The following is a 227,955-nucleotide window of genomic DNA, read 5'->3' as shown; positions in this document are numbered from 1 at the left end:
CCGACGCCGTGGTCCGCGCGCTGACGGCCTGAGGACGCAGATCGGACCCGCCCTCCGGTTCGTCACGCGCCTGGCGTGCTCCCGAGATAGAATTGGCACTCAGCACTCACGAGTGCCAGTGCGGACGATCGGACGGAGGACAGGCATGGTCTCGGAACGCGGACTCCAGGTCTTGCGGGCCATCGTGCAGGACTACGTCGACACGCACGAGCCCGTGGGCAGCAAGTCGATCGTCGATCGCCACCAGTTCGGCGTCTCTGCCGCGACCATCCGCAACGACATGGCGCTCCTCGAGGACGAGGATCTCATCGTCGCCCCGCACACGTCCTCGGGTCGCGTGCCCACCGACAAGGGCTACCGCGTGTTCGTCGACCACCTCGCGGAGCTGCGTCCCCTCACGGCGGCCCAGCGGACGGCTATCGCGTCGTTCCTCGACGGACCCGGCGACCTCGACGACCTCCTCGTGCGCACCGTCCGTTCCCTCACCCAACTCACGGGACAGGTCGCGATCGTCCAGTACCCGTCGTTCGCGCGCGCGAACGTGTCGCACGTCGAGTTCGTCCACCTCGGCGCCCGCCGTGTGGTCGTCATCGTGGTCACCGACACCGGCCGCGTATCGCAGCGGCTCGCCTTCCTCCGGGAAGAGCTCGATGAAGCCGAGGTCGCCCGAGTCAAGCGCGGGGTCGGCGATCTCGTGACGGGCAAGAGCGTCCGCGACGGCGCCCAGGCGCTCGCCGAGTTCCTCGCCACTGCGGCCACCGACGAACGCATCGATCAGGCGCTGCGGACCGTCGCACACATCGTGGCCGAAGAGCTCGAGGAGTTCCGGCAGGACAAGCTCGTCATGGCGGGGAGCGCGACCCTCGCCCGTCGCGAGGCGGACTTCCGCGGCAGCATCTACCCTCTGCTCGAGGCGATCGAGGAGCAGGTGACTCTTCTGCGACTCATGGGCGAGATGGTGGCCGACGAGCAGGGGCTCGCGGCGAGCATCGGCCGGGAGAACGAGCCGTTCGGCCTTCCGGAGGCGTCGGTCATCGCGGGCGACTACGACGCCACGGGTACGCGCGCGCGGGTGGGCCTGCTCGGCCCCACCCGGATGGACTATCCCACGAATCTCGCGGCGGTCCGCGCCGTCGCGCACTATCTGAGCCGACTGCTCGACGAAGACGAGAAGTCTCGCTGACGCGATCGGCATGACCGCGCCCGGCAGCGGGCGGAAAGGCGAATGTGGCTGACCACTACGAGGTTCTCGGAGTGTCGCGCGAGGCGACTCCCGACGAGATCAAGAAGGCGTACCGGCGCCTGGCACGCGAACTCCACCCCGACGTCAACCCGGGGGAGGACGCGTCGGAGCGGTTCAAGCTGGTGACTCACGCCTACGACGTGTTGAGCGATCCCGAGCAGCGTCAGCGCTACGACATGGGTGGCGACAGCAGCCCGTTCGGGGGCGCCGGAGGCGGGTTCGGCGGGTTCGGCGACGTCTTCGAGGCCTTCTTCGGAGGCGCGGCCGGAGGGCGATCCGGACGACCCCGGTCACGCCGCGAGCGTGGCCAGGATGCTCTCGTGCGCGTCACGCTCGACCTCGGCGATGTGGTCTTCGGCGCGCACCGCGACGTGGAGGTCGACACGGCGGTGCTCTGCGACACGTGCGAAGGCTCCTGCTGCCAGCCGGGCACCCAACCGGTGACGTGCGACATCTGCCACGGTGCCGGACACGTGCAGCGCACCGTGCGCAGCCTCCTCGGCAACGTCGTGACCTCGCAACCGTGCACGACCTGCCAGGGCTATGGCACGACCATCCCCTACCCGTGCGGCACGTGCGCCGGTCAGGGCCGAGTGCGCGCACGTCGGACCGTGTCGGTCGACATTCCCGCCGGCGTCGAGACGGGCCTGCGCCTGCAGCTTCCGGGGTCCGGTGAGGTCGGCCCTGCCGGCGGCCCGAACGGCGACCTCTACCTGGAGGTCACCGTGACGCCGCACGAGGTGTTCAGCCGCGACGGCGACGACCTCCTCGCCACCCTCGAGGTCTCGATGCCCGACGCCGTGCTCGGCACGGAGACGACGATCGAGTCGCTCGACGGTCCCGTCGACCTCGAGATCCGCCCCGGCATCCAGGCCGGCGACGTCCTCACCATCAAGGGGCGCGGCATCACGCCGCTGCGCGGAGGACAGCGCGGCGACCTCCGCGTCGGCGTACATGTGGTCACCCCGACGCGACTGGATGCCAAGCAGCGGGCGCTCATCGAGGACTTCGCCAAGAAGACGAAGGCCCCCGCCCCTCACCTGGCCGAGTTCCACCAGGGGTTGTTCGCGAAGCTCCGCGACCGGTTCCGAAACGGCTGATCCGACGTGGCGCTGCACTTCCTCCTCGACGACGGCGGGCTGCCCGACGGGGTCGGTGACATCGCGGCCCTCACGGGTGCGGAGGCCCATCACGCGGCGGTCGTCCGCCGGGTGAGGGTCGGGGAAGCGGTGACGCTCGGCGACGGGCGCGGCGCGTGGCTCACCGGTGTGGTCGAATCCGTCGCCCCGAAGGACGTGCGGGTGCGCATCGAGTCGCGCCTCGGCATCCCTCGCCCCGCGAAAGAACTCGTACTCGTGCAGGCGCTCGCGAAGGGCGACCGCGACGAGCTCGCCGTGCAGGCGGCGACGGAACTGGGCGTGGACGAGATCGTGCCGTGGCAGTCGGCGCGGAGCGTCTCCCGGTGGGATGCCGCGAAGAGCGCCAAGGGTGTCGCGCGATGGAGCGCCATCGTGCGGGAGGCGGCGAAGCAGGCCCACCGGGCATGGGTGCCCGATGTGCACGAACCCGTGGCGACGTCACGAATCGCGGATCTCGCCGACCTCGTGCTGGTGCTGGAGCCGACGGCATCCACGGCGCTCACCGACATTGATGTCGCGGACGCCGCGCGTATCGCCCTCGTCGTCGGTCCGGAGGGCGGGATCACCCCCGAAGAGATCTCCACCCTCGCTGCCGCCGGCGCACGCGCGGTCCGTCTCGGGGACACCGTGCTGCGCACGTCGACGGCCGGCCCCGCGGCAATCGCCGTCGCCAGCGCGCTCCTCGGGCGATGGTGAGCCCCCGCCCGCGCCGCATCGCCCTCGATAGACTCGGATCATGAGCGAACCCTCGATCTTCACGCGCATCCTGCAGGGCGAGATCCCGTCCGAGATCGTGGCGGAGACCGAGAACGCGTTCGCGATCCGCGACATCGCCCCGCAAGCGCCCGTGCATCTCCTCGTCATCCCGAAGACGCAGGAGTATCGCAACGTCGTGGAGCTCGCGGCAGGCGACCCCGCCCTCCTGACCGAACTGGTGGGCCTCGCGAACACGCTCGCCGCCGAGCATGCCGACGGCGACTTCCGGCTCGTCTTCAACACCGGCCCCGCCGCGGGGCAGACCGTCTTCCATGTGCACGCGCACGTTCTCGCCGGCGGTCTCGAGGAAGGAGCCCTCGGTGGCTGACACCCCCGAACCCACCGTTGCGCACCTCCACGCCGATGGCGTCGCGATGGTCCAGCTGCTCGGGCCCCAGGACCGGCTGCTGCGTGTCGTCGAACGCGAACACCCCGATGTGGAAGTGCACGTCCGCGGCAACGAGATCCGCCTGACGGGGGATGCCGCGTCCGTCGCGGGCGCACAGGCGCTCATCGAGGAGCTCATGGCGATGGCGCGCGCGGGCCAGGGCCTCGACCCTGCCGACGTCACGGCATCCAGCCGCATCATCCGCGCCGACACGGGGATGCGACCGTCCGAGGTGCTCGGGGAGGCGATCCTCACATCGCGCGGCCGGGTCATCCGACCGAAGACCCTCGGCCAGAAGGCGTACGTCGACGCGATCGAGGAGAACACGATCGTATTCGGGATCGGCCCCGCCGGCACGGGGAAGACCTACCTGGCGATGGCGAAGGCCGTGCAGGCGCTGCAGCGCAAGGAAGTCAGCCGCATCATCCTCAGCCGGCCCGCCATCGAGGCGGGCGAACGACTCGGTTTCCTTCCCGGCAGTCTGACCGACAAGATCGACCCCTACCTGCGTCCGCTCTACGATGCGCTCAACGAGATGCTCGACCCCGAACTGGTGCCGAAGCTCATGGCCTCGGGAACGATCGAGGTCGCGCCGCTGGCGTACATGCGCGGCCGCACGCTGAACGACTCGTTCGTCGTGCTCGACGAAGCGCAGAACACGACGCCCGAGCAGATGAAGATGTTCCTCACGCGCCTCGGGTTCGGCACCCGGATGGTCGTGACGGGCGACATCACGCAGGTCGATCTGCCGCAGGGAGCGTCGGGACTCCGGCTCGTGACCCGCGTCCTGAAGGACATCGACGACATCCATTTCTCCTACCTCACCAGTGACGACGTCGTGCGGCACACGCTCGTGGGCCGCATCGTCGACGCGTACACCGAGTACGACGAACAGCGCATGGCCGCGCGCCGCGAGCGGGACGAGGCGACCGAGTTCGCCAACCGGGCAGAGCGGCGACGCGCGCAGGACCCGCGGCGCGGTCAGACCCGTGCACCGGGACCTCACGACCATCTCCCCAAGCGAGGACGATCATGACCATCGAGATCACCAACGAGTCCGGCGTCCCGATCGACGAGACGGTGCTCCTGCGTCTCACCGAGCAGAACCTCGCCGAACTGCACGTCAGTGCGGATGCCGATGTCGCGATCCTCCTCGTCGACGAGGGCGCGATGGAGTCCCTGCACGTCCAGTGGATGGACGAGCCGGGACCGACCGACGTGCTGAGCTTCCCAATGGACGAGCTGCGACCGGGGACCGAGGACCAGCCGGCGCCGGCGGGTCTCTTGGGCGACATCGTGCTGTGCCCGCAAGTCGCCGAGACGCAGGCGCAGGCGGCCGGGCACGCGACGATCGACGAGCTGATCCTCCTGACGACGCACGGCCTCCTCCACCTCCTCGGCTTCGATCACGCCGAGCCCGACGAGGAGCGAGAGATGTTCGGGCTGCAGCGCGAGCTCATCGCCGCCTTCCAGGCGACCGAGCGCCGACGACGCGCATGACCGAGACTCTCCTCCTGATCGCCGCCGTGGCGCTCGTCGCGCTCGGCGGTCTCATGGCGGCGCTGGATGCCGCGCTCGGCGTGACGTCGCGCGCGGATGTGGCCGAGCTCTCCCAGACGGGCCGCAACCGGACCTCCCTCGGGAGGATCGCCGCCGACCCGGAGGCCCACGGCAACGCCGTCGTCTTCATCCGCATCCTGGCCGAGACGACGGCCGCCGTGCTCGTCATGGGCGCGTTCACGCTGCTGTTCGACAGCATCTGGTGGGCCATGCTCGCGGCGGCGCTCCTCATGACGGCGGTGTCGTTCGTCCTCGTCGGGGCGAGCCCTCGCAGCTACGGACGCCAGCACGCGAAGGGACTGCTCCGCGGCGGCGCCCCGATCATCCGCGGTGCACGCATCGTGCTCGGCCCTCTCGCCCATCTGCTCGTCATCCTCGGCAACCGGGTCACGCCGGGCGTCTCCCGCGGCGCGTCTTTCGCGTCCGAGGAGCAGCTGCTCAGCATGGTCGACGAGGCGGCATCCCAGGATCTCATCGAGGAAGACGACCGCGAGCTGATCCACTCGGTGTTCGACTTCACCGACACCTTCGTCCGGGCCGTCATGGTGCCGCGGACGGACATGGTGACGATGAGCGGCACCGTCACGACGGAAGACGCGATGCGCCTCTTCCTCGACAAGGGCGTCTCACGCATCCCCATCGCCGACGACGACGCGGACGACATCACCGGTGTCGTGTACCTGAAAGACCTCGTGCAGTTCGCCTACCGCGACGAGCGCTCCTGGCGCGACGCTCCCGTCAGCAGGATCGCGCGGCCCGCGGTGTTCGTCCCCGAATCGATGAAGGCCGAGACTCTGCTCCAGCAGATGAAACGGGATGCCGTGCACGTGTGCCTCGTCGTCGACGAGTACGGCGGGGTCGCCGGGCTCGTCACCCTCGAAGACCTCATCGAAGAACTCGTGGGAGAGATCGCCGACGAGTACGACCCCCGGTCCAGCGAGGTCGTCGACCTCGGCGACGGTCGCTATCGCGTGAGCGCACGGCTCGGCCTCGACGAGGTCGGCGAGCTCTTCGGCCTCGAACTGGAAGATGACGACGTCGACTCGGTCGGCGGCCTGCTCGGCAAGCTCCTCGGTCGGGTCCCGCTTCCCGGCGCGACCGCCGAGCACGGCGGACTCGTCTTCACCGGTGGCACCTCGCGCGGCCGCGGCCGAGGGCTGGCCACCGTCTTCGTCGAACGCAGCGCCGCGCTCGACGACGTCGACGGCGCATTCGTCGGCACCATCCCGCCGCCCAGCGGCCCCATCCCGACCATCAAGGGGGAGTCGTGAGCAACGAACCGCAGCAGAGCGCGCAGCCACCAGCGGATGCCGGACGGTCCGGTTTCGTGACGTTCGTCGGTCGTCCGAACGTCGGCAAGTCGACGTTGACCAATGCACTCGTCGGTGAGAAGGTCGCCATCACGTCCGACAAGCCGCAGACGACGCGGCGAGCGATCCGCGGCATCGTCAATCGACCGGCCGGTCAGCTCGTCATCGTGGACACCCCCGGCATCCACAAGCCCCGCACTCTCCTCGGTCAGCGCCTGAACGACCTCGTCGAGCAGGTTCTCGGCGACGTCGACGTGATCGGCTTCCTTGTGCCGGCGAACGAGAAGGTCGGCCCGGGCGACCGGCGCATCGCTGCCTCGCTCGACGGATACGGGCGTGCCAAGAAGGTGGCGATCGTCACGAAGACCGACATCGCCGCGCGCGACGAGATCACCGAGCGCCTCCTGGAGGTCGACGCGCTCCGGGAGGACTGGGCAGCCGTGATCCCGCTCTCCTCGGTGACGGCCGATCAGCTCGATGTGCTCGCCGATGAGCTTCTCGGGCTCATGCCGGTCGGCCCGGCTCTCTACCCGGAGGGCGTCGTCACGGATGAGTCGCTCGAGGACCGCATCGCCGAGATCATCCGCGAATCGGCCCTGTCGGGTGTCCGTGACGAGCTTCCGCACTCGATCGCCGTGACGATCGAGGAGATCGCCCTGCGCGACGGGGGCGGCATGACCGACGTCTACGCGAACGTCGTCGTCGAGCGCGACAGTCAGAAGGCGATCATCATCGGTCACCGCGGATCGCGCTTGCGCGACGTCGGCTCACGCGCGCGGGAACAGATCGAGCCGCTCGTGGGAACCAGGGTCTTCCTTAAGCTGCACGTCCGTGTGGCTAAGGAGTGGCAGCGCGATCCCAAGCACCTCGGCCGGCTCGGCTTCTGACGCCGCTCAGCCGACCTCGCGCAGCGTCGACCGGATGATCACCGTGTCGGATCCGTACTCACCGTTCGCGGCGTCCTGCCAGGTGCCGTCGTCCCACAGGACGTCCACGAAGAGCCAACCGTCCTGGGGGTAGGAGGCGAAGTAGGCATCCCCCAGACGATCGGGGAGCTCCTCCTGAATGCGCAGGAGATCCGCTTCCGTACCCGCCCCGGGCTCGCCGCCGGTGGGATCTTCCAGCGGCATCGGGTCGTAGAGCGCGAGCATGATCGGAGGCTGCGTCACCGTGAGCGTCTTCCCGTCGTACGTGCCCTGCACGACGAAGCTGCCCCAGCGCACGCCTCCCGTCTCTTCCACCCCTTCGACGCCGTCCCAGGTCCAGTCGACGAGGGGGATGCCGCTGCACTGCGGTGGGGCGGACTCGGCGACGGGGCCGAGACACAGTTCGGCACCGTCCTCCACCTCGAGCACCGTTCCCTGACCCATCACCGGCCCGTCGGGGAGGCCGGGGGAGACCTCACCCAGACGCGGGGTCTCGTCCGGCGACGACGCGGCCGGTGACGGGGAGGCGCACCCCGACAGGGCGAGGCCTGCGGCCAGGAGCAGGGCGGCGGGAGCGGCGACGATGCGGCGATTCATACCCCTGGAGTGTCGCCGCACGCGCGACCGTCTCATCCGTGATCGATGCCGTCGCCCCTGCCATGCCCGGCGCCCGAGACGCGGAGCGGCGCGAGCGGGTGTATCGTGTCACCATGCGCTTCGGTGGGCTCCTTCTTCTTAGCCGCCGCGACGAGACCTCGTAGCAGGGCCTCCCTCGTCGCGGAGATCGTCGTCGGCCCGTTTCCATCCCGCGAAGAGAAGCGATCTCCATCATGAAGAACCATCAGAAGCCGTCCGGCATGCCGACCGCGAAGTATCGTCCGTTCCACGAGCAGATCCGCGTGGATCTGCCGGACCGCACCTGGCCGTCCCGTCGAATCGAGAAGGCGCCGAGGTGGTGCGCCGTCGATCTGCGAGACGGCAATCAGGCCCTCATCGATCCGATGAGCCCCGAGCGCAAGCGGATCATGTTCGATCTGCTCGTGCAGATGGGCTACAAGGAGATCGAGGTGGGGTTCCCGAGTGCGAGCCAGACCGACTTCGACTTCGTGCGCCAGCTCATCGAGGACGACCTGATCCCCGACGACGTGACCATCCAGGTCCTCACTCAGGCGCGCGCCCACCTCATCGAGCGCACCTACGAGGCCATCGCGGGCGCCAAGCAGGCGATCGTGCACCTCTACAACTCCACGAGCATCCTTCAGCGTGAGGTCGTGTTCCGTACCGACCGTCAGGGTGTCATCGACATCGCGCTCGAGGGCGCGCGGCTGTGCCGGGAGTTCGAGTCACGCATCCCCGAGACGGCGGTCTACTACGAGTACTCGCCGGAGTCGTACACGGGCACCGAGTTGGAGTTCGCGCTAGACATCTGCAACCAGGTGCTGGAGGTCTTCGAGCCGACGCCCGATCGCAAGGTGATCATCAATCTTCCCGCGACGGTCGAGATGGCGACCCCGAACGTCTACGCCGACTCCATCGAGTGGATGAGTCGTCACCTGAACCACCGCGAGAACGTCATCCTCTCCCTCCACCCCCACAACGATCGTGGTACGGCGATCGCCGCGGCGGAGCTCGGCTACCTCGCCGGCGCAGATCGCATCGAGGGATGCCTGTTCGGCAACGGAGAGCGCACCGGCAATGTCGACCTCGTCGCGCTGGGCATCAACATGCTGACGCAGGGGATCGATCCCGAGATCGACTTCAGCGACATCGACCACGTCAAGCGCACCGCGGAGTACTGCAACCAGCTGCCGGTGCACGAGCGCAGTCCGTGGGCGGGCGACCTCGTCTTCACCGCGTTCAGCGGCTCCCACCAGGACGCCATCAAGAAGGGCTTCGAGGCGATGGCCGCGCGGGCCACGGCATCCGGTGTTTCGGTCGACGAGATCGACTGGGCCGTGCCCTACCTCCCGATCGACCCGAAGGACCTCGGCCGCTCCTACGAGGCGGTCATCCGGGTGAACTCGCAGTCCGGCAAGGGCGGTGTCGCCTATCTGCTGAAGACCGACCACTCCCTGGACCTGCCGCGGAAGCTGCAGATCGAGTTCTCCGGTGTCGTGCAAGCCAAGACGGATGCCGAGGGCGGCGAGGTCTCGAGCGACCAGATCTGGGCGATCTTCACCGACGAGTACCTGCCGGCAGCCGTGAGCGACGACAAGTGGGGCCGCTTCGAGCTGCTGTCCACCCGCACGCAGAGCGACATGTCCGGCGAGGTCAGCCTCGACGTGTCGCTGCGTGACGGCGACGAGCAGATCAGCACGACGGGCGTGGGCAACGGACCCGTGTCCGCCTTCCTCGAGGTCGTGCGCGCGCAGGGCTTCGACATCACGCTGTACGACTACGTCGAGCACACCCTGAGCGCGGGCGGCGACGCGCAGGCCGCAGCCTACGTCGAGCTCCAGGTCGACGGCGAGCGTCTCTGGGGTGTCGGCATCGACGGCGACATCTCCACGGCCAGCCTCAAGGCGATCGTGTCGGGCGTGAACCGCGCCATCCGCACCCGCGAGCGCTCCGGGGAGCTTGCCGCCGTCTGACCCGACGTCGCGGAAGCGCCGTGACGACGGCTCGGAGCGCCCGCTCAGGGCTTGATGATCGGGATCGCGCTGGTTTCCAGCGCCACCTTCCGGCGGTGCAGCGCGCGCTGCTCCGGGAGGGAGATGTCGAAGATCACCGCCAGCACACGGATCACCGTGGTCACCGCCACCGAGACGATGGCCGCCGCCACCAGCGGCGCGCCGAGCGCGTGCGTGGCCGCCAGGACGGCACAACCGACACCGGCGGCCACCGCGTACAGCGACCCGACGTGCATGATCGCCACCGGCAGCCCCATGATGACGTCGCGCAGGATGCCGCCGCCGGCGGCGGCGCACACTCCCACGAAGACCGCGGGGACGGGAGGAAGCCCGAGCGCGAGCGCCTTCGTCGTGCCGAACGCTCCGAACAACCCGATGACGACGGCATCCAGAGCCACGATCACGCCGTTGAGTCGTTGGAAGAGGTTGGCCAGCAGCATGCCGGCGAGCGAGGCCGCCGTCGCGGTGATGAGATACCAGTTGCTCTGAAGCGTGGTGAGCTCCACGTTCAGGAGCAGGTCGCGGATGATGCCGCCGCCCATGCCCATCACGATGCCGATGATCGCGACGCCCAGGAGATCGAGTCGGCGCTGGCCCACGAATCCGGAGGCGAAGAGGGCTCCCTGCACGCCGCCGAGCCCGACGGCGAGGAGATCGGCCCACAGCGGGATCACGAACAGCGGCTCTGTCACGCCTCCATTGTCCCCGGTGGCGGGGATAATCGAGAAGTGACGGAACCACGACGGCGACAGGGGGAGCGACGTGCCCACCTATCGCGATGAGGTCGTGGTGCTGCGCACCCACAAACTGGGCGAGGCCGATCGCATCGTGACGCTGCTGAGCCGCCGTCACGGCAAGGTGCGCGCTGTCGCGAAGGGCGTGCGCCGCACCTCCTCGCGGTTCGGGGCCCGTTTGGAGCCCTTCATGGTGGCCGACGTGCAGCTCTACCAGGGGCGCACGCTCGACATCGTGCAGCAGGCCTCATCGATCGGCGCGTACGGAGCACCGATCGCGGCGCATTACGACCGGTACACCGCTGCGCACGCGATGGTCGAAACGGCCGACCGACTGAACGAAGCCGAAGCGACGGCACAGCAGTACCTGTTGCTCGTGGGCGGCCTGCGTGCGCTCGCGCGCGGCGAGCACGCGGCACGCTCGGTGCTCGACTCCTATCTTCTCCGCGCGATGGCTCTCTCCGGCTGGGCGCCCTCGCTCAGTGAGTGCGCCCGCTGTGGCACGGTCGGGCCGCAGGACTGGTTCGTCGCCCAACTCGGCGGCACGGTCTGCGGATCCTGCGCGCCAGCCGGCTCCGCGCGCCTGCGTCCCGAGACGGGGGATCTGCTGCGAGCCCTCATGTCGGGGGAGTGGGACGAGGTCGATGACGCCTCCGACGCCGCCACCGCCGCGGCATCCGGTCTCATTGCCGCATACGCACAGTGGCATCTCGAGCGCGGCATCCGATCGCTCTCCCACCTGGAGGCCCCCCGGTGACGCCGAAGCCGTACACCCACCGTGACGCGGTGCCCTACCGCCCCCTCGACTGGACGGGCATTAACCCGCCCGCGTTCCCGCGCGGCGGCGTTCCGAATCACGTCGCGATCGTCATGGACGGCAACGGCCGCTGGGCCAATCGTCGCGGTCTCACCCGGATCGAAGGGCACCGGGCCGGCGAGGAGGTGCTGCTCGACGTCGTTGCCGGAGCGGTGCAGGCGGGCGTGAAGCATCTCAGCGTGTACGCGTTCTCCACCGAGAACTGGAGCCGTTCCCCCGACGAGGTGCGGTTCCTCATGGGGTACAACCGCGACGTCCTGCACCGACGGCGAGATCAGCTCAACGAGTGGGGCGTGCGCGTGCGGTGGGCCGGCCGGAAGCCGCGCCTGTGGGGTTCGGTCATCAAGGAACTGCAGTTCGCCGAACAGCTCACGCAAGCCAACGACACGCTCACCCTGACGATGTGCGTCAACTACGGCGGCCGCGTCGAACTTGTCGATGCGATGCGCGCCATCGCCGACGACGTCGCAGCCGGACGCCTCCGACCGGGAGCCATCACCGAGAAGACGATCCGCCGCCGCCTGTATGTGCCCGACATGCCCGACGTCGACCTGTTCATCCGGTCCTCCGGCGAGCAGCGCACGTCGAACTTCCTCCTCTGGGAGTCCGCCTACGCCGAGATGGTCTTCCTCGACAGATTGTGGCCGGACTTCTCGCGGACAGACCTGTGGGATGCCATCGGCCTCTACCTTTCTCGCGATCGCAGGTTCGGTGGGGCCGTCGACGCCCCGACCGGCGACGAGTCGGCTTCGGAATAGATCCCGCGTCGCTGCGCGTTGTGTCGGATGTGACGGACGCAATCAAGATCGACGTGTGGAGCGACATCGCCTGCCCGTGGTGCTACATCGGCAAGCGCAATCTGGAGACGGGACTGGCTGCGGCCAGCGCCGACCCGGACGCGCCTGATGTCGAGGTCGTCTACCACTCGTTCGAACTTTCCCCTGACACGCCCGTCGACTTCGACGGCGGCATCGCCGACTTCCTGTCCGAGCACAAGGGCATCTCGCGCGAGCAGGCAGCGCAGATGCACGAGCACGTGACGGGGATCGCCGCGAACTCGGGTCTGACGTACCGTTTCGACCTGCTCCAGCACACGAACACCGTGAAGGCCCACGAGCTGCTCCACTTCGCCAAGGCCGAGGGCCGGCAGCACGAGGTGGCCGAGCGCCTGATGTCCGCCTACTTCACGGAGGGCCGTCACGTCGGCCGCATCGACGATCTGGTGATGTTGGCGGCGGAGGCCGGCCTCGACGCGGACGCCGCACGCGAGGCGCTCGAGTCGGACCGGTATCTGCCCGACGTGCGCGCCGATCAGGCGCAGGCGCAGGCCTACGGCATCCAGGGTGTTCCGTTCTTCGTCATCGACGGGAAGTACGGCGTGTCGGGCGCTCAGCCCGCGGAGGCTTTCACGCAGATCCTCCGTCAGGTCTGGTCGGAGCGCACGCCGACCGCATAAGGCCTGTGCGCGCCACCCTCCCGCAGGGCGCACTCGCCGTCGTCTCCGTCTCCACCGCTGGGGCCTGACGACACGTTCTCCACGAGGTCCGCACGCGTGCCGCCGACGAGGCGCGCGCGTCTGGGAGAATGGACAGGATGTCTTCGACTCTCGCCCCCGCACCGGCCCTGCGCATCGGCCCCATCGCGCTGGACGCGCCGGTCGTCCTCGCGCCGATGGCGGGCATCACCAACACCGCCTTCCGACGGCTCTGCCGGGAGTACGGTGCCGGCCTGTACGTCAGCGAGATGATCACGACGCGCGCGCTCGTGGAGCGCAACGCGACGACCATGCGACTCATCACGCACCACGAGTCGGAAACGCCCCGTTCCATCCAGCTCTACGGCGTCGACCCGGCGACCACCGAGGCCGCCGTCCGGCTCCTCGTGGAGGAGGATCGCGCCGACCACATCGACCTCAACTTCGGCTGCCCCGTCCCCAAGGTCACCCGCAAGGGCGGGGGAGCAGCCCTCCCGTGGAAGATCGGTCTCTTCCGCGACATCGTCACGCGCGCCGCGCGCGCCGCCGGAGACATCCCCCTCACGGTGAAGATGCGCAAGGGCATCGACGGCGACCACCTCACTTTCCTCGACGCGGGGCGGATCGCTGAAGACGCCGGCGTCGCCGCCGTCGCCCTCCACGCACGCACTGCCGCAGAGTTCTACTCGGGCGCCGCCGACTGGGAAGCGATCGCGCAGCTCAAGCAGGCGGTGACCAGCATCCCGGTGCTCGGCAACGGCGACATCTGGTCGGGCGCGGACGCCGCTCGGATGATGGCCGAGACCGACTGCGACGGCGTCGTGGTCGGTCGCGGATGCCTCGGGCGGCCGTGGCTCTTCGGCGACCTCGCCCGGGAGTTGGGCGGCCCCACCGCCGCGGCCGGCGCCCCGGTCGATGCGACCCTGGGCTTCGTGGCGCGCGCCTTCCGCCGCCATGCGGAGCTGCTCGTCGAGTTCTTCGAGGACGAGGGCCGCGGATGCCGCGACATCCGCAAGCACGTCGCCTGGTACTTCAAGGGCTATCCCGTGGGCGGAGAGACGCGTGCGCTCCTCGCCACCGCATCGAGCCTGGCCGAGATCGACGACATCCTCGCGACGCTGGACCTGGAGGCACCGTACCCGGGCGCCGCCGCGGAGGGACAGCGTGGGCGGGCGGGTACCCCGAAGCGGCCGGCGTTGCCGGATCGGTGGCTGGAGTCACGAGACCTCGATGCGGCGGAGACGTCCGCCATCGCCGACGCGGAGCTCGACCACAGTGGCGGCTGACGCGTCGACGAGCACGGGGGTCGGAACGAGCGTCTCGGTCGCACCCGGCCGCCCGTCGGGGTACACCGATCACGACGCCGAGCGATTCCACCCCGAGAAGCACCGCTCTCAGCGCGACAGCTTCGCCCGCGACCGCGCGCGCGTGCTCCACTCCGCCGCGCTGCGGCGCCTGGCATCCAAGACCCAGGTGCTGAGCCCTGCGAGTCCTGCCGACTTCGCCCGCAATCGACTGACGCACTCGCTCGAGGTCGCTCAGGTCGGACGCGAGCTCGCCATCGCCCTGGAGCTCTCCCCGGACGTGGTCGACACGGCCTGTCTCAGCCACGACATCGGGCATCCGCCGTTCGGACACAACGGGGAACGCGCGCTCAACGAGTGGGCCTCCGACATCGGCGGCTTCGAGGGGAACGCCCAGACACTGCGGATCCTCAGCCGCCTCGAGCCGAAGGTGATCGACGAGAACGGCGCGAGCTTCGGGTTGAACCTCACCCGCGCGAGCCTCGACGCGGCGTGCAAGTATCCGTGGACGTCCGAGCACGGGGTTCCCGACCCCGGGGGCCGTCAGAAGTTCGGCGTGTACCCGGAGGACGAGGAGGTGTTCCACTGGATGCGACAGGGAGCGCCGGGACGCGCGCGGTGCATCGAAGCCGAGGTGATGGACCTGTCCGACGACATCGCGTACTCCGTGCACGATCTCGAAGACGCGATCCTCAACGGCTACCTCGATCCGCGTCGACTCGCCGACGCGCGGGAGCGGGAGGCGCTCCTGACGGCGATCCAGTCGTGGGTCGGTTACGGGTACTCGCGCGACGAGCTGGCCGATGCGCTCTACCGTCTCACGCAGCTCCCGGAGTGGCTGAACGGCTTCGACGGCTCGCGTTCTGCCCTCGCCGGGCTCAAGAATCTCACCTCCGACCTGATCGGTCGCTTCGCCCGCGCAGCGACCGCCGCCACGCGGGAGCACTTCGACAAGCCGATCCTCACCCGCTACGAGGGCCGCGTGATCGTGCCCCGCGTCATCGAGGTCGAGATGGCGGTGCTGAAGGGCGTGCTCGGAGCTTTCGTGGTGTCGATCGACGGGCGGAAGGGCCTCTACAAGGAGCAGCGCCGCGTGCTGAAGCGGCTGGCGACGGCGCTGTGGGAGCATCCCGATCACCTCGACCGGGTGCATGCGGAAGAGTTCCTCCTCGCCGATTCCGACGCCGCCCGCCGCCGCGTCGTGGTCGATCAGGTTGCGACACTCACCGACAGGTTCGCGATCGACTGGCACGCCCGGCTGATCGGCCCCGTCGACCTCCGCGAGCTCGGCCTGGTGTCCTCCGACGGGCGGGCCACCGTCGCGCACGGCTTCGCCCTCCCCGAACCCCTCGAGGGGCTCTGATGGCGCGCATCCGACAGGCCGACGTCGACGAGGTGAAGGCGCGTACCAACATCGCCGACATCGTCGGAGAGCGTGTCGCGCTCAAGTCGGCCGGCGTGGGCTCTCTAAAGGGGCTGTGTCCCTTCCACGACGAGAAGAGCCCGAGCTTCAACGTACGACCGCAGGTCGGTTACTACCACTGCTTCGGCTGTGGCGAGTCCGGCGACGTGTACTCGTTCCTGCGCGCGCTCGACCACCTCACCTTCACCGAGGCGGTCGAGAAGCTCGCCGCCCGCATCGGCTTCACGCTGCACTACGAGGACGGCGGCGCCGCCCCGGAGACGAGCGGACGCACGCGGCTCTACGCCGCCAACACTGCCGCCGCCGAGTGGTTCCGGGCCCAACTCGCCACCCCCGAGGCCGAAGCCGCGCGCCGCTTTCTGGGGGAGCGCGGTTTCGACGCGGGAGCAGCGGCGCACTTCGGCATCGGCTATGCCCCGAAGGGCTGGAACGCGCTGCGCGACGCACTGCGGGCGCAGAAGTTCTCCGATGAGGAGCTGTCCGCGGCCGGACTCGTCTCCCAGGGCCAACGCGGCGTCTACGACCGTTTCCGCGGGCGCGTCATCTGGCCGATCCGCGACATCACCGGACAGACCATCGGATTCGGCGCCCGGCGCCTGTACGACGATGACCAGGGTCCCAAATACCTCAACACGCCCGAGACGGCGATCTACAAGAAGTCGCAGGTGCTCTACGGGCTCGACCTCGCGAAGAAGTCGATCAGTCGCGACCATAGAGTCGTCGTCGTCGAGGGGTACACCGATGTCATGGCGTGCCACCTCGCGGGCATCACGACCGCGATCGCGACATGTGGAACGGCCTTCGGGTCCGACCATATGGGCGTTGTCGGGCGCGTCGTCGGGAGCGACGCCGCGGGTGAGATCGTCTTCACGTTCGACCCCGATGCGGCAGGGCAGAAGGCGGCGGTACGCGCATTCGCGGAGGCGCGAGGCTCTTCGCTGCGCAGCTACGTCGCCGTCGGTCCCGAAGGACTCGACCCGTGCGACCTGCGTCTCGAGCGCGGCGATGCCGCCGTCCGCGGCATGGTCGAGCTGAAGTCGCCCCTGTTCGAGTTCGTCATCGATCGCCGCATCGCCGAACACGACCTGGGCTCGGTGGAGGGGCGCCTTGCGGCGTTGCGCTCGACCGCTCCCATCGTCGCGGACATCAAGGACGGGGGTATCCGCACGCGCTACGAACACCTCCTGTCGAAGCGTCTCGGCGAGGAGCTCTCCGAGGTCCGCCGCGCCGTGGCTCGCGCCGCGGCGCGGGATCGTGACACGCCGACGTCGCCACCGGCTGAGCACGCGGGTGACGCTGCGCCGACACCGAGCACGGCGAGGGTGACGATCGCGTCGCTGCCGCGCACCGCAGACGTCGCCATCGAGCGCGACGCGCTCATGGGCATCCTTCAGTACGGTCATGTTCTCGCGCCGGAAGAAGTGGATGCCGCCCTGATCCTGCCGATGCAGCATCCCGCGCTCGACGCGGTGCGACAGACCATCGCCGCGCAACCCGATCGCACACGGATCGGCTGGGCGTCGACGGCGGCCGAGTCGGTCCGCGAGCCCTTCCGGTCGCTCGCCGTCGAGCTGCTCACGGCCCCCTTCCCGGCCCTGACCGAGGCGGAGGCCGCGGCATCCGCTTTGTCGCTCTGCCGGCGCCTGCGCGTCCGCGCGATCGATCAGCAGAAGCGGGAGCTGCTCGGTGCGATCCAGCGCGTCGCTCCCGATTCGGAAGAGGGCCGGGCCGTGCGCGTGTCGATGCGGGAGCTCGACGCGCGTCGCCGGGAGCTCGCCGAGCTCGGCTGAACCAACCGCCGGTACCGCGACGGCGCACCGTGAGGCAGGATGAGACGCATGTCCCCCCGCGCCGACGCCGCCGTCGCCCTCGACGTCAGCGACCTGTCCATCGCCCGCGGCAGTGATGTCGGCCGTGTGGTGGACGGTGTCTCCTTCACCGTCGATCCCGGTGGCGCCCTCGCCGTCATGGGCCCCACCGGCTCGGGGAAGTCGAGCCTCGCTGCCGTCTTGGCCGGTGTCGAAGATCCCTCAGTGAGCGTGGACGGGGGAGAGGCGCGTGTTCACGGCCTCTCCGTGCGCAAGCGTGGACGCACACTCCGGATGCGCCGCTATCTCACGGGATTTCTTCCCCAGGGTGCCGGGGCGGCCCTGCCTGCTCGACTCACGGTGTCCGAACTCATCGCCGCGCCGATCACGTCGCGCGACCGGCGCGTGAACCAACGCGCTCTCGCCGTGCGCGTCGCAGCTCTGCTCGACGAGCTCGAGCTTCCCCTGGGCGCCGCAGCGAAGTACCCCTACGAACTGAGCGCCGGCATGCGTCAGCGCGTGGCCTTCGCCCAGGCCCTCGTGCTCGACCCGAAGGTGTTCGTCGGTGACGAGCCGTATGCGAACCTCGACCTCGAAGTACGTCGAGCCGCCCGCGATGCGCTGCAGCGACGGCGCGCAGACCGCGGGATGGCCCTCTTGGTCGTCACGAACGATCCTGTCGCGGTAGAAGAACTGGATGCCGACGTGCTCGTGCTGCGCGGCGGGCACACCGTCGCATACGGTCACGGGTCGGACGGGTTGCTCTGGACGCCGGACGGCGGAGCCCGGATCGTGACGTGATTCGACGAGCGATCGTGTGCACGACCACCCTCTCGGCTTTGCTACGATAGTCAGGTTGCCCGCCGCGAGGGGGGCTGATCCTCGGTAGCTCAATTGGCAGAGCAATCGGCTGTTAACCGATAGGTTCTTGGTTCGAGTCCAAGCCGGGGAGCGCAACGGCTCCGGGCTCCACCCCGGAGCCGTTCTTCTTTGTGTCCGCGCCTCCGAATGGCCATGCCGAGGCGAAGGCGCCTGCGGCGGCGTTCCTCCCTCGTTCAGGCGTCGAGGTCGTCGATCCCGGGAGTCCAGGACTGACCAGGCCTGCCCCAGCCTCGCTTCCGGGCGATCTTCTGCACCGTCTTCCAGTCGGAGTCATCCAGACGGTCGATGTAGAGGATGCCGTCGAGGTGGTCGAACTCGTGCTGCATGATGCGTGCGCGCCAGCCGTCGACCTCGAGCTGCACGGGCGCGCCATCGAGGTCGATGCCCGTCACCCGTACGCGCTCGGACCGCCGCAGCGCGAAACGCTCGCCGGGGAAGGACAGACATCCCTCCGATTCCTCGTCGGGGTCGGGCGCACCGGGTTCGAGGGGTCGCATCCAGAGATCGGGATTGATGATCACCCCGCGCCAGGGCTGACCCTCGTCGTCCTCGTACGTGTACGTGTAGATCCGGAGTCCCACGCCGACCTGCGGCGCGGCCAGACCGACGCCGGGGGCGGCATCCATCGTCTCGAACATGTCGGCCACGAGCTGGCGGACCTCCTCCGTCACCTCCTCCACGGCGGCGGCGGGAGCGTGCAGAACGGGGTCGCCCATGATGCGGATCGGAAGAACAGCCACGTCCTGAGCCTATCGATCGACCGGTGCCGTTAGGGTCGAGGGGTGATCATGGCGGAACTGGCGATCGACGAGCTGGCCGACGAACTCGTCGGGGTGTTCCGCGACCCCGCCATCCTCATCGGCATTCCTCTTGCGCTCCTCGGCGCCGTGTTCATGTCGTTCGGTGCGCAATACCAGCATCGCGGGGTGCAGAAGGTCGAGCGGATGACGCAGACCTCGGGGGGAGCGGGGCTCACGGGCGGCCAGCTGCTCAACCTGCTCCGTCGGCCGTCTTGGGTCGTCGGCACGCTCATGCTGGGCCTGGCGATCGTGTGTCAGCTCTCGGCGCTCTCGTTCGCACCACTCATCCTGGTGCAGCCGGTCGGGGCGATCTCGCTCGTCATCACGACCCTGCTCAACGCACGCATCTCGGGGCACCGGCCCACGCGCCGCTCGCTAGCCGCCATCACCATGTGTGTGGGCGGAATCTTCATCTTCGTCACGATCGCCGCACTGTATGCGACCGAGACGGCCGTCTCCGATCAGCAGCTGATCACCATCCTCCTCATCCTTGCCGGCGTGATGATCGTGCTCGCGGGACTGTGGATCTGGCTGCGCGACCGCATGCGCGCACTGTTCTACATCGTCGCGGCCGGCATCGTCTACGGCTTCGTCGCGACCCTGGCGAAGGTCGTCATCAACCGCATCCAGAACGGCGACTTCGAGTGGCTCACCGTCGTGTGCGTCGTCGCTCTCCTGGCCGGCACCGGCATCGGCGCCTACTTCGTGCAGACCGCGTACGCGTCGGGCCCTCCCGACCTCGTGATCGCCGGGCTCACCGTGATCGACCCGATGGTCGCGATCGTCATCGGCCTGACGGTGCTGGCCGAGGCCGCCAATGCACCGGTGGGCGCCTACATCGGCTTCGCCGTCGCCGGGGCACTCGCCGTCGCCGGCGTCTTCCAGCTTGCGCGCTACCACCCCGAGGTGATCAGCAACAGCCAAGAGCTGCCCATCCCGCGAGGCAGCACCGGCAGTGAGAACACGGATGCCGTCGACCCGCACGCGCCCAAGACACGGTCGGTGCGCCTGACCGAAACGGTCTCGAAGGTCTGGCCCGACCCTCCCGTGGACGACGACAGAGATCTCGGTAAGCGCCGGTAGGCTCGTCGTAGCCGATCGAGATCGGTGGGGGGCGGTGGCCAAGCTGGTCAAGGCAGCGGGCTCATAACCCGACGATCGTGGGTTCAAGTCCCACCCGCCCTACTGAAGTGGACGAAGTCGACCGTCACACCACATCGACGGCGAATCACACGGTTGTCATTCGAGGCCGACGTCCGCAATAATGGGCATACAACCGCATACTCGCCGCACATCGGCTCACACCGTTCAGGTCGTAGGGGAAGACGTACCTGACGAAACGGAGAGAACGATGGCGACACCTCAAGCGCGTGGAGTGATCTTCATTCACTCCGCGCCACGCGCGTTGTGCCCCCACCTCGAGTGGGCGGTAGGGCGTGCCCTCGGGCATGCCGTCAACTTCGACTGGGCCGACCAGCCGGTGCTCAACGGCAGCCGCCGGGCCGAGTTCTACTGGGAGGGCTCAGCGGGCACCGGAGCGGCGCTTGCGACGGCCATCCGCGGCTGGGAGCACCTGCGCTTCGAGGTGACCGAAGACCCCACCCCGCGCAGCGACGGCGGTCGCTGGCTCCACACTCCCGGCCTCGGCATCCACTTCGCCCAGACCGACACGGCCGGAAACGTCGTCATCGGCGAGGACCGCATCCGCTACGCGATGGAGATCGCCGCCGGCGATGTCTTCGAACTCCAGCGCGAGCTCGACATCGCGCTCGGCGCGGCCTGGGACGAGGAGCTCGAGCCGTTCCGGCACGCGAGTGACGACGCACCCGTCGTCTGGCTGCACAAAGTCGGTTGAGACGATCGCGCACCGCGCGACACTCTCCGAACGACACACAATTGCACAGACCTGGCGGCGCAGGCGCGTCCGTACCGGCCTCGGACGGCTTCCCGGGGAACGGGAACACGTGCCGGCCGCCATACCGAAGAAAGGACGCCCTCCGCTTGGCTTCGCGGAGGGCGTCCTTTCGTGTCGTATCAGACGGATGCGATGGCAACCACGGCGTTGTGTCCGCCGAACCCGAACGAGTTGCTGATCGCCAGCTGGTCGCCCGCGCCCAGCGGCGTGGGAGCTCCGGACAGCCGGAACGGAACGGCCGGGTCCTGCTCGGTCAGGTTGATCGTCGGCGGGGCCACGCGATCGCGCAGCGCCAACACGGTGAAGATCGCCTCGAGCGCACCGGTTCCACCCAGCAGGTGGCCGGTCGACGCCTTCGTGGCGGAGACGGGGATCTCGTCGATCCGATCGCCGAACACGCTCTTGAGCGCGACGTACTCGTTCGGATCGCCGACCGGCGTGGAGGTGGCGTGCGCATTGATGTGCGTCACCTCATCGACGGAACGTCCCGCCGACTCGAGGGCCATATGGACGGCGCGCGATGCGCCGGCACCCTCGGGGTCGTTCGCGGTGATGTGGTACGAGTCCGCCGTGACGCCCCCGCCCGCGATCTCCGCGTAGATCTTGGCGCCGCGGGCCTTGGCGTGCTCTTCGGTCTCCAGGATGAGGACGCCGGCGCCCTCTCCCATGACGAAACCGTCGCGGTCGATGCTGGCCGGGCGCGAGGCGGTCTCGGGGGAGTCGTTGCGCCGCGAGAGCGCCTGCATCGACGCGAACGAGGAGATCGTGATCGGGTGGATGACCGACTCCGTGCCACCGGCGATGACGACGTCAGCCAGACCGTCGCGCAAGTGCTCGACGGCGTTCACGAGCGACTCGGTGCTCGACGCGCACGCGCTCGCGACCGTTCGCGCATAGGCGCGCGCGCCGAAGTGGAGGGACAGGTTCCCCGCTGCGGCGTTGGGCATCAGCATGGGCACCGTCATGGGCAGGACCCGTCGCGGGCCTTTCTCGCGGAGCGTGTCCCAGGCGTCGAGGAGCGTCCAGAGTCCGCCGATCCCCGTGGCGAAGTCGACGCCGAGTCGCTCGGGCGCGACCTCGGGTGCCCCGGCATCCGCCCACGCCTCCATCGCGGCGACGAGCGCGAACTGCGACGACGGGTCGAGGCGCTTGGCGATGGGACGTTCCAGCACGGTGTCGGGACGCACCTTCGCCTGCGCGGCGAAGGTCACGGGCAGCTGGTACTTCTCTACCCAGTCGTACTCCAGGGTGCGGGTGCCGGACGCACCTGCGAGCAGGGCGTCCCAGCTCTCGGGGGCGGTGGCACCGATGGGGCTGGATGCCCCGATGCCGGTGACGACGATGCGCGGGTTGCTCATGTGTTCCTCGTGATGCTGCGGTGGGGGTTCAGTGCGGCTGAGCGGCTCTGGCCCCCACCGCGTGCGGTGCAGGTCAGGCCTGGTTCGACGTGATGAACGTCACGGCGTCGCCGACGGTCTTGAGGTTCTTGACCTCTTCGTCGGGGATGGTCACGCCGAACTTCTCCTCGGCGTTGACGACGATCGTCATCATCGAGATGGAGTCGATGTCGAGGTCGTCGGTGAACGACTTCTCGAGCGCGACCTCGTCGGCCGAGATGCCGGTCTCGTCGGTGATGAGCTCGGCAAGCCCGGCGAGGACCTCGTCGTTGCTGAATGCCATGTGTTTCTCCTTGTTTTCCGTTGGGATCGGGCCCGGCGGGGCCGGTAGTCAGTCTAGGTGCGGGGCGTGCGCCGTCACGGAAGCACGACGACCTGCGCGCCGAACACGAGACCGGCTCCGAAGCCGATCTGCAGAGCGAGGCCCCCGGACAGTTCCGGGTGCTCCTCGAGCAGACGGTGGGTGGCGAGCGGGATGGATGCCGCGGACGTGTTGCCCGTCGTCTCGATGTCGCGCCCGATCGCCACGGTGTCGGGGAGGCCGAGCTGCTTGGCGAACTCGTCGATGATGCGCATGTTCGCCTGGTGCGGCACGAAGGCAGCGAGATCGGCGGCCGTGATGCCCGCCTCCTCCAGCGCGCGCTTCGCGACCTTGACCATCTCCCAAACGGCCCAGCGGAACACGGTGGGCCCTTCCTGGCGAAGAGTCGGCCACGGTGCGACGCCCGCCCGGAACTCGTTGAGGGTGTGGTTCATGCCGACCGCGTCGGACTTCGAGCCGTCGGAGCCCCAGATCGTCGGGCCGATTCCGGGGAAGTCGCTCGGGCCGACGATGGCTGCACCTGCCCCGTCGCCGAGGAGGAACGAGATCGAACGATCGGTGGGATCGACGATGTCGCTGAGCTTCTCGGCGCCGACGACGGCGACGTAGGTCGCCGCTCCTGCGCGGATCAGGGCGTCGGCCTGAGTCACGCCGTAGGCGAAGCCCGCGCACGCGGCGTTGACGTCGTACGCGGCGGCGGGGTTCGCCCCGACGCGGTCGGCGACGATCGCCGACACCGACGGCGTCTGCTTGGGGTTCGAGATCGTGGAGACGATCACGGCATCCACCTGCTGCGGATCGATCCCCGCGCGACGGATGGCTTCGGCCACCGCGTCGCTCGCCAGGTCGATCGCGGTGGTCTCCGCGACGGCGCGCGCACGTGTGACGATGCCCGTGCGCTGACGGATCCACTCGTCGCTGGAGTCGATCGGTCCGACGAGATCGTCGTTCGGCACCAGGTTCTCGCCGCGCGCTGCTCCGTAGGAGTAGATGCGCGTGTGCGCGGGACCGGTGGGCTGTCTGAGCGTGGCGGTCACGCGTGGTCTCCTGTCAGCAGGGCGGCCGCAGCCGCAAGGTCGTCGGGCGTCTTCACCGCGACGGTGGGCGTGCCTCGCAGCGCGCGCTTGGCGAGTCCGGTGAGCGTTCCGGCGGGGGAGAGCTCGATGATGCCCGTGACGCCGCGCTCGGCGAACGACGCCATGCACAGATCCCAGCGCACCGGGGAGGCCACCTGGTCCACGAGATATCCCACGGCGGTGCTGCCCGACGTGACCGTCGATCCGTCACGGTTCGTCCACAGCATGAGCGTCGGGTCGGCGACCTCGACCTCACCGGCGGCATCGCGCAGCGTGTCGACGGCGGATGCCATGAAGCGGGTGTGGAAGGCGCCGGCCACCTGGAGCGGGATGACCCGCGTCGATGCCGGCGGTTCGGCCGCGAGAGTCTGCAGGGCCCCGAGGGCTCCGGCGGCGACGATCTGCCCGCCGCCGTTGTAGTTGGCCGGCGTCAGGTCGAGTTCCGCGAGGCGTGCCACGACGGCATCCTGATCGCCGCCGAGGACGGCGCTCATCCCGGTCTGCTCCGCCGCGGCCGCTCCTGCCATGGCGCGGCCACGGATGCCGACCAGGCGCATGCCGTCGTCGTCGGAGATGGCACCGGAGGCGACGAGGGCGGCGATCTCGCCGACGGAGTGTCCGGCGACGCCGGCGGGTGCGATCGCGGTGGCCGCGTCGAGCGCGTGCCACGAGAGCAGACTCGCGGCGACGATCAGCGGTTGGGCCACCTGCGTGTCACGGATGCGATCGGCGTCCCACTCGGTGCCCGCGGCGACGAGGTCAACTTCCGCCAGCTCGGAGTAGCGTTCCAGACGCTCCCTCGCTCCCTCGAGTTCGAGCCAGGGTGTGAGGAAGCCGGGCGTCTGGGAGCCCTGACCGGGGAAAACGGCAATGATCACCTGTCTATCCTCCCAAGAAGCGGGCGCCGGTGACTGGCGATGCAGTCACAAGAAACCCGAGATGCTTTGTGCGTGCCGTACAGCGATCCTGTCACGGTCGTCGAGGGACTGCAGCCCGACGGCGCGTGACATCCGTACCGATGGAACCGATGATCAGCGCCGTCTGGAGGATCAGCGCCTCCCGAGGGCCCGTGGCATCCCACCCGATGACATCCGAGACGCGCTTGAGTCGGTAGCGCACGGTATTGGGGTGCACGAACAGTTCGCGCGCCGTCGCCTCCAGCGATCGTCCGTTGTCGAGGTAGCTCCACAGCGTCGTCACCAGGTCGGCCGAGTGGGCCTGCAGGGGACGGAAGATGCGCTCCACCAGCGTCGCCTTCGCGAGGGGATCGCCCGCGAGGGCGCGCTCGGGAAGGAGATCGTCGGCCTCGACCGGACGCGGCGCGTGACGCCACGCCTTCGCGACCGCGAACCCCGCGAGTGCGGCGCGCGCGCTCTGTCCGGCGTCGACGAGGGCGGGCACGGACGGCCCGAGGACGAGGTGACCGGCGCCGAAGCCGGGTTCCAGGCGCTTCGCGATCTCGAGGAACGGCAAGCGATCGTCCGGCTCGTCTTCGCCGGGAGCGTCGGCCCGGCCGATGACGAGCACGAGACGCGATCCCTGGACGCCGATCAGGACGTCCACCCCGAGCTTGCGCGCCAGACGACGAAGATGGTCGACGTCGAACTGCGGGGGAGCCGTGCCCACGAGCACGGAGACCTCGCCGTGCCCATGCCACCCGAGGGCCGCGATCCGGCTCGGGAGCTCTTCGTCGGCCTCACCCGTGAGGATCGAGTCGACGACGAGCGCTTCGAGCCGAGCGTCCCAGAGCCCTCGCGCCTCAGCTGCGCGTGCGTACACGTCTGCTGCGGCGAAGGCAACCTCTCGGGAGTACAGCAGCATGCTCTCGCGCAGATCGTCTCCACGCCCGGCGACACGCTCCTCGGTCACCTCCACCGTCACCCGGATGAGCTGCAGCGTCTGGGTGAGACTCACACTGCGCAGCAGCTCTCTGGGGGCGGCGGCGAAGATGTCCGCGGCGATCCAGGGCTGTGCGCCCGGGTCGTCGTACCACTGGATGAACGCAGAGATGCCGGCCTGGGCGACCAGGCCCACCGCCGATCGTCGAGCCGGCGGCATCTCGGCGTACCACGGCAGGGAATCCTCGAGCCGCTTGATCGTCGCCGTCGCGAGATCGCCGGAGATGCGTCGCAACCAGGCGAGCGTCTCCGCCTTCTCCTGCGCCGTGGGTCGGATCGGCATCCCGTGGATCAGCTCTCGCCGCCGGCGTTGCCGCTCGTTCCCGCCGTCACGTCGTGGAGCCGGTACTTCTCGATGGCCTGCGCCGACAGCGAGCGGTCGACCTTGCCCTCCTGAGCGAGCGCCTGCAGCGTGCGCACGACGAGCGACGGGCCGTCGATCTTGAAGAACCGACGGGCCGCAGCGCGCGTGTCGGAGAACCCGAAGCCGTCGGCACCGAGCGTCGCGAACGTACGCGGCACCCACGGACGGATCTGATCCTGCACGGCATGCATGTAGTCGCTCACCGCGATGACAGGTCCGTCGGTGTCGCGCAGCTTCTCGGTGAGATACGCCGTGCGCGGCTCATCGAGAGGGTGGAGGAAGTTGTGCTCGTCGGCGGCGAGGCCGTCGCGGCGCAGCTCCGTCCAGCTCGTGACCGACCAGACGTCGGCCACGACGCCCCAGTCGTCCTTCAACAACTGCTGGGCCTCGATCGCCCACGGCACGCCGACGCCGGATGCGAGCAGCTGCACGCGGTGGCCGTCGCCCTCACCGGTCGAGATGCGGTGGATGCCGCGCACGATGCCCTCGACGTCGACCCCCTCCGGCTCGGCGGGCTGCACGAGCGGCTCGTTGTAGAGCGTGATGTAGTACATGACGTTGGGGTCGGGGTGGTTCCCGCCGTACATGCGGTCGATGCCCGCACGCACGATGTGCGCGATCTCGTATCCGTAGGCCGGGTCGTACGAGACCGTCGCCGGGTTCGTGGATGCCAGCAGGTGCGAGTGGCCGTCGGCGTGCTGGAGACCTTCACCGGTCAGGGTCGTCCGGCCCGCGGTGGCCCCCATGATGAAGCCGCGCGCCATCTGGTCGCCGGCAGCCCACTGCGCGTCGCCGGTGCGCTGGAAGCCGAACATCGAGTAGAAGATGTAGACCGGGATGAGCGGTTCACCGTGCGTCGAGTACGAGGTGCCGACGTTGGTGAAGGCGGCGAGAGCACCGGCCTCGTTGATGCCGACGTGCAGGATCTGGCCCTGCGGGCTCTCCTTGTAGGCCAGCAGGAGCTCACGGTCGACCGAGGTGTAGTTCTGCCCGTTGGGGTTGTAGATCTTCGCCGTCGGGAAGAACGCGTCGAGACCGAAGGTGCGCGCTTCATCCGGGATGATCGGCACGATGCGGTGGCCGAAGTCCTTCACCCGGAGCAGGTCCTTCAGCAGGCGCACGAACGCCATCGTGGTCGCGACCTCTTGCGTGCCCGAGCCCTTCTTGGGCAGCGCGTACGCCGCGTCGTCGGGAAGCGCGATGGGCACGTGGTGGGTGCGACGCTCGGGCAGGAAGCCGCCCAGGGCACGACGCTTCTCCACCATGTACTGGATGGTCTCGTCCTCCATGCCCGGGTGGAAGTACGGGGGCGCGTAGGGGTTCTCCTCGAGCTGCGCGTCCGTGATCGGAATGCGCATGGAGTCGCGGAAGTGCTTGAGGTCGTCCAGCGTCATCTTCTTCATCTGATGGGTCGCGTTGCGACCCTCGAAGTGGTGACCGAGACCGTAGCCCTTGATCGTCTTGGCGAGGATGACGGTCGGCTGACCCTTGTGCTCGGTCGCCGTCTTGTAGGCCGCGTAGACCTTCTGGTAGTCCAGACCGCCGCGACGCAGCTTGCCCCAGATGTCGTCGTCCGACCAGTCCTTGACCATGTCGAGGGTGCGCTCATCGCGGGCGAAGAAGTGGTCGCGGATGAACTTGCCGTCTTCGGCGCGGTAGGTCTGGAAGTCGCCGTCGGGGGTGCTGTTCATCAGGCCGACGAGCGCTCCGTCGCGGTCCTGCTGCAGCAGCTCGTCCCACCCACGTCCCCAGACGACCTTGATGACATTCCAGCCGGCGCCGCGGAAGAAGCTCTCCAGTTCCTGGATGATCTTGCCGTTGCCGCGCACGGGTCCGTCGAGTCGCTGCAGGTTGCAGTTGACGACGAAGGTCAGGTTGTCGAGGCCCTCGTTCGCGGCGACCTGCAGCTGGCCGCGGCTCTCCACCTCGTCCATCTCCCCGTCACCGAGGAACGCCCACACCCGCGAGTTCGACAGGTCCTTGATGCCGCGGTTGGTGAGGTACTTGTTGGTCATCGCCTGATAGATGGCGTTGATCGGGCCGAGACCCATCGAGACCGTGGGGAACTGCCAGTAATCCGGCATCAGACGCGGGTGCGGGTAGGACGGGATGCCGACCGGCGCCTTCGACTTCTCCTGGCGGAATCCGTCGAGCTGCTCGGAGGACAGCCGGCCCTCGAGGAACGAACGCGCGTAGATGCCAGGGGAGGCGTGGCCCTGGACGAACACCTGGTCGCCGCCGGAGGGATCGTCGAGTCCCCGGAAGAAGTGGTTGAAGCCCACTTCGTAGAGCGAGGCCGAAGACGCGTAGGTCGAGATGTGGCCTCCCACGCCGATGCCCGGTCGCTGCGCCCGATGCACGGTCAGCGCGGCGTTCCAGCGGATCCATCGGCGGTAACGACGCTCGAGCTCCTCGTCGCCGGGGAACTCGGGCTCGTTCTCGGGTGCGATCGTGTTGATGTAGTCCGTCGTCGGCACCTGGGGGACGTTCAGCTGCAGCTCGTGGGAGGCGTGCAGGAGGCTCAGCATGATCTCTCGACCGCGTCCGGCACCCTTGGCCTCGACGAGCTGGTGCAGCGATTCCTGCCACTCGTGGGTCTCTTCGGGATCGCTGTCCTGCGGGCCCTGCGAGTACGGATCCTGATCGTTGACAGTCACGGGCGACCTTTCTTCATCTGGCAGATCGTGCCAGGACGGGGCTACGGATGCGGTCGGCTTTTGTTCAGCACGGACAACACACCGCCCATCAGCCTAGTCACTTCCCGAGGGTGCAGAGCCTCGTAGACTGAACCCGAAGGGCCTTTAGCTCAGCTGGTAGAGCGCCACGTTTACACCGTGGATGTCGTCGGTTCGAACCCGGCAGGGCCCACCATCCGTCCGCGACCCGTTCAACCGTCGCGACCGACGATCTTCGGCTCAGCCGGATTGAGATAGAGCCCCTCGTCCTTGCCCAGGCGCGAGTGCCTCCTCGAGTACGTGAAGTAGACGACGAATCCGATCGCGAGCCACACGAGGAACCGCAACCACGTCTCCACCGTGAGGTTCAGCATCAAATAGGTGCAGACGGCGGCCGAGACGGCGGGGAGGACGGGGCTCCAGGGGACCCGGAATCCGCGCGGCAGATCGGGCCGGGTCCGGCGCAGCACGATGACGCCGATCGAGACGAGCACGAACGCCGACAGCGTGCCGATGTTGACCATCTCCTCGAGCACTCCTACCGGTGTCACTCCGGCGACGACGGCGACGACCACGGTCACCATGATCGAGATGATCCAGGGCGTGCGGCGGGTCGGGTGCACCTTCGCGAGGCGCACCGGCAGAAGGCCGTCGCGCGACATGGCGAAGATGATCCGGGTCGCGCCGATGAGGAGGGTCAGCACGACCGTCGTGAGGCCGGCCACCGCGCCTGCAGAGATCACGGTCGCCATCCAGGCCTGTCCGTGGTGGACGAAGGCGTTCGCCAGAGCGGCAGCGGGATCGAGATCCTGGTACGGCACCATGCCCGTGACGACGAGGGCGACGATGCAGTAGAGAGCCGTGCAGATGACCAGCGAGGCGATGATCCCGATCGGGAGATCCCGCTGCGGACGCTTGGTCTCCTCGGCCGTCGTGGCGACGACGTCGAAGCCGATGTAGGCGAAGAAGACGAGGGCGGCGCCGGCGAAGATCCCGCCCAGCCCGAACGCGGTGGGTTCGATGCCCGAAAGGAACTGCAGCAGCGGCTGAGTGAGTCCGGTCGTGGCTTCTCGGGGCGCCGGATCGGGGACGAACGGCGAGTAGTTCGCCGGGTTGACGAAGAGGATGCCGGCGACGATCACGAACAGCACGATGAAGAGCTTGACGGCGACGAGGACCAGATTGACCCGCATCGACTCGCGGATGCCGTAGGTCATGAGCGCGCCCAGCACGAGCACGAGCAGGATCGCCATCACGTCTACGGTTCCGCCGTAGCCGATCTCGGCGGGTATCGGCATCCCGAGCTGTTCCAGCAGGACTCCGAGGTACGCGCTCCACCCCTGCGCGACGACCCCCGCGCCGAGGAACATCTCGAGGATGAGGTCCCAACCGATGATCCATGCGAGGAGCTCACCGAGCGACGCGTAGGAGAAGGTGTAGGCCGAGCCGGACACGGGAACGGTCGAGGCGAACTCCGCGTAGCACATCGCCGCGAGTCCGCACGCGATCGCGGCCACGACGAAGCTGATCACGATCGCCGGCCCCGCCACTTCGTGGGCGACACGTCCCGTGAGGGTGAAGATGCCGGCGCCGATGACCACACCCACGCCGAAGACCGTGAGGTCGAAGGCGGACAGGGACTTCTTGAGCCGGAACTCCGGCTCCTCGGTGTCGGCGATGGACCGCTCGACCGACTTCGTGCGCATCACGCTCATCGGAATGCTCCTCTGTTCGTCAGGGACCACATGCTAGTGGGCACGTTCTGCCGCGCGGCTACGCGCCACCGCGCTGGGAGGGTGTGTCCGGTGCGGTGTCCGTGCGGCGCGGTAGGTTGGGAGGCGTGAAAGCGCGCCCCGAAGACCAGCTCCGCCTCGTCGACCTCGCCGCCCTCGATGCGACGGCGCGGGCTGCCGATCACGCCCGGCGCAACCCGGAGCAGGCAGCTCGGGTGCAGGAACTCCTCGCGCAGCGCCAGACCCAGTCGACCGAGCTCACGCGACTCCTCGGGGTCCGCGACGACATCGCGGCCGAACTCTCGCGCGTAGAGTCCGACGTCGCCGTGGTCGACGCGCGCGCCGCTCGAGACGCGGAACGTCTGAGCGCGGTCACCAACCCGAAAGACGCTCAGGGACTCGAGCACGAGATCGCATCGCTCGCGAAGCGCAAGAGCGACCTCGAGGACGCCGAGTTGGAACTGATGGAGCGGCTCGACCTCGCGGCGAGCGAGGTCACGGCCCAGGAGACGCTCATCGCCACGACGAACGACGAAGGCGCGCGTCTGAGTGCCGCGGCCAAGGCCGATGTCGCCGCCGCGACGGCACGGCTGGAGGCCGCCGGCCGCGACCGATCGGCGCTGGCATCCTCCTTGCCCGGCGACCTGCTCGCCCTGTACGAGAAGCTCGCGGTCCGAGGCACGGGCGCGGCCCTCCTGCGCCAACGCACATGCGAAGGATGTCGCATGGTTCTCGCCGGCACCGATCTCCACTCCCTTCGCCAGGCCGCCGATGATGACGTCGTGACGTGTCCCGAGTGCGGATGCATCCTCGTGCGCACCGACGAGTCCGGCCTGTGAGCACCACGCCGCGCATGCCATGACGACCGGCGGACCGGCGTGGACCCTCGTCGCCGGCAAGGACGCCTCCGACCTCACCCTCATCGAGGTGACCGCGACCGGCGAAGAGATCTCGCGCCGGGACGTGCCGCGTCGCGAGCTCCCCGGGGTGATCGCCTCGCACTCGACGGCCCACCGTTGGGTATGGTCGGACACCGCGCGATGGTATCCGCCCCTGCTCGCGCAAGGCGTGTCCGTCGCGCGCTGTCATGACCTCCGCCTGAGCCACGCCATCCTGAGGGGGAGCGCCCTCGTCACGGACACCGCCGACCTCCGTGCCGCCGTGGCGTGGTCGCACGCGGCCGCCGCGGAAGACACCGCGCACGACACCCTGTTCGGACTGGAGGAGAATAGCGACGCCCTGGAGGACTCCGACGAGGTGCTCCTCGAGTTCCGCCGCCAGCAGCGCGCCGTCGCGTCGTCCACGAATCCCGACCGGCTCCGGCTCCTCGTCGCCGCCGAGTCGGCCGGTGCGCTGATCGCCGCTGAACTCCACGCAGCCGGCGTTCCCTGGGATGCTGCGACGCACGAACGCATCCTCACCGAGATGCTCGGGGCGCGACCTGCCGGGGGAGGACTCCCCACCCGCGTGCAGGCATGCGCCGACGCCGTGCGCGCCGCGCTGGGCGACCCGCACGCGAGCCTCGACTCCCAGCCGAAGCTGCTCCGCGCGCTCCACCGCGCGGGGGTTGCCGCGCGTTCGACGAGCAAGTGGGAACTTGCGGAGTTCGACCACCCGGTGATCGAGCCGCTGCTGGCCTACAAGCGGATGACACGCCTCCTGAGCGCGAATGGCTGGGCGTGGCTGGCGGAGTGGGCACCCGCCGGGAGGTTCCGTCCTGTGTACGTGCCGGGCGGTGTCGTCACGGGCCGGTGGGCATCGTCCGGCGGGGGAGCGCTGCAGTTACCGCGCCAGTTGCGGGCCGCCGTCCGCGCCGATCCCGGCTGGACGCTGGTCGTCGCCGACGTGGCACAACTCGAGCCCCGCGTACTGGCAGCCATGTCGCGCGACACTGCACTGGCCGACGCTGCACGCGGCGTCGATCTCTACGAGGGAATCGTCGCCGGCGGCGTCGTGTCCACCCGACAGGAGGCGAAGATCGCCGTGCTGGGCGCGATGTACGGCGCGACCACGGGCGACAGCGGCCGCCTCGTCCCCGCCCTGCGCCGCGCCTACCCGAGAGCGATGGCGCTGGTCGACGACGCCGCACGCCAGGGGGAGGACGGCGGGATCGTCACGACCTGGCTCGGACGCTCGAGCCCTCCTCCGTCCGAGGGATGGCGCGCTCTGCAGGCGCGGGCGACGGATGCCGAAGCGCAGGCAGGCGATGACGTGGCGGCGCGACGGTCAGGACGCGACCGCGGCCGCTTCACCCGCAACTTCGTCGTGCAGGGGACGGCCGCCGAATGGGCACTGGCGTGGTTGGCGGACCTGCGCACGCGCCTGGCGGACCTGCCTTCGGTGGATACGGCGTCGGCGGCCACGGCATCCGGCCCGCTGTTCTCCCGTCGAGCTCATCTGGCGTTCTTCCTCCACGACGAGATCATCGTGCACGCCCCTGCCGAGCAGGCCGACCTCGTCGCCGCGGCGGTGCGCGCGAGCGCTGAACGAGCTACAGAGCTGCTCTTCGGAGGCTTCCCGATCGACTTTCCGCTCGACCTGCGGATAGCCCCCGACGCCGCCAAGGACTGACGCGCCGCGTCACCCGCACGCGAGCTCGCGCACGGGCAGTTCGTCAGGAGGGAACAGCAGGGGCGTGTGCAGGAGCCGAGGCGAAACCTCGCCCAGCTCGGGGGCGACGAAGCGTACTTCGATGAGCGCGGACTCTCCCGGAGCGAGCTCCACCTCTGTCGCGCTCGTCGGGAAGCCACCGTCCTCCACGTCGACCGACACGACCCGCTCTGCGTCGACGGTCGTTCCGCCGGGGAACCATCCCGCCGGCGCAGCGACGGCGATCGCCGTCGCGATGTGACCCGCGGTGACTCCCCACCGGCCGCTGCCGGTCATGCTGAACGGCCACTTCTCGCCCGCGTCGGCGGGGGCATCGTTGGTGAGTCGAACCTGCACGGCGACCTCGGTGCGTTCGTCGGCGCGGCACGATCCTGCGACCGCGCCGAGTTCCACGCGGAGGCTGCTGTCCATCTTGGCGCCGGTCGCATCGTTGAGATACACCATGAAGGCATCGTCACCCGCCTGGCGGTGCCGCTCGAGTGCTCCGGCGAAGGGGGAGCGGGCGATGACTTCCGCCTCTCGCTCATCGTCGCTCCAGACGGAGATCCGGCCCTGGTCGATGGGCGCGCGCAGCGCCGTGATCCATGCCGACGGCGGGGCGGAACTCGACAGCACGCTGCGGAAGAAGCGGTCCGTGAGGTCCTGGAAGAAGACGGTCTGCTCCTTCGGCTCGCGATGCAGGTACGGCGCGATGAGCACGCGGGAGATGAAGCCGTCGCGCTCGAGCACCTTCCCGTCCTCGAGCGTGATGGGACCGGTGACCGCCAAGAGAGCGCGCAGCACGAGGGGATCGATCGACACCACAACGTCCGGTCGGTGGCCGGTCAGCCCTTCCCACCACGTGGATGCCAGTCGGGCGGACAGGTCGAAATCGGGTGTCGTGGTGGTGTTCTGCACGTATCGCCCGACGATGTCGCCGTAGAGGGCGGTCGTGGACGCCGGAACCGGCAGGATCTCCGTCTTGGTGCGGCGGAACTCGCTGGAGTCGGCCTGCCGCGTGAGCTCGATCTTCCCCCCGTCGGCGACGAGTTCGGCGAACGACCCCGTGATTCCACCCCCGGAGCGCAACTCGGCGTTGTTCTGCAGCATCACGAGGATGCGGCGCGGTTCATCCGATCCCAGCATGCCCGGCAGGACATCGCTGAGGTCGGCAAGACCGCTCACGGCGGACCCGACAGAGCTCAACATGCTGCTGACGTCGTCGACCCCGCTCGCCACCTCACCGAGGAGACCGTCCCGTGGGATGCCGTCCACCACCGACTGCACGTCTCGCAGCGTGGTCCGAGCCTCGTCGAGCGGTGCAGCGGCCGACGACACCAGCGCCACGTCGATCGCGCCGTCGGAGAGAAGCTCCCCGGCGGTGAGCTGTTCGGTGAGCGCCAGGACCGGATCGGCCACGTCGAGGGCGATGCGGTGCAGTTGCGTCGTGACGACGCGCGCGGCGTGAAGGTTCTGTCCCAGACCGGGCACCGTCTCGGCCGCGCGCCAGAAGGGATCGGAGGCAGCCGCCTGAGCGGCATCCACCCGACGATCGAACTCGGAGACCACATCGCCCAGCGTGGCGACGTCGCCGTCCTCGAGGGCCCTCTCCGCGCGCTGCTGAAGCTGGGCAACTCCCGCGAGCTCGTCGCGAACGACGAGCACGCGCGACGTCACCCACACGCCGACGCCGACGAGGATGACGAGGAGACCGGCAACGGTCCACCCGACGATCCTGCGTCGGCGGCGACGAGTCGGATCAGGCGATGCCTGACCCATGGATCAGTTGGTGCGACGACGCCGGCCGGCGACCAGCAGTCCTGCGCCGACGAGGAGCACCGCTCCGCCGCCGACCACGAAGGGCAGCGCGTCGAAGTCGGAGCCCGTCACCGCGAGAACCTCGCTGTCGACACCGGCGGGCTCACCCGTGATGTCGGGGCGGGCGCTGCAGTACGGGCTGCTCGGCGGGTAGCTGAGCGCCACCGCGATCTCCGGGTTGACGACGACCTTCGCCGAGATGTCCCCACGGGTCCACGCGAAGTTGTCGTTGGTCTCGACCCAGGAGCCGTCGACGAATGCCCAGCCCGGCCACCCGGTGGGCGTGCCGTCCGCGGCGATCGAGGCTCCGGGCCACAGGATGCGACCGTCGAGGTGACCGTCGGCATCCAGCGCGCCGAGCTGGATCGTCGTCGACTGCGAACCGTTCGAGAGCACGAGGCTCGCGGTGTGGTTCGTCGCCTTGTTGTTCGTGTCGGTGAGGACCACCGAGTACTCGATCCACGGCACATCGTTGTCGCAGACGCCCGCGACCTCCGAACCGGCGAGCGTGAAGCTGCCGTCGACGCCCGGCGTATAACCGTCGTCCTCGGTTGCGGCGTGCGCTGCGGTCGGCAACGACAACAGCAGGATCCCCGCGAAAAGCGCGCGTGCGAACACAGATTTCTTCATGACAAGCCCCCCAGCCTGCTCATCGGGCCCTCCCCAATCGGGCCCATACACCGCGATGGTACACCACGTTCGGGCTCCGCGCGGTAAACTCGCCGAGCGAATGGGTCGGCTGGACGGTCGCGTGGCGGGAGACCGCCCCGAGGAACGTCCGGGCTCCACAGGGCAGGGCGGTGGGTAACACCCACCCGGAGTGATCCGCGAGACAGTGCCACAGAGAGCAGACCGCCCGCCGTCACGGCGGGTAAGGGTGAAAGGGTGGTGTAAGAGACCACCGGGGTCGTGGTGACACGACTCGCACGGCAAACCTCGCCCGGAGCAAGGCCAGACAGGGGATGACGACGCGGCTCGCCGAGTCCCCGGGTAGGCCGCTGGAGCGGCGCGGCGACGCGTCGCCGAGAGAGATGACCGTCCACGGGGCTCACGCCCCCGGACAGAACCCGGCGTACAGGCCGGCCCATTCGCCCCATCTGTCGCCCGAAAGTCCCGGGCTGCCGACGAGAGTCAGGCGACCGCGAGCGCAGCGGCTCCGATGATTCCGGCGTTGTTGCGGTGTACAGCGGGCACGATCGGCGTGCTCAGGTCGAGCAGCGGCAAGAACTGGTCGGCGTGCTTGGAAACGCCACCCCCGACGATGAACAAGTCGGGGCTCAGCAGGAATTCCAGATGGCGGTAGTACCACTGCAGGCGCTCAGCCCACTTCTCCCAGCTCAGTTCGTCGCGCTCCATGGCGGAGTACGCCGCCCAGGCCTCGGCATCCTTCTTGTGTCCGGCGCGCTGCAAATGACCGAGCTCCGAGTTCGGGATGAGCACGCCGTCATGGATCATGGCGGTGCCGATGCCGGTTCCGAGCGTCGTCAGGATCGAGAGACCGGCCTGTTCGCGCGCCGCGCCGTAACGCAGCTCCGCGACGCCCGCCACATCGGCGTCATTGGCGAAGTGGATCTCGCGACCGAGTCCGTCCTCGAAGAAGTGCTCGGCTTCGAACCCGATCCACGCATCGGACACATTCGCGGCCGACAGCGTGCGACCCCGCTTCACGATCGCGGGGAACGCGACTCCGAGCGGGATGTTCTCCTCCCGCACCTCGAGACGGTCGAGCACGACCCGGACGGCGTCGAGCACGTCGTCCGGCTCCGCTCCGGCGGGCGTAGCCACCTTGATCCGATCGGTGAGCAGCGTACCTGCGGCGAGGTCGACGATCGCTCCCTTGATCCCGGTGCCGCCGATGTCTACCCCGACAGCGCGGGTCGTTTTGATCGCCATGCCGCCAGCCTACCCAGCCGACGCGGGCCCTCGTAGGATCGGAGGCACCGCCGGAGATCACCGGCACAGAGGGGAGCCGCCATGACCGGAGACGACCAGAAGTTCTGGTACAACCTGCGCACCGGCGAGGTGGAGCGCGGATTCGAGTCGCCCTCCGTCGATCGCGCGGGGCCGTTCGAGACCGCCGAAGAAGCCGCTCGCGCTCCCCAGGTGATGGCCGAGCGCTCGCGTGCCTGGGCAGACGAAGAGGCGCGCGAGGACGACTGGAGCGCTCCGCGATCCGGGTCCGTGTCGACGGACGGCGAGGGCGATCAGGGCCGATAGTCTGGCTTCAATCGTCATCGGAGAGGACGCGATGGACAAGCAGCGGGACTTCGTACTGCGCACGATCGAGGAGCGCGGAGTCAAGTTCGTGCGCCTCTGGTTCACGGATGTGATCGGAACCCTCAAGTCGGTCGCGATCGCGCCCGCCGAAGTCGAGGGCGCCTTCACCGAGGGACTCGGCTTCGACGGCTCGGCGATCGAGGGTCTCACGCGGTCGTACGAGTCCGACCTGCTCGCGCATCCGGACCCGACGACGTTCCAGACCCTGCCGTGGCGCGGTGAGATCGACCCCACCGCACGCATGTTCTGCGACATCACGACGCCCGACGGGCAGCCTGCGGTGGCTGACCCTCGGCACGTCCTCAAGCGCACCCTGGCGAAGGCCGCCGACGCTGGCTTCACCTTCTACACGCATCCCGAGATCGAGTTCTACCTGCTGAAGTCGTCGACGTACGGGCCCGAGGGCCCGGAGCCCGTCGACTCCGCCGGATATTTCGACAACGTTCCCGGTGGCACGGCACACGACTTCCGCCGCCGTTCGGTGCGCATGCTCGAAGACCTCGGGATCTCGGTGGAGTACAGCCACCACGAAGGCGGCCCCGGGCAGAACGAGATCGATCTCCGCTACGCCGATGCGCTGGCCACCGCAGACAACATCATGACCTTCCGCACCGTCGTTAAGGAGGTCGCGATCGAACAAGGCGTCTACGCCACGTTCATGCCGAAGCCGCTGAGCGGTCACCCCGGCAGTGGCATGCACACGCACATGTCCCTGTTCGAGGGCGACGTGAATGCGTTCTACGAGGAGGGCGCGCAGTACCAGCTCTCCCTCACGGGGCGTCGCTTCATCGCCGGACTCCTGCGGCACGCGAACGAGATCGCCGCCGTCACGAACCAGTTCGTCAACTCCTACAAGCGCCTCTGGGGCGGCGACGAAGCGCCCAGCTTCATCTGCTGGGGTCACAACAACCGCTCCGCCCTCGTGCGCGTGCCCATGTACAAGCCGAAGAAGGGGCAGTCGACCCGTGTGGAGTACCGCGCCCTCGACTCCGCCGCCAACCCCTACCTGGCGTATGCGCTCATGCTCGCCGCCGGCCTCAAGGGCATCGAGGAGGAGTACGAGCTGCCGCCCGAGGCCGAAGACAACGTCTGGTCGTTGACGGATGCCGAACGCCGCGCACTGGGCTACGAAGCGCTCCCCGCGAGCCTCGATCACGCGCTCGAGTACATGGAGGAGTCGGAGCTGGTGGCCGAGACGCTCGGCGAACAGGTCTTCAACTACGTGCTGCTCAACAAGCGCCGCGAGTGGCAGGAGTACCGCGCGCAGGTCACGCCTTTCGAGTTGAAGAGCAACCTGGAGATGCTCTAGTCCCCATGTCCGCGAGTTCGCGTTCCGGCGCCCTCACCGGCCTCGCTCGCGCGGGCTTCGGCGACCTCGCCGAGACGGACCGGCTCCTCGACGAACTCTCCGCGCTGGTCGGCATCGATCGCGACGCGCTCACCGCCCACGCAGACCGGGCAGCCGACCCGGACGCGGCTTTGGGCGCGCTGGCACGCGTCGCGCGCCGCGACCCCGCCGCCGTCACCACAGCACTGCAAGCCGTTCCCGGCATCCTGTGGTCGCTCCTGGGCGCCTCTACGGGATTCGCGGACTTCTACCTGCGCCACCCCGAAGAGCTCGCCCACATCGCCGATCCCGCAGCAGGGCTGCCGACGGCTGCCGAACTCCGAGAGGAGCTCGCGGAGGCCGTGGGCACGGATGCCGAGGGATTCGCGGCGCACGGCGACGAATCCGCCTGGGTCGCGCTCCGGGTGCGCTACCGGCGTCTCCTGGCGCGCATCGCTGCCTACGACCTCGCCGCCTCCGACGCCACGATGGTGCTGGCCCCCGTCGCTGCTGCCCTCGCCGACGCGGCGGGAGCAGCACTGGAGGCCTCGTTGAGCGTCGCGCGCACACGGGTCGTCGCGGGCGGTGCCGGCACCGGACTGTTCCCCCGGGAGCAGGTCGCGGCGACCCGCCTCGCCATCATCGGCATGGGCAAGACCGGCGCGCGCGAGTTGAACTACGTCAGCGATGTCGACGTCATCTTCGTGGGCGGCGGAACCGCCGAGGGCGTGAACGAGTACGGGGAGAGCCGCCTCATCGACATCGCGACGCGGCTGGCCGTCCAGACGATGCGCGGCATCTCCGGCGTCGAGATCGAGCCGCCCCTCTGGGAGGTCGACGCCAACCTCCGGCCCGAGGGCAAACAAGGCGCTCTCGTCCGCTCGCTCGGTTCCCACCTTTCGTATTACGACCGCTGGGCGAAGAGCTGGGAGTTCCAGGCGCTTCTCAAGGCGCGCCCTCTTGCCGGCGACGCCGCACTCGGCGCGGAGTACGTCGCAGCCGTTCAGCCCAAGGTGTGGACCTCCGCCGCACGCGAGAACTTCGTCGACAGTGTCCAGCGGATGCGGGAGCGGGTCACCGAGCACATACCCGCCGCCGACGTTCCGTATCAACTGAAACTCGGTCCGGGCGGCATCCGCGACATCGAGTTCACCGTGCAACTCCTGCAGCTCGTCCACGGCCTCCAGGACGACCGCATCCGCCAATCCGGCACGCTGCCCGCGCTCGGCGCGCTCGTGGCGGAGGGGTACATCGGGCGGGACGACGCAGCGAGCTTCTCGCAGCACTACCGCACCCTCCGCGTCCTCGAGCACCGCGTTCAGCTCGCCGGTCTCCGACGCACCCACCTGATGCCTTCGGACCCCGAGAGCCTGCGTGTGCTGGCACGCGCGTCCGGCCTGGCCGAGTCGGGGCCTGCCGTCTGGGCGCTGTGGGAGTCCGTCAAGCGCCAGGTCCGCGAGATTCACGTACGGCTGTTCTACCGGCCCCTCCTGTCAGCGGTCGCAGCCCTCCCCGCCGATGAGCAGACCCTGTCGCCGCAGCAGGCGCACGATCGGCTCGCAGCCATCGGGTTCCGCGATCCGGCGGGTGCGTTGCGGCACATCGGGGCGCTCACGAGCGGCCTCAGCCGCAAGGCGACGATCCAGCGTCACCTGATCCCGGTCATGCTCCGCTGGTTCGCCGATGGCGTCGACCCTGACTATGGGCTCCTCGCCTTCCGACGGATCAGCGAACGACTGGGGGACACCCCCTGGTTCCTTCGCATGCTGCGCGACTCGTCGGGTGCCGCCGAGCGGCTGACCCGGGCGCTGTCCGGCTCCCGCTACATCGGCGAGCTCATGGAGTGGATCCCGGAGTCGGTCGCCTGGCTGGACTCCGAGGAACCCCTGCGCCCGCGCCGCGGAGTCGCCCTCCAGGAGGAGGCGCGTGCGATCCAGACCCGTCACCGATCGATCGACGATGCGATGAGCGCGGTCCGGGCGCTCCGGCGACGCGAACTCCTGCGGCTCGCGCTGGCGGCGGTCGTCGGCACGGTGACGATCGAGGATCTCGCGCAAGGACTCACGACCGTGAGCGAAGTGACCATCCAGGCGACGCTGCGGGCCGTACGCCGCGAAGTCGTTCCCCCTGAGGACGACGGCCTCGACTTCGCTGTCATCGCCATGGGTCGGTTCGGCGGGGCGGAACTCGGCTTCGGTTCGGACGCCGACGTCATGTACGTCTACGACGCGAACGGGATCGATCCGCAACGCGCCCACGACCTGGCCGTCCGCCTCGCGACGGGTCTCCGCACGTATTCGGAGGATCATCGCCTTCCCTTCGAACTCGACGCGGACTTGCGCCCCGAAGGCAGGAACGGTCCGCTCGCCCGCTCCTACGATGCGTACGCCGAGTACTACCGTCGCTGGTCGCTCTCTTGGGAGGCGCAAGCGCTTCTCCGTGCCCGCGGCGTCGCCGGAAGCACCAAGCTCATCACGCGGTTCATGGCGCTGGCCGATGACGTGCGCTACCCGGCATCCGTCGAGATGCAAGCGGTGAGGGAGATCAAGCGCATCAAGGCGAGGGTCGAGAGTGAGCGCCTGCCGCAGGGAGTGGATCGCACCCGTCACCTCAAGCTGGGACCTGGCGGGCTCAGCGACGTCGAATGGCTCGTGCAGGTCTTGCAGCTCTCCCACGCGCACCGCGTGCCGGGCCTGCGGACGACGTCCACCATCGCCGCCCTCGAGGCTGCACGAGAAGCGGGGCTGGTCCCGGACACCGCGGCCGAACGGCTCAGCGAGAGCTGGCGCCTGGCGAGCCGACTGCGCTCGGCGAACACTCTCCTGTCGGGTCAGACGAGTGATGTCCTCCCCACCGATCGCGGGAAACTCGACGGCATCGGGCGCGTCCTGGAGTATCCGGCCCGCTCGGCCACGCTCGTCGAGGAGGATTGGCTGCGCACCGCGCGTCGATCGCGCCGCGTGTTCGAGAAGCTCTTCTACGGCTGAGAGCATCTCAGCCGTAGAACGCCGAAGCGCCCCGGACAACTCCTGTCCGGGGCGCTTCGAACCGAGTGCGTCAGACGCCGAAGTACAGCTCGTACTCGAACGGGTGCGGACGCGCCGCGAGCGGCTTGATCTCGTTCTCGATCTTGTACTCGATCCAGGTCTCGATCAGCTCGGGCGTGAACACACCGCCGGCGAGCAGGAACTCGTGGTCGGCACGGAGAGCCTCCAGCGAGTCCAGCAGCGAGTTGGGCACCTGCGGGATGTTCTTGGCCTCCTCGGGCGGCAGCTCGTAGAGGTCCTTGTCGACCGGCTCGTGCGGCTCGATGCGGTTCTTGATGCCGTCCAGACCCGCCATCATCTGCGCGGCGAAGGCCAGGTAGGGGTTGCCGGAGGCGTCGGGCGCGCGGAACTCGATGCGCTTGGCCTTCGGGTTGGAGCCCGTGATCGGGATGCGGATGGCCGCGGAGCGGTTTCCGGCGGAGTACACGAGGTTGACGGGGGCTTCGTAGCCCTTCACGAGGCGCTTGTAGGAGTTGAGCGTCGGGTTGGTGAACGCCAGCACCGCGGGAGCGTGTGCCAGCAGACCGCCGATGTACCAGCGCGCCGTGTCGGACAGTCCGCCGTAGCCCTTCTCGTCATAGAAGAGAGGCTCGCCGTTCAGCCACAGCGACTGGTGGGTGTGCATCCCCGAGCCGTTGTCGCCGAAGAGCGGCTTCGGCATGAAGGTCGCGACCTTGCCCCACTGCTCGGCGGTGTTCTTGACGATGTACTTGAACTTGAGGATGTCGTCCGCCGAGTGGACCATCGTGTCGAAACGATAGTTGATCTCCTGCTGACCGCCGGTGCCCACCTCGTGGTGCGCGCGCTCCAGCACGAGACCCGACTCGATGAGCTTCAGCGAGATGTCGTCGCGCAGGTCGGCCGTCTTGTCGACGGGGGAGACGGGGAAGTAGCCGCCCTTGTACGGGGTCTTGTTGGCGAGGTTCCCGCCCTCTTCCTCACGGCCGGTGTTCCAGGCGCCCTCTTCGGAGTCGACGCTGTAGAAGCTGGCGTTCTGCGTCACCGAGTAGCGCACGTCGTCGAAGATGTAGAACTCGGCCTCCGGCGCGAAGAACGCGGTGTCGGCGATCCCCGTCGAGGCGAGGTACTTCTCGGCCTTCTTGGCAACCTGACGCGGGTCCTTGGCGTAGATCTCGCCGTTGCGCGGGTTGTAGATGTCGAAGACCATGATGAGAGTCTTCGCCTCGCGGAACGGGTCGAGGTAGGCGGTGGAGACATCCGGGATGAGCTGCATGTCGGACTCGTGGATGTTCGCGAAGCCGCGGATCGAGGAGCCGTCGAACAGCTGACCGACGGTGAAGAACTCCTCGTCGACGGTCGATGCAGGGATGTTGAAGTGCTGCTGCACACCCGGGAGATCCGTGAAACGGATATCGAGGAACTTGACGTCCTCGTCCTTGATGTACTTGAGCACCTCGGATGAATCTTTGAACATGGAGTCTCCAAGATCGGGTGAGAACCGCCACTACCGGCAGGTTGTCTCGAAGCTATCGAAACGGGGTTGCCCGGCAGTATCTCGCATGTTTCCGACATGTTACAGAGCCATCGTTACGCTGGAGCGGTGACGGATCGCGACAGCACGTACCCTGGCGAGCGACTCGGGATGCCGGAGGCGGGAAGCGGAAGCATCGCGCGTCCCGGCCGCCGGATCGCCGCACTCGCCATCGACTGGGCGTGCGCGGTCATCGTGTCGATCGCGTTCTTCTCGTACGACTCGTTCGCGACGCTGATCGTCTTCGCCGTCGTCCAGCTGCTGTTCCTCCCCACGCTGGGAGGGAGCCCGGGCCATCGCCTCGCGGGTCTGCGCCTACAGCTGCTCGGCGGCGGGTGGGTGGGGCTGTGGCGTCCCATCATTCGCACGCTGCTGCTCCTCGTGGTCATCCCCGCGGTGATCTGGGATCCGGATCAGCGAGGACTGCACGACAAGGCGGCCGGCACGGTTCTCGTGCGCGCCTGACACCTCAGCGCGGGCGGGGCGCCCGCGCCTTGGTCGGGTCGATCCCCTTGGGGATCGGCAGGGAGGTGACCGACTGCGAAACGGAGTCGACGCGCTTGACGACGGCCGCCATCGTGCCGCGGTCCACCTTCTTCGGGAGCGCCTTGATCGTCGCGGCCAGCTTCGAGATCGGGATGTCGCCCTCACCGTGACCGACGTGGAAGACGTGAACAGGCACGCCCGATGCCACACGCTGCACCTTGACACGCTCGTCGTTGATGAGCCTCGTGAGACGCCCGGCAGCACCCTCGCCGACGATCACGACACCGCCGCGGCCGATGACGCGGTAAACGGCATCCTGCGTTCGGGGGTTGACGCCGACGGGAGTGTCGGACGCGACCCATCGCCGCCCCAGCGACGTCGACAGCACGTGACCCGCGGCACCCGGCATACCGTCGATCTTCTTGTACATCGCCTTGGTGGACAGGCGAGTGAGCGTCATCATCGCAGCCAGGATCCCGAACATCACGCCCGTCACGGCCCACAGGATGATGCTCCAGACAGCGACCGGCGGCACGAAGAACCCGACGAGGACGCCGATCCCCGCAGCCGCGACCACGATGGCCAAGAGTACCCAAGGCGCCCACGAGTAGACGTCGCGGGTGAAGCTGACGAGCGAGCGGATCTGGCGGAAGAAGCCGGGCCGCTTTTCGGGGGCGGAACTGCGCGATGACATGGCTCTAAGCCTACCTTCGCCCACACGCCTTCTTCACAGTCCTCGCGGCCTCGACCCTGTCCACGGCGTTCCGGCTGCGAGTATGGCAGCGGCACACCGAGCCTCACACTCGGAGCATGACCAGGCCCTATCTCGCCACACCTCTCCGCCATCTCTCCGCGGAGGACGCTCCGATACCCGGCGCCCTCCTTCCTGCGGTCGGCGGGCAAGAACCACTGGTACGGACACCTCTCGACGCCTGGCGGGAGAGTCCGGCATGGCGCGCCGACCCCGATGGTCATCTGCTCGCGCCACAGGACGTGGAGAACGCTCCCGACCGCCAGGGTGTTCTGGTCCTCCACTGCCCCTTGCGGCTGAGCAGTTGGCTCGACGGACGTGCCACGGTAACGGATGCCGAGGCCGTCACCCTCTGCGTGAGCATTCTGCGGGGCGCGCTCGAAGCCGACAGACTCGGGATCGCCGAGGGCACCTGGTGGGTGACCTCGACCGGCCGTCCTGTGCTGGCGGCGGGAGGCTCGACGCCGTGGCGTTCCGAAACCGATGCGATTCTCGCCGAACTGTGCCTCGGGACCGCGGAACGTGCGACCTCCATCGGCGCCGCGCGGCGTGCGATCGCCGACGCGCGGCTTCTCATTCGAGACCACGAGGCGGTCGAGAACGGCCTGTTCTCGCTCGCCGATCCGAGCCCCATCTCGGCGGAATCGGCTCGCCCGGCCCGATCCGTCGCCGAAAGCGCCCGCGGCGACGTGGAGCGGCTTGCCCGAAGGCGGGAGCCGGCCGCACTCTCCGTCGTGCGCGATCACATGGATGGCGAGTGGGCCGATCGCGTGCGCGATGCCTGGGACGGAGTGAGAGCGTCATGGCGCTCTCGCGCGGCAGGAGAAGAGCGCGGTCGCGCCGTCGGTACGCGACGACGCGTCGTGTTGACCGGTCTGACCGTATGCACGCTCGTGCTCGTGGGCGGGCTCCTTCTGCCGCACGACGAGGGCGATCCCGCGGCGGCCGAACGCCGCGGCATCCACGTCGATGCGAATCGCCCCACGATTTCGTCATCCGTCAGCGGGAGCCCGTCCTCTCCTCCCACGCCGTCGGCGGAGTCGGGATCCCCGGAGGGAGGCACTGGTCGGGGTGATGCGCCTGAGGCGGTGGTCGCGCTCGTGGAACGTCTGAGCGCCTGTGTCCCTGAGGGATGCTCGTCGGAGGTCGTCGAGAACACGCAGGATGTGTTTCCCGCCGGCGCCGCTACGACCGTCGTGAACAATCGGGAGGTAGCGCTCATCGACGACTACGGCGGTGTCGCCGCCTACCGTGTCACCGCTGGCGAGCATCGCGGCGCGCAGATCGTCGTCGTCGTGGCCTCCGACGAAGAATGGCTGGTCCGCGACGTGTACGACGTCACGGACCAGCCATGAACCCTTCGATGAGCCGGAAGGCCCGATCAGATGCCGAGCTGCGACTCGAACTCCGCCGCTTCCAGCCGCGCCTTCACCGCGCCGAGGAATCGGGCCGCGTCGGCGCCGTCGATCGTCCGGTGGTCGTAGGACAGCGCCAGGTACACGTACGAACGGACCGAGATCGCTTCCTTCCCGTCGACCGTGACGACGCCGGGACGCTTCACAACCACGCCGGTGCCGAGGATGGCCGACTGAGGCAGGAACACGACGGGCGTGTCGAACAGCGCACCGCGGGAACCCGTGTTGGTGAGCGTGAACGTTCCGCCGGCGAGCTCGTCGGGCTTCAGCTTGTTGTCTCGCGTACGAGCGGCGAGGTCCGCGATCTCGTGAGCGATCTGAGCCAGGTTCTTCGAGCCGGCGTCGCGCAGCACGGGCGTGAGCAGACCGCGCTCGGTGTCGACGGCGATCGAGAGGTTCTCCGTCGGCGGGTAGACGATGTCGGTGCCGTCGACCGTGGAGTTGATGATCGGGTAAGCCTGGAGCCCCTCGGCCGCGGCGAGCGCGAAGAAGGGAAGGAACGACAGCTTGTCGCCCGTCTTCTCTTGGAAGGTGCCCTTCACCTTGTCGCGGAAGTTGGACAGCTTGGTGACGTCGACCTCGATGACCGTCGTCAGCTGCGCCGTCTGCTGCATCGAGGCGACCGCACGCTCGGCGAGAACCTTGCGCAGGCGCGACATCGGCTGCGTCGTGCCGCGCAGGGGCGAGACCTCGACGACCGGCGCCGCCGCCGGTGCACTTGCCTCGGATGCCGTCGGGGCAGCCGAGGCTGCCTCTGCCGCCTTGAGGACGTCCTCCTTGCGGATACGACCGCCGACGCCGGTTCCGGTGACGGACGCCAGGTCGACACCCTGCTGCTGGGCGAGTCGGCGGACGAGCGGGGTCACGTACGTGGGTCCGTCGTCGTCGACCGACGCTGCGCTGGAAGCGGGCACCGGGGACGGAGCTGCGGGCGTCGGCGCTGCGGGGGTGGGAGCGGGAGCTGCAGCCGCCGGAGCCGCTGCAGCCGCCGGAGCCGCGGGAGCGGGAGCTGCAGCCGCCGGAGCGGGCGCAGCGGCAGCCGTGGGCTCGGCCGCAGCCGGCGCAGGTGCAGACTCGACGGGTGCTGCCGCGGCGGGGGCACCCGAACCGATGCGCGCGAGCACGGCGCCGACGGCGACCGTCTCGTCTTCCGCGACGACGATCTCCTGGAGGGTTCCGGCGAACGGAGCGGGAATCTCGGTGTCGACCTTGTCGGTCGAGATCTCCAGCAGCGGCTCGTCGGCCGCGACGTCGTCGCCGACCTGCTTGAGCCAGCGGGTGACGGTGCCCTCCGTGACGCTCTCGCCGAGCTCGGGGAGCACGACATCCTTCGCGTCGCCAGCAGGTGCCGCAGCCGGAGCCTCAGCAGCAGGTGCCTCAGCAGCAGGAGCCTCAGCAGCAGGTGCCTCAGGGGCGGGAGCCTCAGCAGCGGGAGCCTCCGCAGCAGGAGCCTCAACAGCGGGAGCGTCGGCATCACTGCCGGCTCCGGAACCGTCGCCGATCTTCGCGAGCACCGCGCCGACCTCGACCGTCTCGTCCTCCTGAACCAGGATCTCCTCGATGACACCGCTCACGGGCGACGGGATCTCGGTGTCGACCTTGTCGGTCGAGATCTCCAGCAGGCCCTCATCGGCCTGAACGGTGTCACCTACCTGCTTGAGCCAGCGGGTCACCGTACCCTCGGTGACGCTCTCTCCGAGCGCGGGGAGGACCACGGATGTGCTCATGGGTATGTCTCCTTCAGACGTGTCGATGTCATCTTTAGCTTACTGACCCGCGGGACTGCGTCGTCAGAGTGCGTGCAGGGGCTTGCCGGCGAGCGCGAGGAACGCCTCGCCCAGAGCTTCGCTCTGCGTGGGGTGGGCGTGGATCAACGGCGCAAGGTCCTCGGGATGGGCTTCCCATCCCACCGCGAGCTGGCCCTCCGTGATCAGCTCGCCCACGCGGTCGCCCACGAGATGCACGCCGACGACGGGCCCGTCGGCCAGACGCACGACCTTGACGAGCCCGGCGGTCCCGATGATCTCGCTCTTGCCGTTGCCTGCCAGGTTGTACTCGTATGCCACGACACGGTCACCGTGCTCGGCACGTGCATGGGCCTCCGTGACGCCCACCGATGCCACTTCAGGGCTCGAATAGGTGACGCGCGGAATCGTGGTCTCGGAAACTGCCACGGGGGCAAGGCCCGCGATCTCCTCAGCCACGAAGATTCCCTGCTGGAACCCGCGGTGGGCGAGCTGCAGGCCGGGCACGATGTCTCCGACGGCCCACACATGGGGAACGTTCGTACGCAGCCGCTCATCGACCGGCACGAATCCTCGGTCGAGCGCGACACCGGCATCCTCGAATCCGAGACCACCGGTCGCAGGGCCCCGACCGATAGCGACGAGGAGGTAGTCGGCGACGAGTTCGTCACCGCCCTCCAGGCGCACGGTGACGCTGTCGTCCGACTGCTCGGCCGACGCGAATCGCTGACCCAGCTTCGCCACGATGCCGCGCTTGCGGAATGCTCGCTCGAGCCCCTTGCTCAGCGCGATGTCCTCATTGGGCACGAGATGGTCGAGCGCTTCGACGATGGTGACCTCGACGCCGAAGGAGCGCCAGACGCTGGCGAACTCCACCCCGATGACGCCTCCGCCGAGAATGACGACCCGGCTCGGAACCTCCTGCAGGGCGAGGGCCTGCTCGCTCGTGAGAATGCGTCCGCCCGCCTCGAGGCCGGGGATCATCTTGGTGAAAGAGCCGGTGGCCAGCACGACGTCGGTACCGCGATAGACGTCCTCGCCCACCGCGACGCCGCGGTCGGCGAGCAAGCGCCCCTCGCCGGCGACGACGGTGATCCCGCGGGTCTTCACGAGTCCCTCGAGTCCCTTGAACTTCTTCGCGACGATGCCTTCGCGGTACGCCGTGACGCCGGGCATGTCGATCCCGTCGAACGTGGCCGTCACTCCCACCGACGCCGCCTCGCGAACGTGCTCGGCAACCTCCGCCGAGTGGAGGAGCGCTTTGGTCGGGATGCAACCGCGGTGCAGGCACGTACCCCCGAGCTTGTCCTTCTCGATGAGCACGACGGACTTGCCGAGCTCCGCGGCCCGCAGTGCGGCGGCGTAGCCTCCGCTCCCGCCTCCGAGGATGACGATGTCGGCTGCGTGCTCGGTCATGATGCGTCTCCTGTGACGAACTCGATGAGTGAACGGACGGTCGCTGCTGTCGGGCCCTTGTCCGTCGACCCGAACGGGGCCTTTGTGGTTCCGGAACCCGCGATGTCGAGGTGCACCCACGGGATGCGCGGCGCGTCAGGCTCCTCGGAGACCCGGCCGACGAATCGCCGGAGGAAGAGGCCCGCGAAGAGCGATCCGCCGGCGGGATCGCCGATCTTCGCGTTCTGGAGATCGGCGATGGGGGAGTCCAGCTCCTCCTCCATATGCTCGGGCAGCGGGAGCGGCCAGGCCGGTTCACCGGCGCGTTCCGCGGCGGCGAGGTATTCGCCGACGGCGACGTTATCGCCCATGACGCCCGTGTGCCGGTTTCCCAGCGCGACGGAGATGGCGCCGGTGAGAGTCGCCACATCGATGAGGACATCGGGCAGCTCGCGGCTGGCGGCAACGAGACCGTCGGCGAGCACGAGCCGGCCTTCGGCATCCGTGTTGAGAACCTCCACCGTGGTGCCGTCGGCGATGCGCACCACGTCGCCCGGGCGCGTCGCGCGCCCCGACGGCATGTTGTCCGCGATGCAGAGCCAGCCCGTGACGCGTACCGGCGCCTCCATCCTGGCGGCGGCGGTGACGACGGCGAGCACGGTGGCGGCACCGCACATGTCGTACTTCATCCCCACCATGCCCGCGGGGGGCTTCAACGAGAGGCCTCCGGTGTCGAAGGTGATCCCCTTGCCGACCAGAGCGATGTGACGTGTCGCTCCCTCGGGGGCGTACTCCACTCGCACGAGACGGGGCGGTCGATCCGAGCCCTGCCCGACCCCGAGGATGCCGCCGTAACCCTCTTCGGCGAGCCGCTGCTCGTCGAAGACGTCGACCGACACAGGCAGACCCGCCGCGGCCTCGACGGCGCGGTCGGCGAGATCCTGCGGGCCGAGCCACTCCGCGGGGGTGTGCACGAGATCCTTCACGAGCGCGACGGCCTGCCCGACAGCGGCAACGACGCGCTGGTCGGACTCCGCAGGCACCTCCGGCGCGGCGATCACGACGCGAGAGGCGCGGGTCTTGCCGGCATCGCGCTTGTACCCCTGGAACCGGTAGCCGCCGAGCACGACGCCTTCGGCGACGGCTCGGACCAGTGCGGGGGCAGTGGGCGCCGACACGGCGAGCGTGTCGAATCCCGTCGTCGTGCGGACGGCCGCGCCGATGGCGTCGCGCACGGAGGTCGCGTCGGGGTTCGCACCGATGCCGACGACGAAGAGCGGCAGGGCGGTGACGGACGGCGCGAATACGCGGATGACGCTTCCCGCCGCACCGGAGAAGCCGACTCCCTCCAGCACGTCCCCGAGCCCGGGGAGTGATGCCAGCGCGTCGCCGGCGGCTCCGATCGGGGGGAGGGCCAGCACGAGGGCATCCGCCTCGATGTCGGCCAGGGCGGACGTGGTGAACGACAGCTCCGGGAACGGCATGGGCTCCATCCTAGTTTTGGTTTGGCGGCGTCGCGCCGCACTGGCCGGTCGCGTGTTCGCTGTCAGCGCGACCGATGCGGAGCCCGCCCGCGCGACGGCTCGTACAGTGGAGTCATGCCCCTGTCCGGTCCTCTGTATGAGCGTGTCGCGACCGCCCCGCCCATCCCCAGCGGTCTGCCGCTGGTGATCGTGTTGACGGGTTTCACGGATGCCGGGAGCGCGGCGTCGCGGATGGTCGACTTCTTTCGCGACGATCTCGACCCGACCCCGGTACTCTCGTTCTCCTCCGACGTCCTGCTGGACTACCGCGCTCGACGCCCGCTCATCACCTTCGAGGCGGATCACCTGACGGGGTATCGACCGCCACGTCTGGAGCTGGCGCTCGCGCACGACTCCCTCGGTCAGCCGTTCGTGCTTCTGTCCGGCTACGAACCGGACTTCGCCTGGGAGGCCTTCACGGAGACCGTCGTCGGACTCGCCGAGGGTCTCCAGACGTCGACGGTCACCTGGGTGCACGCGATCCCGATGCCGGTTCCCCACACCCGCCCCATCGGCACGACCGTCAGCGGCACGCGAGCCGATCTCACCAAGGCTCACTCCGTGTGGCAGCCGCACACGCAGGTGCCCGCCACGGTGGGTCACCTGCTGGAGTATCGGTTCGCACAAGCCGGCGCCGACGTCGCGGGCTTCGTGCTGCTGATCCCGCATTACCTCGGTGACACCGACTATCCCGCGGCCGCGATTGCCGGGCTCGATAGCGTCTCCGTCGCGACCGGGCTGGTATTCGACCTGGACGACCTTCGCGAAGAGAACCGGGAGTACCTCGAGAAGGTGACAGAACAGGTGTCGGGGAGCGACGAGCTCACCGCGATGCTGCACAATCTCGAGGAGCGCTACGACTCCTACATGGCAGGTGCCACGCGCGCCCAGCCGATCATCCACACCGGCGATCTGCCCAGTGCAGACGAACTCGCGGCCGAGCTCGAGCGCTACCTCGCCACCCGTCCTCCGGGTGACGAGGACAAGAGGGGCCGTCTCTGACCCCTCCACGGTCCGCCGACAAGTCGTGCCCCGGGAGACTGCTCCCCGTCGGCAGCCGCATCGAGACCCACTCGTCTCGCGTCCCGCGACGACACGGCCTCTTCCGCGCGAGAACTGTGAGAGAATAGATGATCTGACCCGTTGTCACCCTCTGTCGTCTGCTCGCGCAGACCGCTGAGGACTTGACAAGGGTCTTACTAGTGTCCGAAAACCCGACGGCATCCGTCGGTGAAAGGCGAGACGTGACGTCAGGCACGAAGAGCACCCGCACCCGCAAGGCTGAGGACACCGACGAGGCGACCACGGCCGAGCAGACGGCCCCCGCGAAGAAGCCTGCGGCCAAGACGCCGGCGAAGGCGAAGGCCACGCCCGCCAAGAGCCGGGCAGGCAAGGCAAAGGCCGCGGCCGACGACGAGGACGCCGATCTCGAGGACGAGGTCGACATCGAAGAGGCCGACCTGTCGGATGACGCCGACGAGTCCGAGGACAGCGACGACGCCGACGCTGAGAAGAAGGCGAAGAAGAGCGACTCGGACGACGAGGACGACGAGGAAGATGCAGCCAAGCCGGCATTCTCCGAGCCGCTTCCGACCGGCGCCATCGTCATCACGTCGAGCGACGAGGACGATGTCCCCGTCTACTCCACCCAGATCACGGGTGCGACCGCCGACCCGGTCAAGGACTACCTGAAGCAGATCGGTAAAGTTCCGCTGCTGAACGCGGCCGAAGAGGTCGAACTGGCCATGCGCATCGAGGCCGGCCTGTTCGCCGAGGAGAAGCTGTCGCACATGACGGCGAGCGAGAAGTCGGCGCAGCTCGGACTGGACCTGCAGTGGGTCGCTCGCGATGGTCAGCGCGCCAAGAGCCACCTGCTCGGTGCGAACCTCCGCCTGGTCGTCTCGCTGGCGAAGCGCTACACCGGCCGTGGCATGCAGTTCCTGGATCTGATCCAGGAGGGCAACCTCGGACTCATCCGCGCGGTCGAGAAGTTCGACTACACCAAGGGCTTCAAGTTCTCCACGTACGCCACGTGGTGGATCCGCCAGGCGATCACCCGTGCGATGGCCGACCAGGCCCGCACCATCCGCATTCCGGTGCACATGGTCGAGGTCATCAACAAGCTCGCGCGTGTGCAGCGTCAGATGCTGCAGGATCTCGGTCGCGAACCCACGCCAGAAGAGCTCAGCCGTGAGCTCGACATGACCCCCGAGAAGGTCATCGAAGTGCAGAAGTACGGCCGTGAGCCCATCTCTCTGCACACGCCCCTCGGCGAAGACGGTGACAGCGAGTTCGGCGATCTGATCGAAGACACCGAAGCCGTCGTGCCGGCGGACGCAGTGGGCTTCACGATGCTGCAACGACAGCTCGAAGCACTGCTCGACTCGCTGTCCGAGCGCGAGGCGGGCGTGATCCGCATGCGCTTCGGCCTCGGCGACGGGCAGCCGAAGACGCTCGATCAGATCGGCGACACGTTCGGTGTCACGCGCGAGCGCATCCGGCAGATCGAGTCGAAGACGATGGCCAAGCTCCGGCACCCGTCGCGGTCGCAGTCGCTGCGGGACTACCTCGAATGAGCGCACAGGCGAACGACGGGAAGTCGCTCGAGATCGCGATCGACGGAGCGTCGTACGCGCGTATTCCGTTGCGCACCCGCGTCGTGATGCCCGGTGACGACCTCGACGAGTTCATCACCGAGTACGCCTCCGGCCACCTGGTCGACGGTGACATCCTGTTCGTCACCGAGAAGATCGTGGCGATCACTCAGGGGCGTTCGTACCTCGTCGAGGACATCGCTCCCCGGCCGCTGGCGCGATTCCTGTCGCGCTACGTCGTCAAGACGTCGTACGGAATCGGTCTCGGGATGCCGGAGACGATGGAGATGGCCCTACGAGAGTGCGGCACGCCGCGCATCCTGTTCGCCGCGGCCGTGAGTGCGGTGGGCAAGCTCGTCGGTCGTCGCGGGGACTTCTACCGCATCGCCGGCGACAAGGCGCGCTCCATCGACGGACCGACGCGGCACACCATCCCGCCGTACAACAAGGCGGTCGTGCTCGGTCCCCTCGAGCCGGAGAAGGTCGCGGCGCATCTCAAAGCTCTCCTCGGCGGCACGAACGAGGTCGCCGTCGTCGACATCAACGACATCGGCGGCAACATCCTCGGATCGACGCTGGATCGCGCGGGCGAGCGGCATCTCGTATGCATCCTCGGCGACAACCCGCTGGGCCAGGGTCACCAGTCGACCCCGCTGGGCATCATCCGCCGCACCGCCGGGGTCTGACGTGCGAGCGCTGAACCGGCTGTACCGTCGCGCGCGCTTCTTCGTCAAGCGCGTCATGTCTTTCGACCGCGAGCGGGTGCTGCAGTTCGCCCGGCAATCGGCGACGCTCTCGAAGGCACCGCTGTGGTGGGTCGTCATCGACATGGCGTGGTGCGCCGTGCGTTATGAGACGACGTTCGAGAACTACTCGGAGTGGGATTTCCGCCTGCTGCGTGCCCGCGAACGCAAGACCTACATGACCGATCCCAAGTCGTTCCACCTCTCCCGCAAGCTCAACGACAATACGCAGCGCTCGATCTTCGACGACAAGCTGCGCTTCGCCGAGCACTTCGGCGACGAGCTCGGCCGCGCGTGGCTCGACGTCTCCGTGACCGGCGTGGAGGAGCTCGGCGAGTTCGTTCGGCGGTTCGATCGCATCATCACCAAGAATCCCGGCGGCGTGGGCGGCAACGGCATCGCGCTGCGCGACACCGCCGACATCGACGACATCGACGCCCTCCGCGGCGACCTACTCGCTTCTGGGCAGACGCTCGTCGAGGAGGTTCTCGTGCAGCACCCGGAGATGGCGCGCCTCTACCCCGGGAGCGTCAACTCGTTGCGCGTCGTGACGTACCTCGACCCGGACGACGAGGTCCACGTGCTGGCCGCAGTCCTCAAGGTCGGCAACGGTGGCGTGATCGACAACTTCAGCAACGGTGGGATGTATACCATGCTCGACGACGGCGGCCGCGCGCTCCACGCCGCCAGTGACGAGGAAGGACACCCGTTCGAGGTGCACCCGATCACGGGCGTCGCGATCACGGGATACCAGGTGCCGCTCTACGACGAGGTGCTCGCGCTCGTGGACACGCTCGCGCGCCGCGTACCCGCATTGCCCTACATCGGGTGGGACATCGCGATCACGCCCGACCGTCCGGTCGTCATCGAGGGCAACCACAACACCGGTGTGTTCCAATCGAAGCCGTCGGTCTCCGGCATCCGTCGCGGCCTCCTGCCGCGCTACCGCGCCGCCATGCGCTTCTGAGAGCACCGAGGGAAGGGAATCACCGATGGGGAAAGCCACCGTGCGTCTTCGCTACTTGGCGCGCCGTGCCCGCAAGCTCCGCCCGGGCAACCTCATCGAGTTCGCCCGCCAAGCGCAGAAGGTCTCGCGTGCGCCCCTGCCGGTGCTGATAGCCGACATGCTGTGGTGCTCCCTCAAGTACGACATGGGATTCCGCGACTACGCCGTGTGGGATATCCGTCTCCTCTCCGCGAAGGAACGCGCCACGTGGATGACGCACCCCAAGTCGTTCCGCATCACCCGGATGCACAACACACCGGAGGGCCGCGCAAGACTCGAGGACAAGCGACGGTTCGCCCGTGAGTACGCCGACCTGCTCGGGCGCGAGACGATCGATCTTCGCGACGTGGACGACGCCGAACTGGGCTCATTCCTCGCGCGCCACCCGAAGGTGCTCGCGAAGCCGTTCGAGGGTCAGGGCGGTGGCGGCATCACGTTGTACGAGAACGTGACGGATGCCGCGGCGTTCCGCGCCGAGATCACGGCAGCAGGACAGTCGATCGTCGACGAGTTCATCGTCCAACACCCGCAGATGAGCGCACTGTACCCGGACAGCGTCAACACCGTGCGGATGATCACGTTCCTCGACACGCGCGGGGGAGAGCCCGGGCGTGTTCACCTGCTGGCGGCGGTGCTGCGCATCGGCAACGGCGACGTCATCGACAACTTCGCGTCGGGCGGCATGTTCACGATGCTCGATGAGCAGGGTATCGCCCTGTACCCCGGCGTGGACAAGAAGAGCAACGTCTACGCGGAGCACCCGGTAACGGGCACTCCCATCGTCGGCTTCGCGGTCCCGATGTACGACGAGATCGTCGCGCTCACCGAGAAGCTCGCACGCCGCACCCCCGAAGCCCCCTATGTGGGGTGGGACCTCGCGATCACGCCCGAGGGTCCGGTCGTGATCGAGGGGAACCACAACTCCAGCGTGTTCCAGCCGAAGCCGTCGGCGTCGGGAGTGCGTACCGGACTCCTGCCGGTCTACCAGGCTGCCGTCGGCTTCTGACGCACGCGCCACGGACGGCGCGCAGGCACCGCAAGGCGCCGGGACACGACCTCTGTCAGGGGAGGAGTCGCGCGGTCTCGTCGTGCCACGACGTGGCGACGGCGCGCAGCTTCTCTTCGTACTTACGTCCGTGGTGCGCGCAGAAGAGCAGTTCGCTGCCGTTGACCTCTGCCGCGATGTAGGCCTGCGCTCCGCACGAGTCGCAACGATCCGCCGCCGTGAGGCGGTGCTCGAGGACGGCGGGCTCTGCTGTGGTCGAGATGCTCATTCTGGGTGCCTCCTCGGTGCTTCTACTCCGGTGCGGGTTCATTAAATACAACCACGCGATACCGAGGACGATGCCCGCGGGAGGTCACATTTCGCTGTACGCGTACGGCGTGTTGGCTGACCGGGTGTGCGTGCGCGGCCCCCACGTGTGTCGAGAGCCGCAGGAGACGGAGGCGCGGATACGCTGGGAGATTGTGACAGCCGAGTATTCCGCCCATCATCTCCAGGTGCTCGAGGGGCTCGAGGCGGTGCGCAAGCGGCCGGGCATGTACATCGGCTCGACGGACTCTCGCGGCCTCATGCACTGCGTGTGGGAGATCATCGACAACTCTGTCGACGAAGCCCTCGCCGGGTACGGCACTCGCATAGACATCGTGCTGCACGCCGACGGCAGCGTGGAGGTCCGCGACCGGGCCCGCGGCATCCCGGTCGACGTCGAACCGCGTACCGGGCTGACGGGCGTCGAAGTCGTGTTCACCAAGCTTCACGCGGGCGGAAAGTTCGGCGGCGGGTCGTATGCGGCCTCCGGCGGCCTCCACGGCGTCGGCGCCTCCGTCGTGAACGCGTTGTCCGAGCGGCTCGACGTCGAGGTGGATCGCGGTGGCAAGACCTACGCGATGTCGTTCCACCGCGGTGAGCCCGGCGTCTTCTCCGGGCCCGGACTCGACGCCACCTTCACACCGTTCGACGCATCATCCGAACTACGGGTCATCGGCAAGGCCGCGAAGGGGGTCACCGGCACACGCATCCGCTATTGGGCTGACCGTCAGATCTTCACGAAGGATGCCGCGTTCGGTCTCTCCGAGCTCGAGCAGCGCGCCCGTCAGACGGCGTTCCTGGTACCCGGACTGGAGATCGTCATCGTCGATCACCGGCCTGTCGACGACCCCGAGGTCACGGTGCCCCGCGAGACGAGCTTCCGCTACGACGGCGGGATCTCGGAGTTCGCCGAGTTCCTCGCCCCTGACGCTGCCGTCACCGACACCTGGCGACTCACCGGCCAGGGAACGTTTACCGAGACCGTCCCCGTGCTGCAGCCTTCGGGGGCCATGGTTCCGACCGAGGTGCTGCGCACGTGCGAGGTCGACATCGCCCTGCGCTGGGGCACTGGGTACGACACGGTGACCCGCTCGTTCGTCAACATCATCTCGACTCCCAAGGGCGGCACGCACCAGGCCGGCTTCGAGCAGGGGCTCATGAAGCTCGTGCGCGATCAGGTGCAGCAGAACGCGCGACGCCTGAAAGTGGGCGCGAACGAGAAGATCGAGAAGGACGACATCCTCGCCGGACTCACCGCCGTGCTCACGGTGAGCTTCCCCGAGCCGCAGTTCGAGGGTCAGACCAAGGAGGTGCTCGGCACGCCAGCGATTCGCGCGATCGTGTCGAACGTCGTCGCGAAGCAGCTGGGGGAGCGCTTCTCGTCGACCAAGCGCGACGACAAGACCCAGACGGCTCTCCTGCTCGAGAAGGTCGTCTCGGAGATGAAGGCGCGCATCTCGGCGCGCACGCACAAGGAGACGCAGCGGCGCAAGAACGCGCTCGAGTCCTCATCGCTGCCCGCCAAGCTCGCGGACTGTCGCACCAACGACGTCGCCGAATCCGAGCTCTTCATCGTCGAGGGTGACTCCGCACTCGGCACCGCGAAGCACGCGCGCAACAGCGAGTACCAGGCACTCCTCCCGATCCGCGGCAAGATCCTCAACGTCCAGAAGGCATCGATCAGCGACATGCTCTCCAACGCGGAGTGCGCCGCGATCATCCAGACGATCGGCGCCGGCTCCGGCCGCTCCTTCGACATCGAGTCGGCTCGCTACGGCAAGATCATCCTCATGAGCGACGCCGACGTCGACGGCGCGCACATCCGCACGCTGCTGTTGACGCTGTTCTTCCGCTACATGCGCCCCCTCATCGAGCAGGGTCGCGTGTACGCGGCGGTGCCGCCACTACACCGTGTGATCGTCGTCAACCCGGGGTCCAAGCCCAACGAGACGATCTACACCTACTCGGAGCAGGAACTGCACGCCCTGCTCACGAAACTGCAGAAGTCGGGGCGCCGCTGGCAGGAGCCCGTGCAGCGCTACAAGGGTCTCGGCGAGATGGATGCCGATCAGCTCGCGACCACGACGATGGATCGCAACGGGCGCACCCTCCGCCGCGTGCGGGTGGAGCATGCTGAGGCTGCCACCGGGATCTTCGAACTGCTGATGGGGTCGGAGGTCGCCCCTCGCCGCGACTTCATCGTTTCCTCGGCGGACCGGCTCGATCGCGAGGCCATCGACGCCTGACCGGTGGGCCTCACGGCACGGACGAGAGTCTCAGCCGACGGGGCGCCGACGGTCTCAGCCGACGGGGGCGCCGATGGTGCCGACAACGGCATCCAGCGGCTGTCCCGATGCGTCGCGCTTCGCGCCGGGCGCCGGCAGTTGACGCACCGTGCCGTCAGCGCCCACGGCGCGCGGCTCTTCACCCACCCAGGCGAGCGCGAGGGTGTCCTCGCCCTTCAGGAAGCGCTGTGCGCGGACACCACCCGTACCGCGACCCTTCGGCGGGAACTCGGAGAACGGCGAGACCTTCCCCGAACCGGCGTCGGTTCCAGGGAGGGATTGCGTCGAGCCGGCGATCGTCGCGACGACGGTGTCGGCGGTGGGCGTCAGGGCCGTGAAGGCGATCACACGCTCGCCGGGCGTGACGCGGATGCCGGCCATGCCTCCGGCCGCACGGCCCTGAGGTCTGACCGTGTCGGCGGCGAACCGCAGCAGTTGGGCGTCGGAGGTCACGAAGACGAGTTCGGCGTCATCGGACGCTGCGGCTGCGCCGACCACGCTGTCGCCGGGCTTCAGGGCGATGATGTCGATGTCGGGCTTCTGCGCGATCTCGGCTGCCGATACGCGCTTGACGACGCCCTGCGCCGTGCCGATCGCGAGCGGCGGCACGTCCGCCAGAGCGACGATCGCGACGACGTGCTCACCCGCGGGCAATCCGACGTATTGATCGGCTCGCGTACCGGCAGCCAGCTGCACGGCATTCGCCGGGACGGACGGCAGGTCGACGGGGGAGAAGCGGACGAGGCGTCCCCGGCTCGTGACCGCGCCCAGGTCACCGCGCGTCGTCGTGTCGGCGGCGGAGCGAATCGCGTCGTGCTTCGAACGGCGCGCAGGAGGAACGATGGCGGCGTCGGCCGTCTCCGCTCGCACCATGCGTCCGGTGGCGGACAGGAACACGCGGCACGGCGTGTCCGCGATCTGCAGATCGACCGCCGCCGACGCGCGCGACCGCGACGCGACCGGGCCGCCGTTGAGCAGCAGCGTGCGGCGCGGTGTGCCATACGCTTCGGCGGCCGCGTCCAGCTCCCGGGCCACCTGTGCGCGCAGGAGCACCTCGCTGGCGAGCAGCTCCTCCAGCTGTGCGATCTCCGCCTTCAGCTCGTCGCGTTCGGTCTCCAGTTCGACGCGGGAGAACTTCGTGAGCCGCCGCAGGCGCAGCTCGAGGATGTACTCGGCCTGCGGTTGCGAGAGGTCGAACACGTCCATGAGGCGGGTGCGCGCCTGTTCCCCGTCATCGGAGGTGCGGATGACCTGGATGACCTCGTCGATGTCGAGGATCGCGATGAGGAGGCCCTCCACCAGGTGCAACCGATCCTGGCGGCGCGCCAGCCGGTAGCGGCTGCGTCGCGTGACGACCTGGATCCGGTGGTCGAGGTAGACCCGCAGGAGCTCTTTCAAGCCGAGCGTCTGCGGCTGGCCCTCGACGAGCGCGACGTTGTTGATGCCGAAGGAGTCTTCGAGGGGTGTCAGTCGGTACAGCTGCTCGAGGACGGCGTTCGGGTCGAACCCCGTCTTGATCCCGATGACGAGACGGAGACCGTGGTTGCGGTCGGTGAGGTCGGTGACGTCGGCGATGCCCGTGAGCTTCTTCGCCGTCACGGCATCCTTGATCTTCTCGATCACGCGCTCGGGACCGACCATGTACGGCAGCTCCGTCACGACGAGGCCCGTTCGCCGGGGGCCCAGCGACTCGACGGAGACCTTCGCCCGCGTGCGGAACGTGCCGCGTCCGGTCGCGTAGGCGTCCTTCAGGCCGTCGAGACCGACGATGACCCCGCCGCCCGGCAGATCGGGCCCGGGCACGAACTCCATGAGCTCGTCCAACGTCGCGTCGGGATTCTCGAGGAGATGGCCGGCGGCGGCCACGACCTCGATGAGGTTGTGCGGCGCCATGTTGGTGGCCATGCCGACCGCGATGCCGGTGGTGCCGTTCACCAGGAGGTTCGGGAAGGCCGCGGGGAGCACATCGGGCTGCAGGAACTGCCCGTCGTAGTTGGGCACGAAGTCGACGACGTCCTCGTCGAGGTTCTCCGTCAGTGCCAGCGCCGACGGCGCCAGTCGGGCTTCGGTGTAGCGCGCGGCCGCGGGGCCGTCGTCGAGCGATCCGAAGTTGCCGTGTCCGTCGACGAGCGGAACCCGGAGGGCGAAGTCCTGCGCCAGGCGCACCAGCGCGTCGTAGATGGCGGAATCGCCGTGCGGGTGGAGCTTGCCCATGACCTCGCCGACGACGCGAGCGCTCTTGACGTGGCCTCGATCCGGGCGAAGACCCATGTCGGCCATCTGGAACAGGATTCGGCGCTGTACCGGCTTGAGTCCGTCGCGCGCGTCGGGCAGCGCGCGGGAGTAGATGACCGAGTAGGCGTACTCGAGGAAGGACCCCTGCATCTCCGCCGAGACGTCGACGTCTTCGATGCGTTCGCCGCCGGCGGCGGACGCGGGGTCAGTGCGCGAAGCAGCCATGGGGAAGTGCGGTCCTCCGGAGACGGGAACGAAAGAGCGGAAACAGGGTGCCGCCGGGTGTGTGCGAGACTGACCCCGATGCCACTCAGCCTACCCGCGGACCCGCCCTCAGCCCGGAGCCTCACCGGTGTCGTGCCGCAGACGATCGCCGCTCTCCACGGGCGTTCGGACTGGTTCGGATCGGCGCGCGGGGCGGTCGTGCTGCTCCTGGACGGCCTCGGCCGGGCGAACCTCACTGCGCGGTCAGGACATGCGCGTTTCCTGGTTTCGAAGATGACCAAGCGCGACGCGCTCCGCACGACATTCCCCTCGACGACGGCGACCGCCGTCACGGGTCTTCTCACCGGCCGCGACGCGGGAGAGCACGGCATCATCGGCTACCGCGCGCGAGTGCCGGGCACCCTCAACGCCCCGAATCAGCTCAAGGGCTGGGAGACCGACGGACTCGATCCGCTCGTCTGGCAGCGCTCGTCGCCCCTTCTCGAGACCGAGTCGCGCGCCGGTCGCCCGTGCGTCGTCATCACCAAGTCCATGTATGCGGACACGGGCTTCACCCGCGCCACCCAGCGCGGTGCGGAGTTCATGGCAGCCGAGAGCCTCGAGGAGCGCCTCGCCCGCGCCGCCGACGTCACCGCGGCACGAGACGGCGCGCTCGTGTACGTCTACGCGCCCGAACTCGACACGATCGGGCACGCGCACGGCTGGGAGAGCGACCGCTGGACTCACGGGCTCGAGCGCGTCGACGCTGCCGTCGCGGACTTCGACCGGTCTCTGCCGCGCGGCGTCGGCGCCGTCGTCACCGCCGATCACGGAATGGTCGACGTTCCCGCCCACCGTCACGTCCTCCTCTCGGAGGGGGACCCGCTCCTCACCGACGTCGAGCTCGTCGCGGGGGAGCCGCGGCTCCTTCAGCTCTATACGGCATCCGGCGCGTCCGAAGCGGTGCTCCAGCGATGGCGGGATGCCGAAAGCCACCGCTCCTGGGTGATGAGCCGCGACGAGGCGATCGCTGCGGGGCTGTTCGGCGTCCGCGTGGACCCCGAGGTGGCGCCGCGCATCGGCGACGTGCTCGTGGGCGCGCGTTCGAGCGTCGCGTACTACGACGACCGCCTCGCGGATAAGAGGCCGCAGCGAATGATCGGGCAGCACGGTTCGCTGACGGATGCCGAGAGGGTCGTCCCGCTCATCCGGCTCGGTGCGTTCGCCGGCTGACTCAGCCGGTCGGTGAATCAGCCGTCTTCCGTGCGCGCGCCGAAGACGATCTCGTCCCAGGAGGGCATCGACGTGCGTCCCTTGCGACGCGAGGTGTCGGCGGAGGGCTCTTCGACCGGAGCCTCCGGACGGCGCTCCTCAACGGGAGCTTCGTCGTAACCGGGCTCGAGCGCGTCGAACAGCGCGACGGGACTCGACGCGGCGCGCGGGCTCTCGGACTCGGAGGCCTCACCGGGCATGGCTTCACGCTGTCCGCGGCGGCGGCGCAGTGCTTCCAGCAGATCGGCGGTGTCGGTCGACGTGATCGCCTGTTCCGGTGCGCGCTTGATGGCTGCCTGTTGCACGGCGGGGGACGCGGGTTCGCGGACCTCGGGTGCGTCCAGGTCGGCATCGGGGAGACGACGCGGACCGAAGGCGCCGCTGTCGAAGCGCGTGGCATCCTTGACGCCCGACGCGTCGAGCGCGCGCAACCGGGGGATGAGTCCTTCGGGAAGCGAGCCCTGGCGAGACAACTGGGTGGCATCGGCGTTCTGGGGCGCGAGCGTTGCACGACGGGGATCGAACGACCACCGTGCGTCATGATCGACATCGCCCGCCGTGAACTCGAGCTTCACGATCCAGCCGCTCTGCTCGCGCCAGCTCGTCCACCGCTCGCCGACGGCGCCCGCTTCTGCGAGCTTCGCGCGCACCGCGGTGCCGAACGTCGGCTGAGCATCGGGGTCGAGCTCACCACCGAGAAGGACGGGCACCGCCAGCGCCTGACCGACGATGTGCTCGCGCTCGGCGAGCACGGGGCCTTCGAAGCGGGCGACGTCCTCGACGCGCACACCGAGCAACGTGGCGACCTCCTGCGCGGAGAGTCCGGCACGGATGTGCGACTGGATATCGCGCGGGCTCGGCCTCGCGGCGCGGGGTTCGGCGTCTCGCGTCGTGCGACGCAACTGCGTGCGCAGCGTCTCGTCGACGGGCAGAGCGAACCGATCGCCGGACTCCGTGGCGAGCACGAGTACGCCGTCTTCGATCCCGATGACTTTGAGCTGCTCCATGCGAAACACCCCTCCCGTTCCTGCGTGTGCGCCCATCGTGTCACGCGGCCTGGGGGATGACGGGAATATCCCGCGCGCGCCGCGAGTTTGACGCGACGAACCGGCGGGATCGTCGGCGGCAGACGACGGCATTTGCGAAATGCAGTGCGGTCGTGCAAACTATGGCCGCCCGACTCGGGCCCGCGAATACGAAACACTGGAAGTAGAGACGTTCGAGCAATGGCTACGGATTACGACGCCCCCCGCAAGACCGACGACGACAGCGAGTCGATCGAGGCCCTGAAGGAGCGCGTCCCCGACAAGCTGTCGGGATCGGTCGACTCCGAGGACGCGGACAACCCCTCGGGCTTCGAGCTGCCCGGGGCGGACCTGTCCGACCTCGAGCTCGATGTCGTCGTGCTGCCCCCGCAGGAGGATGAGTTCACCTGCATCGAGTGCTTCCTCGTCAAGCACCGCACCCAGATCGACCACGAGTCGGCGGCCGGCGCCGTGTGCATGGAATGCGCCGCCTGACCACCACCGCCTGACGACCGCAGGGCCGTCCGTGCGCCCGCTCCTCAGGACGCGCGGGCGCGGCGGAGGGCCGCTGCGACCCGATCGGGCGTTCGCGTCGAGAAGACCCACTCCGTGACCGAGTCGTCGGGATCGGTGAGCGGTACGCGAACGAGGCCGTCGATCCCCGGGCGCAGAAGGTGCCACGCCGTCCTCGAGAGCCCCGGGCCACGCAGGAGACGCGCCTCCTCGCCGGATGCCGTTTCCGGCTCACCGAGCAGTTCGACGGGCACGTGAGCACGACCGACCTTCAACTCGCCGCCTTCGACGGCGATGACCGGCGACGCCGCGACGAGCCCGATCACCAGCGCAAGCGCGACCCCGACTCCCGCGGCGAGGGCGACCGTGGGGTCGAGCGGGACGAAGACGAGTGTCACCATCGGTGCGCTCACGGCGGCCGCAGCCAGCACCCAGAGCGAGGGGCTCAGCCGTTCGCGGTAGGAGACCGCGTGCGGTCTCAGGTCGCTCGTCATGTTGTGCATTACCCTCATGGAGTGATCCAAAGCGTGGACATTCCCATCATCGCATCGCACGTGCCCGTCTACGCCCATCCCGGCGACGCGGGAGCCGACCTCGTCTCGACGGAGGCGGTGCGTCTGGAGCCCGGACAACGTGCGCTCGTCGGCACCGGCGTGCGTATCGCCCTTCCCGAGGGCTACGTCGCCTTCGTGGTTCCGCGCAGCGGGCTCGCCGCCAAGCACGGCATCACCATCGTCAACGCTCCGGGAACGGTCGACGCGGGCTACCGCGGCGAGATCAAGGTCTCCCTCCTCAATACCGATGCCACGCAGGCGTACGACATCGCCGCGGGTGATCGGATCGCCCAGATCGTGATCATGCCCGTGCCGCAGGCCCGATTCATCCCCGTGGACGAACTGCCCGACAGCACGCGCGGCGAGGGCGGCTTCGGTTCCACCGGCTACCAGACAGGAAGACACGCATGACCGACGGAGAAATCCGCAAGGCGTCACCGGCCGATCGCTCGGCGACGGGACCCTTCGACGAGGCCGAAGCGAACCCGGTTCGTCCGTACATCGACCTCGGCGGCATCAAGATCCTCCCGCGCGAAGGACTCAACCTCCGCCTCGAAGTGGAGGAGCAGACCAAGCGCATCGTCGCGGTCGGACTCGACTACGCGGACTCCACGCTGCAGGTTCAGCCCTTCGCCGCCCCGAGGTCGACCGGCCTGTGGGACGAGACGCGCGAGCAGATCCGCCAGCAGATCCGCCAGCAGGGTGGACGGGTGGAAGAGCGTGAGGGGCCGCTCGGGCACGAGTTGCTCGCGGAGGTCCCGGTGTCGGGCGCCGACGGGTCGAGCGGAAAGCGGATCGCCCGCTTCGTGGGCGTAGACGGTCCGCGGTGGTTCCTGCGTGGCGTCATCGGCGGCGCTGCTGCCGCTGACGTCGAGGCCGCGGCACGGGTGGAAGACCTCTTCCGGTCGATCGTCGTCGTGCGCGGAGGGACGCCCATGCCGCCGCGCGACCTCATCCCGCTGAAGATGCCCGCAGCACCCGGGTCGGCGTGAGCGACCTCTCTCGACCCGACGCTTCGGACGGCGCCAGCGAGACCGCCGCCCGACCGGACCTCACCCCGCCGGAGGCGTCGGCATCCGACATCCTCGGTCAGGCGTTGGGCAGTGCCGCTCGTCGCGCCGGTCTCGATCCCGCGAAGGACGCCTCGACGGGGCACGTCGTCTGGCACGCGATGGGCGGATGGCGAGGCGTGCTCGAGGCGGTGCTCCCGGGGCTGGCGTTCGTCGTGCTGTTCACGACGACGCGCGATCTCGTGCTCTCTCTCGTCGCGTCGGTGGCATTGGCCGCCGTGTTCACGGTTGTCCGGCTCATCCAGAGATCGACCCTGAGCGCAGCCCTCGGCGGACTGATCGCCACGGCTGCCGCCGCGGGACTGGCTCTGTGGACGGGTCGCGGCGAGGACAACTTCGTTCCAGGCCTGATCACGAATGCGGTCTACGGAACGGCCTTCCTCGTGTCGGCGCTCGTCGGCTGGTCGCTGATCGGCTTGGCGGCCGGGTTCCTGATGAACGAGGGGACGGCGTGGCGCGCCGACGCTCGCAAGCGCCGGACGTTCTTCTGGCTCGCCCTCGCATGGTCGGCGCTCTTCTTCACGCGGCTGGGAGTGCAGCTTCCTCTGTACTTCGCCGGGGATGTCGCCACCCTCGGAACACTCAAGCTCGTCATGGGGCTGCCGCTGTTCGCTCCGCTCGTCGCCGTCACCTGGCTGGCCGTCCGCGCGGTGTACCCGCGAGCCGAAGCGTCCGACGCGGCGTGATAGATTTATCTTGATATCGAGATAAATCTTCACGACGGGCGGTTAGGGGAACCTCACTAGCCTGGGCCTCCGGGCCGCGCGAAGATGGAAGCGACGTGGTGCGCGCCCGTCCCCGCCGACGAAGGCGCCCGCGGCCCAAGATAAGGAGACCAGACGTGTCCACAGTTGACAGCTTCGGAGCCAAGAGCACCCTGACAGTCGGCGGCACCGACTACGAGATCTTCCGCATCGACACCGTCGCCGGATACGAGAAGCTCCCGTTCAGCCTCAAGGTCCTGCTGGAGAACCTCCTGCGCACCGAGGACGGTGCGAACGTCACCAAGGCGCAGATCGAAGCCCTCGGCGGATGGGATGCCGCCGCAGAGCCCGACACGGAGATCCAGTTCACTCCGGCACGCGTCGTCATGCAGGACTTCACCGGCGTTCCGTGCATCGTCGACCTCGCCACCATGCGCGAGGCGGTCACCGCACTCGGCGGCGACCCCAACAAGATCAACCCGCTCTCTCCGGCCGAGATGGTCATCGACCACTCGGTCATCGCCGACCTCTTCGGACGCGAAGACGCCCTCGAGCGCAACGTCGAGATCGAGTACGAGCGCAACGGCGAGCGGTACCAGTTCCTCCGTTGGGGGCAGACCGCGTTCGACGACTTCAAGGTCGTGCCGCCCGGGACGGGCATCGTGCACCAGGTCAACATCGAACACCTCGCGAAGGTCATCTACGACCGCAACGTCGAGGGCACGCTGCGCGCCTACCCCGACACGTGCGTGGGCACCGACTCGCACACGACGATGGTCAACGGCCTCGGCGTGCTCGGCTGGGGCGTCGGCGGCATCGAGGCGGAGGCCGCCATGCTCGGCCAGCCCGTCTCCATGCTCATCCCTCGCGTGGTCGGCTTCAAGCTGACGGGGGAGATCCCCGCCGGCGTCACGGCGACCGACGTGGTGCTGACGATCACCGACATGCTGCGCAAGCACGGCGTCGTCGGAAAGTTCGTCGAGTTCTACGGCGAGGGCGTCGCACAGGTGCCGCTCGCCAACCGCGCCACCATCGGCAACATGAGCCCCGAGTTCGGTTCCACCGCCGCGATGTTCCCGATCGACGACGTGACTCTCGACTACCTGCGTCTGACGGGCCGTGACGACCAGGCCGTCGCCCTCGTCGAGGCCTACGCCAAGGAGCAGTCGCTCTGGCACGACCCGGCGCGTGAGCTCGTCTTCAGCGAGTACATGGAGCTCGACCTCTCAACCGTCGTCCCGTCGATCGCCGGCCCGAAGCGCCCCCAGGACCGCATCCTCCTGTCCGAGGCGAAGACGCAGTTCCAGAAGGACATCCTCAACTACGCGGATGCCACGGAAGAGGACTCGGTCGAGCTCGAGGGCACGTTCCCCGCATCCGACCCCGGCGTCATCCCCGGCCAGGACCACGAGCACGTGTCCGCCGGCGGTGTCTCGCACCAGCACGAGGACGCGCACGCCGAGGCGCTGCTCTCCAGCGGTGCGGCGCACGCGGCATCCAAGCCCGTCCGTGTCACCACTCCCGACGGCGAGGCCTACCTGCTCGACAACGGCGCGGTGACGCTGGCCGCCATCACGTCGTGCACCAACACCTCGAACCCGTCGGTCATGATCGCCGCGGGGCTCCTCGCGAAGAAGGCCGTCGACAAGGGGCTGAAGCGCAAGCCGTGGGTGAAGACCACGCTCGGCCCCGGTTCCAAGGTCGTCACGGACTACTACGAGAAGTCCGGTCTCGACAAGGCACTCGAGGGTCTCGACTTCTACACGGTCGGTTACGGCTGCACGATCTGCATCGGCAATTCGGGACCCCTGATCGAGGAAGTCTCGGCGGCCATCAACGAGAACGACCTCGCCGTGACGGCCGTCCTCTCGGGCAACCGCAACTTCGAGGGGCGCATCAGCCCCGACGTGAAGATGAACTACCTGGCCTCGCCGCCGCTCGTCGTGGCGTACGCCCTCGCCGGGTCGATGAACTTCGACTTCGAGACCGACCCGCTCGGCAAGGACGCGCAGGGGGAGGACGTTTTCCTCAAGGACATCTGGCCGTCGCCGGAAGAGGTCCAGGACGTCATCGACCACTCGATCTCCCGCGAGCAGTTCATCACGCAGTACGCGACGGTGTTCGAGGGCGATGAGCGGTGGAAGAACCTGCCCACCCCGACCGGGCCGGTCTTCGAGTGGGACGAGAACTCGACGTACGTGCGGAAGGCGCCCTACTTCGACGGGATGCAGCACGAACCGCAGCCGGTCACCGACATCTCCGGCGCCCGCGTCATGGCGACGCTCGGCGACTCGGTGACCACGGATCACATCAGCCCTGCCGGCAACATCAAGGCGGGCACCCCCGCCGCGCAGTACCTCACCGAGCACGGCGTCGCACAGAAGGACTTCAACTCCTACGGCTCGCGCCGCGGGAACCACGAGGTCATGATCCGTGGCACGTTCGCGAACATCCGGCTGAAGAACGAGATGGTCGCCGCCGTCAACGACGGGCAGGTCGTCGAGGGCGGCTTCACGCGCGACTTCACCCTCGAGGGTGGACCGCAGGCGTACATCTACGACGCGAGCACGAACTACCAGGCGCAGGGAACCCCGCTCGTGGTCTTCGGCGGCAAGGAGTACGGCTCCGGCTCGTCGCGCGACTGGGCGGCCAAGGGCACGAGCCTGCTGGGCGTGAAGGCCGTCATCACCGAGAGCTTCGAGCGCATCCACCGGTCCAACCTCATCGGGATGGGCGTCGTTCCGCTCCAGTTCCCCGAGGGCGAGAGCTGGAAGTCGCTCGGACTCGACGGCACCGAGATCGTCTCGATCGAAGGGCTCGAGCAGCTCAACGAGGGCGTCACGCCCAAGACGGTCACCGTGACGGCCGCACCCAGCGAGTTCTCGCCCGCCGGCAAGGAGACCGTGGTCTTCGAGGCCAAGGTGCGCATCGACACCCCCGGAGAAGCGGACTACTACCGCAACGGCGGCATCCTGCAGTACGTTCTGCGCTCGCTGGTCTGAGCATCCGGAGAAGGCCCCGGTCCTGCCGCGTCGCGCGGCGGATCCGGGGCTTTCTCGTATCGGCATGCATACAATCGAGAGATGAGTCTGCTCGCGTCGATCACCGGTCCTCGGGACCTCGATGCGCTCAGCGCCGACGACCTTCGAGCGCTGGCGCAAGAGATTCGCGAGTTCCTCATCGCCAATGTGTCGCGGACAGGCGGCCACCTCGGCCCGAACCTGGGCGTGGTGGAGTTGACCCTCGCGATCCACCGGGTCTTCGACTCGCCGAACGACCCGATCGTCTTCGACACGGGCCACCAGTCCTACGTTCACAAGCTCCTCACCGGCCGTCAGGACTTCGACGGCCTGCGGGCGCGCGGCGGCCTCGCCGGGTACCCGCAGCGATCCGAGAGCCCGCATGACGTCGTGGAGTCCTCGCACGCGTCGAGCTCGCTCAGTTGGGCGGACGGCATCTCGCGCGCACTGACGCGGACGGGCCGCGACGATCGTCACGTTGTCGCCGTCGTCGGCGACGGCTCACTCACGGGCGGGATGACGTGGGAGGCTCTCAACAACATCTCCGACGACAACGACCGGAACCTCGTCATCGTCGTCAACGACAATGGACGTTCCTATGCACCCACGATCGGCGGAATGGCGCGCTATCTGAACCGCGTGCGCACCACCGACGGCTACGAGCACCTGCGGCGTCGGTCCGACTCGCTGTTCCGCAAGCTGGGGCCCGCCGGACGAGCGCTGTACCGCGGCGTCCGCGGCGGGACGCACGGATTCCTGTCGCGGTTCACGAACAATGCCGCGCTCTACTCGAACCTCGACATCAAGTACCTCGGACCCATCGACGGTCACGACGTCGACGCGCTCTTGGAGACGCTGCAGCTCGCCAAGGAGTATCGCGCGCCGGTCATCGTCCACGCGATCACCGAAAAGGGCCGCGGCTACGAGCCCGCGCGCAACGACGAGGCCGACCAGTTCCACGCCGTGGGCAAGATCGACCCCGTCACCGGTGAGCCCCTCGGCGGATCGGACGCCCTCGCCTGGACCGATGTGTTCGCGGAGTCGCTGGTCGCCGCGGGAGAGCGACGAGACGACGTCATCGCGATCACCGCGGCCATGCTGCGTCCGACGGGGCTGCAGCCGTTCGCGCAGCGTTTCCCCGACCGCACCTACGACGTGGGCATCGCCGAGCAGCACGCCGTGGCATCCGCTGCCGGTCTGGCCTACGGGGGTCTTCACCCCGTCGTCGCCATCTACGCGACGTTCATGAACCGCGCCTTCGATCAGGTCATGATGGACGTCGCGCTGCATCGCGCGGGCGTCACCTTCGTGCTGGACCGGTCCGGCGTGACGGGACCGGACGGACCGAGTCACCACGGCATCTGGGATCTCGCCATGCTGCAGCTCGTTCCCGGCATCCGCATCGCTGCTCCTCGCGACGCTGCGCGCCTGCGCGAGGAGTTCGACGAGGCTCTCGAAGTCAGCGACGCGCCCACCGTCATCCGATTCCCGAAGGGCTCCGTCGCCGACGATCTGCCGGCCGTCGAACGGCGTGCCGACGGCGTGGACGTCCTGTACCGCGCGGGCGGCGAAGACGTGCTCATCATCGGTATCGGCTCGATGGCGCAGCTGTCGGTCGAGGTCGCCGAGCGCTTGCGCGCGCAGGGCATCGGCGCAACCGTGATCGACCCGCGGTGGGTGGTTCCCGTCGCGGCGTCCGTCGTGGAGCTCGCCGCACGCCACCGACTCGTGATCACCATCGAGGACGGCATCCGCGTGGGCGGGATCGGCACGCGGGTACGCCAGGTGCTCCGCGAGTCGGGCGTCGACACGGCGGTCGACGAGCTCGGACTTCCCGACGCGTTCATCGACCACGCGTCGCGCGAGCAGATCCTCGCCGATGCGGGGCTGACCCCGGCGAAGATCGCGCAGGACGTCGTCGCGCAGGTGCTCGGCACCCGCATTCCCGTCGCCCGTCCGACGTCCGACACGGGCACGCTGTGGCTCGCCGACGATTCCGGATCGCGAGCGCGCTGACGACGACGTGACAGCATGGAGATGTGTCTCCGTCCTCTTCCGTCACTCCTCCCGCGACCGCGAATCTGACCCGCGAGGAGACGTCTGCGCGTTCGTCCGCCCTGCGGCTGGACACGATCGACGTCGACCTCGATCTGCGGCACGCCGCGGACCTCGCGACCGAGACGTTCGAGACGTCCGCGACCTTCGTCTTCTCCGCGACGACGAGCGAGACGTGGATCGACTTCGTCGGCGCGGAGGTGGATGAGCTCATCGTGAACGGCGAAGTACGGGCCGTCGAATGGGACGGGGCTCGGCTCCGCGTCGACGATCTGGCAGCGCACAACGTGGTGACCGTCCGCGCACGCGGGGTCTTCAGCCGGTCGGGCGAAGGGTTGCACCGGTTCACCGATCCCGTCGACGACGAGGTCTACCTGTACACGCAGTATGAACCTGCGGATGCGCGGCGCGTCTACCCCGTGTTCGAGCAGCCGGACCTGAAGGCGCGTTGGCGCTTCCGGGTGAGCGCACCCGCGGGATGGGTGGTGCTGTCCAACGGCGCGGCCACGCACCGCGCCGACGTCGACGTCGACGGGGGAGTGCGGCACTCGTTCGCGGAGACCCTGCCGCTCTCCAGCTACATCACGGCTGTCGCCGCCGGGCCGTACCACCGCGTGGACGGTGTCTGGACGGCGGCCGAACGGCGCATCGACCTGTCGGTCCTCTGCCGAGCCTCGATGGCACCCCATCTGGATGCCGAGGAGATCCTCGACATCACGCGACGAGGTCTCACCTTCTTCGAGGAGGCGTTCGCCTTCGCCTACCCGTGGGGGAAGTACGACCAGATCTTCGTCCCCGAGTACAACCTGGGCGCCATGGAGAATCCGGGTCTCGTGACCTTCACGGAGGCCTATCTCTTCCGCGGTGCGGCCACCGCCGCCCAGCACGAGGCTCGCGCCAACACGATCCTGCACGAGATGGCGCACATGTGGTTCGGCGACCTGGCGACGATGCGCTGGTGGGACGACCTGTGGTTGAAGGAGTCGTTCGCCGACTTCATGGGCTCGCACGTCTCGGTGGCGGCCGGGATTCATCCCGAGGCGTGGGTGAGCTTCGCGAGCAGGCGAAAGGCCTGGGCGTACGAACAGGATCAGCTTCCGACGACGCATCCGATCGTCGCCGACATCACCGACCTCGAGGCGGCGAAGCTTAACTTCGACGGCATCACCTACGCGAAGGGCGCGTCCGTACTCAAGCAGCTCGTCGGCTTCGTCGGTGAGGACGCGTTCTTCCGCGGCGCGCAACGCTACTTCGCCGACCACGCGTACGGGAACACCACTCTCACCGATCTCCTGCGGGCGCTCGAAGCGGCGTCGGGCCGTGACCTCGCCGCGTGGAGTACGCACTGGCTGCAGACCACGGGGATGCCGGAAATCCGGCTGACCCGCACGGACAGCGGTCTCGTGGTGCACCAGACGCCGGCACGCCCGCACCGCATCCTCATCGGCGCCTACGACTGGGAAGACCGGCGTCTCGTCCGCCGCGCGGGTATCTCGGTGGACCTCTCCGCCGAGCAGACGACGATCACAGCGCCGGTGCTGCCCGATGCCGCGCTCCTCGTGCCGAACGACGACGACGTGACGTACGCGAAAGTGCGCCTCGACGAACGCTCGACCGCCGCCGTCGCCGAGGGCCTCAGCACGCTCGCCGATCCGCTCACGCGATCGGTCATCTGGGCTGCGCTGTGGAACGCCGTGCGCGACGGCCTGCTGCCGGTGGCCGCGTACGTCGACATCGTCACCGCTCACGCGTCCGAAGAGACGTCGGTGTCGCTGCTGTCCGACGTCATCGCCCGTACGACGTACGCCCTGGACCACTATGCGCCCCGGGGCGACCGCGCGCGCCTCTCCGCCACGTGGCTGGCGACCACCTGGGACGCGCTGCACCGAGCCGAGGCGGGCAGCGACGCCCAGCTCGCCTGGGCACGCGGCCTCGCCTCGGCGGCGCGCGGCGACGATAGCCACGCCGCCGGCATCCGTGATCTTCTCCGCGGCGTGGTCACGCCCCCGGCCGGCCTCGCGCTGGACCCCGACCTGCGCTGGGCGTGGCTGATCGCACTCGCGACCACCGGGCATGCTGACGCCCGCGACGCCGACAGCGAACTCGCCGCAGATTCGTCCGCCGCCGGCCGACGCGCCCACCGCACCGTTCTCGGCGCGCGGCCCGACCGCGCCGTGCGCCGCGCCGGATGGCACGCAGCCTGGAACGACACCACCCTCAGCAACGACGAGCTGGACGCGACAATCGCCGGGGTCCGCGCCGGACGTCATCGCGAGTTCGTGTCAGACCTCGACGACGAGTACTTCGAACGCATCCGGACGGTGTGGGCGACGCGCAGCATCGAAATCGCGCGCCGCCTGGTGCGCGGGCTGTTCCCCGCCGCCGACGATCTCGATCGCGTCGACCAGTGGCTCGCCGACAACGAGGACGCGCCCGCGGCACTGCGGCGGCTGATCATCGAGCAGCGAGACGGCCTCGCCCGAGACCTGCGCGTTCGCGCTCTTCAGCCCACGGGTTGAAGAGCGCGTCCGCGTCAGACCCTTACACCCCGGATCGGCGGCTCGTGGAAGGTGGCTCCGAACGTGCGCTCGGATGCGCCCTCGCGGTCGAGGTACGGTGAGGCTCCGCCATCGATGAACGGCCAGCCCGCACCGAGGATGAGGCAGAGGTCGATGTCCTCGACCTCCGGCACGACGCCCTCATCGAGCATGGTCCGAATCTCTTGCGCCAGCCCGTCCTGCACCCGGCGCAGGATCGTCTCCGCCGAAGCCGGATGGGAGCCGACGTGCCCCTTGAGGACCTTCTCCGCCGCCTTGGTGAATCCGGTGACCCTGCCGCCCTTGTCCTTCTCCACGACCTCGGTGAGCTCGGCGAGGGCGTGGAAGTTCTCGTTCGCGTAGAAGCGATCGGGGAACGCGCGCACCATCGTGTCCTGCACGTGCGCGGCCACCTTCCACCCGACCAGATCGATCAGCTGGAACGGTCCCATCGGCAAGCCGAGCGGCCCGAATGCCTGCTCCACGTCTGCGACGGGCGTGCCGTCGTAGACGGCGCGGGCGGCTTCTCCCATCACCTTGGCCAACAGCCGGTTCACGACGAATCCCGGGGCATCGGCGGTGAGCACGGCGTTCTTGCCGAGACCGCGGGCGACCACGAAGGCCGTGGAGAGCGCCTCCTCGGAGGTGTGCGGCGTCTTCACGATCTCGATGAGCGGCATGACGGCGACGGGATTGAAGAAGTGGAATCCGACCAGGCGCTCGGGGTGCGCGAGCTTCGCGCCGATCTCCTCGACCGACAGCGACGATGTGTTCGTCGCGAGGACCGCATCCTCCGCGACGACCGCCTCGATCTCTGCGAATACCGCCTGCTTGACGCCCACCTCTTCGAAGACCGCTTCGATCACGAAGTCGCAGTCCGCGTAAAGGCTCTTGTCGGTCGTGCCGGTGACGAGGGAGCGGAGCTTGTTCGCCGCGTCGCCGTCGAGACGCCCCTTGGCCTCCAGCTTGCCGATCTCGTCGTGGATGTAGGCGACACCCTTGTCGACGCGCGCCTGATCCAGGTCGGTGATGAGCACCGGCACCTGGAGCTTGCGCACGAAGAGCAGGGCGAACTGGCTGGCCATGAGACCCGCGCCGATGATGCCGACTTTCGTGACCTTCTTGGCCAGAGCCTTGTCGGGAGCGCCCACGGGTCGCTTAGCGCGCTTCTGCACGAGATCGAAGGCGTACATGGACGCGGCGAACTGATCGCCCGTGACCAGCTCGGCCAGTGCCTCGTCCTCGCGGGCGAACCCGTCGGCCTTCGAGCCGCTCTTCGCCTTGTCGAGAAGATCGAGTGCGACGTAGGGAGAGCGGGGAACCGTGCCGATCTTCGATTCCAGCATGCCGCGGGCGACCTTGATCGCGATGGGCCACTTCGTCAGGCGCTCGATCTTTCCGGGCTCGTTCTTCCGCTCGACCTTCCGGCTGCCGGTCAGCACCTCATCGGCCCAGCGCAGCGAGTCTTCCAGGTAGGTGGCGGCCGGGAACTGCGCATCGACGATGCCGTAGTCGAGGGCCTGCTGCGGTTTGAGCATCCGGTTCTGCTTGAGCGGATTGCTGATGACGACCTCGAGGGCGTTCTCGATGCCGATCAGGTTGGGCAGCAGGTACGCGCCACCCCACCCGGGGATGATGCCGAGGAAGACCTCGGGGAGCGCGATCGCCGCCGTCGACGCATCGACCGTGCGGTAGGTGGAGTTCAGCGCGATCTCCAGACCGCCGCCGAGGGCGAGTCCGTTGATGAACGCGAAGGACGGAACGCCGAGGTCGCCCAGCTTTCCGAGCACGTGATGACCGAGCTGCGCGATCAGTCGAGCGTCATCGCGCGAGCGGACGAGACTGATGTCGGAGAGATCGGCACCGGCGGCGAGGATGTACTGCTTCCCCGTGATGCCGACCGCATGGATCTCTCCGGCCGCCGCTCGAGCCGCCAACCCGTCCAGACGCGAGCCCAGCTCCGTCAGGGTCTGCGGACCGAGCGTATTGGGCCGCGTGTGATCGCGCCCGTTGTCCAGCGTGATGAGGGCGAGCACCTTCCCCGAGGCGAGACGCACGTCACGTACGGGGGAGTGCGTGACGACCTCGTCGGCGGTCAGGCCCATCAGCGGCGAGAAGTCGATGTCTGCGTAGTTCGTCATAGTTTCAGCGCTTCTTTCCGTCGAAGTGGGGGTTCTCCCAGATGACCGAGCCGCCCTGGCCGAGGCCGACGCACATCGCCGTCAGCCCGTACCGGACGTCCGGACGCTCGGCGAACTGTGCGGCGAGCTGGATCATCAGACGGACCCCGGATGCCGCGAGCGGATGCCCGAGTGCGATCGCACCTCCCCATGCGTTCACGCGGGGGTCGTCGTCGGCGATGCCGAAGTGATCGAGCAAGGAGATGACCTGGATCGCGAAGGCCTCGTTGAGTTCGAAGAGGCCGATGTCGTCGATCGTCAAGCCCGCCTTCGCCAGAGCCTTCTCCGTCGACGGGATCGGGCCGATGCCCATGATCTCGGGCTGCACGCCGGCGAACGCGAACGACACCATCCGCATCTTGGGGCGGAGGCCGAGCTCCTTCACGGCGTGACCTCCCGCGAGGAGCGACATGGTCGCGCCGTCGGTGAGCGGCGAAGAGGTACCGGCGGTGACACGCCCGTGGGGGCGGAACGGCGTCTTGAGCGCGGCGAGATCGGCCATCGTGGTCTGCGGCCGACGCCCCTCGTCCTCGGTGGCGAGCCCCCAGGCGCCGTCGGCATCCTTCACAGCCACGGGAACGAGGTCGGGCTGGATCTTCCCGGCGTCGTAGGCCGCCTGCACCTTGTGCTGGCTGAGCATGCCGAAGCGGTCGGAGCGCTCCTTCGTCAGGTGCGGGAACCGGTCGAAGATGCGCTCGGCCGTGACGCCCATGTTGAGGGCGCCCGGATCGACCATCCGCTCGGCGACGAACCGGGGATTGGGATCGGCGTTGCCACCGATCGGGTGGTGGCCCATGTGCTCCACGCCGCCCGCGAGGGCGAGGTCGTACATGCCCACGCCGATCGATGCGCCCATCGTCGTGACGCTCGTCATGGCGCCCGCGCACATGCGCTCCACCGCCAGGCCGGGAACGGTCTGGGGGAGTCCGGCGAGGATCGCCACCGACCGTCCGAGGGTGAGCCCCTGGTCACCGGTCTGGCTCGTCGCCGCGATCGCGACATCATCGATCCGGTCGGCGGGTACCGAAGGATTGCGCTCCATCAGGCCGATCGTGGCCTTGACCGCGAGGTCGTCGGCGCGGGTGTTCCAGTACATGCCCTTCTCACCCGCACGACCGAACGGGGTGCGCATACCGTCGACGAAATAGACGTCCGAGAGCTCGGCCACACTGCCTCCAAGAGATTGAGATCCAGTCCAGCCTAAAGTGACACCGGGTGCCGTGAAATCGGTTGGGTCGAACCTACGAACCGGATTCGGATGCCTCGGCGGCATCCTGCACGGATTCCACAAAGGCTTCCGCGATGACCTGTGCTGTTCGCTCAATCTGCCAGGGTCGCGCACCGTGCGCTGCGAGCGCCGCCGCGACCCCGTCCACGTCCAGCGGCGAGGGAGGCGTCCAGGCGAGCCGCCGCAGCGTGTCCGGGGTCAGGAGGTTCTCGGTCGGCATCCGCAGATCCGCCGCCAGCTGCTCGATACGGGGACGGGCAGCCTTGAGCCGGGCATCCGCGGCGGGATTTCGGTCGACCCATGCGCGGGGCGGCGGAAGCCCGTCTCCTGCCATGCGCTCCGACGGCAGGCTCTGGTCGGCGCGGCCCGCCTCGATCGCAGCCCACCAGCGGTCCAGCTGCGTGCGGCTTGCGCGACCCGTGAACTCCTTGAGGCGCGCGAGGTCCTGTTTGGTCGCCGGGTCTGCGATAACCGCGGCGACGAGGGAGCGATCCGGGACGAGGCGACCCGGCGACACGTCCTCGTCCTGGGCGAACTGCTCGCGGGCGGTCCACAGCGCGCGTGCGACGGCGAGCGCACGGCGACCGCGCACCGTGTGCAGCCCGCTCAATCGGCGCCACGGCTCTTCGCGAGGAGGCTTGGCCGGACGCGTCAGGACCGCGTCGAACTCCTCCGCCGCGATCCGTGTCTTGTCCTGCTCTTCGAGTTCGGCGACCAGGACGTCACGAACGTCCACGAGGTGCAGGACATCGAGCGCGGCGTACTCCAGCCACGACTGGGGGAGCGGTCGGGTCGACCAGTCGGCGGCGGAGTGCGCCTTCGCGAGGGTGATGCCGAGCGTGTCCTCGACGACCGCGCCGAGTCCGACCTTCTCGTGACCCAGCAGACGCGCGGCGAGCTCGGTGTCGAACATCGAGGCCGGTTCCAGCCCGTCCTCGCGCAACGACGGGAGGTCCTGGCTGGCCGCGTGCAGAACCCACTCGACATCCCCGATGGCCTCTTGCAGCGCGCCCATGTCGCCGATCTCGGGCGGGTCGAACAGGAACACCCCGGCGTCCCGCCGAAAGACCTGGATCAGATAGGCGCGCTGCGAGTAGCGGAAGCCAGAGGCGCGTTCGACGTCGACGGCAGCAGGCCCCGTGCCCGCAGCGAGAGCCGCGCACGCGTCCAGGAAGCCTTCGCGATCGGCGATGACGACGTACTCAGTCACGCGAGCTCCTCTGTGCACCGAAGACCGCGATGCCCTCTGACCCGGGAGGAAGCCCGGCCAGCATGCACACCAGCTCCGCCCAGGCGCCCACGTGGGCGGCGAGATCGCCGGAGGGCGTCCACGATGCACGCAGCTCGATCTGCGCGCCGTCCCCCTCGACGCCGAGACTGCCGAATCCCTTGGAGAGGGTCTTCGTGGCCGTGCCGGATGCCGAATGGAACTCCGCGCGGCGAGACTGCAGGGCATCGACGAGCCACGACCACGCGACATCGGCCAGCAGGGGATCGGTGCCGATCTCCGGCTCGAGCGGCGCCTGCGCGAAGCACACGATCCGCCACGCACCGCCCCACTGGTCGGGTTCGGTCGCATCGTGCAGCAGGACGAAGCGCCCCGTGCCGTACTCGGAGTCGCCACCGTCCGCGGACGGGCGCACGTCGCCGGCGAAGGCGACGGCATCCGGAGCGAGCGAGGCCGGCGCCGCGATCTCGCGAACGATGAAGTCGTCGCGGAACGTCAAGGCGCGCAAGGCATCGGCCACTGCGGCGAACCCGGACGCGGAAGAAGGACGGGAGTCATCCACATCCACAGACTAAAGTGAGGCCACGATGAAGGCATCCAGGCGCGCCGTCGGCGCAACCCCGACCGACGCCCTGCGCGCGGTCCTCTTCCTCCTCACGGGAGCACTGGCGGTCATGACGGCGCTGCTGGCGTTCGTCGCCGCTCGGATGGCCCGTCGCGTCGTCACTCCCGCCGGACGACGCACCGACACCCGCATCCTCGATGTCGACGTGGCCGCACAGACGATCACCCTCACTCGAAGCCCCGACACCGCCCTTCCCGGGAGGTACGGTCTGTTCACGGCAGGGACCGAGGGGTACCTCAAGCTGGGCTCGGTGCTCTCGGGCGATGAAGACTCCGTCACGCGGAAGCTGCTCACTCACATCGGCTCGGACGCCCACCTGGCTGCGGATGCCGCATTCAGCGGTTGGTACTTCGACCGTCCGGAGCAGTTGCACCTTCCTTTCGAGTCCGAGCTCGTCGGTTCCGCAGTGGGGCCGTGCCCCGCGTGGATCTTCCCGGCGGCAGAACCGACGGACACCTGGGTCATCCAGGTGCACGGTCGGGGCACCAACCGAGCCGAGTGCCTGCGCGCCGTCCCTCTCTTCCATGGTCTCGGGATCACGTCGCTGCTCGTCTCGTACCGCAACGACGGCTCGGCGCCGCGAAGTCGCGCCGGTACGTACGGGCTCGGTGCGACGGAGTGGCGTGACGTGGATGCCGCGATCGGACTCGCCCGTCGTCGCGGCGCACGGCGCATCCTCATCATGGGCTGGTCGATGGGCGGCGCGATCGCCCTGCAGGTGGCCCTCAGCTCCGCGCACCGCGACCTCATCGTCGGCGTGATCCTCGAGTCTCCCGTCGTGGACTGGCGCCGCGTGCTGACCTACCAGGCACACCTCATGGGACTTCCCACGGCTGTCGCCGGGCTGGCGATCGGAGCGCTCAGCACGGAGTGGGCGACACCCCTCGTGGGCACGGAGGCGCGGATTCCGTTCGAGCGACTGGACGTCGTCGCGCGGGCGAGCGAGTTGCGGCATCCCATCCTCATCCTCCACAGCGACGACGACGGCTTCGTCCCGTCCGATGCATCGCACGATCTCGTGGTGGCCCGACCCGACCTGGTCGAACTCCAGGTGTTCGATACGGCACGCCACACGAAGCTGTGGAACTACGACCAGGACAGGTGGAGCGCCACGATCACCGACTGGCTCGAACGGCACGACTTCACCCCGCAGCACGCGTGAGCACGCGGCTTCCGGCAGCGGTCTCGGCATCTAGGGTTGAGGGGTGAACAGCGTCCCGGCCGGCATCGTGCACCTCACCGATCGCACTCCGCAGGTGTCGGGCGCCGAGATGGTGGCCGCGCTCGTTCCGCCGCCCCAGTTCGACGACGCGACGTTCGAGACGTACCGCGTCGACCCGCAGTACCCGTCTCAGCAGGAGGCCAAGGACCTGCTGGTGACCTTCAGCGGCGGTCAGCGCGCCGCGGCGCGCGCCGGCGGGCTCTTCCGTCGGCGCGAGAAGGCACCGGAACTCAAGCCCGGGGTCTACCTGGACGGCGGGTTCGGCGTGGGGAAGACGCACCTCCTCGCCGCCGTCTACCACGCCATGCCCGCGCGCCGGAAGTACTTCGGGTCCTTCATCGAGTACACGGCGCTCGTGGGTGCGCTGGGCTATCAGCAGACCGTCGCGCTGTTCCGCGGTGCGGACCTGCTGTGCATCGATGAGTTCGAGCTCGACGACCCCGGCGACACCATGGTGATGACGCGTCTGCTCGGGGAGCTCGTCCCGACGGGTACCCGGTTGGCGGCGACCTCGAACACGCCGCCGAACGCGCTCGGCGAAGGACGCTTCGCCGCGCAGGACTTCCTCCGCGAGATCCACGCGATGTCCGCGAGCTTCCAGACCCTGCGCATCGACGGCACCGACTACCGCCAGCGCGCCATCGACGGACACGGCAAGACCCTCACGGATGCCGAATACGCCGACGCGCTCGCGGCAGCCGACGGTACGGCATCCGACGACGCGTTCGCCGACCTCATCCGCCACCTGGCGACCGTGCACCCGTCCCGCTACCTGCGTCTCATCGACGGCGTCTCGGCGATCGGGCTGCGCGAGGTGACCCAATTGGACGATCAGTCGGCCGCCCTGCGCTTCGTCGCGTTCGTCGATCGCGCGTACGACGCGCAGATCCCCGTGCGCGCCACGGGCCGCCCGCTCGACGAGGTCTTCTCGGAGGAGATGCTCGCGGGCGGATATCGCAAGAAGTACCTCCGCGCCATCTCACGGCTCGTCGCACTCACCCACGCCTGAGCGAACTGCCAGCGCACGGTCGGGGCGCGGAAACGTGGAATTTACGTAACGGGCATCCGTGTAATCAAGGCGAAACACGGGCCGTACCCCCGAGGAAACCCCGTGTCGGAACACTGGGGGCACCCGACGCTACACCTGCGTCCCTGCAGAGAGGTTTCTTCCGAGATGGATCAAGGCAACACCGCATTCATTCTCATCGCCGCAGCGCTGGTCCTGTTGATGACGCCCGGTCTGGCGTTCTTCTACGGCGGCCTCGTCAAGGCGAAGAGCGTCATCAGCATGATGATGATGAGCTTCGGGGCTATGGGCCTCATCGGCGTCCTCTGGGTGCTCTACGGATACGCGATCGCGTTCCCGGGCGCCGAGGGAACGATCTTCCCCTGGGCCATCGACACGTCCGCACTGGGCCTGTCGAGCCTGCTCGAGACTCCTGAGGGCGCGGCGTACCCGCCGCTGGCCTTCGTCGCGTTCCAGGCGACGTTCGCGATCATCACGGTCGCGCTGGTCTCCGGTGCGATCGCAGACCGCGCCAAGTTCGGCGCCTGGATGGTCTTCGCGGGCATCTGGGCCACGGTCGTCTACTTCCCGGTGGCCAGCTGGGTGTTCAACTTCGGCCTCGCCGAGGACGGCAGCTTCGCGTACGGCGGTTGGATCACGCACGGTCTGCAGACCGCGTTCGGCGTCGGCGCGATCGACTTCGCCGGTGGTACCGCGGTGCACATCAACGCCGGTGCGGCAGCTCTCGCCCTCGCGCTGGTCCTCGGCAAGCGCGTCGGGTTCCAGAAGGGCGTCCACGTGCCCCACAACCCGCCGTTCGTCCTCCTGGGCGCCGGTCTGCTGTGGTTCGGATGGTTCGGCTTCAACGCCGGTTCGGAGCTCGCCGCCGACGGCACCGCCGCGCTGGCGTTCGTCAACACCATCGCCGCTCCCGCGGCCGCGCTGCTCGCCTGGCTCCTGGTGGAGAAGATCAAGGACGGCAAGCCGACCTCCGTCGGAGCCGCTTCCGGTGCCGTCGCAGGTCTGGTGGCGATCACTCCCGCCTGCGCCTCGCTGCAGCCCATCTGGGCGATTCTCCTGGGCCTGATCGCCGGCGCGGTGTGCGCCCTGGCCATCGAGCTCAAGTTCAAGTGGGGCTTCGACGACTCGCTCGACGTCGTGGGCATCCACCTCGTCGGCGGCCTCATCGGCACGCTCTACCTCGGCTTCTTCGCCAACGGCACGGGCCTGCTCGTCGGTGGCGACGCCACCCAGCTGCTGGTTCAGGCCATCGCAGCCTTCGCCGTCCTCATCTACTCGTTCGTCATCGCCTACGTCATCGGCTTCGCGATCGAGAAGACCATGGGCTTCCGAGTGAAGAACGAGGACGAGATCGCCGGCATCGACACCGTGGTGCACGGCGAAGAGGGATACGTCCTCGCCGACACCAAGGCCTGATCGCTCCGCTACACAGCACCCGGAAGGGCGCTGGGCTTCGGCCCGGCGCCCTTTCGCGTTGCTAGCCTGACGGCATGGGTGGATCTCGCAGCGGGTCGTTCGTCCGCGACCTCTTCCGCACCGTCACGGACGCGCTGCGGGGCGCGCAGACGTCAGAGCACGCTCCACCCGCAGACGCGACATCGCCGGCGGGGCGAGCCGGGCAGACCGTGGAGATGGACCCGCGCGACGCACACGATCTTCTCCTCACCTATGCACCCGATCCCGACGGCGATCCCGATGCGGGGGAGATCGTCTGGACGTGGGTCCCCTACGCCGAGGACGACGGCCGGGGAAAGGACCGACCGGTGCTCATCATCGGCAGGCAGGATGCCGCGCACGTGTACGCCGTGAAGCTGACGAGCAAATCGCACGATGGTGACCGCGACTTCCTGCCACTCGGAACGGGGGACTGGGACCCTGCCGGACGCGCATCGTGGGTCGATGTCGACCAGTTGTACAGCGTGCCGGTCGACGGGGTCAGGCGCGAGGCGTCAGCGCTCGACATCGATCGGTTCACGACGGTCGCCCGCGCGCTGCAGGTGCGCTACGGCTGGGACGCGGGTTCCTGATGTTCGCCTGGCTGCGGCGACTGTTCGGCGGACGCCGTGAACGGTCGGCGAAACCCACGACGGCTCGGCGCGAGGCGGCTTTCGACCGCGTCACTCTCACGTGGGAGGTACCCGAGCCGAAGAGCAGGCCGGTGCACATCGTCTACGCGCCTCGGCGCGACAGCCTCCCGGATGCCGGTGAAGTGGTGTGGGCGTGGGTGCCTTTCCAGGAGAACCCCGCAGACGGCAAGGATCGCCCGCTTCTCGTCATCGCTCGTCACGACGTGCAGCGGGTGTACGCGCTGAAGCTGACGTCGCGTCCGCCGCAAGGACGCCGCGACCACGTGTCGATCGGGGTGGGCCCGTGGGACAGGCAGGGGCGCGAGTCATGGGTCGACCTCGACAAGCTCTACAGCGTGCACCACGGCGGCGTGCGGCGGGTGGGTGCGGCACTGGAGCGGCGCACGTTCGCGGCCGTCGGTCGCGCGCTTTCCGCCCACCACGGATGGCGATTCGACGGCTGATCGGTCGTCGTCCCGGAGACGACGAAACCCCCGCCGTGGCGGGGGTTGTGCGGTGGGCGATACCAGACTCGAACTGATGACCTCTTCCGTGTGAAGGAAGCGCGCTACCAACTGCGCCAATCGCCCGTAGCTCCTGAGGAGCCGACACCCGATGCTACCCGATGCGGGCACGCACGCCGAATCGACGGAGAGACACGCGCGGGGCGCGCTCGGTTTTGCACTTCGTCGCGGGTGGGCTAAAGTCGATCAAGCGCCCGGGGCAACCAGGGAGCACGCGGATGTAGCGCAGTTGGTAGCGCATCACCTTGCCAAGGTGAGGGTCGCGAGTTCGAGTCTCGTCATCCGCTCGAGTGCGGGGATTCCCTTTCGGGGGAGTCACGACACGTGGGTCGAACCACACACGGTGGCGTGGCCGAGCGGCTAGGCACCGGCCTGCAAAGCCGTTTACACGGGTTCGAATCCCGTCGCCACCTCGCTCATAACTGAACAGCCTTTACAGGCGCGATTGGCGCAGCGGTAGCGCGCTTCCCTGACACGGAAGAGGTCACTGGTTCGATCCCAGTATCGCGCACCACCGAAACCCCCGGAAAGCCGGGGGTTTCTTCATATGCATCCCAGGCCGTGGACCTAACTTGTGCTGAGTCACCTGACTCACCCGGCCACGACGTCGTGGCGGTTCCGACGACCCGAACTGCCACAGCTGACAGGTCGCGCCGAGTGGCGCGCGTCGTCGGCTGAACCTGTGAGGCGCACATGTTCGGGGCGTACCGTCGGGTCATGGAAACACAGACACGAACGGGCGGCACGGATGCCGTGGCGCTGGGCCTCGGATCGGTGCTGGTGGGTTCGTTGCCTGCTGCTCTGATGACGGATCATGCTCCGGATCGCTACACGGTGGAGGCGGTGTTCACGCGACGCCCTGAAAGGGACGAGATCAAGGAGATTTTGGGGAGCGAGACGAAAGCTCGCCTAGCCGGTGCGGGTTACCCGACCGTCGAGGTGACGGTATCGGATCGTCGACTCGAGATTGCAAACACGAACCTCGAGGAGTTGCGCGACGGTCTCGGAAGCGTGCTCGCCGACCGACTCGCGCAGATCAGCGCGGCCGTGCGGGCCAGGCAGGACGAGGCTGCGATCCACTTCCGGGATGCCGCCAGCGGCGAGCAGGCGAGGGCGGCTTCGGTAGCGGCCCTCGCGGAGTCGGTGACGTTCCACGCGTCCGGCGACGCAGGGCCGGCCCCCCGATCAGAAGCCCAACGACAGGACGGTCGCGGTCACTCAGAACGATGACCGCACCACCTGATGCGACCGCCGCGAGTCGCAAACTCGCCGCGGTCGTCTACAACCCGGCGAAGACCCCTCTCGATCGCCTTCGCCGAGCAGTACTCCAGCACGAGGAAGCGCATGGGTGGGAGCAGTCACTCTGGTTTGAAACCGACAGCGCTGACTCAGGGCGGGCGGCCGGCCAGCGTGCCCTCGCAGCGTCGCCAGGCGTGGTCATCGTCGCTGGTGGCGACGGCACGGTTCGCGCCATCGCCGAAGTGACGCAGGGTGGCGGAGTCCCGATCGCCCTGGTGCCCGTGGGCACTGGGAACCTTCTTGCTCGCGATGTGGGCGTTCCGCTCAACGATCTTTCAGCCTGTGTGTCTGCGGCGTTCTCAGGCGAGGATCGTGCGGTCGATGTAGGCGTGGCTGAGCTACAGGACGAGGACGGGAACCGACGAGAGCTGACGTTCGTGGTCATGGCGGGCATCGGTCTGGATGCGGCGATGGCCGACAGCACGAGCTCGATCGCCAAGAAGCACCTCGGCTGGTTCGCGTACGTCGCACCGATAGCCCGCTCGGTGATCTTGAACAGGCTGTTCCATCTCGACTACCGGATAGACGGCGGTCGTGTGAGATCGACGCGAGCGCACACAGTGATCGTCGGCAACTGCGGAACGCTCACCGGCAACATGCTCCTGATCCCCGCTGCGACCGTCGACGACGGTCTCCTGGACGTCGTAATGATGCGCCCGGCGGGTCGCATCGGGTGGGCGCGGATCGGCACTCGCCTCACCCTGCAGGGCCTCGCCCGCCGGTCAAGTCTCACTCGTAGCCTTCTCCAACAGGCCCCCGAACTGCACTCGCTCGCCTACGTCCAGGGCCGACGGTTCGACGCACACTTCAACATCCCCCACCTCATCGAACTCGACGGCGATAGCTTCGGGCATATCACCCGTCTCCGCGTGACTGTCTGCGCAGGCGTGCTACGGGTGCGGACGCCGAGCGGATCCACAGCGGTGTGAGGCGGGACGACGAAGCACAGACGCCTCACCGCGGCAGATCATGCCTTGGTTCGCCGGGCGCGTTGCCGGAGAATCCCGAAGATGATCGTGCCGACGAAGAGCACGATGCCGATGATGGCCAACCAGAGCAGGCCCTCGAACACGAATCCCACGATCGACAACACCACCCATGCCACAAGCAAGATGAGAAGTACTGTCCACATGTTGCTCACCTTACGCACGATCTCTCTCGGAAGGCAGCGGCCTCGACTCGTGCCCCTGGTTCGATCCCGGCCTCGCACAACCTCAAACCCCCGGCCCGTCCGGGGGTTTCGTGTCTCCGGGCGAGGACGCTCCCGCCGGACTAGGCTCGGCGCATGGCCCATCTCGTGCTCTCCGTGGTCGGCGACGACCGCACCGGTCTGGTCAGCGCACTCGCAGACGCCGTGGCGGCACACGGCGGCAACTGGGAACGCAGCGAGCTCGCCGAGCTCGCGGGCGCGTTCGCCGGCATCGTGCTCGTCTCCGTTCCCGACGCCCGTGCGGCAGAGCTCACCGAGGCGCTGCGCGGTCTCGACGGGCTCCTGCGGGTCACGACGCACACCGGCACCCCCGCCGCGGCGCCTCCGGGCAGGTCTCTGACGTTCACCGTGCTGGGCAACGACCGTCCCGGGATCGTGCGCGACGTCACGACCGCCGTCAGCGCGCACGCGCTCAGCATCGACGGTTTCACGAGTCGCACCCTCGAGGCGCCCATGGCCGGCGGCACCCTGTTCGAGGCCACCGTCACGGTCCGCATGTCCGAGCACGCCGATGCTACGCCTGTCATCGCGGCCCTGGAGCGGCTCGCTGACGAGATCCAGGTCGACCTGAGCGTCGGATGACGGTCACCGCGCTCCCCGAGCGGATACGCGTCGAGCTTCGCGCGGCAGCGGACGCCTCGCGCGCTCGGAGCCAGCAGGCGTACATGAAGTCGGATATGCCCTTTCTGGGGGTTCGAGTTCCCGACGCGCGACGCATTGCGCGAGCCGCCGCCCGCGGTGTCGAGAGCCCCGACCACCTCCGTGCCGCAGCTCGGGAGATGTGGGATGCCGCGACCCACCGCGAAGAGCGCTACGCCGCCGAGGCGCTGCTGACGCTGCCTCCTGTCCGCGGCGACCTGGCATCCGTTCCCCTCATCGAGCACATGGTGCGGTCGGGCCGCTGGTGGGACTTCACCGACGAGCTCAGCGGGCGCATCGCCGAGATGCACGACCGGCACCGCGCGGAGACGGCGGCACTCGTGCGCACCTGGAGCTTCGACGACGATCTCTGGGTGCGCCGACTCGCGATCCTGTCGCAGCTCGGCCGGCGCGAAAGAGTCGATCGCGACCTGCTCTCCGAGGTCATCGCGCCGAGCATCCCGAGCGACGAGTTCTTCCTCCGCAAGGCCATCGGCTGGGCGCTACGCGACTACGCGCGCTTCGCGCCGGACTGGGTCGCGCAGTTCGCGGCAGAGCACCCGCTCAGCGCGCTCAGCCGGCGCGAGGCGCTCAAGCACATCTCGCGCTGACGAGGCACACCGTTCAGGCGCGAAGAGCGAGCGGGAGGACCGCGGCCGCGACCGTGAGTGGCGCTGCGAGGAGTCCCCACAGTACGTAGCGCCGCCAGGGCACCTCGACGCCGACAGCGTGCAGCCGCTGATGCCAGAGGAGGGTGGCCAGCGAGGCCCAGGGCGTTATGAGCGGCCCCGCGTTGACACCGACGAGGAGCGCCGCGAGACGTTCGGGGCTGTCGGCGGCCGACTCGAGCGCAAGGTACGCGGGCAGGTTGTTGCCGACATTGGCGGCCACAAGACCGACGCCCGACAACCACCAGAGATCGCCGGCCCCGGAACCATGACCGGCGACGGCCTCGATGAACTGCCGGGAACCCGCGGCCTCCAGCGCACCGACGACGAGGAACAGTCCCGAGGCGAACACGACGAGCTGCCAGGGGAGGAGGGAGAGCGTCAGTGCTCTCGGCGACCGCCAGACGAAGAACGCGCCGAGCACGACGGCCGCCCCCGATGCGGGGATCCACGGTTCGAGCCCGCTCACCAACAGAGGCATCATCACGCACACGACAACGGCGGCGAAACGCAGTTGCAACCGGTCCGCGATGACCGGGGGCGCAGCGACCGTGAAACGGCCCGCGAGTTCACGGCGGTGAAGGACCAGAAGCAGGCCCACCGTGACGATGACCGCCACGACCGCAGACGGACCGAGCAAGAGCAGGAACGTGCCGGCGTGGGCGCCGTCGAGCTGATGCATCGCCAACAGGTTCGTGAGGTTCGAGACGGGGAGGAAGAGCGACGCGGTGTTCGCGAGCCACACCGTCGCGAAGGCGAACGGCATCGGGCTGAGCCCGTTCGCCCGAGCGACGGCCACGACGACCGGCGTCAGCAGGACTGCCGTCGTATCGAGCGAGAGGAAGGCGGTCGCGAGCACCGCGAGCGCCACGACGGCAAGCCACAGCCGCACCGTGCGGCCTCCCGCGAGCCTGGCCACGCGCGAGGCCACCACGTCGAACACCCCCGCGGCGGCGGCCAGTTCGGCCACGACCGTGACCGCCACGACGAACAGCAGCACCGGCCACACCCGCTCACCGATGCCGAGCGCCTCCGCCGGACTCAGCACCCCCACCGCGACGGCGACGCCGCCCGCGAGGAGCAGGACGACACCGATGAGAGCGAGCTTCACGGCATCCATCATGGCCCGCACCCACGCGCACGGACGCAGCGCCACGGCACGGGTGCGCGGCGACGATAGACTCGGTGCATGGAACACCGCCGGAGCCTCGCCGCGGCCTTCGTCGCGCGCACCGGCACGCGAACGCCTCACGCCTGAGCGGGCAGGACGCTGACGCGTCCGAAGCTGAGCAGATCATTCCACCCAGCTGGACAACAGCGATTCTCTGGAGAAGCTCCTTTGACTGACGTCACCACCCCGTCGGACGTGTCCTATCCCGCCGACGGCTTCGCCCTCTTCCCCGACCGCTCCGTCATCGCGCTGCGCGTCAACGGCGAACTGAAAGACCTCGCGACCGTCGTCACGGCAACGGATGCCGTCGAGCCCGTCGCGATCGACAGCCCCGACGGGCTCGCCATCCTGCGCCACTCGACTGCGCATGTCCTCGCCCAGGCCGTGCAGCGCATCCGTCCGCAGGCGAACCTCGGCATCGGCCCGCCCGTCGTCGACGGCTTCTACTACGACTTCGGAGTCGACGAGCCGTTCACCCCCGAGGATCTGAAGGCCATCAAGAAGGAGATGGAGCGGATCGTCCGCGAGGGGCAGCGCTTCGTGCGCCGTGTCGTCACCGACGACGAGGCCCGCGCGGAGCTCGCCGACGAGCCGTTCAAGCTCGAGCTGATCGGCCTGAAGGGCGGCACGAAGGAAGTCGCGGAGGGCGCGTCGGTCGAGGTCGGCGCCGGCGAGCTCACGATCTACGACAACGTCACCCGCGACGGCGAGACCGCCTGGAAGGACCTGTGCCGCGGACCCCACGTTCCGTCGACCCGCATCGTCGGCAACGGGTGGGACCTCACGCGCATCGCGGGCGCCTATTGGCGCGGCAGCGAGAAGAACCCTCAGCTGCAGCGCATCTACGGGACGGCGTGGGCCACCAAGGACGAACTGCGCGCCTACCAGCAGCGTCTCGAGGAAGCCGCCAAGCGCGACCATCGGAAGCTCGGCAAGGAACTCGATCTCTTCTCGTTCCCCGACGAGATCGGCTCGGGCCTCAGCGTCTGGCACCCGCGCGGCGGCATCGTGCGCGGCGAAATGGAACAGCACGCACGTCGGCGGCACATCGAGGGCGGCTACACCTACGTGTACACGCCCCACATCTCGAAGGAGGATCTGTTCCTGACCTCCAACCACCTCGTCACCTACAAGGACGGCATGTTCCCGCCGATCCGGATGGACGAGGAGACCGACGCCGAAGGCAACGTCACCAAGGCCGGGCAGGACTACTACCTGAAGCCGATGAACTGCCCGATGCACATCCTCATCTACAAGGAGCGTGCGCGCAGTTACCGCGACCTGCCGCTGCGTCTGGCCGAGAACGGCACCGTGTACCGCAACGAGCTGTCGGGGGCCCTGCATGGACTCACCCGGGTGCGCGGCTTCACTCAGGACGACTCCCACCTGTTCGTCACGCCCGAGCAGCTCGAGGCGGAGGCGACCCGCGTGCTCGAGTTCGTCATCTCGATGCTGCGCGACTTCGGCCTCGACGACTTCGAGCTCGAACTCTCGATGCGCGACGACGAGAAGGCGAAGTGGATCGGCAGTGACGAGTTCTGGGAGTACTCCACGAACGCGCTCCGCAATGTCGCCGTGGCGAGCGGCCTGAAGCTCACCGAGGTTCCCGGAGAGGCCGCCTTCTACGGTCCGAAGATCGACCTGAAGACGAAGGATGCCATCGGCCGCACCTGGCAGCTCTCCACGGTGCAGGTCGACCCGAACCTGCCGGAGCGCTTCGGCCTGGAGTACACCGGCTCCGACGGTGAGAAGCACCGACCGATCATGATCCACCGGGCGCTGTTCGGCTCGATCGAGCGCTTCTTCGCGATTCTGCTGGAGCACTACGCCGGCGCCTTCCCGGTGTGGCTCGCGCCCGTCCAGGTCGTCGGCATCCCTGTCGCGGAGGACTTCGCGCCCTACCTCGACGGCATCATCGACCGCCTCCGGTCGGCCGGCGTGCGCGCCGAGGTGGACCACTCCGACGATCGCATGCAGAAGAAGATCCGCACGCACACGACGCAGAAGGTTCCCCTCCAGCTCATCGCCGGCGCGCAGGACAGCGCGGCGGGAACGGTCTCGTTCCGCTTCCGCGACGGCACGCAGACCAACGGCATCCCCGTCGACGAGGCGATCGAGCGGATCGTCCGCGCGATCGCGGAGCACACGCTCGTCAACACGGCGGAGGACCTCGCGTGACGGACGGCCTGGAAGACGCCGCACGACTCGGCGGGGTGCCCGACGAGTTCCAGCGGCTGTGGACGCCGCACCGCATGGCGTACATCCAGGCCGGCCCGGAGGCCATGCAGGAGGAGTGCCCCTTCTGCGCGGCGCCCGCGCGATCCGACGCGGACGGCCTGATCGTCGCGCGCGGTGAGACCGCCTACGTGCTGCTGAACCTCTTCCCCTACAACTCGGGACACGTCCTCGTGTGCCCGTACCGGCACATCGCGACGTACGACGAGGCGACGCCGGAAGAAGTGGCCGAGATCGGGGCGCTCACGCAAACGGCCATGCGCGTGCTGCGGGAGGTCTCACGCTGCGATGGATTCAACATCGGCATGAACCAGGGACGGGTCGCCGGGGCGGGTGTCGCCGAACACCTCCATCAGCATGTCGTCCCGCGGTGGGCCACCGACGCCAACTTCTTCCCGATCATCGCCAAGACGAAGGCGCTGCCGCAGCTGCTCGGCGAGGTCCGCGAGGCGGTCGCGTCGGCATGGCCGCCCGCGTGAATCGACCCCGCGGTCTCAGCGCACCTGCGAGACGGCGAACTGCAGGCGAGGGTGCGCGTAGTACTCCTGCGCTTCGATGAGCTGAAGCTCGCGCGCGCCCGACTCGTGGGTCGTGGTGAGCAGGTCGAAGACGCTCGACACCGTCTTCGCCAGCGCATCGGCGGCGTCGCCCGTCGCCCGGTAATGCGCCGTGAAGAGCGCGGCGGTCACGTCGCCCGAACCGTTCGCCTTCATCGGGATACGAGGAGTCTGGACGATCCAGGCGCCCTCGTCGGTCACGGCGAGCATCTCGATCGTGTCGGCGGGACGGTCGGGACGTTCGACGCTCGTGACGAGCACGGTGGACGGCCCCATCGCGCGTGCAGCGTCCGCAGAGGCGAGCGTGGAGGCGAGGTCGCCCGGCTCCGTGTCGGTGAGGAAGCCCAGTTCGAACTGGTTGGGAGTGATGATGTCGGCTGCGGGGACGACACGCTCGCGCAGGAGCACGGGAATGGCGGGGGCCACGAAGCACCCGCTCTTGGCGTTTCCCATCACGGGATCGCACGCGTAGACCGCCGACGGGTTGGCCGCCTTCACGCGCGCGACGGCATCGAGGATGACGTCGGCGATGCCCTCGCCGCCCTGGTAGCCCGACAGCACGACATCGATGTCCGCGAAGGCACCGCGCTCCTCGATCCCCGTGATCACGTCTCGCACGTCGTCGGGGCTGATGAGAGGACCTCGCCATGCACCGTACCCCGTGTGGTTGGAGAAGTTCACGGTGTAGACCGGCAAGACCTCGACGCCGATGCGCTGGAGAGGGAAGACGGCGGCGGAGTTCCCTACGTGACCGTAGGCGACGGCGGATTGAATCGACAGGATCTTCACGGGGAGATCATCCCACCCTTCGGGATTCGGTCGCCGACGCGACGGCGGCGGCGAGGTCGGTGGCCAGGCGCTCGGCGTCGGCATCGGAGAGGTCGTGGACGGTGAGACGTAGGCGCCGGGTCGCGGCGGCATCGGCGAGGACGAACTCGTCTCCCGTGCGCGCGAGCCAGCCTCGACGCATGAGCTGCTCCGCAGCGGCGCGTGCGGGGACGGGGAGTTCGACCCACAGGTTGAGGCCGTCGGCAGTCTTCGCCGGCAATCCGTGAGCGTTCAGACGCTCGGCGAAGGCGCTGTTACGACGCGCGTAATGCGCGGACGCCGCACGGATGCCGTCGCGCACCGTCTCGTCGGTGAGGAGAGCGAGCACCAGACGCTGCAGGAGGTGACTCACCCACGTGGTGCCGGGGCTCAACCGCATCGCCAGCCGCTCCGCGGTGTCGGGGTCGGAGGCGGTGACGGCGAGGCACATGTCGGGCCCCAGGAACTTCGACACCGACCGCACGAGCGCCCACCGTCGGTGGTCCGGTCCGATGAGTGAGACGTACGGAGACGTGGAGAGGAGCGAGAAGTGGTCGTCCTCGATGACGAGCACGTAGGGATGGTCTGCGAGCACGTCCCGCAGCGCGGCGGCACGACGGGCGGTGAGGCTCGCGCCGGTGGGGTTCTGCGCCCGCGGCGTGCAGACGACCGCACGCGCTCCGGCATCCAGCGCGGCGCGCAGGCCCTCGACGGTCATCCCCTCGCCGTCGACCGGCACCGGTACGGGTCGGTACCCGCCGAGGCGCACCGTGTTCATGCTCGACAGGAAGCACGGATCCTCCAGGGCGACGGCATCGTCGCGCGTGAGCGTCTGCGCGAGCAGACGCTCGATCGCGTCGGAGGCTCCGCTGGTGATCGTGAGACGAAGGGAGAGAGCGGGATCGATCGACTCGCGCATCCAGGCATCCGCCCACTGCTCCAGCTCGCGGTCGATGACCGGCTCGCCGTAGAGCACGGGCCGCCCGGCGACCTGCGCCAGCGCTCGCGAGAGGTCAGGGATCAGGTCGGGGTCGGGGTTGCCCGTGCCGATGTCGCGGAGCACCGAGTCGGCGGCGAATCCCTCCTGTGCGACGCGGGCCGGGTCGGCGATGGCGGTACCGCCGCGGCCGCGCGTGACGACCACGCCCGCCTGGGTGAGCTGCCGATACGCCGCGACGACGGTGTTGCGGTTCACACCGAGCCGATCGGCGAGACTGCGGACCGGGGGGAGGGGGTCGCCCGGCCGGAGGACACCGCGCTCCTGGAGCGTGCGAACGCTGTCAGCGATGTCCGCAGCCGAACCGCCGGTGATCTCTTCTGTCAGCGTCACCCTCCCGATCCTAAGTGGCACGCGCGCCTGTCCGGACATGCTAGTTTTTGGCCTAGGTCAAACCCGAATGGAAAGGGACACATCGTGTCGGTCACCGGATCCTCCCGCGTCAAGCGCGGCCTCGCCGAGATGCTCAAGGGCGGCGTCATCATGGATGTCGTCACTCCAGACCAGGCGAAGATCGCCGAAGATGCCGGCGCCGTCGCGGTCATGGCGCTCGAGCGGGTTCCCGCAGACATCCGCGCCGAGGGCGGCGTGTCGCGCATGAGCGACCCCGACATGATCGACGGCATCATCGACGCCGTCTCCATTCCGGTGATGGCCAAAGCGCGCATCGGCCACTTCGTCGAAGCGCAGGTGCTGCAGGAGCTCGGCGTCGACTACATCGACGAGTCGGAGGTGCTCTCTCCCGCCGACTACGTCAACCACATCGACAAGTGGGGCTTCACGGTGCCCTTCGTGTGCGGTGCGACGAACCTCGGGGAAGCCCTGCGGCGCATCAACGAGGGCGCCGCCATGATCCGCTCCAAGGGCGAGGCGGGCACCGGCGACGTCTCGGAGGCGACCAAGCACATCCGCAAGATCCGCAGCGAGATCAACGCGCTGCGCTCGATGAGCAAGGACGAGCTGTTCGTCGCGGCGAAGGAGCTGCAGGCACCTTACGACCTCGTCGCCGAGGTCGCGGAGACCGGCACCCTCCCCGTCGTGCTGTTCGTCGCCGGCGGTGTCGCCACCCCCGCCGACGCGGCGATGATGATGCAGATGGGCGCTGACGGCGTGTTCGTCGGCTCCGGGATCTTCAAGAGCGGCAACCCCGCCCAGCGTGCCGCCGCGATCGTGAAGGCGACGACGTTCTTCGACGACGCGAAGGTCATCGCCGATGTCTCGCGCGGTCTCGGCGAGGCGATGGTCGGAATCAACGTGTCCGACCTTCCCGCTCCGCATCGCCTCGCCGAGCGTGGCTGGTAGCCCGCGCGTCGGCGTTCTCGCCCTCCAGGGCGACGTGCGCGAGCACCTGCGCGTGCTCACGTCGCTCGGAGCGGACGCCGTACCCGTGCGTCGGCCGGAGGAACTGGCATCCGTGTCGGGACTCGTGATCCCGGGAGGGGAGTCCAGCGTCATCGACAAGCTCGCTCGCTCCTTCGGCATGCAGGCGCCCGTGCGCGCGGCGATCGCCGAGGGGATGCCGATGTACGGAACCTGCGCCGGGCTGATCCTGCTGGCTGACCGACTCACCGACGCCATCGCCGGTCAGGAGACGTTCGGCGGGCTCGACGTCACCGTGCAGCGCAATGCCTTCGGCACGCAGGCGGATTCGTTCGAGGTGGACCTCGACGTGCCGACGGTGTCTCCGACACCCGTGCATGCGGCGTTCATCCGCGCGCCCCTGGTCATCGACACGGGGGAGGGCGTGGAGGTGCTCGCCCGGCTGGCCGACGGGCGCATCGTCGCCGTCCGGCAGGGCACCCTCTTCGGCACCGCGTTCCACCCGGAGGTGACGGGGGAGAGCGGGTTCCACGCGCTGTTCCTCGACGCCGTGCGCGCAGGCTGACCTCCTGACCCCTCAGCCGCCCGGATGCGCGACGGGTCGCCGCGGCGCGGGCCACCACGGCATCCCCATAGACTGGACGCCATGTCCGGCCACTCCAAGTGGGCGACGACCAAGCACAAGAAGGCCGTCATCGACGCGCGTCGTGCCAAGTCGTTCGCCAAACTCATCAAGAACATCGAAGTCGCCGCCAAGCTCGGCGGTGCCGACCTCGCAGGCAACCCCACGCTGTACGACGCCGTACAGAAGGCGAAGAAGACCTCGGTCCCGAACGACAACATCGACCGCGCCATCAAGCGCGGTGCGGGAATCGGCGGCGAGTCGGTCGAGTACACGACGATCATCTACGAGGCGTACGGCCCGAACGGCGTCGCGCTCATGATCGAATGTCTTACCGACAACAAGAACCGTGCCGCCGCCGAGGTGCGCACGGCCCTGTCGCGCAACGGCGGCACGCTCGCCGACCCCGGCTCCGTGGCCTACAACTTCCACCGCAAGGGCGTGCTGGTCGTCTCCGGCGAAGGCGTGAGCGAGGACGATGTCATGCTCGCGGCCCTGGAGGCCGGCGCGGAGGAGATCGAACCTCACGCGCAGGGCTTCGAGGTCATCACCGACCCGTCCGACCTGGTCTCGGTGCGCAGCGCGATCCAGGAGGCCGGGCTGGACTACGAGTCGGCCGACGTGGAGTTCGTGCCCTCGTTGAAGGTAGAGATCGACGCGGAGACGGCGCGGAAGATCTTCCGCCTCATCGACGCGCTCGAAGACAGCGACGACGTGCAGAACGTCTTCAGCAACTTCGATCTGCCCGCAGACGTTCAGGCGGAGCTCGAGAACGACGAGTGAGCTCGCCGGGCATCGTGTCACCGCGTGCCTGACGACTGAGCGCGGACGGGCCGCGTAGCGTGAGGGGATGGCATCCGTCCTGCGCGTCCTCGGCATCGACCCCGGACTCACGAGGTGCGGCGTCGGCGTCGTCGACGTGAGAGCGGACCGCTCCGCCTCGCTCGTACATGTCGGCGTCGTGCGCAGCGAACCCGACGCGCCCATTCACGAGCGCCTCGCCGTCATCGCCGCAGGGCTTCGTGCCGTCGTCGACGATCACGCTCCGCATGTCATCGCGGTCGAGCGTGTCTTCGCCCAGCAGAACCGCCAGACCGTCATGGGCACCGCTCAGGCCAGCGGCATCGCGCTGCTGATCGCGGGGGAGCGAGGGCTTCCGGCGGCCACGCACACCCCGTCCGAGGTGAAGGCGGCGATCACCGGCTACGGGTCGGCAGACAAGCGGCAGGTGCAGACCATGGTCGCTCGGGTGCTGCGCCTCGACGCTCTCCCACAGCCTGCCGACGCCGCCGACGCGCTCGCCATCGCCCTGTGCCACGCCTGGCGGCGCGGCACGCCCGGTGCGGATCGCGGAGCAGACGCGCTGACTCCTGCGCAACGCGCGTGGGCGGATGCCGAGCGCCTCGCGCGTCGCTGAGCACCGCCGCCGCGTGTCGCTCGAACAAATGTCCGAACCGCACCGTAGGCTCGCCGCATGATCTCATCGCTGCGTGGCCGCGTGCTGCACCTCGACGCCGAGAGCGTTGTGATCGACGTGGGCGGAGTGGGTTTCGCCGTCGCCGTCACTCCGCAACTCGCCCGCGAGTTCCACGTGGGCGATGAGATCGTGATCCACACGACGCTGATCGTCCGAGAAGACGCGCTCTCGCTCTACGGATTCCGGGAGCGAGAAGAGCTCGTGGTCTTCGGCCAGCTCCTCGGAGTCTCGGGTGTCGGTCCCAAATCGGCACTCGGAGTGCTCTCCTCGCTCACGGTCGCTCAGATCGCGTCGGCAGTCGCCGCCGAAGACGACGCGCCCTTCCGCCGCGTGTCGGGCATCGGGCCGAAGACGGCGAAGCTCATCGTGGTCCAACTGGCGGGGAAGCTGCACGCCGTTGCGGCAGCCGCCACGGGTGTCGCCGGCACGTCCGCACCCGCCCTCAGCAGCCAGGTGGTCGCGGCGCTCGTCGCCCTCGGGTGGAACGAGCGCGTGTCCACGGAGGCGGTCTCGACCGTCCTCGCGGAGTCGGACGAGACGGCATCGGTCCCGGCGCTGCTCAAGCTCGCCCTCGCACACCTCGGCCCCGCACGTGCGGAGCAGCCACGTGGCTGAACAGCGCGACCCGGCGTTCGCCGAAGATGAGAGCGAACTGGCGGTAGAGGGCGCGCTTCGCCCGACGTCGCTGGCCGAGTTCGTCGGACAGCAGAAGGTTCGCGGGCAGCTTCAACTCCTCCTCGACGCCGCCCGCATCCAGCAGCGGCCTCCCGACCACATCCTCCTGTCCGGGCCTCCCGGTCTCGGCAAGACGACGCTGGCCATGATCGTCGCCCACGAGAGCGAGCGACCCCTGCGCATGTCGAGCGGACCGGCGATTCAGCACGCCGGTGACCTCGCGGCGCTGCTCTCGAGCCTCGTCCCGGGAGAGGTCCTCTTCATCGACGAAGTCCACCGCATGGCCCGGTCCGCCGAGGAGATGCTGTACCTCGCGATGGAGGACTTCCGGATCGACATCATGGTCGGGAAGGGGGCGGGGGCCACCAGCATCCCCCTCGATCTCGCACCGTTCACACTTGTGGGGGCAACGACACGTTCGGGCCTCCTTCCCAACCCTCTGCGCGACCGCTTCGGATTCACGGCGCACCTGGAGTACTACGAGCCCGCGGAACTCGAGCTCGTGATCGCTCGCTCCGCGGGGATGCTCGGAGTCGACGTGCCCGCGGCGGCTCGCGCCGAAATCGCCCGGCGTTCGCGCGGAACGCCTCGCATCGCCAACCGCCTGCTCCGACGCGTGCGCGACTACGTCATCGTTCATGGCGGCCCGGGGCGCAACGCCGCGACGGAGGCCGACGTGGCCGCAGCCCTCGAGCTCTACGACGTCGACGCCATCGGCCTCGATCGCCTCGACCGAGCTGTGCTCGACGCCGTGATCCGGCGCTTCCGCGGCGGACCGGTGGGGCTCAACACCCTCGCGGTCACGGTGGGTGAGGAGTCCGAGACCATCGAATCGGTCGTGGAGCCCTACCTCGTTCGCATCGGGTTCCTCGGTCGCACCCCTCGCGGGCGTGTCGCCACTCCGGAGGCTTACGCGCACCTGCGCGTTCCCCGCGCCGACGAGGCGCTGAGATTCGATGACCTATAATCACTGAAGGCTCTCGCCAGATCCCTTGTTGGCCGCTTCGCGCGGCATGCCCGTCGTGAAAGGCGCCCTTACTCCATGATCTTCGCAACGTCGCAGGACGCGCCCCAGATGGACCCGGTCTCCTCGTTCTTCGCCCAGTACGGAATGCTCCTCCTCCTGCTGGCACTGATCGTGTTCATGTTCTGGAGCTCGCGTCGCCGCTCCGCGCGGATGAAGGCAGAGCAGGAGAGCAAGCAGCGGGCCATGGTCCCGGGCGTCAAGGTGCTCCTGCAGGGCGGCCTCTACGGCACGCTCGTGTCGTTCGACGCCGACGACCTCTCACGTCCCGCCATCATCGCGCTCGCCCCGGGCGTCGAGATCGAAGTGCACAGCCAGGCCATCATCCGCGTCGTCGAGGACGAGGAGCCCGTCACCGAAGACGAGTACGTCGCGGCCGAGACGGATGCCGTCGAGGCCGACCCTGTGGCGACTGCCGACTCGGACGTCACCCCCGACGCCGACGACAAGCCCCGGGCCTGACACCGCTTCCGTCGTTCTCGAGAAGGACTCTCCGTGGCCGCTCCCACCCCTGTTCGCCATGCCTGGCGCGCCCTGACCGGACTGCTGGTGCTCACGGCGCTCCTTTTCGGCATCAACGCTCTCGGCGTCTACGTCTTCACGGACTCCGAGGGCAACCCCGGCAGCTCGTGGGCCCCTGAGCTCGCGCTCGACCTCCAGGGCGGCACCCAGATCATCCTTCAGGCCACCACTCCCGACGGGAATCCGCCGTCGACGGAGCAGATGGAGCAGGCCGCGTCGATCATCCGTCAGCGCGTCGACGCGTCGGGAGTCGGAGAAGCCGACATCACGACGCAGGCCGGAAACCAGATCGTCGTGCAGGTTCCCGGTCAGGCCGACGAGGAGACGCGCAACCGGATCGAGGCATCCGCACAGCTCCAGCTGCGAGCGGTGCTCTATACGGGCACACCGGCGACGTCCTACGTCGGCGACGACGGCAACGAGACGCCGTACCCGAGCCCCGACCCGACCCTCAACGCGACCCCCACGGCCGAGCCCAGCAACGGCAGCGACCCGAGTTGGATCACCGACGCTCTCTACGCCGAATTCCTCGCGTACGACTGCACGAACCCCGACAACTCGCCGGCAACCGAGCCGGCAGATCAGCCGCTCATCACCTGTCAGGACGACGGCTCCGCGAAGTACATCCTCGGACCCGTGGAACTGGATGGCTCGTCGATCTCGGACGCATCGAACGGCCTGAACACGCAGAACAACCAGTGGGCCGTCAACATCGTCTTCGACGGGGAGGGCACGGAGACCTTCGGCAAGATCAGCCAGCGGCTCTACGGAGCCACGGCTCCGCTGAACCAGTTCGCCTTCGTCCTCGACGGGTCGGTGCTCTCCGCACCGTCGATGAACGCCGTCATCCTCGACGGCAAGCCGCAGATCACCGGTAACTTCACGCAGGAGACCTCGAAGGTTCTCGCCGACCAGTTGAAGTACGGAGCGCTCCCGCTCAGCTTCGAGGTGCAGAGCTCCAACTCGATCTCGGCGACACTCGGCTCGCAGCAGCTGCAGATCGGCCTCGTCGCCGGACTCATCGGGCTTCTCCTGGTCGCGATCTACTCGCTCGTGGTCTACCGCGCGCTGGGCTTCGTCATCATCGCTTCGCTCGTCGTCATGGGTGTTCTCACCTACATCACGCTGTGCATCCTGGCCTGGCGCATGGGCTTCCGTCTGTCGCTGGCCGGTGTCGCGGGATTGATCGTGACGATCGGCTTCACCGCCGACTCCTTCATCGTGTACTTCGAACGCATCAGAGACGAACTCCGCGACGGGAAGTCGATCACGAGCGCCGTCGAAGACGGTTGGGGGCGCGCGAAGCGCACGATCTACATCTCCAAGTCGATCAACATCCTCGCCGCCGTCGTGCTGTACATCCTGGCCGACGCCACCGTGAAGGGCTTCGCGTTCACGCTCGGGCTCACGACGCTGATCGACATCGGCATCTTCATCCTCTTCACGCATCCGGTGCTCCAGCTCCTCGCGCGCACCCGGTTCTTCGGGGGAGGCCACCCGCTCTCCGGTCTCGACCCCGAGGCGCTCGGCGCCGTCTACCGCGGCCGTGCGCAGTTCCGGGCTCCCGTCGATGCCGGCGGTCGCAGCGCCGCGCAGCGCCGGGCGTCCAAATCGCGCGGCGAGGCTGAGCGCCGGCAGACCATCGCGGAACGAAAGCTGGCCGAGCAGGGCAGCAATACCCGCTCCACGACGGAGGGAGACGACTGATGCGCTCCATGAACGAGCTCGGTAACGACCTCTACACCGGCAAGACGTCCTTCCCGTTCGTCGGGCGGCGTCGCCTCTGGTTCATCATCGCCGCGGTGCTCGTGATCGGCGCGGCGCTCGTGCCCGTGTTCCGTCCCGTGCAGTTCTCGATCGAGTTCACCGGCGGTTCGCAGTTCACGGTCAACGACGTCGCCTCGCCCGACCAGACGCTCGCGACGGAAGCCGTGCAGTCGGTCGTCCCGGGTGCCGCGACGAAGGTGACGACGATCGGCGACGACGCGGTGCGCGTTCAGACCGACCAGATGACCGACGCCGACACACGTGCCGTCACCGCAGCCCTCGCGGAGGTCTACGGCGTCGATCAGGACAGCGTGAGCTCGTCGTTCATCGGACCCAGCTGGGGCCAGGACGTCACCCGGCAGTCCCTGTGGGGTCTGGCGATCTTCCTCGCGCTGACCTTCATGATCCTCGCGATCTACTTCCGCACGTGGAAGATGTCGGTCGCCGCCATCATCGGTCTCGTCGACGTGCTCGTCATCACCGTCGGTATCTACGCGGTCTTCGGGTTCGAGATCTCTCCCGCGGCCGTCATCGGCTTCCTCACGATCCTGTCGTACTCGCTCTACGACACGACCGTCGTCTTCGACAAGATCCGTGAGAACACCCATGAAGACGGTGAGAAGTCCGGCCGCACGTTCGGAGAGTCCGTCAACCTCGCGGTGAACCAGACCCTGATCCGCTCGATCAACACGACGGTGGTCGCGGCGCTCCCGACCGGTGCGATCCTCTTCATCGGCGCCCTCTGGCTCGGTGCTCAGACCCTCACCGACATCTCGCTGTCGATCTTCGTCGGAACGATCGTGGCGGCGTACTCGACGCTGTTCGTGGCCGCCCCGCTCTTCTCGCTGTTGCGGGAGAACGAGGCGGACATCCAGGCTCGCGATGCGCGCATCCTCGCCGCTCGCGAGAAGGCTCTGACGACGGCCTGAGCGGGAGAGCAGCGGGCGTAGGATTGACGGGTTCTGACACGGTGGAGGTGACCTGATGACCGAAACCGTGCCGTCCGCGGCCCAGAACCCGCCGCCGAGCTCACTGCGCCGCCTCGTTCCGCGGCTGTTCTCGCGCGCTCCGTCACGCAACGGTGTCGAGCAGCTCATTCGGACGGTGCGCACGCACCATCCCAAGGGTGATGTCGCCATCATCGAGCGCGCCTACGGCGTGGCGGCTCGGGCGCACGCCGCGCAGAAACGTCAGAGCGGTGAGCCCTACATCACGCATCCGCTCGCCGTCGCGCAGATCCTCGCGGATCTGGGGTTGGGGCCGCGGGCGATCGCGGCTGCCCTCCTGCACGACACCGTCGAGGACACCGAGTACGGACTCGATCAGCTGCGCACCGAGTTCGGCGACGAGGTCGCGATGCTCGTCGACGGTGTCACCAAGCTGGACAAGGTCAAGTACGGCGACGCCGCCCAATCCGAGACCGTCCGCAAGATGATCGTCGCGATGTCCAAGGACATCCGCGTACTCCTCATCAAACTCGCCGACCGCCTCCACAACGCACGCACCTGGGGATTCGTGCCGCCCGAGAAGGCCGCGAAGAAGGCGACCGAGACGCTCGAGATCTATGCGCCGCTCGCGCACCGACTCGGCATCCAGGCGATCAAGAGCGAGCTCGAAGACCTCTCGTTCGCCGTACTCCACCCGAAGCTGTACGTCGAGATCGACAGCCTGGTGAAACAGCGCACGCCGCAGCGGGAGCAGTACGTCCAGAACGTGATCGAGGCGGTGGAAGCAGACCTGCGCGATCTCCGCATCCGCGGGCGGATCATGGGGCGCCCCAAGCAGTTGTACTCGGTCTACCAGAAGATGGTCGTGAGGGGCCGCGAGTTCGACGACATCTACGATCTCATCGGCATCCGCGTGCTCGTCAACACCGTCCGCGACTGCTACGCGGTGCTGGGCGCGATCCACGCGCGCTGGACGCCACTGCCCGGTCGCTTCAAGGACTACATCGCAACGCCCAAGTTCAACCTCTACCAGTCTCTCCACACGACGGTGATCGGTCCCGGCGGACGGACGGTCGAGATCCAGATCCGCACCAACGAGATGCACCAGCAGGCCGAGTACGGCGTGGCGGCCCACTGGAAGTACAAGGAGAGGATGAGCGGAGGCAAGACCGACGAGAAGTCGGTCGACACCGACATGGCGTGGCTCGCGCACATCTCGGACTGGCAGGCCGAGACCGCCGACCCCGGTGAGTTCCTCGACTCGCTGAGGTTCGAGATCGGCGCGAAAGAGGTGTACGTCTTCACGCCCAAGGGTCGCGTCATCGGCCTTCCCGCGGGAGGCACTCCGGTCGACTTCGCATACGCCGTGCACACCGAAGTCGGGCACCGCACGATGGGCGCCAAGGTCAACGGTCGCCTCGTGCCGCTGGAGTCCGAGCTGCATTCCGGCGACGTCGTCGAGGTCTTCACGTCGAAGAATCCCGACGCCGGCCCGAGCCAGGATTGGCTGGGCTTCGTCAAGTCCACTCGCGCCCGCAGCAAGATCCGCGGCTGGTTCACCAAGGAACGCCGCGAAGAGGCCGTCGATCAGGGCAAGGATGCCATCGCGCGCGCCATGCGCCGACAGAACCTGCCGTTGCAGCGCTTGATGAATCAGGACTCCTTCACCGAGGTGGCCCATCAGCTGCGCTACGAGGACGTCACAGCGCTGTACGCCGCCGTGGGTGAAGGCCACGTCTCCACGCAGTCCGTGATCGAGAAGGTCACATCACTCGTCAGCGCGCAGGAGGACACCAGCACCGGACCGATCGACCTCCCGGTGGTCGGACGGTCCAAGGCACCCCGCGGCGGCGACTCCGGCGTGCTCGTCCGCGGCGCGCCGGACATCCTCGTCAAGCTCGCCAAGTGCTGTACGCCAGTGCCTGGCGACGACATCGTCGGCTTCGTCACCCGCGGGAGCGGGGTGTCGGTCCACCGGAGCGACTGCACGAACGTGAAGTCGCTCAAGGATGACCCCGATCGCATGATCGACGTCTCCTGGGCGCCGACGACGAAGAGCGTCTTCCTCGTTCACATCCAGGTCGAAGCCCTCGATCGTTCGGGTCTTCTCAGCGACATCACCCGGGTGCTCAGCGAGCATCACGTCAACATCCTCTCGGCATCCGTGCAGACCAACAACGACCGGCTGGCGCTCAGCCGGTACGTCTTCGAGATGGGCGACATCGTCCACCTCGACCGCGTGCTGAACGCCGTGCGACGAATCGACGCCGTCTACGACGTCTACCGCGTCACGTCCTCCTGACGGCGGCGCGCAGGTACTCCTGCGCGGCGCGCTTGTGGTGCACGGGGCCCGCCTGCTCGAGCCACCGGAGTCCGTCGTCGGCAAGGCCGGGTCGCCACTCGAGCATGATGCGCACAGCGCGGTCGGAGTCACCCTGGTCGAGCACCCGGTCGCGCAGCAGGTCGACGAAAGTGCGCACGACGGTGGACACCGCAACGCCGCCGACCCACTGCACGTCGCTCTCGGGGATCCTGACATCGCGATAGCGCAGGCGCCCATCGAGGACGTTCTGCGATCGGGTGGCGACACACCGCTGCACGCAGTGGAGAGCGGGCGGGTCTGGAAACGCCCCGTGCACCCAGCCCGCCGACTCGTGCGTCAGCGCCCACCTCGCGCCGACGACGCGTCCGAGCGAACCGGCCCGGAGCTCCGCCGTCTCGACGGCATCGGCCGGCATGAAGGCCTCTCCGACCTCGACGAGGTCGCCGTCAAGACGAGCGGCACCCAGCTCTGCGGACGAGAGCGGGCCGTCGGGGAAGTAGAGGAAAGGCCATGGCATCCCCGCACTCTGCCCGAGTTGCGCGCAGCGTGCGACGACAGACGCCTATCTGTGGACAGTCCGCCGCGGCAGCGGCAGGGGAGGAGTACTCAGCCGCCGAGAGCGGAGAGCCACGCCTTTCGCGCAGCCAGCGCTTCCTCTGCCTTCGCGATTTTGGCCTTGTCCTTCGTCTTCTTGGCGGCGTCGACCTCGTCCTCGAGCTTCGCGATGGCGTCGTGAAGCTGCTGCGTCATGTCGTTCTGACGCGCCTTCGTCTCGGGGTTGTTGCTCTTCCAATCGGCGTCTTCTCGCGCCTTCAGACCCTGCTCGATCTTGCGAAGGTCGTCGTCGAGTCCGCGCTCGGCCTCGCGGGGGAACACGCGTCCGATGTCGTCCCAGCGACGCTGGATGCCGGTGAGGAGTGCACGCGCCTTCGCGGTGTCCTTCTCCTTCGGCACGGCGGCAGCTTCCACTAGGAGCGCCCGCTTCGCCTCGATCTTCTCCTTGGATGCCTCGGCGTCGGCGTGCTCGCGCTCGGCGCGCGCCCCGTACAGCGCGTCGCCCGCCGCCTTGAACCGCGCCCACAGGGCGTCATCGGCCTTCTTGCCGGCGCGTCCCGCCGACTTCCACTGGTCGAGGAGCCCACGGTAGGCGGCGATGCCGTCTTCTCCGCGGGATGCCAGCGCCTCCGCGCGCTCGACGAGTGCAGCCTTTGCATCGCGGGCCGACTTGTGTGTCTCGTCGAGGCTCGCGTAGAACTCGCGGCGGTGACGATCGAACACGGCGCGAGCGTCACGGAATCGCTTCCACAACTGCTGCCCGACGTTCTTGGGGAGCCGAGGACCGGTGGCCTGATGAGCCTGCCACTTCTCGAACAGTTCGGTCACTTCGGCGGACGTCTGCTTCCACTGGATCGAACGAGGGTCGCGCGCCGCGATGACCTCGATCTGCTCCACGAGAGCCGTTCGCTCGGCGATGGCGGCATCGACGGCCTCACGCTGGGCAGCGGCCTCCTCTGCCGACGCTTCGCTCAGCGCCGAGTCGAGCACAGAGAGCCGCGCCTCGAGCGACGCGAGGTCACCGACGGCCGCCGCCCCCGTGACGCGCTCGCGAACGGTCTTGAGGGTGCTGCGCAGGTCGGATGCCGACGCACCGCCACGACGGTGCCGCGCTTCGATCAAGGCGACCTCGCTGGCGAGATCGGTGAACTTCCGCTCGAAGTACGCGAGCGCCTCGGCAGGCGTGCCGTCGGGGTACTGACCCACGACGCGCCACTGATCTCCCTCGCGGACGGACACCGTGCCATCGTCTTCGACACGACCCCAGTCACCGCTCGGTGCGGTGTCGGCGAGTGCGGGAGCGAGCGGCGCCGACGCCGTCGGCGCGGGTCGCGGAGCGCGCGGCAGCGGAACACCCGGGCGGGGACGGGGGATGGGGGCCGGAGAGGCGGCGGGCTGCGCGGCCGCCTCCGTGGCCGACTCCTCCGTGACCGACGTGTCAGCCGGCTCCTCGGCGGCCGGCTCCTCGGCGGCCGGCTCCTCGGCGGCGTCCGCGGTCGAGGTCTCCGGCTCGGGCGCCGGCTGCTCTGCCACCGACTCGTCGGTTGCGGGCGCTTGCGCCGACGGGTCCACAGGGGACTCCTCGGCCGTGGGGTCGGTCGTTGCGGATTCTTCGGGAACGGAAGTCACGGGTAGCACCTCGTCGCGGCGGGGCCTGTCGGCAAAGACAGGCCGCCTAGGGGTTCGGTCGGCTGCAAGCCTATACGGCGGCGGTCAGGGCGTGGGAGAGGGCGACGTCGACGACGAGGGCGTCGGATCCGGCGTCGGGGAAGGACTCGGTGTGCCCACGGTCGGGCTCGGACTCGGGCTCGAGCTCGGTGCCGGGACGGGCTGCCCGGGACCGACGGTGTAGTAGGCGACCTGGCCTCCGACGACGGCGAGGATGAGCGCGCCGCCCGCCACGCCCGCGATCACGTTGTCACGGCGGCGGCGGCGCTGCAGGCTGTCCTGGAACTCCTGGCGGGCCTGGTAGAGCCGCGCCCGATCTCGCGCGGCACGCGCGCTCTTCTTGTCTGCGCCGGATCTGCTCGCACCGGTAGCCACGGGACCTCCTCGATTCCCGGACGCCCGGGCCTCCCCGAGCCTACGGGCACGCGCGCGGGTGCGACAAACGCGGCCCACGTCGGTGGGCGCGGCTAGCCTGGACGGGTGACCACCCCCGCCGCGCTCTTCTCCGGGCAGACACCTCTCGCCGTGCGTATGCGGCCGGTGTCTCTCGACGAAGTCGCGGGCCAGGGGCACCTCCTGCGCCCGGGTTCACCGCTGGTCGCCCTCGCCGACGGCGGGTCGCCGACGCGGTCAGCCGTGTCGGTCATCCTCTGGGGTCCGCCGGGCACCGGTAAGACGACACTCGCGCAGGCCATCGCGCGGACCTCGGGCCGCCGCTTCGTGGAACTGTCGGCGGTCACGGCCGGCGTCCGCGATGTGCGCGAGGTCATGCAGGAGGCGATGAACCAGCGCGACCTGTACGGCGTGTCCACGATCCTGTTCCTCGACGAAATCCACCGCTTCACGAAGGCGCAGCAGGACGCGCTGCTTCCCGGCGTCGAGAACGGCTGGGTCATCCTCATCGCCGCGACGACGGAGAATCCGTCGTTCTCGGTCATCTCCCCGCTGCTGTCGCGGTCGCTCCTGCTCACGCTGCAGCCGCTGACCGACGACGATCTCGGTCACCTCATCGACCGTGCCGTCTCCGACGCGCGAGGACTCGCCGGGGCTGTCGAGCTCACGCCGGAGGCTCGCGCTGCGCTCGTCCAGCTCGCTTCCGGAGACGCCCGCCGAGCTCTCACCTCGCTCGAGGCCGCGGCATCCATGGTGTCCGGCGACGCGGGCACCGAAGGCGACCCTGAGAGCGGCGCCGACGAGAAGGTGCCGGTCATCAGCGCAGAGCAGGTCGCACAGGCGGTCGACCGTGCCCTCCTGCGGTATGACAAACAGGGTGACGAGCACTACGACGTCATCAGCGCGTTCATCAAGTCCATCCGCGGCTCCGACGTCGACGCCGCGATGCACTACCTCGCGCGCATGATCGAGGCGGGGGAGGACCCTCGCTTCATCGCACGACGCCTCGTCATCTCCGCCTCGGAAGACATCGGCCTGGCCGACCCGCAGGCGCTCGTGATCGCCGTGGCCGCCGCCGACGCCGTCGCCTTCATCGGCATGCCCGAGGGGCGCATTCCCCTCGCCGAGGCGACGGCGTACCTGGCCACGACCGCGAAGTCGAACGCGGCCTACGTCGCGATCGATGCTGCGATCGCGGACGTGCGTCGGGGTGGCTTCGGTCGCGTACCGCTGCATTTGCGCGACGCCCACTACCCGGGCGCGAAGCGGCTCGGCCACGGCAAGGGCTACGTCTACCCGCACGACCTCGAGGTCGGCGTCGCGACCCAGCAGTACCTGCCCGACGAACTGGTGGGTCGTCGGTACTACGAACCGACGGGCCGCGGACTGGAGCGCGACATCGCCGCGCGAGTGGAGAAGATCCGGAAGATCCTGGGCGAATGAGTGCTTCGCAGGAGAGCGAGAGCCGCGGCGATCCGGACTCGGTCTGGACCAAGATCGGCTCCGAGTCGATGTACACCGGATACATCGGCGTCCGACGCGATCAGTACCGGCTCCCTGACGGCTCGGAGAGCGGCTGGGACGTGCTGCTCATCGGCGACACCGTGTCCGTTGTCGCCTTCACGGAGGACGACCGCGTCGTCCTGTTCGATCAATACCGCGTAGGCCCCGAATCGGTGCTCGGCGAGCTCCCCGGCGGCCTCATCGACCCGGGCGAGGACGTGGTCACGGCCGGCGCGCGTGAACTCCGGGAGGAGACGGGCTACGAAGCCGGCGTGCTCCACCACGCGGGCGCGGAGTGGGCGGCCGCGAACTCTCGACGCCGCAAGAACATCCTCATCGCCGGAGGATGCCGACGGGTCGGCGACCCATCGTGGGGCTCGGAGGAAACCGGTCGGGTGCGCACGATCGCAGCGAGCGACCTCATGGACCATCTGCTCTCGGGAGAGCTCAGCGATGCGGGCGCCGCGCTGCGAGGGCTCCACTCCTTCTCCCGAGCTGCCGTGCATTCCGCTCTGCAGCCGCTGCAGGAGCGCGTGAAGGAGTTGCTGACCCCATGACGGACGCCGCCTCCGCACGCGATCTGTTCGACAACGCCTCGCAGCGTGACGCCGCCGGCGACGAGCATGGCGCCATCCCGCTCTATCGGGCCGCCCTCGATCGCGGGCTGGAGGAACCAGAGCGCACGCGGGCGATCATCCAACTCGCGAGCTCGCTGCGCGTGGTGGGCGATCCGTCGGGGGCCATCGCGCTCCTGAGAGATGTGCGGGGGGAGGACCCGTTGTCGCGCGCCGCGCAGGCGTTCCTCTCGTTGGCGCTCTTCGACGACGGCAAACCGGCGGCGGCGCTCCGCACGGCGGTCGACGCACTCCTACCGACGCTGTCGGACTATCGCACCTCGCTGTCCGCGTACAAGGAGCAGCTCGATGCTCCGCCGCGCGTACGTGCCATCGTCGTGGGGCTCGTCGTGGTCGACGGGTGGCTGCTGGCGGAGGAGTACGCCGCGAACGGGCGTCACGACGGGTTCCTTCGCGCGCCGGGAGGCGGGATCGAGTTCGGAGAGTCGGTGCACGCGGCGCTCCGCCGCGAATTCGCGGAGGAACTCGACGCCGACGTGCGCGAAGCGCGGCTGCTCGGGGTGACGGAGAACGTCTTCGACGCGCACGGCGCGCGCGGGCACGAGATCGTCCACGTCTTCAGCGTCGACTCCGAGCGTCTGGCGGCACTGCCGCGAGACGCCCACGAGCCCGTCCGCGACAGCGACACCACCGTGGGCTGGTACCGGCTCGAAGCCGTCCGCGAAGGGAAGCACACCTTCTACCCGCCGGGCGCGCTCGATCTGCTGACCACATGACGCTCACGTCGCGGCCCGTTCGACGGCGCGAACGGAGCTCCGGAGCGCTCTGATAGACTTGACCTGCTCGAAACCGAGTTTTCGGGCATCTCCCTCTTCCGACCAAGACCTTCTGGCGTGCCCCGGCGTGCAGTCCAGGACGGGCGAAGAGCGGGGGATACGTCCGTGAGTCGTGAAATGCACGGCCACGTCAGGAAGGAACACTTCGTGGCTACGAAGTCCCAGGACCGCCGCAAGGTCCGCCTGTCGCGCGCGCTCGGCGTCGCGCTGACCCCGAAGGCCGCCCGCTACCTCGAGAAGCGTCCCTACGCTCCTGGTGAGCACGGTCGCACCAAGCGCAAGGCCGACAGCGACTACGCGGTCCGTCTCCGCGAGAAGCAGCGTCTGCGCGAGCAGTACGGCATCCGCGAGAAGCAGATGCGCAACACGTTCAACGAGGCTCGTCGCCAGGACGGCCTGACCGGTGAGAACCTCGTCGAGCTGCTCGAGATGCGCCTCGACGCGCTCGTCGTGCGCTCGGGCTTCGCCCGCACCACGGCGCAGGCCCGTCAGCTCGTCGTGCACCGCCACATCCTCGTCGACGGCCAGCTCGTCGACCGCCCGTCGTTCCGCGTGAAGCCGGGCCAGCTCATCCACGTCAAGGCCAAGAGCGAGGGCCTCGAGCCCTTCCAGGTCGCGGCTGCCGGCGGTCACGCCGAGGTCCTGCCGCCCGTTCCGGCCTACCTCGAGGTCGAGCTCGACAAGCTCCAGGCGCGCCTCGTGCGTCGCCCGAAGCGCGCCGAGGTGCCCGTGACCGGTGACGTCCAGCTCGTCGTCGAGTACTACGCCGCTCGCTGAGCGACGCGTCGCACCAACACACGAACGCCGAGGGGCGTCGGGGTCATCACCCCGACGCCCCTCGGCCGTTTGCACCTAACATGGAACCCATGAAGAACGCGCTGTGGTTCGTGCTGGGCATCGCCGGCGGCTTCGTCGCGGCCCACCTCGTCAACAAGGACCCGCGCGGTCACGAGGTTCTGGCCGAAGTCGACGCCCGCATCTCGGAGTTCACCGATCGCATCGGCGACGCGTACCGCGCACAGGAGGCCAAGATCGAGGGGCTCGTCGCCGACGCCAAGACCGCGGCATCCGGCGCCCTCGACTCCGCACGGGATGCCGTCTCCGACGCGGCCCACGCCGTCGCCGACGCCGCCGAAGACGGCGCCGCCCGCGTCTCCGACTGACCGAACGACCGATCGACGAACCCGGTTGCCACCGGGTGCGCGCCCCTGCATTCCCGAGGACACCCCATGAAGACCGCTGAGATCGCCCAGCGCTACCTCGATTACTTCGAGAAGAACGGCCACACGATCGTTCCGTCCGCCTCTCTCGTGACGGACGACCCCGCGCTGCTGTTCACGATCGCCGGCATGGTCCCGTTCATCCCGTACCTGAGCGGCGATGTCCCGGCACCGTACCCGCGCGCCGCGGACAACCAGAAGTGCATCCGCACCAACGACATCGAAGAGGTCGGCAAGACCCCGCGCCACGGCACGTTCTTCCAGATGCTCGGCAACTGGTCGTTCGGCGACTACTTCAAGGAAGGCGCGATCCGCTACGCCTGGGAGCTCCTGACGACGCCCGAGGCGGAAGGGGGCCTCGGCTTCGACGCGAAGGACCTCTGGGTGACGGTCTACGAGGAGGACGACGAGGCGCACGACCTCTGGCTCCGACTCACCGACCTCCCCGAGGAGCGCATCCAGCGCCTGGGCAAGGACACCAACTACTGGACCACGGGCCTCCCCGGACCCGCTGGACCCTGCTCGGAGATCTTCTTCGATCGCGGGCCCGCCTACGGCATCGACGGCGGACCGGCGACCGACGACGACCGCTACGTGGAGATCTGGAACCTCGTCTTCATGCAGTACGAGATCGCCGATGTGCGCTCCAAGTACGACTTCACGATCGTCGGGGAGCTCCCCGCGAAGAACGTGGACACCGGGATGGGTCTCGAGCGGATCGCCTTCCTCAAGCAGGGCGTCGACAACATGTACGAGACCGACCAGGTCCGCCCCGTGCTCGACCGGGCCGTCGCGCTCTCCGGCAAGACCTACGGCGCGAATCACGACGACGACGTGCGATTCCGCGTGATCGCCGACCACGTGCGATCGTCCCTCATGCTGCTGTCCGACGGCGTCACGCCCTCCAACGAGGGACGCGGCTACATCCTCCGACGCCTGATGCGTCGCGCCATTCGTGCGATGCGGCTGCTCGGTGTCGACGGACCGACGTTCGCCGAACTGTTCGCCGCCTCCCGCGACGCGATGAAGGAGGCGTACCCGGTCGTCGAGGCCGACTACGAGCGGCTCTCTCAGTACGCGCTCGCGGAGGAGGCGACCTTCCTGCGCACCCTGGCAGCCGGCTCGGAGCTGCTGGACGAATCCGTCGCGCGAACGCGCCGCGACGGCGGCGCTCAGCTGAGCGGCAGCGAGGCGTTCCTGCTGCACGACACCTACGGCTTCCCGATCGACCTCACGATGGAGATCGTCGAGGAAGCGGGTCTCACCGTCGACCGCGGCGCGTTCGACACGCTCATGCAGGAACAGCGCGCGCGGGCCAAGGCGGACGCCCGCTCGCGTAAGCGCGCCCTTGCGGACACGAGCGTGTACCGCGACCTGCGGGCGCAAGGGGAGACGGTGTTCACCGGGTACTCCGACCTGGAGACCGAATCCACGGTGCTCGGCCTCCTCATCGACGGGCTGCCCGCCTCCCGTGCGTCGCAGGGCCAGATCGCCGAGGTGATCCTCGCCGAGACCGCGCTGTACGCCGAGTCGGGCGGTCAGGTCGCCGACAAGGGCGTCATCGTCGGCCCCGGGTTCGAGCTCGAAGTGCTCGACGTCCAGAAGCCGGTTGCCGGCCTGGTGAGTCACACGGTCGAGGTGACGTCGGGCGAGGTCGGGGTCGGCCAGCCCGCGACGTCGGTGGTCGACGCCGTGAACCGCCGCGCCGCCCAGCAGGCCCACTCTGCGACGCACCTCGTGCACGCTGCCCTCCGGGACACCCTGGGCAAGACGGCAACGCAGGCAGGCTCCCTCAACCGCGCGGGGTACATGCGCTTCGACTTCACGTGGGGACAAGCACTGTCGGACGCGACGAAGAGCGAGATCGAAGAGATCGCCAACAACGCAGTGCGCGACAACCTCGAAGTGACGACGCGCGTGCTGCCGTTGGATGAGGCGAAGTCGCTCGGAGCGATGGCGCTGTTCGGCGAGAAGTACGGCGACACCGTACGGATGGTCGACATCGGAGGGCCGTGGTCGCGCGAGCTCTGTGCCGGAACGCACGTCGGACGCAGCGCCGAAGTCGGCCTCATCAGCCTCGTCGGCGAGTCGTCGGTCGGCGCCTCGAACCGGCGCGTGGAGGCGCTCGTGGGCCTCGACGCGTTCCGCGAGCTGGCCGCAGAGCGTGCGCTCGTCTCCCAGCTCACCGCGCATCTGAAGGCACCGCGCGACCAGCTGCCCGCACGGATCGCGGAGCTCCAGGCCAACCTCAAGGCGGCCGAGAAGAAGATCGCGCAGTTCGAGGCGAAGGCGCTGGGGGAGCGGATCCCGGCACTGGTCGAATCTGCTCAGCGCTCCGGTGCCCAGCGTGTCGTCGCGCAGTCGCTCGGCACTGTGGCATCCGCGGACGACGTGCGCACCCTTGCACTGCAGGTGCGCGATCGCCTCGGTGCGGATGCCGCCGTGGTGGCGCTCGGGGCGACGGTCGGCGACCGGCCGATCGTCATCGTGGCGACCAACGACGCGGCGCGGCAGGCCGGAGCGAAAGCCGGCGTCCTCGCCAAGGGTGCGGCGAGCATCCTGGGCGGCGGCGGCGGCGGTCGCGACGACGTCGCACAGGGCGGTGGGACGGATGCCACGGCACTTCCGGCCGCACTCGGCGACATCGTCGCCCGACTGGAGAATACGGGCGCGTGACGGGCTTCCGACGCGGCGTCCGGCTCGGCATCGATGTCGGGAAGGCGCGCGTCGGTGTGGCACGGTGCGATCGTGACGGTCTGCTCGCCGTTCCGGTCGAGACCGTGGCCCGCGACGACGGCACCACGCGCCGGATCGTCGAGCTCGCCCGCGAGTACGAGGCGTTCGAGCTCCTGGTGGGTCTTCCCCTCAGTTTGAGCGGGGGCGACACGGCCTCGACGGCCGATGCGAGACTCGTCGCGGGGCAGCTCGCCGCGGCATCCGGTCTCCCCGTCCGCCTCGTCGACGAGCGCCTGAGCACGGTGTCCGCGCACGCGGCGCTGCGCGATTCCGGGAGATCCCAGCGTTCGTCTCGTAAGCTTGTCGACCAAGTAGCGGCGGTCGTCCTCCTCCAGCAGGCGATCGACGTCGAGAAGAGCACCGGCATCCCGGCCGGCGCTCTCCATGATCCCCCGGAGCCCGTCTGATGCCCGACACCCCGTCGTCCGACGATCAGTTCGCCGACCTGTTCGGCAGGTTGCCGTCGCCCCCGAACCGTGCCACCTCGTCTTCGCCCGCCGATGCCGGCGCTTCGACGCCCGCACCGACGAGTCGTCGCGCCGCGAGGGAGGCGGCCACGGCATCCGGCGAGACGCGGGTCACTCCTCCCGTCGAGACGAGCCCGGTCAGCGCCCCCCGCACGGCCGTTACGCACGAGCCCGAGCCTGCCGCACCTCTGACCGCCGCGGCCTCGTCGGACTCTCTCCCGCCCGGCCCGCGGCGCACCCCGGGCTCGATCGACGCGTTGTTCGGTGCGGAGGCCGTCCACGAGGCCGACGACCCGAAGAAGCGACACGACCGCGATCGGCGGAAGAGCAGGATCGCCGGCTGGGTGGTCCTGGGCGTCGTGGTGGCGATCATCGGCGGCCTCGTCGTCGGCGGCACCTTCGTCTGGACGACCTACGAGGACAAGATCCGCGCGTTCCTCGGTTGGGAAGAGCCCAAGGACTTCGAGGCGGGCATGGCCAACGGCGAGGTCGTCGTGACGATCGTCGAGGGCGACACCGGCTCGTCGATCTCGACGACGTTGTACGACGCGGGGGTCACGAAGACCTCGGATGCCTTCTACGACTACCTCATCTCGAGTGCGTCCGCCGCGACCTTCCACCCGGGCGCGTACCGGCTGCAGTACGAGATGACCTCCGAGGCGGCGCTGGCCGCCCTGGAGGACCCGGCCAACAAGCTGGAGAACACGGCGCAGTTGCGCGAGGGTCTCACCGTAGAGCAGTCTCTCCCGATCCTCGCCGACGGAACGGGCATCGCCCTCGAGGACTTCCAATCGGCCGTCGCCGACCCCTCGAAGTACGGCGTGGCGGCCGACAGCCTCGAAGGCTGGCTCTTCCCGGCGACCTACACGTTCGATCCCGGGGCCACGGCGACAGACGTCGTCCAGACGCTCGTGGACCGGACGATCACGTCGCTGGACGACGCCGGCGTGCCGGAGGACCGCCGGGAGGAGATCCTGACGATCGCCTCCATCATCGAACGCGAAGCGCGCTACGAGGACGACTTCTACAAGGTCTCCCGCGTCATCCAGAACCGCCTCGATCCGTCCAACGACGAGACGTTCGGCAAGCTCCAGATGGATTCGACGGCGCAGTACGGCTACGGCGAGATGCACGACGGCACGGTGAGCTCGACCGCCGAAGCCCTCGAGGACGACAATCCCTGGAACACCTACGTCCACGAAGGACTGCCGATCGGCCCGATCGCCAATCCCGGCGACACCGCGATCAAGGCCGCGATAGAGCCCGCCGACGGACCGTGGCTCTACTTCGTGACGGTCAACCTCGAGACCGGCGAGACGGTGTTCACCGAGACCTACAGCGAGCACCTCAAGGCCGTCGACCAGTGGCGTCAGTGGTGCGCGGACAATCCTGACGGCGGCTGCTGAGGCATGACGGGTCAGCCGACCGCCCTGGAGGTGTGGGGCAATCCCATCGCGCACAGCTTGTCTCCGCGGCTGCACGCAGCCGCGTATGCGCAGCTGGGCTACGACTGGACCTACGGTCGTCGACGCGTCGACGAAGCGGGCTTCGACCGTGAACTGGCGGGGCTGGGGGCCGAGTTCCGCGGCCTGTCCTGCACGATGCCGCTCAAGGCGGCCGCCTACGCCGCGGCCGACGAGCGCGACCACCGCGCAGTACTGACTGGCGCGGCGAACACCTTGCTGCTGACGGGCGGCCGTCGGCGCGCGTTCAACACCGACGTCGGCGGCATCGTCCGCGCTCTCGCCGACCTCGGGGTGACGCGCGTGTCCTCTCCTCGGATCGTGGGTGCCGGTTCCACGGCGACATCGGCTCTCGTCGCACTGTCCGAACTGGGAGCCGACCGCGTCACCGTCGCGGCGCGTCGTCCCGGGGCCGTGGCACCGCTGATCGAGCTCGGGACACGTCTCGGCATCCGAGTGACTGCCGCCTCGCTCGACCAGGACGGGACCGACACGCACGACCTCACCGTGTCGACCCTCCCCGGGGCCGCCGCGATCGCCTCCGACACGGCGCGTCGGCTGGCCGCCGCCGGAGGAGTGCTGTTCGACGTGGTCTACGGGCACGGGCCGACCGCGCTCGCGACGGCCTGGGAGCAAGCGGGACAGGTCGCCGTCAACGGCGAGGGGATGTTGCTGCACCAGGCCGTGCTGCAGATCCGGCTCTTCGCCTCCGGCGACGTGTCCGCCGCGTTGCCGGACGAGCAGGCCGTCGTGGCCGTCATGCGCAGCGCGCTCGTGGGAGGATAGTCGAATGCTCCGCGTGCTCACGGCCGGCGAATCGCACGGCCCCGAACTCGTCGCCCTCATGGAGGGACTGCCCGCCGGCGTCCCCGTTTCCCGCGCCGCCATCCAGGCCGATCTTGCGCGCCGCAAGCTGGGCTACGGCCGCGGCTCGCGGATGAAGTTCGAGGAAGACGAACTCACGATCTCGGCCGGCGTCCGCCACGGCTACAGCTTGGGCAGCCCGATCGCTCTGCGCGTCGGCAACACCGAGTGGCCCAAGTGGATCGAGGTCATGAACCCCGAGCCCGTCGAGCTGACCGAGAAGTCGCGCGGCCGCTCCGCCGCCCTCACGCGCCCGCGCCCCGGTCACGCCGACCTCGTCGGCATGCAGAAGTACGGCTTCGACGAGGCCCGGCCGATCCTGGAGCGCGCGAGCGCACGCGAGACCGCCGCACGAGTGGCACTCGGTGCGGTGGCGCGCGGGTTCCTCGCCGAGCTCGGCATCCGCCTGGTCAGCCACACCCTCTCCATCGGTCCCGTGCGGGTGCCCGACGGCTCGGCGCTGCCGATGCCCGACGACGTAGACGCGCTGGATGCCGATCCGCTCCGCTGCTTCGACCCCGCCACGAGCGCCGCGATGGTGGCCGAGGTGGATGCCGCCCGCAAGGACGGCGACACCCTGGGCGGCATCGTGGAGGTGCTCGCGTACGGCCTTCCGCCGGGGCTCGGCTCGCACGTGCAATGGGATCGGCGCCTCGACGCGAAGCTCGCCCACGCGCTCATGAGCATCCAGGCGATCAAGGGCGTCGAGGTCGGTGACGGTTTCGAGACGACGCGACGCCGCGGATCGGCGGCTCACGACGAGCTCTTCGCCACCGACGGAGGCATCACGCGCTCGAGCGACAAGGCCGGCGGCACCGAAGGCGGCATGTCGACGGGAACGGTGCTGCGCGTGCGTGCGGGCATGAAGCCGATCGCGACCGTGCCGCGGGCCCTCCGGACGATCGATGTGGCCACCGGCGACACCGCGACCGCGCACCACCAGCGCTCGGACGTGTGCGCGGTTCCCGCGGCCGGCGTGGTCGCCGAGGCGATGGTCGCCCTCACCCTCGCCGATGTCGTGCTGGAGAAGTTCGGCGGCGACAGCGTGGCGGAGACGAAGCGCAATCTCGATGCGTACCTCGCTGCCATACCCGCATCGCTGGCCACAACGGCCGACAGCGACGACTCCCTGGGATGAGTGCGCGCGCGGTCGTCCTCATCGGCCCGATGGGAGCGGGAAAGACGAGTATCGGCAAGCGCGTCGCACGTGCTCTCGGCGAGACGTTCTACGACAGCGATGCGGCCGTCGTGCGCGAGCACGGCCCGATAGACGCGATCTTCCGCGATCACGGCGAGGATCGCTTCCGCGAGTGGGAGCGGGTCGCGGTGCGCGACGGAATCGACAGGGGCGGCATCGTGGCCCTCGGCGGCGGAGCAGTGCTCCACCCCGACACGCAGGCCGATCTCGCAGCGCATCACGTGATCCTGCTGACCGTGGGCCCTCAGACGATCGAGTCCCGCATCCGGGGCACGAAGCGCCCCCTGTTGCAGGGCGAGGATGCCGTGGCCCGCTGGTCGGCGCTCTACGCGGCACGCCGACCGCTGTACGAGCAGCTCGCCGACGTCACGTTCGACACGTCCTCCGGACCACTGCAGGAGGTCGTCGACGCCCTCGTCCAGTGGATTCGCACCGCACCGACGCCCGCGCCCGCGGACGTCCCCACCGAGCCTGGAGATCCGTCGTGAGCGAGAGCACCGTCATCACCGTCGCGGGGGAGCAGCCGTACGACATCACGGTGGGCCGCGGCATCCTGTCCGGGCTCGCCGATGCGTTGCCGCCGTCGGCGCGGAAGGTCCTCATCGTGCATCCGCCGACCCTGGCCGACCAGGCCGCGCGGCTGCGCGAGACGCTCGCCGGCGAGCGGCAGGTGCTGCTGGCGGAGATCCCCGATGCGGAGCAGGGCAAGCGCGTCGAGGTCGCCGCCTTCTGCTGGCAGGTCATGGGGCAGGCGGACTTCACCCGCACCGACGCGGTGGTCGGATTCGGCGGCGGAGCCGTCACCGACCTCGCCGGGTTCGTCGCGGCGACCTGGCTGCGCGGTGTCGCGGTGGTGCAGGTGCCCACGACGGTGCTCGGCATGGTCGACGCCGCCGTGGGCGGCAAGACCGGCATCAACACGGCGGAGGGCAAGAACCTCGTCGGCGCGTTCTGGCCTCCCCGCGCCGTGCTGTGCGACCTCGACCTGCTCGACACACTGTCCGACAACGAGCGTGTGGCGGGTTTCGCCGAGGTCGTCAAGGCCGGATTCATCTGGTACCCGGAGATCCTCGAGCTCATCGAGGCCGATCCGAAGGCCGCCGTCGACCCGCACAGCGAGGCCTTCCGACGCTGCATCGAGCTCGCCATCGACATGAAGGCCCGCGTCGTGGGAGAGGATCTGCGCGAGGCGGGACTGCGCGAGGTGCTCAACTACGGCCACACCCTCGGGCACGCGATCGAACACGCCGAGCGGTACCGCTGGCGCCATGGCGCAGCCATCTCGGTCGGCATGCTGTTCGCCGCGGAGCTGTCGCGGCTCGCCGGACGCCTCTCCGACGACGCGGCGCAGCGGCACCGAGACATCCTCCAGCTCCTGGGCCTGCCGACGAGCTACCGAGCCGGCGCCTGGAATCAGCTGCTCGCGACGATGCAGCGCGACAAGAAGACGCGCGGCGCCATGCTGCGCTTCATCGTGCTCGACGACATCGGCAAGCCGACCGTGCTCCAAGCGCCCGACGAGTCGCTGCTCTTCGCCGCCTACCAGGAGATCGGCGACTGACGAGGCGTCACTCGGCGACGACCTCCACCTTGAAGCCGTCGGCGTTCTCGATCCACCCCGCATAGTGGTCGGGACCGCCGGCGTGGGGGTATCGGTCCTGGTAGAGCGCGCTCCAGCCGTGCGCCGCCGACTCCTCGAGGATCGCGTCCACCTCCGCCGGAGACCCCCCGCGGAACGCGAGGTGATTGAGACCCGAACGCCGGCGATCGTGCGCGCCGGCGAGCGCAGGAGCGGTCGTGAAGGTGAGGTAGACGCCCTCGGCTTCCCAAGACACCCCATCGCTCCACTGCGCGGTGCGCACGAATCCCAGCCGCGGCAGCAGCCATCCCCAGTCGGCATCCACCGCCCCGGGGTCGGCGATCCAGATCTCGACGTGATGCAGTCCCGGCATGGATGCCATCCTGCCACCGCGCGCGCACCCCGCCGCCGCCGTCGGATCACTGCCGGTAGGGTGCTGACGTGCCCTCCACGCCTCGACGCCTCCTCCTCGTCAACGGACCCAACCTGAACCTCCTGGGCGTGCGCGAGCCCGACATCTACGGCCGGGAGACGCTCGCCGACGTCGAGGCGCTCGTGACGCGCACGGCGGGGGAGTCCGGCTTCGACGTCCGCGCCGTCCAGAGCAACCACGAGGGCGTGCTCCTGGACGCGATCCACGCTGCGCGCGAGGACTGCGGCGGGATCGTGATCAACCCAGGAGGCCTCACGCACACCTCGGTGGTGCTGCGCGACGCCCTCTCGGGAGTGTCGCTGCCGGTGGCCGAGGTGCACATCTCCGACATCTCGGCGCGCGAAGAGTTCCGTCGTCATTCGTTCGTCCGCGACGTGGCCGTCGTCCATGTGAGCGGGGAAGGGGTGGCCGGCTACGCCCGCGCGGTGCAACTGCTCATCGACGTCATCACCGGCCGCGCCGACGGCTGAGCGGACGATCCCGTAGAATCGACTGTCGGCCCGCGCCGGATCCTCCGGGCGCCGCGGCCCCGAACTCCCACACGAAACGGAACTCCACACTCATGGCATCCACGGCAGACATCAAGAACGGCGTCGTCCTCAGCATCGACGGCCAGCTCTGGAACGTCATCGAGTTCCAGCACGTCAAGCCGGGCAAGGGCGGGGCGTTCGTCCGCACGAAGCTCAAGAACGTGGTTTCCGGCAAGGTCGTCGACCGCACCTACAACGCGGGCGCGAAGATCGACATCGAGAACGTCGACCGCCGCGACTTCACCTACCTCTACAACGACGGCGAGGGGTTCGTGTTCATGGACGTCGCCGACTACGACCAGCTCACGGTGGGTGCCGCGACCGTCGGTGACGCGGCGAACTTCCTGCTGGAGAACCAGCAGGTGCAGATCGCCCTCAACAACGGCAACCCGCTGTACGTCGAGCTCCCCGCCTCCGTGGTGCTGGAGATCACCTACACCGAGCCCGGCCTGCAGGGCGACCGCTCGTCGGCCGGCACCAAGTCCGCGACGGTCGAGACCGGCTACGAGATCCAGGTCCCGCTGTTCGTGGAGACCGGTACGAAGGTCAAGGTCGACACCCGCACGGGTGCCTACCTCGGCCGCATCAACTGATTCCGGCCGCCTGACATATGAGCGCCCGCAGTAAGGCGCGCAAGCGCGCCCTCGACATCCTGTACCAGAGCGACGTCCGCGGCGACGACCTGGCGACGACCCTCGCGGCGGAGGCCAAGCGCGCCGCGAGTGAGCCCGCGCGCGAAGCGTCGTGGTTGTATGCCCGCGAGATCGTCGACGGCGTCGTGGACAACCGTGACGAGATCGACGAGCAGATCATCACCCACGCGCGGGACTGGAAGATCGAGAGGATGCCGGCGGTCGACCGCGCGGTGCTCCGTATCGGCGTGTGGGAGATCCTGTTCAACACCGAGGTTCCCACGGCGGTCGCGATCGACGAGGCCGTCGAACTGGCCAAGGAGTTCTCCACCGACGACTCCGGTTCGTTCGTTCACGGCGTCCTCGCCCGCATCGCCCGCGCGAGCTGACGTCCGGACGTCGGCGCCCCCTGCGAGGATCGCACGCATGACCTCGTCGACCCGTCCGCCCGCCTGGCGCGCGATGGTGTCCGACGAGGGGTACGAGGCAGACGTGGCGCTCGGCCTTCAGCTGCGTCAGCGCGAAGGCGATGAGGCGCACTGGGGCCCGCGTCGGGTGCGCACGGCAACGGCGCGCACCGTCGCGACGACGGCCGGTCAGCTGCGGATCGCCGCTCGACCCCTCGTGCGCAGCGCGACGTCGGACGAGTGGGTTCAGGGCGACGCGTCGTGGGAGGCGCTGCGCCGCGGACCGTCGGCACACGCGTTCCGGCTCGACACGCGTCGGTGGCGCTGGTTCACGACCCTGTACGGCCTGGCTCACGATGTCCGCGTGTTCGGCGGCTTCGGCGACTCGGAGTGGTTGACGCTCGACGGGGTCGACAGCGACCTCCTCTGGCCGCACCTCGACGCGGCGGCGGGTCTCGGCATCCCGCTGGTCTCGAGCGTGCGCACACAGCAGTTCACGATCGGCGCCTCCGCCGAGGTCGCGGTGCGGGCCGAGCGGGCGGGCGACGGCCTTCTCCTGCACGCCGACGTGCGCGTCGACGGCGCCGCGCCCGCGACCCACGCCCGCCCGATCGGTCACGTCGGGGTCTACACCGTCGAAGGAGAGGGCGACTCGCTGCGCGTGCGCTTGGCGCCGGTCGCCCTCGGCGGGGCGACACGGGCCCTGCTGTCGGCGGGCGCGCCCGTGCCGGTGCCTGCTGACGACCGCACCGACTTCCTCCGCGACGCCTACCCGCGGCTGGCACGTGAGAGCACCGTCGTGGCGGGCCGCGGGGTCACGCTCCCGGCGCCGGAACCCACCGCCCTGGTGCTCACCGTGCAGCAGCAGCCGCGCGACGTCGTGGATTACGCCTTTCGGTGGCACCCTCCCGCGGCACCTCGCGCGGACTGGGACGAACCGACCGACGTGCCCGGCCTCACGTCGTCGGAGAGCCGTGAGCGGCGGCGCACGGTGAAGGCCGCATGGCAGGGGGCGACCGACGTCCCCTTCGCCGGCGCGGGTCAGCTCGTCGGCGCCGACGCCGCGGAGTTCGTCGCGCGCGTCCTCCCCGCGCTCGAAGCGGTGAGCGGTCTCCGCGTCGAGGTGTCGGGACTGCAGCGCGCCTATCGCGAGCTGTCCGGAGACCCGCGCATCACCGTGCGCACGGTCGAGACGACGGATGCCGACTGGTTCGACCTGGGTGTCCACGTTCACGTCGACGGTCGGCGCATCCCTTTCGCGGCACTGTTCACCGCTCTCGCGCAGCGACGCAAGAAGATGCTGCTGTCGGACGGCGCCTACTTCTCGCTCGCCCATCCGGCGCTGGACCGGCTGCGCGATCTCATCGACGAGTCGCGAGACCTCGTCGAGTGGGAGGCCGGCCCGCGCGTGAGCCGCTACCACGTCGAGGTGTGGGAGGAGTTCGAAGACCTCGCGGATCAGTCGGAGCCCGCGGTCACCTGGCGCGAGACGGTGCGGCAGGCGGCGTCGGCGTCCTCGCTCGAGCGTGCACCCGATGCCCCCGACGCGCTGGCGACACCGCTGCGCCCTTATCAGCTCGACGGCTTCCGCTGGCTGACCGCCCTGTGGGAAGCGGGGCTCGGCGGCATCCTGGCCGATGACATGGGCCTCGGGAAGACGCTGCAGGTGCTTGCGCTGCTCGTGCATGTGAAGGCGAAGACGGATGCCGCGCCCGCGCTCGTCGTGGCACCCACCTCCGTCGTGCACGCGTGGCGCGAGCAGGCCGCCCGGCACGCTCCCGGGCTGCGGGTGCATACGGTCGAGGGCACCGGCATCCGCCTGGCCGACATCGAGGCCGATGTCGTCGTGACGTCGTACGCGCTGCTGCGCCTGGACGAGCGCGCCTACACCGATGTGGACTGGTCGGTCGTGGTCCTCGACGAGGCGGGGGCTGTCAAGAATCCGCGCACACGGGTGCATCGCGCCGCGCGCGAACTGCGTGCGCGCGCTCGATTCGCGCTCACGGGCACGCCGCTGGAGAACAGCCTCACCGACCTGTGGGCGATCCTCGCCCTCACCTCTCCCGGGCTCTTCCCGTCGGCGCGGCAGTTTCGCACCGAGTACGTGACGCCGATCGAGCACGGTCGCGTGGCCGAGAACGCCGAAGACGGTGCGGCCCGCGCCCGACGCCTCGCGCGGTTGCGGCGCCGTCTGCGCCCCTACCTGCTGCGTCGCACGAAAGACGTGGTCGCCGCCGACCTGCCTCCCAGGCAGGAGCAGGACCTCCGTATCGAGCTGACGAGCGGCCACCGCGCCGTGTACGAGCGCGTGCTGCAGCGCGAACGCCGCAAAGTGCTCGGACTGCTCGACGATCTCGACAGCCATCGCTTCATCGTGTTCCGCTCGCTGACGCTCCTGCGCATGCTCGCACTGGCTCCCTCGCTCGTGGATGCCGGAGGCCCCGGTCTGGAGTCCAGCAAGCTCGACGCGCTGCGGGAGCGCCTCCGTGAACTGGCCGCCGAGGGCCACCGCGCGCTCGTCTTCAGCCAATTCACGTCGTACCTGGACATCATCGAGGCCGATCTACGGGTCCACGGCATCGACTTCGTGCGCCTCGATGGCTCCACGACGCGGCGCGGCGACGTCGTCGAGGCGTTCCGGACGGGCGAGCAGCCGGTGTTCCTCATCAGCCTCAAGGCGGGCGGCGTCGGGCTCACACTGACCGAGGCGGACTACGTCTTCCTGCTCGACCCGTGGTGGAACCCGGCGGCCGAGCGCCAGGCGATCGACCGCACGCATCGGATCGGACAGACGCGCCCCGTGACCGTCTACCGGATGATCGCCGCGGGCACGATCGAGGAGAAAGTCGTGGCGTTGCAGGAGCGCAAGTCGCGCCTGTTCGATGCCGTCCTCGACTCGGACGGCGCATTCTCCACCGCTCTGACGGCGGAGGACATCCGCGACCTCCTCGCCTGACGCGTGCAGACACGGCCGGCATCCCCGGTCGCGCAGGTTCTCCTCGCGTAGACTCGACGGGCTCGACGGGAGGGAAATCATGCGGATCACGGGCCTGGGCCACGCGGGGATGTTCATCGAGACCGCGGGCGGAAGCATCCTGTGCGACCCCGTCATCGGACCGAGCTTCTTCGGCTCCTGGTTCCCGTTCCCCGACAACCGCGCACTCGACTGGGAGCGGTTCGGCAAAGCCGACTTCCTCTACATCTCCCACCGGCACCGCGACCACTTCGACCCCGCACTGCTGCGCCGGTATGTCCGCACCGACATCCGAGTGCTGCTGCCGGAGTATCCGACCGACGATCTGGAGCGCGACCTGCGCGCCCTCGGCTACGAGAACCTCGTCTACACCCAGGCCGGGGTGCCGCTGGAGTTCGGGCCGCTGAAGCTGATGGTCACGCCGCTACGCGCTCCGAGCGACGGTCCGATCGGCGATTCGTCGCTGAGCGTCGACGACGGCACGGCGAGCGTCCTGAATCAGAACGACTCGCATCCGCTCGATCTGGAGCGGCTGTTGTCGTTCAGCAAGCCGGACGCCTACTTCACGCAGGTGTCGGGCGCCATCTGGTGGCCCATGGTCTACGACCTCCCACAGGACTCCAAGCAGACCTTCGCGCAGCTCAAGCGCGACGCGCAGAACAAGCGCGCGATGTATTACATCGAGAAGGTCGACGCTGAGCACGTCTTCCCCATGGCCGGCCCGCCGATGTTCCTCCGTGAGGAGCTCTTCCGCTACAACGGCTGGGGGGAGGAAGACGATTCGATCTTCACCGATCAGCGCCAGTTCCTGACCCACATGCGACAGTTGCGCCCCGACCAGAAGGGCTACGAGTTCGTGCCCGGCACGCAGGTCGACCTCGTGGACGGAGCCGTGACGGTCACGCAGACCCTGTACACGGAGGCCGAGATCGATCGCGTCTTCGACGACAAGTGGGCCTACCTCGCGGAGCAGCGCGACAGCCGTCAGGCCGAAGTGCGCGCTGAAGAGGCCACGCGAGCCGCCGTCCTGCCGCCCGATGAGATGCTGCAGGCCATCAAGGAGTGGTGGGAGCCGCTCCTTCGCCGCGCGCGGACGATCCGCACGGGCGTCGGCGGCAACGTCCGGTTCCGGATCGGCGAGCTGGACATGGTCGTCGACTTCCCCAAGGCGAAGGTGCGCGAGTACGCGGGGGAGGAGTGCATCTACTGGTACACGATCCCCGCCGACCTCGTCTCGACGAACATCGCCGACGGCGAGATCGACTGGTCGAACTCCATCTTCCTGTCGATGCAGTTCGAGGTGGGACGCAGCGGCAAGTTCAACGAGTTCCTGACGACGTTTCTGAAATGCCTGTCGCGCGACCGCATCGAGTACGTCGAGAACTGGTACGCCGAGCAGACCGACCACACCGAGGATGCCGAGATCGGCGAATGGACGGTCCAGCGCCGGTGCCCGCATCTGCGCGCCGATCTGACGAAGACCGGCAAGGTGGAGGACGGCGTCCTGACGTGCGCTCTGCACGATTGGAAATGGGATCTGGCGACGGGCACCTGCCTCACCACGCCGGGTCATCCCATCCGGGCCAGCCGCTCGGTCGACGGCGGGCTCACCGAGTCGGCCACCCAACCCGCGGCCTGACGCGACAGGAACCGGGGGACATCGTGCGCGCCACCCGTCCGCGGCTCATCCAGCCGATCGATGTCGTGGACGTCTTCGTCTACGTCGTGGTGCTCGCTCTGACCGTCCAGTTCCTCCCCGAGGTCCTCTCGGAGAGCTTCGTGCTCACCCTGCTCACCGCCGTGCTGCTGAAGATCATCCTCGAAGTGGTCCTCGTCGTGAAGAAGGCCGTCGCGGGGCGCATCCGGTCTGCAGACCGCGTCCTGCCGCGCATCGTGGCGATCGCGACCCTCGTCCTGGTTCTTCCGGGAAGCAAACTGCTCGTCCTGTGGGCGGTCGACACGGTCTTCGGTGATGCCGTGAGCCTCGGCGGCTTCTTCGCCGTGACGGGCCTCATCATCGTGCTCATGCTCTCCCGCGCGGGAGTCCGCGCGGTGCTCACGCCGAAGACGGAGGCCACCACGGTCCGCTAGAGTGGTCCCGAACCACAGCAACCTTTAACACCGTCCTGTGAGGCGGAGAAGGGAGCGGCGGATGAGCACGCGAACCGTGCTGCACGGCGCCGACATCGCCCGGGCACTGACTCGGATCTCCCACGAGATCCTCGAGTCCAACAAGGGGCCCGAAGGCCTGGTGCTCCTCGGCATCCCGACACGAGGCGTCACCCTCGCCGAACGCATCTCCGCTCTCATCGCGGAGTTCTCCGGGCACGCCGTTCCCGTGGGCGCCCTCGACGTCACGATGTACCGCGACGATCTTCACCGCAATCCGACCAGGACACCGCACCCCACGCAGATTCCGCCGGGCGGAGTCGACGGGCGCACGGTCGTCCTCGTGGACGACGTGCTCTTCTCCGGGCGGTCGATCCGCGCCGCACTCGACGCCCTGAGCGACATCGGACGACCCGCGGCGGTGCGCCTGGCGATCCTCGTGGACCGCGGACACCGCGAGCTGCCGATCCGTCCGGATTTCGTGGGCAAGAACCTGCCGAGCGGGCGGGACGAGCGCGTCAACGTCCGCGTCGCCGACGTCGACGGCGTCGAGGAGGTGACGATCGAGTCATGAGGCACCTGCTCGACACGAAGACCCTCACGCGCGACGATGCCCTCCGCATCCTGGATGTCGCCGAAGACATGCGCGACACGCAGTCGCGCGAGATCCGCAAGCTCCCGACGCTGCGCGGCAAGACGGTCGTCAACCTCTTCTTCGAGGACTCCACGCGCACCCGCATCTCCTTCGAGGCGGCCGCCAAGCGGCTCTCCGCCGATGTCATCAACTTCTCCGCGAAGGGCTCGTCGGTTTCGAAGGGGGAGTCGCTGCAGGACACCGCTCAGACCCTGCAGGCGATGGGCGCGGATGCCGTCGTCATCCGCCACGGCGCATCAGGCGCGCCGCATACCCTGGCGACGAGCGGCTGGATCTCGGCGGGCGTCGTGAATGCGGGAGACGGCACGCACGAGCACCCGACGCAGGCCCTGCTGGACGCCTTCACGATCCGCAAGCGCACCTTCGGCGACGACAGCCGCGGTCGCGACCTCGCCGGCATCCACGTCACGATCGTGGGCGACGTGCTGCACTCGCGGGTCGCCCGGTCCAACGTGTGGCTCCTCACGAGTCTGGGTGCGCGCGTGACGCTGGTGGCGCCGCCCACCCTCGTTCCCCAGGACGTCTCGGCGTGGCCCGTGACGATCCGGTACGACCTCGACGACGCCCTTGCCGATTCGCCCGACGCCGTCATGATGCTCCGCATCCAGCTCGAGCGGATGAACGCGGCCTATTTCCCCACTGAACGGGAGTATTCGCGTCGCTGGGGTCTCGATGCCCGGCGCCTCGCGTCGCTGCCGGAAGGTAGCATTGTCATGCACCCCGGACCCATGAACAGAGGTCTGGAGATCTCCGCCGACGCCGCCGATTCGCCGCGATCGACCGTGCTCGAGCAGGTCGCCAACGGCGTCTCGGTGCGCATGGCGGCGCTGTACCTGCTGCTGTCCGGCGAACGCACCGAACCCACCGCCGAGGAGGATGCCCGATGACCCGTCGAGACGCCGAGGGCACCGTCCTCATCCGCGGTGCGCGCATCCTGGGCGGCGCCGCGACCGACATCCTGATCGCCGACGGACGCATCACTGAGATCGGCGACGGCCTGCAGCGAGGCGATGCCACCGTCGTCGACGCCGACGGCCTGATCGCCCTGCCGGGCCTCGTCGATCTGCACACGCACCTCCGCGAGCCGGGGTACGAAGCGTCGGAGACGATCCTCACGGGCTCGCGCGCGGCCGCCGCGGGCGGGTACACGACGGTGTTCGCGATGCCGAACACCTCGCCCGTCGCCGACACCGCGGGAGTCGTCGAGCAGGAGCTGGCCCTCGGCGAAGCCGCGGGGTACGTCCACGTGCAGCCGATCGGCGCCGTCACGGTCGGGCAGAAGGGGGAGCGCCTCGCCGAGATCGGCGCCATGGCATCCTCTCGGGCAGCCGTGCGCGTCTTCAGCGACGACGGCTTCTGCGTCTTCGACCCGCTGATCATGCGGCGCGCGCTCGAGTACGTGAAGGCGTTCGACGGTGTCGTCGCCCAGCACGCGCAGGACCCGCGCCTTACCGAAGGCGCGCAGATGAACGAGGGCACCGTCTCCGCCGAGCTCGGCCTCGCGGGCTGGCCCGCGGTCGCGGAGGAATCGATCATCGCGCGCGACGTGCTGCTCGCCGAGCATGTCGGCTCGCGGTTGCACGTCTGCCACCTGTCCACGGCCGGTTCCGTCGACATCATCCGGTGGGCCAAGAAGCGCGGCGTGAACGTCACGGCCGAGGTCACGCCTCATCACCTGCTCCTCACGGAGGAGCTGGTGCGCGGCTACGACGCGCGCTTCAAGGTGAACCCGCCGCTGCGCCGCGACGAGGACGTCCAGGCTGTACGCGAAGGACTGGCCGACGGCACCATCGACATTGTCGCGACCGACCACGCGCCGCATCCCGCGGAATCCAAGAGCTGCGAGTGGCAGGCCGCCGCCAACGGCATGGTCGGACTCGAATCCGCGCTGCGCGTCGTGCACCTGGCGATGGTCGAGACGGGGCTGCTCACGTGGGACGACGTGGCGCGAGTCATGTCGGCCGCTCCGGCCCGGATCGGCCGCCTCGATCACGCCGGCACCGACATCGCCGTCGGCGCGCCGGCCTCCCTCGTGCTGTACGACCCGGCTGCACGGCAGCCCTTCGGTCGCGACGACCTCCGTGGCCGCAGCGCCAACTCGCCCTACCTCGGACGCGAGCTTCCCGGTTCCGTACGCTGGACCTTCTTCCGCGGCACGCCCACCGTCGCCGACGGTGCCGTCGTCGATCTCGCGGAGGTGCCCGCATGACCCGCGAACTCGCGCTCGTGATCATCGCCACCTTCGCCCTGCTGCTGGTCGCGGCCGGAGTGTGGGCGTGGCGACGACGCGCGCGCCGCGACAGCGGTATCGCGGCGCCGACGGGGGAGATCCCCGCGGATGCCGACGTGCTCGCCGTCTTCTCCGGTTTCTACGTCGCGACGACGGCGCACGAGCAGCCGCTGGAGCGTCTCGCCATCCGCGGACTCGGCTTCCGTTCGCGCGTCGACGTGACGGTGACCGACGCCGGCCTCGCGCTCGATCTCACCGGCCAGCCCCGCTTGTTCCTCACCCGAGAGGCGCTGGTGTCGGTCGGACGCGCGACGGTCGCGATCGACCGCGTCGTCGAACGCGACGGACTCGTCCGCGTCAGCTGGCGCACGAACGACGACACGGTCGCCGACACGTACCTCAGACCTCAGGACGCCTCCGCCGGCGCCCTCACCGAAGCCGTTTCCGGCATCCTCTCCGCCCCGACCTCGACCACTCCGACGGGACCCGACGCATGACTCGCTCCACCTTCTCCCCGGCCCTCGACCCCGCTGTGCTCGTGCTCGAAGACGGCTCTCGCCATCCCGGACGCGCCTACGGCGCGCGCGGCACGACGCTGGGGGAAGTCGTCTTCGCGACCGGAATGACCGGCTACCAGGAGACCCTCACCGACCCGTCGTACGCGGGTCAGATCGTGCTGCAGACCGCTCCGCACATCGGCAACACCGGGATGAACACCGAAGACGTCGAGTCTCGGCGCATCTGGGTCTCGGGGTACATCGTCCGCGACCCCTCGCGCGTCGTGTCGAACTGGCGCTCCGAGGAGTCGCTCGACGACGCCCTGGAGCGCGACGGGATCGTCGGCATCAGCGGCATCGACACGCGCGCCGTCACGCGCGTCCTCCGGTCGGCGGGCAGCATGCGCGGCGCCATCTTCTCGGGCGACGCCGCGGCGATCGATGCGGAGGAGCAGCTGCGGATCGTCCGCGAGGCGCCGCAGATGTCGGGACGCAACCTGTCGGCGGAGGTCTCGGTCGCCGCCGCAGAGGTGACGCCGGCAGCCGACGGCGTGCCACGTCTCGGAAACCTCGCCGTCCTCGACCTGGGGGTCAAGCAGGCCACGGTGCTCAACCTCGCCGCTCGCGGCTTCGAGGTGCACGTGCTCCCGCAGAACGTCACGATCGACGACATCCGCGCGATCGACCCGGTCGCGGTGTTCTACTCCAACGGCCCCGGCGACCCCGCCGCCTCCGACGACCACGTGTCGCTCCTGCGAGCGGTGCTCGATGACCGCCTGCCGTTCTTCGGCATCTGCTTCGGCAACCAGCTCCTCGGGCGCGCGCTCGGGTTCGGCACCTACAAGCTGCCCTTCGGTCACCGGGGCATCAACCAGCCCGTGCTCGACAAGCAGACGGGTCGGGTGGAGATCACGGCCCACAACCACGGCTTCGCCGTCGACGCGCCCCTCGAGGGCACGGTCGACAGCCCGAACGGCTACGGCCGCGTGGAAGTGAGCCACGTGGGGCTCAACGACAACGTCGTCGAGGGTCTTCGCGCCCTCGATCTGCCGGCGTTCTCGGTGCAGTACCACCCCGAAGCCGCCGCCGGCCCCCACGACGCCAACTACCTCTTCGACCGCTTCGCGGAGCTGGTCGTGTCGAACCAGAAGGACAACAACTGATGCCCAAGCGCGACGACATCACCAGCGTCCTCGTCATCGGCTCCGGCCCGATCGTGATCGGTCAGGCCTGCGAGTTCGACTACTCCGGAACCCAGGCCTGCCGGGTGCTCCGGGAGGAGGGCGTGCGCGTCATCCTCGTCAACTCCAACCCGGCGACGATCATGACCGACCCGGACTTCGCCGACGCCACCTACATCGAGCCGATCACCCCCGAAGTGATCGAGACGATCATCGCGAAGGAGAAGCCGGATGCCATCCTGCCGACCCTCGGCGGACAGACGGCGCTGAACGCGGCGATGGCCCTCCACGACCGCGGCATCCTCGAGAAGTACGACGTCGAGCTCATCGGCGCGAAGGTCGACGCGATCCGCAAGGGCGAGGACCGCCAGATCTTCAAGCAGCTCGTACTCGACGCCGGCGCCGACGTCGCACGCAGCGTCATCGCGCACACGATGGACGACCTCCTCGCGGGTGCCGCGGAGCTCGGTTACCCGCTCGTCGTCCGCCCGTCCTTCACGATGGGCGGGCTCGGCTCCGGGTTCGCGTACGACGAGAACGATCTGCGCCGTATCGGCGGAGCGGGACTGCGCGACTCCCCGACGACGGAGGTGCTGCTGGAGGAGTCGATCCTCGGGTGGAAGGAGTACGAGCTCGAGCTCATGCGCGACACCTCCGACAACACGGTGGTCGTCTGCTCGATCGAGAACGTCGACCCCGTCGGAGTCCACACGGGCGACTCGATCACGGTGGCGCCGGCGCTGACCCTCACCGATCGCGAGTACCAGAAGCTGCGCGACATCGGCATCGACATCATCCGCGCCGTCGGCGTCGACACCGGCGGCTGCAACATCCAGTTCGCCGTCGACCCCGTCACGGGCCGCATCATCGTCATCGAGATGAACCCTCGTGTGTCGCGGTCCTCGGCGCTGGCCTCGAAGGCCACGGGGTTCCCGATCGCGAAGCTTGCCGCGAAGCTCGCGATCGGCTACCGACTCGACGAGGTTCCCAACGACATCACGCAGGCGACCCCGGCGAGCTTCGAGCCGACGCTGGACTACGTCGTCGTCAAGGTTCCGCGCTTCAACTTCGAGAAGTTCCCCAACGCCGACACCACCCTCACGACGACCATGAAGTCGGTGGGCGAGGCGATGGCCATCGGCCGCAACTACACGACGGCGCTGCAGAAGGCGCTGCGCTCGCTCGAGAAGCGCGGGTCGAGCTTCCACTGGGGCGCCGAAGAGCGCTCCGTGGAGGAGCTGCTGGAGATCGCTCAGCGCCCCACCGACGGACGGATCGTCGTGCTGCAGCAGGCGCTGCGGAAGGGCGCGACGGCCGAGCAGGCCTTCGAGTCGACGAAGATCGACCCCTGGTTCATCGATCAGATGGTGCTCATCAACGAGGTCGCCGAGTACATCCGCCAGGCCGCCGATCTCGACGCCGACACCCTCCGTGTCGCCAAGGAGCACGGATTCAGCGACGCGCAGATCGCTCAGCTGCGCGGGCTCACCGAGGTCGAGGTGCGCGGCATCCGCTGGGGTCTCGACGTGCGACCCGTGTACAAGACGGTCGACACGTGTGCGGGCGAGTTCCCCGCCCTCACCCCGTACCACTACTCCTCGTACGACACCGAGACCGAGGTCACCCCGTCCGATCGGCGCAAGGTCGTCATCATCGGCTCCGGCCCGAACCGCATCGGTCAGGGCGTGGAGTTCGACTACTCGTGCGTGCACGCGTCGTTCGCCCTGTCGGATGCCGGTTTCGAGACCATCATGGTCAACTGCAACCCCGAGACCGTATCGACGGACTACGACACGAGCGACCGCCTGTACTTCGAGCCGCTCACCCTGGAGGACGTGCTCGAGGTGCTGCACGCGGAGTCGCAGTCGGGCACGATCCACGGCGTGGTCTGCCAGTTGGGCGGCCAGACGCCGCTGGGGCTCGCGAAGGGCATCGAGGATGCCGGGTACACGATCCTCGGCACGAGCCCTGCCGCGATCGACATCGCGGAGGAGCGCGAACTGTTCTCCCAGCTCCTCGACCGCGCCGGGCTCGTGGCGCCGCGGCACGACACGGCGGTCGACGAGGCGGGAGCCGTCGCCATCGCCGAGGAGATCGGGTACCCCGTGCTCGTGCGGCCGAGCTTCGTGCTCGGCGGACGCGGCATGGAGATCGTCTACGACACCGAGAGCCTGCGCGACTACTTCGTCCGCACCGCCGGCGAGGTGGTCATCGAGGAGGGCAAGCCGCTCCTCGTCGACCGGTTCCTCGACGATGCGATCGAGCTCGACGTCGACGCGCTTTACGACGGGCACGAGCTCTACATCGGCGGCGTCATGGAGCACCTCGAGGAGGCCGGCATCCACTCCGGCGACTCGTCGTGCACCCTTCCTCCCGTGTCGCTCGGCCGCACCGAGATCGATCGGGTGCGCACCGCGACGCTCGCGATCGCGGAGGGCGTGGGCGTGCGAGGCCTCCTGAACGTGCAGTTCGCCGTGTCGGCCGGCGTGCTCTACGTCATCGAGGCCAACCCCCGCGCGTCGCGGACGGTGCCGTTCGTCTCCAAGGCGCTCGGCATCCCGCTCGCGAAGGCGGCCAGCCGCATCATGGCCGGCTCGACCATCGCCGAGCTCAAGGCCGAGGGCCTGCTGCCGCAGGACGACGGCTCGCGCGTCCCCCTCGACGCCCCGGTCGCCGTCAAGGAGGCCGTGCTGCCGTTCAAGCGGTTCCGCACCGCCGACGGCCACACCGTCGACTCCGTGCTCGGGCCGGAGATGCGCTCCACGGGCGAGGTCATGGGAATCGATCGCGACTTCCCGACGGCCTTCGCCAAGAGTCAGGCGGCGGCGTACGGCGGGATGCCGACGGAGGGGACCGTGTTCCTCTCGGTCGCCGACGACGACAAGCGCGCCGTCATCCTGCCCGCCCACCGGCTGCAGGAGCTCGGGTTCCGACTGACCGCCACGGAGGGCACCGCGGAGATCCTCGCGCGCAACGGCATCCGCGTCGACGTCGTGAACAAGTACTCGGCAACGCAGCAGACGGGGGAGCGCAACGTCGTCGACCTCATCAACGCGGGTGAGATCGACATCGTCGTGAACACCCCCTCGGGCGGCATCGCCCGCGCCGACGGCTACGAGATCCGGGCCGCCGCGGTCGCCGCCGACAAGGCGCTGTTCACGACGATGGCCGTGCTCGGCGCCGCCGTCAGCGCCCTGCCCGTGCTGCGCGAAGGCTTCGCCGTGAAGAGTCTGCAGGAGTATGCGGCCGAACGAGAGGCCACGGCGTGACGAGCTTCGGGGAACGACTGCGCGCGACGGTCGCGATGCACGGACCGCTGTGTGTCGGTATCGACCCGCACGCGTCGTTGCTGCAGGACTGGGGGCTCGAGATCTCGGCGGCCGGAGCCCGCGAGCTGGGTCTGCGGGTCGTGTCGGCCGCCGCAGGCCGCGTCGGCGTCGTCAAGCCGCAGGTGTCGTTCTTCGAGCGTTACGGCTCGGCCGGGTATGCGGCGCTGGAAGACGTGCTGCGCGCCGCGCGCGAGGCGGGACTGCTCGTCATCGCGGATGCCAAACGCGGCGACATCGGCACGACCATGGATGCCTACGCCGCGGCCTGGCTGGCATCCGGCTCGCCCCTCGAGGCCGACGCCGTGACGGTCAGCCCGTACCTCGGCGTCGGTGACGACGGCCTCGTCGAAGGACCGCTCGCCTCGACGTTCGCCCTCGCCGCCCGGGAGCGCAAGGGCGTGTTCGTCCTCGCCGCGACGAGCAACCCCGGTGCGGCCGCCCTCCAGGGCGCCCATGTGGTGGGCCGAGGAACGGTCGCCTCGTACGTCGCCGAAGAAGTCGCTCGTGCCGAGCTGGACCGAGACCCCGACGCGTGGGCGAGCGTCGGGCTCGTCGTGGGCGCGACCGTCGACATCGCCGCCGCCGGCATCGCCGAGACGACCGCCGCCCGGCTGCCGATCCTCGCCCCCGGGTTCGGCGCGCAGGGCGCTCAGCCCGGCAACCTCGCAGGGATCTTCGGATCGCTCGCCCCGTTCGTGCTCGCCAGCGAGAGCCGCAGCGTGCTGTCGGCCGGGCCCGCCGATCTCGCGGCACGCATCGAGGAGCGCGTGGGCCTGTACCGTGAGAGTGCCCATGTCTGATTCCCGTCGCCCACCCGAAGTCGATCGCGTCGCCGCGTCACGGCGCGCCGTCGCCGCCCGACGTGAGCGCGCCTCTCTCAAGCGCGACGTCGCGACCCGTGTGATCTCACCGCAGGAGCTCCTGCGCCGCGCCCTCGCCGACCCGCAGTCGCCGGCCGGCGCGATGCGCGTGACGGAGTTCCTCACGGCACTGCCGGCGATCGGCGAAGGCAAGCGCGATCGCATCCTCGCCGATCTGGAGATCTCTCCGGTGAAGCGCCTGGGCGGACTGGGCGCACGGCAGCGCCTCGCCCTGGCGGAATTCCTCGACGGGCGGTGGCCCGAGCCCCGCCCGCGCGACGGCCGCAGTCGTCTCGTGGTCCTCGCGGGTCCCACCGCCGTCGGCAAGGGCACCGTCGCGGCGCACATCAAGGACCACCACCCGGAGATCCTGCTGTCCGTCTCCGCTACGACCCGCGCTCCGCGACCCGGTGAGGTCGAGGGGGAGCACTACTTCTTCGTCGACGACGCCGAGTTCGACCGCCTCGTCGCAGACGGCGCCCTTCTGGAGCACGCGACCGTGCACAACCGTCACCGGTACGGCACGCCGAAGGCGCCGATCGAGGCCGCCCTCGCCGAGGGGCGCACGGTGCTGCTGGAGATCGATCTGCAGGGCGCCCGCCAGGTGCGCGCCGCCGCGCCGGATGCGAACCTCGTGTTCCTGCTCCCGCCGAGCTGGGACGAACTCGTGCAGCGGCTCGTGGGTCGCGGCACGGAAGACGCCGAGGAGCGGGCCCGTCGGCTCAAGACGGCACGCGTGGAGCTCGCCTCGCAGGGCGAGTTCGACCACCACGTGGTCAACGACGACATCGCCCGCGCCGCTGCAGAGGTCGCCGCCCTCGCACGCTGAACGGCATCCGGGCTGTAGAATGGTCGGATGCCACTGCGTCGTCCGACGGGACGACATGCGAGGCTCACAGATTTCCCACCGCCATCCGATTCAGGAGGTCCCACATGGCCACTCGTGACCAGGGCATCATCGACCCGCCCATCGACGCGCTGCTCGAGAAGGTCGACTCGAAGTACCAGCTCGTGATCTACGCATCCAAGCGGGCGCGTCAGATCAACGACTACTACTCCGACCTCCACGAGGGGAACCTCTTCGACAACGTGGGGCCGCTCGTCGACTCGACCGTCGAGGACAAGCCCCTCACGATCGCACTGCATGAGATCCACGAGGACAAGCTGCGCCTGCGCTCGCTCGACTGATCCATGACGCCGTGTGGCGTCTCCGTGCCCGCGTCGCCCGCTGTGTCGGGAGACGCGGGCATGATGGTTAACACCCCCGATCCTGTCCGTCGTCTGGAGCATCGATGACTCAGCTGCGCCTGTTCACCTCCGAATCCGTCACCGAGGGCCACCCCGACAAGATCTGCGACCAGATCTCCGACAGCGTTCTCGACGCACTCCTGGCCGTGGACCCGAGCAGCCGCGTCGCCGTCGAGACGCTCGTGACGACGGGACTCGTCCACGTGGCCGGCGAAGTGCGCACCGACGGCTACGTCGACATCCCCGGGATCGTCCGCAGCGTCGTCAACCGCATCGGGTACACCTCCAGCGAGACCGGCTTCGACGGCGACTCGTGCGGCGTGACCGTCTCGATCGGGGAGCAGTCGGGCGACATCGCGGCCGGCGTCGACAACGCCATCGAGCACCGCGAAGAGGGCTCGGTCGACCCCGTCGACGCGCTCGGCGCCGGCGATCAGGGCATCATGTTCGGCTACGCCACCAACGAGACGCCCCAGCTCATGCCGATGGCGATCTGGACGGCCCACCGCATCGCGGAGCGCCTGACCGACGCCCGACGCAGCGGCGCGCTGCCGTTCCTGCGGCCCGACGGCAAGACCCAGGTCACTCTCGGCTACGACGGGCACGTTCCGCGCACCGTCGAGACGGTCGTCGTGTCCACGCAGCACAACCCCGACATCTCGCTCGCGGCGCTCCGCGCTGCGGTGCGCGCCGAGGTCATCGACCCCGTCATCGCCCAGACCGGCCTCGAGATCGGCGACGTCGAGTACGTCATCAACCCCGCCGGCCCCTTCGTCATCGGCGGCCCCAAGGGAGACGCCGGCCTCACGGGACGCAAGATCATCATCGACACGTACGGCGGCGCGTCGCGGCACGGAGGCGGTGCCTTCAGCGGCAAGGACCCCTCCAAGGTCGACCGCTCCGCGGCGTACGCCATGCGCTGGGTGGCCAAGAACGCCGTCGCGGCGGGACTCGCCGACCGCCTCGAGGTGCAGGTCGCGTATGCGATCGGCCGGGCCGCTCCGGTCGGTCTCTACGTCGAGACATTCGGCACCGGCCACGTCTCCGACGAGGTGATCAGCGACGCGATCCGCGACGTCTTCGACCTGCGCCCGCAGGCGATCATCGATCGCCTCGACCTGCTGCGCCCCATCTACGCGCAGACGGCCGCCTACGGTCACTTCGGCCGCGAGCTGCCCGACTTCACCTGGGAGCGCACCGACCGCGTCGAGGAACTCCGCGCCGCCGCAGGCCTCTGACGCCCGCCGTGGTCACCGTCGCCCGCGTTCTGGTCGACTCGCCGCTGCCTCAGCTCGATCGGCCGTTCGACTACGCCGTGCCCGCGCCTCTGCAGGACGACGTCGTGCAAGGCATCCGGGTGAAGGTACCGCTGCGCACCGCGGGGCGTCTCGTGGAGGCGTACGTGCTGGAGGTGGTCACGACCGCGACTCCAGAGCGACCGCTGTCAGAGGTCGACAGCGTCGTCTCGCCCGTCGTCGTCCTGCCCGACGCGCTCTTCGCGCTCGCACGACGCGTCGCTGACCGCGCAGCCGGCTCGGCGGTCGACATCCTGCGCCTCGTCATCCCCAAACGCATGGTGCGCGCCGAGAAGACGTGGCTCGCCGCCGACCCTCCGCCGGCTCCCGACGTGGCACCCGAGCATCTCGTGTGGGCGCACGGCATCCTCGACGCCTATCCGGGACTGCGTGAGGCGCTGTCCGCGGGGGAGCGGCTGGCGCTCGACGCGCCGCCGAGTCCCTCGCCCGACCGCCCGTGGGGGCGATGGGCGGAGGTGCTCGCGGCGATGGCCGTGGAGCGGCTCGCCGCCGGGCGCAGCGCGGTTCTCGTCGTGCCCGATCATCGCGACCAGTCCCAGGTGCTGGCCGCCCTGGCGGAGCGTGTGCCGGACGCTGCCGTCGTCCGCGACGACGCTCGCCGCTCCGGGCCCGAAAGGTACGCGACCTACCTGCGGCTGCTGCACCCGGTGCCGTGCATCGTCGTCGGCAACCGTTCGACCGTCTATGCTCCCGCGCACGACGTCGGTCTCGTGGCGCTGTGGGATGACGGCGATCCCCTCCTCGCGGAGCCGTTGAGCCCGGGCGTCCACGCCCGGGACGCGGCCCTCGTGCGACAGGAGGATGAAGCATCCGCGCTCGTATTCGCCGGCCACTCCCGTACGACGGATGTGGAGCGACTCGTCCATCTCGGGTGGGTGCGCGCGATCGGCACGGCGCGACGGGAGAGTCCGCGTGTCGTCCTGTCGGGCACCCAGGAGGGTGCCGTGCGAGGGCAGCGCGTACCGTCGGCGGCGTTCGCGGCGGCACGCGAAGCACTCACCCACGGTCCGGTGCTCGTTCAGGTCTCCCGTCCCGGCTACGCCCCGGTGCTCGTGTGCGCGGACTGTCGCACGCCCGCCCGATGCCCGCACTGTGCGGGGCCGCTGCACGCCCGACACGCGGGCGCCGCCCCCGAGTGCGGCTGGTGCGGTCGCTCGCATCCGCACTGGAAGTGCGCGAACTGCTCGTCGGAGCGGCTGCGCATGGCGTCGTCGGGATCGGAGCGGACCGCCGACGAACTGGGGCGCGCGTTCCCGAACACTCGCGTCATCGTCTCCGACGGTGCTCATCCCGTGGCCGAGCTGGACAACCGGCCCGCTCTCGTGATCGCCACGCGCGGCGCCGAGCCGATCGTACCGGGCGGCTACAGCGCCGTCCTCCTCCTCGACGGCGACAAGATGCTCCTCGCCGAGCAGTTGCGCATCGGGGAGGCGTGCCTGCGGTGGTGGTCCAATGCCGCCGCCCTCGCCGCGCCCGGCGCCCCCGTGCATCTTGTCGGCGTCACGGGGCCGGTGTCCCGTGCCCTGGCCACCTGGACCCAACCGGCGTACGCACGCGCGGAGCTCGCCGATCGCACGCCCCTTCACATGCCCCCCGTCGTGCGGGTGGCGACGGTCGAGGGAACGACGGCGGCGGTCACGGCCGCCCTCGCCCGGGTGCGCGCCGAGGTGCCCGCGCTCGCCTCCACCGCGGTGCTCGGCCCGGTTCCCGTCGCCGAGGGCGCCGTCCGGGCGCTCGTGCGCTTCGAGTACGCTCACGGCCGTGCGGTCGCGGAAGCGCTGCGCGCCGAGGTGATCGCCGACGCCCTCCGTGGCCGACGCGCGGCGCGGGGAGCCGGCCGGCCGCCTCGCGGAGGCACGCCGACTACACTCAGGGTGCGACTGGACGTCCCCGAGCTCGATCTCTAGCCCGTCCCTCCCTTCTGCTCTCGACCCACCCAGGAACCCGCATGCGCATCGTCTTCGCCGGGACACCCCAGCCGGCGGTGCCCTCCCTCCACGCCATGGCCGAATCGGCGCACGACCTCGTCGGCGTCGTCACGCGAACCGACGCTCCGCAGGGCCGTAAGCGCGTCCTCACGCCGTCCGCCGTCGCCGCCGCCGCGAACGCCTACGACGTCCCCGTGATCAAGACCGACCGGCTGGATGCCGAGGCCACCGCGGCCGTCGACGCGCTGCGACCGGATCTCGGCGTGATCGTCGCCTACGGCGGGCTCGTGCGGGAACCGCTCCTGTCGCTTCCGACGCACGGGTGGATCAATCTCCACTTCTCCCTCCTGCCGCGCTGGCGGGGTGCCGCGCCTGTACAGCACGCGCTGATCGCGGGCGACCGCACGACCGGCGCCGCCGTGTTCCAGCTCGTGCCGGCCCTCGACGCCGGCGACGTGTTCGGCGATCTGCGCTACGACGTGCCGACGGATGCCACGGCCGGCGACGTGCTCGATGCCCTCGCCGACCGCGGCTCGCATCTCCTCCGCGAGGTCGTCGACGCGATCGGCGCGGGAACCGCTGTGGCGACGCCGCAGGCGGGCGAGCCGACGCTGGCTCCCAAGCTCACGCTGGCCGACGGCAGGCTCGACTTCTCGGCGTCGGCGACGGCCGTCCTCGACCGCTATCGCGGGACGACGCCGGAGCCGGGAGCGCACACGCTCGTCGGCGGCGTCCGGCTCAAGGTCCTGGCGGCGCGGCGCGGCGCCGACGACCGGTCGTTGGCCCCGGGGCGCATCGCCCTGCGTGACGGCCTGCCGACCGCCGGCACGGCCGACGGCACTGTGTCGCTCCTCTCGGTTCAGCCCGCGGGGAAGGCCGCCATGCGTGCCGCCGACTGGTGGCGAGGGCTGCGTGTCGACGAACTCGCGACCGACCCGACCGACATCGCAGCCGACGAGGGGAGCGCGTCATGACTAGCCCGCGATGGGTGGCGTACGACACGCTCCGCGCCGTCCACGAGTCCGACGCCTACGCCAACCTCCTGCTCCCGCGCGAGATCGCCCGCGCGGGACTGTCCGGCACCGACGCTGCGCTGGCGACCGAGCTGGCGTACGGCACGCTCCGGCGCGAGGGAACGTACGACGCGATCATCGCCGATGCGGCGGGGCGCGGCGTGGAGCGGATCGATCCTCCCGTGCTCGACGCGCTGCGCCTCGGCGTGCATCAGCTGCTGTCGATGCGCACGCCCGCCCACGCCGCCGTCAACGAGACGGTGCGACAGGTGCGCGCGGCCTCGGGCCCGTCTGCGGCGAAATTCGCGAACGCCGTCCTGCGGCGCGTGTCGGAGCGTTCGGTGGAGGAATGGCACGCCCGGCTCGACGACCTCGCTCGCTCAGACGACGAGCGGCTCGCCGCGCGCTACTCCCACCCGGTCTGGATCATCCGCGCGTTCCGCCGTGCGCTCGCCGCGGAAGGTCGTGCCGACGAGCTCGTCGCGCTGCTGGATGCCGACAACGCCTCACCCGGTGTGACGATGACCGCGCTTCCGGGTCTCGCGGAGGTACCGGCCGACCGCACGCGGACGGCGCTGTCTCCGATCGGCTTCCATCTGGGCGGGGGAGACCCGGGGGCGCTCGTGGCGGCATCCCACGGTCGGGTGCGCGTGCAGGACGAGGGTTCGCAGTTGGCGGCGCTCGCGCTCACGCGGGCGGTCGAGGTCCGCCCCGGCGAGCGGTGGTTGGATCTGTGTGCCGCGCCGGGAGGCAAGACCGCCGTGCTGGCGGCCGAGGCCCTCGCCCACGGCGCGTCGCTCGAGGCCAACGAGATCTCACCCGCACGCGCCGGACTCGTCCGCGACTCGGTGGCCGGGGTGCCGCTCACCGTGCCCGTTTCCGAGGAAGACGGTCGCACGCGGGCCGGTCACGGCCGCTACGACCGCATCCTCGTCGACGCGCCGTGCACCGGGCTCGGTGCCCTTCGTCGTCGCCCGGAGGCGCGGTGGCGGAAGTCTCCCGCAGACGTCCCCGAGCTGGCGGCGCTGCAGGGCGAGCTGCTGCGCGCGGCGGTCGGGGCGCTCGCACCGGGCGGCATCGTCGCCTACGTCACGTGCTCGCCGCACCTGGCCGAGACGGCGGCCGTCGTCGCCGACGTCCGGCGCGACCTGGGCGACGACCTCGAGGAGCTCGACACGCGCGAGGTCGTGGCATCCCTCGCCTCGACCGATGTCGACCTCCCGGCGCCCGCGGACGGCTCGGGACGCGCGCAGCTGTGGCCGCATCGTCACGGCACGGACGCGATGTCCATCTCGTTGCTGCGCCGCCGGTGAGTCGACGATCGGGCGAGGCGGCCCCACCGGAGCGCTCGACTAGGGTGGTGCCGTGACCGGCGCCGACCTTCGCATCAACCCCAGCATCCTCGCCGCAGACTTCGTGAACATGCAGGCGGAGCTCGCACGAATCGCCACCGCCGACTTCGTGCACGTCGACGTGATGGACAACCACTTCGTGCCGAACCTCACCTTCGGACCGCAGATGGTCGAACGCATCCAGGCGACGAGCCCGATCCCTCTCGACGTGCACCTCATGATCTCGGATGCCGATCGCTGGGCCCCGGGGTACGCAGAGCTCGGAGCGGCCTCGGTGACGTTCCACCTCGAAGCCGCCGCAGACCCTGTCGCCCTCGCCCGGCGGCTGCGCGCGATCGGCTCTCGCGCGGGTGTCGCCGTGAAGCCTGCGACGCCCGTCGAGGGCCTGTTCGACGTGCTCGACGAGTTCGACCAGATCCTCGTGATGACGGTGGAGCCGGGGTTCGGCGGGCAGTCCTTCCTGGCCGACCAGATGCCCAAGCTCGCCCTCCTCCGTGACGAGGCCCGTCGCCGCGGTGCACAGGTGTGGCTGCAGGTGGACGGCGGGATCGGCGAGGCGACGATCGGCCAGGCCGCGGAGGCCGGTGCGGACACCTTCGTCGCGGGGTCCGCCGTCTTCGGCGCGGCCGACCCCGAGCAGGCGATCGCGCGGCTTCGCGCCGAGGCGGGTGCGCACCGGCACTGACGGCGGCGGGGTCACGGCCCGCGACGGCGCACTCCGACGCCGGTCACACGCGCACCGGGCGCCCACGGGGACCGGTAGCCTGGGAGGGTGAAGACCTTCGACGCGCTGTACGCCGAGCTCACCGAGATCGCCGCGACGCGTCCCGAGGGCTCGGGCACGGTCGCGCAGCTGGATGCCGGCGTCCACGCGATCGGCAAGAAGATCGTCGAGGAGGCCGCCGAGGTCTGGATGGCGGCCGAGTACCAGTCCGACGCCGAGACGGCGGAGGAGATCTCCCAGCTCCTGTATCACCTGCAGGTGCTGATGCTCGCGAAGGGTCTCACGCCCGAGGACGTGTACCGACATCTCTGAGCGCTGCTCCCAACGCCGACCGCTCTGACACCGAAAGCTCTGCACCATGCTGCGAATCGCCGTGCCGAACAAGGGATCGCTGGCCGAGACCGCGACCGACATGCTCGCGGAGGCCGGGTACACCGGCCGCCGCGACCCGAAAGACCTCCACGTGATCGACCCGGTCAACGAGGTCGAGTTCTTCTACCTCCGCCCCAAGGACATCGCGACCTACGTCGGCTCCGGTGCCCTCGATGTCGGCATCACGGGCCGCGACCTGCTCCTGGACGCGCGGATGCCGGGCGCCCGCGAGATCGAGAAGCTCGGCTTCGGGGCCTCGACCTTCCGCTTCGCCGGCCCGCCCGGACGCTTCCACGAGCTGCGCGACCTCGAGGGCGTGCGGGTCGCAACCGCGTATCCGGGTCTCGTCGACGCGTATCTCGACGAGCACGGCGTCGCCGTCGACCTCGTCCCGCTCGACGGCGCCGTGGAGTCGGCGGTCGAGCTGGGGGTTGCCGATGCCGTCGCCGACGTCGTGTCGACCGGCACGACCCTTAAGCAGGCGGGGCTCGAGATCTTCGGCCCGGTACTCCTCGAATCCGAGGCCGTCCTGATCGGCGCGCCGACGGAGGCGGACGGCACGGAGATCCTGTTGCGTCGCCTGCGCGGCGTCATGGTGGCCCGGCAGTACGTGCTCATCGACTACGACCTCCCCGCAGAGCTCGTGGATGCCGCCGTCGCGATCGCGCCCGGCATCGAGTCGCCCACGATCTCGCCGCTGCGCGACCCCGCGTGGGTGGCCGTGCGAGTCATGAGCCCGCGCAAGACGGTCAACCAGGTCATGGACGCGCTCTACGCGATCGGTGCCCGCGCCATCCTCGTGACGGCGATCCACAATGCGAGGCTCTGACATGCGGGGACAGCGATCATGACTCTCGCCTGCCGCGTCATCCCGTGTCTGGACGTGAAGGACGGCAAGGTCGTCAAGGGCGTCAACTTCGAGAACCTCCGCGAGATGGGCGACCCGGTGGAGCTCGCCCGGCGGTACTTCGCGCAGGGCGCCGACGAGCTCACCTTCCTCGATGTCACCGCCACCGTCGATGACCGCTCGACCACGTACGAAGTCGTCCGACGCACGGCCGAGGAAGTGTTCATCCCGCTGACCGTCGGCGGGGGAGTGCGCTCGACCGACGACGTCGCCCGGCTTCTGGGTGTGGGCGCCGACAAGGTGGGCGTCAACTCCGCCGCCATCGCACGCCCCCAGCTGATCGACGAGATCGCCGATCGATTCGGGGCACAGGTGCTCGTCCTGTCCCTCGACGTCAAGCGCGCACCCGGCACGGACTCCGGATTCGTCGTGACGACTCACGGCGGACGCAGCCTGACGACGATCGACGCCCTCGACTGGGCCCGGGAAGCCATCGACCGCGGCGCCGGAGAGCTCCTCGTCAACTCCATCGACGCAGACGGCACGAAGGACGGGTTCGACCTCGAACTGGTCGGCCTCATGCGCGAACTGTCGTCGGTTCCCGTGATCGCCTCCGGTGGCGCCGGGGCCGCCGAGCACTTCGCCCCCGCCCTCGAGGCCGGCGCCGACGCGGTGCTCGCGGCATCCGTGTTCCACTCCGGTCAGCTCACGATCGGCGACGTCAAGGCGGCACTGGTCGCCGAGGGGATCGAGGTGCGCGCATGAGCGAGGGCAGCATCGACGCGGTGCACGAACCCGAACGCGCCATCGAACGAGTCACGTTCACCCCCGACGGCCTCGTGCCGGCGATCATCCAGCAGCACGACTCTCTCGAGGTGTTGATGCTGGGGTGGATGGATGCCGAAGCCCTCCGCCGCACGCTCACGACCGGCCGGGTGACGTTCTGGTCGCGCTCACGACAGGAGTACTGGCGGAAGGGCGATACGTCCGGTCACATCCAACTCGTCAAGGGCGCACGGCTGGACTGCGACGGCGACACGCTCCTGATCTCGGTGGACCAGATCGGGGCCGCGTGTCACACCGGCGACCGCACCTGCTTCGACGCCGACGACCTGCATCCCGTCACGGAACCCGCATGACGCGCCGGCTACGCTCCCTGAGCGTGCTGACGATCCTCGTGGCGGGGGCGGTGGCGCTCATCGCCTCGACGCAGACCTGGCTCGACGTCACCCTCCGCGGCACCACGAATGCGCCGCTCGCCGTCGCCGGTGCAGCCGCCGTGCCGTTGCTCGCGCCCCTGAGCCTCGCCGCGCTCGCCCTGGCCCTGGCGCTGTCCATCGTCGGGCGCATCCTGCGGTACGTCTTCGGCGGGCTCGCGATCGCGATCGGGGCGTCGCTCGCCGTCGCCGCCGTGCGGATTCTCGTCGAACAGCCCGTGGATGCCGTCGCCGGCGCCGTCACGGAGGCGACCGGCCTCGCCGGGGCGGAGACCGTACGCGCCCTCGTCGCCGAGATCACCTCCACACCGTGGCCGCTCATCACGGTCGTGGCCGCGATCGCTCTGGCCGCCGGCGGAGTCGCGACCGTCGTGACCGCTCACCGCTGGCCAGGAGCGGGACGCCGCTACCGCACGGAGACGTCGGACGTCGCTGCCGGCTCTCGCCCGCACGACGCCATCGATTCCTGGGACGACCTCTCCCGCGGCGACGATCCCACCGCGTGACAGAGCCCGCGATGCCGGTCAGCACGGGCGGGACCGCCCGCTAGACTGGCGGGAGCGAACCGCCACGCGAAGGAGAACCATGAGCAACCCCATCGACGACCCCGGCCACGGACACTCCCCGGCTGCCTGGACGGCCGTCGTGATCATGCTCGTGGCGATCTCTCTCGGCACGCTCTTCTTCTTCCTCGAGATGCCGATCCTCGTGTGGATCTCGGTGGGTCTGCTCGTGGTCGGCGCACTGTCGGGCTGGGTGCTCGCTCGTGCCGGCTACGGCGTGAACGGCGCCAAGTACAGCCCGAAGCAGCACTGACGTGCTCGCCGACCTCACCGCCGGCGCGGTGGAGGATGCCGAGACGCGCGCCGTCGACCGGCCGCTGGCCGACGTCGAGCGTGCCGCGCTCGCGCAGGCCCCCGCGCGAGACGCCCTGCAGGCGCTCGCTCCCGCCGACCGGGTGAAGATCATCGCCGAGGTGAAGCGGGCGAGCCCGTCCCGCGGGCACCTCGCGGAGATCCCCGACCCGGCCCACCAGGCCGCTCTCTACGAGCAGGGCGGGGCCTCGGCCATCTCCGTGCTCACGGAGGGTCGCCGCTTCCGCGGGAGCCTCGCCGATCTGGAGGCCGTGCGGTCCCGCGTGACGCTGCCGGTGTTGCGCAAGGACTTCATCGCCACCCCCTATCAGGTGCTCGAGGCTCGCGCTTCCGGCGCCGACCTCGTCCTGCTCATCGTCGCGGCGCTGGAACAGCCGCTGCTGGCGGAACTGCACGAGCTCGTCCTCGAACTCGGAATGACGCCCCTGGTCGAAACGCACTCCCGCGACGAGGTGCTGCGCTCGGCCGACATCGGCGCCCGCCTGGTCGGCGTCAACGCCCGCGATCTGTCGACCTTCGAACTCGACCGCGACCTCTTCGGTCGCCTCCACGACGATCTCCCGGCCGACGCGGTGAAGATCGCCGAGTCGGCGGTGCTCTCACCGGCCGATGTCTCCCACTACCGCGCGGCGGGCGCCGACGTGGTGCTCATCGGCGAGGCGCTGGTCACCGGCGACCCCGTCGCCACCCTGCACGCTTTCCTGGAGGCCGGCGTATGAGTCTGCGCGATGCCCACGGTCCGTTCTTCGGCGACTTCGGGGGCAGGTTCATGCCCGAGTCGCTCATCGCGGCCATCGACGAGCTGACGGCGGAGTACGAGTCCGCGAAGGCCGACCCCGCGTTCGACGCGGAGTTCCGCCGCCTTCTCCAGTCGTACGCGGGTCGTCCGTCTCCACTCACCGAGGTTCCGCGCTTCGCGGAGCACGCCGGCGGCGCGCGGATCTTCCTCAAGCGCGAAGATCTCAACCACACCGGCTCCCACAAGATCAACAACGTCCTCGGTCAGGCGCTTCTCACGCAGCGACTGGGCAAGACACGCGTGATCGCCGAGACGGGCGCGGGGCAGCACGGTGTCGCCACCGCCACCGCCGCGGCCCTCTTCGGCTTCGAGTGCACCATCTACATGGGCGAGGTCGACACCCAGCGCCAGGCGCTCAACGTCGCTCGGATGCGTCTCCTGGGCGCGGAGGTCGTGCCTGTCACGACAGGCTCGCGCACCCTGAAGGACGCCATCAACGACGCCTACCGCGACTGGGTCGCCTCCGTGGAGACCACCAACTACATCTTCGGCACGGCGGCCGGTCCGCACCCGTTCCCGGCGATGGTCCGCGACTTCCAGAAGGTCATCAGCGAGGAGGCGCGTCAGCAGCTCCTCGACGAGACGGGGGGACTCCCGGACGCCGTCATCGCCTGTGTCGGGGGCGGCTCCAACGCGATCGGCATGTTCGATGCCTTCCTCGATGACGACGGCGTGAAGCTCTTCGGTGTGGAGGCGGCCGGTGACGGCGTCGACACTCCGCGCCACGCGGCATCCATCGGGCGTGGTCGTCCGGGAGTGCTGCACGGCGCGAAGACGTACGTGCTGCAGGACGAGGACGGCCAGACGATCGAGTCCCACTCCATCTCCGCCGGACTCGACTACCCGGGCGTGGGTCCCGAGCACGCGTGGCTGGCCGACATCGGCCGCGCTGAGTACATCCCGGCCACCGACACCGAGGCGATGGACGCGCTGCGTCTCCTGTCGCGCACCGAGGGCATCATCCCCGCGATCGAGTCGGCGCATGCGCTGGCCGGCGCGCTGCGCCTGGGACGCGAACTCGGCCCCGACGCCGTCATCGCCGTTAATCTGTCGGGACGCGGCGACAAGGACATGGACACGGCCGCGAAGTGGTTCGGTCTGTACGACGAGGGTGCAGACCCCGTCGAGGCAGGACCTCAGGTGCCCGAGGCCAAGGGCGAGGGGACCGAGCTGTGAGCCGCGTCGCCCAGGCGCTCGATGCCGCCCGCGCCGAAGGTCGTGGGGCGTTCGTCGGCTATCTCCCGTTGGGCTATCCCGACCTGCAGACCAGCATCGAAGCGGCGGTCGCCCTCGCTGAGAACGGCGCTGACGTTCTCGAACTCGGTCCGCCGTACTCCGACCCGGTCATGGACGGCACCGTCATCCAAGAGGCCACCCAGGTGGCCCTGGCCGGCGGTTTCCGCCTCCGCGACACGTTCACGGCGCTGCGCGAGATCACGTCGCGCGTCGACGTGCCGGTGCTCGTCATGACCTACTGGAACCCCGTGCTCCAGTTCGGCGTCGACCGCTACGCCGACGAACTCCTCGCCGCCGGGGGAGCGGGCCTCATCACGCCCGACATCACACCCGATGCGGCCGGCGAGTGGATCGCGGCCTCCGAGCGCACGGGGCTCGACCGCGTCTTCCTGGCCGCCCCCACCTCGACCGACGAGCGGCTCGAGCTCATCGTGCGACACTCCACGGGATTCGTCTACACCGTCTCGACCATGGGAATCACAGGGGAGCGGGCAGAGCTGGATGCCGCGGCCCGCGGTCTCGTCGCGCGCCTGCGCGACCACGGCGCCGAGCACGCGTGCGTCGGCATCGGGATCTCGACGCCCGACCAGGTGCGGAGCGTGCTCGACTACGCCGACGGCGCCATCGTGGGCACCGCCCTCGTGCGTGCGCTGCGCGACGGCGGCGTCGAGGGTCTCGCCGCCGAAGCGCGGCAGCTGGCCGCCGGCGCGGCGCGCTGAGCGGGCGAAGTAGACTGCCCATCGTGTTCTCACCCGCCTCGGTTCTCACCAGCATCCCCAGCCCCGACGTCAGCTCGTTCGACATCGGACCTCTGACGATCCACTTCTACGCGCTGTGCATCCTCGCGGGGATCGTCGTGGCCACCCTGCTGACCAACTACCGGCTGACCAAGCGCGGTGCCGAGCCGTGGGTTGTCGTCGACATCGCCCTGCTGGCCGTGCCGATCGCGATCATCGCGGCGCGGATCTTCCACGTCGTCACCCACCCGGGCTTCTATTTCGGCGACGGCAAGGACATCTGGGCGATCTTCCGCATCTGGGAGGGCGGCATCGCGATCTACGGCGCCCTCATCGGCGGCGCCGTCGGTGCGTGGCTGGGTTGCCGGTGGACCGGCATCCGTTTCTGGAGCTTCGCCGATGCTCTGGCCCCCGGTCTGCTGCTGGCGCAGGCGCTCGGGCGATTCGGCAACTGGTTCAACCAGGAGCTGTTCGGACTTCCGACCGACCTGCCGTGGGGCCTGGAGATCGACTACCCGAACGCGGCGTGGCCGGCAGGCCTTCCCGAGGGAACGCTGTTCCACCCCACGTTCCTCTATGAAGTCGTGTGGAACACCCTCGGCGTCCTCGTGCTCCTGTGGGCCGGTCACAAGTTCCGGCTGCAGTGGGGCCGCTTGTTCGCGCTCTACCTCGTCTGGTACTCGGCTGGCCGCATCGTGTGGGAGTCGATTCGCATCGATCCGAGCGAGATCTACCTCGGTCTCCGCACGAACGTGTGGGCGGCGATCTTCGGTGTGCTCGTCGGTCTCGTCATCTTCGTCGTGCAGACGCGGCGCCACCCGGGCTTCGAGCACTCGCCCTACGTGGCGGGGCGCGAGTGGACCGGCAATGGGGCTGTACAATCACAGGACACCGATGACTTCGTGGACGTGAGCGCACCCCCCACGTCCGAAGCTCTCGAGGGCGCAGCCACAAGCACCGACTCCCCGAAATAGCACCCGAGCGTTGACACGCCGAGCGCACCCGTAATCCCGCGCACCGTCTCTCGGAGCGCGAGTAACCACAGGGCCGACGTCGTCCCAGTTGAGCATCAAGTGAGGACGGTCAGGTATGCCATCGAGCCCCCGTCAGGTAATGGCCGCGAGCCGCACCAGCGGATTCCCGGCGAAGCAGGGCATGTACAACCCCGCGTTCGAGAAGGACGCGTGCGGTCTGGCCATGGTCGCGACGCTGCGCGGCGAAGCCGGTCACGACATCGTTCAGCTCGCCCTCACGGCGCTGCGCAACCTCGAGCACCGCGGCGCGATCGGCTCCGACGCGGGAACGGGCGACGGCGCCGGCATCCTCACCCAGATGCCCGACGACTTCTTCCGTGCGGTCGTCGACTTCGACCTCCCGCCGGTCGGCGAGTACGCCGCAGGCCTCGCTTTCCTGCCGCTGGAGGAGTCCGCCCGTGAGGCTCTGAAGGCTGACATCGACCGCGCCGCCGCCTCCGAAGGTCTCACCGTGCTCGGCTGGCGCACCGTGCCGACCGCCGACGACAACCTCGGCAAACTGGCCTTCGAGGCGCGACCGTCGTTCGAGCAGATCTTCCTCTCCCGACCCGCCGTCGGCGATGCGCCGGCGCTGTCGGGCATCGCGCTCGACCGGCGCACGTATCGTCTGCGCAAGCGTGCGCAGCACGAACTGGGTGCCTACTTCGTCTCGCTCTCCAGCCGCACGATCGGCTACAAGGGCATGGTCACGACCCTCCAGCTCGAGCCGTTCTACCCCGACCTGCAGGACGAGCGCTTCACGAGCGAGCTGGCGGTCGTGCACTCGCGCTACTCGACCAACACGTTCCCCTCCTGGCCCCTCGCGCAGCCGCTGCGCATGCTCGCCCACAACGGCGAGATCAACACCGTGGGCGCCAACCGCAACTGGATGCGCGCACGCCAGTCGCAGCTCGAGTCCGAGTTGCTCGGCGACATCCGTCCGCTTCTGCCGATCTGCACCGATGGCGCGAGCGACTCGGCGTCGTTCGACGAGGTGCTGGAGCTCCTCACGCTCACAGGCCGCAGCCTGCCGCACGCGATCATGATGATGGTGCCCGAGGCCTACGAGAAGCAGGCGGACATCGACCCGGACCTGCGGGCGTTCTACGAGTACCACTCGATGCAGATGGAGCCGTGGGACGGGCCGGCCGCGCTCATCTTCACCGACGGCACGCTCGTCGGCGCCACCCTCGACCGCAACGGCCTGCGTCCGGGACGCTGGACCGAGACGACCGACGGTCTCGTGGTCATCGGCAGCGAGACCGGCGTGCTGGACTTCGAGCCCGAGCGCATCCGTCGCCGCGGCCGCCTGCGTCCCGGCCGCATGTTCGTCGTCGACACCGCTCAGCGGCGCATCATCGAAGACCAGGAGGTCAAGGCGCAGCTTGCCGCGCTCGAACCGTGGCAGGAGTGGCTGGATGCCGGTCGCGTGCGCCTGAAGGACCTTCCCGAGCGCGAGCACATCGTGCACCCCATCGCCTCCATCACGCGGCGCCAGCGCACCTTCGGCTACACGGAGGAGGAGATCAAGATCCTCCTGACGCCCATGGGGCAGACCGGCGCCGAGCCACTGGGCGCCATGGGCTCCGACGCGCCGATCGCGGTGCTGAGCAAGCGCCCGCGCCTGCTCTTCGACTACTTCACACAGCAGTTCGCGCAGGTCACCAACCCGCCGCTGGACTCCATCCGCGAAGAGGTCGTCACCTCGCTCTCGCTGGGCCTCGGTCCCGAGCGCAACCTGCTCGAATGGGGACCTGAGCACACGCGCACCGTGACGCTGGACTTCCCCGTCATCGACAACGACGAACTCGCGAAGCTCCAGAACATCGACAAGGCTCTGCCCGGTCGCCGTTCCGTGACGATCCGGGGGCTGTATCACGTCGAACAAGGCCCCGACGCGCTCGAATCGAGGCTGGCGGCGATGTGCGACGAGGTCGACGCGGCGATCGCCGATGGCGCCGAGTTCATCATCCTGAGCGACCGCGACTCGAACAAGGACCTCGTCCCCATCCCGTCGCTCCTCGCACTGTCCGCCGTGCACCACCACCTCATCCGCCGCGAGAACCGGATGAAGGTCGGTCTCGTCGTCGAGGCAGGCGACGTTCGCGAGGTGCACCACGTCGCGACGCTGATCGGCTACGGCGCCTCGGCGGTGAACCCCTACCTGGCGATGGAGACGGCCGAGTACCTCGTCCGCGCCGGCTACATCACCGGCGTCACCCCCGAGAAGGCGGTGAAGAACCTCATCTACGCGCTCGGCAAGGGCGTGCTGAAGATCATGTCCAAGATGGGCATCTCCACGGTGTCGTCCTACGCCGGGGCTCAGGTGTTCGAGGCGGTCGGTCTCTCGCAGGAGTTCGTGGACCGCTACTTCACGGGCACGGAGACCAAGCTCGGTGGCATCGGCATCGCCGAGATCGCCGTCGAGAACCAGGCGCGTCACGATTTCGCCTACCCGGAGGACGGCGCCGCGCGCGCGCACGAGCGCCTCTGGACGGGCGGCGAGTACCAGTGGCGCCGTGACGGGGCTCCGCACCTCTTCAACCCCGACACGGTCTTCCGGCTCCAGCACTCGACACGGACGCGGCGCTACGACGTCTTCCGGGAGTACACCAAGCTCGTCGACGACCAGGCCGCCGAACTGAAGACGCTGCGCGGCATGTTCCGGCTGAAGTCGGGGCAGCGGCCGCCGGTGCCGATCGACGAGGTCGAGCCCGTTTCTTCGATCGTGAAGCGGTTCTCGACAGGCGCCATGAGTTACGGCTCCATCTCCAAGGAGGCGCACGAGACCCTCGCGATCGCCATGAACCGGCTGGGCGCGAAGTCCAACACCGGCGAAGGCGGCGAGGACGTCGATCGTCTCCTCGACCCCGAGCGGCGCAGCGCGATCAAGCAGGTCGCATCGGGTCGGTTCGGTGTCACGAGCATGTATCTCACCCACGCCGAGGACATCCAGATCAAGCTCGCGCAGGGCGCCAAGCCCGGCGAGGGTGGTCAGCTCCCGCCCGGCAAGGTGTACCCGTGGATCGCCCGCACCCGCGGTGGCACCCCCGGCGTCGGGCTCATCTCGCCCCCGCCTCACCACGACATCTACTCCATCGAAGACCTCAAGCAGCTGATCTTCGACCTGAAGCGGGCCAACCCGGCCGCGCGAGTGCACGTCAAGCTCGTCAGCCAGTCGGGCATCGGCGCGGTCGCGGCGGGCACCGCCAAGGCTCTGGCCGACGTCATCCTCGTGTCCGGACACGACGGCGGCACCGGCGCGAGCCCTCTGAACTCGCTCAAGCACGCGGGCACGCCGTGGGAACTGGGCCTCGCCGAGACGCAGCAGACGCTCATGCTCAACGACATGCGCGACCGCGTGGTGGTCCAGGCCGACGGCCAGCTGAAGACCGGACGCGACGTCATCATCGCGGCGCTGCTGGGTGCCGAGGAGTTCGGCTTCGCGACGACGGCACTCGTGGTCGAAGGCTGCATCATGATGCGCGTCTGCCACCTCGACACGTGCCCCGTCGGCGTCGCGACGCAGAACCCGGTGCTGCGCAGTCGGTTCAGCGGAAAGCCCGAGTTCGTCGTCAACTTCATGGAGTTCATCGCGGAGGAAGTCCGCGAGTATCTCGCCGAGCTCGGCTTCCGCAGCCTCGACGAGGCGATCGGTCGGAACGACCTCCTCGACGTGAACGGCGCGGTGGATCACTGGAAGGCGAACGGCCTCGACCTGACGCCGATCCTGCACGGCCCCGCATTCGCCCCCGAAGCGCCGCGTCGCGCGATGCGCACGCAGAACCACGAACTCGAGCAGCACTTCGACGTCGGCCTGATCGAGCGCGCGCAGGATGTCATCGCCCACGGCGGTCACATCTCGATCGACCTGCCGATCCGCAACACCGAGCGCGCCGTCGGCACCATGCTGGGCAACCGCGTGACCCTCGCGCACGGCGCGAACGGGTTGCCGTCCGGGTCCATCGAGGTGAACCTCACGGGTTCTGCCGGTCAGTCCTTCGGCGCGTTCCTTCCCGCAGGAATCACCCTGCGACTCGAGGGCGACTCCAACGACTACGTCGGCAAGGGACTGTCGGGGGGTCAGGTCGTCGTTCGTCCGCCGAAGTCGGCGACCTTCGACGCGTCGGAGAACGTCATCGCCGGCAACGTCATCGGCTACGGCGCAACGCAGGGCACCATGTTCCTGCGCGGCGTCGTGGGGGAGCGCTTCCTCGTGCGCAACTCCGGCGCGACCGCCGTCGTCGAAGGCGTCGGCGACCACGCGTTGGAGTACATGACCGGAGGGCTTGCGGTGATCCTCGGCACGACGGGCCGCAACCTCGGCGCCGGCATGTCGGGCGGCTCCGCCTACGTCTACAAGCTCGATCGCAGCCTCGTCAACCGTGAGGCGATCGCGAACGGCGAGCTCGAGCTCCTCGAGCTCGGTTCGGGGGATGCCGAGATGCTCCGCGATCTGCTCGAGCAGCACGTCGCCGAAACCGGATCGACGCTCGCGGCGCGCATGTTGGACGACTTCGACGCCGAGATCGCGAACTTCGTCCGTGTCCTGCCGCGCGACTACGCCGCGGTGCTGCAGACCCGCCAGGAGGCGGCCGCCGAGGGGCTGGACCCCGACGGCGACGTCGTCTGGAACCGCATTCTGGAGGTGACCGGTGGCTGACCCGAAGGGCTTCCTCAAGACCACCGAGCGCGAGCTCCCGCCGCGCCGGCCCGTTCCCGTCCGCATCATGGACTGGAAAGAGGTATACGAGCCGGGCGACTCGGCCGTGCTCCGACGCCAGGCCGGACGCTGCATGGACTGCGGGGTGCCGTTCTGTCATCAGGGCTGCCCGCTGGGCAACCTCATTCCGGAGTGGAACGACCTGACGTGGCGCGGCGAGGGCCGCGCGGCGATCGAGCGGCTCCACGCGACGAACAACTTCCCGGAGTTCACCGGGAGGCTGTGCCCCGCGCCCTGCGAGAGTTCGTGCGTGCTCGGGATCAACCAGCCCGCCGTCACGATCAAGCAGATCGAGGTCAGCACGATCGACGAGGCCTTCGCGAACGGCTGGGTCGAGGCTGAGCCGCCGGGCCGCCTCACCGGCAAGACCGTCGCGGTCGTCGGTTCCGGTCCCGCCGGGCTCGCCGCCGCGCAGCAGCTCACCCGCGCCGGCCACACGGTCGCCGTCTACGAGCGCGACGACCGCATCGGCGGTCTGCTGCGCTACGGCATCCCCGACTTCAAGATGGAGAAGCGCCACCTCGAGTCGCGCCTCCGTCAGATGCAGGACGAGGGCACTCGCTTCCGGGCGGGCGTCGAGATCGGTCGCGACATCTCGTGGGACGACCTGCGGGCGCGCTATGACGCGGTCGTGGTCGCCACGGGCTCCACGCTCCCTCGCGACCTCTCCATCCCGGGGCGCGACCTCGACGGCGTCCACTTCGCCATGGAGTACCTCGTCGAGTCCAACAAGGCCGTCGCAGGCGACCAGGTTCCGCACCAGATCCACGCCGAGGGCAAGCACGTCATCGTGATCGGCGGCGGCGACACGGGAGCCGACTGCATCGGCACGGCGCACCGTCAGGGAGCGCTCAGCGTCACGAACCTCGCGATCGGAAAGCAGCCGCCCTCCCAGCGTCCCGACCACCAGCCGTGGCCGATGATGCCGACGGTGTTCGAGATGCAGTCCGCGCACGAAGAAGGCGGCGAGCGGACGTTCCTCGCCTCGACGGTCGAGTTCCTCGCGAACGATGCGGGCGAGGTCCGTGCCCTGCGGATCGCGGAGACCGAGTACACCTCGGACGGCCGCCGCGTCCCCAAGAGCGGCACGGAGCGCGAGATCCCGGCCGACCTGGTGCTCATCGCGATGGGTTTCACCGGCCCGGAGCGCAGCGCCCTCGAGGACCAACTCGGTACCGTTTTCACGGGCCGCGGCAACGTCGAGCGCGGCGACGACTACCAGTCGACCACCCCGGGCGTCTTCGTCGCGGGCGACGCGGGCCGCGGTCAGTCGCTCATCGTGTGGGCGATCGCCGAGGGCCGTGCCGCCGCCGCGTCGGTGGACGAGTACCTCATGGGCCGGACGACCTTGCCGTCGCCCGTGCGCCCGACCGACATCGCTATCGGCCTCCAGCCCGCGTAGGCTGGAAATCCTTCCCGAACAACCAAACACAGACCGGAGAGTCAGTCAGTGAGACGCGCGAAGATCGTCGCAACCCTGGGTCCCGCCACCGAGTCGTATGAGATGATCCGCGCGATCATCGACGCCGGTGTCGACGTGACCCGTATGAACCTCAGCCACGGATCGTATGCGGAGCACGAGGTCCGCTTCGCCAACGTCCGCAAGGCCGCCGACGACTCCGGTCGCGCCGTCGCCATCCTCGTCGACCTGCAGGGGCCGAAGATCCGGCTCGGCAAGTTCACCGACGGCCCGCACGAGCTCGCTGTCGGCGACATCTTCAAGATCACCGCGGAAGACGTCCCCGGCACGAAGGAGCTCGTCTCCACGACCTTCAAGGGGCTTCCCGGAGACGTCAAGCCCGGCGACTTCCTGCTCATCGACGACGGCAAGGTGCGCGTCCAGGTCGAGAGCGTCGACGGCCCCGTGGTGACGACGAAGGTCATCGTCGCCGGTCCCGTCTCCAACAACAAGGGCATCAACCTGCCCGGCGTCGCAGTGAGCGTGCCCGCGCTGTCCGAGAAGGACGAGGCCGACCTGCGCTGGGGCCTCCAGGCCGGTGCGGACATCATCGCGCTGTCGTTCGTGCGCAACGCCGCCGACGTCACGCGCGTGCACGAGATCATGGCGGAGGAGGGCCGCAAGGTCCCCGTCATCGCCAAGATCGAGAAGCCGCAGGCCGTCGACAACCTCGAAGAGATCATCGACGCGTTCGACGGCATCATGGTCGCCCGCGGCGATCTGGGTGTCGAGCTTCCGCTGGAAGCCGTGCCGATCGTGCAGAAGCGTGCGGTCGAACTCTGCCGCCGCATGGCAAAGCCCGTCATCGTCGCCACGCAGATGCTCGAGACGATGATCGAGAACCCGGTTCCCACGCGCGCCGAGACGAGCGACGTCGCCAACGCCGTCCTCGACGGCGCGGATGCCGTCATGCTCTCGGGTGAGACGAGTGTCGGCAAGTACCCCGTCGTCGTCGTCGAGACGATGGCGCGCATCGTGGAGTCCACCGAGGAGCACGGCCTCGAGCGCATTCGTCCGTTCACGGCGAAGCCGCGCACGCAGGGCGGCATCATCACGCTCGCCGCTCACGATGTGGCCGAGTTCGTCGAGGCGAAGTACATCGCGATCTTCACCGAGTCCGGTGACACCGCGCGCCGGATGTCGCGTCTGCGCTCCGGCATCCCGATGATGGCCTTCGCCGTCGATCCCGCGATCCGACGCCGGATGGCGCTGACGTGGGGCGTGCAGTCGACCCTCGTCGAGCACGTCGAGCACACCGACCTGATGTTCGTGCAGGTGGACGAGTTCTTCCTGAACAACAAGCTCGCCGAGGAGGGTGACAAGGTCGTCGTGATCTCCGGCTCGCCTCCCGGGATCATCGGCTCGACCAACGACATCCGGGTGCACCGGATCGGCGACGCCGTTCACGGCAAGGCGCCGATCTACCAGGCTGCCAAGTAGGTCGAAAGACGAAGAGCGGATGCCGGCCGGCATCCGCTCTTCGTCGTTTCCGAGTGTTGTCGTGCCGGTGGTGGGAGTCGAACCCACACGCCCTCGCGGGCAACCGAGTTTGAGTCGGTCGCGTCTGCCATTCCGCCACACCGGCGCACGTCGAATCGACGATACCGCAGAAGCAGGCACGGTCCTGGCTCTAGGATGGACAGGTGACAGAGCAGGAACTGAGCGCAGCCGCCACGGCACCCGCCCCCCGACGCGTCGTCGTCGCCGAGGACGAGTCGCTGATCCGCCTCGACATCGTCGAGATTCTCCGCGACAGCGGGTTCGACGTCGTGGGTGAGGCGGGCGACGGCGAGACTGCCGTGCAGCTGGCCACCGAGCTGCGGCCCGACCTGGTGATCATGGACGTGAAGATGCCCGTCCTCGACGGCATCAGCGCGGCCGAGAAGCTCAGCAAGGCGCACATCGCCCCCGTCGTCCTGCTCACCGCCTTCAGCCAGAAGGAGCTCGTGGAGCGCGCGAGCGAGGCGGGCGCCCTCGCCTACGTCGTGAAGCCGTTCACCCCGAACGACCTGCTGCCGGCGATCGAGATCGCGCTGGCCCGCTACGAGCAGATCATCACGCTCGAGGCCGAGGTCGCCGACATGGTGGAGCGGTTCGAGACCCGCAAGCTCGTCGACCGCGCCAAGGGCCTCCTGAACGAGAAGATGGGCCTCAGCGAGCCGGAGGCCTTCCGATGGATTCAGAAGGCGTCGATGGACCGCCGACTGACCATGCAGGACGTCGCGAAGGCGATCATCGAGCAGCTGTCACCGAAGAAGGGCTGAGCCCCACAAGGCTGAGGGGCCGCCGAGCGGCGCGCGTCAGCGCTGCGCGAGGTCGCGGATCATGTTCGTGATCCGGATCGTCGAACACCGGCGCCCCTGATCGTCGGTGACGACGATCTCGTGCACCGTGATGCTGCGACCGAGATGCACCGGCGTGCACACGCCGGTCACGGTGCCCGAGGTGGCCGAGCGGGTGTGGGTCGCGTTGATGTCGACGCCGACCGCGAGCCGATCGGGGCCGGCGTGCAGGTTCGCCGCCATCGAGCCGAGAGACTCACCGAGCACGACGTATGCCCCGCCGTGCATCAGGCCCACGGGCTGCGTGTTGCCTTCGACGGGGAGCGTGGCGACGCACCGATCGACCGAGAACTCGAGGAACTGCATGCCCATCTTCTCGGCAAGCGCACCCATCCCTCGTCGGGCGGCCCACTCCAGGCCGGTGGACGCGTCGGATGAGTCGGGTCGATCGGATGCGGCGGGGGCGGAATCGGGCGTCATCGCTCACCTTCGAAGGGGGCCGTTCGGGGTGTCCGCCCTCGCGTCTAGGCTTGCAGGGTGACGGACTCCGGAAAGCCTACCCTTCTCGTCGTCGACGGCCATTCGCTGGCCTATCGCGCATTCTTCGCCCTCCCGGTCGACAACTTCTCGACGAAGGACGGGCAGCACACCAACGGCATCTACGGGTTCCTGTCGATGTTCGTGAACCTCGTGAAGGCCGAGAAGCCGACGCACCTCGCGGTGGCCTTCGACACCTCGCGCCACTCGTTCCGTACCGAGCAGTACGCCGAGTACAAGGCGAACCGCTCCGAATCGCCCGCCGAGTTCAAGGGGCAGATCCCGCTCCTGCAGGACTGTCTCGCCGCCATGAACGTGACCGTGCTCACGCGCGAGGGCGTCGAGGCCGACGACATCCTGGCCACCCTCGCCACCGAGGGTGCCGCGCAGGGCTACGACGTGCTGGTGTGCTCGGGCGACCGCGACACGATCCAGCTCGTCACCGACGACGTCACCCTGCTCTACCCGAGCGTGCAGGGCGTGTCGCAGCTCAAGCGGTACACGCCCGATGCCGTCGTCGAGAAGTACGGGCTTCCCCCCGCCAACTATCCCGACATCGCGGCGCTGGTCGGCGAGACGAGCGACAACCTCCCCGGCGTGCCGAAGGTGGGCGAGAAGACCGCCGTCAAGTGGCTCACGCAGTTCGGTTCGCTCGAGTCGCTGCTCGAGCGCGCCGATGAGATCAAGGGCGTCGTGGGGGGCAACCTCCGCGACCATCTCGACACCGTGCGCCGCAACCGCACGCTCAATGCGCTCCTGCGCGATGTCGACCTCGACGTCACGCCCGCCGACCTCGCGGTGCGCCCGATCGACGCCGAGCAGGTCCGCGACATCTTCGCGCGCCTGGAGTTCCGCACCCTGCTCCCGCGCGTATTCGAGGCGATGGGGGAGTCGGGCGATACCGCGCACGAAGCACCCGTCGCCGACGCCCCCGTGCCCGCCGAACCGGATGCCGCGGGCCTCGCCGCCTGGGTCGCCGCGGCCGACGGGGCGACGGTCGGACTGACGCTCACGCTTTCCGGCGGGCTGCCGCAGCGCATCGGCCTCGCGACGATGCAGGGCGCCGTCGAAGCGACGTGGTCGGCCGAGGTCGAGGCGGCCCTCCGTCCCTGGCTCGAGGGTGACGCGCCGAAGGCCGTATCCGACGCGAAACCGCAGGTGAAGGCGCTGCGACGTGCCGGCATCCGTCTGGGCGGTCTCACGTTCGACCCGCTGCTGGCCGGGTGGCTCCTCCGGCCGAGCTTCCCCGACAAGGGCCTGGGCGACCTCGTGGGGCGCTACCTCGATGAGAAGCTGCCGGAGGCAGACCCGACCCAGCTCGTTCCCGAGACCGAGGGTGCGACACCGGGGCAGCTGTCGTGGTACGTCCTCCGGGTGACCGAGGCCATCCGGGCGGAACTGCCCGACAGCGTCTCGCGCGTCCTGACCGAGATCGAGCTGCCGACGCTCGATGCCCTCGCCGACATGGAGCTCGCGGGCGTCGCGGTCTCGCACGAGCAGTTGTCGTCGTTCTCGGCAGATCTGGGGGCGCGCGCCGACGCCGTGGCGCAGCTCGCCTATGCCGAGATCGATCGGGAGGTGAACCTGGGGTCGCCCAAGCAGCTCCAGGAGGTGCTGTTCGAGCAGCTGCAGCTTCCCAAGACGCGCAAGACGAAGACCGGCTACTCGACGGATGCCGCGGTCCTCGCCGATCTGCAGGAGTCGCACCCGCATCCCTTCCTGGATCTGCTACTGCAGCACCGTGAGGCCACGAAGCTCCGGCAGATCATCGAGTCGCTCGACGCCGCGATCGCGGCGGACGGACGCATCCACACGACCTACGTGCAGACGGGCAGTCAGACGGGACGCCTGTCCAGCACCGATCCCAACCTGCAGAACATCCCCATCCGCACCGAGGAGTCCCGACGCATCCGTGCGGCGTTCCAGGTGGGTGCCGAATACGAGACGCTCCTCACCGCGGACTACTCCCAGATCGAGATGCGCATCATGGCGCACCTGTCGGCAGACCCCGGGCTCATCGAGGCGTTCAACTCGGGCGAAGACCTCCACCGGTTCGTGGGCGCCCGGGTGTTCGGCGTCGATCCGAGCGACGTCACACCGGCGATGCGCACCAAGGTGAAGGCCATGTCGTACGGCCTCGTCTACGGTTTGAGCGCGTTCGGGCTCTCCAAGCAGCTGCGCATCGAACAGGCCGAGGCCAAGCAGCTCATGACCGAGTACTTCGCCCGGTTCGGGGCCGTGCGGGACTACCTCCGCTCGTCGGTCGGGCAGGCGAGGATCGACGGCTACACCGAGACCATCTTCGGTCGGCGCCGCCCGTTCCCCGATCTGGCCAGTCCCAACCGTGTGCTGCGGGAGAACGCCGAGCGCGCCGCGCTCAACGCCCCCATCCAGGGGAGCGCCGCCGACATCATGAAGATCGCGCTGTTCCGCATCCACGACGAGTTCGTGACGCAGGGACTCGCGTCGCGCGTACTCCTCCAGATCCACGACGAACTGGTCGTCGAAGTCGCCGAGGGGGAGTGGGGTGCCGTCGAGGGCATCGTGCGCGCCCGCATGGGCGATGCGGCCGATCTGTCCGTACCGCTCGATGTGCAGATCGGTCGCGGCGGCGATTGGGACACCGCGGGCCACTGACGGCCGGCGGGATCGCATCGTCCCGGACGCACGCTCGGGCTCCGATGGCCTCCCTGAGATTCGCGCGCCCCGGGGATAGGCTCGGAGGATGACTGATGCACAGCGCGCTTCAGAAGAGCGCACCCCCACGCCGATCGATGCCATCGCCGACGCCTGGGTCGACACGGCTGCCGAACTCTCGCCGGGCTTGGCCACGTACATCGGACGTTTCGAGTACAACGACCGGCTCGACGACCTCTCGCCGGAGGGCGCGCAGCGCGGCTACGACGCCGCGAAGGCGACGCTGGCGGCCCTGGAGGCCGCGGAGCCGGTGGATCAGGTCGACGTCGTGACGCAGGCCGACCTCGCGGGCGATCTTCGTCTTCACCTCGAGCTCCACGAGGCCTCCGCCCACCTTCGCGACGTGAACGTGATCGCCTCGCCGGCGCAGGAGATCCGCAGCACGTTCGACCTCATGCCCACCGACTCGGTCGACGACTGGTCCGTCATCTCCGCGCGCCTCGGCGCTGTTCCCGGCGCCATCGCCGGCTACATCGAGACCCTTCGCGCCGGCGTGGCCGAGGGAGTCGTTCCCGCGCGCCGGCAGGTGACCGAAGTGGTCACGCAGATCGGTCGCTACACCTCCGACAACGGCTTCTTCGCCACTTTCGCCGGTGACGCGGCGCCCGCCGAAGGCAACCTGCCGGCCTCGCTGGCGCGCGACCTCACCGACCACGCCAACGCCGCGCGCGTGTCGTACGACGAGCTCGCCACCTTCCTCGCCACCGAACTGGCTCCCGAGGCCGCGGAGGAGGATGCCGTCGGGCGTGACCTGTACGCGCTCCACTCGCGTCGCTTCCTCGGTGCCGTCATCGACCTCGACGAGACGTACGAGTGGGGGCTCGAGGAGCTGGCCCGCATGGTCGCCGAGCAGGAGTCGATCGCGCGGGAGATCAAGGCGGGCGCGACGGTCGAGGAGGCCGTCGCCTTCCTGGAGGGCGACGAGAGCAGGAAGCTCCACGGCACCGACGCACTGCAGAAGTGGATGCAGGAGACGAGCGACCGCGCCGTGGCCGAACTGGGCAAGACGCACTTCGACATCCCCGAGCCGATCACCCACCTACAGTGCATGATCGCCCCGACGAATGAGGGCGGTATCTACTACACGGGGCCGACCGACGACTTCTCGCGGCCGGGCCGCATGTGGTGGTCGGTGCCCGAGGGCGTCGATTCGTTCGACACGTGGCGTGAGCTGACCACGGTGTACCACGAGGGTGTGCCGGGGCACCACCTGCAGATCGCGCAGGCCGTGTACAACCGCTCCGAGCTGAACTCGTGGCGCCGCCTGCTGGCCGGCTCCAGCGGACATGCAGAGGGCTGGGCGCTGTACGCCGAGCGCCTCATGGAGCAGCTCGGGTATCTCGACGACCCGGCGGACCGGCTGGGCATGCTCGACGGGCAGCGCATGCGCGCCGCGCGCGTGGTCCTCGACATCGGCGTGCACCTGAAGAAGCCGCGCCCGGACGGTCAGGGCGTCTGGGACGCGGACTTCGCGCTGGAGTTCATGCGCCGCAACGTCAACATGTCCGACGAGTTCATCCAGTTCGAGGTCAACCGCTACCTCGGCTGGCCGGGACAGGCGCCGTCGTACAAGGTCGGACAGCGCATCTGGGAACAGATCCGCGACGACGTGGCGGAGCGCGAAGGCGCCGCGTTCGACATCAAGCGATTCCACATGCGTGCGCTCCGCCTCGGCGGCGTCGGTCTCGACACGCTCCGGATGGCGCTCGCACAGGGCTGATTCCGACGCGGCATTCCCGCCTGTGTCCACGCGGGCGGGAATGCCGCGTCTTCCTTCCCTGTTCCATTCACCGGAATAGAACATCGGCAGAGGAGACCCCCATGGACGCGGTGCATCAGGTGCAGCTCGGACTCGACACGTTCGGCGACGTCACCGTCGACGACGACGGCGCGCGCGTCACCGACGCGCAGGCCATTCGCGACACGGTCGACCAGGCCGTCCTCGCCGACCAGGTGGGTCTCCACTTCTTCGGCGTGGGGGAGCACCACCGTCACGAGTTCGCCGTCTCGAGCCCGGAGATCGTCTTGGCCGCAGCGGCGGCCCGCACCCGCGACATCCGCCTCGGAACGGCCGTGACGGTGCTCTCCAGCGACGACCCCGTGCGCGTGTACGAGCGCTTCGCGACCCTGGATGCCGTGTCCGGTGGCCGCGCCGAGGTGATCCTGGGGCGCGGGTCGTTCATCGAGTCCTTCCCGCTGTTCGGCTACGACCTGTCGGACTACGAGGTGCTCTTCGAGGAGAAGCTCGAGTTGTTCGCGAGGCTCCGCGAAGAGAAGCCGGTGACGTGGCAGGGCACGACGCGCGCCGCACTGCGCGACGCCGACGTGTACCCGAAGACCGAGAACGGGTTCACGGCGTGGGTCGGTGTCGGCGGCTCGCCCGAGTCGGTCGTGCGCACCGCCCGCTACGGCTACGGCTTGATGCTCGCCATCATCGGCGGCGCGCCGGCGCGCTTCCGTCCGTACGTCGACCTGTTCCACCGGTCGCTCGACTCGTTCGGCCGTGACCGTCTGCCCATCGGCATCCACTCGCCGGGCCACATCGCCGACACCGACGAGCAGGCCTGGGAGGAGCTGTACCCGGCGATGGAAGCCAACCGCAACGCGATCGGCGCGGAGCGCGGGTGGCCTCCCTACAGCCGGCTCCAGTTCCAGCACGATGTGGGGCCGGAAGGCTCCGTGTACGCCGGCTCGCCCGAGCGGGTCGCGCGGAAGATCGCCGACACCGTGCGGACGCTCGGGGCGGACCGCTTCGACCTCAAATACTCCAACGGCACGCTCTCGCACACGCGCATGATGCGCTCGATCGAGCTCTACGGCAGCGTCGTGATGCCGCGGGTGGCCGAGCTCCTCCACGACGACGCGGAGGCTCCGCGTCCGTAGCCCTGCGGTCGCGGGGGGGGCGCTCCCGACACGCGCCGAGGCGCGGTCGCCGGACCATAGAGTGGATGCCATGGCATCCGTCCGTTTCGTCGCGATCGGCGACTCGTTCACTGAGGGCGTCGGAGACGAACGGGCCGACGGCAACGTCCGGGGCTGGGCAGATCTCGTCGCGCGGGGATGGGCGGACTCGCGCGGGGAGAGCGTGCATTACGCCAACCTCGCGATCCGCGGCAAGCTGGTGTGGCCGATCGTCCGCGAGCAACTCGAGCGCGCGCTCGCCCTGGAGCCCACACACCTGTCGTTCAACGGCGGCGGCAACGACATGCTGCGTCCCCGCACGTCGGTCTCGCACATCGCCGACGCCTTCAGCCACGTCCTCCGTCGGTGCGATGAACAGGGCGTCCGCCTCATCCTGCTGTCGGGAGCGAACCCGTCCGGTCAGCTTCCCCTCGGTCGCGTCGTCCAGCGGCGCGGCGACCTCATGTCCGCCGCGGTGGTCCGGCGCGTGGCGGATCGACCCGACGTCGTCCGCGCGCTCAACTGGCCGGACCGCGAGCTCTCCGACCCTTCCTACTGGTCGGAAGATCGCCTGCACATGAACAGCCGCGGTCATCACCGAGTCGCTGCACGGGTGCTGGACGCTCTCGGCGAGCGCGTTCCCGAGGGATGGTGGTCGCTGCCGCCCCTTCCCGACGCGGTGCGCCTGGCGCGTGGCGACTACATGCGGGATCACCTCGGGCCGTGGGTGCGCCGCCGTCTCACGGGAACATCGTCCGGCGACGGAAGAGAGGCGAAATACGGCACCTGGACGGAGATCTCGCCGTCCTGAGCCGGGGCCGCCTACCCACGTCGCAGGGTGCCGTGTCAAGGGGTTCCTTCCGCGCCCGCTGCAGAGGACCATGGCATCACCACCAGCTGATCGGAGTGTGCACATGAGTATCGGAGCAGGCATCGCTCTCTTCGTCATCGGCGCGATCCTCGCGTTCGCCGTGAACGTCGATGTCGAGTACGTCGACCTCGACCTCATCGGTTACATCCTCATGGGTGCCGGTGCCGTCGTCTTCGTGATCGGACTGGTCCTCGTCGCGCGGCGGCGCTCGACCGAGTCGGTCACCCGGACGGTCGACCCCGTCGCCGGAGAGCGCGTGACCCACACGGAGTCCCGCACGTCGGGCGACCAGACCATCTGAGTCGCACGCCGCGCCGCCGCATCCTCACCGGGTGCGGCGGCGCGGCTCTTCCATGCCGAGGTGGATGCGCGTCCGGCGCCGCTCGACGATGATGAACGCCGAGCCCAGCAGCCACAGCGGGACCTGGGTGAGGAACGCGAGGCGGAACGCGTCGAGCGTGTAGGTCGCGGGCGTTCCGGCCCCCTGCAGGTCCAGCGCGAGGCCGATCATGAGGATGGCGAGAAGCGCCGCGAGGAAGCCGCCCGCGTTGGTCACGCCTGTGGCGGTGCTCAGCCGGTGGGCGGGGTTGTGGGTGCGTGCGTGGTCGAAGGCGATCATCGAGGCGGGACCACCCATCGCCAGCGCGACGGCGAGCGCGATGAGCAACCAGATCGGCGCGGGGCCGGGCCAGACGATCACGGCGACCCAGGCCACGAGCTGTACGCCGATCGAGGGGAGCACCAGCACCCGCGAGCGCAGGTGGGGGATGCGTCGCGACAGATCGCCCATGACGGGACCGACGACCATACCCACCACGACGTAGGTCGAGATGATCGCGGATGCCGTCGCCTTGCTGAGTCCTTCGCCAGCGGTCAGGAACGGCATGCCCCACAGCAGAATGAAGGCCGTTCCTGCGAACGGTGAGGTGAAGTGCGACCAGAAGGCGAGGCGGGTGCCGGGGTGCGACCAGGCCGCGCGAATGCCGACGCCGGTGTCGACCGCGGAGGTGACGACGCGGATGGCGCCCGTGTCGGTGTCGACGGCCACGTCCGAGGCGAGTTCGGGCGGCCGGTTGCGGATGAGAAGCACCACGAGGAGCGTGAAGAGCGCGCCGAGTCCTGCGATGCTCCCGAAGGCGATCGTCCACGACGTGGCGTGCAGCAGGGCGGCGAGGGGGATGAGCGCCACGAGCTGACCCGACTGACCGACGATGCCCGTCAGCTGGACCATGAGCGGCGCCCGCTGCGCGGGGAACCAGAGCGCGATCAGTCGGAGCACGCCGGGGAAGATCGCGGCGTCGCCGGCGCCGAGGAGCACTCGCGCCAGGATGGCGACGCCGACGCTGGGGGAGAGGGCCATCGTCAACTGCCCGATCGCCATGAGGATCATCCCCACCGTCATGACGGGCCTCGCGCCGTAGCGATCGAGGAGCACGCCGATGGGGATCTGCATGCCCCCGTACATCGCGAGCTGCACGACAGCGAAGAGGGAGAGGGTCGCGGCGTCCGCCTGGAAGCGCTCCGCGGCATCCACTCCCACGGCAGCGAGCGAGGTGCGGTTGGTGATCGCGAGCACGTAGGCCGCGACGCCGACCGTCCAGATGATCCACGCCCGGGCACTCGGCGCGCTGGCGGCGGAGACTGTCATGACAGCGTCCACGTTACCGAGCGCTAGAGTGCGTCGGTGACCGACATCGAGATGAGGGCGATCGCCGGCGGGCGGGTCGAACTGCACGACGCGCGTCGGAAGATGCGACGTGCGGTCGACCTGGAGCCCTTCGAGATCGGTGTGTTCCCGCTCACCGAAGAGGTCCATGCAGAACTCCTCGGCGAGACCGCACGGCATCCGCGGCGCCCCGCAGCGGACATCTCCTGGTTGCGTGCCGTGCGGCTGTGCAACGCGGCATCCGAGTGGGAGGGCCTGGACCCGGCGTACACGTTCGACGGGGAGGATGTCACGTGGCACGTCGACAGCGACGGGTTCCGCCTGCCGACGGAGGCGGAGTGGGAGTTCGCGTGCCGGGCAGGCTCGACGGGACCGCACTACGGGCCGCTCGCCGACGTCGCGTGGACCGCGGCAGACGGCGTGACGAGCCCTCAGGACGTCGGCGGCAAGCACCCCAACCTCCACGGGCTCTTCGACACGCTCGGCAACGTGTGGGAATGGTGCTGGGACCTGCTCGACCCCGCCCGGTACGGCGACTATCGCGTCTTCCGCGGCGGGGGCTTCGCCGACGACGCCTGGAGTGTGCGCGCGTCCACCCGGCGCGGGGGAGCGCCCCGCATGCATCACGAAGACGTCGGCGTGCGGTTGGCGCGCGGCGGCTTCGACTCCCCGGCCGCGGCCCAGGGTTGGTCGACCGCCGCGGACCGAGAGCGGGCGGATGCCGACGGGCCGTTGCCATCGGGGTGGACGCCGCTGCGCTGACCTGCGCTGACCTGCGCTGACCTAGGGTGGGCTCGATGTCGCCTCGCCGAAAAATCTCGGCCGACGTGTCGATTTCGTCGATTCTCGTTCGACGTCATAGTGAGAGGGTGCCGCGGGCACCCGGATGAAGGAGACGAACAGATGAAGCACATGCTGATCATGCGGACCACGGCCGAAGCGCTGGAGGCATCGAAGGAACTCGACTTCGAGGCGGTCATCAACGCGATGGGCGCCTACAACGAGTCGCTCATCAAGGCGGGAGTGCTCGCCGGCGGAGACGGGCTCGCCCCCGAGGCCGGCTACCTGGTGACGTTCTCGGCGGATGAGCCGCCGCTCGTGTCGGACGGCCCGTACGGTGAAGTGCACGAGCTCTTCAACGGCTTCTGGATCCTCGACACGGCGACGGCGGAGGAGGCGATCGAGTGGGCGAAGCGGTGCCCCCTGGGCCCCGGGAACACGCTGGAGGTCCGGCGGATCACCGACGAGTCCGATTTCGCCGACTTCGCTGACAACGAGTTCGTTCAGAAGGAGGCCGGCTGGCGCGAGCAGCTCGGCACCGTCTGATGCCGCTCGACGTCACGCGGACCGTCGAGGCGGTCTGGCGGATCGAGGGTCCCCGCATCGTCGCGACACTCGCGAAGATGACGGGCGACCTCGGCCAGGCGGAGGACGTCGCCCAGGAAGCGCTCGCGGAGGCTCTGACGTCCTGGCCGGAGTCCGGGATACCCGCGAACGCGGGCGCCTGGCTCACGGCGACGGCCAAACGCCGCGCCATCGACGCGTGGCGTCGGCGCGAGCGCCGCGACGATCGCTACCGGCTCATCGCGCACGAGCTGTCGGAGTCGGCGGAAGACACGTGGGAGCCGATCGACGACGACCTGCTGAGGCTCGTCTTCACGGCGTGCCATCCGGCGCTGTCACGGGAGTCGCAGGTCGCGCTCACCCTCCGCGTCGTCGGCGGTCTCACCACGACCGAGATCGCCCGGATGCTGCTTGTCCCCGTCGCGACCGTGCAGGCACGGATCACGCGAGCGAAGAAGACCCTGTCGGCGGCCGGTGTCGCCTTCGAGACACCGGAACCGTCGGAATGGCGAGCGCGGCTCGACGGCGTGCTCGGCGTCGTGTACCTGATCTTCACCGAGGGCTACGCAGCGACGGCGGGGGAGCGGTGGATGCGCCCGGAGCTCGCCGACGAGTCCCTGCGGCTCGGACGGGTGCTGTGCGGGCTCGTCCCGCGAGAGCCGGAGCCCGCGGCGCTGGTAGCTCTCATGGAATTCCAGCGCGCCCGGTTCGCCTCCCGCGAGGACGCCGCCGGCCGCCCGGTGCTGCTCGCCGATCAGGACCGAACGATGTGGGACCGCCGCCAGATCACGCGCGGACGAGAAGCGCTGCGGCGAGCGGACCTCCTCGCATCCGGTCGGGGGCGGGGGACGTACGCGCTGCAGGCCGCCATCGCCGAGTGTCACAGTGCGGCATCGCACGTCGACGACACCGACTGGGAGACGATCGTCGTGCTCTACGAGGCGCTCGGACGGATCGCGCCGAGCCCGATCGTCGAACTCAACCGCGCCGTCGCCGTGTCGATGGCGACCGGTCCCGCCACCGCGCTACGGATCGTCGACGATCTGGCTCGGCGCGGAGAGCTCCGGGGCTCACCGCTGCTGCCGAGCGTGCGCGGCGAGCTCCTGGCACGGCTCGGGCGCGCCACGGAGGCGCGGGAGGAGTTCTCGCACGCCATCGCCCTGACCGCCAACGACGCGCAACGCCGAGTGCTCGAAGAGAAGGCGGCAGCACTGGGCTAGCTCGCGTCGTGCTCGACCCTCACATACTCCGAGCCCGATCGCGTGCGTTCGACGAGTCCGTGGTCGACCAGATACCGCCGCAGCACGGCGACATCGCCCGCGGGGGCGTACGGCTCCAGCCGCGCGTTCACCGCGGCCTCATCGAGCACCACACCGTGCGGCAGGGCCCGCGCCGCGACCCACGTCAGAAGAGCCTGCCGGTCAGCGCTGCGCAGCGGGTAGCGGTCGATCCGTCCGTCGCGGTCGAGGAAGCGGGCGATATCGTCGGCGGCGGCCCGGGCGCGCGGGGCGGGGCGGCTCCACCGACGGCCGGAACCGCCGGCATCCCCGGGCGTGAACCCCAGCCGGCGCGCGAGGGCCGCAGTAGCCTCGTCGCCCGCGTCCACCTCGGCGACGTAGCGCACGTCGTGGCCCCACGGCGCGGAGCCGAGCAGGCGGCCGACCGCGGCGCGCGCGATCCCGCGGCGCCGGGCAGACTCGTCCACCTCGACGAACAGCTCCACGTCGCCGCCTCGCACCGTCCCGCGCAGCACGCCGACATCGATGCCGTCGACGCGAAGCGTCCACGTCGTCGTGTCGACGTGGGGGATCAGTTCGAGATGGATCCGGGCAGACGGCATCCCGTCATTCTGCCCTTCCGAGCACCCTGCTTGGCAATATCACTGTCGCCTGATATAAATGCATCGTGAACTCATTCGACCTCTTCGGCGATCCGGTGCGGCGGCGCATCGTCGAGATCCTCGCCGTCGCCGACCGCACCTCGGGCGAGATCAGTCGGGCCATCGGCTCGGAGTTCGGCATCTCACAGCCCGCCGTCTCGAACCAGTTGCGTGTGCTGCGCGACGGGGGAGTCGCCGAGGCGCGCCCCGACGGCGCCCGGCGCCTGTACGCGCTGCGCCCCGAAGCCCTCGACGAGGCCGCGGCCTGGGTCGCGCAGCAGCAGGCCCGATGGACGCACCGGCTCGACGCCCTCGACACCGAGCTGCGACGCGGAGTCGCACACTCCGAGAGCGAGGCGCAGGATGACCATGCGTGACCTGGTGCTTCGGAGCCTGACAGGCTCGTCGCACGAGCCGATCGTGACGATCGTGCGGCGCTACGCCGCGACTCCCGACGATGTGTGGTCGGCACTCACCGACAGCTCCCGCCTCGCCCGCTGGCTCGGCGACGTGGAACGGGATGCCGATGACCCCACCCTCGTGCGCATCCGCTTCGCAGATGACCCCGATACGCGCGCTGCGCTGCGCATCGAGCACTGTGCTCCCGTCGATTCCCTCGCCGTGTCCTGGACTTGGGCGAACGAGGCCCCGAGTCGCGTGCGGGTCGACCTCCGGCGTGACGGCGACGGCACGATTCTCACCCTCGAACACCGCCTCGGCGAGGCCGATCACATCGCGGACTACGGCGACGGATGGGAGTCGCACCTGCGCGCATTGGCCGAGCTCCACGGGGGAGCGGGCGATGGTGAGGACGTTGCCGCACCGTGGGCCCAGCTCGCGCAGCGTCCGCTCCACCTGGAGATCGCGCTGTCGTCGCCGGTCACGGAGGTATGGGCCTCTCTCACGCAGCCCGAGCGGCTGCGCACCTGGTGGTGGAACCACTGGGACGACGTCGAGATCACGGCCGACGCCCGCCCGGGTGGCGCCTACCGGTTCGCGGCGGGAGCGGCAGGCATCGCCGTGGCGGGGCACTATCTTGCCGTCGAGGCCCCGCACCGCCTGTCGTTCACCTGGCGGTGGACCGACGCCGACGGCGAGAGCCGCGACGAGGCATGCGACATCGAGCTCCGCGAAATCGCCGCCGGGTGCGTCCTGACCCTGCGGCACACGGGCCCGTGGACGGACGACGGCCCTGTCGAGTCGTATCGACAGGGGTGGGAGTTCGTCTTCGCGGCACTGCGCGTGAGCCTTGGAGAGAGCGGCGCGCGATGAGGTTCGATCACGCGAACGGCGAACGCTACGAGGATGCCGGGGGAGGCCGCGTCATCCACTCGGCTCCAGGGTTCCCGGGTTTCCCGCCTCGCCTTGCCGTTGAACTCTTCGAGCGGGCGCGTCTCCTGACCGGTCGCGAGCGCGTCGGCCTGTGGGATCCGATGTGCGGCGCGGGCGGCATCCCCACCGCCGTCGCGTTGCTGCGACCCGAGAGACTGCAGCGGGTGCTGGCGAGCGACGTCGATCCCGCCGCCGTCACACTCGCCGCGAAGAACCTCGCGCTGGTGACGCCCACCGGGCTCGCGGAACGGCGACGCGAGCTGGCCGACCGCGGCGCCGACGACGATCGCCTGGCCGCGATCGATCGACTGCTCGATGTTCCCGGGCGCTCCTCCGCACCCCGCACCGACGCGGTGGAGGCCGATGTCACGGATGCCGGTTCACTGGCACGGCTCGACCTCGACGGCATCCATGTGGCGCTCTGCGACCTGCCCTACGGCACGCAGACCGCGTGGTCGACGTCGACGCCCGGCCGGGCTCCGGCGGCGGTCGCTCTCGATGCTCTCGAGCGCGTGCTGCCTCCGGGCGCCGTCGTCGTGCTCGTCACGACGGAACGCGACGATCTGCGGCCGCTGCAGAACGCGACGCGGTCGTTCAAGCACGGCCACCGGCACATTCGGATGTATCGCCTCGGTGACGCCGCACGGGATGCGGACTGAGCAGGGGAGAGGTTTCGCCGTGACGTTCTCACGAGCCCTGCGAAGGCCTCGCGCCATCCGGCCACGCCGCGAGGCACACCTTGTTGCCCGCGCGATCGGCGAGGATCCACGCACTCGGCGCCTCACTGTCGTCGACGATCCGTCCGCCGGCGGCGACAGCGGCCTCCAGCCGCGCCGCGATGTGCTCACGGGGGAGTGACACGTCGAGGTGCATGGCATGACGCAACGGCTTGCCGGGGTCGAGTTCCTGCATCCACACCGTCGACCCCTGGCCCAGCGGATCGAGGCCGTTGTCGTCGTGCAGGGCCGCGTAGCCGAGCACAGCCCGCCAGAACGGCAGATCGATCGCGTCGGGCTGAGCAGCGATGGCGACCTGGACCTCCTGCACCGACGACGGGTCGGCGACCGCCCCGTGTGCGCGTGCCACGTCGGAGATCGCGTGAGCGACGGCGATGTGCTCCGGCTTGGTGCCCCACATCTCGCGGGTGAGTTTTACCGTGAGGTGGTCGGACGTCGCCGAAAGCAGCGTGCGGTCGCCGAGTCCCGGCACCTCGGCGATCGCTGCGGCGAGCCGCGCAGCTTCGGCCAGTGAGCCGACGCGGAACACCGCGGACGGGCCGCCATGGAGAATGACCCAGTCCTTCGGGTCGTCGTCGAGAAACGCGCGCCAGCCGTCTTCGCTCATGCGCGACACCCTACGCCCGTGCCGCGCTCGCACGCAGCGAGGGGAGACCGGAGGGGGGCCGCTTCCACCGGCTCCACTCGGCGAGTTGACATAATGTGCATTATCGGAGAATGAACGATGGAGATGGCACCGGCGGAGTTCCCGGCGGCTCTAGGCTCGAAGGATGCTGGAGGCGCTCACGGGTTTCGTCGTTATCGGCGTCGCCATCTTCGTGGGATGGCTCCTCGGGCGCATCGATCTGCTCGGGCCTCACGCGCGTCACGTACTCGGACGGCTCGTGTTCTTCGTCCTCTCGCCGTTCCTGCTCTTCGTCGTGCTCTCGCAGGCCGACGTCCACACGCTCTTCTCCGCCATGCTGCCGGTCTCGGCGATCGCCGCCGTCGCGATCTTCGTCGTCTTCGGTCTGGTGGCTCGGCTGTGGTGGCGCCGAAGCATCGGTGAGAGCCTCATCGGCGCACTGTCGGCGGGACAGGTCAACTCCAACAACATCGGCATCCCGCTGTCGCTGTATCTCCTCGGCAGCGCGGCGTATCCGGCGCCGGTAATCCTGCTGCAGCTCGTGGTGTTCACGCCGATCGCGATGGCGGTGTTCGAAGCCGTCTCCACGGGTCAGCGCCGCGTGATCCCGATCGTCCGGCGCACCGTGAGCAACCCGCTCGTCGTCGGTTCGGTGCTCGGAATGCTCGTTTCGCTTTCGGGCTGGTCGCCGCCCCCGATGATCATCGAACCCGCCACGCTCATCGCCAACGCGTGCGTGCCGGTGATGCTGATCTCCTACGGCATCTCCCTGCACGGCCGGCGTGTGCTCGGAACTCGCGGCCGGCGCCGCGACGTCCTGGTCGCCTCCGCGCTCAAGCTGCTCGTGATGCCCGTGATCGCCTGGGCAGTAGCGGCTTACGTCTTCCGCCTCTCCCCCGCTGACGTTCTCGTCGTCACCGTGTTGGCCGCTCTCCCCACGGCTCAGAATGTCTTCAACTACGCCCAGCGGTTCGACATCGGCGAGCCGATTGCTCGTGACACGGTGTTCCTCACCACGATCGGCTGCGTTCCCGTACTGCTGCTGATCACGGTTCTCCTCGGAACGTGACGCTTCGTTTGCGGGATGTGTAACCGGTTCCGCGCGCATACCCGCGCGACGGCCCTGATGGGGCTATCCTGGCGCTGATCCCACTCAGGGAACTCCCAGAAAGGGGTACTCACTCATGTCAACTGACGTTCCGCTTGCGAAGTCCGAGGTCAACAGCATCCGCACGACACTCGGTCTCGCCGGACTCCTCACGCTCGTCGCCGGCATCCTGATCCTCGTCTGGCCCGGCCAGACCGCCGTCGTCGTGACGTGGATCCTCGCCATCTACATCATCGCCGCCGGCCTCGTCTACGCCGGCTTGGGCATCTTCAGCAAGACGAAGGGCGGATGGGCTCGTGTCGGCCATATCGCCCTCGGCCTGCTCTTCATCATCACCGGAATCATCACGTTCTCGAACCTCACCGCCACGACGGTCTGGCTCGCGGTCTTCGTCTCCGTCTTCATCGGGATCAGCTGGATCGTCGAGGGCATCGTCTCGCTCTCCACGCTCGGCGACTCGAAGTCGAAGGCCTGGACCGTCTTCTTCGCGATCGTGAGCGTCATCGCCGGCCTCTATCTGCTGTTCTCCCCGCTGTGGGGAGCCGTCGTCCTGTGGTGGCTGCTGGGCATCATGCTCATCGCCATGGGCGTCCTGAACCTCGTCCGTGCGTTCACGTTCGGCAAGTAGTGAGCTGACGCCGACCGACTCTGACGTCGACACGAAGAGGGCCCCGGGATGCGATCCCGGGGCCCTCTTCGTGTCCCATGCCTGAAACTCAGACGGTGGGCAGGTAGCGCTGCCACCAGTCGAGGACCGCGGCGAACCGCTCTCGGCGATGGCGCGGCTGGCCCGATCGCGTCAGCTCGTGATCCTCCCCCGGGAAGATCAGCATCTCGGCATCCGTTCCCTGCCGTTTCAGCGCCGCGTAGTAGCGGGTGGCCTGCTCGAGCGGGCAGCGGAAATCGAGCTCCGAGTGCAGCACGAGCGTCGGAGTCGTCACCTGAGCGACAACGGCCATGGGGCTCTGCGCGGCCATCGCCTCCGGATCGACGCCCACGTACTCGTCGCCGAAGAACGATCCGATGTCGCTCGTGCCCTGGAAGGACGCCGGGTCGAGGAAACCGCGCTCGACGATCGCGCCGGCGAAGCGGTGGTCGTGCGCGATAACCCAGGCCGTGAGGTAGCCGCCGTAGGAACCTCCCATGATGCCGACGCGCGCGGCATCCAAACGGGGGTCGGCTTCGAGTGCGGCATCGAGGAAGTCGATGACGTCGTGGAAGTCGACGGTACCCATGCGCTGGCGGATGCTGCGGCCGTGCTCGCGTCCGTATCCCGCACTGCCCCGCGGATTCGAATAGACGACGGCATACCCAGCGTCCACGAGAACCTGCGTCTCGTCGAACGCATGGATGCCGTAAGAGGCATACGGTCCGCCGTGGATCTGCAGAATGACGGGGAACGGCCCGTCGCCCTCCGGGACGGCTACCCAACCATGCACCGGGTATCCGTCACGACCAGGGATTTCCTTCTCCACTGGCATGACGATCCCGGCGTCTTGCAGAACCTTACCGAAGTGCGTGAGCGGCCCGGCATCCGCGAGGAACAGCTCTCCGGCGGACTCCGGCGTGGCCACGGATGCCACGATCCGCTCGCCCGTACCGCTGGCGGCATGACCGGACACCTCGACGTCACCGCCGATGACCACCGACATCTCTCCCTGACGCGTCACCCTAAGCAGTTCGACGCGACCCCGCGTACGGTTCTGCACGAGGAAGTCGGTACCGGCGGCGCCGATGTGGGACCCGACCTCTCCCAGGTCGATCGTCTCGGGGTCGGTGAGTCGACGCGGTCCGTCGTCCTCGACCAGCCACAGGGCATCACCGGGAGCAATGAAGTCGACTCCGCTCTCCCCCATGTCGGCGGCGGTCATGGCGATGACGCCATCGGGCGCGACGAAGACATCGTCGATCGCCAGGCCGCGGTCGGCTGCCACGACCTCTCGCTGGCCGCTCCCATCCGTCCGAACCGCCACGAGGCGCGAGCGCAGGTCGCGCCGATCGTGCTCGATCTCGTCGGGCACCGTGAGCACCTCGGAACCGTCGCCCGTGAAGACGACACCCGAGTAGGAGGCATCCCCCGCGGTGAGCTGACGCGCCCCGGCGACGACGACGCGCTTCGTGGGCGCCTCGGCACCTTCCGGCAGCACGGCCGGTGCGGGCTCATAGAACGGTTCGGCGTCGGTGGCGGGCACCGCGACCACGAAGACGTGCGCGGGGCGATCAGCCAGGTAGCCGAGCCCGTTGGCGTGCCAGCGGATGCCGGTGATCCGCCGCGGGGATTCCGCCGCCGAATCGAGGCCCTCCACGCTGCCGTACCGACCGGCTTCGACGACGCGCGAGGTATAGGCGAAAGCGTCGCCGTTGGGCGACCACGCGAAGCTCCCCACGCCGCCGGGGGCATCCGTCGCCTGGACGGCTTCCCCGCCCTGCGAGGCGATGACGTGGATCTGAGCCTTCCCGCGCGCGTCGGCGCGGAGGAACGCAACCGCCTGCCCGTCGGGCGAGATCTGCGGAGCCGAGTCGGCCACGCCGCGGGTCAATCGTCGCGGTGCCCCCTCGGGCAGGTCGATTCGCCAGAGCTGACCGACGTTGCGGTTGGCGGGAGTGTCGGGTCGCGATGTGGCGAACACAGCGAACGCGCCGTCGGTGGAGATGGACGGCCGGCCGACGCTGATGAGTGCATCGATGTGGTCGGCGCGCATCTCACTCCCCGCCGAACGACGCCACGTCGCCGATGAGGCGCGTGTTGTCCGCCGGGATCGGCTCGACCGCTGCCAGGGCGACCTCGGCGGCGAATTCCGAGACGTTGTAAAGCTTGCCGGCCGACTCGCGGCGGGACTCGATCGCTCCCGGGTTGGCACGCTCCAACAACGTCGCCGTGATCGTTCCTTCGATCATGTCGCCCGACACGACCACGAATCCGATGCCGTGCTCCGTGAGCGCCGGGATGCGCTCACGAAGCGCATCCTCCCCCGCCCGCTTCGACAGCGCGACCACCTCGTACTCGGGCATCGTCGGCGTCGTACGAATGAAGTGCGCCTGGTGGCTCGTCACGAACACGACGCGGGAGCCGTCCTGCAGCACGGGCAGCGCGGCTTCCAGCACGCCCACCTGTGCGTCACGGTTGAGGGTCATGGCGTAGTCCTCCGCCATTCCCCCCTCCATGCCGCCCGAGGCGTTGAGCACGAGGATGTCGAGCGATCCGAAGCGCTCCTTCACGGCCGCGAACATCTCGCGCACCGAGTCCGCGTCGGTGAGATCGGCACCCACGACGAGCACCTCCACGCCGAGTTCGCGCAGCTCAGCGGCGAGCTTCTCGGCACGCGGCGCCTTGTTGCGGAAGTTGATGACGACGTTCGCGCCCGCCTGTGCGAAGTAGCGCACGGTGTCGGCGCCGATGCCCCGCGAAGAGCCGGTCACGAGGGCGGTGCGGCCGGCCAGAGTGCCGGCGGGAATGGGGTGAGACATGCTGCCGAGCCTATCAATCGACCCCCCTTCTCGACGGGGTGTTAGGGTTCGAGGACGCACCCGGAAGGAGCCTGGCCGTGCTGCCCGATCTCACGCAGTACCTCTGGATCGCCTGGCTGGTCCTCGCACTGGTGTTCGTCATCATCGAGCTGCTGACGCTCGAGTTCACCTTCCTCATGCTGGCCGCCGGCACGCTCATCGGCGGGCTCGGAGTCAATCTCCTCGGCGGCCCCTGGTGGGCCCAGGTGCTCGCCGCCGCCGCGATCGCTGCGCTCCTCCTCTTCACGATCCGTCCGCTGCTCCTGCGCGCTCTGCACCGCAGCAGCACGCTGCACCCGACGAACGTCGACGCCCTCTACGGGCTCGGCGCCCGCGTCCTTCGTCCGTTCGTCGACGGTGACGGGTCGGTCAAGCTCGACAACGGCGAGACGTGGACCGCTCGGCTCGTGGGCCCGGATCCCGGTCTGGATGCCGGTTCCCGCGTCACCGTCACCGCTGTCCGGGGGGCGACCGTCGAGGTCTCCCCCATCATCGAGGCCGCCCCGGGTGAGCCCACTTCGGAGAGGAGCATCTGATGGACGTCAATGTCGGCGCTTTCATCGGTCAGATCTTCATCATCGTCCTGCTGGTCGTCGTCGCGATCTTCGTGATCGTGGTGCTGTTCCGGTCGATCCGCATCATCCCGCAGGCCTACGCGGGTGTCGTGGAACGGCTCGGGCGCTACCAGCGCACCCTCTCCCCCGGACTGAATCTCCTCGTGCCGTTCATCGACCGGCTCCGCCCGCTCGTCGACATGCGCGAGCAGGTCGTGTCGTTCCCGCCGCAGCCCGTCATCACGGAGGACAACCTCGTCGTGTCTATCGACACGGTCGTGTACTTCCAGGTGACCGATGCCCGCGCCGCGACGTACGAGATCGCCAACTACCTGGGCGCCGTCGAGCAGCTGACGACCACGACGCTGCGAAACGTCGTGGGCGGCCTCAACCTCGAGGAGGCGCTCACGAGCCGTGACGAGATCAACGGCCAGCTCCGCGTCGTCCTCGACGAGGCCACGGGCAAGTGGGGCATCCGCGTGTCGCGAGTCGAGCTGAAGGCCATCGATCCGCCCCACTCGATCCAGGACTCCATGGAGAAGCAGATGCGAGCTGAGCGCGACCGCCGCGCGGCGATCCTCACGGCGGAAGGCTCCAAGCAGTCGCAGATCCTCGAAGCGGAGGGTCGCCGACAGGCGGCGATCCTCGGCGCAGAGGGAGACAAGCAGGCGGCCGTCCTCCGAGCACAGGGCGAGTCGGAGGCCATTCAGATGGTCTTCAACGCCATCCACCGCGGGCAGCCCGACGAGAAGCTGCTGGCGTACCAATACCTGCAGACCCTGCCGAAGATCGCTCAGAGCCCGTCGAGCAAGTTGTGGGTCATCCCCAGCGAGCTGACCGAAGCACTCAAGGGCATCGGCGACGCGTTCGCCGGTCGCGCCACGGCACCCTCGCCCCGGCCGTCCGACGATGTTCCCGGGCACGGGAGCGGTTCTGCGGCCGCAGAGGCCGCCGCCGCGGCGCGTGCCGCAGCTTCCGCCGCCGACGAGATCGCGAGCGAGGCGCAGGCCACGACTCCGCCGGCCCTCGACGACGGCGCCTCGTCGACGCCGACCTCCTGAGCACCGTCGTACACATGCATCCGTGGTTCGCGGCATCCGCGGCTCCGCGCGTGCTCGCTCACCGAGGTTTCGTCCCGCCCGGGGCGGAGGGCGTGGTCGAGAACACCGCGGCGGCGTTCGCCGCGGCACACGCCGCCGGAGCCGCCTACGTCGAGTCCGACTGCCACCTGACAGCCGACGGAGAGGTCGTCCTTTTCCACGACGACGATCTCTCGCGGGTCACCGGCGACCCGCGCCCCGTGTCGGCCGTCACGTTCGCCGAGCTGGAGAGGATCATGGCGGACCGCGGCGGCCTCCTCGGACTCCGCCAGGCGCTCGATGCGTTCCCGACGCTGCGACTCAACCTCGATGTGAAGGCGGCCGCCGCAGCCGACGCCGTCGGACGTGACGTCGCCCGCGAGTCTTCGCGTGTGCTGCTCACGAGCTTCTCCGACGACCGGCGGCGCCGCGCCCTCGCCGCCGCCCGCGCATCCGGTGGTGACCCGGCGACCTCCGGAGGCCGCGCGGTGATCACGACGCTGCTGGCCGCCGTGACGTCTCGATCTCCTCGGCTCGTGCGGCGCGCGCTCGCGGGTGTGGATGCCGTGCAGGTGCCCGAGCGGTACGGACGCGTGCGTATCGTCACCCGGCGATTCGTGGATGCTGTCCACGGCGCGGGTGCCGAAGTGCACGTGTGGACGGTGAACGACCGGCACGACATGCTCCGCCTGCTCGACCTCGGCGTAGACGGACTCGTGAGCGACCGCGCCGACCTCGCGGTGGAGGCTGTCGCCTCCGAACGCTGAGGTGGGCAATCCCCCATAACCCGCGCCACCCCGGTCAGTCTCGGAAGACGCTGGGCATCGACTGTGAAAAACCGCCTGCGTCTGCCCGTTCGGATGATGCGCACAGGTGAGGGCGTTATACCTGACGGAGACGAGAGGACCACACAATGGCAGATCGCAGCCTGCGCGGCATGCGGATCGGCGCATCCAGCCTACAGAGCGAGGATGGCGTCGTTTTCCACGAGCGCGCGAACTTCACGTACGTGTGCACGCAGTGCTCACGAGAGACCGTCATGACCTTCGCGGCCGACGCGGAGGCCCCCGAGGCGTGGGAGTGCCGCACCTGCGGTGGAGAGGCCGTGCTCCGCACGGGCGACACCGTGGCGGAGGTCGATCACTCCGGTGACAAGACCCCCCGCACCCACTGGGACATGCTGATGGAGCGTCGCACCATCCCGGAGCTGGAGGAACTGCTCGAAGAGCGCCTCGCTCTCGTGCGCGCGCGGCGTGGCGACGGCGACGGGACCACCCGGCTGACCGCCTGATGCACGTGCGTCAGCTTCGCTGACCATCGACGACGCCGGCCTCCACCACGGGGGCCGGCGTCGTGGTGCGCCGCCGCACCCGCTGCAGGATGCCGAGCGCGAGCAGTGCCACGAGGCTCCCCACCCCGATCAGCGTCTGGATCGCACCGCCGAACAGCACCGACGGCGTGAGTCCCGTGCGCAGCGGCACGTCGGTCACGAGCGCGCCCGCTCCGCCGGCCGGAAGGGAGTCGACGGTCGTACCGTCGGGAGCGATGACCTGACTCGTGCCGACCGTCGACAGGTTGACGACGGCACGCCCCGTCTCGATCGCACGCATGCGTGCGAATGCCAGCTGCTGCAGATTCTCGTCGGTGTCGCGGAAGTCGGCGTTGTTCGTCTGGAACATGTACACCTCCGCACCCTCCCGCGCACCGCTCCAGATCACGTCGTCGTAGATCACGTCGAAGCAGATCGCGAGCCCGACACCGACACCGTCGACGTCCATGAAGGGCGCGTTGGTACCGGGGGTGTATTCGCGTTGGATGAGGCCGACCAGGTCGGGGGCGAGCTTCTCGAAGAACCAGCGGTCGGGGACATACTCCCCCATCGGCACCGGGTGGCTCTTGTCGTGGAAGGCCACCGGATTGTCGGCGCCCGCCTGCCACAACATCGACGTGTTGAACGTGTCGCTTCCGCGCTGCGTCGCCGCATTGACGATGAGGGGCGCATCCAACGAGGCGGAGAGCCGATCGAGCACACGCGCCACCGAGTCGTTGCGGGTGGGATCGGCATCGATACCCCCCTCCGGCCAGAGCACGACATCGACGTCCTGACCGAACAGGGGCGCCGAGGCATCCAGTTGGGATTGAAGCACGGCGTACGGCTCGCGCTCGTCGAAGTAGCCCGCCGGACCGTTGCCCTGCACCGCCCCGACCCGCATGGTGCCGGCATCCGTCGTGGGGAAGGCGGGAGTCAGCACGAGGAGCACGAGAGCCGCGGCAACCGGCAGCAGGGATGTCGGGGAGAACGACGCGGATCGCTCCGGCGCGCCGCTGGCGCGCCGCATCCGCCCGCGAGCGACCTCCAGCGCCACCTCGATGGCGGCCGCACAGAGGAAGACCATCAGGAACGTGAGACCGCTGACGCCGACCCACGATGCGACGTGCGCGAGAGGGCTCTCCGCCTGACTCATGCCGATGCGGCCCCACGGGAACCCGGTGTACGGCCACCCGCCGAGCCACAGCTCGCGGGCCGTCCACAATCCCGCGACGAGCGTAGGAAGAGCGAGGCGGCGCGCGCAGCGCCCCGGTGCGACCCGCGGAAGCCACCGGTAGGCGAACGCGATCGCGATCGCCCCCACGGCGCTGAGGATCGTCTCCACACCCGCGAGCGCGAACCACGGCACCGGACCGAGGTACCGCGTGATCCAGACGATGTGGACGAGGTAGAAGCTGGCCGCGAAGGCGGCTCCCACGGCCAATGCCCCCGGCGCGGAGCGTCCGACCAGAGTCACGAGGGATGCCGTCACCCCGACGAACGCGAGCGGCCACCAGCCGATGTCGGGGAAAGCCAGATCGAGGATGACGCCCCCGGCGACGGCGACGAGGACGGCAGACCACAGCGGCAGGAGCGGTCGATCGGGTGAGCCCAGCCGTCCACGCGCGGAGTCGGATGCAGGGAGAGCCACGGGGGAAGCCACGGAAAAAGCCTAGGCGAGCTCAGACGGCCGAGTACGCCACGATGCCGCGGCGTACGGCGTCGAGCGCCTGCCGCGCCGTGGTCGCGACGGGCGGGTCGGCGACGATCGACAGCTGATCGAGCAGGTCGATCGTCTGCTTCGTCCACCGCACGAAGTCGCCGGCAGCGAGGTCGGCTTCGGCGAGCACTCGATCGAGCGCCGCACCACGCGCCCACGAGTGCATCGCCTGGGCGAGGCCGGCCGCGACCGGCTCGGAGCCGGGCAGGCGGTGATCCCGCTCGAGATCGTCGAGCACTGCCCAGAGCTGCTGCGTGTCGCTCAGCGCCGTACGGAACGCACCGCGAGGCAGGGCGCGATCGCCGCCTTCGTCGCGCCGAGGCTCGTAGACGAGGCAGCAGGCGAGAGCGGCGAGCGACGGCGCGTCGAGCGACGTCCAGATACCGGTGCGCAGCGACTCCGCGACGAGAAGGTCTCTCTCGCCGTAGATGCGCTTCATGATCGCGCCGGCCGGGGTGAGGCGCAGCCCGCCGTCGATGTCGGGGGTGACGTACTCGAGCGCGGCGAGCACCTCGACGACACGGTCGAAGACGCGCGCCACGGTGCCGGTGCGGGTGTCGATCTGCTGGCGCAACTTGTCGGCCTGGCGACGCAGCTTTCCGTAGCGCTCCCCCCACCGCGCGTGACTCTCGCGGTCGGGGCAGGTGTGACACGGATGCCGCTGCAGCGCGCGACGGAGGCTCTGGATCTGATTCTGACGCTGCTGGCGGATCTTCGCCGGCGCCGTCCGGTCGGCGCGATTCAGCTTCTCGACATCGCTCAGCTCGCGCCGCAGTGCGGCGTACTCGGCGAAGTCGCCTCGGTCGCACGCCATCGCCTTCTCGTAGCCGGCGAGCGACTCCTCGGCATCCTTCACCTGCCGCGCCAGGCCGACGACCGCGCGATCCGCCTGGAACTGCGCGAAAGACGACTCGAGGATCTCGCGCGCGCGGGGGCGACCGAACTGGTCGATGAGATTGACGGCCATGTTGTAGGTCGGACGGAAGCTCGAGTTCAGCGGATACGTGCGGCGGGAGGCGAGCGCGGCCACGGCCTGCGGGTCGAGACCCTCGGTCCACTGGATGACCGCGTGACCCTCGACGTCGATGCCGCGACGGCCGGCGCGTCCGGTGAGCTGGGTGTACTCCCCCGCGGTGATCGCCACCCGCGCCTCGCCGTTGAACTTCTCGAGCTTCTCCAGCACGACGGTGCGGGCCGGCATGTTGATGCCGAGCGCGAGCGTCTCCGTCGCGAAGACGACCTTCACGAGCTTGCGCTGGAAGAGCTCCTCGACGATCTCCTTGAATGCGGGCAGAAGACCCGCATGGTGGGCCGCGACCCCTCGTTCGAGGTTGTCGCGCCATTCCCAGAAGCCGAGGACGGCGAGATCCTCGTCGGGGATCGTGCGAGTGCGCTCGTCCACGATCTGACGCACCTCGTCGCGTTCCTCACGGCTCGTCAGCCGCACACCGGCTCGACGCACCTGCTGCACCGCACCGTCGCACCCGGCCCGACTGAAGATGAAGAAGATCGCCGGAAGGAGGTTCGCGCGCCCCAGCAGCTCCACGACCTGCGGGCGGTCGATGCGTTCGATCCGCTGCACGTTGGCGGAGCGCACCGGCCGGCGTCCGCCCTTGTTCGGCCGCCGCCGCTGCGCCTCGTATCCCCCCGACGAACGGAACTCCTGCACCCGTCGGTTGTTGTCGAAGTTCGCGCCCTTCACCGAGCGGATGCGCATGAGCTCCTGATTGACCTGCGCGGTCGCGATCCCGGCGCGGTCGTCGAAGAGCGGCAGCAGGTCGCCGCGCACCAGGACGTGCTGTTCGAGGGGAACGGGGCGCGTCTCCGACACGATGACCTCGGTGTCGCCGCGCACGGTGTCGAGCCAATCGCCGAACTCCTCCGCGTTGGACACGGTCGCCGAGAGCGACACGAGCCGGACGGCGGGCGGGAGGTGGATGATCACCTCTTCCCAGACGGCTCCGCGGAAACGGTCTGCCAGGTAGTGCACTTCGTCCATCACGACGTAGCGGAGTCCCCGCAGCGCCGGGGAGTCGGCGTAGAGCATGTTGCGCAGGACTTCCGTCGTCATCACGACGATCCGCGCGCCGCCGTTGATGTTCGTGTCGCCGGTGAGCAGTCCCACCTCGCTCTCGCCGTAGACGTCCTGCAGCTCGCGGAACTTCTGGTTCGACAGCGCCTTCATCGGCGTCGTGTAGAACGCCTTCTCACCGGGCTCCTGCATCGCCAGGTGGATCGCGAACTCTCCGACGATGGTCTTGCCCGCGCCCGTCGGGGCCGCCACCAGAACACTGCGTCCCGCTTCGAGCGCGTGGCACCCCGCGATCTGGAACGGGTCGAGGTCGAAGCGCTGCGCCGCAGCGAACGCGGTCGTCAGAGGATGCGTGCGGGCCGCCTCCGCGCGGGCGAACCTCGACGCGGGATCGTTGGCTGCGCTCACACGAGCCCGTCTCTTGCCGCCTGCTTGGCGCGCCGGCGATCGAAGAGCATCGACACCCCGGCGGCGGCGAAGAACAGCACCACGAGGATGCCGGCGAGCAGCAGCATGCTGACGACATCGGCCGCCGGTGTCGCAAGGCCCGCGAAGACGACCGCGATGATGACCGCGACCCGCCAGCCCTTGATGATGGCCCGACCGCTCATGACCCCGGCGAGGTTCAGCGCGACGAGGAAGACGGGGACGACGAACGAGACCCCGACGACGAGGAGGAGTTTGAAGACGAAGTCGTAGTAGTACTTGCTGTCGAACCAGTTCGCGGCACCGTCGGGTGTGAAGGTGGCCATGATCTCGACGATGTGCGGCATCACCCACCAGCCGACGTAGACGCCCGCGAAGAAGAGCGGGACGGCCGCGGCGACGAAGCCCACCGTGTAGCGGATCTCCTTGCGGGTGAGGCCGGGCATGAGGAAGGCCCAGATCTGCCAGATCCAGATCGGGGCGGACAGCAGGAAGCCCACCGCGAACGCGATGCGCAGCCGCATGTCGAACGGCCCCGTGACCGTCTGGTACATGAGGCCGACCTTGTCCTCCATGCCGCGCTGTTCGGCGACCATGCGGATCGGCTCCGTCATCGCCCAGATGATGAAGTCGGTGAGGAAGAAGGCGAGGATGCCGGACACGACGAGCGCGATGAGGGCGATGATGAATCGCCGGCGCAGTTCCTTGAGGTGCTCGGCGAGCGACATGCGCCGGTCACGGCGCGGCGAGTCTTCGGCGGTGTCCGCTCGCTGGACTGTGGCCACGCGAGGCTACGGCTTGGGTGTGTCGACGCCGCCCGTGCCCGCGGTCGGATCGGCCGGAGCCGGAGCCGTCGGCTCGGCGACGGGGGTGTCGGCGGCCGCGGAGGCGACCGTCGCGTCGTCGGTCTTCATCGCCTTCATCTCACCGCGGAAGATCCGGGCGGACTGACCCATGCTCTTGGCCAGCGCGGGGAGCTTGGCGGCGCCGAACAGCAGCAGGATGACGATGAGCAGGATCCACAGGTGAGGACCGGCAAACAGGTTGGACATGGCATCCCCTCGTCAGAGCTTGTCCGCAAGTCTAACCCGCCGCGTGACGCGGAACGCTCTCCCGCTCCGCGTCAGCGGTACTGGGCCAGGCCCGCGTCCGCCCAGGCCGCGACGGCGTGGCGCGCCTCCCGCGGCGCGCGCACCTCGACGTCGCCGCTGTGACGGGCGGCCACGCGCTTCAGACTGCGTTCGTCTGCCACCCTCACCTGCGCGGTGCGGAACTCGCCCTCGCCGGCGACGGTCGACAGATCGAGGAAGTCGGACAGGAGCGGGACGACCGCGGCGCGCACCCGGAGGTCGACGACGGCATCCGAATCGCTCGGCGCGAACAGCCCCGGCACGGGGTCACCGCCGTGGGTGATCGGGATGTCGGTGAGGCGGACGTCGGATACGCGGTCGAGGTGGAACGTTCGCACCGCCTGCCGGAGATGACACCAGCCCTGCAGGTACCACTGGCCCGAGGCGATGTGGACCTTCACCGGATCGACCGTCCGCGTCGTGATCGGCGCGTCGGGGGCCTGGTAGGTGAAGGAGACCGCCACGCCCTCCCGCAGCGCCTCGGCCACGGCCACGCGCACGTCGTCGACGGCTTCCGGCGCGACGATCACCTCGGCGGGAACGGCGGACGCCCCGCGTGCGAGCTTGGCCAGCAGCCCCTGCACGAGACCGCTGTCGCCGACTCCCGGAAGCGTCGCAGCCAGCTGCAGGCCCGCCAGCAGCGCGGCCGCCTCGCGCGCCGTGAGGCGCGGCGTGCGCTCCAGTCCGACCGTGTTCGTGATCGAGACGACGCCGTGCTCGTCCAGCAGATCCCAGTCGATGTCGAAGAGGTCGTTCGCCATCTGCCAGAACCCACCGTCGCCCGGCAGACCGATCACCGTGAGCTTCTCGACCATCGAGCGCATCTGTGCCTCGGTCACGTCGAACTCGTCGGCTGCCTCGGCCAGCGACACCTCGCCCTTGCCGATGAGATACGGCACGAGTTGCAGGATGAGCGCCGCCCGATCGGTCGCCAGCAAGGGGCCCGCGGTCATGAACCGTCTCCGTCTCGATGGGTTGCCACCGTGCGCTCCAGCCGCACGACGACCTGTTCACGCAGCTCCGCAGGTTCCACGACCCGAACTTCCGGACCGTAGGAGGCCAGTTCGTCGGCGAACACGTGCACGTCGACGTAAGGCACGAGGATGCCCTGGCGGGGGGCGTCCTCGGAGCCGGCGACCGCTCGGCGCTCGAGCCGCAGCGCAGCCTCCGTGCCGGGTGCGACCTCCACGAGCGCCCGTTGCCGAGCCGCCACTTCCTGGAGTCCCCGAAGCGCCTGCTCCCCCGCGCCCTCGCGCAACGCGGGATCGAAACCGCGTTTGGTGACCTGGACGGCCGACGAGATGCGCGACAGGAGGAAGGTGCGCACGGCATCCTGGACGCGATCGAAGCCGTACACGTGCCAGCGGCCCTCGTACTCCAGAAGCGCCAGCGGGCGCACGCGACGACGCATCGCGGCGCCTCCGCCCGGTTTCAGGTAGTCGAACTCCGCCTCGCGCGCCTGCTCGATGGCGCGCTGCAGCGGGGCGAACGCCGGCTCGTGCAGGCTGATGCGCGGTGAGTATCCGATGATGGGCGCGTCGACGTCGTTACCGAGAGCGCGGATCTTGCGCAGGCCGCTGCGCGCCTGGGCCGACATGGAGCTCTCGCTCCAGACACCTCCGGCGAGATTCAGCACCGCCAGCTCGGCAGAGGTGAAGTCGATGTCCACGGGCAGCTCGTACTCGCTCGTCGGGATGCGATACCGCGCCTCGCGGAGGTCGTCCGGATCGGCGAAGTCGCCGATCGTCTCGATCGGGACGCCGAGGCCGCGGAGGTTCTCCTTGTCGCGCTCGAACATCTTCTCGAGCGCGTCTTTGCCCGCTCCGGCCTCGCTCTGCTCCCGGTAGCCCGAGACGGAGGTGAGGATCGTGTCCTTCGTCAGCCCCTGCTCGGTCGCCAAGAGGGCGACGACGAGGTTGACCAGCCGCTCCTCGGGTGCGATGCGCGTCGATTCGGTGGCCACGCGACTCATCCTAGGACGGTCACCGGCACCTCCGGCGCGACTACTCCGTGGGCGCGGCGGCGGGCTCGTCGATGCCGAGGACGTCGATCACGAAGACGAGAGTGGCGTTGCCGGGGATCGACCCGGTGCCCTCCTCGCCGTATCCGAGGTCGGGAGGGATCACGACCAGCAGCTGCGAGCCCACCGTCGCACCTTCGAGCGCCTGGGCGAATCCCGGCACGACGCCGTCGAGGGTCACGGCCGCCGAGGCGCCCTTGTCCCACGTCGAGTCGAACACGGTACGCTCGGCCCAGGTGACGCCCGTGTAGTGGATGCGGATGCTGTCGTCGGCCGTGACCGCGGGGCCTTCGCCGCGCTTGAGCACCTCGACGGCCAGCTCGGACGGCGGAGCGGCATCGGGCACGATGATGCCGGGAGCGCCACTGGGGGCGAGCACGACCGACGGCATGCCCGGTCGGTCGTTGTACTGCGGGATGCCGTTCGCGGCGGGCAGATAGACCTTCTGGAGGTCGAGCACGACGGCGAGCGACTGGCCCTCGGTGAGCCCCATGCTGGAGGCCGCCTCAGTCGAGACGGCGTCGAACGGGAGGGCTCCGACGATGCGCGACCCCTCGGTGGCGCACTGCATCATGTCCGCCAGGCCCGCATAGTGCTCGGCCCAGCCGGACACCGGACGCACATCGGTGCCCGAGGAGATGAGCGTCTCACCCGACGCGCCGTTGGCGATCGCGACGGAGAAGACGACGTCCTGCGCGTCGGAGGTGACGGCCGGACCGTCGCCGACGGTGACGTCCTCGAACGACGTCTCGTCGACGTATACCGGGTCGGCGAGCGTCACCGCGGGCGAGCCCTCAGCGCCGGAGGCATCGATCAGCCCCAGGGCGGACGAACCGGCATCGGGGCGTTCGCACGCCGCGGGAGCCGACGACGAGCAGCCCACGAGGGCGAGGGCGGACAGGCCGATGACGGCGAGAGCAGCAGGGATCCGACGCAGCACCGGATCAGTCTACGGCGTCGGCACCACCGGACTCGGACGCGCGGCGCGCTCCGTCTACCGCGCGCTGCGCCTCCCGCACGCGCTTGCGCAGGTTCTTGTCCGTGATCTGCCGGTCGCCGACGGCCCCCGGGGTCCAGATCTCGACGTCCTCGTCGGCGTACGACGGCTTCTTGAGAGCCCGCTTGCGGACGTCGGGCGGCACGGCCCCCGGGGCCAGTCGTCGAGCGGTGAGGAGGAATCCGGTGTGCGCGACCATCCGGTGGTCCGGCCGCACGGCGAGTCCCTCGACGTGCCAGCCCCGCACCATGGTCTCCGTCGCCTCCGGATCGGTGAACAGGCCCGTCGCGCGCAGGTACTCCGCAACCCGGCTCAGCTGGGTCGCGGTGGCGACGTAGCAGAGCACGACCCCACCGGGGGTGAGGGCGTCGGCGACGACGTCGATGCACTCCCAGGGCGCGAGCATGTCGAGCACGACGCGATCGACGGATGCCGGGGCCACCGCCTGCGGCAGCTCTTCGACGAGGTCGCCGACGACGACCTGCCACGTGTCCGGGTAGTGGCCCAGGAACGTCTCCACGTTGGCCTCGGCGACCTGGGAGAACTCCTCCCGTCGCTCGAACGACACCAGACGTCCCGCCGGACCGATCGCCCGCAGCAGCCACAGCGACAGCGCGCCGGAGCCCACCCCGGCCTCGACCACGGTCGCCCCGGGGAAGATGTCCGCGGCAGCGAGGATCTGGGCGGCATCCTTCGGGTAGACGATCGCCGCGCCGCGCGGCATGGACATGACGAAGTCGCGCAGCAGGGGGCGCAGAGCGAGGTACTCGTGGCCGCCGCTGTTGGTGACGACCGAGCCGTCGGGCTGGTCGACGATGCTCGCGTGCTTCAGGACCCCGTGGTGGGTGTGGAGCTCCCCGCCGTCACGGAGCGTGATCGTGTGCAGGCGACCTTTGGGTCCCGTCAGCTGGACGCGGTCGCCGTAGCGGAAGGGGCCGCTCGGTCGCAGATCGGTGTTCACGCGGGGGTCTCCTGGCGGTGAGCGGCATGGAAGGCGGCAAGATCGGCGACGGTTCGTCCGTCGAGCGTGGGCCACAGCTCGTGGGCTCCCACTCCGACCAGCGAGACCACGTTCGGTACTCCGATCGAGGCGATCCCGGCCGCGAGCGACGAGCGCAGTCCGTTCGGCGAGTCCTCGATCGCCACGACGTCCTCGGGTCGCACTCCGAGCGCCTCGCACGCCTGCAGGTAGGGGTCGGGGAAGGGCTTGGGCCGTGCCACGTCGTCGCCGCCGACGACCAGATCGAACGCCTCGAACTCGATGAGATCGACGATCTCGGTGGCCATCCGCCGCATCGACATCGTGACGAGCGCCGTCGGGATGCCGGCATCCCGCAGGCCGAGGAGCAGCTCTTTGGCCCCGGGGCGGAAAGGGACTCCCTCGGTGCGGAGCTGACGCATCACTTCCGATGTGAGGAGATCGATGATCTCGTGGACGGGCATGCGCACGCCGGCATCCTGCAGGATGCGCGCAGCGTCCTCGAGGCCCATGCCGACCATCTGCAGCGCCTGCTCGTGCGTCCACGTGCCCCCGAAGCGTTCGACGAGAGGCGCCTCCGCAGCGATCCAGTAGGGCTCGGTGTCGACGAGGGTGCCGTCCATGTCCCAGAGGACCGCGGCGGGAAGGGCGGGAGTCACGTCTCCATCGTAACGAGCGCAGGGCGGCATCCCCGCGGGCCGACGCCCCGGGCAGGGCGGGCGGGCGTATCGTGGGGGAACGCCGCACGGACGGAAGGAGCGGGGTGGACGGTCTGGGTCAACGCGTACTCGTCATCGCCTTCGACGGGTGGAACGACGCCGGAGAAGCCGCCTCGGCGGCCGCCGCTCACCTGCGCACGACGCGCGACTACGAGCAGGTGTACACCGTCGATCCCGAGCTGTACTTCGACTATCAGTACACGCGCCCGCACGTCCGTCTCACGGCCGAGGGCGCACGCGAGCTGGTCTGGCCGGACGCGACGCTCTGGCGGCCGCCCTATCTGCCCGGGAGCGATGCCGAAGCCCCGCGGCTCTGGCTGCTGACCGGCGTCGAGCCGGCGCGCGCGTGGCAGGCGTTCGCGGCGGAGCTCGTCGACGCGGCGCTCAGCGAGGACATCACCGGGATCGTCGCACTGGGATCGATGATGTCGGATGTGCCGCACACCCGCCCGATCTCCATCTTCGCCGGCAGCGACAACGACGCCCTGCGCACGACGCTGTCGCTCGAGCGCCCCACGTACGAGGGCCCCGTCGGCATCCTGAGCGTGCTGGGAGCGGTCGCCGAGGAGGCGGGCATCCCCACCGTGGCCCTGTGGGCGAGCGTTCCCCACTACGTCGCGGGGCACACGCCGTCGCCCAAGGCGACGCTGGCCCTCCTCGATCGCCTGTCCGACATGACGGGCGCCGACGTGGAGCGCGGGCAGCTTCCGGCGGAAGCGCTCGCGTGGGAGGCCTCTATCGACGCGGCCGCCGCGGACGACGAGGAGATGACGGAGTACATCCATCAGCTCGAGGCCACACGCGACACGTGGGACTCCCCCGAGGCCTCCGGCGACGCGATCGCGCAGGAGTTCGAGAAGTACCTCCGCCGCGGTGGCGAGGGCCCGCAGAAGCCCGGCCGCGACGACCCTCGCCGCTGAGCGCTCAGTAGGCCTGCATCACGCCCGTCGCGAGCAGGATGAGTAGCACGGTGCCCAGTGCGAGTCGGTACAGCACGAACGGGAGGAAGCTCCCCCGGCTGAGGTAGCGCATGAGGAAGGCGATCACGGCGAGGCCGACGCCGAAGGCGATGACGGTCGCGACGGCGGTCTCGACCATCGTGAAGACCTGCGCTCCGGGCTCGCGGATCGCGTGGTACAGCTCGTAGAGCCCGCTGCCGAACACCGCCGGGACGGCGAGGAGGAAGGCAACCTCGGCGGCGGCAGGTCGCGTGTACCCGAGGGCGAGACCCATCGTCGTGGTCGCGCCCGAGCGCGAGACACCGGGAACCAGCGCCAGCGCCTGCGCGACACCGAGGGCCAGACCGTGAGGATAGGTGAGATCCTTCTCGGTGCGCACGCGCTTGCCGAGCGCGTCGGCCGCGCCCAGCAGCAGACCGAACACGATGAGCACGATGGCGACGAGCCACAGATTGCGGAACGTGTCGCGGATGACGTCCTGGAAGAGGAACCCCAGGATGCCGATCGGCAACGTCCCGAGGATGACGATCCACCCCATCCGCGCATCGGGGTCGTTGCGCGGCACACGCCCCGTGAGCGAGCGGAACCACTGCGCGATGATCCGGACGATGCGGTGCCAGAAGTAGACGAGCACCGCCAGCTCGGTGCCGATCTGCGTGATCGCCGTGAAGGTGGCACCCGGATCCTGGGCTGCGGGCAGGATCTCGCCGACGATGCGCAGGTGAGCGCTCGAGGAGATCGGCAGGAACTCGGTGAGCCCCTGCACGATGCCGAGGATGATCGCGTCGAAGAACGAACCCATGAGGGCCTCTCAGTAGCTGCGGAGAAGGTCGGTGAGCACTCGCTGACCGAAGGTGAGCGCATCGAGCGGCACGCGCTCGTCCACCCCGTGGAACATACCGGTGAAGTCGAGTTCGCGCGGCAGGCGCAACGGGGCGAAGCCGTACCCAGCGATGCCGAGCTCCGCGAGCGCCTTGTTGTCGGTGCCGCCGCCCATGAGGTACGGGATCACCGGCACACCCGGATCGTGGCGGTCCAGGGCGCCGACCATCGCCTCGACCAGGGGGCCCGAGAACGGCACCTCCAGCCCGATGTCGCGGTGGGAGATCTCCACGACGATGTCGTCGCCGACGATGCGCTGGATCTCCGCGAGCACCTCGTCCTCGCGTCCGGGGAGCGTGCGGACGTCGATCGTGGCGACCGCGGCATCGGGGATGACGTTGTGCTTGTAGCCGGCGGTGAGGCCGGTCGGATTGGTCGTCGTGCGGAGCGTCGACCGAAGGAACCCGGACGCGGGACCGGTGCGGTCGGCGACGGCATCCGGATCGCTCGGGTCGCCTCCGCAGAGATCGGCCAGGCCTGCCACCGTCTGACGGGTCGTGTCGGTGAGCGCAAGGGGCCAGGCGGTGCGACCGAGAGCGGCGACGGCCTCGGCGAGTCGGGTGACCGCGTTGTCGGTGTGGAACCGACTGCCGTGGCCGGCGACGCCGCGGGCGCGCAGGCGCAGCCACACGAGGGCCTTCTCGCCCACCTGGAGCAGATACGCCTGCCGATCGCCGACGGGGATCGAGTAGCCGCCGACCTCGCTGATCGCCTCGGTCGCTCCGGCGAACCACTCCGGTCGCTCGCGGACGACGAGCTGGGAGCCCTCCACACCGCCGTTCTCCTCGTCGGCGAAGAACGTCACGACGAGGTCCCGTTCCGGCTGCTCACCGGCCCGGAGGATGGTGCCGAGGGATGCCAGGATCATGGCATCCATGTCCTTCATGTCGACGGCGCCGCGACCCCACAGCATGCCGTCGCGGATCTCGCCGCCGAACGGGTCGACGCTCCAGTCCTCCGCGACCGCGGGCACGACATCGAGGTGGCCGTGCAGCACGAGGGCGGGCTTGGTGCGATCGCGTCCGGGGACGCGCACCGACAGGTTCGTGCGGCGCGGCACCGGTTCGAAGTATTCCGGCTGGAGGCCGAGTCCTTCGAGGTAGGCGCCGACGTACTCGGCGGCCTCGCGCTCCCCTGCAGACCGACCCTCTCCCCAGTTGGTGGTGTCGATCCGGATGAGGTCTCGCGCGATGCGAACGACCTCGGGCAGTTCCACGGGCTCGGGCATGCGCTCCACGCTACCGGAGACGGCGGCGCCCACCCGTCGGACGTAACGCCACCCGGGAATGCGAAAAGGGCCCCTGTCGGGACCCTTTTCGTTCTGTGCGCGAGGGGGGACTTGAACCCCCACGCCCTATACGGGCACTAGCACCTCAAGCTAGCGCGTCTACCTATTCCGCCACCCGCGCATGGGTGTGTGGTTGTCGCCAACCGAGGATCGAGCCTAGCACGTTCCGGAGACCCCGACGAACCGGAGTCAGCCGACCGAGACCCCGAAGACGAGCCCGAGGACGTAGGTGATCGCGGCGGCGCCGAACCCGATCGCCAGCTGGCGCAGCCCCCGGCGCAGGGGCGGTGCGCCCGACAGCAGCCCGACGGTCGCGCCGGTCGCGAGGAGCGCGATGCCGACGAGGGCGAGCGCCAGCACGATCGCGGCGACGCCCGAGAGACCGAAGAGCCACGGCAGCACCGGGATGATGGCGCCCGACGCGAAGAAGAGGAAGCTCGACCCGGCGGCGCCCAGCGCGCTGCCGACGACCTCGTGGTCGGTGCTGCGCTCGTGCGTCCGCACGACCGCCGCCTCCTCCCCCTGGGCACGCCCCACGATCTCTCGGGCGTGCGCGAGCGCCTCGTCCTCGGTCATGCCCCGCGTGCGGTACACGAGTGCGAGCTCGTTCGCGTCGATGTCGAGCTCCGCGAGCACGTCGTCGGCGTGGTCGTTCGGCTCGGTGGCCTCGAGCAGCTCGCGCTGCGACCGCACCGAGACGTACTCCCCCGCCCCCATCGAGAGGGCGCCCGCGAGCAGGCCGGCGATCCCGCTGAAGAGCACGAACTGCGCGCCCACCCCCGTTGCGCCGATGCCCATCACGAGGGCGAGGTTGGAGACGAGGCCGTCGTTGGCGCCGAAGACGGCCGCACGGAACGTGCCCGACAGGCGTCGCCGGCCGCGCGCCGCGAGCCCGCGGACGACTTCGCCGTGGATCTTCTCGTCCGCGGCCATCCGCGAGGTCGCGAAGGGCTCGGAGTCGTACGGCGAGCGCGACTCGGCGTTCTGGGCGAGGGCCAGCACGAAGATCGAGCCGAATCGCCGCGCCATCCACCCCAGCAGGCGCGAGCCGACACTCGGCGCCGGCAGTTTCCCCGGCTCTCCGCCGAGCAGTTCGAGCCAGTGCGCCTCGTGGCGGCCCTCGGCATCCGCGAGCGCCAGCAGGATCTCCCGCTCCTCGCCCTCGCGCCGGTCGGCGAGCTCGCGGTAGACGCGCGCCTCGCTCCGTTCATCGACGAGGTACTGCGCCCAGCGGCGGCGGTCGCGGGAGGTGGCGGGCGCGGGGGAACCGGGGGAACTCACCCCCTCACGCTAGAGCTACGTCCGTTCCGAGCCGTCCTCGAGCGCGACATTGCCAGCATTTCGGGGTTCCGAAGCAGTTCATCGCCGGCAGCGGCCAAGGGCGGTTCAGGCCCGCACGCGGGCGCGGAGGAGCTCGATGCGCGCCTGCAGCTGGGCGACGGTCGCACGCGAGACCTCCGGCCCGCCGCAGACCCGACGCAGCTCCGCGTGCACCGACCCGTGCGGCTCACCGCTCTGACGGGCGTACAGGCCGACGAGGCTGTTGAGGAGCTGACGCTGCTCGCGCAGGGTGCGGTGGAGCGGCGCCGGGAGTCCGTCACCGGCATCCGGGGCACTCCCCGCCTCGGACGTCGACGACTCGCGCAGCCGACGGTGGCGGGACTGGCGCGCTTGCCGCTGCATCAGGAGCTCGTGGACGTGCTCGGGCTCCAGCAGGCCGGGAAGGCCGAGGAACTCCTCCTCCTCGGGAGTCCCGGGCACCGCGAGCTGTCCGAACTCCTTGCCGTCGAAGAGCACGCGGTCGAAGTGCGCGACCGAGCCGAGCGCCTGATAGCTGAACTCCTCGGTGAGCGCGTCGGATGCCGAGTCCTCGCGCTCGGCGGACTCCAAGAGATCGTCGTCGAGCCCGTCGCCGTCGCCGTCGGTCTCGCGATCGAGCGCGTGATCGCGTTCGCGTTCGAGCTCCCCCGCCAGGTTCAGCAGCTGCGGAACGTTCGGGAGGAAGACGGATGCCGTCTCGCCGCGACGCCGGGCGCGGACGAACCGGCCGATCGCCTGCGCGAAGAACAGGGGTGTCGAAGCGCTCGTGGCGTACACGCCGACCGCCAGCCGAGGGACGTCGACCCCCTCGGACACCATGCGCACCGCCACCATCCACCGCGATGTCGACTGGGCGAAGGTCTCGATGCGCCCCGACGCGGCCTTGTCGTCGGAGAGGACGACGGTCGGCTGCTCGCCGGTGATGTCGCGGAGGATCGCCGCGTAGGCGCGTGCGGCCGTCTGGTCGGTCGCGATCACGAGGCCGCCGGCATCCGGCACGTCCTGTCGCACCTCGCTCAAGCGCCGGTCGGCGGATTGGAGGACCGCCGGTATCCAATCCCCCTCCGGGTCGAGGGCGGTGCGCCACGCCTGCGCCGTGATGTCCTTCGTGTTGTCCTGCCCGAGGTGGGCTTCCAGCTCGTCGCCCGCCCTGGTGCGCCACCGCATCTTGCCCGCGTAGACGAGAAAGAGCACCGGACGCACGACGCCGTCGGCGAGCGCCCGCCCGTAGCCGTAGTTGTAATCGGTGCGGGAGAGACGGATGCCCTTCGCGTTCGGGTGGTACTCGACGAACGGGATGGGGGCGGTGTCGCTGCGGAACGGCGTTCCCGACAGGAGGAGGCGGCGGGTGGCCCGGCCGTAGGCCTCGCGCAGGGCCTCTCCCCAGCTGAGCGCGTCGCCGCCGTGGTGCACCTCGTCGAGGATGACGAGTGTGCGGGCGTCCATCACGAGTCGCTGATGCACCGATGCCTTCACCGCGACCTGCGCATAGGTCACCGCCACCCCGTGGTAGTGACGGGCGGGTGCGTGGTGGCGATTGCTGAAGCGCGGGTCGAGGCGGATGGAGACGCGGGCGGCGGCGTCGGCCCACTGCGTCTTCAGATGCTCGGTGGGAGCGACGACGACGATGCGATCGACCACGCCGCGGCGCAGGAGCTCGGAGGCGAGCCGCAGGGCGAACGTGGTCTTGCCGGCGCCGGGTGTCGCCGCGGCCAGGAAGTCGCGCGGGCCGTTGCCGACCCCGTCGGGACCGTCAGCCGCGAAGTACGCCTCGAGGGCCTCAGCCTGCCAGGCGCGGAGATTCTGGGCGGTCCCCCACGGCGCGCGCTGGGGGAAGGCGGGCGACAGATGCTCGGCGGCGAAGCTGCCGAAATGCGTCTGCTCGTCCCCTGTCACGAGTGACCACCCTAGACGCTCGTGGGCGGGAGTAGCCTCGAAACGACCCCCCTGACCCCTGACCGGGGCCCGTCTGTGTCGAGGAAGAAGCATGCGCCGAAACGAACCACCGAACGACGATCACCGCGCACCGTACGTGCCCAACGAGGTCGCCCATCCGTGGCGGCGCATGGTGGCGATCGGAGACTCCTTCACGGAGGGCATCGGCGACCCCATCCCCGGCTCCCCCGGTGAGCACCGCGGCTGGGCCGACCGCGTCGCCGAGGTGCTGGGGGCGCAGGTGGACGACTTCGCGTACGCGAACCTCGCCGTCCGCGGCAAGCTGATAGGGCAGATCGTGGCCGATCAGGTGGAACCGGCGCTGGCTCTCAATCCCGACCTGGTGACCTTCTCCGCCGGCGGGAACGACGTGATCCGTCCGGGCGGCGACCCCGACGCCGTGGCGGCACAGTTCGAGGATGCCGTCGTGCGCCTGTCGTCTCGAGGCGCAACGGTCGTCGTCTTCACCGGGATCGACACCGACTTCACCCCCGTGTTCCGCGGTATCCGAGGGCGCGTCGCGATCTACAACGAGAACATCCGCGCGATCGCCGATCGTCACGACTGCATCGTGGCCGATCAGTGGGCGCTCAAGGAGGTGCAGGACATGCGCTTCTTCGACGACGATCGCCTGCACTACAACTCCCTGGGCCATCACGAGGTGGCTCGGATGGTCCTGCGGGCGCTCAACGTTCCCAACGACCTGCGCCCCATGCAGCCCGACCCCCTCCCGTCCTTGACGTGGCGCGAGGCGCGCGGGAACGACATCGTCTGGGCGCGTCAGTACCTCGTGCCGTGGGTGCTGCGGCGCCTCCGCCACCAGTCCTCGGGCGACGAGATCGTCGCCAAGCGCCCCGACGCCCTGCCGATCGTCACCCTCGCCCCGGGCGCCGACTTCGACGCTCCGCGCGGTCACTCGGTCTAGCGGAGGGCCCACAATGCGACGGCCGCCGCCGCCGCGACGTTGAGCGAGTCCACCCCGCCGGCCATCGGGATGGTCACGACGGTGTCGGCCGCCGCGAGCGCGCGCCGCGACAGACCGTCGCCCTCCGCACCGAGCAGCAGCGCCACCCGCTCTGGTCGCGCGGCCGCGAACGCGTCCAACGGCACGGCTCCGTCGGCGAGGGCGAGCGCCGCCACGTGGAGGCCTGCGTCGCGCAGCACGGCTCCGGCATCCGGCCACTCCGGCAGCCGCGTCCACGGCACTTGGAAGACGGTGCCCATGCTGACGCGCACGCTGCGGCGGTAGAGCGGGTCGGCGCAGCGGGGGCTCACGAGCACCGCATCGGCACCGAGGCCCGCCGCCGCGCGGAAGGCCGCTCCGACGTTGGTGTGATCGACGATGTCTTCGAGCACGAGCACGGTGCGCGCAGCGGCGATCACGTCGGCCACCGACGGAAGAGCGGGTCGGTGCATCGCCGCCAGCGCGCCCCGGTGCACGGCGTAACCGGTCACGGCCTCCGCCACGTCGGCGGGGACGACGAGGATCGGCACGTCGACGGCATCCGCCTCGCCGAGGAGCGCGGCCACCTCGGCGAGCCACTTCTCCTGCACCAGCACGGAACGCGGCCGGTGGCCCGCGCTCAGCGCCCGTCGCAACACCTTCGCGGATTCGGCGATGTACAGACCGCCTTCCGGCTCCCGCACGCGCCGCAGCGCGACATCGGTGAGGTCACGGTAGTCGGCGAGCCGACGGTCGTCGGCGGAGTCGACCCGGGAGATGTCCATGGCATCCACTGTGGCACGGGCCGCCGCCGTAACATCCCCGAAAACGGGCAGGCGTAGTGTCGGACGCACGCGAACGCGAAGGGGGTGGGACGATGACGAGCGTGCTGGACCTCGATCACGCAGCGACCGCCGCCGTCGGCCGCGCCGTCGATGTGCTCGCCGGCCGCCGCGTGGCCGTGCTCACCGGCGCCGGCGTCTCGACCGACTCCGGCATCCCCGACTATCGAGGCAAGGGCGCGCCCGTCCGCACGCCCATGACGGCGCAGGAGTTCCTCTCCAGCGAAGCGGCCCGGCGACGCTACTGGGTCGGCAGTCACCTCGGATGGAACGCGTTCGCGGCATCCGCGCCCAACGGAGGCCACGAAGCCCTCGCCGCGCTCGAGCACGCCGGGATCGCGACGGGCATCATCACCCAGAACGTCGACGGACTCCACGTGCGTGCAGGCAGTCGCCGCGTGGTGGAACTCCACGGCACGATGCGGCGCGTGTTCTGCACCCACTGCGGCCAGGTGTTCGACCGCCGCGACCTAGCGGTGCGCGTGGAAGCCGACAACCCCTGGATCACGGTGCCCGAGAACGTGCGCCTCGGTCCCGACGGAGACGTGCTGCCCGAGTCCAGCGACGGCTTCGTCGTCCCGGCGTGCAGTGTGTGCCAGGGCATGTTGAAGCCCGACGTCGTCTTCTTCGGCGAGTTCGTCCCCGTCGAGAAGTTCCAAGAGGCCGAGCAACTCGTGCGTTCGAGCGATGCGCTCCTGGTGGCGGGTTCCTCCCTCGTGGTGAACTCCGGGGTGCGACTGGTCGAGCGCGCTCGCCGCCGCAAGCTGCCGGTGGTGATCGTCAACCGCGGCGAGACCCGCGCGGATGCCAAGGCGACCGTCAAGATCGATGCGGGAACGACCGAAGTGCTCCGTGCGCTGACCTCGGCCCTCTCGGCGCTGCGCTGACACCCGACACGGTCGGGAGGCCGGCCGCGCCCGGTTAGGCTCGAAGGGTGACGACCCTGACGCTCGTCCGCCACGGCGAGACGGACTGGAACCTGCAGCGACGAATCCAGGGATCCACCGACATCCCGCTCAACGACACCGGGCGGCGGCAGGCTCGCGACGCGGCGGAGGTGCTGCGGGCCCGGCTGGCCGGAGACGGACCGCTCGTGGTCGCCGCGAGCGACCTCTCCCGAGCGCGCGAGACGGCCGGCATCATCGCCGCCGCCCTGGGTGCGGCGGAACCGCGGACCTACCCGGAGCTGCGTGAGCGGAACTACGGGGATGCCGAGGGCGTCGACATCGCCGAGTTCCGCGAGCGCTGGGGCGACTGGGATCACGCCGTCGTCCCCCGCGCGGAGGCGTGGGCGGACGTTCGAGTGCGGGCGCTGTCGGGGCTCCGCGCCGCGATCCGCGATGCCCGCCGCACATCGTTCCCCATCGCACCGTCGCTCGTCGTCGTCTCGCACGGCGCGCTCATCCGCGAGGTCATCCGCCACGCGTCCGGCGGCGACTTCCCGCTGGCGGGCGAGCGGCTGGCCAACGGCTCGGCGCACACGTTCCTGATGGAACGCGACCGGTTGAGCCTCCTGGACTACTCCGGCATCTCCGTCTGAGTCGCGCGCGCCACGATGGTGCGGGCATGGCGGAGCACGGGTTCGTCGACCATTCGCCCCTCGAAGCGGAACACGCCCGGCTGGTCGGCCGCCGCCGTGAGCAGGCGGCGGGCACGGGCGAGGTCGTCGGCATGCGGCCGGTACGCGGCGCGCACGACCGCGACCTGCGACGGGTGGATGCAGGCGGTCCCCGTGAAGCCGCTCGCTGCGGCATCCTCCGCTTCGCGTCGCTGACCGCGCTCGTCGGCGATGTCGAGGTGCACGGCGTCGTAGGCCGCCTTTCCCCGCGCCCCGGCGGCCAGGAGCACCCGAGAGCGCGCGTAGCGGGCGATGTCGCGGTAGCCGCCCTTCTTCTTGCGGCTCGAGGTTCCGCCCAGGGAGGCGATGAGGTCTTCCGCGCCCCACATCAGTCCGACGACGGCGTCGAGCGCCGCTATCGCCTCGGCCTCCGCCACCCCCGCGGCCGTCTCGCACAACGCGATCAGCCGGAAGCGGGGATCGATCTCGCCGAAGTGCCGGGCCGACTCCGCCTTGGCGACCATGATCGTCCGGTAGTCGGTCTGGGAGAGGGTGGCGAGGTCGGCGACGAAATCGGCGGTGTCCGTCGGGTTGACGCGCACGATCACCCGGTCGGGGTCGATCGGCACATCGATGAGGTGCCCGCGTGCCGCCGCCTTCGCGCCGGGCCCGACGGCATCCTCCAGGTCGAGGATCACGGCGTCGGCGCGCGCGAGTGCCTTCTCGAAGCGTTCGGGCCGGTCGGCGGGGCAGAACAGCAGAGCCGGACCGAGCGGGGCCGGGGATGCCACGGGGTGCGTCACGATGTCACGCTACCGGTCACGCGATGCCGAGAGCGCGGGCGATCACCAGCAGCTGCACCTCGCTCGTCCCCTCCCCGATCTCGAGGATCTTCGAGTCGCGGTAGTGACGGGCGACCGGGTACTCGTTCATGAACCCGTTGCCCCCGAAGATCTGGGTCGCATCGCGTGCGTTGTCCATCGCGGCGTCGCTCGCCGTGAGCTTCGCGATGGCCGCTTCGGTCTTGAAGGGCCGTCCGGCATCCCGCAAGCGGGCCGCGTGCTGCCAAGCCAGCCGTGCGATGTGCAACCGCTGCTGCATGCGGGCGATCGTGAACTGGACGCTCTGTCGCGTCGAGAGCGCTTCACCGAAGACGGTGCGCTGGCGGGCGTAGTCGACGGCTGCCTCGAGGCATCCCTCCGCCGCACCCGTCGACAGCGCGGCGATCGCGATGCGGCCCTCGTCGAGGATGTGCAGGAAGTTGGCGAAACCGCGCCCCTCCTCGCCCAGCAGGTTCGCGGCCGGCACGCGCGCACCCGCGAACGAGAGCGGGTGCGTGTCGGAGGCGTGCCACCCGACCTTGTCGTAGGCGGGTCCGACCTCGAAGCCCGGCGTCCCCGAGGGCACGATGATCGTCGAGATGCGTTTGCGCCCCTCGTGCTCTCCCGTCACGGCGGTGACGGTGACGAAGCGGGTGATCTCGGTTCCCGAGTTGGTGATGAACTGCTTGGCCCCGTCGAGGACCCACTCGTCGCCGTCGCGACGCGCGGTCGTGCGGGTCGCGCCCGCGTCGGAGCCCGCCTCCGGTTCGGTCAGGCCGAATCCCGCGAGCGCCTCGCCCGCCAGGAGGGACGGCAGCAGCTCGCGCTTCTGCTCCTCGGTGCCGAAGCGGAAGACGGGCATCGCCCCGAGGCTCACGGCGGCTTCGAGGGTGATCGCGATCGACTGGTCGACACGAGCCAGGGCTTCGATCGCGAGACAGAGCGCCATGTAGTCGCCGCCCTGCCCGCCGTACTCCTCGGGGAACGGGAGCCCGAACAGACCCATCTCCCCCATTGCGGCGACCACGTCCAGCGGCAGCGTCTTCGTGCGATCGGCTTCGTAGGATCGCGGCGCGACGACCTCGTCGGCGAACTGCCGGACGAGGTGCGCGAGTTCGCGCTCCTCTTCGGTGAGTGTCATGTCATCTCCATCGACGTCACGATCCCGTCACAGCCGTTGTCGCTCGAAGACCCGACCGGTTAGGTTTCACTAACTGATTCTCTGTAGGTTAGCGAGGATTAACTGAGATGGCAACGGGGACCACGGAGCGCCACCGCGCCAAGGTGGAGCGACACCACTCACTTCTGCGCGCCGCGGCGCGCCTCTTCGCGGAGCGCGGCTTCAGCGGCGTGAGCCTGGAGGAGCTGGGGGCGGCGGTCGGCGTCAGCGGCCCCGCCGTATACCGGCATTTCGCCAACAAGCAGGCGCTGTTGGCCGAGATCCTCGTCGGCGTCAGCCGGCGCCTGCTCGACGGCGGACGCGAGGTCGTCACCGGCACCACCGACACCGCAGGGCAGTTGACGGCCCTCGTCGACTTCCACGTCGACTTCGCCCTCGCGGATGCCGACGTGATCCGCGTGCAGGACCGCGACCTCGCCAGCCTCACCGCCGACGACCGCGCCACGGTGCGCGAACTGCAGCGCTCCTACGTCGATGTGTGGATCGACGCACTACGGGGCCTGCACCCGACGCGGAGCACCGATGAGCTCCGGATTCGGGTCCACGCCGCGTTCGGCCTCATCAACTCGACACCGCACACGGTGCGCACCGCGCGCGGCACGACCGACACCGAGGGACTCCACGGCATCCTGCGCGACATGGCGCTGGCCGCCCTCCGCGCCTGATCGCGTTCTCGAGCGACCAGGCGCCCGGGTCGCTCAGCGCAGGAGCATCGCGCGGCCGGGCTCCCTCAGCACGTCGGCGACATCGCGCAGGAAGCGCGAACCCTGCTCGCCGTCGACCAGCCGGTGGTCGAAAGAGAGGCTCAGTGTCATGACGTCGCGAAGGGCGACACCGCCCTCGAACTCCCACGGCTGTCGGCGCACCGCGCCGAGACCGAGGATGCCGGCTTCCCCGGGATTGAGGATCGGCGTACCGGCGTCGACGCCGAAGACGCCGAAGTTGGTCAGCGAGAACGTCCCACCCGTCAGCCGGTCCAGTCCCGCCCGACCGCTGCGGGCGACCGAGGTCAGCTCCGCGAGCGCATCAGCGAGGGCGACGAGATCGAGCGCCTCGGCATCCTTGACGTTCGGAACCACCAATCCGCGCTCGGTTGCGGCCGCGATGCCGAGATTCACGTAGCCGTACTGGACGATCTCGCCGGCCTCCTCGTCCCATCGGGCGTTCAGCTCCGGATGCCGGCCGAGGGCGAGACAGACCGCTTTGGCAACCACGGCGAGCACGCCGACCCGGTGTCCGTCCAGCCGCCGATCCTCGCGCAGAGCGTCCAGCAGCCGCATCGTCGCGGTGACGTCCACCGTGAGGAAGGTGGTGACGTGCGGCGCGGTGAAGGCGCTGCGCACCATGGCGGCGGCGGTCGCTTTCCGCACCCCGCGAATCGGGATCCGGGTCTCCCGCGCACCGCCACCGTCGCCGATCGGAGCGGCAGCGGTGTCGATGGCGTGCGCCTCGTCCGACGAACCCGCCGGCGCGGACGCCGGAGCGAGCCGCAGGGCGAACGCCTCGACGTCGGCGCGGGTGATGACCCCCGTGACGCCGGAGGCCTCGACCAGCGCGAGATCGACACCGAGGTCCTTCGCGAGCTTGCGCACCGGCGGCGTCGATCGCGGCCGCTCGTGGCGCGGCTCCTCCGAAGCGGCAGGCGCGAGGAGGTCGTGCGGCGCGTCGAGCACCGCGGTGTCGCCGGTCACGGCTCGCGAGCCCGCCCGCGCACGACGCTGCGGCCGTCCGGCGGCCCGAGGCGGCGCGCCGTATCCGACGAGGTTCGGCGTCCGAACCTCGTCGGGCGAGGTCGCCGCGGTTCCCGAGTCGCTCACCGGAGCGGCATCCGCAGGCGCCTCCTCCTCGATGTCGAACGTGATGAGCAGCTCCCCCACCGAGACGACATCCCCCGCGGCGTGCGAGAGCTCGCTGACCACACCGGCAAAGGGCGACGGCAGTTCCACGATGGCTTTGGCGGTCTCGACCTCCGCGATCGTCTGGTTCAGGGTCACGCTGTCCCCGGGAGCCACGTGCCACTGCACGATCTCGGCCTCGGGCAGCCCTTCGCCGAGATCCGGGAGACGGAACTGCGCGATCACTGCGCGACCTCCGAAAGGCTGTGGGGCCGATCCAGCACGCGATCGACAGCGTCGAGGATGCGGTCGAGGTCGGGAAGGTGATGCCGCTCGAGCTTCGCGGGCGGATACGGGATGTCATGGCCGGTCACCCGGACCGGAGCGGACTCCAGATAGTGGAAGCACTTCTCCGTCACGCTGGCGATGAGTTCCGCACCCACACCCGCCTCCCGGGCCGCCTCGTGCGTCACAACCACGCGACCGGTCTTGCGCACCGAGGCCGTCACGGTGCGATAGTCCACGGGCGAGAGGGAACGGATGTCGATCACCTCGATCGAGATGCCGTCATCTTCGGCAGCGGTCGCGGCATCCATCGCCGTGGTCACCTGTGCCCCATACGTCAGAAGCGTGACGTCGGTCCCCTCTCGGACGACGCGGGCGAGCCCGAGCGGCGCCGCGTCGGCGACGTGACCGGCGAGATCGACCTCACCCTTCGAGTGGTAGAGCCGCTTGGGTTCGAAGAAGATCACCGGGTCGTCGCTCGCGATCGCCTGGCGGAGCATGGTGTACGCGTCCTGGGGGTTCGACACCGCGACCACCCGCAGTCCGGCCGTGTGGACGAAGTAGGCCTCGGGCGACTCGGAATGGTGCTCGGCCGCGCCCACGCCGCCGGCCCAGGGGATGCGGATGGTGATAGGCAGCCGCACTTTGCCACCGGTCCGATAGTGGAGCTTCGCGACCTGGCACACGATCTGGTCGAAGGCCGGGTACACGAAGCCGTCGAACTGGATCTCCACCACCGGGCGGAACCCCCGAAGAGCCAGGCCGACGGCCGTGCCGACGATGCCCGACTCCGCGAGCGGAGTGTCGATGACGCGAGCCGCACCGAACTCGTCCAGCAGGCCGTCCGTGATGCGGAACACCCCGCCGAGACGGCCGACGTCCTCCCCCATGATCAGCACGCGGTCGTCATCGGCCATCGCCTGGCGCAGCCCTGCGCCGAGCGCCTTCCCCATCGTCATCTCGGGCATCAGCGCGTCTCCTCGTCCGCGAATCCGGCGAGGTAGGCGGCGAAGTGCTCGCGCTCCTCGTCGATGCCGCTGTGAGGCTCCGCATAGACGGAGTCCAGCAGCGCGAGCGGTGGGCGCGTGGTCGCACCGACCGCAGCCGCGCGCATCTGCGTCGTGTACGAGAGCGCATCTGCGTCGACATCCGCGCGGAACGCATCGTCGAACGCGTCGATCTCGCGGAGGTGCGCCTCCAGGCGCAGCAACGGGTCCCGTGCGCGCCACTTCTCGAGTTCGGCCGCGTCGCGGTAGCGCGTCGGGTCGTCCGACGTCGTGTGCGGACCCATCCGATACGTCACCGCCTCGAGGAACGCCGGTCCCTCGCCGCGCCGTGCGTGATCGAGCGCCCAGCGCATCGCCGCCGTGCAGGCCAGCACGTCGTTGCCGTCCACGCGCAGACTCGGGATGCCGAAGCCCGGCGCACGTCCGGCGATCGGGAACTTCGACTGCACCGTGACGGGTTCGGAGATCGCCCACTGGTTGTTGGAGCAGACGAACACGACCGGCGCGCCGAACGACGACCCGAACACCATCGCCTCGTTCACGTCGCCCTGACTCGTCGCCCCGTCGCCGAAGTACGCGACGGCGACCTGGTCGCCTCCGTCGCGCTGCACGCCCATCGCGTAGCCCACCGCATGGAGAGCCTGCGCGCCGATGATGATCTGCGGCGGGGCGGCGTGGAGCTCGTGCGGGTCGTAGGTCGAGAGCACCTCACCGCGCCACGACAGCACGAGGTCGGCCGGTGCCGCCCCCCGAACCAGGAGAACGCCGAGTTCGCGGTAGCTGGGGAAGAGGAAGTCGTCGGGCCGGCAGGCGCGTGCGCTGGCGATCTGAATGGCCTCCTGGCCCTGCGCGGGAGCCCACAGGCCGAGCTGCCCCTGACGTTGGAGCGCCACCCCCTCCGCGTCCACGCGGCGCGCGATGGCCATGTCGCGGTACAGCCCCTGCAGCGCCTCGGCGTCGAGGTCGGCGATCCACGGTTCCAGTCGCGCATCGTGGCGACGCTCGCCCTCGGGGGTCAGCAGCTGCAGCGGTGCATCGAGATCGGTGTGCTGCGCGGTGTCGGTCGTCGGGGTGTACGTCATCGTCGTCCCTTCTGCGAGAAGCCGCGCCATCTTGTGGACGACACGGTCGTTTCCCTTCGCCGGCCTCGTCGCCGGTGACCCGAGGCTACGTCGCTCGCGCACCTAGCTCAAGCATTGCCGTTCGTATTGAGCATGTTGCGCAGACATGATTCGATCGCGATGCTATGGTTTCGCACTATGGGATCTCTTGACCACGTCGATCTCGAGCTGCTGAACGCCCTGGCCGACGACCACCGCGCGACCGTCGTGGCGCTCGCCGAGCGTCTCGGGTTGTCGCGCAACACCGTCCAGGCACGGATGGCGAAGCTCGAGCGTTCCGGAGTGTTCGGGTCCTTCGAGCGCGCGATGGCGCCCGTGGCGCTGGGCTACCCGATCGAGGCGATGGTGAGCATCGTCGTCCGTCAGGCCGACCTCCCGCGCATCACGGAAGAGCTCGCCCGCATCCCCGAAGTACTGCAGGCCCACGGCCTCAGCGGACAGGTCGACCTCCTGGCGCGCGTCGCCGCACGCGACACGCAGCACCTCTTCGGCATCGACGCCCGCATTCTCGCCATCGACGGCGTCGAACGCACCGAGACATCGCTCGTGATGGGCGAGGTCATCGGCTATCGGGTGCGCCCTCTGCTGGAAGCGGCTCGGCGAGAGTCGTGACGGCGGGCGTGGCCTCCGCGTCCATGCGGACGAGGACGACGCCGACGAGGATGAGCGCTCCCCCGAGGAACTGGATCGGCGCGGGGGTCTCGGCCAGGAGCAGCCACGCGAACATGAGGGCGAAGAGCACCTCCGACAGTCCGATGAACGACGCGAGGCGCGACCCGGTGCGCGGTACCGCCATCACGCCCAGCGCGTAGCCCACGGAGGTCGCGACCCCGCCGACCCACAGGAGCGGCACCCAGCCGGCGACCTCGATCCCGCGGAAGGCGACCGTCACGTCGGGGGCGGCGAAGGGCAGGATGCCGACGAGCGCCAGGAGCCCCGTGAACAGCGCGCCCACCACGAGCCCGCCCGATGCGAGGGCGAGCGGGGGCAGGTCGTCACCGGTGCGCTCCGACATGACGAAGTACACGCAGACGCACAGGGCCGCTCCGAGGGCGAGCAGCGTGCCCAGCAGATCGAAGCGCGCGCCGGAGATGTCGACGACGAGCACGAGTCCGGCCATCGCGACCGCCGAGCCCACGAGAACGAGACGCGACGGAGCCCGGCGCGTGCGCAGCCAGACGAAACCGACGAGGAACACCGGCGCGAGGTACTGGATGAGCAGTGCGACGGCCACCGGCATCCGCTGCATCGCCGAGAAGAACAGCAGCTGACATCCGGCGACGGGGATGAGCCCGAAGGCGAGCAGCGCGAGCCCGTGGCGTCGGACGAACGCGCGCTCCCGCCGAACGGCACGGACCAGCGCGGGCGACAGCACGAGTGCCGCGAGTCCCATCCGCACGATGAGGGCTGCCGACAGCGACCAGCCGGCCTCCAGAAGCGGCTTGACGAGCGGTCCGCTCGACGAGAACGCCAGTGCCGACGCCACCGCCATGAGCACGCCGACGCCGCGTCCGTGCGACGATCGACCCGCCTCGCCGACGATGGGGCGGATCACGGGGAGCGGCGCGGTCTGGGTCACGGAAACCTCGGCTGTCAGGAGTGATCGTTGTTTACACTGGTGACAGTACTGCCCCCTTCAGTCAGGAGTCAACATGGTCTTCATTCGTGACACCGAGCTCGCACTGCGCGCCGGAGTCGCCCTCGTGAACACCCTGCCCGACACCGACACCGAGGGCGTGGATCGCCTCGAGACGCCGGCCGACCTGGCCGCGTTCCTCGTCGACTATCCCTACACGGGAACCATGACGCGCGACGAGGCCGAACTCTCCGCCGTACGCGGCATCCGGGGCCCGCTCCGCGCCCTGTGGGATGTCGATCGAGACGGCGCCGTGCCCATCGTCAACGCCATGCTGCGCGACGGGCGAGCACTCCCCCAGCTCGTCATCCACGACCAGTTCGATTGGCACATCCACGCCACCGACGACTCCGCACCGCTCGCGACGCGCATCCTCGTCGAGGTCGCGATGGCGTTCGTCGAGGTGATCCGCGCCGACCAGTGGGACCGCGTGCGCCTCTGCGACGCGGACGACTGCCGATCGGTCTACGTCGACTACTCGAAGAACGGGTCGAAGCGGTATTGCGACACCGGCAACTGCGGCAATCGCATGAACGTCAACGCGTACCGGCGTCGGAGGGCGAGAGAAAGCGCGTGACCGCCGCAGCGGCCTGATCGGGCGTCTCGTAGTGGATGAGGTGCCCGACGCCCTGGATCTCGACCAGCGTCGCGTCGGCGAAGAGCGTCTGCAGGTGGCGCTCGGCCTCGATCGGCGTGATGTCATCGCGGTCGGCGGCGACCAGCAGCGTCGGCTGCGCGATGCGGGGCGCGAAGGCCCGTACGTCGTGCGACACCGAGGCGACGAACGCGTCGCGCAGCACATCACGATCGGCGAAGTCCGAGAAGTACGTGTCGTGCTGATCGTGGATGAAGGCGCGCAACCCGCGATCGCGCGTCTTCGCCATCGAGACGCTCATCACGCGCACCACGAGGCGATTGCGCAGCAGGGCCTCCCCGAGGCGCCGCGGCAAGCGCGCTCCCGCCGCGTAATAGAAGACCGCGAGGCGGGTGAGGATGCCGCGGGGCCCCTCGAGCGCGGGGGCGCCGATGGGATTGACGAGCACGAGGCGATCGGTAGGGAGGCCGCCCGCCACCGCCGCGGAAGCGACGATCGACCCGAACGAGTGTCCGAGCACGATCGCTCCCGGTGCTGCGGCCGCCGCGAACTCGGTCAGCCACCGCGCGTAGGTCTGCAGCGTGTGCGTCAACCCCGGAAGGGGCGGAGTCTCGCCGAACCCCGGAAGGTCGGGTGAGACCACTCGGATGCCGTCCAGGTGCGCCACGACGGGTTCGAGACCGTGATGGTCGCCGCGGAAGCCGTGCACCGCGAGGAGGGTGACGGGCGCATCGGCCGGGCCGTACACCCAGTACACGGTGCGGCCTCCCAGGACCTCGACCTCGCGACGCTCGACCGGGATACGCGCGAGGCGCTCGGCGTAGGGGTTGGTGACCACCCGTCGAGTCTACGAGGCGCCGCGCGCGCCGCGTCGCGGATGTCGGAGCGCCCCCGTAGCGTCGGAACATGGTCGAATGGCGCTCCGTACCGCTCCCGTTGTGGGACGACGACGAGATCGCCGAAGCGTCGATCCGCACCGCCCCGCCCCTCGCCTCCGCGCTTCCGGAGTGGGCCCAGCGCGTCGGTGTGTTCGACCTGGAGACCACGGGGGTCGACGTCACACGCGACCGCATCGTCACGGCGCACGTCGGCGTCCTCGACCACACCGGGCAGGTCGTCTCCGCCCGCTCCTGGATCGCCGACCCCGGGATCGACATCCCCGCCGGAGCCACCGCCGTCCACGGCATCACGACGGAGCATGCCCGAGCACACGGTCGCCCCGCGCGCGAGGTCGTCGCCGACGTGGTCGACGATCTCCAGCGGCTGTTCGACCTCGGCATCCCCGTCGTCGCCTACAACGCCCCCTACGACTTCTCGCTGCTCAAGTACGAGGCTCTGCGCCACGGCATCGTCCCCATCGCCTCGCCCTCTCCCGTCGTCGACCCGCTCGTCCTCGACAAGACGTACGACCGTTACCGCAAAGGCAAGCGCACGCTGGAGGTGGTCGCCGCGCACTATGCCGTCGCGCTCGAGGGTGCACACGACGCGTCGGCGGATGCCGTGGCCGCCGGCCGCGTGGCGCAGGCACTGGCGGCTCGCTACGCCCTCTCGCACGAGGTCGAAGAGCTCCACACCCAGCAGATCGGGTGGGCTCGCTCGCAGGCGGAGAGCTTGACCGAGTACTTCATCTCGGTGGGGCGGCTGAGCCCCGACGACGCCCTCGACGGCAGCTGGCCCATCCGCTGAAAGCCAGGCCATCGCAGAAACGACGAAGGCCCCGCCGGAGCGGGGCCTTCGCGGAAGCGGCTTACTTGCTGGAGCCGCCGAAGTTCTTGAAGCGCTGGTTGAACTTCTCGACGCGGCCGGCCGAGTCCATGATGCGCTGCTTGCCCGTGTAGAACGGGTGCGAGGCGGACGAGATCTCGACGTCGATGACCGGGTAGGTCTCACCGTCCAGCTCGATCGTCTTGTCGCTGGACACCGTCGAACGGGTCAGGAAGGTCTCACCGGAGCCGAGGTCGCGGAACACGACGGCCTTGTACTCGGGGTGGATGTCAGTCTTCATTGGGTTCCTCACGAGATGCCCTGGATTTTGCCAGGGGCGGGTGGAAGTCTGCGGTGCGAACGCACCAAAGAACGATCTTACCACTCCCGGCACCGGCGAACCGACCGAGCGTGGTAGAAGGTCAGTACGCGCCCGCCGCCGCGCGCGCCGCGTACCGGCCGCCGTCCTCCGTGAGGACGATCTCGGCCCCGAACGTCGCGGTCAGGTTGTCGGCCGTGAGGGCCTCCCCGATCGGGCCGGCCGCGACCACCTGCCCGTCGCGCAGCAGCAGCACGTGGGTGAATCCGACCGGGATCTCCTCCACGTGGTGGGTCACCATCACCATCGCCGGCGTCGTCGGCTCCTGCGCGTAACCGCTGAGAAGCGCGAGCAGCTCTTCGCGCGCCCCGAGATCGAGGCTCGCGGTCGGCTCGTCCAGCAGCAGGAGCTCCGGGTCGGTCATGACGGCCCGCGCGATCTGCACACGCTTCTGCTCGCCGTCGGACAGCGTTCCGAAGGTGCGCTCGGCGAGGTGCTCGAGCTTCCACGTCGCCAGGACGCGGCGGGCGCGACGTTCGTCGATCGCCTCGTACGACTCGTTCCACCGGCCGAGCACCGAGAACGCGGCCGTCAAGACGACGTCGAGCACGGTCTCCTCCGGCGGCACACGCTTGGCCATCGCCGACGATGCGAATCCGATCCGGGGACGAAGCTCGAATACGTCCGTGCGACCCAACCGCTCGTCGAGGATCGTGACGGAGCCGGACGTCGGGTGGATGAGCGTCGACGCCAGTTGGAGGATCGTCGTCTTGCCCGCCCCGTTGGGACCGAGGATCACCCACCGCTGGTCGTCGGTGACACTCCATGCGAGATGGTCGACGATGTTTCGAGCATTGCGGCGGACGACGACGTCAGCGAACTCCAGGACCAGCGGCATGCTCCCAGCCTATCGACTGGCGGGGGTCACTTCCCCGTCACCTCGCGGTACAGCGCCGAGGTGGCATCCGCGATCGCCTGCCAGCTGAACTCGTCCGCGGCTCGCCGTCGCCCCGCCTCGCCGTAGGCACGCGCCGCCTCGGGATCGGTGACGACCTCGGTGAGGGCGGCGGCGAGGTCGGCGACGAATCGGTCGGGGTCGGTCGGGGTGCCCGTGCCGTCCTGCACCTGGTCGATCGGGACGATGCGGCCCGTGACGCCGTCGACGACGACCTCGGGGATGCCGCCCGTCCCGGTGCCCACCACCGCTGCCCCGCACGCCATCGCCTCGAGGTTGACGATGCCCAGCGGCTCGTACACCGATGGGCACACGAACGTCGTGGCCGCCGTCAGGATCGCGCAGAGCTGGTCGCGCTGGAGGAACTCGTCGATCCAGACGACACCGTCGCGCTGTTGCTGCAGCTCACGGACCAGCCCCTCGACCTCGGCAAGGATCTGCGGCGTGTCGGGCGCTCCGGCGCACAGGATCACCTGCACGTCCGCGGGGAGCAGCGCGGCCGCGCGCAGGAAGTACGGCAGGCCCTTCTGGCGGGTGATCCGGCCGACGAACACCACCGACGGTCGTGACGGGTCGATCCCGAACCGCTCCAGCAGCGCTTCGTCGTGCACGGGGCGCCACGACTCGACGTCGATGCCGTTGTAGATGACCTTGACCCGGTCGGGATCCAGCGACGGGTAGCTGCGCAGGATGTCCTGGCGCATGCCTTCGCTGACCGCCACGACGGCCGCCGCGCCTTCGTAGGCGGTCTTCTCGATGAAGCTCGAGACCGCGTAGCCGCCGCCGAGCTGCTCCGCCTTCCAGGGGCGCAGCGGCTCGAGCGAGTGCGCTGTCACGATGTGCGGGATGCCGTGCAGCAGCGACGCGAGGTGACCGGCGAAGTTGGCGTACCAGGTGTGACTGTGGACGACATCGGCGCCCGCGACGTCGCCGACGATCTCCAGATCCGTGCCCAACGTCTGGAGCGCCGCATTCGCCTCGGACAGCTCCGCGGGAACGCCGTAGGCGGTCGTCCCGGGCTCGTCGCGAGGGGCGCCGAAGGCCCGCACGCGCACGTCGATGTGGTCGCGCAGCGCCTTGACGAGCTCCGTCACGTGGACCCCCGCGCCTCCGTAGATCTCCGGCGGGTACTCCTTCGTGACGATGTCTACGCGCATGGGACGAACGCTAGTACAGACGCGATCACGGGGCATAGTGTGGTGCCATGCCTGCAGCGCCGAAGGTCTTTGGAATCATCCTCGCGGGCGGCGAGGGGAAGCGGCTCATGCCCCTCACCGTCGACCGAGCCAAGCCCGCCGTGCCCTTCGGTGGGCAGTACCGGCTCATCGATTTCGCGATCTCGAATCTCATCAACTCGAGCCTCCGTCAGATCGTCGTGCTCACCCAGTACAAGTCGCACAGTCTCGACCGCCACGTCTCGCAGACCTGGCGGATGTCGGCGCTGCTCAACTCGTACGTCACCTCTGTCCCGGCGCAGCAGCGGTTGGGCAAGCGGTGGTTCTCCGGCTCCGCCGACGCGATCCTCCAGTCCCTCAACCTCATCCACGACGAGAAGCCCGACATCGTGATGGTGATCGGTGCGGACCACGTCTACCGGATGGACTTCGAGCAGATGCTGCAGGCCCACATCGAGTCGGGGGCCAAGGCGACCGTCGCCGGCATCCGTCAGCCGATCTCGCTGGCCAACCAGTTCGGGGTCATCGACGTCGACCCGACCGACAACATCACGATCCGCGACTTCCTCGAGAAGCCCCAGAACCCCACGGGCCTCTCGGACAACCCGAATGAAGTGCTCGCCTCCATGGGTAACTACATCTTCGATGCGCAGGCCCTCATCGAGGCCGTCGAGGCCGACGGCGAACTGCCGACGTCGAACCACGACATGGGCGGCGACATCATCCCCTACTTCGTCGGTCGGGGCGAAGCCGCCGTCTACGACTTCAAGCGCAACGACGTGCCCGGTTCCACAGCCCGGGACAAGGACTACTGGCGCGACGTGGGCACGATCGAGTCGTTCTTCGACGCGCACATGGATCTCATCTCGACCCTTCCGATCTTCAACCTCTACAACACGGACTGGCCGATCCACTCGCAGTCGCTGAACTCGCCGCCTGCGAAGTTCGTGCGAGACGGCGTCGGCCGGATGGGCAACGCGATCGACTCCATCGTGTCCCTCGGTTCCGTTCTGTCGGGCACGCACCTGGAGCGCAGCGTCGTGGGTCCGTGGACGTTGTCGGGAGGCGGGTCGACCATCACCGACTCGGTGCTGTTCGACCACGTCAACGTCGGCGCCGGCGCACGGGTGCATCGCGCGATCCTCGACAAGAACGTCGTCCTCGACGCGGGCGCGACAGTGGGCGTCGATCGCGAACGCGACCTTGCGCGCGGCTACACGATCACCGAGAGCGGCATCACGGTCGTCGGGAAGAACGTGCACGTCACGGCCTGACCGGCTCGGTAGGTTGGGAGCGTGCCTGACGCCCGCTTCCTCGTCGTCTTCGACGCCGACTCCACTCTCATCCGCAACGAGGTCATCGAACTCATCGCCGACGAGGCGGGGCGCGGCGCCGAAGTCGCTGCCGCGACGGAGGCCGCGATGCGCGGCGAGGTCGACTTCGCCACGAGCCTGCGCAGTCGCGTCCACGCCCTGCGCGGCGTTCCGGTCTCCGCGTTCGCCCGGGTTCTCGCGCGGATAGAACCGACCCCGGGCGTCCGCGAACTCATCGCCGAGATCCATCGTCGCGGGGGTATCGCCTCCGTCGTCTCCGGCGGGTTCCACGAGATCCTCGACACGGTGGCCCCCGACCTCGGCGTCGACGTGTGGCGTGCCAACCGGCTCACCGTCGACGAGGGCGTGCTGTCGGGCTCCGTCGACGGCCCCATCGTCGACGCCGCGGCCAAGGCCGACGCACTCCGTCAGTGGGCCGCCGAACGCGGCATCCCTCGCCATCGCACCATCGCCGTCGGCGACGGAGCGAACGACCTGCACATGATGGCGGACGCCGGGCTCGGCCTGGCCTTCAACGCCAAGCCGACCGTGCGCGCGCGTGCGGACCTCGTGATCGATCGCGTCGATCTCCGAGAGGTCATCCCGCTTCTGCCGTGACGACGCAGACCCTCGGTGGGTCGCCGTTCCGTGGGCTGTCGGCTTTCGTTTTCCGGCTCGCGAGGAGGAATCCCGCCGGCCCTGGTCAGTGGCCCATGCCGAGCCCGCCGTCGACGGGGATCACCGCACCCGAGATGTATGCCGCGTCGTCCGATGCCAGCCAGGTGACGACACCGGCGACCTCGTCGGCCGTGGCGAACCGGCCCGCGGGGATGTTCCGCTTGTACTCGGTCTGCGTGTCCCCGGGGAGCTCCGCGGTCATGTCGGTCTCGATGAACCCCGGCGCGACGACGTTGGCCGTGATGCCGCGCCCGCCGAGCTCGCGGGTGAGCGAGCGCGCGAAGCCGACGAGGGCGCTCTTGGAAGACGAGTAGTTGATCTGCCCGGCGGAGCCGTAGAGTCCGACGACGCTCGAGATCAGGATGACGCGACCCCACTTGGCGCGCAGCAATCCCTTCGCCGCGCGCTTGACGACGCGGAACGTGCCGCCGAGGTTCGTCGAGACGACCGAGTCGAAGTCGTCCTCCGACATGCGCAGCAGCAGCGTGTCCTTCGTGATGCCCGCGTTGGCGATGACGATCTCGACGGGGCCGAGCTGCTGCTCGACCTCGGTGAAGGCGGCATCGACCTGCGCGGCATCCGTCACGTCGGCACGTACCGTCAGGGTGCCGGCGGGACCTTCGCCCGACCGCGCGGTGACGGCCACGCGGTAGCCCGCAGCGACGAAGCGCTCGGCGATGGCGCGGCCGATGCCGCGGTTGCCTCCCGTGACGAGAACGACGCGATCGGTCGACATGAGTGCTCCTGGAGTTCGATGGCGGCTCAGCGACCCCGGAAGGGGCGCATCGGGCGCGTAGCGCCGGTCTAGCCTACTGGGACGGCCGGGCCCTCTCCCGGGTTCGGTGGCAGGACCGATAGCCTGGATCGCAGGCAACCAGAGGAGATTTCGTGAGCGAGCCCACCCCGCCGAGCAACGCCCCCGTCCCCGAGGGCCTGACGCCCCCCGCCCCCGGCGCCGCCTCGCAGAACCCGCCGCTTCCGCCGTACGCGGCCGCGCAGCCGCCGGCCGGTGCGACACCGTACCAGGCGCCCGCCTACCCGCCTCCCGCCTACGGCGCCCCCGGACAGGCGGGCGCGCAGCCTCCCGCCGCCGGCTACCCGTCCGGCGCCTATCCCCCGCCCGCCGGGTACGGCGCTCCCGCCGCCTACGCCCCGCCGGCGTATGGCGCTCCCGCAGGCTACGCCGCGCCGTACGGCTACGCGACCGTGCGGACGAACCCCCTCGCGGTGACCTCGATGGTCGCCTCGCTCGTGGGCTTCGTGCTCGCATGGACGTGGGTGCTCGCCCTCGGCCTGATCGTCGGCGTGATCACCGGACACATCGCGCTCGCCCAGATCACCCGCACGAAGGAGAAGGGCCGCGGCATGGCCCTGGCAGGTGTGATCGTCGGTTGGATCGGCATCGGCTTCGGCGTCCTGCTCGCCGTCATCATCGGACTGTTCGTCACGACCTCACCGTCCAACTTCTGACGGCGTCGCGATCCGGCGGACATGCGTCCGCGATGTCCCGGACCGGCGTAGCCTGGATGCACCGTGAAAACCTCGGAGCTGTCATGAAGTCGCGCACGCCGCAGTCGGCGACGTCTCTGCGTCGCGCGCCGCGCGATGACGCCCACGCGCGGATGACGAAGTACTTCATCATGATGAGCGTTCGCGTCGTCTGCTTCGTCCTGATGGTCGTCATCACGCCGTACGGCTGGCACACCGGCATCCTCGCGGTCGGGGCCGTCGCACTCCCCTATCTGGCCGTGATCGTGGCGAACGTCGGGTCGGCTCCGGACGAGCCGGATGCCGTTCCGCCCGAGCGGCAGATCACCGCCGCGACGGCGCCGCCCGCACCGGCGAACCCGACCGTCATCCGCATCTCCGAGTCGCAGGCGAAGCCGCCGGCCGAGTCGTGAGCACCACCGTCTGCTCGCGCGCCGGGTGCCGCGCCGATGCCGCGTGGCAGGTCGTCTGGCGCAATCCCCGGATTCACGCCGCCGACCGCCGAAAGATCTGGACCGCGTGCGAGGACCATGTGACGTATCTCCGCGACTACCTCGCCGCTCGTGACTTCCCGGTCGAGGTAGAACGCTTCGACGCCGCGGGTGCATCATGAGGACCGGTGCCCGCTGGGCGGGGTACGTGGCGTTCGCGGTGGTCTTCGCCGTCGCGTGCGGGTTCCTCGCCGACTGGCAGTTCACCCGCAACGCCGACCGCGAAGAGCAGTTGACCCTCATCGCCGCCAACTACGACGCGGCCCCCGTTCCCCTCGCGGAGCTGGTTGCCGCCGACGGCGAGTTCGATCCGGCGGACCAGTGGCATCCGGTCGTCTTGGAGGGCCAGTACCTCCCCGACGAGCAGCTTCTCGTGCGAAATCGACCGCACGGCGGGACGAGCGCGTTCGAGGTGCTCGTGCCCTTCCGCCTGGACGATGGTCGAGTGCTCGTCGTCGACCGGGGATGGGTGCCGCCCGGAGAGAACTCCCCCGACCCGGATGCCGTCCCCGACCCTCCCACGGGCGAGGCGACGGTCATCGTGCGGCTGCAGCCGGGTGAGCCGCTTCCGCGATCGGGACGCACTGCGCCGGAGGGTCAGGTACCCACCATCCATCTGCCGCTGATCGCCGAGACGATCGCGTCGGGCGACGCCACGATGACCGATGTCTACGGCCTGATGGTGTCCGAGTCGCCTGCACCGGCTACGCAGCCCTCGGCCCTCGCGTCGCCGTCGGAAGACCCGGGACCCCATCTGTCCTACGCGATCCAGTGGATCCTCTTCGCCGTGATGGGGTTCGTCTTCATCTGGTACATGATCCGCACCGAACGGCGGCACCGCCGAGAGGATGCCGAGGACGGCGACGGCCGGCCCCGCGTTCCGCGGGAGAAGCGGCGACGCGACCGCGACATGCAGGAGGAGGACGCGCTCCTCGACGCGGTCACGCCAAGGTGATCAGGTCGATGTAGTCGCGACCCCAGATGTCCTCGACGCCGTCGGGCAGGATGAGGACGCGCTCGGGGTTCAGCGCCTGCACGGCACCCTCGTCGTGGGACACGAGCACCACTGCGCCCTCGTAGTGGGCCAGCGCGCCCAGGATCTCTTCGCGGGACGCGGGATCGAGGTTGTTGGTCGGCTCGTCGAGCAGGAGCATGTTCGCGCTGGAGACGACGAGCGTCGCAAGGGACAGTCGGGTCTTCTCCCCTCCGGAGAGCACACCGGCGGGCTTGAGCACGTCATCGCCCGTGAAGAGGAATGAGCCGAGCACCTTCCTCGCCTCGGTGGCGGTGATGTCGGGGGCGGCGGACATCATGTTGTCGAGCACCGATCGACTCACGTCGAGATTCTCGTGCTCCTGCGCGTAGTACCCCACCTTCAGGCCGTGTCCCGGCTCGATCGATCCGGTATCGGGGGCATCGACGCCCGCGAGGATCCTCAGGAGTGTCGTCTTCCCCGCGCCGTTCAGTCCGAGCACGACGACCTTCGAGCCGCGATCGATCGCGAGGTCGACGTCGGTGAAGATCTCCAGCGATCCGTACGACTTCGACAGGTTCTTCGCCATGAGCGGCGTCTTGCCGCAGGGGGCGGGCTTGGGGAACCGCAGCTTCGCCACCCGGTCGTCCTGGCGCACCTCGTCCAGTCCCGACAGCATCTTCTCGGCACGTGCGACCATCTGGTGCGCCGCCGCAGCCTTCGATGCCTTCGCGCCGAACCGAGCTGCCTGCTGCTGCAGAGCGGTCGCCTTCTTCTCGACGTTCGCGCGCTCCTTCTTGCGGCGCTCCTCGTCGGCGACCCGCTGACGCAGGTAGTTCTTCCAGTTCATGTTGTAGACGTCGATGACCTGGCGCATGGCATCGAGGTAGAACACACGGTTCACCGTTTCGCCCACGAGCTCGACATCGTGACTGATGACGATGAGCCCGCCCTTGTAGTTCTTGAGGAACTCGCGGAGCCAGACGACGCTGTCGGCGTCGAGGTGGTTGGTCGGCTCGTCGAGGATCATCGTCTGAGCGTCGGAGAAGAGGATGCGCGCGAGCTCGATGCGGCGACGCTGTCCTCCGGAGAGCGTCTTGAGCGGCTGGTCGAGGATGCGGTCGGGCAACGACAGGTTGTGCGCGATGGATGCCGCCTCCGCCTCGGCGGCGTAACCCCCGAGCGCCTCGAAGCGCTCGGTCAGGTTGCCGTAACGCCGCATGGCTTTCGCAGCGACGTCGGCATCGTCCGAACCCATGAGCTCGCTGGCCTCGTGCATACCCAGGAGCAGGGAGCCGAGCCCGCGCGCGTCGAGGATGCGGGTGCGTGCCAGCATCTCGGGGTCGCCCGAGCGGGGGTCCTGCGGCAGGTATCCCAGCTCGCCCGAGCGCTCTACTTTGCCGTCGGCCGGGAGCAGGTCACCCGCGAGCACCTTCGTCAGGGTTGTCTTCCCAGCGCCGTTGCGGCCGACGAGCCCGATCTTGTCGCCGTCGGACACACGGAACGACACCTCCGACATGAGCGTGCGTGCGCCCACGCGGATCTCGAGGTCGTGCACGGCGAGCACAGCGGACGTCCGTTCGGTCGTGAATGGGTGATGGCCGAGTGGCCAGCCTCCGAGTCTACCGGCCGGGGAGGCGCGACGCGTCCGGCCGCGGGCGTCGACCCACCCGCGCGCGTGGTCGAACCCCGACAGAAATCGCCGATCCTCTTGTCGGACTCGGTACACAAAGTCGCACGGCACCGCCCATAGGATGAGTCGCGACGTCGCCGACCTGTCCGGCGCGCTTCCGGATCAGCTCGGCACACCATGCCCCGAAGGAGACCGCATGTCCCTCACCGCCTCCGCCCGCCGCCCCGTCCTCACCGACCTCATCGCCCGCCCTCGTGCGGGCGCTCGGGTGTTCGCGCTGGATGCCACGCTCGTCCTCGCGGGCGCCGCGGTGGTCGCTCTCCTGGCGAAGGTCTCGTTCTTCATCGGCCCCGTGCCGATCACGGGGCAGACGCTCGGCGTGATCGTCGTCGGAGCGGCGCTGGGATCGCGCCGGGGTGCAGCCTCGCTCACGACCTACCTGCTTGCGGGCCTGGCGGGCGCTCCGGTCTTCGCGGGAGCGACGGCGGGGCCCGCCTACGTGCTGGCTCCGTCCTTCGGCTTCGTTCTGGGCTTCATTCCCGCCGCGTTCCTCGCAGGCTGGTTCGCCGAGCGGGCCTGGGACCGCACACCGTGGCTCGCATTCGTGGGCTTCATCTCGGCATCCATCGTCCCGTTCCTGATCGGCGTCCCGTACATGGCGCTCATCTTCGCGACCGTGCTCGACAAGACCGTGACCGTCGACGCCGTTCTCGAGGCCGGCGTGTGGCCGTTCATCGTTCCGGGCCTGATCAAGGCGGCGTTCGCCGCCCTCCTGATCCCGGGAGCCTGGCTCCTCGTGCGCACCCTGGAGCGCGGCGCTCGGCGCTGACGACGGGCAGGGAGACCTTCAGTCAGCCTGCAGCGGATTCGCGCACCAGAGGCGAGATAAGTAAAGTAAGGCTGTCCTTACTAGCTCCCCTCTGGAGGAACCTGTGCCCCGATTCCGCACAGCCTCGGTCGCCGCGATCGCGGCCGCCCTGCTGCTCACCGGCTGCGCCACCACGACCACCCCGACGGGCTCCGGCTCCCCCGAGAGCAACGCGAGCGCCGACGCCTTCCCGGTGACCATCACGCACGCATTCGGCGAGACGACCCTCACCGAGAAGCCCGAGCGCGTCGCCACCGTCTCGTGGGCGAATCAGGAGGCCGCCCTCGCGCTGGGTGTCGTTCCCGTCGGCATGCCTGCCGTCACCTGGGGCGACGACGACGGCAACGGCGTGCTTCCGTGGGTCGAGACCAAGCTCGAAGAGCTCGGAGCCGAGACCCCCGTCCTCTTCGACGAGACCGAGGGAATCGACTTCGAGGCTGTGGCGGACACCCGGCCCGACGTCATCCTGGCGGCCTACTCCGGCATCACACAGGAGGACTACGAGACGCTGTCCAAGATCGCTCCGGTCGTGGCGTACCCCGATGTCGCCTGGGGAACGACCTGGCAGGAGCTAACGGTCATCAACGGCACGGCGCTCGGTCTCCGCGACGAAGCAGAAGCACTCGTCGACGACCTGACGGCTCACATCGCCGAGCTCGTCAGCGCGTACCCCGCCGTCGCGGGCAAGACGACGCTGTTCAGCTCGTTCGATGCGACCGACCTCAGCCAGTTGGGCTTCTACTCGCTCGAGGATCCTCGTCCGCTCTTCCTCAACGACCTCGGCCTCGTTCCGGCCGCCACCGTCACCGAGCAGTCGGCCGAGAGTTCCGAATTCTGGATCACCAACAGCACCGAGGAGATCGAGCGGTTCGAAGACCTCGACGTACTCGTCACCTACGGCGACGACGCGACGCTCGCGGCGATGCAGGCCGACCCGCTGCTGTCGCGCATCCCGGCGGTCGCCGACGGCGCCGTCGTCGTGCTCCCGATCGCCAACGCGCCCCTGTCGGCCGCCGCGAACCCGAGCCCGCTGTCGCTGACCGACGACCTCACCGCCGAGTACGTCTCGCTCATCGGCGAGGCCGCTGAGAAGGTCTCGGAGTGACCGGCACCATGAGCGTCCCGGTGCCGTGAGCGTCGACACCCTCACCGCTCCCGCCGCCTCGACCCCCGCTCTCGGGCGCGGGTCGAGGCGGCGGCGGGTCGTGTGGCTGCTCGTCCTGGTCGCATTGCTCGTAGCGGCCGGCATCCTGTCGGTCACCTTCGGAACCCGATCGGTGGCTGTCGGCGACATCCTGGCCGGCCTCGCGGGCGACCTCGACACGGCCTCAGCGGCGGCCGTCGCGAAGCGGGTGCCGCGCACCGTGCTCGCGATGCTCGTCGGCGCGGCGCTGGCTCTCGCGGGCGCGATCATGCAGGGCGTCACGCGCAACCCCCTCGCCGATCCCCAGATCCTCGGCATCAACGGAGGGGCATCGCTCGCGGTGGTCATCGGCATCGCCTTCTTCGGGATCACGAGCGCGTTCGGGTACATCTGGCTCGCCCTCATCGGCGCGGCGGTATCCGCCGTCTTCGTCTACGCGATCGGCTCGCTCGGTCGCGGCGGTCCGAGTCCGCTGAAGCTCGCGCTCGCGGGCGCCGCCACCGCCGTCGCGTTCACGTCGCTCATCAGCGCGATCCTGCTGCCCCGCATCGACGTCATGAGCGTTTTCCGCTTCTGGCAGATCGGCGGCGTGGGTGGCGCGACACCGGACAAGATCGCGCTCGTCATCCCCTTCCTCGCCGTCGGCGCCGTGCTGTGCATCATCAGCGCCACGTCGCTCAACTCGCTCGCACTCGGCGACGAGCTCGCGGCCGGCCTCGGAGAACGCGTGCGCACCGCCCGCCTGGTCTCCGCGCTCGGTGCGGTGATCCTCTGCGGCGCCGCGACCGCCGTCGCCGGCCCCATCGGGTTCGTGGGACTCATCGTCCCCCACATCTGCCGCCTTCTCGTCGGGCCGGACCACCGCTGGCTCCTACCGGTGACCGCCCTCACCGGGGCGATCCTCCTCACCGTCGCCGATGTCGTCGGCCGCGTCATCGCGCGACCCGAGGAAGTCGAGGTCGGAATCGTGACGGCCCTCATCGGTGCGCCGTTCTTCATCGCGATCGTCCGCCGCCAGAGGATGCGTGCCCTGTGAGCTCCCCGGCATCCACGGAGCGGGTTCCCTCCGCCCCCTCGACACTGCGCATCGTGGCGAAAGCGCGAGCCCGACGCGCACGCCGACGCCGCGTCGTCACGGGCGGGCTGCTCGCGGCGGTCCTCATCCTCTTCGCCGCCTCGCTCATGGTCGGCCAGACCTTCTACGGGCCTGCCGAGGTCTGGGGGGTCCTCACGGGTCAGACCGTTCCGGGCGCATCTTTCACGGTCGGCGAGCTCCGACTCCCCCGCGCCACCGTCGCCCTGTTGACGGGTTTCTGCTTCGGCATGGGCGGTGTCGTCTTCCAGACGATGCTGCGCAATCCGCTGGCCAGCCCCGACATCATCGGCGTGAACTCCGGGGCGAGCGCCGCCGCCGTCGTCGGGATCGTCGTCCTTTCCCTCGACGAAACAGCTGTCTCGTTCCTCGCCACCGTCGCGGCACTGGCGACGGCGCTCACGATCTATCTGCTCGCCTTCAAGGACGGCGGCGCGAGCGCCCGATTCATCCTCATCGGCATCGGCGTCGCGGCCATCTTCAACAGCGTCGTCTCGTACGTCATCTCCCGGGCGGCGGAGTGGGACCTGCAGGCGGCCATGCGCTGGATCACGGGCAATCTGAACGGGAGCTCCTGGGATCAGGCCGTGCCGCTCGCCCTCGCCATGGCGGTGCTCGTGCCGGTGGTGCTCCTGCTCGCCCGCGACCTCGAACTGCTGCGGCTGGGCGACGAGACGGCATCTGCGCTCGGCGTGCCGGTGGAGCGTCGACGGGTGCTCCTCATCGTCGCCGCCGTCGGCCTGCTCGCCTTCGCCACGGCCGCAGCGGGGCCCATCTCGTTCGTCGCGTTCCTCGCGGGTCCGATCGCCGCGCGGCTGCTCGGCCCCAACGGCTCACCCGTGCTGCCCGCGGCACTGTTCGGCTCGGCTCTCGTCCTCGCCGCCGACCTCGTCGCACAGTACGGGCTCGGCACGCGCCTCCCGGTCGGCGTCGTCACCGGCGTGCTCGGAGCCCCGTATCTCATCTTCCTGCTGATCCGCAGCACTCGCTCGGGGGGTTCCCTATGACCGCTGACCGTTCTCTCCTCGCCAACGGTGTGCAGCTGAGCTACGGCGACCGCACGATCGTCGACGGCCTCGACCTGGAGATCCCCGCGGGTCGCGTGACCGCCATCGTCGGCGCCAACGCATGCGGCAAATCGACCCTGCTGAAGGCGATGGCGCGACTGCTCACACCTCGAGCCGGTCAGGTGCTGCTCGACGGCAAAGACATCCATCGCCTGCCGACGAAGCAGGTGGCCCGCGACCTCGGGCTCCTCCCCCAGTCGCCGATCGCGCCCGAGGGCATCACCGTCTCCGACCTCGTGAGCCGCGGGCGCACGCCCCACCACGGCCCCTTCGCGCGCTGGACGCGCGCCGACGACGAAGCGGTCGCCCGCGCTCTCGACACGACCGACACGACGGCGCTGGCAGACCGCTCCGTCGACGAGCTCTCCGGCGGACAGCGGCAGCGGGTGTGGATCGCCATGGCACTGGCACAGGAGACCGATGTGCTCCTCCTCGACGAACCGACGACATTCCTCGACGTGAGCCACCAGATCGACGTGCTCGACCTCCTCACCGACCTCAATCGCACTCGGGGAACGACGGTCGTCATGGTCCTCCACGACCTCAATCTCGCCGCACGCTATGCGGATCACCTCGTGGCCATGGCCGACGGACGCCTCTACGCCGCCGGAGACCCCACGAGCGTTCTCACGACCGAGACGGTCGATGCGGTCTTCGGACTCGTGAGCCAGATCATCCCCGACCCACTCACCGGTCGCCCGCTCGTTCTTCCCATCGGTCGCCATCACGTGCCGGCCGCCTCCACCGACACCGCCTGACCCCCCTCCCGGACGGACCCCATGACTGACACTCTCCGCTTCTTCCGCGCCCCCGTGCGTGCGATCTCCGACGTGACGCCCAGCTTCCGGCGGTTCACCTTCGGTTCCGCCGACCTCGCCGACTACGGCGACCCAGGGTTCGATCAGCGCGTCAAGATCCTGTTCCCCACCCCCACGGCGTCCCTCGACGACATGCCCACGGGCGACGACTGGTACGACCGCTGGCGCGAACTGCCTGACGAGCGACGTCCGGTCATGCGCACGTACACGACCCGAGCCGTGCGCAACGACGCCGGCGAGGTCGACATCGACATGGTCGCCCACGACGTGGTGGGCCCTGCGTCGGCCTGGATCTCCGAGGCATCCGTCGGCGACGAGGTGCTGATCCTCGCTCCGACCAGGTCTCACACCGGCGTCAGCTACGGCATCGACTTCGTCCCGCCCGCGCGCAGCGAGAACATCCTCCTCGCGGGCGACGAGACCGCCGCGCCCGCGATCGCCGTCATCCTCGAGCAGCTTCCGCCCGAGGCGCGCGGCGTCGTCGTCGTCGAGTTGCCGCACCCTGCCGACGCCGAGTACCTGCCGCGACATGACGGGTTCGAGTACCACGTGTCGGCGCGGGAAGGCGATGCCACACGCCACACCCATCTGCTCACCGCCGTTGCGGAGTGCGCGGAGCGGCTCGTGCCCGGTGGTCGTGGTGCCGATGTCGAGGAGATCGACGTCGATACCGACATCCTGTGGGAAGTCCCCCGCACGGCGAAAGGCGGTGCCGCGCTGAAGAGCGCACCGCTCTACTCGTGGCTCGCCGGAGAGGCCGGAGCGATCAAGACGCTGCGACGGCATCTCGTGACCGAGCGAGGGGTCGACCGGCGCGCGGTGGCCTTCATGGGCTACTGGCGACTGGGACGCTCCGAGAACTGACGTCAGCGCGCGGGAGCCTGGTGTGCGTGACCGAGGCGCAGGCCCGGCACCAGTGCGAGCAGCGCCAGCGCCGCGGCCAACAGGAACACCGCGACGAAGCTCGCGACGGTGGCCTGCAGCATCACGAACACGAGCCCCATCGCGGCGATCGATGCAGACGCGCCGATCGAGTCGGAGATCGATAGCGCCGACGAGTTGAACCCCTGGTTCTGCGGCGTGGAGTAGGCGAGGGTGAGCACCGTCAACCGGGGATACATCAACCCCATGCCACCTCCGGCGAGTGCCCACCCCACGATCAGCACCGCGGGGTGCAGGGCGAACGCTGCCGTCGCCGCGGCTGCGAGCGTCGCGGCGAGGAGCTGGACGGTGCCGAGCAGGGTGATGCGTGTGTTCCCGAGCCGATCGCCGAACCGTCCCTGGAGGTCTGCTCCGAGCGCCCACAGGAGCGCGGCGGTCGTGAGTCCGAGCCCCGCCCAGGTCGAGGAGAAGCCGTACTCCTCGATGAGGAGGTACGGCACGTAGATCTCGGCCCCGAAGAGGGCTCCCGCGATCAGACCCCTCATGAGGATGACGCTCGGAAGGCCGCGCCTCGCACGCAGGGTCGACGTGGGAAGGAGCGGGCGCGCACCCCAGCCGATCGCTGCCAGTGACAGCGCGATCACCGGCAGCGACCAGGCACCGGCCTCACCCGCCAGACTCAGGCCGAGGGCCCCCACCGCGACGACGATCGCCCACGACAGTCTGCGGAGCACCGGGGCATCCGAGGGCTCGCTCGTGCGAAGCGGCAGTCCGCGCAGACGCAGGAAGACGACGATGAAGGCGATCGCGGTGAGTACGGCCACCCCGAGGAACACCCACCGCCAGTGCAGGTAGTCCGCGACCGCGCCCGCGAGCACGGGGCCGACGATCGAAGGCACGACCCACGCCGCGGAGAACGCGGCGAAGACGCGCCCGTGCAGCGCCGTCGGGTAGACGCGAGCGACGACGACGTAGAGCGCGACGGTCTGGCCCCCGGTCCCGAGCCCCTGCACCAGGCGCCCGACGACGAGCGTGGTCATGTCGCCGGCGGCACCCGCGATCAGCAGACCCACCACGAAGAGCCCCACGGCGGATGCCAGCGGGAGCACGGGATCGGTCCGATCGCACCACGCCCCGACGGCGACCATGCCGATGACGCTCGTGGCCAGCGTTCCGGCGAAGGCCACGGCGTACAGCGCCGCCCCATCCAGGTCGGCGCTCACCACCGGCATCACGGTCGTGACGGCGAGCGCCTGCGTGGCGGCGAGGAAGATCATCGCCACCGCACCCGCGGTCACCCAGACGTACTGCGGATGCCAGATCCGTTCGGTCGTGGTCACGATGCGGCGGCAAGGGCTCCGATGCGCGCGATCGCCGTGCGGAGCAGGTCGGGCGAGCATCCGAAGTTGAGCCGTACGTGGCCGATGCCCTGTGCGCCGAAGAGCGGGCCGTGGTGGAGCGCGACCTTGGCATCCGTCAGGATCCGCCGCGCCGGGTCGTCGCCCCAGCCGTACGCCGAGACATCGATCCATGCGAGGTAACCCGCGTCGGGCACACGGTAGCGCGCGAGCGGGAGGTGCTCGGCGAGCAGCTCGGCCAGCAGGCGACGGTTGCGGTCAAGGGTCGTCTTGAGCCCGGCGAGCCATGCGTCGGAGGCCTCGTCGAAAGCGGCGACGCCGGCCAGCGCCCCGAACAGGCCGGTCCGCCATTCCACCTCCGGCCAGAGTCCGCGGAGAACCGCGCTGGGGCCGTCGGCCGCCGTGATCATCAGCGCGCACTTCAGGCCCGCGAGGTTGTAGGCCTTCGAGGCGCTCGTCACGGCGTACCCCACCTCTGCCGCGGTGTCGGACGCGGCGAGGAACGGCGTGAACGGACCGTCATGAACGAGCGGCGCATGGATCTCGTCGCTGATGACGACCGCACCGTGGCGATGGGCGAGGTCGGCGAGGGCGGCGAGCGATGCCCGGGAGTGCACGGTGCCGGTCGGGTTGTGCGGGTTGCACAGGAGCACGGCGCGGGCTCCGCCGGCGAGGGCGGCGTCGATGCCGGCGAGGTCGAGCGACCAGCCCGCTCCGTCGTCGATGAGCGGCACCTCCTCGACGACACCACCGGCTTCGGGGATGCACATCGAGAAGGGCGGGTAGACGGGGGGCGCGATGATGACGCGGTCGCCCGGCTGGATCGTCGCCCGGAGGAGCTCGACGACGCCCATCATGACGTCGCCGGTGGAACGTACCCGTGCGGGGTCGACCGTCCAGCCCCAGTGTCGGGCAGCGTAGGCGGCGAAGGTCGCGCGGAGGCCGGGATCGGGCGGGGTGTACCCCGTGTCGCCGGCGTCGATGGCCGCGTGGAGGACAGCCGTGATCGGTTCGGCGAGCGCGAAATCGGTCTCGGCGACGAACATGGGGATCACGTCGTCGGGATACGACTGCCACTTGGTGCTCGAGCGGCGGCGAAGCGCGTCCAGGGGCAGCGCCTCCAGCGGTGGAGTCTCGGGGACGAGGGTGTCGAGGGGCGGTACCGTCACCTCTCGACCCTATCCCCGGCCGCCGACTCCGGCCCCTCCTCCGTGACACCGTCCGTCACTTTGGCCGCCGGGGGCGCACGACGAAGTCGCGGAGTCTCCCGGATCAGATGGCGAAGCCGAGTGCCCGCATCATGTCGCGTCCGTCATCGGTGATCCGCTCGGGACCCCACGGCGGCATCCAGACCCAGTTGATCCGGAAGCGGTCTACGACGTTGTCGAGCGCCTGCGCGGTCTGCTCTTCGAGCACGTCCGTGAGAGGGCAGCCCGCCGACGTCAGCGTCATGTGGATGACGAGAGCGTCGTTCTCGTCATCCCAGCTGAGGTCGTAGATGAGGCCCAGGTCGACGACGTTGATCCCGAGTTCCGGGTCCATGACGTCCTTGAGCGCCTCTGTGACCTCGTCGTGCTTGTCGGGGCTGAGCGTGGCGGTCATGCGTCGATCCTAGGCCTCGACGGCATCCGCGGGCTCGGACGAACCCTCGTCGAGG

214 protein-coding genes, 9 tRNA genes, 1 other RNA gene and 1 pseudogene (2 of these 225 cut by a window edge) are annotated in these 227,955 nt (G+C 69.3%); 152 read left to right on the top strand and 73 right to left on the bottom strand.

Annotated elements, in window-relative coordinates:
• From hemW to era, 9 genes are all read left to right on the top strand, one after another.
• Positions 1–32, top strand: the end of a protein-coding gene (hemW, locus tag ACSQ18_RS07240; RefSeq protein ID WP_436036485.1) for a radical SAM family heme chaperone HemW. Its footprint begins 1,186 nt before the window's first position; 32 of the gene's 1,218 nt are visible here — the last part of the coding sequence; its start codon lies off the left edge, out of view; it ends in the stop codon at positions 30–32.
• Positions 33–145: 113 nt separating this feature from the next.
• On the top strand, positions 146–1,183 hold the full coding sequence (gene hrcA / locus ACSQ18_RS07235; protein ID WP_436036483.1) for a heat-inducible transcriptional repressor HrcA: 1,038 nt from the start codon (positions 146–148) through the stop codon (positions 1,181–1,183).
• Between the two features lie 44 nt (positions 1,184–1,227).
• Positions 1,228–2,343 (top strand): molecular chaperone DnaJ, encoded by a 1,116-nt coding sequence (gene dnaJ, locus ACSQ18_RS07230; protein WP_301040061.1) that lies wholly within the window; start codon positions 1,228–1,230, stop codon positions 2,341–2,343.
• Between the two features lie 6 nt (positions 2,344–2,349).
• Positions 2,350–3,078 carry a 16S rRNA (uracil(1498)-N(3))-methyltransferase gene (locus tag ACSQ18_RS07225; protein ID WP_436036481.1) on the top strand — a complete coding sequence of 243 codons (729 nt, stop codon included), beginning with the start codon at positions 2,350–2,352 and terminating at the stop codon, positions 3,076–3,078.
• A 40-nt stretch (positions 3,079–3,118) separates the two neighbouring features.
• Positions 3,119–3,466 (top strand): HIT domain-containing protein, encoded by a 348-nt coding sequence (locus ACSQ18_RS07220; RefSeq protein ID WP_436036479.1) that lies wholly within the window; start codon positions 3,119–3,121, stop codon positions 3,464–3,466.
• Positions 3,467–3,512: 46 nt separating this feature from the next.
• On the top strand, positions 3,513–4,562 hold the full coding sequence (locus ACSQ18_RS07215; protein ID WP_436038400.1) for a PhoH family protein: 1,050 nt from the start codon (positions 3,513–3,515) through the stop codon (positions 4,560–4,562).
• Positions 4,559–5,026 (top strand): rRNA maturation RNase YbeY, encoded by a 468-nt coding sequence (ybeY, locus tag ACSQ18_RS07210; protein ID WP_144807895.1) that lies wholly within the window; start codon positions 4,559–4,561, stop codon positions 5,024–5,026. The genes ACSQ18_RS07215 and ybeY overlap by 4 nt, the downstream gene beginning before the upstream one ends.
• Positions 5,023–6,357 (top strand): hemolysin family protein, encoded by a 1,335-nt coding sequence (locus ACSQ18_RS07205; protein ID WP_436036477.1) that lies wholly within the window; start codon positions 5,023–5,025, stop codon positions 6,355–6,357. The genes ybeY and ACSQ18_RS07205 overlap by 4 nt, the downstream gene beginning before the upstream one ends.
• A complete protein-coding gene (gene era, locus ACSQ18_RS07200) occupies positions 6,354–7,283 on the top strand; it encodes a GTPase Era (protein ID WP_436036475.1) in 930 nt (309 codons plus the stop codon). Before ACSQ18_RS07205 ends, era begins: the two co-directional genes overlap by 4 nt.
• 6 nt (positions 7,284–7,289) lie before the next feature.
• Here era and ACSQ18_RS07195 read toward each other — a convergent pair whose 3' ends face one another.
• The gene (locus tag ACSQ18_RS07195) at positions 7,290–7,919 is read right to left on the bottom strand and encodes a hypothetical protein (protein ID WP_436036473.1); all 630 of its coding nucleotides are present in this window, start codon (positions 7,917–7,919) and stop codon (positions 7,290–7,292) included.
• A gap of 233 nt (positions 7,920–8,152) precedes the next feature.
• Between ACSQ18_RS07195 and leuA the strand changes: the two genes are divergently transcribed.
• Positions 8,153–9,913, top strand: a complete 1,761-nt coding sequence (leuA, locus tag ACSQ18_RS07190) for a 2-isopropylmalate synthase (RefSeq protein WP_436036471.1) — start codon at positions 8,153–8,155, stop codon at positions 9,911–9,913.
• 44 nt (positions 9,914–9,957) lie between these two features.
• Here the strand turns inward: leuA and ACSQ18_RS07185 are convergent, their stop codons facing one another.
• Complete coding sequence (locus tag ACSQ18_RS07185) at positions 9,958–10,644, bottom strand: trimeric intracellular cation channel family protein (RefSeq protein ID WP_436036469.1); 687 nt, start codon at positions 10,642–10,644, stop codon at positions 9,958–9,960.
• A 70-nt stretch (positions 10,645–10,714) separates the two neighbouring features.
• On the opposite strand from ACSQ18_RS07185, the gene recO reads away from it, so the two are divergent.
• The 8 genes from recO to ACSQ18_RS07145 all read left to right on the top strand — a co-directional run bounded on the left by recO (position 10,715) and on the right by ACSQ18_RS07145 (position 18,464).
• Entirely contained in the window at positions 10,715–11,443 is a 729-nt protein-coding gene (gene recO / locus ACSQ18_RS07180; protein ID WP_144807889.1) for a DNA repair protein RecO, read from the top strand.
• On the top strand, positions 11,440–12,261 hold the full coding sequence (locus ACSQ18_RS07175) for an isoprenyl transferase (protein WP_436036466.1): 822 nt from the start codon (positions 11,440–11,442) through the stop codon (positions 12,259–12,261). The genes recO and ACSQ18_RS07175 overlap by 4 nt, the downstream gene beginning before the upstream one ends.
• 29 nt (positions 12,262–12,290) lie before the next feature.
• Positions 12,291–12,959, top strand: a complete 669-nt coding sequence (locus tag ACSQ18_RS07170) for a DsbA family oxidoreductase (RefSeq protein ID WP_436036464.1) — start codon at positions 12,291–12,293, stop codon at positions 12,957–12,959.
• Between the two features lie 137 nt (positions 12,960–13,096).
• Entirely contained in the window at positions 13,097–14,263 is a 1,167-nt protein-coding gene (gene dusB / locus ACSQ18_RS07165; protein ID WP_436036462.1) for a tRNA dihydrouridine synthase DusB, read from the top strand.
• Entirely contained in the window at positions 14,253–15,644 is a 1,392-nt protein-coding gene (locus ACSQ18_RS07160) for a deoxyguanosinetriphosphate triphosphohydrolase (protein ID WP_436036460.1), read from the top strand. Before dusB ends, ACSQ18_RS07160 begins: the two co-directional genes overlap by 11 nt.
• Entirely contained in the window at positions 15,644–17,494 is a 1,851-nt protein-coding gene (dnaG, locus tag ACSQ18_RS07155; RefSeq protein ID WP_436036458.1) for a DNA primase, read from the top strand. Before ACSQ18_RS07160 ends, dnaG begins: the two co-directional genes overlap by 1 nt.
• Positions 17,495–17,533: 39 nt before the next feature.
• Positions 17,534–18,313: an ATP-binding cassette domain-containing protein gene (locus ACSQ18_RS07150; RefSeq protein ID WP_436036456.1), complete on the top strand. Its 780-nt coding sequence runs from the start codon at positions 17,534–17,536 to the stop codon at positions 18,311–18,313.
• Between the two features lie 78 nt (positions 18,314–18,391).
• Positions 18,392–18,464, top strand: a tRNA-Asn gene (locus ACSQ18_RS07145).
• Positions 18,465–18,567: 103 nt separating this feature from the next.
• Here ACSQ18_RS07145 and def read toward each other — a convergent pair.
• On the bottom strand, positions 18,568–19,134 hold the full coding sequence (gene def / locus ACSQ18_RS07140) for a peptide deformylase (RefSeq protein WP_436036455.1): 567 nt from the start codon (positions 19,132–19,134) through the stop codon (positions 18,568–18,570).
• Positions 19,135–19,182: 48 nt separating this feature from the next.
• Between def and ACSQ18_RS07135 the strand changes: the two genes are divergently transcribed.
• From ACSQ18_RS07135 to ACSQ18_RS07125, 3 genes are all read left to right on the top strand, one after another.
• A complete protein-coding gene (locus ACSQ18_RS07135; protein ID WP_436038399.1) occupies positions 19,183–20,277 on the top strand; it encodes a DMT family transporter in 1,095 nt (364 codons plus the stop codon).
• Positions 20,278–20,305: 28 nt separating this feature from the next.
• A tRNA-Ile gene (locus tag ACSQ18_RS07130) sits at positions 20,306–20,379 on the top strand.
• Between the two features lie 166 nt (positions 20,380–20,545).
• Positions 20,546–21,049: a DUF3145 domain-containing protein gene (locus ACSQ18_RS07125; protein ID WP_144807881.1), complete on the top strand. Its 504-nt coding sequence runs from the start codon at positions 20,546–20,548 to the stop codon at positions 21,047–21,049.
• 179 nt (positions 21,050–21,228) lie between these two features.
• Here ACSQ18_RS07125 and ACSQ18_RS07120 read toward each other — a convergent pair whose 3' ends face one another.
• The 6 genes from ACSQ18_RS07120 to aceE form a co-directional block, all read right to left on the bottom strand.
• A complete protein-coding gene (locus ACSQ18_RS07120) occupies positions 21,229–22,467 on the bottom strand; it encodes a beta-ketoacyl-[acyl-carrier-protein] synthase family protein (protein ID WP_436036453.1) in 1,239 nt (412 codons plus the stop codon).
• A gap of 73 nt (positions 22,468–22,540) precedes the next feature.
• Positions 22,541–22,789 (bottom strand): acyl carrier protein, encoded by a 249-nt coding sequence (locus ACSQ18_RS07115; protein ID WP_121058750.1) that lies wholly within the window; start codon positions 22,787–22,789, stop codon positions 22,541–22,543.
• A 74-nt stretch (positions 22,790–22,863) separates the two neighbouring features.
• Complete coding sequence (locus ACSQ18_RS07110; protein WP_436036451.1) at positions 22,864–23,865, bottom strand: beta-ketoacyl-ACP synthase III; 1,002 nt, start codon at positions 23,863–23,865, stop codon at positions 22,864–22,866.
• Entirely contained in the window at positions 23,862–24,782 is a 921-nt protein-coding gene (locus tag ACSQ18_RS07105; protein WP_436036449.1) for an ACP S-malonyltransferase, read from the bottom strand. Before ACSQ18_RS07105 ends, ACSQ18_RS07110 begins: the two co-directional genes overlap by 4 nt.
• Positions 24,783–24,873: 91 nt before the next feature.
• Positions 24,874–26,085 (bottom strand): PucR family transcriptional regulator, encoded by a 1,212-nt coding sequence (locus ACSQ18_RS07100; RefSeq protein ID WP_144807877.1) that lies wholly within the window; start codon positions 26,083–26,085, stop codon positions 24,874–24,876.
• An 8-nt stretch (positions 26,086–26,093) separates the two neighbouring features.
• Positions 26,094–28,823 (bottom strand): pyruvate dehydrogenase (acetyl-transferring), homodimeric type, encoded by a 2,730-nt coding sequence (aceE, locus tag ACSQ18_RS07095; protein WP_144807876.1) that lies wholly within the window; start codon positions 28,821–28,823, stop codon positions 26,094–26,096.
• Positions 28,824–28,961: 138 nt separating this feature from the next.
• Between aceE and ACSQ18_RS07090 the strand changes: the two genes are divergently transcribed.
• Positions 28,962–29,037, top strand: a tRNA-Val gene (locus tag ACSQ18_RS07090).
• 16 nt (positions 29,038–29,053) lie between these two features.
• On the opposite strand, the gene ACSQ18_RS07085 is transcribed toward ACSQ18_RS07090, so the two are convergent.
• Positions 29,054–30,556, bottom strand: a complete 1,503-nt coding sequence (locus tag ACSQ18_RS07085; RefSeq protein ID WP_436036446.1) for an amino acid permease — start codon at positions 30,554–30,556, stop codon at positions 29,054–29,056.
• A gap of 125 nt (positions 30,557–30,681) precedes the next feature.
• Here ACSQ18_RS07085 and ACSQ18_RS07080 point away from each other — a divergent pair, with 125 nt between their 5' ends.
• Both ACSQ18_RS07080 and ACSQ18_RS07075 read left to right on the top strand, forming a co-directional pair.
• Positions 30,682–31,413: a zinc ribbon domain-containing protein gene (locus ACSQ18_RS07080; protein WP_436036444.1), complete on the top strand. Its 732-nt coding sequence runs from the start codon at positions 30,682–30,684 to the stop codon at positions 31,411–31,413.
• Positions 31,414–31,432: 19 nt separating this feature from the next.
• Complete coding sequence (locus ACSQ18_RS07075; RefSeq protein ID WP_436036442.1) at positions 31,433–33,145, top strand: bifunctional 3'-5' exonuclease/DNA polymerase; 1,713 nt, start codon at positions 31,433–31,435, stop codon at positions 33,143–33,145.
• A 9-nt stretch (positions 33,146–33,154) separates the two neighbouring features.
• On the opposite strand, the gene ACSQ18_RS07070 is transcribed toward ACSQ18_RS07075, so the two are convergent.
• Positions 33,155–34,942, bottom strand: coding sequence for a DUF4012 domain-containing protein (locus ACSQ18_RS07070; protein ID WP_436036441.1), 1,788 nt, complete (start codon positions 34,940–34,942; stop codon positions 33,155–33,157).
• Positions 34,943–34,945: 3 nt separating this feature from the next.
• Positions 34,946–35,611 (bottom strand): LPXTG cell wall anchor domain-containing protein, encoded by a 666-nt coding sequence (locus ACSQ18_RS07065; protein WP_144807871.1) that lies wholly within the window; start codon positions 35,609–35,611, stop codon positions 34,946–34,948.
• 101 nt (positions 35,612–35,712) lie between these two features.
• On the opposite strand from ACSQ18_RS07065, the gene rnpB reads away from it, so the two are divergent.
• Positions 35,713–36,072, top strand: an RNA gene (gene rnpB, locus ACSQ18_RS07060) — RNase P RNA component class A.
• Between the two features lie 40 nt (positions 36,073–36,112).
• On the opposite strand, the gene ppgK is transcribed toward rnpB, so the two are convergent.
• The gene (gene ppgK / locus ACSQ18_RS07055) at positions 36,113–36,874 is read right to left on the bottom strand and encodes a polyphosphate--glucose phosphotransferase (protein WP_436036438.1); all 762 of its coding nucleotides are present in this window, start codon (positions 36,872–36,874) and stop codon (positions 36,113–36,115) included.
• 81 nt (positions 36,875–36,955) lie between these two features.
• Between ppgK and ACSQ18_RS07050 the strand changes: the two genes are divergently transcribed.
• Genes ACSQ18_RS07050 through ACSQ18_RS07040 form a run of 3 tightly spaced genes read left to right on the top strand, consistent with a single transcriptional unit; the run spans position 36,956 to position 41,572 of the window.
• The gene (locus ACSQ18_RS07050; RefSeq protein ID WP_436036436.1) at positions 36,956–37,198 is read left to right on the top strand and encodes an SPOR domain-containing protein; all 243 of its coding nucleotides are present in this window, start codon (positions 36,956–36,958) and stop codon (positions 37,196–37,198) included.
• Positions 37,199–37,229: 31 nt separating this feature from the next.
• Complete coding sequence (gene glnA / locus ACSQ18_RS07045) at positions 37,230–38,567, top strand: type I glutamate--ammonia ligase (RefSeq protein ID WP_144807868.1); 1,338 nt, start codon at positions 37,230–37,232, stop codon at positions 38,565–38,567.
• A gap of 5 nt (positions 38,568–38,572) precedes the next feature.
• Positions 38,573–41,572, top strand: coding sequence for a bifunctional [glutamine synthetase] adenylyltransferase/[glutamine synthetase]-adenylyl-L-tyrosine phosphorylase (locus ACSQ18_RS07040; RefSeq protein WP_436036434.1), 3,000 nt, complete (start codon positions 38,573–38,575; stop codon positions 41,570–41,572).
• 70 nt (positions 41,573–41,642) lie between these two features.
• On the opposite strand, the gene glnA (ACSQ18_RS07035) is transcribed toward ACSQ18_RS07040, so the two are convergent.
• On the bottom strand, positions 41,643–43,067 hold the full coding sequence (gene glnA / locus ACSQ18_RS07035) for a type I glutamate--ammonia ligase (RefSeq protein WP_144807866.1): 1,425 nt from the start codon (positions 43,065–43,067) through the stop codon (positions 41,643–41,645).
• A 168-nt stretch (positions 43,068–43,235) separates the two neighbouring features.
• Between glnA (ACSQ18_RS07035) and ACSQ18_RS07030 the strand changes: the two genes are divergently transcribed.
• Positions 43,236–43,589, top strand: coding sequence for an RDD family protein (locus ACSQ18_RS07030; protein ID WP_436038398.1), 354 nt, complete (start codon positions 43,236–43,238; stop codon positions 43,587–43,589).
• 4 nt (positions 43,590–43,593) lie between these two features.
• Here ACSQ18_RS07030 and ACSQ18_RS07025 read toward each other — a convergent pair whose 3' ends face one another.
• A complete protein-coding gene (locus tag ACSQ18_RS07025) occupies positions 43,594–44,304 on the bottom strand; it encodes a DUF4191 domain-containing protein (RefSeq protein WP_436036432.1) in 711 nt (236 codons plus the stop codon).
• Positions 44,305–44,420: 116 nt separating this feature from the next.
• On the opposite strand from ACSQ18_RS07025, the gene ACSQ18_RS07020 reads away from it, so the two are divergent.
• Entirely contained in the window at positions 44,421–45,716 is a 1,296-nt protein-coding gene (locus ACSQ18_RS07020; protein ID WP_436036430.1) for a hypothetical protein, read from the top strand.
• Between the two features lie 26 nt (positions 45,717–45,742).
• On the opposite strand, the gene sucB is transcribed toward ACSQ18_RS07020, so the two are convergent.
• The 3 genes from sucB to ACSQ18_RS07005 all read right to left on the bottom strand — a co-directional run bounded on the left by sucB (position 45,743) and on the right by ACSQ18_RS07005 (position 50,400).
• Positions 45,743–47,503 carry a 2-oxoglutarate dehydrogenase, E2 component, dihydrolipoamide succinyltransferase gene (sucB, locus tag ACSQ18_RS07015; protein ID WP_436036428.1) on the bottom strand — a complete coding sequence of 587 codons (1,761 nt, stop codon included), beginning with the start codon at positions 47,501–47,503 and terminating at the stop codon, positions 45,743–45,745.
• A 63-nt stretch (positions 47,504–47,566) separates the two neighbouring features.
• Positions 47,567–48,937 (bottom strand): dihydrolipoyl dehydrogenase, encoded by a 1,371-nt coding sequence (gene lpdA / locus ACSQ18_RS07010; protein WP_436036426.1) that lies wholly within the window; start codon positions 48,935–48,937, stop codon positions 47,567–47,569.
• A complete protein-coding gene (locus tag ACSQ18_RS07005) occupies positions 48,934–50,400 on the bottom strand; it encodes a leucyl aminopeptidase (RefSeq protein ID WP_436036424.1) in 1,467 nt (488 codons plus the stop codon). Before ACSQ18_RS07005 ends, lpdA begins: the two co-directional genes overlap by 4 nt.
• Before the next feature lie 114 nt (positions 50,401–50,514).
• Between ACSQ18_RS07005 and ACSQ18_RS07000 the strand changes: the two genes are divergently transcribed.
• From ACSQ18_RS07000 to ACSQ18_RS06980, 5 genes are all read left to right on the top strand, one after another.
• Positions 50,515–51,441, top strand: a complete 927-nt coding sequence (locus tag ACSQ18_RS07000) for a proteasome assembly chaperone family protein (RefSeq protein ID WP_144807859.1) — start codon at positions 50,515–50,517, stop codon at positions 51,439–51,441.
• Between the two features lie 242 nt (positions 51,442–51,683).
• Complete coding sequence (locus ACSQ18_RS06995; protein WP_436036422.1) at positions 51,684–53,015, top strand: RNA polymerase sigma factor; 1,332 nt, start codon at positions 51,684–51,686, stop codon at positions 53,013–53,015.
• Positions 53,012–53,719, top strand: coding sequence for a coenzyme F420-0:L-glutamate ligase (locus ACSQ18_RS06990; protein ID WP_436036420.1), 708 nt, complete (start codon positions 53,012–53,014; stop codon positions 53,717–53,719). Before ACSQ18_RS06995 ends, ACSQ18_RS06990 begins: the two co-directional genes overlap by 4 nt.
• Position 53,720: 1 nt before the next feature.
• Positions 53,721–54,743 carry a sugar-transfer associated ATP-grasp domain-containing protein gene (locus tag ACSQ18_RS06985; protein WP_436036418.1) on the top strand — a complete coding sequence of 341 codons (1,023 nt, stop codon included), beginning with the start codon at positions 53,721–53,723 and terminating at the stop codon, positions 54,741–54,743.
• A gap of 25 nt (positions 54,744–54,768) precedes the next feature.
• Entirely contained in the window at positions 54,769–55,788 is a 1,020-nt protein-coding gene (locus tag ACSQ18_RS06980) for a sugar-transfer associated ATP-grasp domain-containing protein (RefSeq protein ID WP_436036416.1), read from the top strand.
• A gap of 55 nt (positions 55,789–55,843) precedes the next feature.
• Here ACSQ18_RS06980 and ACSQ18_RS06975 read toward each other — a convergent pair whose 3' ends face one another.
• Positions 55,844–56,056 (bottom strand): DUF7455 domain-containing protein, encoded by a 213-nt coding sequence (locus tag ACSQ18_RS06975; RefSeq protein ID WP_144807854.1) that lies wholly within the window; start codon positions 56,054–56,056, stop codon positions 55,844–55,846.
• 193 nt (positions 56,057–56,249) lie between these two features.
• Here ACSQ18_RS06975 and ACSQ18_RS06970 point away from each other — a divergent pair, with 193 nt between their 5' ends.
• A complete protein-coding gene (locus tag ACSQ18_RS06970) occupies positions 56,250–58,340 on the top strand; it encodes a DNA gyrase/topoisomerase IV subunit B (RefSeq protein WP_436036413.1) in 2,091 nt (696 codons plus the stop codon).
• Between the two features lie 54 nt (positions 58,341–58,394).
• On the opposite strand, the gene ACSQ18_RS06965 is transcribed toward ACSQ18_RS06970, so the two are convergent.
• Positions 58,395–60,839, bottom strand: coding sequence for a DNA gyrase/topoisomerase IV subunit A (locus ACSQ18_RS06965; RefSeq protein ID WP_436036411.1), 2,445 nt, complete (start codon positions 60,837–60,839; stop codon positions 58,395–58,397).
• Positions 60,840–60,917: 78 nt separating this feature from the next.
• On the opposite strand from ACSQ18_RS06965, the gene ACSQ18_RS06960 reads away from it, so the two are divergent.
• Positions 60,918–62,051, top strand: coding sequence for an alkaline phosphatase family protein (locus ACSQ18_RS06960; RefSeq protein ID WP_436036409.1), 1,134 nt, complete (start codon positions 60,918–60,920; stop codon positions 62,049–62,051).
• 17 nt (positions 62,052–62,068) lie between these two features.
• Here the strand turns inward: ACSQ18_RS06960 and sepH are convergent, their stop codons facing one another.
• Positions 62,069–63,097, bottom strand: coding sequence for a septation protein SepH (gene sepH / locus ACSQ18_RS06955; RefSeq protein WP_436036407.1), 1,029 nt, complete (start codon positions 63,095–63,097; stop codon positions 62,069–62,071).
• A 219-nt stretch (positions 63,098–63,316) separates the two neighbouring features.
• Between sepH and ACSQ18_RS06950 the strand changes: the two genes are divergently transcribed.
• Positions 63,317–63,610, top strand: coding sequence for a DUF4193 domain-containing protein (locus ACSQ18_RS06950; protein WP_144807850.1), 294 nt, complete (start codon positions 63,317–63,319; stop codon positions 63,608–63,610).
• 44 nt (positions 63,611–63,654) lie between these two features.
• On the opposite strand, the gene ACSQ18_RS06945 is transcribed toward ACSQ18_RS06950, so the two are convergent.
• Complete coding sequence (locus ACSQ18_RS06945) at positions 63,655–64,140, bottom strand: DUF3093 domain-containing protein (RefSeq protein WP_436036404.1); 486 nt, start codon at positions 64,138–64,140, stop codon at positions 63,655–63,657.
• Between the two features lie 3 nt (positions 64,141–64,143).
• Between ACSQ18_RS06945 and dut the strand changes: the two genes are divergently transcribed.
• From dut to pepN, 6 genes are all read left to right on the top strand, one after another.
• Positions 64,144–64,593: a dUTP diphosphatase gene (gene dut / locus ACSQ18_RS06940; RefSeq protein ID WP_436036402.1), complete on the top strand. Its 450-nt coding sequence runs from the start codon at positions 64,144–64,146 to the stop codon at positions 64,591–64,593.
• Positions 64,590–65,174 (top strand): DUF3710 domain-containing protein, encoded by a 585-nt coding sequence (locus ACSQ18_RS06935; protein WP_436036400.1) that lies wholly within the window; start codon positions 64,590–64,592, stop codon positions 65,172–65,174. Before dut ends, ACSQ18_RS06935 begins: the two co-directional genes overlap by 4 nt.
• A complete protein-coding gene (locus ACSQ18_RS06930) occupies positions 65,171–65,938 on the top strand; it encodes a DUF3159 domain-containing protein (RefSeq protein WP_436036398.1) in 768 nt (255 codons plus the stop codon). Before ACSQ18_RS06935 ends, ACSQ18_RS06930 begins: the two co-directional genes overlap by 4 nt.
• A gap of 155 nt (positions 65,939–66,093) precedes the next feature.
• Entirely contained in the window at positions 66,094–68,958 is a 2,865-nt protein-coding gene (locus tag ACSQ18_RS06925) for an aconitate hydratase (protein ID WP_436036396.1), read from the top strand.
• Between the two features lie 81 nt (positions 68,959–69,039).
• A complete protein-coding gene (dxs, locus tag ACSQ18_RS06920) occupies positions 69,040–70,992 on the top strand; it encodes a 1-deoxy-D-xylulose-5-phosphate synthase (protein ID WP_436036394.1) in 1,953 nt (650 codons plus the stop codon).
• Positions 70,993–71,015: 23 nt separating this feature from the next.
• On the top strand, positions 71,016–73,550 hold the full coding sequence (gene pepN, locus ACSQ18_RS06915; RefSeq protein WP_436036392.1) for an aminopeptidase N: 2,535 nt from the start codon (positions 71,016–71,018) through the stop codon (positions 73,548–73,550).
• Between the two features lie 14 nt (positions 73,551–73,564).
• Here pepN and ACSQ18_RS06910 read toward each other — a convergent pair whose 3' ends face one another.
• The 4 genes from ACSQ18_RS06910 to ACSQ18_RS06895 form a co-directional block, all read right to left on the bottom strand.
• Complete coding sequence (locus tag ACSQ18_RS06910) at positions 73,565–75,709, bottom strand: 3-hydroxyacyl-CoA dehydrogenase NAD-binding domain-containing protein (protein ID WP_436036390.1); 2,145 nt, start codon at positions 75,707–75,709, stop codon at positions 73,565–73,567.
• 4 nt (positions 75,710–75,713) lie between these two features.
• A complete protein-coding gene (locus ACSQ18_RS06905) occupies positions 75,714–76,916 on the bottom strand; it encodes a thiolase family protein (protein ID WP_436036388.1) in 1,203 nt (400 codons plus the stop codon).
• Positions 76,917–76,989: 73 nt separating this feature from the next.
• Positions 76,990–78,186 (bottom strand): HRDC domain-containing protein, encoded by a 1,197-nt coding sequence (locus tag ACSQ18_RS06900; RefSeq protein ID WP_436036386.1) that lies wholly within the window; start codon positions 78,184–78,186, stop codon positions 76,990–76,992.
• A complete protein-coding gene (locus tag ACSQ18_RS06895; protein ID WP_436036384.1) occupies positions 78,179–78,766 on the bottom strand; it encodes a DUF3000 domain-containing protein in 588 nt (195 codons plus the stop codon). The genes ACSQ18_RS06900 and ACSQ18_RS06895 overlap by 8 nt, the downstream gene beginning before the upstream one ends.
• A 25-nt stretch (positions 78,767–78,791) precedes the next feature.
• On the opposite strand from ACSQ18_RS06895, the gene ACSQ18_RS06890 reads away from it, so the two are divergent.
• The 5 genes from ACSQ18_RS06890 (at position 78,792) to ACSQ18_RS06870 (ending at position 83,608) form a co-directional block, all read left to right on the top strand.
• On the top strand, positions 78,792–79,991 hold the full coding sequence (locus tag ACSQ18_RS06890; protein ID WP_436036382.1) for an alpha/beta hydrolase family protein: 1,200 nt from the start codon (positions 78,792–78,794) through the stop codon (positions 79,989–79,991).
• 43 nt (positions 79,992–80,034) lie between these two features.
• Positions 80,035–81,060: a cell division protein ZapE gene (zapE, locus tag ACSQ18_RS06885; protein WP_436036380.1), complete on the top strand. Its 1,026-nt coding sequence runs from the start codon at positions 80,035–80,037 to the stop codon at positions 81,058–81,060.
• Positions 81,061–81,225: 165 nt separating this feature from the next.
• Entirely contained in the window at positions 81,226–82,494 is a 1,269-nt protein-coding gene (locus tag ACSQ18_RS06880) for an ammonium transporter (RefSeq protein WP_436036378.1), read from the top strand.
• Positions 82,495–82,568: 74 nt separating this feature from the next.
• Entirely contained in the window at positions 82,569–83,105 is a 537-nt protein-coding gene (locus ACSQ18_RS06875) for a type II toxin-antitoxin system PemK/MazF family toxin (protein ID WP_436036376.1), read from the top strand.
• Positions 83,105–83,608: a type II toxin-antitoxin system PemK/MazF family toxin gene (locus ACSQ18_RS06870; protein ID WP_436036374.1), complete on the top strand. Its 504-nt coding sequence runs from the start codon at positions 83,105–83,107 to the stop codon at positions 83,606–83,608. Before ACSQ18_RS06875 ends, ACSQ18_RS06870 begins: the two co-directional genes overlap by 1 nt.
• Positions 83,609–83,661: 53 nt before the next feature.
• Here the strand turns inward: ACSQ18_RS06870 and ACSQ18_RS06865 are convergent.
• Positions 83,662–83,734, bottom strand: a tRNA-Val gene (locus ACSQ18_RS06865).
• A 148-nt stretch (positions 83,735–83,882) separates the two neighbouring features.
• Here ACSQ18_RS06865 and ACSQ18_RS06860 point away from each other — a divergent pair.
• The 6 genes and pseudogenes from ACSQ18_RS06860 (at position 83,883) to ACSQ18_RS06835 (ending at position 85,896) form a co-directional block, all read left to right on the top strand.
• Positions 83,883–83,955: transfer RNA gene (locus ACSQ18_RS06860), tRNA-Gly, on the top strand.
• 55 nt (positions 83,956–84,010) lie between these two features.
• A tRNA-Cys gene (locus tag ACSQ18_RS06855) sits at positions 84,011–84,081 on the top strand.
• A gap of 26 nt (positions 84,082–84,107) precedes the next feature.
• Positions 84,108–84,182, top strand: a tRNA-Val gene (locus ACSQ18_RS06850).
• A 203-nt stretch (positions 84,183–84,385) separates the two neighbouring features.
• Entirely contained in the window at positions 84,386–84,898 is a 513-nt protein-coding gene (locus tag ACSQ18_RS06845) for a hypothetical protein (RefSeq protein WP_436036372.1), read from the top strand.
• A pseudogene (locus tag ACSQ18_RS06840) lies at positions 84,895–85,284 on the top strand (diacylglycerol/lipid kinase family protein); the annotation flags it as partial. The gene ACSQ18_RS06845 and the pseudogene ACSQ18_RS06840, both read left to right, overlap by 4 nt.
• A gap of 12 nt (positions 85,285–85,296) precedes the next feature.
• Positions 85,297–85,896: a diacylglycerol/lipid kinase family protein gene (locus tag ACSQ18_RS06835; RefSeq protein ID WP_436038397.1), complete on the top strand. Its 600-nt coding sequence runs from the start codon at positions 85,297–85,299 to the stop codon at positions 85,894–85,896.
• A gap of 38 nt (positions 85,897–85,934) precedes the next feature.
• Here the strand turns inward: ACSQ18_RS06835 and ACSQ18_RS06830 are convergent, their stop codons facing one another.
• Positions 85,935–86,108: a hypothetical protein gene (locus ACSQ18_RS06830; protein WP_436038467.1), complete on the bottom strand. Its 174-nt coding sequence runs from the start codon at positions 86,106–86,108 to the stop codon at positions 85,935–85,937.
• Positions 86,109–86,252: 144 nt separating this feature from the next.
• On the opposite strand from ACSQ18_RS06830, the gene ACSQ18_RS06825 reads away from it, so the two are divergent.
• On the top strand, positions 86,253–86,759 hold the full coding sequence (locus tag ACSQ18_RS06825) for a glycine cleavage system protein R (protein ID WP_436036371.1): 507 nt from the start codon (positions 86,253–86,255) through the stop codon (positions 86,757–86,759).
• Positions 86,756–87,427: a DNA alkylation repair protein gene (locus ACSQ18_RS06820; RefSeq protein WP_436036370.1), complete on the top strand. Its 672-nt coding sequence runs from the start codon at positions 86,756–86,758 to the stop codon at positions 87,425–87,427. Before ACSQ18_RS06825 ends, ACSQ18_RS06820 begins: the two co-directional genes overlap by 4 nt.
• Before the next feature lie 13 nt (positions 87,428–87,440).
• Here ACSQ18_RS06820 and ACSQ18_RS06815 read toward each other — a convergent pair whose 3' ends face one another.
• Positions 87,441–88,604, bottom strand: coding sequence for an SLC13 family permease (locus ACSQ18_RS06815; RefSeq protein WP_436038396.1), 1,164 nt, complete (start codon positions 88,602–88,604; stop codon positions 87,441–87,443).
• A 219-nt stretch (positions 88,605–88,823) separates the two neighbouring features.
• Between ACSQ18_RS06815 and thrS the strand changes: the two genes are divergently transcribed.
• Positions 88,824–90,833 (top strand): threonine--tRNA ligase, encoded by a 2,010-nt coding sequence (gene thrS, locus ACSQ18_RS06810; RefSeq protein ID WP_436036369.1) that lies wholly within the window; start codon positions 88,824–88,826, stop codon positions 90,831–90,833.
• A complete protein-coding gene (locus ACSQ18_RS06805; protein ID WP_436036368.1) occupies positions 90,830–91,369 on the top strand; it encodes an HIT family protein in 540 nt (179 codons plus the stop codon). Before thrS ends, ACSQ18_RS06805 begins: the two co-directional genes overlap by 4 nt.
• Before the next feature lie 15 nt (positions 91,370–91,384).
• Here ACSQ18_RS06805 and pdxY read toward each other — a convergent pair whose 3' ends face one another.
• Together pdxY and ACSQ18_RS06795 are read right to left on the bottom strand one after the other, a co-directional pair.
• A complete protein-coding gene (gene pdxY / locus ACSQ18_RS06800) occupies positions 91,385–92,236 on the bottom strand; it encodes a pyridoxal kinase PdxY (RefSeq protein WP_436036367.1) in 852 nt (283 codons plus the stop codon).
• A gap of 7 nt (positions 92,237–92,243) precedes the next feature.
• A complete protein-coding gene (locus tag ACSQ18_RS06795) occupies positions 92,244–93,578 on the bottom strand; it encodes an aminotransferase class I/II-fold pyridoxal phosphate-dependent enzyme (RefSeq protein WP_436038395.1) in 1,335 nt (444 codons plus the stop codon).
• Positions 93,579–93,668: 90 nt separating this feature from the next.
• Here ACSQ18_RS06795 and pdxS point away from each other — a divergent pair, with 90 nt between their 5' ends.
• From pdxS to ACSQ18_RS06745, 10 genes are all read left to right on the top strand, one after another.
• Entirely contained in the window at positions 93,669–94,553 is an 885-nt protein-coding gene (gene pdxS / locus ACSQ18_RS06790; RefSeq protein ID WP_436036366.1) for a pyridoxal 5'-phosphate synthase lyase subunit PdxS, read from the top strand.
• Positions 94,543–95,136, top strand: a complete 594-nt coding sequence (gene pdxT / locus ACSQ18_RS06785) for a pyridoxal 5'-phosphate synthase glutaminase subunit PdxT (protein WP_436036365.1) — start codon at positions 94,543–94,545, stop codon at positions 95,134–95,136. The genes pdxS and pdxT overlap by 11 nt, the downstream gene beginning before the upstream one ends.
• An 81-nt stretch (positions 95,137–95,217) precedes the next feature.
• On the top strand, positions 95,218–95,976 hold the full coding sequence (locus tag ACSQ18_RS06780; protein WP_144807824.1) for a YebC/PmpR family DNA-binding transcriptional regulator: 759 nt from the start codon (positions 95,218–95,220) through the stop codon (positions 95,974–95,976).
• A gap of 67 nt (positions 95,977–96,043) precedes the next feature.
• Positions 96,044–96,610, top strand: coding sequence for a crossover junction endodeoxyribonuclease RuvC (gene ruvC, locus ACSQ18_RS06775; RefSeq protein WP_436036363.1), 567 nt, complete (start codon positions 96,044–96,046; stop codon positions 96,608–96,610).
• 57 nt (positions 96,611–96,667) lie between these two features.
• Positions 96,668–97,285, top strand: a complete 618-nt coding sequence (ruvA, locus tag ACSQ18_RS06770; protein WP_436036362.1) for a Holliday junction branch migration protein RuvA — start codon at positions 96,668–96,670, stop codon at positions 97,283–97,285.
• Positions 97,278–98,312: a Holliday junction branch migration DNA helicase RuvB gene (gene ruvB, locus ACSQ18_RS06765; protein WP_436036361.1), complete on the top strand. Its 1,035-nt coding sequence runs from the start codon at positions 97,278–97,280 to the stop codon at positions 98,310–98,312. The genes ruvA and ruvB overlap by 8 nt, the downstream gene beginning before the upstream one ends.
• Positions 98,313–98,387: 75 nt before the next feature.
• Positions 98,388–98,831 (top strand): preprotein translocase subunit YajC, encoded by a 444-nt coding sequence (locus ACSQ18_RS06760; protein ID WP_436036360.1) that lies wholly within the window; start codon positions 98,388–98,390, stop codon positions 98,829–98,831.
• Positions 98,832–98,864: 33 nt separating this feature from the next.
• Complete coding sequence (gene secD / locus ACSQ18_RS06755) at positions 98,865–100,598, top strand: protein translocase subunit SecD (protein WP_144807820.1); 1,734 nt, start codon at positions 98,865–98,867, stop codon at positions 100,596–100,598.
• Positions 100,598–101,587, top strand: a complete 990-nt coding sequence (gene secF, locus ACSQ18_RS06750; protein WP_436036359.1) for a protein translocase subunit SecF — start codon at positions 100,598–100,600, stop codon at positions 101,585–101,587. Before secD ends, secF begins: the two co-directional genes overlap by 1 nt.
• A 55-nt stretch (positions 101,588–101,642) precedes the next feature.
• Positions 101,643–103,907: a RelA/SpoT family protein gene (locus tag ACSQ18_RS06745; RefSeq protein WP_436036357.1), complete on the top strand. Its 2,265-nt coding sequence runs from the start codon at positions 101,643–101,645 to the stop codon at positions 103,905–103,907.
• On the opposite strand, the gene ACSQ18_RS06740 is transcribed toward ACSQ18_RS06745, so the two are convergent.
• The 3 genes from ACSQ18_RS06740 to ACSQ18_RS06730 form a co-directional block, all read right to left on the bottom strand.
• Positions 103,894–104,445, bottom strand: coding sequence for an SAM-dependent methyltransferase (locus ACSQ18_RS06740; protein ID WP_436036356.1), 552 nt, complete (start codon positions 104,443–104,445; stop codon positions 103,894–103,896). The two genes, ACSQ18_RS06745 and ACSQ18_RS06740, sit on opposite strands and share 14 nt — an antisense overlap.
• Before the next feature lie 89 nt (positions 104,446–104,534).
• Positions 104,535–106,112 carry a DUF349 domain-containing protein gene (locus ACSQ18_RS06735; RefSeq protein WP_436036355.1) on the bottom strand — a complete coding sequence of 526 codons (1,578 nt, stop codon included), beginning with the start codon at positions 106,110–106,112 and terminating at the stop codon, positions 104,535–104,537.
• Between the two features lie 84 nt (positions 106,113–106,196).
• Positions 106,197–106,526 carry a dioxygenase gene (locus ACSQ18_RS06730; RefSeq protein ID WP_436036354.1) on the bottom strand — a complete coding sequence of 110 codons (330 nt, stop codon included), beginning with the start codon at positions 106,524–106,526 and terminating at the stop codon, positions 106,197–106,199.
• A gap of 156 nt (positions 106,527–106,682) precedes the next feature.
• Here ACSQ18_RS06730 and ACSQ18_RS06725 point away from each other — a divergent pair, with 156 nt between their 5' ends.
• The 12 genes from ACSQ18_RS06725 (at position 106,683) to aroB (ending at position 118,967) form a co-directional block, all read left to right on the top strand.
• Positions 106,683–107,987 (top strand): replication-associated recombination protein A, encoded by a 1,305-nt coding sequence (locus ACSQ18_RS06725; RefSeq protein ID WP_436038394.1) that lies wholly within the window; start codon positions 106,683–106,685, stop codon positions 107,985–107,987.
• Complete coding sequence (locus tag ACSQ18_RS06720; RefSeq protein ID WP_436036353.1) at positions 107,984–108,604, top strand: NUDIX hydrolase; 621 nt, start codon at positions 107,984–107,986, stop codon at positions 108,602–108,604. The genes ACSQ18_RS06725 and ACSQ18_RS06720 overlap by 4 nt, the downstream gene beginning before the upstream one ends.
• Positions 108,601–109,398 carry a tetratricopeptide repeat protein gene (locus ACSQ18_RS06715; protein ID WP_436036352.1) on the top strand — a complete coding sequence of 266 codons (798 nt, stop codon included), beginning with the start codon at positions 108,601–108,603 and terminating at the stop codon, positions 109,396–109,398. Before ACSQ18_RS06720 ends, ACSQ18_RS06715 begins: the two co-directional genes overlap by 4 nt.
• Positions 109,399–109,575: 177 nt before the next feature.
• Positions 109,576–110,235, top strand: coding sequence for a 30S ribosomal protein S4 (gene rpsD / locus ACSQ18_RS06710; protein WP_436038393.1), 660 nt, complete (start codon positions 109,576–109,578; stop codon positions 110,233–110,235).
• An 89-nt stretch (positions 110,236–110,324) separates the two neighbouring features.
• Positions 110,325–110,621, top strand: a complete 297-nt coding sequence (locus tag ACSQ18_RS06705) for an ATPase (RefSeq protein WP_436036351.1) — start codon at positions 110,325–110,327, stop codon at positions 110,619–110,621.
• 66 nt (positions 110,622–110,687) lie between these two features.
• Entirely contained in the window at positions 110,688–113,354 is a 2,667-nt protein-coding gene (gene alaS, locus ACSQ18_RS06700; RefSeq protein ID WP_436036350.1) for an alanine--tRNA ligase, read from the top strand.
• Positions 113,351–113,821: a Holliday junction resolvase RuvX gene (ruvX, locus tag ACSQ18_RS06695; protein WP_436036349.1), complete on the top strand. Its 471-nt coding sequence runs from the start codon at positions 113,351–113,353 to the stop codon at positions 113,819–113,821. The genes alaS and ruvX overlap by 4 nt, the downstream gene beginning before the upstream one ends.
• Positions 113,821–115,287 carry an endolytic transglycosylase MltG gene (gene mltG / locus ACSQ18_RS06690; RefSeq protein ID WP_436036348.1) on the top strand — a complete coding sequence of 489 codons (1,467 nt, stop codon included), beginning with the start codon at positions 113,821–113,823 and terminating at the stop codon, positions 115,285–115,287. Before ruvX ends, mltG begins: the two co-directional genes overlap by 1 nt.
• 3 nt (positions 115,288–115,290) lie before the next feature.
• Complete coding sequence (locus ACSQ18_RS06685) at positions 115,291–116,130, top strand: shikimate dehydrogenase family protein (protein ID WP_436036347.1); 840 nt, start codon at positions 115,291–115,293, stop codon at positions 116,128–116,130.
• A gap of 4 nt (positions 116,131–116,134) precedes the next feature.
• Positions 116,135–117,346, top strand: coding sequence for a chorismate synthase (aroC, locus tag ACSQ18_RS06680; RefSeq protein ID WP_436036346.1), 1,212 nt, complete (start codon positions 116,135–116,137; stop codon positions 117,344–117,346).
• Positions 117,343–117,894: a shikimate kinase gene (locus ACSQ18_RS06675; RefSeq protein WP_436036345.1), complete on the top strand. Its 552-nt coding sequence runs from the start codon at positions 117,343–117,345 to the stop codon at positions 117,892–117,894. The genes aroC and ACSQ18_RS06675 overlap by 4 nt, the downstream gene beginning before the upstream one ends.
• Positions 117,891–118,967, top strand: coding sequence for a 3-dehydroquinate synthase (gene aroB / locus ACSQ18_RS06670; RefSeq protein WP_436036344.1), 1,077 nt, complete (start codon positions 117,891–117,893; stop codon positions 118,965–118,967). The genes ACSQ18_RS06675 and aroB overlap by 4 nt, the downstream gene beginning before the upstream one ends.
• Positions 118,968–118,974: 7 nt before the next feature.
• Here the strand turns inward: aroB and ACSQ18_RS06665 are convergent, their stop codons facing one another.
• Positions 118,975–119,358, bottom strand: coding sequence for a VOC family protein (locus ACSQ18_RS06665; RefSeq protein ID WP_436036343.1), 384 nt, complete (start codon positions 119,356–119,358; stop codon positions 118,975–118,977).
• Positions 119,359–119,426: 68 nt separating this feature from the next.
• Here ACSQ18_RS06665 and ACSQ18_RS06660 point away from each other — a divergent pair, with 68 nt between their 5' ends.
• The 33 genes from ACSQ18_RS06660 (at position 119,427) to pyk (ending at position 157,121) form a co-directional block, all read left to right on the top strand.
• Positions 119,427–119,888: a type II 3-dehydroquinate dehydratase gene (locus ACSQ18_RS06660; RefSeq protein WP_436036342.1), complete on the top strand. Its 462-nt coding sequence runs from the start codon at positions 119,427–119,429 to the stop codon at positions 119,886–119,888.
• Positions 119,889–119,980: 92 nt separating this feature from the next.
• The gene (efp, locus tag ACSQ18_RS06655; protein WP_144807803.1) at positions 119,981–120,541 is read left to right on the top strand and encodes an elongation factor P; all 561 of its coding nucleotides are present in this window, start codon (positions 119,981–119,983) and stop codon (positions 120,539–120,541) included.
• A 17-nt stretch (positions 120,542–120,558) separates the two neighbouring features.
• A complete protein-coding gene (gene nusB / locus ACSQ18_RS06650) occupies positions 120,559–120,969 on the top strand; it encodes a transcription antitermination factor NusB (RefSeq protein ID WP_144807802.1) in 411 nt (136 codons plus the stop codon).
• A 37-nt stretch (positions 120,970–121,006) separates the two neighbouring features.
• A complete protein-coding gene (locus tag ACSQ18_RS06645) occupies positions 121,007–123,943 on the top strand; it encodes a DEAD/DEAH box helicase (RefSeq protein ID WP_436036341.1) in 2,937 nt (978 codons plus the stop codon).
• Positions 123,944–124,022: 79 nt separating this feature from the next.
• Positions 124,023–125,600: a Rieske 2Fe-2S domain-containing protein gene (locus tag ACSQ18_RS06640; protein WP_436036340.1), complete on the top strand. Its 1,578-nt coding sequence runs from the start codon at positions 124,023–124,025 to the stop codon at positions 125,598–125,600.
• Between the two features lie 23 nt (positions 125,601–125,623).
• Positions 125,624–126,052: a hypothetical protein gene (locus tag ACSQ18_RS06635; RefSeq protein WP_436036339.1), complete on the top strand. Its 429-nt coding sequence runs from the start codon at positions 125,624–125,626 to the stop codon at positions 126,050–126,052.
• A gap of 61 nt (positions 126,053–126,113) precedes the next feature.
• On the top strand, positions 126,114–126,644 hold the full coding sequence (gene pyrR, locus ACSQ18_RS06630) for a bifunctional pyr operon transcriptional regulator/uracil phosphoribosyltransferase PyrR (protein WP_144807799.1): 531 nt from the start codon (positions 126,114–126,116) through the stop codon (positions 126,642–126,644).
• A complete protein-coding gene (locus ACSQ18_RS06625) occupies positions 126,641–127,612 on the top strand; it encodes an aspartate carbamoyltransferase catalytic subunit (RefSeq protein ID WP_436036338.1) in 972 nt (323 codons plus the stop codon). The genes pyrR and ACSQ18_RS06625 overlap by 4 nt, the downstream gene beginning before the upstream one ends.
• Positions 127,609–128,934 (top strand): dihydroorotase, encoded by a 1,326-nt coding sequence (locus ACSQ18_RS06620; protein ID WP_436036337.1) that lies wholly within the window; start codon positions 127,609–127,611, stop codon positions 128,932–128,934. The genes ACSQ18_RS06625 and ACSQ18_RS06620 overlap by 4 nt, the downstream gene beginning before the upstream one ends.
• Positions 128,931–129,452, top strand: a complete 522-nt coding sequence (locus tag ACSQ18_RS06615; protein ID WP_436036336.1) for a PH-like domain-containing protein — start codon at positions 128,931–128,933, stop codon at positions 129,450–129,452. The genes ACSQ18_RS06620 and ACSQ18_RS06615 overlap by 4 nt, the downstream gene beginning before the upstream one ends.
• A complete protein-coding gene (gene carA, locus ACSQ18_RS06610) occupies positions 129,449–130,615 on the top strand; it encodes a glutamine-hydrolyzing carbamoyl-phosphate synthase small subunit (protein WP_436036335.1) in 1,167 nt (388 codons plus the stop codon). Before ACSQ18_RS06615 ends, carA begins: the two co-directional genes overlap by 4 nt.
• A complete protein-coding gene (gene carB / locus ACSQ18_RS06605) occupies positions 130,615–133,902 on the top strand; it encodes a carbamoyl-phosphate synthase large subunit (protein WP_436036334.1) in 3,288 nt (1,095 codons plus the stop codon). Before carA ends, carB begins: the two co-directional genes overlap by 1 nt.
• Complete coding sequence (gene pyrF, locus ACSQ18_RS06600; RefSeq protein ID WP_436036333.1) at positions 133,899–134,762, top strand: orotidine-5'-phosphate decarboxylase; 864 nt, start codon at positions 133,899–133,901, stop codon at positions 134,760–134,762. Before carB ends, pyrF begins: the two co-directional genes overlap by 4 nt.
• On the top strand, positions 134,755–135,651 hold the full coding sequence (gene gmk, locus ACSQ18_RS06595; RefSeq protein ID WP_436036332.1) for a guanylate kinase: 897 nt from the start codon (positions 134,755–134,757) through the stop codon (positions 135,649–135,651). The genes pyrF and gmk overlap by 8 nt, the downstream gene beginning before the upstream one ends.
• 104 nt (positions 135,652–135,755) lie before the next feature.
• Positions 135,756–136,010, top strand: a complete 255-nt coding sequence (gene rpoZ / locus ACSQ18_RS06590) for a DNA-directed RNA polymerase subunit omega (RefSeq protein ID WP_144807791.1) — start codon at positions 135,756–135,758, stop codon at positions 136,008–136,010.
• Positions 136,011–136,114: 104 nt separating this feature from the next.
• Positions 136,115–137,308 carry a methionine adenosyltransferase gene (gene metK, locus ACSQ18_RS06585; RefSeq protein WP_436036331.1) on the top strand — a complete coding sequence of 398 codons (1,194 nt, stop codon included), beginning with the start codon at positions 136,115–136,117 and terminating at the stop codon, positions 137,306–137,308.
• A gap of 8 nt (positions 137,309–137,316) precedes the next feature.
• Complete coding sequence (locus tag ACSQ18_RS06580; RefSeq protein ID WP_436036330.1) at positions 137,317–139,293, top strand: primosomal protein N'; 1,977 nt, start codon at positions 137,317–137,319, stop codon at positions 139,291–139,293.
• A 41-nt stretch (positions 139,294–139,334) separates the two neighbouring features.
• Positions 139,335–140,288, top strand: coding sequence for a methionyl-tRNA formyltransferase (fmt, locus tag ACSQ18_RS06575; protein WP_436036329.1), 954 nt, complete (start codon positions 139,335–139,337; stop codon positions 140,286–140,288).
• Complete coding sequence (locus tag ACSQ18_RS06570) at positions 140,285–141,640, top strand: RsmB/NOP family class I SAM-dependent RNA methyltransferase (RefSeq protein ID WP_436036328.1); 1,356 nt, start codon at positions 140,285–140,287, stop codon at positions 141,638–141,640. The genes fmt and ACSQ18_RS06570 overlap by 4 nt, the downstream gene beginning before the upstream one ends.
• Positions 141,641–141,692: 52 nt before the next feature.
• Positions 141,693–142,364, top strand: a complete 672-nt coding sequence (gene rpe, locus ACSQ18_RS06565) for a ribulose-phosphate 3-epimerase (protein WP_436036327.1) — start codon at positions 141,693–141,695, stop codon at positions 142,362–142,364.
• Positions 142,365–142,451: 87 nt separating this feature from the next.
• Complete coding sequence (locus ACSQ18_RS06560) at positions 142,452–142,715, top strand: phosphoribosyl-ATP diphosphatase (RefSeq protein WP_144807785.1); 264 nt, start codon at positions 142,452–142,454, stop codon at positions 142,713–142,715.
• Between the two features lie 46 nt (positions 142,716–142,761).
• Positions 142,762–143,604, top strand: a complete 843-nt coding sequence (gene hisG / locus ACSQ18_RS06555) for an ATP phosphoribosyltransferase (RefSeq protein WP_144807784.1) — start codon at positions 142,762–142,764, stop codon at positions 143,602–143,604.
• 18 nt (positions 143,605–143,622) lie between these two features.
• Entirely contained in the window at positions 143,623–144,387 is a 765-nt protein-coding gene (gene hisF / locus ACSQ18_RS06550) for an imidazole glycerol phosphate synthase subunit HisF (RefSeq protein WP_436036326.1), read from the top strand.
• On the top strand, positions 144,384–144,761 hold the full coding sequence (hisI, locus tag ACSQ18_RS06545) for a phosphoribosyl-AMP cyclohydrolase (RefSeq protein WP_436036325.1): 378 nt from the start codon (positions 144,384–144,386) through the stop codon (positions 144,759–144,761). The genes hisF and hisI overlap by 4 nt, the downstream gene beginning before the upstream one ends.
• Positions 144,758–145,345, top strand: coding sequence for a Trp biosynthesis-associated membrane protein (locus ACSQ18_RS06540; protein ID WP_436036323.1), 588 nt, complete (start codon positions 144,758–144,760; stop codon positions 145,343–145,345). Before hisI ends, ACSQ18_RS06540 begins: the two co-directional genes overlap by 4 nt.
• 79 nt (positions 145,346–145,424) lie before the next feature.
• A complete protein-coding gene (locus ACSQ18_RS06535; protein WP_144807780.1) occupies positions 145,425–145,655 on the top strand; it encodes a DUF6704 family protein in 231 nt (76 codons plus the stop codon).
• A gap of 1 nt (position 145,656) precedes the next feature.
• Positions 145,657–146,433 (top strand): indole-3-glycerol phosphate synthase TrpC, encoded by a 777-nt coding sequence (trpC, locus tag ACSQ18_RS06530; RefSeq protein ID WP_436036322.1) that lies wholly within the window; start codon positions 145,657–145,659, stop codon positions 146,431–146,433.
• Positions 146,430–147,689, top strand: coding sequence for a tryptophan synthase subunit beta (trpB, locus tag ACSQ18_RS06525; protein ID WP_436036321.1), 1,260 nt, complete (start codon positions 146,430–146,432; stop codon positions 147,687–147,689). Before trpC ends, trpB begins: the two co-directional genes overlap by 4 nt.
• Positions 147,686–148,468: a tryptophan synthase subunit alpha gene (gene trpA, locus ACSQ18_RS06520; protein ID WP_436036320.1), complete on the top strand. Its 783-nt coding sequence runs from the start codon at positions 147,686–147,688 to the stop codon at positions 148,466–148,468. Before trpB ends, trpA begins: the two co-directional genes overlap by 4 nt.
• A gap of 23 nt (positions 148,469–148,491) precedes the next feature.
• Positions 148,492–149,460 (top strand): prolipoprotein diacylglyceryl transferase, encoded by a 969-nt coding sequence (lgt, locus tag ACSQ18_RS06515; protein ID WP_436036319.1) that lies wholly within the window; start codon positions 148,492–148,494, stop codon positions 149,458–149,460.
• Between the two features lie 139 nt (positions 149,461–149,599).
• Positions 149,600–154,162: a glutamate synthase large subunit gene (gltB, locus tag ACSQ18_RS06510; RefSeq protein WP_436036318.1), complete on the top strand. Its 4,563-nt coding sequence runs from the start codon at positions 149,600–149,602 to the stop codon at positions 154,160–154,162.
• Complete coding sequence (locus ACSQ18_RS06505; RefSeq protein ID WP_436036317.1) at positions 154,155–155,624, top strand: glutamate synthase subunit beta; 1,470 nt, start codon at positions 154,155–154,157, stop codon at positions 155,622–155,624. The genes gltB and ACSQ18_RS06505 overlap by 8 nt, the downstream gene beginning before the upstream one ends.
• A 48-nt stretch (positions 155,625–155,672) precedes the next feature.
• Positions 155,673–157,121, top strand: a complete 1,449-nt coding sequence (gene pyk / locus ACSQ18_RS06500; protein WP_144807773.1) for a pyruvate kinase — start codon at positions 155,673–155,675, stop codon at positions 157,119–157,121.
• A 62-nt stretch (positions 157,122–157,183) separates the two neighbouring features.
• Here pyk and ACSQ18_RS06495 read toward each other — a convergent pair.
• A tRNA-Leu gene (locus tag ACSQ18_RS06495) sits at positions 157,184–157,266 on the bottom strand.
• Positions 157,267–157,324: 58 nt separating this feature from the next.
• On the opposite strand from ACSQ18_RS06495, the gene ACSQ18_RS06490 reads away from it, so the two are divergent.
• On the top strand, positions 157,325–157,945 hold the full coding sequence (locus tag ACSQ18_RS06490) for an ANTAR domain-containing response regulator (protein ID WP_144807772.1): 621 nt from the start codon (positions 157,325–157,327) through the stop codon (positions 157,943–157,945).
• A gap of 36 nt (positions 157,946–157,981) precedes the next feature.
• On the opposite strand, the gene ACSQ18_RS06485 is transcribed toward ACSQ18_RS06490, so the two are convergent.
• Complete coding sequence (locus ACSQ18_RS06485) at positions 157,982–158,443, bottom strand: PaaI family thioesterase (RefSeq protein WP_436036315.1); 462 nt, start codon at positions 158,441–158,443, stop codon at positions 157,982–157,984.
• A gap of 57 nt (positions 158,444–158,500) precedes the next feature.
• Between ACSQ18_RS06485 and polA the strand changes: the two genes are divergently transcribed.
• The 5 genes from polA to ACSQ18_RS06460 all read left to right on the top strand — a co-directional run bounded on the left by polA (position 158,501) and on the right by ACSQ18_RS06460 (position 165,270).
• Positions 158,501–161,137 (top strand): DNA polymerase I, encoded by a 2,637-nt coding sequence (polA, locus tag ACSQ18_RS06480; protein ID WP_436036314.1) that lies wholly within the window; start codon positions 158,501–158,503, stop codon positions 161,135–161,137.
• 88 nt (positions 161,138–161,225) lie between these two features.
• On the top strand, positions 161,226–162,917 hold the full coding sequence (locus ACSQ18_RS06475; protein WP_436036313.1) for a DUF885 domain-containing protein: 1,692 nt from the start codon (positions 161,226–161,228) through the stop codon (positions 162,915–162,917).
• 101 nt (positions 162,918–163,018) lie between these two features.
• Positions 163,019–164,080: an LLM class flavin-dependent oxidoreductase gene (locus tag ACSQ18_RS06470; RefSeq protein WP_436036312.1), complete on the top strand. Its 1,062-nt coding sequence runs from the start codon at positions 163,019–163,021 to the stop codon at positions 164,078–164,080.
• A 70-nt stretch (positions 164,081–164,150) separates the two neighbouring features.
• Complete coding sequence (locus ACSQ18_RS06465) at positions 164,151–164,909, top strand: SGNH/GDSL hydrolase family protein (RefSeq protein WP_436036310.1); 759 nt, start codon at positions 164,151–164,153, stop codon at positions 164,907–164,909.
• A gap of 103 nt (positions 164,910–165,012) precedes the next feature.
• Positions 165,013–165,270 (top strand): DUF6458 family protein, encoded by a 258-nt coding sequence (locus ACSQ18_RS06460; protein WP_301039945.1) that lies wholly within the window; start codon positions 165,013–165,015, stop codon positions 165,268–165,270.
• Between the two features lie 24 nt (positions 165,271–165,294).
• Here the strand turns inward: ACSQ18_RS06460 and ACSQ18_RS06455 are convergent, their stop codons facing one another.
• Positions 165,295–166,617, bottom strand: coding sequence for an MFS transporter (locus ACSQ18_RS06455; RefSeq protein WP_436036308.1), 1,323 nt, complete (start codon positions 166,615–166,617; stop codon positions 165,295–165,297).
• 51 nt (positions 166,618–166,668) lie between these two features.
• Here ACSQ18_RS06455 and ACSQ18_RS06450 point away from each other — a divergent pair, with 51 nt between their 5' ends.
• From ACSQ18_RS06450 to ACSQ18_RS06440, 3 genes are all read left to right on the top strand, one after another.
• Entirely contained in the window at positions 166,669–167,397 is a 729-nt protein-coding gene (locus ACSQ18_RS06450) for a formylglycine-generating enzyme family protein (RefSeq protein ID WP_436038392.1), read from the top strand.
• Positions 167,398–167,538: 141 nt separating this feature from the next.
• Entirely contained in the window at positions 167,539–167,961 is a 423-nt protein-coding gene (locus ACSQ18_RS06445) for a YciI family protein (protein ID WP_301039942.1), read from the top strand.
• Complete coding sequence (locus ACSQ18_RS06440) at positions 167,961–169,199, top strand: RNA polymerase sigma factor (protein ID WP_436036307.1); 1,239 nt, start codon at positions 167,961–167,963, stop codon at positions 169,197–169,199. The genes ACSQ18_RS06445 and ACSQ18_RS06440 overlap by 1 nt, the downstream gene beginning before the upstream one ends.
• On the opposite strand, the gene ACSQ18_RS06435 is transcribed toward ACSQ18_RS06440, so the two are convergent.
• Positions 169,196–169,819, bottom strand: a complete 624-nt coding sequence (locus ACSQ18_RS06435) for a GNAT family N-acetyltransferase (protein ID WP_436036306.1) — start codon at positions 169,817–169,819, stop codon at positions 169,196–169,198. The genes ACSQ18_RS06440 and ACSQ18_RS06435 overlap by 4 nt on opposite strands.
• Positions 169,820–169,884: 65 nt before the next feature.
• Here ACSQ18_RS06435 and ACSQ18_RS06430 point away from each other — a divergent pair, with 65 nt between their 5' ends.
• The 3 genes from ACSQ18_RS06430 to ACSQ18_RS06420 are packed head-to-tail and all read left to right on the top strand — an operon-like array spanning position 169,885 to position 171,849.
• Positions 169,885–170,235, top strand: coding sequence for an ArsR/SmtB family transcription factor (locus ACSQ18_RS06430; protein WP_436036304.1), 351 nt, complete (start codon positions 169,885–169,887; stop codon positions 170,233–170,235).
• On the top strand, positions 170,222–171,130 hold the full coding sequence (locus ACSQ18_RS06425; RefSeq protein ID WP_436036303.1) for an SRPBCC family protein: 909 nt from the start codon (positions 170,222–170,224) through the stop codon (positions 171,128–171,130). Before ACSQ18_RS06430 ends, ACSQ18_RS06425 begins: the two co-directional genes overlap by 14 nt.
• On the top strand, positions 171,127–171,849 hold the full coding sequence (locus ACSQ18_RS06420) for a hypothetical protein (protein ID WP_436036302.1): 723 nt from the start codon (positions 171,127–171,129) through the stop codon (positions 171,847–171,849). The genes ACSQ18_RS06425 and ACSQ18_RS06420 overlap by 4 nt, the downstream gene beginning before the upstream one ends.
• A 28-nt stretch (positions 171,850–171,877) precedes the next feature.
• Here the strand turns inward: ACSQ18_RS06420 and ACSQ18_RS06415 are convergent, their stop codons facing one another.
• The gene (locus ACSQ18_RS06415) at positions 171,878–172,534 is read right to left on the bottom strand and encodes a VOC family protein (protein WP_436036301.1); all 657 of its coding nucleotides are present in this window, start codon (positions 172,532–172,534) and stop codon (positions 171,878–171,880) included.
• Between the two features lie 163 nt (positions 172,535–172,697).
• Here ACSQ18_RS06415 and ACSQ18_RS06410 point away from each other — a divergent pair, with 163 nt between their 5' ends.
• Positions 172,698–173,621, top strand: coding sequence for an AEC family transporter (locus tag ACSQ18_RS06410; RefSeq protein WP_436036300.1), 924 nt, complete (start codon positions 172,698–172,700; stop codon positions 173,619–173,621).
• A gap of 115 nt (positions 173,622–173,736) precedes the next feature.
• The gene (locus ACSQ18_RS06405; RefSeq protein ID WP_436036299.1) at positions 173,737–174,288 is read left to right on the top strand and encodes an HdeD family acid-resistance protein; all 552 of its coding nucleotides are present in this window, start codon (positions 173,737–173,739) and stop codon (positions 174,286–174,288) included.
• A gap of 88 nt (positions 174,289–174,376) precedes the next feature.
• On the opposite strand, the gene ACSQ18_RS06400 is transcribed toward ACSQ18_RS06405, so the two are convergent.
• Both ACSQ18_RS06400 and ACSQ18_RS06395 read right to left on the bottom strand, forming a co-directional pair.
• On the bottom strand, positions 174,377–176,362 hold the full coding sequence (locus tag ACSQ18_RS06400; RefSeq protein WP_436036298.1) for a S9 family peptidase: 1,986 nt from the start codon (positions 176,360–176,362) through the stop codon (positions 174,377–174,379).
• A 1-nt stretch (position 176,363) separates the two neighbouring features.
• Positions 176,364–177,128 (bottom strand): SDR family oxidoreductase, encoded by a 765-nt coding sequence (locus ACSQ18_RS06395; protein WP_436036297.1) that lies wholly within the window; start codon positions 177,126–177,128, stop codon positions 176,364–176,366.
• 77 nt (positions 177,129–177,205) lie between these two features.
• On the opposite strand from ACSQ18_RS06395, the gene ACSQ18_RS06390 reads away from it, so the two are divergent.
• The 4 genes from ACSQ18_RS06390 to ACSQ18_RS06375 all read left to right on the top strand — a co-directional run bounded on the left by ACSQ18_RS06390 (position 177,206) and on the right by ACSQ18_RS06375 (position 180,091).
• A complete protein-coding gene (locus ACSQ18_RS06390; RefSeq protein WP_436036296.1) occupies positions 177,206–177,703 on the top strand; it encodes an NfeD family protein in 498 nt (165 codons plus the stop codon).
• Positions 177,703–178,782: an SPFH domain-containing protein gene (locus tag ACSQ18_RS06385; RefSeq protein WP_436036295.1), complete on the top strand. Its 1,080-nt coding sequence runs from the start codon at positions 177,703–177,705 to the stop codon at positions 178,780–178,782. The genes ACSQ18_RS06390 and ACSQ18_RS06385 overlap by 1 nt, the downstream gene beginning before the upstream one ends.
• 14 nt (positions 178,783–178,796) lie before the next feature.
• The gene (locus tag ACSQ18_RS06380) at positions 178,797–179,567 is read left to right on the top strand and encodes a glycerophosphodiester phosphodiesterase family protein (RefSeq protein ID WP_436036294.1); all 771 of its coding nucleotides are present in this window, start codon (positions 178,797–178,799) and stop codon (positions 179,565–179,567) included.
• A gap of 146 nt (positions 179,568–179,713) precedes the next feature.
• Positions 179,714–180,091 carry an RNA polymerase-binding protein RbpA gene (locus tag ACSQ18_RS06375; RefSeq protein ID WP_301039929.1) on the top strand — a complete coding sequence of 126 codons (378 nt, stop codon included), beginning with the start codon at positions 179,714–179,716 and terminating at the stop codon, positions 180,089–180,091.
• A gap of 10 nt (positions 180,092–180,101) precedes the next feature.
• On the opposite strand, the gene lnt is transcribed toward ACSQ18_RS06375, so the two are convergent.
• The 9 genes from lnt to ACSQ18_RS06330 all read right to left on the bottom strand — a co-directional run bounded on the left by lnt (position 180,102) and on the right by ACSQ18_RS06330 (position 190,072).
• On the bottom strand, positions 180,102–181,772 hold the full coding sequence (gene lnt, locus ACSQ18_RS06370) for an apolipoprotein N-acyltransferase (protein ID WP_436036293.1): 1,671 nt from the start codon (positions 181,770–181,772) through the stop codon (positions 180,102–180,104).
• A 19-nt stretch (positions 181,773–181,791) separates the two neighbouring features.
• Positions 181,792–184,269 carry a DEAD/DEAH box helicase gene (locus ACSQ18_RS06365; protein ID WP_436036292.1) on the bottom strand — a complete coding sequence of 826 codons (2,478 nt, stop codon included), beginning with the start codon at positions 184,267–184,269 and terminating at the stop codon, positions 181,792–181,794.
• A complete protein-coding gene (gene tatC, locus ACSQ18_RS06360; protein ID WP_144809252.1) occupies positions 184,266–185,015 on the bottom strand; it encodes a twin-arginine translocase subunit TatC in 750 nt (249 codons plus the stop codon). Before tatC ends, ACSQ18_RS06365 begins: the two co-directional genes overlap by 4 nt.
• A gap of 63 nt (positions 185,016–185,078) precedes the next feature.
• Positions 185,079–185,339, bottom strand: coding sequence for a twin-arginine translocase TatA/TatE family subunit (locus tag ACSQ18_RS06355; RefSeq protein ID WP_174236297.1), 261 nt, complete (start codon positions 185,337–185,339; stop codon positions 185,079–185,081).
• Positions 185,340–185,410: 71 nt separating this feature from the next.
• The gene (locus ACSQ18_RS06350) at positions 185,411–186,370 is read right to left on the bottom strand and encodes a helix-turn-helix transcriptional regulator (RefSeq protein WP_436036291.1); all 960 of its coding nucleotides are present in this window, start codon (positions 186,368–186,370) and stop codon (positions 185,411–185,413) included.
• Positions 186,367–187,380 carry a helix-turn-helix transcriptional regulator gene (locus tag ACSQ18_RS06345; RefSeq protein ID WP_436036290.1) on the bottom strand — a complete coding sequence of 338 codons (1,014 nt, stop codon included), beginning with the start codon at positions 187,378–187,380 and terminating at the stop codon, positions 186,367–186,369. The genes ACSQ18_RS06350 and ACSQ18_RS06345 overlap by 4 nt, the downstream gene beginning before the upstream one ends.
• A gap of 40 nt (positions 187,381–187,420) precedes the next feature.
• Positions 187,421–188,377: an FKBP-type peptidyl-prolyl cis-trans isomerase gene (locus ACSQ18_RS06340; RefSeq protein ID WP_436036289.1), complete on the bottom strand. Its 957-nt coding sequence runs from the start codon at positions 188,375–188,377 to the stop codon at positions 187,421–187,423.
• Positions 188,378–188,381: 4 nt separating this feature from the next.
• Positions 188,382–189,395 carry a tRNA (adenine-N1)-methyltransferase gene (locus tag ACSQ18_RS06335; RefSeq protein ID WP_436036288.1) on the bottom strand — a complete coding sequence of 338 codons (1,014 nt, stop codon included), beginning with the start codon at positions 189,393–189,395 and terminating at the stop codon, positions 188,382–188,384.
• On the bottom strand, positions 189,392–190,072 hold the full coding sequence (locus tag ACSQ18_RS06330) for an HAD family hydrolase (protein ID WP_436036287.1): 681 nt from the start codon (positions 190,070–190,072) through the stop codon (positions 189,392–189,394). Before ACSQ18_RS06330 ends, ACSQ18_RS06335 begins: the two co-directional genes overlap by 4 nt.
• 104 nt (positions 190,073–190,176) lie before the next feature.
• On the opposite strand from ACSQ18_RS06330, the gene ACSQ18_RS06325 reads away from it, so the two are divergent.
• Positions 190,177–191,052 (top strand): PAC2 family protein, encoded by an 876-nt coding sequence (locus tag ACSQ18_RS06325; RefSeq protein WP_436036286.1) that lies wholly within the window; start codon positions 190,177–190,179, stop codon positions 191,050–191,052.
• Positions 191,053–191,056: 4 nt separating this feature from the next.
• Here ACSQ18_RS06325 and ACSQ18_RS06320 read toward each other — a convergent pair whose 3' ends face one another.
• The 5 genes from ACSQ18_RS06320 to ACSQ18_RS06300 all read right to left on the bottom strand — a co-directional run bounded on the left by ACSQ18_RS06320 (position 191,057) and on the right by ACSQ18_RS06300 (position 196,570).
• A complete protein-coding gene (locus tag ACSQ18_RS06320; protein WP_436036285.1) occupies positions 191,057–191,893 on the bottom strand; it encodes an undecaprenyl-diphosphate phosphatase in 837 nt (278 codons plus the stop codon).
• A gap of 9 nt (positions 191,894–191,902) precedes the next feature.
• Positions 191,903–193,201 carry a M20/M25/M40 family metallo-hydrolase gene (locus ACSQ18_RS06315; protein ID WP_144807744.1) on the bottom strand — a complete coding sequence of 433 codons (1,299 nt, stop codon included), beginning with the start codon at positions 193,199–193,201 and terminating at the stop codon, positions 191,903–191,905.
• 96 nt (positions 193,202–193,297) lie between these two features.
• Positions 193,298–193,382, bottom strand: a tRNA-Leu gene (locus tag ACSQ18_RS06310).
• A gap of 68 nt (positions 193,383–193,450) precedes the next feature.
• Entirely contained in the window at positions 193,451–194,542 is a 1,092-nt protein-coding gene (locus ACSQ18_RS06305; RefSeq protein ID WP_436036284.1) for a VIT1/CCC1 transporter family protein, read from the bottom strand.
• Positions 194,543–194,647: 105 nt separating this feature from the next.
• Positions 194,648–196,570, bottom strand: a complete 1,923-nt coding sequence (locus tag ACSQ18_RS06300) for a DEAD/DEAH box helicase (RefSeq protein WP_436036283.1) — start codon at positions 196,568–196,570, stop codon at positions 194,648–194,650.
• On the opposite strand from ACSQ18_RS06300, the gene ACSQ18_RS06295 reads away from it, so the two are divergent.
• Positions 196,569–197,441: an SGNH/GDSL hydrolase family protein gene (locus tag ACSQ18_RS06295; protein ID WP_436036282.1), complete on the top strand. Its 873-nt coding sequence runs from the start codon at positions 196,569–196,571 to the stop codon at positions 197,439–197,441. The two genes, ACSQ18_RS06300 and ACSQ18_RS06295, sit on opposite strands and share 2 nt — an antisense overlap.
• On the opposite strand, the gene ACSQ18_RS06290 is transcribed toward ACSQ18_RS06295, so the two are convergent.
• The gene (locus tag ACSQ18_RS06290) at positions 197,438–198,244 is read right to left on the bottom strand and encodes a TrmH family RNA methyltransferase (RefSeq protein ID WP_436036281.1); all 807 of its coding nucleotides are present in this window, start codon (positions 198,242–198,244) and stop codon (positions 197,438–197,440) included. The two genes, ACSQ18_RS06295 and ACSQ18_RS06290, sit on opposite strands and share 4 nt — an antisense overlap.
• A 92-nt stretch (positions 198,245–198,336) precedes the next feature.
• Here ACSQ18_RS06290 and ACSQ18_RS06285 point away from each other — a divergent pair, with 92 nt between their 5' ends.
• Together ACSQ18_RS06285 and ACSQ18_RS06280 are read left to right on the top strand one after the other, a co-directional pair.
• The gene (locus ACSQ18_RS06285) at positions 198,337–199,188 is read left to right on the top strand and encodes a Sir2 family NAD-dependent protein deacetylase (protein WP_436036280.1); all 852 of its coding nucleotides are present in this window, start codon (positions 198,337–198,339) and stop codon (positions 199,186–199,188) included.
• Between the two features lie 47 nt (positions 199,189–199,235).
• Positions 199,236–199,841 carry a histidine phosphatase family protein gene (locus ACSQ18_RS06280; protein WP_436036279.1) on the top strand — a complete coding sequence of 202 codons (606 nt, stop codon included), beginning with the start codon at positions 199,236–199,238 and terminating at the stop codon, positions 199,839–199,841.
• Here ACSQ18_RS06280 and ACSQ18_RS06275 read toward each other — a convergent pair.
• Positions 199,820–200,662, bottom strand: a complete 843-nt coding sequence (locus tag ACSQ18_RS06275) for an HpcH/HpaI aldolase/citrate lyase family protein (RefSeq protein WP_436036278.1) — start codon at positions 200,660–200,662, stop codon at positions 199,820–199,822. The genes ACSQ18_RS06280 and ACSQ18_RS06275 overlap by 22 nt on opposite strands.
• A 16-nt stretch (positions 200,663–200,678) precedes the next feature.
• On the bottom strand, positions 200,679–201,821 hold the full coding sequence (locus tag ACSQ18_RS06270) for an acyl-CoA dehydrogenase family protein (protein ID WP_436036277.1): 1,143 nt from the start codon (positions 201,819–201,821) through the stop codon (positions 200,679–200,681).
• A gap of 107 nt (positions 201,822–201,928) precedes the next feature.
• On the opposite strand from ACSQ18_RS06270, the gene ACSQ18_RS06265 reads away from it, so the two are divergent.
• On the top strand, positions 201,929–202,525 hold the full coding sequence (locus tag ACSQ18_RS06265) for an SACE_7040 family transcriptional regulator (protein WP_436036276.1): 597 nt from the start codon (positions 201,929–201,931) through the stop codon (positions 202,523–202,525).
• Positions 202,526–202,558: 33 nt separating this feature from the next.
• Here ACSQ18_RS06265 and ACSQ18_RS06260 read toward each other — a convergent pair whose 3' ends face one another.
• Genes ACSQ18_RS06260 through ACSQ18_RS06250 form a run of 3 tightly spaced genes read right to left on the bottom strand, consistent with a single transcriptional unit; the run spans position 202,559 to position 206,069 of the window.
• Positions 202,559–203,941: a dihydrolipoamide acetyltransferase family protein gene (locus ACSQ18_RS06260; protein WP_436036274.1), complete on the bottom strand. Its 1,383-nt coding sequence runs from the start codon at positions 203,939–203,941 to the stop codon at positions 202,559–202,561.
• Complete coding sequence (locus ACSQ18_RS06255; protein WP_436036273.1) at positions 203,938–204,948, bottom strand: alpha-ketoacid dehydrogenase subunit beta; 1,011 nt, start codon at positions 204,946–204,948, stop codon at positions 203,938–203,940. Before ACSQ18_RS06255 ends, ACSQ18_RS06260 begins: the two co-directional genes overlap by 4 nt.
• Complete coding sequence (locus tag ACSQ18_RS06250; RefSeq protein ID WP_436036272.1) at positions 204,948–206,069, bottom strand: thiamine pyrophosphate-dependent dehydrogenase E1 component subunit alpha; 1,122 nt, start codon at positions 206,067–206,069, stop codon at positions 204,948–204,950. Before ACSQ18_RS06250 ends, ACSQ18_RS06255 begins: the two co-directional genes overlap by 1 nt.
• 177 nt (positions 206,070–206,246) lie before the next feature.
• Here ACSQ18_RS06250 and ACSQ18_RS06245 point away from each other — a divergent pair, with 177 nt between their 5' ends.
• A complete protein-coding gene (locus ACSQ18_RS06245; RefSeq protein ID WP_144807732.1) occupies positions 206,247–206,720 on the top strand; it encodes an Lrp/AsnC family transcriptional regulator in 474 nt (157 codons plus the stop codon).
• Here ACSQ18_RS06245 and ACSQ18_RS06240 read toward each other — a convergent pair.
• Complete coding sequence (locus ACSQ18_RS06240) at positions 206,668–207,687, bottom strand: DMT family transporter (protein WP_436036271.1); 1,020 nt, start codon at positions 207,685–207,687, stop codon at positions 206,668–206,670. The two genes, ACSQ18_RS06245 and ACSQ18_RS06240, sit on opposite strands and share 53 nt — an antisense overlap.
• A 73-nt stretch (positions 207,688–207,760) precedes the next feature.
• On the opposite strand from ACSQ18_RS06240, the gene ACSQ18_RS06235 reads away from it, so the two are divergent.
• Positions 207,761–208,321, top strand: coding sequence for a CGNR zinc finger domain-containing protein (locus ACSQ18_RS06235; protein WP_436036270.1), 561 nt, complete (start codon positions 207,761–207,763; stop codon positions 208,319–208,321).
• Here the strand turns inward: ACSQ18_RS06235 and ACSQ18_RS06230 are convergent.
• Positions 208,281–209,177, bottom strand: coding sequence for an alpha/beta fold hydrolase (locus ACSQ18_RS06230; RefSeq protein WP_436036269.1), 897 nt, complete (start codon positions 209,175–209,177; stop codon positions 208,281–208,283). The genes ACSQ18_RS06235 and ACSQ18_RS06230 overlap by 41 nt on opposite strands.
• 68 nt (positions 209,178–209,245) lie before the next feature.
• Here ACSQ18_RS06230 and ACSQ18_RS06225 point away from each other — a divergent pair, with 68 nt between their 5' ends.
• Positions 209,246–210,025: an exonuclease domain-containing protein gene (locus tag ACSQ18_RS06225; protein WP_436036268.1), complete on the top strand. Its 780-nt coding sequence runs from the start codon at positions 209,246–209,248 to the stop codon at positions 210,023–210,025.
• A 61-nt stretch (positions 210,026–210,086) separates the two neighbouring features.
• Here ACSQ18_RS06225 and ACSQ18_RS06220 read toward each other — a convergent pair whose 3' ends face one another.
• The 3 genes from ACSQ18_RS06220 to glgA form a co-directional block, all read right to left on the bottom strand.
• Positions 210,087–210,344: a type B 50S ribosomal protein L31 gene (locus ACSQ18_RS06220; RefSeq protein WP_060958672.1), complete on the bottom strand. Its 258-nt coding sequence runs from the start codon at positions 210,342–210,344 to the stop codon at positions 210,087–210,089.
• A 121-nt stretch (positions 210,345–210,465) separates the two neighbouring features.
• The gene (locus ACSQ18_RS06215) at positions 210,466–211,260 is read right to left on the bottom strand and encodes an ABC transporter ATP-binding protein (protein WP_144807729.1); all 795 of its coding nucleotides are present in this window, start codon (positions 211,258–211,260) and stop codon (positions 210,466–210,468) included.
• 26 nt (positions 211,261–211,286) lie between these two features.
• The gene (gene glgA, locus ACSQ18_RS06210) at positions 211,287–212,474 is read right to left on the bottom strand and encodes a glycogen synthase (protein WP_436036267.1); all 1,188 of its coding nucleotides are present in this window, start codon (positions 212,472–212,474) and stop codon (positions 211,287–211,289) included.
• A 47-nt stretch (positions 212,475–212,521) separates the two neighbouring features.
• On the opposite strand from glgA, the gene glgC reads away from it, so the two are divergent.
• Together glgC and serB are read left to right on the top strand one after the other, a co-directional pair.
• Positions 212,522–213,766 (top strand): glucose-1-phosphate adenylyltransferase, encoded by a 1,245-nt coding sequence (gene glgC / locus ACSQ18_RS06205; RefSeq protein WP_436036266.1) that lies wholly within the window; start codon positions 212,522–212,524, stop codon positions 213,764–213,766.
• Positions 213,767–213,787: 21 nt separating this feature from the next.
• Complete coding sequence (gene serB, locus ACSQ18_RS06200) at positions 213,788–214,423, top strand: phosphoserine phosphatase SerB (protein WP_436036265.1); 636 nt, start codon at positions 213,788–213,790, stop codon at positions 214,421–214,423.
• A gap of 85 nt (positions 214,424–214,508) precedes the next feature.
• Here serB and fabG read toward each other — a convergent pair whose 3' ends face one another.
• Positions 214,509–215,219 carry a 3-oxoacyl-ACP reductase FabG gene (fabG, locus tag ACSQ18_RS06195; protein ID WP_436036264.1) on the bottom strand — a complete coding sequence of 237 codons (711 nt, stop codon included), beginning with the start codon at positions 215,217–215,219 and terminating at the stop codon, positions 214,509–214,511.
• A gap of 152 nt (positions 215,220–215,371) precedes the next feature.
• Between fabG and ACSQ18_RS06190 the strand changes: the two genes are divergently transcribed.
• The 4 genes from ACSQ18_RS06190 to ACSQ18_RS06175 all read left to right on the top strand — a co-directional run bounded on the left by ACSQ18_RS06190 (position 215,372) and on the right by ACSQ18_RS06175 (position 217,417).
• The gene (locus tag ACSQ18_RS06190; RefSeq protein WP_436036263.1) at positions 215,372–215,953 is read left to right on the top strand and encodes a DUF4190 domain-containing protein; all 582 of its coding nucleotides are present in this window, start codon (positions 215,372–215,374) and stop codon (positions 215,951–215,953) included.
• 83 nt (positions 215,954–216,036) lie between these two features.
• A complete protein-coding gene (locus ACSQ18_RS06185) occupies positions 216,037–216,384 on the top strand; it encodes a DUF3099 domain-containing protein (protein ID WP_436036262.1) in 348 nt (115 codons plus the stop codon).
• On the top strand, positions 216,381–216,584 hold the full coding sequence (locus tag ACSQ18_RS06180; RefSeq protein WP_436036261.1) for a hypothetical protein: 204 nt from the start codon (positions 216,381–216,383) through the stop codon (positions 216,582–216,584). The genes ACSQ18_RS06185 and ACSQ18_RS06180 overlap by 4 nt, the downstream gene beginning before the upstream one ends.
• A complete protein-coding gene (locus ACSQ18_RS06175; protein WP_436036260.1) occupies positions 216,581–217,417 on the top strand; it encodes an SURF1 family cytochrome oxidase biogenesis protein in 837 nt (278 codons plus the stop codon). The genes ACSQ18_RS06180 and ACSQ18_RS06175 overlap by 4 nt, the downstream gene beginning before the upstream one ends.
• Here ACSQ18_RS06175 and ACSQ18_RS06170 read toward each other — a convergent pair.
• Positions 217,404–219,002, bottom strand: coding sequence for an ABC-F family ATP-binding cassette domain-containing protein (locus ACSQ18_RS06170; protein ID WP_144807720.1), 1,599 nt, complete (start codon positions 219,000–219,002; stop codon positions 217,404–217,406). The genes ACSQ18_RS06175 and ACSQ18_RS06170 overlap by 14 nt on opposite strands.
• A 262-nt stretch (positions 219,003–219,264) precedes the next feature.
• Between ACSQ18_RS06170 and ACSQ18_RS06165 the strand changes: the two genes are divergently transcribed.
• The 6 genes from ACSQ18_RS06165 to ACSQ18_RS06140 all read left to right on the top strand — a co-directional run bounded on the left by ACSQ18_RS06165 (position 219,265) and on the right by ACSQ18_RS06140 (position 224,922).
• Positions 219,265–219,897 (top strand): biotin transporter BioY, encoded by a 633-nt coding sequence (locus tag ACSQ18_RS06165; protein WP_436036259.1) that lies wholly within the window; start codon positions 219,265–219,267, stop codon positions 219,895–219,897.
• A 103-nt stretch (positions 219,898–220,000) separates the two neighbouring features.
• Positions 220,001–221,041, top strand: coding sequence for an iron-siderophore ABC transporter substrate-binding protein (locus ACSQ18_RS06160; protein WP_436036258.1), 1,041 nt, complete (start codon positions 220,001–220,003; stop codon positions 221,039–221,041).
• 25 nt (positions 221,042–221,066) lie between these two features.
• A complete protein-coding gene (locus ACSQ18_RS06155) occupies positions 221,067–222,116 on the top strand; it encodes a FecCD family ABC transporter permease (RefSeq protein ID WP_436036256.1) in 1,050 nt (349 codons plus the stop codon).
• Positions 222,117–222,160: 44 nt separating this feature from the next.
• Positions 222,161–223,180 (top strand): FecCD family ABC transporter permease, encoded by a 1,020-nt coding sequence (locus ACSQ18_RS06150; protein WP_436038391.1) that lies wholly within the window; start codon positions 222,161–222,163, stop codon positions 223,178–223,180.
• A complete protein-coding gene (locus tag ACSQ18_RS06145) occupies positions 223,177–223,998 on the top strand; it encodes an ABC transporter ATP-binding protein (RefSeq protein ID WP_436036255.1) in 822 nt (273 codons plus the stop codon). The genes ACSQ18_RS06150 and ACSQ18_RS06145 overlap by 4 nt, the downstream gene beginning before the upstream one ends.
• A 21-nt stretch (positions 223,999–224,019) precedes the next feature.
• Positions 224,020–224,922: a siderophore-interacting protein gene (locus tag ACSQ18_RS06140; RefSeq protein ID WP_436036254.1), complete on the top strand. Its 903-nt coding sequence runs from the start codon at positions 224,020–224,022 to the stop codon at positions 224,920–224,922.
• 2 nt (positions 224,923–224,924) lie between these two features.
• Here ACSQ18_RS06140 and ACSQ18_RS06135 read toward each other — a convergent pair whose 3' ends face one another.
• From ACSQ18_RS06135 to sufC, 4 genes are all read right to left on the bottom strand, one after another.
• On the bottom strand, positions 224,925–226,280 hold the full coding sequence (locus ACSQ18_RS06135) for an MFS transporter (RefSeq protein WP_436036253.1): 1,356 nt from the start codon (positions 226,278–226,280) through the stop codon (positions 224,925–224,927).
• Entirely contained in the window at positions 226,277–227,467 is a 1,191-nt protein-coding gene (locus tag ACSQ18_RS06130; protein ID WP_436036252.1) for a MalY/PatB family protein, read from the bottom strand. The genes ACSQ18_RS06135 and ACSQ18_RS06130 overlap by 4 nt, the downstream gene beginning before the upstream one ends.
• A gap of 103 nt (positions 227,468–227,570) precedes the next feature.
• Positions 227,571–227,900, bottom strand: a complete 330-nt coding sequence (locus ACSQ18_RS06125; RefSeq protein WP_144807712.1) for a metal-sulfur cluster assembly factor — start codon at positions 227,898–227,900, stop codon at positions 227,571–227,573.
• A 9-nt stretch (positions 227,901–227,909) separates the two neighbouring features.
• A protein-coding gene (gene sufC, locus ACSQ18_RS06120) for a Fe-S cluster assembly ATPase SufC (protein WP_436036250.1) crosses the window boundary here: on the bottom strand, positions 227,910–227,955 show its final stretch. It continues 740 nt past the right edge of the window; the window shows 46 of its 786 coding nt (coding positions 741–786); the start codon falls outside the window, past its right edge; the stop codon is at positions 227,910–227,912.

The organism is Microbacterium sp. LjRoot45, from assembly GCF_964253325.1.
Taxonomy (GTDB): Bacteria; Actinomycetota; Actinomycetes; order Actinomycetales; family Microbacteriaceae; genus Microbacterium.
This window is presented reverse-complemented; position numbering and strand designations above follow the sequence as displayed.

What these genes read in the sequence shown, in the direction of transcription:
- hrcA (WP_436036483.1), top strand. Translation starts at nt 146, where the DNA reads ATGGTCTCGGAACGCGGACTCCAGGTCTTGCGGGCCATCGTGCAGGAC.
- ACSQ18_RS07220 (WP_436036479.1), top strand. Translation starts at nt 3,119, where the DNA reads ATGAGCGAACCCTCGATCTTCACGCGCATCCTGCAGGGCGAGATCCCG.
- ACSQ18_RS07215 (WP_436038400.1), top strand. Translation starts at nt 3,513, where the DNA reads ATGGTCCAGCTGCTCGGGCCCCAGGACCGGCTGCTGCGTGTCGTCGAA.
- ybeY (WP_144807895.1), top strand. Translation starts at nt 4,559, where the DNA reads ATGACCATCGAGATCACCAACGAGTCCGGCGTCCCGATCGACGAGACG.
- ACSQ18_RS07205 (WP_436036477.1), top strand. Translation starts at nt 5,023, where the DNA reads ATGACCGAGACTCTCCTCCTGATCGCCGCCGTGGCGCTCGTCGCGCTC.
- ACSQ18_RS07195 (WP_436036473.1), bottom strand. Translation starts at nt 7,919, where the DNA reads ATGAATCGCCGCATCGTCGCCGCTCCCGCCGCCCTGCTCCTGGCCGCA.
- leuA (WP_436036471.1), top strand. Translation starts at nt 8,153, where the DNA reads ATGAAGAACCATCAGAAGCCGTCCGGCATGCCGACCGCGAAGTATCGT.
- dusB (WP_436036462.1), top strand. Translation starts at nt 13,097, where the DNA reads ATGTCTTCGACTCTCGCCCCCGCACCGGCCCTGCGCATCGGCCCCATC.
- dnaG (WP_436036458.1), top strand. Translation starts at nt 15,644, where the DNA reads ATGGCGCGCATCCGACAGGCCGACGTCGACGAGGTGAAGGCGCGTACC.
- ACSQ18_RS07150 (WP_436036456.1), top strand. Translation starts at nt 17,534, where the DNA reads ATGAGACGCATGTCCCCCCGCGCCGACGCCGCCGTCGCCCTCGACGTC.
- ACSQ18_RS07135 (WP_436038399.1), top strand. Translation starts at nt 19,183, where the DNA reads ATGGCGGAACTGGCGATCGACGAGCTGGCCGACGAACTCGTCGGGGTG.
- ACSQ18_RS07125 (WP_144807881.1), top strand. Translation starts at nt 20,546, where the DNA reads ATGGCGACACCTCAAGCGCGTGGAGTGATCTTCATTCACTCCGCGCCA.
- ACSQ18_RS07120 (WP_436036453.1), bottom strand. Translation starts at nt 22,467, where the DNA reads ATGAGCAACCCGCGCATCGTCGTCACCGGCATCGGGGCATCCAGCCCC.
- ACSQ18_RS07115 (WP_121058750.1), bottom strand. Translation starts at nt 22,789, where the DNA reads ATGGCATTCAGCAACGACGAGGTCCTCGCCGGGCTTGCCGAGCTCATC.
- ACSQ18_RS07100 (WP_144807877.1), bottom strand. Translation starts at nt 26,085, where the DNA reads ATGCCGATCCGACCCACGGCGCAGGAGAAGGCGGAGACGCTCGCCTGG.
- ACSQ18_RS07085 (WP_436036446.1), bottom strand. Translation starts at nt 30,556, where the DNA reads ATGAGCGTGATGCGCACGAAGTCGGTCGAGCGGTCCATCGCCGACACC.
- ACSQ18_RS07075 (WP_436036442.1), top strand. Translation starts at nt 31,433, where the DNA reads ATGACGACCGGCGGACCGGCGTGGACCCTCGTCGCCGGCAAGGACGCC.
- ACSQ18_RS07070 (WP_436036441.1), bottom strand. Translation starts at nt 34,942, where the DNA reads ATGGGTCAGGCATCGCCTGATCCGACTCGTCGCCGCCGACGCAGGATC.
- ACSQ18_RS07065 (WP_144807871.1), bottom strand. Translation starts at nt 35,611, where the DNA reads ATGAAGAAATCTGTGTTCGCACGCGCGCTTTTCGCGGGGATCCTGCTG.
- ppgK (WP_436036438.1), bottom strand. Translation starts at nt 36,874, where the DNA reads ATGGCGATCAAAACGACCCGCGCTGTCGGGGTAGACATCGGCGGCACC.
- ACSQ18_RS07050 (WP_436036436.1), top strand. Translation starts at nt 36,956, where the DNA reads ATGACCGGAGACGACCAGAAGTTCTGGTACAACCTGCGCACCGGCGAG.
- glnA (WP_144807868.1), top strand. Translation starts at nt 37,230, where the DNA reads ATGGACAAGCAGCGGGACTTCGTACTGCGCACGATCGAGGAGCGCGGA.
- ACSQ18_RS07040 (WP_436036434.1), top strand. Translation starts at nt 38,573, where the DNA reads ATGTCCGCGAGTTCGCGTTCCGGCGCCCTCACCGGCCTCGCTCGCGCG.
- glnA (WP_144807866.1), bottom strand. Translation starts at nt 43,067, where the DNA reads ATGTTCAAAGATTCATCCGAGGTGCTCAAGTACATCAAGGACGAGGAC.
- ACSQ18_RS07030 (WP_436038398.1), top strand. Translation starts at nt 43,236, where the DNA reads ATGCCGGAGGCGGGAAGCGGAAGCATCGCGCGTCCCGGCCGCCGGATC.
- ACSQ18_RS07025 (WP_436036432.1), bottom strand. Translation starts at nt 44,304, where the DNA reads ATGTCATCGCGCAGTTCCGCCCCCGAAAAGCGGCCCGGCTTCTTCCGC.
- ACSQ18_RS07020 (WP_436036430.1), top strand. Translation starts at nt 44,421, where the DNA reads ATGACCAGGCCCTATCTCGCCACACCTCTCCGCCATCTCTCCGCGGAG.
- sucB (WP_436036428.1), bottom strand. Translation starts at nt 47,503, where the DNA reads ATGAGCACATCCGTGGTCCTCCCCGCGCTCGGAGAGAGCGTCACCGAG.
- lpdA (WP_436036426.1), bottom strand. Translation starts at nt 48,937, where the DNA reads ATGACCGAGCACGCAGCCGACATCGTCATCCTCGGAGGCGGGAGCGGA.
- ACSQ18_RS07005 (WP_436036424.1), bottom strand. Translation starts at nt 50,400, where the DNA reads ATGCCGTTCCCGGAGCTGTCGTTCACCACGTCCGCCCTGGCCGACATC.
- ACSQ18_RS07000 (WP_144807859.1), top strand. Translation starts at nt 50,515, where the DNA reads ATGCCCCTGTCCGGTCCTCTGTATGAGCGTGTCGCGACCGCCCCGCCC.
- ACSQ18_RS06990 (WP_436036420.1), top strand. Translation starts at nt 53,012, where the DNA reads ATGAGCGCACAGGCGAACGACGGGAAGTCGCTCGAGATCGCGATCGAC.
- ACSQ18_RS06980 (WP_436036416.1), top strand. Translation starts at nt 54,769, where the DNA reads ATGGGGAAAGCCACCGTGCGTCTTCGCTACTTGGCGCGCCGTGCCCGC.
- ACSQ18_RS06975 (WP_144807854.1), bottom strand. Translation starts at nt 56,056, where the DNA reads ATGAGCATCTCGACCACAGCAGAGCCCGCCGTCCTCGAGCACCGCCTC.
- ACSQ18_RS06965 (WP_436036411.1), bottom strand. Translation starts at nt 60,839, where the DNA reads ATGGCTGCTTCGCGCACTGACCCCGCGTCCGCCGCCGGCGGCGAACGC.
- ACSQ18_RS06960 (WP_436036409.1), top strand. Translation starts at nt 60,918, where the DNA reads ATGCCACTCAGCCTACCCGCGGACCCGCCCTCAGCCCGGAGCCTCACC.
- sepH (WP_436036407.1), bottom strand. Translation starts at nt 63,097, where the DNA reads ATGGAGCAGCTCAAAGTCATCGGGATCGAAGACGGCGTACTCGTGCTC.
- ACSQ18_RS06950 (WP_144807850.1), top strand. Translation starts at nt 63,317, where the DNA reads ATGGCTACGGATTACGACGCCCCCCGCAAGACCGACGACGACAGCGAG.
- ACSQ18_RS06945 (WP_436036404.1), bottom strand. Translation starts at nt 64,140, where the DNA reads ATGAGGGTAATGCACAACATGACGAGCGACCTGAGACCGCACGCGGTC.
- ACSQ18_RS06935 (WP_436036400.1), top strand. Translation starts at nt 64,590, where the DNA reads ATGACCGACGGAGAAATCCGCAAGGCGTCACCGGCCGATCGCTCGGCG.
- dxs (WP_436036394.1), top strand. Translation starts at nt 69,040, where the DNA reads ATGAGTCTGCTCGCGTCGATCACCGGTCCTCGGGACCTCGATGCGCTC.
- ACSQ18_RS06910 (WP_436036390.1), bottom strand. Translation starts at nt 75,709, where the DNA reads ATGACGAACTACGCAGACATCGACTTCTCGCCGCTGATGGGCCTGACC.
- ACSQ18_RS06890 (WP_436036382.1), top strand. Translation starts at nt 78,792, where the DNA reads ATGAAGGCATCCAGGCGCGCCGTCGGCGCAACCCCGACCGACGCCCTG.
- ACSQ18_RS06880 (WP_436036378.1), top strand. Translation starts at nt 81,226, where the DNA reads ATGGATCAAGGCAACACCGCATTCATTCTCATCGCCGCAGCGCTGGTC.
- ACSQ18_RS06875 (WP_436036376.1), top strand. Translation starts at nt 82,569, where the DNA reads ATGGGTGGATCTCGCAGCGGGTCGTTCGTCCGCGACCTCTTCCGCACC.
- ACSQ18_RS06870 (WP_436036374.1), top strand. Translation starts at nt 83,105, where the DNA reads ATGTTCGCCTGGCTGCGGCGACTGTTCGGCGGACGCCGTGAACGGTCG.
- ACSQ18_RS06845 (WP_436036372.1), top strand. Translation starts at nt 84,386, where the DNA reads ATGGAAACACAGACACGAACGGGCGGCACGGATGCCGTGGCGCTGGGC.
- ACSQ18_RS06825 (WP_436036371.1), top strand. Translation starts at nt 86,253, where the DNA reads ATGGCCCATCTCGTGCTCTCCGTGGTCGGCGACGACCGCACCGGTCTG.
- ACSQ18_RS06820 (WP_436036370.1), top strand. Translation starts at nt 86,756, where the DNA reads ATGACGGTCACCGCGCTCCCCGAGCGGATACGCGTCGAGCTTCGCGCG.
- ACSQ18_RS06815 (WP_436038396.1), bottom strand. Translation starts at nt 88,604, where the DNA reads ATGGATGCCGTGAAGCTCGCTCTCATCGGTGTCGTCCTGCTCCTCGCG.
- ACSQ18_RS06780 (WP_144807824.1), top strand. Translation starts at nt 95,218, where the DNA reads ATGTCCGGCCACTCCAAGTGGGCGACGACCAAGCACAAGAAGGCCGTC.
- ruvC (WP_436036363.1), top strand. Translation starts at nt 96,044, where the DNA reads ATGGCATCCGTCCTGCGCGTCCTCGGCATCGACCCCGGACTCACGAGG.
- ruvA (WP_436036362.1), top strand. Translation starts at nt 96,668, where the DNA reads ATGATCTCATCGCTGCGTGGCCGCGTGCTGCACCTCGACGCCGAGAGC.
- ACSQ18_RS06760 (WP_436036360.1), top strand. Translation starts at nt 98,388, where the DNA reads ATGATCTTCGCAACGTCGCAGGACGCGCCCCAGATGGACCCGGTCTCC.
- secF (WP_436036359.1), top strand. Translation starts at nt 100,598, where the DNA reads ATGCGCTCCATGAACGAGCTCGGTAACGACCTCTACACCGGCAAGACG.
- ACSQ18_RS06745 (WP_436036357.1), top strand. Translation starts at nt 101,643, where the DNA reads ATGACCGAAACCGTGCCGTCCGCGGCCCAGAACCCGCCGCCGAGCTCA.
- ACSQ18_RS06740 (WP_436036356.1), bottom strand. Translation starts at nt 104,445, where the DNA reads ATGCCATGGCCTTTCCTCTACTTCCCCGACGGCCCGCTCTCGTCCGCA.
- ACSQ18_RS06725 (WP_436038394.1), top strand. Translation starts at nt 106,683, where the DNA reads ATGCGGCCGGTGTCTCTCGACGAAGTCGCGGGCCAGGGGCACCTCCTG.
- ACSQ18_RS06720 (WP_436036353.1), top strand. Translation starts at nt 107,984, where the DNA reads ATGAGTGCTTCGCAGGAGAGCGAGAGCCGCGGCGATCCGGACTCGGTC.
- ACSQ18_RS06715 (WP_436036352.1), top strand. Translation starts at nt 108,601, where the DNA reads ATGACGGACGCCGCCTCCGCACGCGATCTGTTCGACAACGCCTCGCAG.
- rpsD (WP_436038393.1), top strand. Translation starts at nt 109,576, where the DNA reads ATGCACGGCCACGTCAGGAAGGAACACTTCGTGGCTACGAAGTCCCAG.
- ACSQ18_RS06705 (WP_436036351.1), top strand. Translation starts at nt 110,325, where the DNA reads ATGAAGAACGCGCTGTGGTTCGTGCTGGGCATCGCCGGCGGCTTCGTC.
- alaS (WP_436036350.1), top strand. Translation starts at nt 110,688, where the DNA reads ATGAAGACCGCTGAGATCGCCCAGCGCTACCTCGATTACTTCGAGAAG.
- mltG (WP_436036348.1), top strand. Translation starts at nt 113,821, where the DNA reads ATGCCCGACACCCCGTCGTCCGACGATCAGTTCGCCGACCTGTTCGGC.
- ACSQ18_RS06685 (WP_436036347.1), top strand. Translation starts at nt 115,291, where the DNA reads ATGACGGGTCAGCCGACCGCCCTGGAGGTGTGGGGCAATCCCATCGCG.
- aroC (WP_436036346.1), top strand. Translation starts at nt 116,135, where the DNA reads ATGCTCCGCGTGCTCACGGCCGGCGAATCGCACGGCCCCGAACTCGTC.
- ACSQ18_RS06675 (WP_436036345.1), top strand. Translation starts at nt 117,343, where the DNA reads ATGAGTGCGCGCGCGGTCGTCCTCATCGGCCCGATGGGAGCGGGAAAG.
- ACSQ18_RS06665 (WP_436036343.1), bottom strand. Translation starts at nt 119,358, where the DNA reads ATGCCGGGACTGCATCACGTCGAGATCTGGATCGCCGACCCCGGGGCG.
- efp (WP_144807803.1), top strand. Translation starts at nt 119,981, where the DNA reads ATGGCATCCACGGCAGACATCAAGAACGGCGTCGTCCTCAGCATCGAC.
- nusB (WP_144807802.1), top strand. Translation starts at nt 120,559, where the DNA reads ATGAGCGCCCGCAGTAAGGCGCGCAAGCGCGCCCTCGACATCCTGTAC.
- ACSQ18_RS06645 (WP_436036341.1), top strand. Translation starts at nt 121,007, where the DNA reads ATGACCTCGTCGACCCGTCCGCCCGCCTGGCGCGCGATGGTGTCCGAC.
- ACSQ18_RS06640 (WP_436036340.1), top strand. Translation starts at nt 124,023, where the DNA reads ATGCGGATCACGGGCCTGGGCCACGCGGGGATGTTCATCGAGACCGCG.
- pyrR (WP_144807799.1), top strand. Translation starts at nt 126,114, where the DNA reads ATGAGCACGCGAACCGTGCTGCACGGCGCCGACATCGCCCGGGCACTG.
- ACSQ18_RS06625 (WP_436036338.1), top strand. Translation starts at nt 126,641, where the DNA reads ATGAGGCACCTGCTCGACACGAAGACCCTCACGCGCGACGATGCCCTC.
- ACSQ18_RS06620 (WP_436036337.1), top strand. Translation starts at nt 127,609, where the DNA reads ATGACCCGTCGAGACGCCGAGGGCACCGTCCTCATCCGCGGTGCGCGC.
- ACSQ18_RS06615 (WP_436036336.1), top strand. Translation starts at nt 128,931, where the DNA reads ATGACCCGCGAACTCGCGCTCGTGATCATCGCCACCTTCGCCCTGCTG.
- carA (WP_436036335.1), top strand. Translation starts at nt 129,449, where the DNA reads ATGACTCGCTCCACCTTCTCCCCGGCCCTCGACCCCGCTGTGCTCGTG.
- carB (WP_436036334.1), top strand. Translation starts at nt 130,615, where the DNA reads ATGCCCAAGCGCGACGACATCACCAGCGTCCTCGTCATCGGCTCCGGC.
- gmk (WP_436036332.1), top strand. Translation starts at nt 134,755, where the DNA reads ATGTCTGATTCCCGTCGCCCACCCGAAGTCGATCGCGTCGCCGCGTCA.
- rpoZ (WP_144807791.1), top strand. Translation starts at nt 135,756, where the DNA reads ATGGCCACTCGTGACCAGGGCATCATCGACCCGCCCATCGACGCGCTG.
- metK (WP_436036331.1), top strand. Translation starts at nt 136,115, where the DNA reads ATGACTCAGCTGCGCCTGTTCACCTCCGAATCCGTCACCGAGGGCCAC.
- fmt (WP_436036329.1), top strand. Translation starts at nt 139,335, where the DNA reads ATGCGCATCGTCTTCGCCGGGACACCCCAGCCGGCGGTGCCCTCCCTC.
- ACSQ18_RS06570 (WP_436036328.1), top strand. Translation starts at nt 140,285, where the DNA reads ATGACTAGCCCGCGATGGGTGGCGTACGACACGCTCCGCGCCGTCCAC.
- hisG (WP_144807784.1), top strand. Translation starts at nt 142,762, where the DNA reads ATGCTGCGAATCGCCGTGCCGAACAAGGGATCGCTGGCCGAGACCGCG.
- hisF (WP_436036326.1), top strand. Translation starts at nt 143,623, where the DNA reads ATGACTCTCGCCTGCCGCGTCATCCCGTGTCTGGACGTGAAGGACGGC.
- hisI (WP_436036325.1), top strand. Translation starts at nt 144,384, where the DNA reads ATGAGCGAGGGCAGCATCGACGCGGTGCACGAACCCGAACGCGCCATC.
- ACSQ18_RS06540 (WP_436036323.1), top strand. Translation starts at nt 144,758, where the DNA reads ATGACGCGCCGGCTACGCTCCCTGAGCGTGCTGACGATCCTCGTGGCG.
- ACSQ18_RS06535 (WP_144807780.1), top strand. Translation starts at nt 145,425, where the DNA reads ATGAGCAACCCCATCGACGACCCCGGCCACGGACACTCCCCGGCTGCC.
- trpB (WP_436036321.1), top strand. Translation starts at nt 146,430, where the DNA reads ATGAGTCTGCGCGATGCCCACGGTCCGTTCTTCGGCGACTTCGGGGGC.
- gltB (WP_436036318.1), top strand. Translation starts at nt 149,600, where the DNA reads ATGGCCGCGAGCCGCACCAGCGGATTCCCGGCGAAGCAGGGCATGTAC.
- ACSQ18_RS06485 (WP_436036315.1), bottom strand. Translation starts at nt 158,443, where the DNA reads ATGACGCCCGATTCCGCCCCCGCCGCATCCGATCGACCCGACTCATCC.
- ACSQ18_RS06475 (WP_436036313.1), top strand. Translation starts at nt 161,226, where the DNA reads ATGACTGATGCACAGCGCGCTTCAGAAGAGCGCACCCCCACGCCGATC.
- ACSQ18_RS06470 (WP_436036312.1), top strand. Translation starts at nt 163,019, where the DNA reads ATGGACGCGGTGCATCAGGTGCAGCTCGGACTCGACACGTTCGGCGAC.
- ACSQ18_RS06465 (WP_436036310.1), top strand. Translation starts at nt 164,151, where the DNA reads ATGGCATCCGTCCGTTTCGTCGCGATCGGCGACTCGTTCACTGAGGGC.
- ACSQ18_RS06460 (WP_301039945.1), top strand. Translation starts at nt 165,013, where the DNA reads ATGAGTATCGGAGCAGGCATCGCTCTCTTCGTCATCGGCGCGATCCTC.
- ACSQ18_RS06455 (WP_436036308.1), bottom strand. Translation starts at nt 166,617, where the DNA reads ATGACAGTCTCCGCCGCCAGCGCGCCGAGTGCCCGGGCGTGGATCATC.
- ACSQ18_RS06450 (WP_436038392.1), top strand. Translation starts at nt 166,669, where the DNA reads ATGAGGGCGATCGCCGGCGGGCGGGTCGAACTGCACGACGCGCGTCGG.
- ACSQ18_RS06445 (WP_301039942.1), top strand. Translation starts at nt 167,539, where the DNA reads ATGAAGCACATGCTGATCATGCGGACCACGGCCGAAGCGCTGGAGGCA.
- ACSQ18_RS06440 (WP_436036307.1), top strand. Translation starts at nt 167,961, where the DNA reads ATGCCGCTCGACGTCACGCGGACCGTCGAGGCGGTCTGGCGGATCGAG.
- ACSQ18_RS06435 (WP_436036306.1), bottom strand. Translation starts at nt 169,819, where the DNA reads ATGCCGTCTGCCCGGATCCATCTCGAACTGATCCCCCACGTCGACACG.
- ACSQ18_RS06425 (WP_436036303.1), top strand. Translation starts at nt 170,222, where the DNA reads ATGACCATGCGTGACCTGGTGCTTCGGAGCCTGACAGGCTCGTCGCAC.
- ACSQ18_RS06420 (WP_436036302.1), top strand. Translation starts at nt 171,127, where the DNA reads ATGAGGTTCGATCACGCGAACGGCGAACGCTACGAGGATGCCGGGGGA.
- ACSQ18_RS06415 (WP_436036301.1), bottom strand. Translation starts at nt 172,534, where the DNA reads ATGAGCGAAGACGGCTGGCGCGCGTTTCTCGACGACGACCCGAAGGAC.
- ACSQ18_RS06410 (WP_436036300.1), top strand. Translation starts at nt 172,698, where the DNA reads ATGCTGGAGGCGCTCACGGGTTTCGTCGTTATCGGCGTCGCCATCTTC.
- ACSQ18_RS06405 (WP_436036299.1), top strand. Translation starts at nt 173,737, where the DNA reads ATGTCAACTGACGTTCCGCTTGCGAAGTCCGAGGTCAACAGCATCCGC.
- ACSQ18_RS06400 (WP_436036298.1), bottom strand. Translation starts at nt 176,362, where the DNA reads ATGCGCGCCGACCACATCGATGCACTCATCAGCGTCGGCCGGCCGTCC.
- ACSQ18_RS06395 (WP_436036297.1), bottom strand. Translation starts at nt 177,128, where the DNA reads ATGTCTCACCCCATTCCCGCCGGCACTCTGGCCGGCCGCACCGCCCTC.
- ACSQ18_RS06385 (WP_436036295.1), top strand. Translation starts at nt 177,703, where the DNA reads ATGGACGTCAATGTCGGCGCTTTCATCGGTCAGATCTTCATCATCGTC.
- ACSQ18_RS06380 (WP_436036294.1), top strand. Translation starts at nt 178,797, where the DNA reads ATGCATCCGTGGTTCGCGGCATCCGCGGCTCCGCGCGTGCTCGCTCAC.
- ACSQ18_RS06375 (WP_301039929.1), top strand. Translation starts at nt 179,714, where the DNA reads ATGGCAGATCGCAGCCTGCGCGGCATGCGGATCGGCGCATCCAGCCTA.
- tatC (WP_144809252.1), bottom strand. Translation starts at nt 185,015, where the DNA reads ATGTCGCTCGCCGAGCACCTCAAGGAACTGCGCCGGCGATTCATCATC.
- ACSQ18_RS06355 (WP_174236297.1), bottom strand. Translation starts at nt 185,339, where the DNA reads ATGTCCAACCTGTTTGCCGGTCCTCACCTGTGGATCCTGCTCATCGTC.
- ACSQ18_RS06350 (WP_436036291.1), bottom strand. Translation starts at nt 186,370, where the DNA reads ATGACCGCGGGCCCCTTGCTGGCGACCGATCGGGCGGCGCTCATCCTG.
- ACSQ18_RS06320 (WP_436036285.1), bottom strand. Translation starts at nt 191,893, where the DNA reads ATGGGTTCGTTCTTCGACGCGATCATCCTCGGCATCGTGCAGGGGCTC.
- ACSQ18_RS06315 (WP_144807744.1), bottom strand. Translation starts at nt 193,201, where the DNA reads ATGCCCGAGCCCGTGGAACTGCCCGAGGTCGTTCGCATCGCGCGAGAC.
- ACSQ18_RS06295 (WP_436036282.1), top strand. Translation starts at nt 196,569, where the DNA reads ATGCGCCGAAACGAACCACCGAACGACGATCACCGCGCACCGTACGTG.
- ACSQ18_RS06300 (WP_436036283.1), bottom strand. Translation starts at nt 196,570, where the DNA reads ATGCTTCTTCCTCGACACAGACGGGCCCCGGTCAGGGGTCAGGGGGGT.
- ACSQ18_RS06290 (WP_436036281.1), bottom strand. Translation starts at nt 198,244, where the DNA reads ATGGACATCTCCCGGGTCGACTCCGCCGACGACCGTCGGCTCGCCGAC.
- ACSQ18_RS06285 (WP_436036280.1), top strand. Translation starts at nt 198,337, where the DNA reads ATGACGAGCGTGCTGGACCTCGATCACGCAGCGACCGCCGCCGTCGGC.
- ACSQ18_RS06270 (WP_436036277.1), bottom strand. Translation starts at nt 201,821, where the DNA reads ATGACACTCACCGAAGAGGAGCGCGAACTCGCGCACCTCGTCCGGCAG.
- ACSQ18_RS06265 (WP_436036276.1), top strand. Translation starts at nt 201,929, where the DNA reads ATGGCAACGGGGACCACGGAGCGCCACCGCGCCAAGGTGGAGCGACAC.
- ACSQ18_RS06255 (WP_436036273.1), bottom strand. Translation starts at nt 204,948, where the DNA reads ATGCCCGAGATGACGATGGGGAAGGCGCTCGGCGCAGGGCTGCGCCAG.
- ACSQ18_RS06250 (WP_436036272.1), bottom strand. Translation starts at nt 206,069, where the DNA reads ATGACGTACACCCCGACGACCGACACCGCGCAGCACACCGATCTCGAT.
- ACSQ18_RS06245 (WP_144807732.1), top strand. Translation starts at nt 206,247, where the DNA reads ATGGGATCTCTTGACCACGTCGATCTCGAGCTGCTGAACGCCCTGGCC.
- ACSQ18_RS06235 (WP_436036270.1), top strand. Translation starts at nt 207,761, where the DNA reads ATGGTCTTCATTCGTGACACCGAGCTCGCACTGCGCGCCGGAGTCGCC.
- ACSQ18_RS06225 (WP_436036268.1), top strand. Translation starts at nt 209,246, where the DNA reads ATGGTCGAATGGCGCTCCGTACCGCTCCCGTTGTGGGACGACGACGAG.
- ACSQ18_RS06220 (WP_060958672.1), bottom strand. Translation starts at nt 210,344, where the DNA reads ATGAAGACTGACATCCACCCCGAGTACAAGGCCGTCGTGTTCCGCGAC.
- ACSQ18_RS06215 (WP_144807729.1), bottom strand. Translation starts at nt 211,260, where the DNA reads ATGCCGCTGGTCCTGGAGTTCGCTGACGTCGTCGTCCGCCGCAATGCT.
- glgA (WP_436036267.1), bottom strand. Translation starts at nt 212,474, where the DNA reads ATGCGCGTAGACATCGTCACGAAGGAGTACCCGCCGGAGATCTACGGA.
- glgC (WP_436036266.1), top strand. Translation starts at nt 212,522, where the DNA reads ATGCCTGCAGCGCCGAAGGTCTTTGGAATCATCCTCGCGGGCGGCGAG.
- fabG (WP_436036264.1), bottom strand. Translation starts at nt 215,219, where the DNA reads ATGTCGACCGATCGCGTCGTTCTCGTCACGGGAGGCAACCGCGGCATC.
- ACSQ18_RS06185 (WP_436036262.1), top strand. Translation starts at nt 216,037, where the DNA reads ATGAAGTCGCGCACGCCGCAGTCGGCGACGTCTCTGCGTCGCGCGCCG.
- ACSQ18_RS06175 (WP_436036260.1), top strand. Translation starts at nt 216,581, where the DNA reads ATGAGGACCGGTGCCCGCTGGGCGGGGTACGTGGCGTTCGCGGTGGTC.
- ACSQ18_RS06165 (WP_436036259.1), top strand. Translation starts at nt 219,265, where the DNA reads ATGTCCCTCACCGCCTCCGCCCGCCGCCCCGTCCTCACCGACCTCATC.
- ACSQ18_RS06145 (WP_436036255.1), top strand. Translation starts at nt 223,177, where the DNA reads ATGACCGCTGACCGTTCTCTCCTCGCCAACGGTGTGCAGCTGAGCTAC.
- ACSQ18_RS06140 (WP_436036254.1), top strand. Translation starts at nt 224,020, where the DNA reads ATGACTGACACTCTCCGCTTCTTCCGCGCCCCCGTGCGTGCGATCTCC.
- ACSQ18_RS06125 (WP_144807712.1), bottom strand. Translation starts at nt 227,900, where the DNA reads ATGACCGCCACGCTCAGCCCCGACAAGCACGACGAGGTCACAGAGGCG.